The following is a 230,686-nucleotide window of genomic DNA, read 5'->3' as shown; positions in this document are numbered from 1 at the left end:
CGCGCTCGCCTATGGCCGCACCAATTCTCGCCTACGAAGGCCTCGGACTCAATCAGGGTTCCGGCTGGCTCTTCCGCGATCTCGATCTCTTCATCGGCGAACGTGATCGCCTTGCGCTCATCGGCCGCAACGGCGCGGGCAAGACGACGCTGCTGCGTCTGATCGCCGGACAGATCGACAGCGACGAGGGGCGGCGCACGATCGTGCCCGGCACGCGATTCGTCATCCTCGAACAGGATCCGAAGGTCGCCGGCTTCGCGACGCTGCGCGATTTCGCGCTGGCCGGCGACGACGCCCCCGCCGCGCACGAGGTGGAGGCGATCGCCGACCAGCTCGGCATCGACCTGATGCGCGAAGCTGCCACGGCGTCGGGCGGCGAACGCAGGCGCGCCGCCATCGCCCGCGCGCTGGCGCAGGATCCCGACATCCTGCTGCTCGACGAGCCGACCAACCACCTCGACATCCATGCGATCGAATGGCTGGAGGACTGGCTGTCGCGCTTCCGCGGCGCGTTCGTCGTCATCAGCCACGACCGCACCTTCCTGACCCGCCTCACCCGCCAGACATTGTGGCTCGACCGCGGCAAGATCCGGCGCGCGGACGTCGGCTTCGGGGGGTTCGAGGCGTGGACCGAGACGGTCTATGCCGAGGAGGAGCGCAACGCCGCCCGCCTCGACGCGAAACTGAAGATCGAGGAGCACTGGCTGCAACGCGGCGTCACCGGCCGTCGCCGCCGCAATCAGGGGCGTCTTGCCAAGCTGAAGGACATGCGCGCCGAACGCGCCGCGATGACCGGGCCGCAAGGTGCCGCCGCGATCCAGGTCGGATCGGACGATTCGAAGACGAAGGTCGTCATCGACGCGAAGGGCGTGACGAAGCGCTTCGGCGCCGGAGACCAACAGCGCGCCATCATCCGCGATCTCACCCTGCGCGTGACGCGCGGCGACCGCATCGGCATCGTCGGCGCGAACGGCGCAGGCAAGACGACCCTGCTGCGCCTGCTGACCGGTGAACTCGCCCCCGACGAAGGCACCATCCGCCTCGCCAAAACGCTCGACGGCATCGTCATCGACCAGCAGCGCAAGCTGATGGCTCCCGACAAGACGGTGCGCGAGGTGCTGGCCGAGGGTGGCGAGTGGATCGACGTGCTGGGCGTGAAGAAGCACATCATCGGCTATCTGAAGGAATTCCTGTTCGAACCCGGCCTCGTCGATGCGAAGGTCGGCACGCTGTCGGGCGGCGAGCGTTCGCGGCTGCTGCTGGCCCGGGAGTTCGCGCGGCCATCGAACCTGCTGGTGCTCGACGAGCCGACCAACGATCTCGACCTCGAAACACTCGACCTGTTGCAGGAAGTGATCGCCGATTACGCCGGCACGGTCATGATCGTCAGCCACGATCGCGACTTCCTCGACCGCACCGTCACCGTGACGCTCGGCCTCGACGGATCGGGCAGCGTCGACGTGGTCGCGGGCGGCTATGCCGACTGGGAATCGAAGCGCAAGGGCCGCAACGCCGCCAAATCGGTGCAGAAACCCGCCGTCGTCGCCGAAGCGCCCAAGCCAAAATCGGTGAAGCTCACCTACAAGGACCAGCGCGACTACGACCTGCTGCCCAAACGCATCGAGGAACTGGACGCCGCCATCGCCCGCGACGAGGCGACGATGGGGCAAGGCGACCTCTACGTCCGCGATCCGAAACGCTTCGACATGCTGATGGCCGCGGTGGTGAAGGCGCGCGCGGAGAAGGACGCGGCGGAACTGCGCTGGCTGGAACTGGCGGAAATGGTGGAGGGGTTACAATAGTCCGTTCGTGCTGAGCGAAGGTGCGGTTGCCCCTCACGCCAACCGCTTCCCCTCACGCCCGGCCAGCTCCACCACATATTGCCACGCGACCCGCCCCGACCGACTCCCCCGCACCGTCGCCCATCGAACCGCGTCCTGCGCATCCAGCGTCAGGCCGTGCGCCGCCAAATAGCGTGCGACGATCGCGACATAGGTGTCCTGATCGATCACGTGGAACCCGATGCTCAGCCCGAAGCGGTCGGCCAGCGCCAGTGCGTCGTCCACCGTATCGCGCGGGTTGATCGCGCTCGACTGCTCCTCGATATCGCGCGGCACCAGATGGCGGCGGTTCGAGGTGACGAGCAGCCGCACGTTCGCGGGCCGCGCCGCCGCGCCGCCCTCCAGCAGCGAGCGCAGCGCGCGCCCTTCCGCCGGCGACGCGAAGCCGAGATCGTCGACGAACACCGCGAACGGCCGCCCCGCCCCCTCCAGCAGCGCGAACAGCGCCGGCAACCGGTCGAGGCTCGCCGCCGCCACCTCAACCAGCGCGACGCCGGCCTGCGCGGCGGCACTCGCCACCAGCGCGGACTTGCCCGTGCCGCGCGCACCCCACAGCAGCGCGTCGTGCGCCGGCAGGCCGGCCGCATGCCGCTCCAGATTGGCGAGCAACGTCGTCTTCTGCGCGTCCATCCCCGTCAACAGGTCGAGCGGCACCGGCGCGAACCCGCGCGCGACGGTCACACCCGACCCGTCCCAGATATAAGCGGCGTGCCGCGTCAGGTCGGCCGGTTCGGGCGGCACCGGTGCGAGGCGTTCCAGCGCGGCGGCGATGCGGGCGAGGATGGGGTCGGTGTCGGTCATGGCGCGCGCATTAAAACATCACGTGTCAAAACTGAAACGCCACTCTCTTACCGTTCGCCCTGAGCCTGTCGAAGGGCTGCCCTTCTTCGTGCCAAGGGATACGCGGTCCGAAGAAAGTGCAGTGCTTCGACAAGCTCAGCACGAACGGGATGGGAGGTAATCGCACGCCCCCTCACCCCTGCATGTCGTACGCCTTCAGCAGATCGTACAGCGTCGGCCGGCTGATCCCGAGCAACCGCGCGGTGCTCGAGATATTCCCGTCCGCCCGCGCCAGCGCATGGCGGATCGCCCCCCGGTCGGCCCGCTCGCGCGCGGCGCGCAGGTTGATCGGCAGGCCGGCGTCCTCCGCCCCCCCCAGGTCGAGGTCGGCCGCCGTCACCCGCGCGCCATCGGCCATGATGACCGCGCGCTTCACGCGGTTCTCCAGCTCGCGCACGTTGCCCGGCCACGGATGCGCGTCGATCGCCGCCAGCGCATCGGGCGCGAAGCCCTTCACGGCGGCCTTGCGCAACCGCGCATGGTGCGCGAGGAAATGCCGCGCCAGCAGCCCGGCGTCCCCCGGCCGCTCGGCGAGCGATGGAATGCGCACGACGATCTCGGCCAGCCGGTAGTAGAGGTCCTCGCGAAAGCTGCCGTCCGCCACCATCGCGTCGATATCGCGGTGCGTCGCGCACACAATGCGCGTGTCGACGGCAATCGCCTTGCGCCCGCCAAGCCGCTCGATCACGCGTTCCTGCAGAAAGCGCAGCAGCTTGACCTGCAGCGGCAGCGGCACGTCGCCGATCTCGTCCAAAAACAGCGTGCCGCCCTGCGCCAGCTCGATCTTGCCCTCGGTCGTGCGGATCGCGCCGGTGAACGCGCCCTTCTCATGCCCGAACAGCTCGCTTTCCAGCAGCGTCTCCGGAATCGCCGCGCAGTTGATCGCGACGAACGCGCCCTTCCGCCCGCTGCGCTCGTGCACCCCGCGCGCCAGCACCTCCTTGCCGGTGCCCGATGCGCCGAGCAGCATTACCGAAACATCGGCCGACGCGACCCGTTCGATCGTGCGCGCGACGCTCAGCATCTCGGGCGCCGCCGTCACCAGCCCGCCCAGCGCATTCGCCGGCGTCGCCGTCCGCGCCAGCCGCGCATTCTCCGCCTCCAGATCGTGGACGTGGAAGGCGCGCGCGACGATCAGTCCCAGCGTGTCGATGTCGATCGGCTTGGCATAGAAATCGAACGCGCCCTCGCCGATCGCCCGCAGTGCGCTCGCCCGCTCGCCATGGCCCGACGCGACGATCACCTTCGTATCGGGCTTCAGCGACAGGATCTCGGCCAGCGTCGCGAACCCCTCCGTCACGCCGTCGGGATCGGGCGGCAGGCCCAGGTCGAGCGTGACGACCGCCGGCTCTTCGGCGCGCAATGCGGCGATCGCCTCAGCCCGGTCGGAGGCGACGATCACGCGGTAGCCATCATAGGCCCAGCGCAGCTGCCGCTGGAGCGCTGCATCGTCTTCGACGATCAGCAACGTCCGCTCGCTCATGCCGCAACCCCCAGTTCGTCCGCGCGCGCCAGGGGCAGCAGGATGCGAAATTCCGATCCCTCGCCCTCGCGGCTGTCCACCTCGATTCGGCCGCCCATGCTTTCGGCCAGCTGCTTCGCCTCGAACGCGCCGATGCCGAAGCCGGCGGGCTTCGACGACACGAACGGGCGAAACAGGTGATCGCGCACGAACGCCGCGCTCATGCCGCAGCCGCTGTCGACGATCGCGACCATCGCCGCGTCGCCCGATGCCGCGACGCGGATCGTGACCGCCGCACCCGGCGCGCTCGCCTCCACGGCGTTCAACAACAAATGCCCCATGATCTGCTCCAGCCGAACCGGGTCCGCCACCGCCTGCACGTCGCCATCGCCCTCGACGATGATCGAATGCGTCGCCCGCCGCGCCGCCGCGATCCGCTCGGCCAGAGCGCGCAAGGGGACCGCGACGCTCGCCTCGGCCCGCGGCCGACTGGCGGGCGACAGGCGCGCCAGCAGCGCGTTCATCTTCGCCGCCGAATCCTGCAGCGTGGCGATCATGTCCGCTCGAAAATCGGGGTTCTCCGCATGCCGCTCGGCATTGCGCGCGACCAGGCTGATACCGCTCACCAGATTCTTGATGTCGTGGACGATGAACGCGAAGCGACGGTTGAACTCGTCGAACCTCGCCCCTTCCGCCAGCGCCTCCTGCGCCTGCGCCTCGGCCAGATAGCTGGCGACCTGGCGCCCGGCGACCTTCAACAGGTCGAAATCCTCCCAGTCCAGCGCGCGGTCGAGCGGCGGTCGGGCGAGCAGGAGTGCGCCGACCAGATCGCGCCCGTGGATAAGCGGCACCAGCGCCCATCCGATCGCGTCGGCCATCATCCAGTCCGGCACCACCACCCGTTCGTCGTCGTCACCGCGCCCGGCGCGCAACGGGTCCAGCTCGACGATGCGCTCGCTGGTCGTCAGATGGTCGACCAGCGCAGCCCCCGCCCCCTCGCGCGGCGCCTCCGCCCAGTTCCACCCCGCGCCGATGCCCAGCCCCGCGCCGTCGCGCACCAGCAGCAAGCCGGCGGGCGATTCCGTCAGGTCGGCCACCGCCTTCACGACACGCGTCGCCAGCGGCACGCCGGTGCCCGCCGCGGCCAGCGTCGCGGTGAAGCGCAGCCATTCGGTGCGATAGTCATAGCGATGGCGATAAAGGTGCTTGGCGATCTTCACCTTCGCCCAGGCGCGCAGCCACGGCGACGCGGCCAGCGTCGCGACCGCCGTGGCGGATCCGAACACGAAGGCGGTCTGGAACAGCCGCGCGTTGCTGCCGCCGACCGTCGACAGCGCGCTGGTGACGATCGCCAGCAGCACGAAATAGCCGCCGATCGCGACCAGCGAGAGCGAGCGATAGGCGACCGCGCGCGACACCGCGACCGGACGGCGATCGTCGCGGTGCAGCGCCACCGCGACCAGCCCGCCGGCCAGCGCCATCGACAGCCCGCGCGCGACCTGCGGCAGCGGATGCCACCCACCGGTCAGATACGCCGTCGTCGCCAGCGCGAGGTCGGACGCCCAGATGCAGGCAAGCGCGCACGCCAGCAGCGCGACATCGCCCCGCCGCTCGGCCCCACCCAGATTGTGAACGAGCACCAGCGCGGCTACGTCGATCATCATCCGCAGCAGCGTCGCCAGCATAGTGATCTCGTTGCCCGCCGCCGTCCCGCGCAACGTCAGGCCCAGTATCTGGCCGGCGCTGGCGAAGACCACCACCATCGCCACCACGCCATAGATCGGCGCCGTGCGCGCACGATCGCGCGACAGCGCGACCATCACGCCCAGCATCGCCAGATTGCGCGCGCCGTCGACCAGCCGCGTGGCGATGTCCGCCCCGCCGATCCCCGCCACCGCCAGCGCCCACAGCGCGGTCAGCCCCAGCATCGCCACCAGCGGCCAGCGCGGCAGATCGGCGGCTACACGTCGCGCGGCGAGGACGGCCAGCAGCGCGAACAGCAGCGCCGACAGCGCATGGCTCCACAGGACCAGCGCGTCGGTCATGCGGCGACCGCGAGTGTAAAAGCATCCGACACCCGCCACCCATCGCGCAGATTGGCGAATAAATGTTGAAGACGGCGTGGCCGACGTGCCTAATGGAGCCGGGTGGCACTTCGTGCGTTCAAGCGCCCGGCGTGACGACCGTCGCCGCCGTTCCAGGGGGAAAATTCCGACCATGACCACCGCGCCGCCGATCGTGCCTGTCATTCTTTCCGGCGGGTCCGGTACGCGGCTGTGGCCGATGTCGCGCCCCGAACGACCCAAGCAATTACTGGCGCTGACGGCGGACGAGACGATGCTGCAGCTGACCGCGTTGCGCACCCCGCATGGTGAAGCGTTCGCCGCGCCGATCGTCGTCGCCAACACCGCCCACGCCGATGCGGTGGAGGAGCAACTCGCCGCGGTCGGGCTGGCGCCGGAAACGTTGATTCTCGAACCGGTCGGTCGCAACACCGCGCCCGCCATCGCGCTCGCGGCCATCGCGGCGGGCGGCGGTGACGCGCCCCTGCTGGTCATGCCCTCGGATCACGTCATCGCCGACGTCGCCGCCTTCCACGCCGCCATCGCCGCCGCGCTGCCGCTCGTCGCGGACGGCTGGCTCGTCACCTTCGGCATCGCGCCCGACGCGCCCGAGACGGGGTATGGCTGGATCAAGGTCGGGGACCGCATTGCCGACGGTGTCCACCGCGTCGATCGCTTCATCGAAAAGCCGCCGCTCGACGCCGCACAGGCGATGCTCGCGGCGGGCGGGCACGCGTGGAACGGCGGCATCTTCCTGTTCCGCGCCGACCGCTATCTCGAAGTGCTGGGCCGCGAGGCGCCCGACATGGTCGCCGCCGCGCACGCCGCGATCGACGCCGGGCGGCGGGAGGGCACACGGCTATACCCCGATGCCGACGCCTTCGCGGCCAGCCCGGCAGATTCGATCGATTATGCCGTGATGGAAAAGGCTGCGCGCGTCGCCGTCGTTCCGGTCACGATGGGCTGGAGCGATCTCGGCAGCTGGGACGCGCTCGACGCGATCAGCGCCTCGGACGAAGGCGGCAATACTCATGCCGGCGAAGTGATCGCGGTCGACACGTCGAACTGCTTCGTGCGCTCGGACGGCGCGCGCGTCGCATTGGTCGGGGTCAGCGACCTGATCGTCGTCGCCTCGGGCAACGACATCCTTATTTTACCGAAGGGCCGCAGTCAGGACGTGAAGGCGATCATCGAGGCGATGAAGGCGCGGGGGTAAGCCCCGCCACCCGATCGTGCTGAGCGCTGTCTAAGCACCGTTCCACGCCAAGCCCGTCGACTTCGCTCAGGACGAACGGTTTTGAGTTTACGTCCGTCCCGCTGCGAACAGAATCACCACGACGATCAGCACCGCCAGCGCCTGAAAGAAGATGCGATACTGCATCATCTTGTTCGATTTCAGCGCTGAGGCGCTCGGCCCGGTGCCGTTCTTCAGCTCCTCCTCGGTCGTCTTGAGGAAGACGACGATCCCGCGCACCAGCGCGACCACGGTGGCGATCATCGCTGCGAGCAGCAGGATGGCGAGGAAAATCTGCATGGTCGCTATCTAATCCTTCCGCGCTCCAAATCCAATGGGAAGATCGCCCGCGCGCAGCATCGCCGCCAGCGCCTGACCATCCATCCCGCCCTCGCGCAGTTCGGCCAGCGCGGGTGCCCCCGCACGCTTGGCGAGCCGCCGCCCGTCAGGCCCGGCCAGCAACGGATGGTGGTGATAGCGCGGCGTCGGCAGACCGAGCAGCGCCTGCAACAGCCGGTGGACATGCGTGCTGTCGAACAGGTCTAGTCCCCGCACCACGTCTGTTACGCCCTGGGCCGCATCGTCCACCGTCGCCGCCAGATGATAGCTCGCCGGCGCATCCTTGCGCGCCAGCACGACATCGCCGTGTGACGCGGGGTTAGCGGAGATCCATCCCGCGGTGCCGTCGTGCCACCATAAATCCTCCCCGGCACGGGGAGGGGGACCAGCGAAGCTGGTGGAGGGGGCCGGCCGCACACGTGCCGCTCGCGGATAGCCCCCTCCACCACCGGCTGCGCCGGCGGTCCCCCTCCCCGTGCCGGGGAGGATCGACAGCGCCTTCGCCACATTCAGCCGCCACGCGTAAGGACGGTCACACCCCACGTCCCGCCCCCGGCACGTCCCCGGATATACCGCGCCCGCCTCATGCGGCGCGGACAGGCTCGCCGCGATGTCGGCGCGCGTGCAGACGCAGCGGTACAGCAGCCCCATCCCCCGCAACCGGTCGAGCGCCGCATCGTACAGCGCCAGCCGCACCGACTGCCGCACCACCGGCCCGTCCCAGTCCAGCCCAAGCCACGCCAGATCCTCGACGATCCCCGCAACATGCTCCTCCCGGCTGCGCGCCCCGTCGATATCCTCGATCCGCAGCAGGAAGCGTCCGCCCCTGTCCCGCGCAAAGTCGTGCGCGCGGATCGCGGACACGGCATGGCCGATATGCAGCCGCCCGGTCGGGCTGGGCGCGAAGCGGGTGACGACGTCGCTCATCGGCACCGCGTTAACACGCCTCTTGACCCCGCGTCAGCGCCCGTGCTGTCATACCCACGTCATCCTTCGCAGCGATGGCTGCGCCGGCGGCACAGCGAAGGGGAGCAACTTGTTTCATCCCGACCTGCTCAGACATCCCGACGCCTGTCCGGCGCTGGTGCTCAACGCCGACTATACGCCGCTCAGCTATTATCCGCTGTCGATCTGGCCGTGGCAGACGGCGGTGAAGGCGGTGTTCCTCGACCGTGTCGACATCGTCTCGCACTATGAACGCGAGGTGCGCAGCCCGACCGCGTCGCTGAAGCTGCCGTCCGTCATCGCGCTCAAGCAATATGTCCGGCCATCGGCGTTCCCCGCCTTCACCCGCTTCAACCTGTTCCTGCGCGATCGCTTCGCCTGCCAATATTGCGGGACGCACCGCGACCTGACCTTCGACCACGTCATCCCGCGCGCCTATGGTGGTCGCACGACGTGGGAAAACGTCGCCACCGCCTGCGCGCCGTGCAACCTGCGCAAGGGCGGCCGCACGCCGGCGGAGGCGAAGATGCCGCTCTACGTCCAGCCGATCCGCCCGACCAACTGGCAGCTGCAGGAACACGGCCGCCGCTTCCCGCCCAACTACCTTCACGATACATGGCGCGACTGGCTCTACTGGGACGTCGAGCTGGATGCCTGAGGTCGATCGATCATCCCCCAACCCGTTCGTGCTGAGTAGCGGCTGAGCGAAGTCGAGGAGTGTCAGGTCGGATCGCCCCTGGACCATCCTGAAACATGCGGGGCATGTTTCACCTGACACTTATCGAAGCACAGGTGGCATGTCCTTCGATACGCCCCTTCGACAAGCTCAGTGGCTACTCAGGACGAACGGGTGCAGTCCCACACCCCGGTTGCGGCGCGCCCGGTTGCGGCGCGCTCGGCGGCGGCGCATGATCCGGCCGGGACGGTTGGGGAACAAAACACATGGCGGGACTGACGATGGATCGGCGGCGGGCGCTGGCGGTCGGGCTGGGCGGCGGCGCGGCGCTGGCGCTGCCCGGCTGGGCGATAGCGCAGGACGGCGGCGATGCGTGGCTCGATCCGCTCGTCCAGAGCTTCATGACCCGCTTCGACGTGCCCGGCGCCGCTGTGGCGATCGTGCGCAAGGACGCGCCGCCGGTGCTGCGCGGCTACGGCGTCCGCACGCTCGGCAAGCCCGGCCCGGTAGGTGCGAACACCCGCTTCGGCATCGCCTCGAACAGCAAGGCGTTCACCGCCGCCGCGATCGCGATCCTCGTTGACGAGGGCAAGGTCGGCTGGGACGAACCCGTCACCCGCTACCTCCCCGACTTCCGCATGGCCGATCCCGCCGTGACGGCGATGATGACGGTGCGCGATCTGCTGGTCCATCGCAGCGGCCTGCCGCTCGGTGCGGGCGACCTGATGTACTTCCCGGCCTCCGCCCGCACGGCGGCGGACGCGGTGCGCGCGCTGCAATATCTGAAGGCGGAGAAGGGGTTCCACGCCGGCTATGCCTATGACAACATTCTCTACATCGTCGCGGGCGAGCTGATCGCGCGCGTGTCCGGCCAGTCGTGGCGCCAGTTCGTCGCGACGCGGCTGCTGGCGCCGATCGGCATGGCGGACGCGGTGCCTTCGCTCGGCCTGTTGCGCAGCGACGATGTCGCGGGCCGCCACGCGCGCCTCGGCCCGCCGGTGCGCGGGATCGGCCCGATGCAGATCGTCAAACCCGACGAGACGCCTGCCATCGACGCGGCCGGCGGGATCAACGCCAGCGCCGCCGATATCGCCAAATGGCTCTCGCTCCAGCTCGCTGGCGGCGTGCTGCCCGACGGCAAGCGCCTGTGGAGTGCCGCGCAGGCGCGGGAGATGTGGACGCCGCAGGTCATCGTCTCGTCCAGCGACGGCGCCACGCCTGAAAATCCCGCCCGCCCCGTCCAGTCGAGCTACGCGCTCGGGTGGTTCGTGTCCGACTATCGCGGCCACCGCATGGTCGCGCATTCGGGCGGGCTGACCGGACAGATCACCCAGACCGCGATGATCCCGTCGCGCGGCATCGGCGTCGCGGTCTTCACCAATGTCGAGGACGGAACGTCGAGCGCGATGCGTAACGCCATTCTCGACCGGCTGATCGGCGCACCCGCCTATGACTGGGTGACCGCTTATGGCGCGCGCAAGGCGAAGGGCGATGCCGATGCGCTGGCTACCGTCGCGGGCGGTGTCGATACCGCGCCCGCTGGCGGCCCCAGCCTGCCGCTCGCCGCCTATGCCGGCCGTTATCGCGATCCGTGGTACGGGGACATCGTCGTCGCCGAACGCCGCGGTCGCCTGTCGATCGATTTCGTGCCCACGCCGGTGTTCAAGGGGCCGCTGGAGACATGGGGCAAGGATGCGTTCCGCACCCGCTTTCCGAAGGACGCGGGCGAGGATGCGGTCGTGACATTCGCGGTGCAGGATGGTCGCGTGACCGGCGTCACGATGAAACCGCTCTCGCCCCTCGCCGACTTCAGCTATGATTTCCAGCATCTGGCGTTCGTGCCGGTACGGCGAAGGTAGCACCCGCTTGCAGCGCGCGTATTAGGTTGATAATACAGTAACATGAATCTGGGTTCGCCGTCCGATCCGTCCGATCGTCGCGCCGCGACGTCGGGGGACGACCCTTTCGCCGCCTTCGACCGCGCACGTCTGAACCTTGGCCGCGACGCCACGTCGCCGCCACCCCCGCCCGGCCCGCCGTCCTCGTCTGATAACCCCCGCCGCCACATCGCCTGGGGCAAGTGGATCGTGCGCGGTCTCGCCGCCCTCGTCGTGCTGCTGGTGATCGCGATCGCCTGGCTCGCGGTCACCGCGCCGCTGTCGCGCTCGCTGAAACCGCCGACGCCGCCCAGCATCACGCTGCTCGCCTCCGACGGCAAGACGCCGATCGCCCGGCGCGGCGCGATCATCGGCGACCCGGTCGACGTGACCAAGCTGCCGAAACACGTGCCCGGCGCCTTCATCGCGATCGAGGACCGGCGCTTCTACGGCCATTGGGGCGTCTCCCCGCGCGGCATCGCCCGCGCGATGTGGAACAACGCCCGCGCCGGCGGCATGCGCGAGGGTGGCTCGACCATCACGCAGCAGCTGGCAAAGAACGCCTTCCTCTCCTCCGACCGCACCTTCGGCCGCAAGGCGCGCGAGCTGCTCATCTCCTTCTGGCTGGAGGCGTGGCTGTCGAAGGACGAGATCCTCAGCCGCTATCTCTCCAACGTCTATTTCGGCGACAACGTCTACGGCCTGTCGGCGGCGTCGCAGCACTACTTCAGCCGCAAGCCCGAGGATCTGAGCATTGCGCAGGCCGCGCTGCTCGCCGGCCTCGTGAAAGCGCCCTCGCGCCTCGCCCCCACCGTCAACCTGTCCGGCGCCCGCGCGCGGCAGAAGCTGGTCGTCGGCGCGATGGTCGAAACGGGCGTCATCACGAAGGCGCAGGCCGCCCACGTCGGCCCGGCGCGACTGAACGTGGAGAAGGTCCGCACCCTCCCGACCGGCACCTATTTCGCCGACTGGGTGCTGCCCGAGGCGCGCGACCGGTCGGGCGAGATCGCCAACGAGATCACCGTCACGACGACGCTCGACACCCGTATCCAGAAGGCGGCGGAGCGCGCCGTCCGCCGCGCCGGCCTGCGCCAGGCGCAGGTGGCGCTGGTCGCGATGCGCCCGGACGGCACCGTCGTCGCGATGATCGGCGGCAAGGACTACAAGACCTCGCCGTTCAACCGCGCGGTGCAGGCGCAGCGCCAGCCGGGCTCGACCTTCAAGCTGTTCGTCTATCTCGCCGCGCTCCGCTCCGGCATGACGCCCGACTCGACCGTGCTCGACGAACCCGTCACGATCGGCGACTGGAGCCCTAAGAACGACGGCGGCAGCTATGCGGGTGAGATCACGCTGGCGCGCGCCTTCGCCAAATCGTCGAACGTCGCCGCCGCGCGCCTTATCAAGCAGGTCGGCGTGCAGAACGTCGTGCGCGTCGCGCGCGATCTGGGCGTCACCAGCCCGCTCGCCGACGAAGCGTCGATCGCGCTCGGCACGCAGACCATGTCGCTGCTGGAACTGACCAGCGCCTATGCCGCGGTCGCCAACGGCAGCTATCCGGTGCGCGCGCACGGCCTGTCGGCGACGGACGAGAGCGGCAGCTGGCTGGAGCGGCTGCGCGGCCGCACCACCGTGATGGGCGAGAACGAGCGCGACGGCATCCGCATGATGCTCGCCCGCTCGGTCGATCGCGGCACCAGCCGCGCCGCCGCGCTGTCCGTACCCGCGTACGGCAAGACCGGCACGACGCAGAACAGTCGCGACGCGATCTTCGTCGGCTATGCGCAGGATCTGGTCGCGGGCGTCTGGGTCGGCAATGACGACAATTCGCCCAACCCCGGCTTGTCGGGCGGCGGCATCCCCGCGCGCATCTGGCGCGACTTCATGGTCGAGGCGCTGGGCGTCGCTCCGCCGCAGGCGCCGGTGGTCGAGGAGGATGTCGGCGGAGTCGAGGAGACCGACAATGCCGTCGAACCTGAAGGCTTCCTGCCCGAGGGTCTGGAGGGCGAGATCGAGGGCCTCGGCGTCAACGTCCGCCTGGGCCGCGACGGCAGCTTCGACGTCGCCCCCGCCGACCGCCGCCGCGATCCGCCGCCGATCCAGGACCGCGACGACCGCCGCCCCGTCCGGGAGGAAGAGGCCGAACCGACGGGGTAAGGGCTTACCAACGCTCCGTCACGATACGCCTCCCGTTCGTCCTGAGCTTGTCGAAGGACCGTTCTTCGCGCCGCAAGCGCAAACTAGGGCGTATCGACATTCAGTTCAGGCGGAGCCGAAAAGGGTGGTTCTGCGAGCATCGGAGCGCAGCGTACTTCCGGTACGTGAGCACCGACGCGCAGCAGAACCGCGCTTTGCAGGCCCGTCTGGGCTGAATGTCGATATGCTCTAAGAAGAGGTCGCATGCCCCTCACCCGTTCGTGCTGAGCGAAGTCGGAGCACCGCACGCCGCGGCGAAGGCCGTAGCCCGGTTACGGTAAGCTAACAGGGTGCCGAGACCCCCGCGCCCGTGCTCCCGCGGAGGCGGGAGCCCAGGGTTACGGACGTTGGCACTTGCGGCACTAGGCTCCCGCTTTCGCGGGAGCACGGCAATGGATGCATCGGCGCAGCGATAATCGCCGCCGCCCGCTAATCTCAATGCCCGTAGCGTTTGATCCCGCGCTGGCGGAGACGTCGCCGGTGCCGCCGACGCAGGTACAGCGGCACGGCTACGCTTAAGACAACAATCACGATGGCGATGATCGCATAGGCGACCGTCTCACGCGTAATCTCGATCATCGGGTACGCATAAACGCGTGCGGATCGATTTGTCGATACCCCGCCCGCCGGGACGAGTATCGGTGCGACCAACGCCGCACGGGACCGGCGCTTAGGTGATTGACCGCCCGGGATTTCACCGCGACAGCATGGGCCATGCGCTTCTTCTCCGACAACGCCGCTCCTGTCCCACAAGCTGTGCTCGACGCGCTGGCCGCCGCGAACACGCTCGACACCGCCTATGACGGCGATGCATTGTCGCAGTCGCTCGACGCGCGCTTTTCGCAAGTTTTCGAAACCGCGGTCGAGGTTTTGTTGGTGCCGACCGGCACCGCCGCCAACTGCCTCGCGCTCGCCACGCTCTGTCCGCCCGACGGCGGCGTGATCTGCCACCGCGACGCGCACATCAATGTGGACGAGGGCGGCGCACCCGAATTCTACACCCATGGCGCGAAGCTGCTGCTCGCCGATGGCGACGGCGCGAAGCTGACGCCTGATGCCATCGAAGCGGTCGCATCGCGCATCCGCGCCGATGTGCATCAGGTGCAGCCCCACGTTGTTTCGATCAGCAACGCCACCGAATATGGCCTCGCCTACACACCCGCCGAAGTCGCCGCGATCGGCGCGGTTGCCCGCGCCCGCGGCCTCGCGCTGCACATGGACGGCGCGCGCTTCGCCAATGCGGTCGCACACGTGGGCTGCACGCCCGCCGACGTGACGTGGCGCGCCGGGGTCGACGCGCTGTCGTTCGGCTTCATCAAGAATGGCGCGATGAATGCCGAAGCGCTCGTCTTCTTCCGCCCCGGCCTCGCCGCCATGGCGAAGCGCCGCCGCAAGCGCGCCGGCCTGCTGAGTTCGAAGGGCCGGTATCTCGCCGCGCAGCTACTGGCGATGCTCGACGGCGAGCTGTGGCTGACCAACGCCCGGGCGGCCAACGCCGCCGCTACGTTGCTGGCAAAGGGTGCACCGCATCGACTGGTCCACCCGGTCGAGGCCAATGAGATCTTCCTGCGCGCCACGCCTGAAGAAGCGGCCAGCCTGCGCGCGTTGGGCTTCGATTTCTACGACTGGGCCGATGGCGAGATCCGGCTGGTGACGTCGTGGAACCAGACCGAAGCGGAGATCGCCCCGCTGGCGGAGGCAATCGCGGCGCTGGGGTAACGCACCGAGCGCACCTTCATCGTACCCCGGCGAGGATGGCGGAACCTCACCCCCGAAAGAGTCGCGCTCGCCCCCCGCGCTCGCTAAGGCGCGCGCATGAGCGCCGCCCCGCCCCCGCAATCGACGCGCCTCGCGGTCCTGATCCCCTTCGCGATCGTCACGCTGATCTGGGGATCGACGTGGATCGTCATCGCCGGCCAGCTGGGCCAGGTGCCGCCGAGCTGGTCGGTCAGCTACCGCTTCATCGTCGCCGGCGTCGCGATGCTCGGCTGGGCGGCGTATCGCGGGGAACTGGCGCGGCTCGATGCGCGCGGTTGGGGCTTTGCCGCCGCGCTCGGCACGCTGCAGTTCGTGCTCAACTTCAACTTCGTCTACCGCGCTGAGCATTTCATCACCTCAGGCCTCGTCGCGGTGGTGTTCGCGCTGATGCTGGTGCCCAACGCCACGCTGGCGCGCATCTTCCTCGGCCAGCGCATGGGGCGGCAGCTGATCCTTGGTTCACTCGTCGCCATTTCGGGCGTCGCCTTGCTGTTCGTGCATGAGGTCGCGAGCGATCCCGGCGGCCGGACCGCGCTGTTCGCCGGCATCGGCTTCACGCTGGCCGCGGTCATCTCCGCCTCCAGCGCCAACATCATGCAGGGCACGCAGGCGGCGAAGCGCTATCCGATGAGCGGCATGCTCGGCATCGCCATGCTGATCGGCGCAGGCGTCGACGCGGCCTACGCCTTCGCCACGGTCGGTGCGCCGGTGTTCCCGGCCGACCCGCTATACTGGGCGGGCGTCGCCTATCTCGGCGTGTTCGCCTCGGCCATCGCCTTCCCGCTCTACTTCGGGGTGATCCGCGTGATCGGCCCGGCGAAGGCGGCCTATTCGGGCGCGATCGTGCCGGTCATCGCCATGCTGCTGTCGACGGTGTTCGAGGGCTATCGCTGGTCGCCGCTCGCCGCCGCCGGTGCCGTCGTGGTCGTCGTCGGCCTCGTCATCGCGCTGACCGCGCGCAGGCCCAATCGATAGTCGGGATAGCGCGGGCGCCAGTCCAGCACGCGCTTCGCCTTCAGGTTCGAAACCCGCCGGTTCTCGGCATAGAAGCCGCGCGCCATCGGGCTGAGGTCGGCCAGCGCCACCACCGGCGGATCGGGCAGCCCCAGCAGCCGCGCGGCGTACAATGCGACATCGTCCTGGTTGGCGGGCAGATCGTCGGAAAGGTTGTACGCCCCTGCCGGCGCATCGAACGCCGCGACGACGCCGCTGGCGATATCGTCGACATGGACCCGGCTGAAGATCTGGTCGGGCAGCCGCGTCAGATGCGCCTTGCCCTCCGCCACCCGGTCGAGCGCCGAGCGGCCGGGGCCGTAGATGCCGGGCAGGCGGAACACCCGCGAACCCCGCGCCAGCCACGCCGTATCCGCCGCGTTCCGGTTCGCCCGCCGCCCCGCGACCGGCGCGCTCTCATCCACCCAGCCGCCACCTGCATCGCCATAAACGCCGGTCGACGACAGATACCCGAGCCACCGCCCGTCCAAAGCATCGCCATAGCGCGACAGCACCGGCTCATCCCCGTCCCCCGGCGGCACCGAGGACAGGATATGCGTCGACGCGGCGATGGCGGCGCGCACGCCCGCATCATCGTCGAACGCGAGATCGCCGGAGCGCCCGGTCGCCATGACGACGCCCGCTGCCTTCACCGCATCGGCGATACGCGCGGCGGTATAGCCAAGGCCGAAGATCAGGAGACGCACTAAGCCCTCTCCCCGAGGGGGAGAGGGTGGCCGAGCGCAGCGAGGTCGGGAGAGGGGCAGTAGGCCCAATCTCGGTGAGACGCCTGCCCCTCTCCCAACCCTCTCCCCAAAGGGGAGAGGGCCATAAAATCACTTCGCCCCATAACCCCCATACAGCAGTCCGAAGAAATCGCCCTTGTTCCACCTTGGCCGCTCCGCGCCGTCGGCGATTTCGCGCGCGATGGCGTAGTTGACGTCGACGAAGCGCACGCCCTGCGACCAGTCGAGCGCCGGGCCCTGCCACGGCTCGTCGGACGGCTGGTGATAATGGTTCTTGAAGAAGTCATCGACTGCCGCCTTGCCCGGTCCCTTCTGCCCCGGCCACAGGAAGACGCTCGGGATGCCCTGCTGCACGAAGCGATAATGATCGGAGCGGACGAACAGACCCTGTTCCGGCATCGGATCGGGCGAGAAGCCCACTCCGATCGACGCCGCCGCGCGCTTCACGATCGGCCCCAGCGTCGAACGCTCCGCACCGAAGGCAATCACGTCCTCGAACTTGTAGGTGATGATCGGCATGTCGAGGTTGACGTCCGCCACCAGCGCCTTGGCCGGCACGGTCGGGTTGTTCGCGAAATACTCCGCGCCGACCAGCCCCTTCTCCTCGGCGGTGACGGCGAGAAAGATGATCGAGCGCTTGGGCGGCGTCCCGCTCGCCTTGAACTTCTTGGCTTCCTCGATCAGCGAGGCGATGCCGACCGCATTGTCCTCCGCCCCGTTGTAGATCGTGTCGCCCTTCGCGTTCGGCCGCCCGACGCCGACATGGTCGAGGTGCGCCGACAGCACGACATATTCTTGCCGGAGCTTCGCATCGCCCCCCGGCAGGATGCCAACGACGTTGCTGCTGGGCAACGGCGTGGTCGTCGTGCGGATCGTCGCCTTCAGCGTGGCGGGCAGCACCCGCGCCCGGAACTTCGTCTCGCTCGATCCCGCACCCGCGGCGATCTCCGCCCAGTCGGCGCCGAACAGCCTGCCCGCCGCCCCCGCGCTGATCGTGCCGAGCACCGGAGCCTTGGGCGCGATGTTGTAGCCGGTGCCGTCCTTGCGCGCCCAGGTCACGCGCACCCGGTCATAGCCAGGCGCCTGCATCGCCAGCGGGCGGGTGGCGGCGGTCTTCGGATTTTCGATCACGATCACGCCGACCGCGCCCTTCGATTGCGCGATCGCCGCCTTGGTCGCAGTCCCGCCGAAGTGCGCGCGCTCCTCGGTGTTCAGGCTCTCGGGCGCGCCCCCGAACAGCATCACGATCTTGCCGCGCACGTCGACGCCCGCATAATCGTCGCGCCCCGCCGAGACGATGCCGTATCCGACGAAAGCCAGCGGCGCGTTGACGCTCGTCGTCGCGGCGGCGGCGTTGCTCGCCGGAATATAATCCTCACCGAACGACAGCGGCATCGCCGCGCCGCCCTTCGGCGTCACCACGAACTCGCCCTTGTCGGCGACCTTCACCTGGATCAGCGGCACCGCCTGCAGATAGCTGCCGTCGTCGCCGCCCGGACGCAGCCCGGCCGCATAGAATTGCGCGGCGACATATTGCGCGGCGATGTCATATTCCGGGCTGCCCGCATCGCGCCCGCGCATCGCATCGCTCGCCAGGAACATGACGTGCGCCTTCATCGCCGCCTCGGCGGGCGACAGCGGGGCGTTCAGCACCGCGTTGCGCTTGGCGAGGTCGGCAGGCGTTATGGTCTGCACCGCCGGGGCGGGCGACGTCTGCGCCTTGTCCTGCGCGTTCGCCGAGGAGGCGATCAGGGCGAGAGCGGATACGGCATGGCGAAGATGGATCAAGGTCGCGGACTTTCGTGGGGATAGGATGTCCACGACGTAGCAATGCTTTGCGCCCTCAAGCAATTCACTAGCCGCCGAAGCGCACCGCAGGATATACGAGCGGCCTATGGACGTCATCTCCACCGCTTCGCCCGCCCCCCGCGTCATCCACCGCGCCGATTACCTGCCGCCCGATTGGCTGGTCGAGCATATCGCGCTGGAATTCGATCTCGACCCGGCGAAGACGATCGTCCGCGCCACCCTGTCGGTCGCCCGCAACGGTACGCACGACCGGCCGCTGCACCTCGACGGCGATGCGCTGACGCTCGTCTCGGTCGCGGTCGATGGCGGAGCCGGCGACTGGCATCGCGATGGCGACGCGCTGGTCGTCACGCTGTCGGGCGAAAAGCATGAAGTCGCGACCGAGGTCGAACTGGCACCGGAAACCAACACCCAGTTGATGGGCCTCTACGCCTCGAGCGGGCTGCTCTGCACCCAGTGCGAGGCGCAGGGCTTTCGCCGCATCACCTTCTTCCCCGACCGACCCGACGTGCTCGCGCGCTATTCGGTGCGGCTGATCGCGGACAAGGCGCGCTTCCCCGTGCTGCTGGCGAACGGCGATCCGGTCGGCGCTGGCGATCTGGACGGCGGCCGCCATTTTGCCGACTGGAACGATCCTTTCCCGAAGCCCAGCTACCTCTTCGCGATCGTCGCAGGCGATCTCGTCGCCAACCGCGCCACCTTCGTCACCCGCTGGGGCCGCTCGGTCCAGCTCGGCATATGGGTGCGCGCCGCCGATCTGCCCAAGACCGACCACGCGCTCGCCGCGCTCGAAACCTCGATGCGCTGGGACGAGCAGGTCTATGGCCGCGAATATGATCTCGACGTGTTCAACATCGTCGCGGTCGATGATTTCAACTTCGGCGCGATGGAGAACAAGGGGCTGAACATCTTTAACAGCCGCTACATCCTCGCCGACCCCGATACCGCCACCGACTTCGACTATGACGGCATCGCCGCGGTCGTCGCACACGAATATTTCCACAACTGGTCGGGCAACCGCGTCACCTGCCGCGACTGGTTCCAGCTTTCCCTCAAGGAAGGCTTCACCGTCTATCGCGACCAGGGCTTCTCCGCCGATCAGGGCTCGGCCGCGGTCAAGCGGATTGAGGATGTCCGTGCGCTGCGCGCCGCGCAGTTCCCCGAGGATGCGGGACCGCTCGCCCATCCGATCCGGCCGGACAGCTATATCGAGATCAGCAACTTCTACACCGCCACCATCTACAACAAGGGGGCGGAGGTCATCCGCATGATGGCGACGCTGCTCGGCAAGGAACGGTTCCGCGCCGGCACCGACCTGTATTTCGATCGCTTCGACGGCACGGCCGCGACCTGTGAGGATTTCGTCGCGTCGATGGAAGATGCCGGCGACATCGACCTCGCCCAGTTTCGCCGCTGGTATTCGCAGGCTGGCACGCCGCGCGTCACCGCGCGCCTGACACACGAACAGGGCGCCGGTCGCGCCACCCTGTCGCTGGCGCAGACCGTGCCGCCCACGCCCGGCCAGCCGGACAAGGCGCCGATGGTCCTGCCCCTGCGCATCCGTCTGTTCGGCAGCGAGACGGCCAAGCCGCTCGGCGCCGAACAGCTCGTCGTACTGACCGATGCCAGTGCGGAGATCGTCTTCGAATCGATCGCCGAGCGCCCCGTCCTCTCCATCAACCGCGGCTTCTCCGCACCCGTGGTGGTCGAGGCGGACCGTAGCGCCGCCGACCTCGCCTTCCTCTCGGCACACGACGACGATCCGTTCGCGCGGTACGAGGCGATGCAGCAGTTGATGCTCGACACGCTGGCCCGCGCGGTCACCACCGGTCGTGGCGATCATCACGCCGTCATCGACGCCGTGCGCAACACGCTGACCGACGCCGCGCTCGACCATGCTTTCATTGCCGAAGCCGTGCTGCTGCCGTCCGAAAGCTTCATCGGCGACCAGATGGCCACCGTCGATCCCGATGCCATCTTCCATGCGCGCGAAGCGCTGCGCCGCGATCTGGGCACCGCGCTCGCCCGCGAATGGCGCGCGGCCTATCATGCGACGCAGGCCGATCGCTTCGTCTACTCCCCATCGGCGAAGGGCGACCGCCGCCTGCGCGCGGTGGCGCTCGGCTATATCGCCGCGACCGATGCCGCCGACGCCGCCACCCTCGCCTTCCGCCAGTTCGAGGCGGCCGACAACATGACCGATCGCCAGTCGGCGCTGGTCACGCTCGTCAATGGCGCGTCGGACGAACGCATCGCCGCGCTCGACATCTTCTACAACCGCTACCGCGACAATCCGCTCGTCCTCGACAAATGGTTCCAGGTGCAGGCGCTGTCGTCGCGCGACGATGCCGCCGAAGCGGTCGAGGAACTCGCCGGACACCGCGACTTCACCCTCGCCAACCCCAACCGCGCCCGCGCGCTGGTCGGCGCGTTCGGGGTGAACCAGCGCGCTTTCCACGACATCTCCGGCCGCGGCTACCGCTTCCTCGCCGACCAACTGATCGCGCTCGACCGCCTCAACCCACAGACCGCGGCGAAGCTCATCCCGCCGCTCGGCCGATGGCGCCGCTTCGACGTCCGCCGCGCCGCCCTGATGCGCGGCGAACTCGAACGCATCCTCGCCACACCCGGCCTGTCGAAGGACGTGTTCGAACAGGCATCGAAGAGTCTGGACGGGTAAGGGGGCCCGCCCCGCTCATGCGGAGCGAGGTCGAAGCGCATTGCGGGAGACAGGGCCTACAAGGTCCTGTCCCCGGCGACGGCGGTCGCTTTGCCAGTCGGTCTCCACGAAACCCATGTCCTACATCGCCGCAATCTGCTTCACCCGTGGGATTGCGCATCCGCCGACGCAAAAGCGACAAAAGAGACGACAGGAGACGAATGCAGCGCGTTCCGGTAACCTTTGGTGAAGCGCAGACCCGAACCCCGCTGTCCCGCAGTCGCCGATCATGCTTGAACGCCTTGCTATGACCCGCTTGCGCCTTGCCCATTCCACCCCGAACGCGCGGAAGCGATGACTCCGCTGCGCATCCCCCGCCCCGCGACCGCGCTCGCCATCCTCGTCGCGATCCTCGTCGCGCTCGCCTGGACGCGCGGGATCGATCATGACGAGAGCCAGTATGTCACCGCCGCGCGGCTGACCGCGAACGGCCTCTTGCCCTACCGCGACTATGCCTATCTGCAGACGCCGCTCCAGCCGTTCCTGTTCGCGCCAGTGGCATGGGTGCTCGACTTGCCCGGCTGGACATGGCCGGGACTGCGCGTCGCCAACGCGCTCTGCGCCGCGATCGCAGTCACGGCGACGTGGCGGGCGATGCGCGTGGCGAGCGTGTCGCAGCGGACGGCGACGATCTGCGCCGCCTTGTTCGCGGCAACCGACATCTTGCTCTTCTCCGCCGGCACCGCGCGCAACGACGCGCTGCCCGCCGCATTGTTCGCGCTCGCCCTGCCCGCCATGCTGCGTGCCGAAACCGGCGAGACGACACCACGCGCGGCAATGCTCGCCGGGCTACTGCTGGCGGCGGCGGCGGCGGCCAAGGTGTCCTACGCCCTGCCCGCCGCGACCTATGGCATCTACGCGATCGCCGTCCGACGACACCGTCCGCTGTGGGTCGCGATCGGCGCGCTCCCCGTCGTCGCCTTCACCGGCTGGCTGGCGTGGGAGGCACCGGGCGGCTTCGTGTTCGGCACGCTGACCTTCCCGACCGAGGCACCGGCCGAATATTACGTCGCGACCGGCCGCGCGTGGAAGCTGTCGGCGGCGGCAAAGGCGGTCGATCTGCTGAAGTTCCTCGCCCTCGGTCCCGCGTTGCTGGCGATCGTCGCGATCACGATCCGGCGTGGTCGGCGGCCCTCGCTCGCCGGGCTGCTGTTTGCCGCCGGCCTCATCTCCGCCGTCCTGCCGTCGCCGACGTGGCGCCAGTATCTGCTGCCCGCGCTACCGCCGTTGTTCCTGCTGCTCGCGATGCGCTGGCAGGCGCTGGCGCCAAGTCGCGGGTGGCAAGCCGCCTTCGCGGTCTTCGCGGTCGCCGGCCTCATCCCCTCGGTCGTCGCATCGCTGACCAGCGCGGGCATGGACACCGCACGGCGCGAAAGCCGAGCCCTCGCCGCCACCTCGGCGCAAGGCCGCGTCGCGACGCTCTCGCCGCAGTTCCTGCCCGCCGGTCTCACCCCGGACCCCCGCTTCGCCACCGGCCCCTTCTATTTCCGCAGCTGCGATCTCGTCCCCGCCGCCGACGAAGCGCGCCTGCAGCTCGTCTCGCACGCCCGGCTCGACACGCTGGCGAGCGACCCGCCCGACTTCATCCTGGTCGGCGGAGAGGGCCGCTGGACCAGCGGAGAGGACGCGCTCGACGCCCAACTGGAACGCTGGGCGCAGGCGAACGGCTGGGTTCGCATCCCGACCGCGCGCCGACTGCGGCTCTACGCCCCGCCCGCCGCCTTGCGCTCGATCAGCCCGCGATAATAGTCGACCAGCGCGATCGCATGGTCGCGATCGCTCAGCACCTTGCCCGCCGCCTCGACACTCGCCGCGCGCAACGCCTGCTGGTCCCGCGCGAACATCCGCCGGATCGCCGCGGCGGCGGAGCGAGCGTCCTTCGCGCGATACGTCTCGGCGAACTGCGGCTCGGCGATCTCGAACGCGCCGCCCTGGTCGGGCACGATCAGCGGCAGGCCCGACGCCACCGCCTCCAGCGCGACCAGCCCGAACGGCTCGGCATCGGACCCGTGGATCAGCGCATCCGCGCTCGCCATGATCCGCGCGAAGCGCTCGCGCTCGTACACCGGGCGAAACAGCCGGATATGCGGGCTACCCTCTACCCGCTTGGCCAACTTCTGATGGTCGACGCCGTACCCGAGCAGCATCAGCGCGACCGGCATCGTCTCCCCCGCCCGCTCGACCGCATCGATGATCGTCGGCCAGCGCTTCTCGGGATGATGCCGCCCGACCCCGAGCAGCAACTTGCCCTCCGCCGGTAGGCCGCACTGCGCCAGCAGCGCCGCCCGCAGCGTCTCGTCGCGCAGGGCTGGAGAGAAATGGCTGCGCTCGATCCCCAGCGGCATCGCGGCATCGACATGCAGCCCTCGCCGCTCGTGCCGCCGCGCCAGATCAGCGCCGTTGGTGACGAACGCGTCGAACTGCGTCAGGAACCGCCCCATGTAGCTGGTGTACCAGGCAAACCACCGCTCGACCGTCGCCATGTCGGCCACGCCCTCCAGCCAGCGACCGGGATAGGCGCCCATGTTGTCGTTGTGCGCGAAGAAGATCTTCAGCGCCCGGCCCTGCCAGTCGCCCACCGTCCACGCCGGCCGCCACGGCGACGAGACCTCGACGACATCGGGATCGAGCTGGTCGAGCAGCCGCACGATCGGTTCGCGCTGCCAAAACAGGCCATAGCTGCGATCGAACGGCAGGCGCGGCGCGCGCACCCAATGAATACGCCCGCCGCCGGGACGCTCCTCGATGCGATCGTCATAGCCCGGCGCGACGACGATCAGCTCGTGGCCCAGATCGGCGAGAATCCCCATCTTGCGATCGAGATACGTCCGCACGCCACCACCGGTCGGCGAGTAATAATCGTTGACGTCGACGATGCGCATAGGCCGGCCCCGAAGGTGTCAGCCGTTATAAGGGGCGAAACCCGACAGGCCACGCAGATACTGCGCACGGATCGTGACGCTCGTCACCCCCGATCCGACGTTCAGCACCGCTTGTTCCACCTTGGGCCGGCTGCGCCCCAGATTGCCCGCCGCGACGAAGCCCGCGCCGTCGCGCCAGAAGTTAAACTTGTTCTTGCCGTCGCGGTCGTGCGTGAACAGCAGGGCATAGCGCCCCGGCGCCGGCACGCGGATGCACAAGGTCACGTCGCCCGATTGCGGCGGCTGCGCCCACACGCGGCGGAACGTCTTGCCCTCGCGGATCAGGTCGCGATCGTCCTTCAGGAAATCCGCCTCGACCGCGGGATAGAGCTCCAGCTTCAGCCGGCCGATCCGGTCCTTCAGCCCGGTCACCGCGACGCGAATGGCGGGGCCGCTGCCGCTGTTGCAGGCGGCGGCATCGTCGCCGATCGCCTGCGCGCGCGCGGTCGCGGGGGTGGCGACGCCGGATAGCGCAAGCACCGGGGCCAGCGTCAGGGCGATCAGCGTCGCGGACGGGCGGGTCATGCTTTTTTCCTCGTCATCAAGCCGTACAGGCCGAACCCGGCCACGCTCACCACATGCGTCAACAGCGTCAGCGCGGCGGTGAAGGCGATCAGTTCCGACAGGGCCTCACCTTCGCCGATCAACAGGATCGCAATGTTGGCGAAAAGCAGGTCTTTGTTCGGCACCAGCGGCAATCGCGAGACGAGCAGGCGCCCGGCGGCCAGGAACAGCCACATGCCGACCGACACCTCCGGCATCGCGAAATGCCAGGCAAGCGCGATCATCGTCGATCCGAAAATCAGGCGGATGCAATGCACCCAGAACACCCACCACAGCACGCCGCGCGGCAACGAGAAGACGCGGCGCGAGAAGATCAGGAACGGCAGCGACATGGCGAACATGATCGCCGCCGATCCGGCCACGGTGTGGAACTGATCGGTGGTCAGCAGGTCCTTCGCGAACGGCAGCGCGACCGCGATCATGGCCAGCGTGATGCCGTTGCCCGCGATCGCGGACAGGATCGAATTGTCCTTCACCGCCCCGAACGGCGCGGCGACCATCTTCATCCGCTCGCGCGCCCAAGCGTAGAAATACGCCTCGCCGGTGTATCCGAACACCACTTCGTTCGCGACGCGCTTCTTCATCAGCGCGATCAGCCCCTCGGGCGGAATCTTCCACAGCTTGCGAAAGATGATCCAATCGAACGTCGGCGGCGACATGTAGAGCAGCAGGAAGGCGATGTAGAACGCCGGCCGCTCCGGCACGGTGGCCGAAAGCGCGCCCAGCCCCTCGCCCAGCAATTCCTTGCCCAGGAACGCGACCATCAGCAGCGTCAGCCCGCCCGCCAGCACCGCGGGCCAGCGGCGGCGGATGCGGGCGATCGGCTCCAGCGCGGCAATCTCGCCGGGGGGCGGAACGGGTGCACTCGTGTCGGCAACGCCGGCGCCGGGCTGCGCGGCGATCTGGTGGTCGGGCAGGTTCAAGAAATGGCTTTCCGTAATCGCCCGCTACCGGCTGGAGGATGGACCCGGGTATTCGTCATGGACCCGATTCCGCACCGGATTATTTCCGATGTGCAACCGAATACGGCCTTATAGGCGGCAGAATTGGGCTGTAGCATGGCAGGAAACAAGCCATGTCCGCATCAGCCCCCGCCAGCCATATCCTGACCTTCGCGCAGACGCTTGCCGGCGGCGGGGTGGAGCGTGCCATGTTGCGGCTGGCGGGACACTGGATCGCCGCCGGGCGCCGCGTCACGATCGTGATCGGATTCACCGATGGCCCGCTCGCCGCCGAACTGCCCGAGGGCGCGCAGCCGATCGTGCTCGACGACGCGCGCCATGCCGCGCTGCGCAAAGCCCTTCCCGGCATCGTCGCGCAGGCGCGGCCCGACGCGATCTTCTGCCCCGGCAACCACTACACGGTCGATGCCGCGTGGCTGCGCCTGCGGCTCGGGCGGCGCTGCCCGCCGATCGTCGCCAAGGTGTCGAACGCGCTCGTCCGCACCGACATGGGATGGATCGCACCCGGGTACCGCGCCTGGCTGCGCCTCCACCCGCGTTTTCTCGACGCCGTCGTGGCGATGACACCCGGCATGGCGCGCGAAGCGGTCGCGGCGATGGATATCGCGGCCGACCGAGTGCATGTCATCCCTAATCCACCGGCGCTGCCCCGGCCCGGTGCGACGCTGCCGCCGCTGCCGTCACGCTACATCGCCGGGGTGGGTCGCCTCGCCCCGCAGAAGCGCTGGGATCGCGCGCTCGCGGCGCTGGCGGCGCTCGACGATCAAAACATTCCGCTCGTCATCGCCGGCGACGGGCCGTTGCGCGACTCGTTGCTCGAACAGGCGCAGCGGCTGGGCGTCGCTCACCGGCTCCACCTGCTCGGCCATATCGCCGATCCGCTGCCGCTGATCGAGCGCGCCGCGCTGGTCGTACTGTCGTCGGACTACGAAGGCGTGCCCGGTGTGCTGCGCGAGGCGCTGGCGCTCGGCACGCCCGTCGTCAGCACCGATTCGAGCGTAGCGGTGCGGGAGATCGTCGACGATCCCGCGCGCGGCACCGTAGTGCCGGTCGACGCCACGCCCGCGCTGGTCGCGGCGATCGACGCATGGCTGGCCGGACGCCCCCGCCCCGCCCCGCAGTCCGGCGGCGGCGATCCGGCCGGCGACTATCTGTCGCTGTTCGACTCGCTTGCGTCGTCGTCCTCGTCGTCCTGAGCCGTCCGCTCGGACCGTCGCTCCAGCGCCGCCTTCGTCATCGCCGTGATCGGGTCGGCCAGCGCCAACCCGAGGATACCGAGCAGCGCGCTCGCCAGGATTTGCGTCCCCAGCGTCAGCGCCGGCGGCATGTCAACCGTCTTCTTCGCCACCAGCGGCAGCAGGACATAGCCGTCGAACGTCTGCACCACGATATAGGTCAGGATCGCCCACATCCCCGTGTCGGACCCGGCCGAGAAGCCCACCGCCACCATCAGCACGCCCGAGATGAAGGCACCGATGTTGGGGATGAAGGCGAGAAGGCCGGTCAGCACGCCCAGGATCATCGCCATCGGCACGCCGCCCAGCATCAGCGCGAACCAGGTCAGGATACCCTCGGCCACCATGCCCAGCAGGCGCCCGGCCAGCAGGCGGCGCAGCGTATGGCCCATCCGCCGCACGGTGACCGCGAATTCCTCGCGGTGCGCCTGCGGGACCAGCCATTGCAGTCCGCGCTCATAGATGCGCGGGTCCATCGCCACGAACAGGCCTATGACCATAATCATGAACATCGTCGTCAGGGCGCCGACCGCACTGCCCACCCACGACGTCAGCCGCCCGACCGAACTCATCGCCTGCCGCGCAATGCCGCTGATGTCGGACGCGCCGGGCATCAGCCCCTGCTGCGTCAGCCAGCCGGTCAGCCGCATCGCCTGTCCCTCCAGCGTCGATCGCAGCTGCGTGACCTGTTCGGTCACCTGCACGCCGGTCAGGTAGAAGGTGCCGACGATGAACGCGACCGTCAGCAGGCAGACGATCAGCAGCCGCCAGCCCCGCCCGATCGGCAATATGCGACCCAGCAGCCGAACGCCGCCGTCCAGCATCGACGCGAATACCAGCCCCGCCAGGATTACCAGCAACGGCTGGATCAGCAGCACCACCAGCGCCAGCGCCGATGCCATTCCCAGCCACACCGCCGCGCGCCGGATCTCGATGCGCACCTGCGGATCGCGGATTTCGTTCGGGCTCGCGCCGTCGACGACCGGGACGTGCCGTTTGCCGTCGCGCACGACGGTGTCGGTATCGTCCGGCTTTGCGGCGTCGGCGCCGGTCGATGCGGTCACGGCGCGTCTTTCTGCGGGTGGAGCGATGTCCCGGCGCGGCCCGACCGGAACGATCCGGGCCATGTCAGCGGATTGAGCGTCGCCGATCCGTCGAGCGAGAAGGTGATGAACTCCGCCCGCCCGCCGATATTCTCCCACGGCACCGCGCCGCCCAGCCCCTCTTCGGCGGCCGAGAAGCGGCTGTCGGCGGAATTGTCGCGGTTGTCGCCCATCAGGAAGACATGGTCGGCGGGCACGACGGAGGGGCCGTAATCGTCGCCCGGCGACCACCCCATGTCGATCGTGTCGTAGGATCGCCCGCCCGGCAGCGTCTCGCGGAAGATCGCGACCCGGCAATAGGCGCGACCGTCGCTGCCCGTCACCTGCACGTCGCGATCGCCGGTGCATTTGGTGTTGGCGTCGACCGGAATCAGCCGGTCGCCCATCGCCCGGCGCGGTACCGCGCGGCCGTTCAGGTACAGCACGCCGCCCTGCACCTGGATACGGTCGCCCGGCAGGCCGACGACGCGCTTGATCCAGTCGACCTTGGTGCCCGGCGGCGTCACGATCACCACGTCGCCCCGCTCGGGCATCGATCCCAGCAGCCGCCCCTTGATCGGCGGCAGCAGGTGGAACGTCGGCGTCACGAACGAATAACCGTAGGGAAACTTCGTCACGACCAGCCGGTCGCCGACCAGCAGGCCAGGCATCATCGATTCGGACGGGATGTAGAACGGCTTGGCGACCAGGCTGTGGAAGCCGAGCACCGCCAGCACCAGCCACACGATGCCCTTCACCTCCGCCGCCCAGTCGGTGCGGCGGGCGGGGGCGGTCGTCTCGGCATCGTCGCGGGCGTCGATCGCGCGCTCGTCGGTCATCGCATTTCCTCGATCGCCTCGATCACGACGAAGGCCTGGGCCCAGGGGTGGTCGTCCGTCAGCGTCAGATGTATCCGGGCGACGTGGCCCGCCGGGGTGATAGCGTCAAGCCTCGCCTTGGCGCCCCCGGTCAGCGCCAGCGTCGGCGCTCCGGTGGCTGCGTTGACGACGCCGATGTCGCGAATGAACACCCCGCGCTTGAATCCGGTCCCGACAGCCTTCGAAAAAGCTTCCTTGGCGGCGAAGCGCTTGGCGAGCGTCCCCGCCTTCGTGAACGGCCGCGCTTCCGCCTTCGCCAGTTCGACGTCGGTGAAGACGCGTTGTTCAAATCGCGATCCGAAGCGCTCGATCGACGCCTTGATCCGCTCGATGTTGCACAGGTCGGAGCCGAGACCGATAATCATCCGCGCGCCGCGTCCATCAGGTCGCGCATCCTTCGCACCACCGGGGCCAGTCCCTCGAAGATCGCCTCCCCGATCAGGAAGTGGCCGATGTTCAGCTCGGCCAGCTGCGGGATCGCGGCGATCGGCGCGACATTGTCGAACGTCAGGCCATGTCCGGCATGCACCTCGATGCCGTTCTTCGCGGCCAGTGCCGCGGCATCGGCGATGCGGCGCACCTCCTCGGCCTGCGCCTCGCCCGACAGCTCGGCGTAACGACCGGTGTGCAGTTCCACCACCGGCGCGCCCAGTCGGATTGCGGCATCGACCTGCTCCGCCGACGGCTCGATGAACAGCGACACACGGATGCGCGCTTCGGAGAGCGCACGCACCATCGGCGCCAGATGATTATGCTGGCGCGCGGCATCCAGCCCGCCCTCGGTCGTCCGCTCCTCGCGCCGCTCGGGCACGATGCAGGCGGCATGCGGACGATGGCGCAGCGCGATGGCCAGCATCTCGTCGGTCGCCGCCATCTCCAGGTTCAGCGGGATCGGCAACCCATCGGACAGCCGCGCGATATCGTCGTCGGTTATGTGCCGCCTGTCCTCGCGCAAGTGCGCGGTGATACCGTCCGCCCCAGCCGTGGCCGCGATCAAGGCCGCCCGCACCGGATCGGGATAGCCGCTCCCGCGAGCATTGCGCACGGTCGCGACGTGATCGATGTTCACACCCAGGCGCAGGTGACGGGTCATGGGCAGGCCGCCGCGCTGAGCAGGTCGTGGACGAAGCCGCGCCCTTCCCAAACCTCGCCCAGCGGAAAGTCGTCCGACGAGCGGTTGGAGAAGACGATCACGATCAGGTCGTCGTCGGGAAGGATATAGTTGCGGGCCTGAACGCCACCGATCTCGCCATCGCGCTGAACGATCCGCTTGGGCGCTGCGCAGCCTTTCAACCGTCCCGGAAACACCCACTGGCCCACCGCCTGATAGCTGCCGTTCCCCTCGGGCGTCCACAGCTCGGCAAGCGCCGTCGGCGACAGCAGCTTGCCGGTCATCAACGAACGATCGAAATCGAACACCGCCCGTGCCGTACCCATCAGGCCACCCGCCGCACCATAGCTCGCCAGCTGAAACGCCGGCTCCGCCTTGCCGCCCACGAACCCCGGCACGCCCAGTTCGCCGCGCACCGCCATCGCCATGCCCCTGGGCCACGGCCGGTCGACTGCACGGCCGTTCACGAACGCGTGAATCGATTCCGCGACGAGATAGTCGCAGTTGTTGTACGAGAACGCACCGCCGGGCTGCGATTTCGCGCGCAGGCAGTATGACATGTCCGGCTCGACCGCGCTGTAGAATGCCGGCACCCCAGCAGCGGTGGCAGGCGAATCATCGGGATTGGCAAGACCGCTGTGATGGGTAAGCAGTTGGCGCAGCGTCAGCTCTTCAAAACCGGCGGGCAACATGTAATCCAGCATCGGCGCAACCGGCTGGTCGAGCCTGCCCGCGAACTGCTGCACCAGCAACGCCGCGGTCACTTGCTTGGAAATGGACGCCAGGCGCCAGCGCTCGCCCGCCCTGTGCGCCGCACCGCCGGCCGGCGCGACCGTGCCATAGCCACGATCAAGCAGGATCCGCTCGCCCCGTGCGACCAGCATCTCGCCGGCGAGATTGTAACGCCGCGCGACCTGATCGGGCGTCTCCGCCGGCACCGCCGTCGTGGGCCGGGCGGATTGCGCCCCGACCGACAACGGCGTCAGCGCAAGCGTCGCCGCGACGAGGCGGCCGAACGCTGTCACGCCGCCCGGCTCCCCGGCTTCACCGCCGGAACCGCCGCCAGTTCGGGCGGCAACGCGTGCGCCTCATAGCTCGGCACGTCGAGGCGGATCAGCGGGAAGAACGGCACGTCGAACGCCGCCTTGCCGTTCGACCGGTCGACCAGCGCCGCTGCTGCCACCACCTTACCGCCCGCCGCTTCTATCGCGGCGATCGCCTCGCGCGACGACAGGCCGGTCGTCACGACGTCCTCCATCATCAGCACGCGGGTGCCGGGCGTCAGCGCGAATCCGCGGCGCAGTTCGAAGGTGCCGGTCGGCCGTTCGACGAACATCGCCGGCACGCCCAGCGCCCGGCCCATCTCGTGCCCCGCGATCACGCCGCCCATCGCCGGCGCCACCACTGCTTCGATCCCGAGATCAGCGGGGATGCGCGCCGCTAGCGCCCCCGCCAGCCGCGCGGCACGGTGGGCGTCCATCAAGACGCGCGCACACTGAAGATAGCGTGGGGAGCGCAAGCCAGAGGACAAGATGAAGTGCCCTTCGAGCAGGGCGTCGGCGGCGCGGAACTCGTCCAGGATGTCGTCGTCAGTCATCAGGATGCCCGCCATAGGATCGCGCATCGGCGCGCACAACAAGGTGCGCTTAAAAAGGGTGCGCCACGGCGCTTGAGGCGCAGGCATCGCCCGCGTATAGGCCGGCAGCAACAGCCTTTTCGCAAAAGGCCCGCGCGGCGCGTCTATGGTGTCGCCGCTCAGGGAACAGGGACTTGCTCGACACGATGCGCACGACGGGTTTGAAATCGATCATCGCCGCCGCCGGGCTGGCGCTGGCCAGCACCGCCGCCTTCGCCGCGGCGCCGGCGAACATCGCCGCTCCGGTGGCCGCGCCTGCCGCGCAGCCCCAGACCGCGGCTCCCGCCGCGCAGCCGACGCCGGCGACCGTGCCCGCACCTGGCACCATCGCGGCGCCGACGACGGCGAAGCCAGCCGACCCGACTCTCGCGGCCGACGGTACGCAGCTGGTGAAGCCGGTGCCGCATGTCGGCCAGCCGACCGACGGCGCGTTCGACATCCAGACGCAGGTCACCAAGAACGGCGAGTACGCCAAGCATTTCCACAACGCGATCCTGGTGCCGCTCATCACGGTCATCTCGCTGCTGGTGCTCGGCCTGCTGATCTACGCGATGTGGCGCTTCCGCGCGAAGGCGAACCCGAACCCGTCGAAGACCAGCCACAACACGCTGATTGAGGTCATCTGGACGCTGGCGCCGGTCCTGATCCTGGTGGCGATCGCGATTCCCTCGATCCGCCTGCTCGCGGCGCAGTTCAAGCCCGCCCCCGCCGGCGCGATCACGCTGAAGGCGACCGGCAACCAGTGGTACTGGACCTACGAATATCCCGATCATGGCGGCGTGCAGATCACAGCCAACATGCTGAAGGAAAAGTCGGAGGTGCCGGCCGGCACCCGCTATCGCACCGACGCCGACGGCCCGCGCCTGCTGGCCGCCGACAATCGCATCGTTCTGCCCGCGGGCGTACCGATCCGCCTCATCACCACCGCCGCCGACGTGATCCACAGCTGGGCGGTCCCCGCCTTCTGGATCAAGCTCGACGCGATCCCCGGCCGCATCAACGAGACGAGCTTCACCATCGACAAGCCCGGCCTTTACTTCGGCCAGTGCTCGGAGCTGTGCGGCGCACGTCACGCCTATATGCCGATCGCCGTCGAGGTCGTGACCCCGCAGCAGTTCGCGGCATGGATCGCGGCGAAGGGCGGCACGATGCCCGGCGCCGGCGCGCCGGCTGCGTCTGGCGCCGATGCGACCGACGACACCGCGACTCCCGCCGCGGCCGTCGTGCCCGGCAACAGCAGCGGCGCGCTGGTCAACACGACCGACGCCCCTGCAACTTCCAATCAGGCCGCGACCGCGAACAGCGGTGCCGGCGGCAACCTCGGACGCTGAGCCATGACCGATACCGCACTCAACCCCCAGGCGTTCGACGCGCACGGTCATCACGGCCATGCCGACGGGCATGCGCATCATGACGCCGACCACAAGCCCGGCTTCTTCGCCCGCTGGTTCCTGTCGACGAACCACAAGGACATCGGCACCCTCTACCTGATCTTCGCGATCATCGCGGGCATCATCGGCGGCGGGATCTCGGGGCTCATGCGCGCCGAGCTGATGCATCCCGGCATCCAGTACCTCCAGGGCTGGTCGGCGATGCTGCACGGCGGCGAGACGTCGTTCGATGAGGCGCTGCACTTCTGGAACGTGCTCATCACCGCGCACGGCCTCATCATGGTGTTCTTCATGGTGATGCCGGCGATGATCGGCGGGTTCGGCAACTGGTTCGTGCCGATCATGATCGGTGCGCCGGACATGGCCTTCCCGCGCATGAACAACATCTCGTTCTGGTTGCTGGTGCCGTCGTTCGCGCTGCTGCTCGCTTCGCCGTTCTTCGGCGGCGCCGGCAACGGCTGGACGCTCTACGCACCGCTGTCGACCTATGGCGAGCCGGGGCCGTCGACCGACATGGCGATCCTGTCGCTCCATCTCGCGGGCGCCTCGTCGATCCTTGGCGCGATCAACTTCATCACCACCATCTTCAACATGCGTGCCCCCGGCATGACGCTGCACAAGATGCCGCTGTTCGTGTGGTCGGTGCTGGTCACCGCCTTCCTGCTGCTGCTGGCGCTGCCGGTGCTCGCCGCTGCGATCACCATGCTGCTGACCGACCGCAACTTCGGCACGACGTTCTTCGATCCGGCCGGTGGCGGTAATCCGGTGCTGTATCAGCATCTGTTCTGGTTCTTCGGCCATCCCGAAGTGTACATCATGATCCTGCCGGGCTTCGGCATCGTCAGCCAGATCATCGCCACGTTCAGCCGCAAGCCCGTCTTCGGCTATCTCGGCATGGCCTATGCCATGGTCGCGATTGGCGTCGTCGGCTTCGTGGTGTGGGCGCATCACATGTTCACGACCGGCCTCAGCGTGAATACGAAGATGTACTTCACCGCCGCGACGATGGTCATCGCGGTGCCGACCGGCATCAAGATCTTCTCGTGGATCGCGACGATGTGGGGCGGCTCGCTGCGGTTCCCGACGCCGATGGTCTGGGCGATCGGCTTCATCTTCATGTTCACCGTCGGTGGCGTCACCGGCGTCGTCCTCGCCAATGGCGGCGTGGACGATTACATGCAGGACACCTATTACGTCGTTGCCCACTTCCACTACGTGCTGTCGCTGGGTGCGGTGTTCGCGCTTTTCGCTGGCTTCACCTACTGGTTCCCGAAGATGACGGGCCGAATGATGAATGAGGTGCTGGGCCAGCTGCACTTCTGGGTGTTCTTCGTCGGCGTGAACATCCTGTTCTTCCCGATGCACTTCCTCGGGCTGCAGGGCATGCCGCGCCGCTACCCGGACTATCCGGACGCCTATGCGCACTTCAACAACGTCGCCACGATCGGCTACATGATCATGGCGGCGGGTATGGTGATCTTCTTCGTCAACCTGTTCTACTCGCTGTTCGCGGGCAAGCCGGCGGGCGACAACCCCTGGGGCGACGGTGCCACCACGCTGGAATGGACTCTGTCCTCCCCGCCGCCGCACCATCAGTTCGAAACGCTGCCGACGATCGACTAGGGCGATAGGTGCGTAGCGAAAGCTACGCACCGGTGCGGCAAGGCCGCAAGCGCCCGTCCGGCTATGGGATTCACTCCCCTCGCCCGAGCCCACAACCAAAAACGCCCCGGTAGCGATACCGGGGCGTTTTTGCGTCTAAGGCGGAACAGGCCGCCCTCCGTGCCGGTTAAGCGAGCCCGACCCATTCCCTCAGGAGACTTCCATGCCCGCCGACCAGCTCGACATCGACATGTCCTCGCTCTTCGACAACGTCGACGAGCATCAGGTCGAGTTCGACGGAGAGGTCGATGGCGAGCCCTATAGCTTCGCCGTTCAGTATGGCGTGTTCGAGGCCCTGACCGGGTCGGCCCCCGACGACGACGCCGTCGAGAGCTTCAACCGCCTGATCGACGTGGTCCGCGACGCCGCGCTGTCCGCCCTGTCGCGCGACGGCGACCAGGATCCCGTAATCGTCAGCGAGGCCGATCTCGATATGTAATGGCGTGATCCGCCACCAAATATCGCCGATGATTAGTGAGATTTCCTAAGACAGATTGGCGACACTGCTGTCGCCAAACCGCAAGCCCTTTGTAATTGCAGTGTATTATAACACTGGCACACGTCCTGCTTAGTGAACGGTGCGCAATCGAGCGCATCGGTCGCTAAAGGGAGACATCACATGCACCGGGCTTTCGCCATCATCGCCGCCACCGCTGGCATCCTCGTCGGCACCGCCGCGACGGCCAACACACCCAAGCCGCGCGCCTTCGATCCGATCACCGCCAGCTACCAGCCGAAGACCGGCAAGGCCTGCATCCGCACCGGCTGGGGCCACGCAACGAACACCTCGAACCGTCTCGTCCGTCAGGGCGACTGCCACGACGTCGCCGCCTGGCGCCAGCGCGGCATCGCGTTCGACGTACCGAAGCAGGTGACGACCTCGGTGGAAATCGCCGCACGGTGATCGCCTGCGGGCAGGGATGCGGCGGCGCAATCGCCACCGCATCCCGAAGCCCGTGACCAACCGGTGATCCGCGCCACCTTTTACAGCGCGGCACAACGGCTTATAGGCGCCCTCACATCATGAGCGCCGCCGACACCCCGATCACCCTCCCCGCGGAGTGGCGCGACTTCCTCGCCCTCACCAAACCGCGCGTGATGACCCTGGTGGTCTTCACCGGCCTGTGCGGCCTGCTGGCCGCCCCCGGCCATGTCGATTTCGTCATCGGCTTCACCGCCATCCTCTGCATCGCGCTGGGCGCAGGGGCAGCGGGGGCGCTCAACCAGTGGTATGAGTCCGACATCGACGCGATCATGAAGCGCACGCAGGGCCGCCCCCTGCCCGCCGGCCGCATGGATCGCCAGGCGGCGCTGCACTTCGGCGTCGGCCTGTCCGCCTTCTCGGTCATCCTGATGGGTCTCGCGGTCAACTATGCCGCGGCCGGCATCCTGCTGATCTCGATCCTGTTCTACGTCCTGATCTACACCGTCTGGCTGAAGCGCCGCACGCCGCAGAACATCGTCATCGGCGGTGCGGCCGGCGCCTTTCCGCCGCTGATCGGCTGGGCGGCGGCGACGGGTCAGGTCGCGCTGCTGCCGTTCCTCCTCTTCCTCATCGTCTTCCTGTGGACGCCGCCGCATTTCTGGGCGCTCGCGCTGTTCGTGAAGACCGATTACGCCAACGCGGGCGTGCCGATGCTGCCGGTCGTCGCGGGCGAGCGCATGACCCGAACGCAGATCGGCCTCTACACCATCCCGATGGCGATCGCCGCGGTCGCGCCCTGGCCGCTCGGGCTGACCGGCGCGGTCTATGGCTGGTCGGCGGTCGTGCTGAACGCGATCTTCGCCGTGCTCGCCGCCAATGTCGCGACCCGCACGACGCAGACCGGCGACACGATGCAGCCCGAGAAGCGGTTGTTCAAATTCTCGCTTTTCTATCTCGCCCTCATATTCGCGGCCGTGGTGGCCGACAGGTGGACCGCATGACGCCCAAGGACCAGAACGACCTGCGCGCACGCCAGCGCAGCCGCGCCCGCGTGATGGCGCTGCTGCTCGGCGCCTTTTGCCTGCTGATGTTCTTCATCACGATCTCGAAAATCCGCGCCGGGATGGCGATGTGACATGAAGCGCACGCACCGCACCGCCCTGCTCGCCGCGATCGGCGTCTGCGGCATGACCGGTCTCGGTTTCGCCAGCGTGCCGCTGTACCGCATGTTCTGCGAGGCGACCGGCCTCGATGGCACCACCAACCGCGGCAATGCGGCACCGGGCAGCACCGGCCGACGGATCACCGTCGCCTTCGACAGCAATGTCGGCAAAGGGCTGAACTGGGCGTTCAGGCCCGAGCGCGAATCGGAAACGATCGACATCGGCGCGCGCGACATGGCGTTCTTCACCGCCACCAACCGCGCCGCCACCCCCGTCACCGGTACCGCGACGTTCAACGTCATGCCGGCGCAGGCGGGCAAGTATTTCACCAAGATCGAGTGTTTCTGCTTCACCGAACAGACGCTGAAGCCTGGCGAGACGGTGCGGATGCCGGTCATCTTCTTTATCGATCCGAAGATCGCGAACGATCCGGATGCGCGCGACATCGACAAGGTGACGCTCAGCTACACCTTCTATCCGGTCAAGAAGCCGGCCTGACCACGCACCCACCCGCTTGCCCTCGCTGGCGGCGGTGCTTAGAGCGGCTGGCAAACTCGCGAACAGGGACGCCATCATGGCCGGTGCCAAGAACCACGACTATCATATCCTTCCCCCCAGCCCCTGGCCGCTGATGGGATCGCTGACCGCCGGCCTGCTGGCGGTGGGCGGCCTGTTGTGGATGAAGGAACAGCCGTTCGGTCCGTGGGTCTTCGCGCTCGGCATGGCCGGCGTCCTCGCCACCATGTATTTCTGGTGGGCCGACGTCATCAAGGAGGCGCATGCCGGCGATCACACGCCGGTCGTGGCGCTCCACCTGCGCTACGGCATGATCCTGTTCATCGCTTCCGAAGTCATGTTCTTCGTCGGCTGGTTCTGGGCGTTCTTCGATTTCTCGCTCTTCCCGGCGATGGTCGGGTACACGCCGGGCGCGCATGGCGAGGCGGGCTCGGTCGAACTGCTGACCGAAGGCGTCGCGCAGTGGCCGCCCAAGGGCCTCGAAGTCATCAACGCCTTCGAACTGCCGCTGCTCAACACCTTCATCCTGCTGCTCTCGGGTACGACGGTGACCTGGGCGCATCACGCGCTGATCCACGGCGACCGCGACGGACTGAAGAAGGGCCTGTGGTGCACCATCCTGCTGGGCGCGCTATTCAGCAGCATCCAGGCGTATGAGTACATCCACGCGCCGTTCCCCTTCAAGGGGCTGAACTACGGCGCCGCCTTCTTCATGGCGACCGGCTTCCACGGCGTGCACGTGCTGATCGGCACCATCTTCCTCGCCGTCTGTCTGGTGCGCGCGTACAAGGGCGACTTCACGCCGCGCCAGCACTTCGGTTTCGAAGCCGCCGCCTGGTACTGGCACTTCGTCGACGTCGTGTGGCTGTTCCTGTTCGTCACCGTCTATGTCTGGGGCGGCTGGGGTGCCCCGGTCCACGGCTGACGTGGACGAGCATCCCACCGATCCGGCGGCGGCTGCCCAACCGAAGGGCGCGCCGCCCTCCATCGTCGAGGCGGGTGTGAAGGGTCTGTGTCCCCGTTGCGGGGCGCAGACCCTTTTTGCGGGCGTCGCACGCTTCGCCGAACGCTGCGGGGCATGCGGGCTGGATTACACTGCCTTCAACGTCGGCGACGGTCCCGCCGCGTTCCTGACATTGGGCGTCGGCACGCTCGTCACGGTGCTGGCACTGGTCACCGACGCGGTGTTCACGCCGCCGATCTGGCTGCACCTCATCATCTGGCCGATAGTGACGCTGGCCGCAGTCGTCGGCGGGCTTCGCTTCGCCAAGGGCGCGCTGATGGCGGCGGAGTATCGCAACTCGGCCCGCGAAGGCCGGCTGAGCGATCCCGAATGAGGCGCCTGCCGATTCTTCCCACGTTGATCGTGGCGCTCGCGGTCGCGACGATGATCGCGCTCGGCGTGTGGCAGCTCGAACGCCGTCAGGAAAAGGCGGTCGCGCTCGCTACCCTCGCGACCAATATCGCGCGCGCGCCGATCGCTTTCCCCGCCGCCGGCACCGGCGACAGCTTCCTGTTTCGCCGGGCGACGATCGACTGCCGGAGCATCGACGGCGTCTCCCGCCAGAGCGGGCGCACCGCCGAGGGCCGCCCCGGCTGGCGGGTCGTCGCCACCTGCCGCACCCCCGCCGGCCCGGTCCCGGTCCAACTCGGCGTCGCCGCCGAGCCGCAGGGCACGCCGCCGCAGGCAGCTGGCCGGATTGCCGGCTACATCAGCCACGCCCCCGATTCGCGCCCGATCATCGCCGGCCTGTTCGATCACAGCGCGAAGCGCCTGATGCTGATCGCCGCCACGCCCGCACCGGGCCTCGCCGCCAATCCCGGCCCGGACCTGTCGGCCGTGCCGAACAACCACCTCGCCTACGCCGTCCAGTGGTTCCTGTTCGCCGCCATCGCCGCGGTGATCTACGGGCTTGCGCTGCGTCGCCGCGGGCACCGGGCCGGTTAGAACCGGGCGATACATGCGGCGGGTCGGTGTTGATCCACGCTGGATGTGGATGTGTTTCGAGCGCGTGACATCCTTAGTCCAAGCCGTGCTCCCGCGCAGGCGGGAGCCCAGGGTTTCGGGCGAGCCCACACGTTGTATTGCTTGGCCCTGGGTTCCCGCCTCCGCGGGAACACAAAAGCTCGACCCGCCCGCAACCCCCTGTCCTACATCGCCCCGATCTGCTTCACCTCTGCCGACGGACACGCCACCGCGCCCAAAAGCGGCAAAAGTGACAAGAGGGGACGAATGCAGCGCGTTTCCGTAAACTTTAGCTTGGCGGACCGCCCTCAATGCCCCGCCAACCTAAGCTTTCTTGCCGCCCGCGCGGTCGCCCGCTAGGCGGCGGGGCCATGCGCTACATCAGCACCCGCGGCGGCGCCGAGCCGCTCGACTTCCGCGACGCGACCCTCGCCGGTCTCGCTTCCGATGGCGGCCTCTACGTTCCGGAGACGTGGCCGACGCTGAGCCGCGAAGAGATCGCCGGGCTCGCCGGTCTCTCCTACGCCGAAACCGCGGTCCGCATCATGACGCCGTTCGTCGGCGACGCGCTGAGCGAAGCGGAACTGCGCACGATGTGCGAGGCCGCCTATGGCCGCTTCAGCCACGCCGCCGTCACCCCGCTGGTGCAGCTCGACGCGCGTCACTTCCTGCTCGAACTTTTCCACGGGCCAACATTGGCGTTCAAGGACGTCGCGCTCCAGTTTCTCGGGTTGCTGTTCGAACGCTTCCTCGACGGCTCCGGCCAGCACCTGACCATCGTCGGCGCGACCAGCGGCGATACCGGCTCGGCGGCGATCGATGCGCTGGCCGGTCGCGCCGGCGTCGACATCTTCATGCTCCACCCGCAGGATCGCGTCTCGGACGTGCAGCGCCGCCAGATGACGACGGTGCTCAGTCCGAACGTTCACAACATCGCCATCGATGGCGACTTCGACCAGGCCCAGGCGCTGGTGAAGGCGATGTTCAACGACGCCGCCTTCTCATCGCGCTTCCAGCTGAGCGCGGTGAACTCGATCAACTGGGCGCGGCTGATGGCGCAGGTGGTCTATTATTTCTACGCCGCCGTCCGCCTCGGCGCGCCCGATCGCGCGATCGCCTTTTCCGTGCCGACCGGCAATTTCGGTGACGTCTTCGCCGGCTACGCCGCGTCGCGCATGGGCCTGCCCGTCGCGAAGCTGATCGTCGCGACGAACATCAACGACATCCTGCACCGCGCGCTGTCGTCGGGCGACTATTCCGCCGGCACCGTCACGCCGACCGCCGCGCCCAGCATGGATATCCAGGTCAGCTCGAACTTCGAACGCCTGTTGTTCGACCTGAACGGCCGCGACGGCGCGGCGCTCGCCGAACAGATGCGCACTTTCGAGAAGACGCGGGCGATGCGTCTGACCAACGCGCAATCCGAAGGCGCCGCCGCGCTCTTCGCCAGCGACCGGATCGATCCCGCCGACATGGCGCACGCGCTGCAATGGGCGTGCGCGGAGGCCGGGCAGGTGCTCGACCCCCACACCGCGATCGGCCTCGCCGCCGCTCGCCGCGCCGACCTGCCCGCCGATGTGCCGGTCGTCACGCTTGCGACCGCCCACCCGGCGAAGTTCCGCGATGCGGTGGAGCGTGCGACCGGCGTCCGCCCCTCGCTCCCGGCGCGCGTCGGCGACCTGTTCGATCGCGAGGAGCGCTACGCGACGCTCGACGGCAGCTTCGATGCGGTCACCGCCTATATCGCCGAACGGGCGGTCGCGCGCGCGTGACGCCGACGACGCTCATCGGCGAGCCCTGGGCCGATTATGGCCTGATCGATTCGGGCTATGGCAGGAAGCTGGAGCGCTACGGCCGCTTCCGCTTCATCCGCCCGGAGCCGCAGGCGATGTGGGCGCCCGCCAGCGACGACTGGCAGGCGGACGGCGAGTTCATCCCAGGCGCGGACGAGGATGGCGGCGGTCGCTGGGATCTGTCGCGCGACGTGCCGGGCGGCTGGCCGCTGGCGTGGCGGGAGGCGCGCTTCACCGCCAGCAACACGCCGTTCCGCCACCTCGGCTTCTTCCCCGACATGGCCCCGGTGTGGGACTGGATGCGCGGCCGGATTGAGGGAGCATCTGATCCGGAGTGCCTCAACCTGTTCGGCTACACCGGCGTCGGCACGCTGGCGCTATCGGCGGCCGGCGCGCGCATGGTGCATGTCGATGCGTCGAAGAAGTCGGTCGATGCCGCCCGCGCCAATGCCGCGCTGTCCGGCATGGACGACCGCCCGATCCGCTGGCTGGTCGAAGATGCCGGCAAGTTCGTCGCGCGCGAGGTGCGGCGCGAGCGGCGCTACGACGGCATCATCCTCGATCCGCCCAAATGGGGCCGCGGGCCGAACGGCGAGGTGTGGAAGCTGGAGGAGGGGCTGCCCGGCCTGGTCGCCGACTGCCGCCGGCTGATCGATGCCGATTCGCGCTTCCTGTTCCTGACCGTCTACGCCGTCCGCCTGTCGGCGCTCGCGATCGGCGAGTTGGTGCGTCAGGCGTTCGCCGACCTCCCCGGCACCGTCGAATGCGGCGAGCTGGGCGTGCGCGAGGAAGCGCGTGGTCTCATCCTCCCCACCGCCATCTTCGCACGGTGGAGCCGCTAGTCCCGCGCCATCCGGATCGCCGCCCCCGCGACGAATGGCGCCCCCGCCACCAGAAGCAGGCTGACCGCCCCCAGCAGCTTCAGCGCCCCAACCCCGCCCCCGATCGACCCCGCGCCGAAGATCAGCAGCGGCACCGCCAGCGGCAACATCACCAACCCCGCGACCGCCCCCGCGCCCCGCAGACCCGCGACCAGCGCCGCCGTCGCCACCCCCAGCGCGGCGAGGCCCGGCGTTCCGATCAGCAGCCCCACCTCGACCCGCACCAACACCGAGCCCGACAATCCGAGGAGACCCGCCGCCGGCACCGCCGCCAGCATCAACACCGGCGCGAAGCCCAGCCAGTGCCCAACGATCTTCGCCGCCGCGACCAACGCCATCGGCACCCCCCGCACCGCCAGTTGGTCGAGCACGCCCCCCTCGACATCCGGCACCACCAACCGCTCGACCGGCAGCAGCGCGGCGAGCAGCGCCGCCGCCCAGATCACCCCGCCCCCGACCCGTCCCAGCAATGCGGCGTCCGGCCCGATCGCAAACGGAAACAGGATCGCCACCAGCAGGAAGAACGCGACCGGCAGCAACATGCCCCCGCCCGACCACGCACGCCGCACCTCCCGCCAGGCGATCGCCGCGAAGATCACAGCGCCAGCACCCGCGCGCCCGGCACCTCGATCGGCAGATGCGTGGCGATCAGTGCGATGCCCCCCTGCGCCCGGTGCCGCGCCACCAGCCCGGCGAGCATGTCCACCGACGCCGCGTCCAAACCATTGGCCGGCTCGTCTAGCAGCCACATCGGCGCCCCGCCGGCAACGACCCGCGCCAGCCCGGCGCGCTTGCGCTGCCCGGTCGACAGCCACCGCACCGGCACATCCGCCGCGTCCGATAGCTGCACGGCCGCCAGCGCGCCCGCGATCGCATCCTTTCGCCCGTCGATCCGCGCCCACCAGCCGAGCGCGCGCGCCAGCGGCAGTTCGCCGTCCAGCGCGGTCGCCTCGTTCAACAGCGCTATTTCGCCCGTCCGCTCGACCCGGCCGGCGGCGGGGGGGAGCAGGCCGGCGGCGATGCGGAGCAGGCTCGACTTGCCGATGCCGTTCGGGCCGGTCACCAGCGCCGCCTCGCCCGCTTTCAGGGTCAGCGACACGCCTTCGAACACGATCCGCCCGCCGCGCAGGCAGGCGACATCGGCCAGCGCCAGCACGGCGCTCACCCCGCCTGATCCTCCAGCGCATGCATGTCGTCGTCGGACAGGCCGAAGTGATGGCCGACCTCGTGGACGACGATGTGGTGGACCAATGTTGAGAGATCGTCGCCGTTCGCCGCCCATTCGTCGATGATGGCGCGGCGATAGAGGTGGATGCGGTCGGGCAAGGCGCCGGTGTCGAAGGAGGATTTTTCCCCCACCGGCCGCCCGGCGTAGAGGCCGGTCAGGTCGTAGGGATCGTCGATCCCGAGCGCATCCAGCGTCTCGTCGTCGGCCCACTCCTCGACGATCAGCACGACGTCGGCGAGGTGGTCGGCGAACGGTGCCGGGATCCGCGCCAGCGCAGCCTGGGCCAGCGCCTCGATCTGTGCCGCGGTCGGCGCTGTGCGGTCTTGCCCGGTCATCCGCGCCGACATAGGCATGGCCGCACCACGGCGGCAAGAAGGGCAAGCGATGATCGAGGCGTTGAACGAGGCGGAGCGCGCCGACGCGCTGGATGCGCTGGCCGACTGGGATTACGACGACGCACGCGACGCGATCGGCCGCAGCTTCACCTTCGAGAATTTCAGCGAAGCCTTCGCCTTCATGACGCAGGTCGCGCTGCTTGCCGAGAAGGCCGACCATCACCCCGAATGGTCGAACGTGTACAACCGTGTCGATATCGTCCTGACCACCCACGACGCCGGTGGCCTGTCGTCGCGCGATGTCGATCTGGCCAACAAGATCGACGTGCTGGTCGACTGATCGAAAAGCGCCTGAAGTTACGGAAACGCGCTGAATTCGTCCCCTGTTGTCAACTTTGTCGGTGTCCCGCCGAAGCCAGCCGACCGGATGAAGCAGATCGCCGCGATGTAGGACAGCGGCTTCATCGCCTACCCGCCCTGACGCCGCATCATCGCGCGCAGCCGCCCCGGCAGCCAGCGCGCCGCGAAGCGCATGCGGCCGGCGGTGCGGCCGATATAGGTGAACAGCGCGTCGCCATGGACCGCGCGCCATGCCGCATCTGCGACATCCTCCGCGCTCGACAGCTCCAGACCCGCGCCGGTCACCGTCTCGCGGATCGTGCGGTTCGAACCCGGGATGCCGTGCGCCAGCAGCGGCGTATCGATGAAGGCCGGAACGATGGCACGCACGCGGATGCCGTCGCGGTGCCATTCGCCGTCCAGCGCCTCGGTCAGCGCGCGTACGCCGAACTTCGTCGCGGAATAGACGGCCAGCCCCGCCGACCCGTAGATCGCCGACGCCGAGGCGGTATTGAGCAGGCACGAGTCGGGCGTCGTCTTCAGATAGGCATGGCCGATCCGCGCGCCGTTGATCGCGCCGGTCAGGTTGATCGCGACGGTGCGATCAATCAGGTCGAACGGTGCGTCGGCGAGCGGACCGCCCATCGGGATGCCGGCATTGTTCGCCAGCACGTCGAGCCGCCCCGCCATCCCCGTGAAATCGTCGAGCGCCGCCACCCAGGCCGCCCGATCGCGCACATCCATCTTATAAGTGTCCGCCCCCGCCGGGAGGGCAGCGGCGGTCACGGCAAGCCCCGCCGCATCGATATCCGCAAGCCCGATCCGCCAGCCTTCGCGCGCGAACCGCGCGGCGATGGCGCGGCCGATGCCCGATCCTCCGCCGGTGATGAAGATCGCCCGCATCCTTAGCCTCTCCTTTTGACGTCGGCCGCACCCTCGCCCACAGTCGGCGCGATGGAAAGCCCCGCTCTCGCCCTGCACGATGTCGGCGTGACCTATGCCGGCGGCGCGGCGGCGGTCGCCGGTGTCACGCTGACGATCGCACCGGGCAGCTTCGTCGCGCTGGTCGGTCAGTCGGGATCGGGCAAGTCGACGCTGCTCAAGACGATCAACCGGCTGGTCGCGCCCACCGCCGGTCGCGTGACGATCGACGGCGCGGACGTGGCCGACGAGCCGCCCCACCGGCTGCGACGGCGTATCGGCTATGTTTTCCAGGGCATCGGCCTGTTCCCGCATATGACGGTGGGCGAGAATATCGCCGTGCCGCTGCGGCTGGCCGGCACGCGCGACGATGCGCGCGTGGGCGATTTGCTCGACCTCGTCGACCTGCCGCGCGAACTCGCCGCGCGCCGCCCCGACGCGCTGTCGGGCGGGCAGCGCCAGCGGGTCGGCGTCGCGCGCGCATTGGCGGCTGGCGCGAAATTGCTGCTGATGGACGAGCCGTTCGGCGCGCTCGACCCCGTCACCCGCGACACGCTCGGCCGGCGGGTGCGTGCACTGCACGACGACCTCGCGCTGACCAGCGTGATGGTGACGCACGACATGGCCGAGGCGCTGCTGCTCGCCGATCGCGTGCTGGTGATGCAGGCCGGGCGGATCGTCGCAGACGAGACGCCGGCCGCGCTGCTGAACGGTGCGGGCGGCGAGGTCGCGCAGGCGCTGGTGGCGGTGCCGCGCGACCAGATGCGCGCGCTTTCGGACATGACGCGGTGAGCGCCGCCTGGGCGCGCGTGCCGGACCTGCTGGCGCAGCATCTGGCGCTGTCCTTCGCCGCGTTGCTGCTCGGCCTCGCGATCGCGCTGCCACTGATCGTCGCCGCACATCGCAATGCGGCGGTGGCGCGCATCGCATTGGGGTTCGCCAGCCTCGTCCAGACGATCCCGGCGCTGGCGCTGCTCGCGCTGTTCTTCCCGATCCTGTTCTGGCTCGGCCTGCCGCCGCTCGGCTTCCTGCCCGCGCTGCTGGCGCTGTCGCTCTATGCGTTGCTGCCGATCCTCCGGAACGGGGTGACCGGCCTCGCCGGGCTGGATCCGGCGATCGTCGAGGCGGCGGACGGCGTCGGCATGACGGGCTCGCAAAAGCTGTGGCTGGTCGAGGCACCGCTGGTCCTGCCGATGCTGATGGCGGGCATCCGCACGGCGGCGGTGTGGACGATCGGCGCGGCGACGCTGGCGACGACGGTGGGGCAGCCGAGCCTGGGCGACCTGATCTTCGCGGGGTTGCAGACGCAGGCGTGGCCGCTGGTGCTGGCCGGGTGCATCGCCTCGGCGGGGCTGGCGCTGGCTGTCGATGCGCTGCTGGCGCTGGCGGAGCGCGGGCTGGCGAGCGGGCGGCGCTGGCTGTGGGGCGGCAGCCTCGCGATACTGGCGGTGGCGCTGACGGTCGCGCTCGTGCCCCGCGCCGCCGGCGGGCGCGAGACGGTGACGGTCGGTGCCAAGAATTTCTCCGAGCAGTTCATCCTCGCCCGGCTGATCGGGCGGCGGCTGGAAGCGGCGGGCTATGACGTCGCCTATCGCGAAGGGCTCGGCTCGGCGGTCGCCTATGGCGCGCTGCGCACCGGGGCGATCGACGTCTATGTCGACTATGCCGGCACGATCTGGACGGCGGAGATGAAGCGCACCGACACGCCCCCGCCCGCCCGGATGCTGCCCGCCATCGCCGCATGGACGCGCGGTGCCGGCGGCGGCGTGCGGCTGGTCGGGCCGCTGGGGTTCGAGAACGCCTATGCCTTCGCGATGAAGCGTGAGGCGGCCGCGCGGGCGGGCATCACCGACCTGACGGCGCTGGCCGCGCGGTCGCCGCAATTGACGCTGGGCGCCGATCTGGAATTCCTCGAACGGCCCGAATGGGCGGCGGTGCGGCGCGCCTATCCGTTCCGCTTCGCCGCGACGCGATCCTATGCGCCGAGCTTCATGTATGATTCGCTCGGCAGTGGGGCGTCGGACGTGATCTCCGCCTTCTCCTCGGACGGGCGGATCGCCGCGGACGGCCTTGTGACGCTGCCCGATCCGAAGGGAGCGATCCCGCGCTATGACGCGATCCTGCTGGTCGCGCCAGGGCGGGCGGACGACGCGCGGTTCGTCGCGGCGATCACGCCGCTGGTGAATGCCATCCCGGTGGCGGCGATGCGGCAGGCGAACTACCGGGTGGACCGGCCCGATGCGAAACAGACGCCCGAAGAGGCGGCGCGCTGGCTGGCGGGGGTGATCGGGCGATGACCTACCCAATCCGTTCGTGCTGAGCGAAGTCGAAGCACCAAGCCAAGTGCTTCGACTTCGCTCAGCACGAACGGAGAAGCCTAGTCGATCCGGTACGCCCGGCGCACCAGCCCGCTGGTCAGTTCCTGCGCCAGCTCCGCCGCTTCCCAGTCCTCTATGCGATGCTCGGCGACGAGGCGGGCGAGGAAGCCGCAGTCGATGCGCCGCGCAACGTCGTGGCGCGCGGGAATCGACAGGAATGCGCGCGTGTCGTCGTTGAACCCGACCGTGTTGTAGAATCCCGCCGTCTCGGTCGTGTTCTCGCGGAAGCGGCGCATGCCCTCCGGCGAATCGTGAAACCACCACGCCGGCCCCAGCTTCAGGCACGGATAATGCCCCGCCAGCGGCGCGAGTTCGCGCGCATAGGTCGATTCGTCGAGCGTGAAGAGAATCACCGACAATTCGGTCGAGGTGCCGAACCGGTCGAGCAGGGGTTTCAGCGCCGCGACATAATCGGTGCGGGTCGGGATGTCGGCGCCCTTGTCGCGGCCGTGGCTGGCGAACAGGCCGCCATTGTGGTTGCGGAAGCTGCCGGGGTGGATCTGCATCACCATGCCGTCCTCGACGCTCAGCGCCGCCATCTCGGTCAGCATCTGCGCGCGGAACAGCTCGGCATCGGCCGGCGTCCAGTCGTCGCCGGTGACCTTGCGGAACAGCGCCTCGGCCTCCGCCGCCGACAGATTGGCGGTGCGGGCGGTCGGGTGGCCGTGGTCGGTCGCGGTGGCGCCGGCCGCGCGGAAATCGGCGCGGCGCTTGCGATGCGCCTCGATATAGCCCGACCAGCTCCACACATCCTCGCCGGTCAGCTCGGCGAAGCGCGCCATCGCGGGGCGGAACTGCTCATGCTCGACATCGATCACGCCGTCGGGGCGATAGGTCGTCACGACCCGACCCTGCCAGCCCGACGCACGGATGGCGTGGTGGTGATCGAGGCTGTCCTGCGCGCCCTCGGTCGTCGCCAGGAAATCGATGCCGAACCGGTCGAACAGCGCGCGCGGGCGATAGGCGTCGGTAGCCAGCTTCTCGTTGATCGTGTCGAAATAGCGATCGGCGCTCGCCGCCTCCAGCGCGACCTCGAACCCGAACACTTCGGCGAAGACATGGTCCAGCCACATGCGCGACGGCGTCCCACGGAACAGGTGGTAATGTTCGGCGAAAGTCCGCCACGCCGCGCGCGGATCGGTCGCGGGCATGCCCGCCTTCGACGGCACGCACAGCGCATCGAGCGACACGCCCTGCGAATGCAGCATGCGATAGAGATAGTGGTCGGGCGACAGCAGCAGCTCGGTCGCGTTCGACCAGTTGGCGTCGGTGGCGAACCACGACGGGTCGACATGGCCGTGCGGGCTGACGATCGGCAGCGACGCCACGCCGGCATAGAGGCCGCGGGCGATGTCGCGCGTCGTCGGATCGGCGGGGAACAGGCGGTCGGGTTGCAGGGTCAACGGGCGCAAGGGTCAGCCTTTCGACAGGAATGACATCGGTTACCGCCCCCGCCCCTCCGACGCAATCAGTCGCCCAGCGGCTCGACGTCCACCGACACGCTCATCGCCTGCGATCCCGGCCCCAGCACGACGCCGTCGATCGGCGCGATGTCGGCATAGTCGCGGCCGATCGCCATCACGATATGATCGCGCGCCATCCAGATGCCGTTGGTCGGATCGACCCCGACCCAGCCCAGCGTCTCCCCGCACCACAGCAGCACCCAGGCGTGAGTCGCGTCCGCCCCAACGAGGCGCGGCTGGCCCGGCGGGGGCAACGTGCGGAGATAGCCCGAGGCATAGGCGGCGGGCAGGCCGGCGGCGCGCAGGCCGGCGATCATGATCTGCGCGAAATCCTGGCACACCCCGCGCCGCGCCGCGAATGCCTCGTTCGGGGGGGTGTCGACCAGCGTCGCCTTGGGATCGAATTCGAAGTCGCGCTGGATGCGCTGCGCCAGACCGATGGCGGCGTCGAGGCATCCGCGCTGCGGGTCCAGCTCCTGCGCGCACCAGTCGGCGATGCCGCCGTCGAGCGCGATGCGCGGCGAGGGGAAGAGATAGGATGCGGGGCTGGCCGGCCCCATGTCGCGGCTGATCCGCGCGGCGGCGGCGATCTCGCCCAGCGTCGGATCGTCGGCGGCGGGCATCGGGATGGCGCGATCGACCGTCACCCGCGCGCTGCTGGTGATGACGAGCTTCTTCGCCGGCCGGTCGAGCACCAGCCGCGTGACGTTCGCCAGCCCCGCCTGCGCGCGCGCCGGCCAGGTATGCCCGCCGGGCTCGACGGTCAGCGTATAGTCGTCGAGCGTCTGACCGGACCAGATGATCGGCTTCAGCCGCAGGTTGCAGCGCGCGAAGCGCACCGGACTGGCATAGTCGAACGTCGTGATATGGCGGATGTTGTAGCGCATCAGGCGAGCGTCATCCCGGCCGCCCGCAACGGCTCGGCGCCTTGCAGGAAGTAGCGGCGGGCGACCGCGTTCGACACCGCGCCCAGCCGCGCTTCGACATCGCGCAGCACGTCGTCGTCGATCTCCACCGCGCGGGTCGTGGCGACGACGGCGGCGAGCGCGGTCGCCTGCGCCTGCTGGTCCTCGGCGATGCCGTCGCTGTCCAATACGGGCAGCGCGGCCAGATGTTCGCCGATCGCCGCGACCTGATAGGCGAAGCTGCGCGGGTTGCCGGGGTCGAGCGCGACGAGGTCGATCACGGGCACGCGCGCGATGCCGGTCAGATAGCGCTGGCGATAGCTGATCTGGCTGTTGGCGAGGTCGAGCAGCGCGGACAGATCGTCGGCACTGGCGTTCTCGTTGCCCAGCGCGCGCAGGGCGGCGGCCACCGCGATCGCCCGCTCGACCCGGCGACCGAGGTCGTGAAAACGCCAGCCATCGGTGCGGCCCATATGTTCGGCCGACAGGCCGGCGAGCGCGGCATAGCGGCGCTGGAGCGAGCCGGCGCGGTCCAGCAGATGGCCGCTTTTCGGGAAAGGCGCGTCGAGCAACTTTATCATGTCCGCCGACAGCCGGTCGCGCGACACCGCGCCGATGTCGCGCGCGCGGTCGTTGAGTACGCGCACGCTCTGCCCGTCCTCCCCCTCCAGCGCAGTGCGGGCGAAGGCGATCAGGTCGGCACGACGTGTCGATGCCGGCGCGGGCGCGGCGCCGCCGGCGACGAGCAGGCCGATCAGCCGCCACAGCGTCTCGGGCGGCAGCGCCGAACCGGTGTCCGCGCCGATCGAATGGCCGAGCAGCACGCGCACCGCGCCCAACATCGCCTCGCCGCGCTCCAGATAGCGGCCCAGCCAGAACAGATTGTCCGCGACGCGGCTGGGAAGCGTCCCCGGATTGCGGCGCAGGTGGACGCTGTCGCCGGGCGGCAGCAGCGATACCGCCGCGACTGGATCCGCGCCGTGGACGCACACGTCGGCGGACCACATGCCCGCCCCCATCACCGCCGCGCGCACGTCCGCACTCTCACCGATCCGGGCGAAGCCGCCGGGCAGCACCGTCCACGCACCCGATGGATCGCGCGCCGCGAACACGCGCACCGTGAAGGGGCGCGGCGCCAGCATGTCGTCGGCAACGACCGGCATCGTCGACAGGCGCACGATCTCCTGCCCCACATAATCCTGCGGACGGCGCGCCATATCGACGACCAGCCGCTCGGTCTGCTCCCGGCTCAGCGATCCGCCCAGCACCGGCACACCGTCCGGCAGGCCGATCGGCGCATCGTCGAACGCCGGGGCGATGACCATGCGGTCGAGATTGTCGCGGACGTAATCATGCTGCCGCCGCCCGCCGCACCACCAGGTCGCGACGTTGGGCAGCTTCAGCGAATCACCGGTCAGCCGCGTCGCGAGCTGCGGCAGGAACGCCTGCATCGCCGCGCTCTCGACCACGCCGGCACCCGGCGACGACGACAGCACGACATTGTCCGCCGCCATCGTGTCGATCAGTCCCGGCACCCCGATCCGCGAGGTGGCGTCGAACGCCAGGGGATCGAGGAAGCGCGGATCGACCCGCCGCCACAGCGCATCGATCCGCTTCAGCCCGGCGATCGTCCGGACGTAGAGCTTGTCCTCCAGCGCGGTCAGGTCGGCGCCCTCGACCAGCAGGAAGCCGAGATAGCGTGCCAGATGCGCCTGTTCGGCATAGCTGGCGTTCCACCGCCCCGGCGTCAGCAACCCGATGCGCGGCTCCGCCCGCCGACACACCGCCGCCAGACCGTCGCGGAATGCGGCGAAGAACGGCGCGTGCCGCTCGATATTCAGCCGCGACTGCAGGCCTCCCAACGTCCGCGCGATCGACAGCCGGTTCTCCAGCGCATAGCCCGCGCCGACCGGAGCGCGCACGCCGTCCGCCAGCACGCGCCATTCGCCGCCCGGCCCGCGGCACAGGTCGGCGGCGTAGAAATGCAGGTGATAGCCCCCCGGCGGCGCCAGCCCGACCATCGGCCGCAGGAACTGCGCGCTGCCGGTGACCAGTGCGGCGGGGAGGTAGCCGTTCGCGACCAGCCGGCCGGGGCCGTAGATGTCGGCGACCACCGTCTCCAGCAGGGCGGCACGCTGCGCGACGCCGGCGGCGATCTTGGCCCATTCGTCCGCGCCGATCATCAGCGGCACGGGCGACAACGGCCACGGCCGCTCCGCCCCCTCGCCCGCCACGCGGTAGCCGGTGCCGATGTCGCTGGCGTGACGCTGCGCCCGGTCGCGGGTCTCGCCCAGTCCCTCGCTGCCGACCGCCGCGAGCTCCTCCAGCACGACCTGCCATGCATCGCGCGCGGAGCCTTGCGCGGTGCACATCACGTCGGCGTGCGGCCGCTCGCCGCAATAGTCGCGGAACCATTGCTCCGCGAGGGTGGCCGCGTCCGGACTTCCGCTTGCCTGCGCTATGCTCGCCACGTCGCCCCTAACGCCTGCTCGCGCCCGTCCGACCACAGAAGCACCGGACGCGCAACCCGTTCAAGCCTCGTTGACCTCGCCTTTCAGCAGGACATGGGTACACAGCTGCGCGGCGGGCGTGTCGGTCGCCTCCAGCGCCGCGACCGTCACCCAGCCCTGCCCACGCAGCCGCGCACCCTCGGCCGCATCGGTGCCATAGGGGAGAAACAACCGTCGCCGCTCGACCGCGCGACCCGCCGATTCGAGGATCGGATCGACGTACAGCGACACCCCGACAGCCGCCTCCTCATGCGAATCCACAGCACCGATCGGATCGTGCATCACGCGGTACGTACCGCCGCGCCCGATCTCGCCCAGCACGCCGCCCGCGAAGATGGAGAAACCGAGCCAGCTCTGATATTCGAATCCGTGCCGCTCGGTCGGGTCGAGCGTCAGCCCGATGCCGGCGGGCAGCGCGGCGGCGATCGCCTCCAGCCCGTCGAGCCGGCTGGCCAGCGCAGCATGGCCGCGCAGCTTCGCCACCGCGCCCTCGAACGGCCCCGCCGCGGCGATCAGCGGGAGGTAGGACGGATCGAGCGCGGCGACCGCGCCGGCATCTTTCGCATCCAGCGCGGCGGCCAGCGCATCGTCTCCGCCCAGCGTCGCGACGAGGTCGGGCAGGGTGAAGTCGACCGAGATGCCGGTCACGCCCGCCGCCTGCAACGCCTCCACCGCGACGCTGACAACCTCACGCGCCGCGGCGATGCTGTCGAGGCCGATCAGTTCGACGCCAATTTGCCGCATCGCCCGCGCCGGGCGCAGGTCCGACGCGCGCAGCTTCAGCACCGGCCCGGCGTAGGAGAGGCGCACGGGGCGCGGATGATGCCCCATCCGCGTCGCCGCGATCCGCCCGACCTGCGCGGTGATGTCCGGCCGGATCGCCAGCGTCCGCTGCGACACTGGATCGACGAACCGCACGGCATCATGCGCGCCGCCCGCCTTCAGCCGCCGCGACAGCTCGTCCTCGAACTCGGCGAGCGGCGGATCGACCTGCTCATAGCCATAGAGCCGCGCGGTATCGAGCACGCCCCGCTCCAACCGCGCCGCCGCATCGGCAAACGGCGGCAGGCGATCGTGGAATCCTTCGGGGAGGAGGCCTGACATTCTAATAATCCCGTTCGGGCTGAGCCTGTCGAAGCCCTGCCCTTCCTTTGCACCGTCGGCTAGAAGAAGGGCAGGGCTTCGACAAGCTCAGCCCGAACGGTGGTGTTCAAACGGGCGAAAGTATTCCTTCCGCCCGTTCGATCAGAACGACAACGCCCTCGCCGTCCGCACGCCCGGCAGCGCCTGCACCTTCGCCAGCAGGTCCTGCGTCACCGCCTCGTCGACGCTCAGCAGCAGCACCGCCTCGCCGCCCGCCTCTCGCCGGCCGAGGTGGAAGGTGCCGATGTTGACGCCCGCCTCGCCCAACGTCGTGCCGATGCGGCCGATGAAGCCGGGGGCGTCGTCATTGACGACGTAGAGCATGTGACCGGCCAGATCGGCTTCGACCTTGATCCCGAACAGCTCGACCAGCCGCGGGAAGCGGTTGCCGAACAGCGTGCCGGCGACCGACCGCTCGCCGCCATCGGTCTTCACCGATACGCGCACCAGCGTGTGGTAATCGCCCTCGCGCTCGGTCTTCACCTCCCGCACCTCGATCCCGCGCTCCTTGGCGAGGAACGGCGCGTTGACCATGTTCACCGTCGCGGTCTGCGTACGCAGGAACCCGGCCAGTACCGCCGACACGATCGGCTTCTGGTTGAGCTCTGTCGCCGCACCCTCGGTATGGATCGAGATGCGCGGGGTGGAACCGGTCGACAGCTGGCCGATCAGGCTGCCCAGTTCCTCGGCCAGCATCATGTAGGGCTTGAGGCGCGGGGCTTCCTCGGCCGACAGGCTCGGCATGTTGAGCGCGTTGGTGACACCGCCCGAGACGAGGAAGTCGGCCATCTGCTCGGCGACCTGGATGGCGACGTTGACCTGCGCCTCGCTGGTCGAGGCGCCCAGATGGGGGGTCGAGACGAAATTGGGCGTGCCGAACAGCGGCGATGCCTTCGCCGGTTCCTCGACGAACACGTCGAGCGCCGCACCGCCGATGTGGCCCGAATCGAGGCCCGCCTTCAGCGCCGCCTCGTCGATCAGGCCGCCACGTGCGCAGTTGATGATGCGCACGCCCTTCTTCGTCTTCGCCAGGTTCTCCGCCGACAGGATGTTGCGGGTCTGGTCGGTCAGCGGCGTGTGCAGCGTGATGAAGTCGGCGCGCGCCAGCAGCTCCTCCAGCTCGACCTTCTCGACGCCCAGCTCCACCGCGCGGTCGGGCGACAGGAACGGATCGAACGCGATCACCTTCATGCGCAGGCCCAGCGCCCGGTCGGCGACGATCGAGCCGATGTTGCCCGCGCCGATCAGGCCCAGCGTCTTCGACGTCAGCTCGACGCCCATGAAGCGGTTCTTCTCCCACTTGCCCGCCTGGGTCGAGGCATCGGCCTCGGGCAGCTGGCGTGCAAGCGCGAACATCAGCGCGATGGCGTGTTCGGCGGTGGTGATGCTGTTGCCGAACGGCGTGTTCATGACGACGACGCCCTTCGCCGACGCGGCGGGGATATCGACGTTGTCGACGCCGATGCCGGCGCGGCCGACCACCTTCAGGTTGGTCGCGGCGTCGAGGATCGCCTTCGTCACCCGGGTCGAGCTGCGGATGGCGAGGCCGTCATAGTCGCCGATGATCGCGATCACCTCTTCGGGCGTCTTGCCGGTGATCTCGTCCACCTCGACCCCGCGCTGGCGGAAGATCTCGGCGGCCTTGGGATCCATTTTGTCGCTGATGAGGACTTTTGGCATGGGATAATCCTTGAAGATATCCTCTCACCGTTCGGGCTGAGCTTGTCGAAGCCTTGCCCTTTCTTTCGACGGTTGAGGAGAAGTGCAGCCCTTCGACAAGCTCAGGGCGAACGGTGGGAGATCAGCCGGCCTTCGCCGTCGCGTAGGCCCAGTCGAGCCATGGCCCGAGCGCCTCGATGTCGGCGACGTCGACGGTCGCCCCGCACCAGATGCGGAGGCCCGGCGGGGCGTCGCGGTATCCGGCGACGTCATAGGCGGCACCCGCCTTTTCGAGCGCGCCGGCCATCGCCTTGATGAACGCCTCATCCGCCCCCGCGACGGTCAGGCACACGCTGGTCTTCGACCGCGTCGCCTCATCCTCGGCGAGATGGCCGAGCCAGTCGCGATCGGCGACGATCTTGTCGAGCGCGGCGGCGTTGGCGTTCGACCGTGCGATCAGGCCGTCGGCACCGCCCACCGTCTTCGCCCATTCGAGCGCGGCGATACAGTCCTCGACCGCCAGCATCGACGGCGTGTTGATCGTCTCGCCCTTGAACACGCCCTCGGTCAGCTTGCCCTTGGAGACGAGGCGGAAGACCTTCGGCAGCGGCCAGGCGGGGGTGTAGCTTTCCAGCCGTTCGACCGCGCGGGGGCCGAGGATAAGCACGCCGTGCCCGCCCTCGCCGCCCAGAACCTTCTGCCAGCTGAAGGTCGCGACATCGATCTTCGCCCAGTCGATGTCGTAGGCGAAGACGGCCGAGGTCGCGTCGGCGAAGCTCAGCCCCTCGCGGTCCGCCGGGATCCAGTTCGCATCGGGGACGCGCACGCCGCTTGTGGTGCCGTTCCAGGTGAACAGCACGTCGCTCGACCAGTCGACCGCGCCTAGATCGGGCAGCAGGCCATAGTCGGCACGAATGACGTGGGGTTCGAGCTTCAGCTGCTTGACCGCGTCGGTGACCCAACCCTCACCGAAGCTTTCCCACGCCAAAGTCGTGACGGGACGCGCGCCCAGCATCGTCCACATCGCCATTTCGAACGCGCCCGTGTCCGATCCGGGCACGATGCCGATGCGGTGCGTGTCGGGCAGCTTGAGCAATTCGCGCATCAGGTCGATGCACAGCTGCAGGCGCGTCTTGCCGATCTTCGACCGGTGCGACCGGCCGAGCGATTCGGTGGCGAGGGATGCAGGGGTCCAGCCCGGAGGCTTGGCGCACGGTCCGCTGGAAAAATAGGGACGTGCAGGCTTGTGCGCCGGAAGCGCGGATAGATCAGTCATGTAGTCTCTCCTTGCAGAGAGCACGCGCGGCGTTGGGACCGCGTGGCCCGTCGACGGCCCTAGCGGCGCGAAAGCCGGTGTCAAGCGAGCGGCACGGACATTCCAACGCCAAAGAATATTGCTTTTCAATAATTCTATTGACCGATTATCGATATCTTCGTATTGATTATCGGGAAGTGATTACCGAAAGGCGACAAAGAATGACGAGCCGACCTATCCGCCTCGCCCGTGCGCTCTCGCGCATTTTCCAGATCCTGCGCATCCTATGCATCGTCGCGCTGGTGGTGCTGATCCCGGCCATGCTCTTCGCCTGGTTCGCACCGGGATCGGTGCCCGCTGACAGCAAGCTGACCGTCGCTGGCGTGCCGGTGACCGCCGATCATCCGATCCTTGCCGGCACGCTGATCCTGTTCGCCAATGCCTTCCTGATCGCCGCCATCCTGCTGATGGGCAAGCTGCGGGCGATGATGCGGACAGTGGAATACGGTACGCCCTTCATCCCGGAGAATGTCGGCCGCCTGCGCTATGTAGCAAAGACGATGGGCGCCTTGTTCGTCTTCCAACTCGTGGTGGGACTCATCGTCGGTATCTCGGACAATCGCTACGTCATCGGCGGCGATGCCGACTTCGGCCTGCTGCTCGGCGCGCTGGTCGTGCTCGTGCTGGCCGAGGTGTTCCGCGAGGGCGTGCGCCTGCGCGAAGAGAATGAGGGGACGATCTGATGGCGATCCGGGTCAACCTCGACCGCATCCTGTTCGACAAGCGCATGTCGCTGACCGAGCTCGCCGGCACCGTCGACATGACGCTCGCCAACCTCTCGATCCTCAAGACCGGCAAGGCGCGGGCCGTGCGCTTCTCCACGCTCGACGCGCTGTGCGCCGCGCTCGACTGCCAGCCGGGCGACCTGCTGGAGCATGTCCCGGGCGAAGCGGAGCCGGACTGAGCCGCAACTGCGACGAAGCCGGATGACAAGGACGGGCCACCTGGCGCAAGTATCGCGCCGGTGGCCCGTTTCGTCTTCCTTTTGCCCATACTCGCGCTGCTCGCCGCCTGCGGCAGCGTACCCGAACGTAGCGAGGCGCCGGCGCGCCCGCGCAATTCACCGCCGATCGTGCTCAACCAGCCGCCCGCGCCAGCCACGCGCCAGTGCTTCGCCGACCTGTCGGGGGCGGACGTGCGCTACTCCCCGCTGCCCGATCGCGACTTCGGCGGCGGCTGCATCCTGATGGGGACGGTGCAGCTGATCGATTACGGCGTGCCGACCACGAACCTGCGCGCGATGGCGTGTCCACTCGCACGCACCTTCGTCGCATGGGTCCGCAACGGCGCGGTGCCGGCCGGGCGCGAGATCCTCGGCAGCCCGGTGGTGAAGGTTGAGAGCATGGGCACCTACGCCTGTCGCAACGTCGTCGGTACGCGGAGCACCAACCGCCTGTCCGAACATGGCACTGCGAATGCCGTCGACGTCTCCGCCTTCGTGCTGGCCGACGGGCGCCGCATCACGATCGAACGCGACTGGCGCAACCCCGACCCGGCGGTGCAGGACTTCCTCCAGACCGTGCGCCGCTCCGCCTGCAAACGCTTCGGCACCGTGTTGTCGCCCGATTACAACGCGGCGCACTACAACCACCTGCATCTCGACCTCGGGCGCGGCGGATTGTGCCGCTGACGAATCGCGCGTAATCCGGCGCAAATGACAGATACGAAAGTACCGGCCCGCGTCTTCCCGCGCGCCAAGCAGGATGCCGAGACCGCCGCGCACGGCGTCTCCACCCCCCAGACCACCCACCCCGCGTACCGCCTAGCGTTCCAGGACATGGATTTCCTGCTGCGCGAGGACCTGCGTCCGGTGCGTTTCCAGCTCGAGCTGCTGAAGCCCGACCTGATTCTGGCGGAGGCGAAGATCGCGTCGACCTTCGTCTTCTACGGCTCCGCGCGCATTCCCGAGCCTGAGAAGGCGAAGGCGCTGCTCGACGCCGCACCCGCCGATGGCCCCGCGCGGGTGATCGCCGAGAATCTGGTCGAGAAGTCGCGTTATTACGACGTCGCGCGCGAACTGGCGCAGAAGGTCAGCAACTTCCCGCTGGACGAAGCCGGCATGCGCCACTTCGTCGTCACATCGGGCGGTGGCCCCTCGATCATGGAGGCGGCGAACCGTGGCGCGCTGGACGTCGGCGCCGAATCGATCGCGCTCAACATCGTCCTGCCGCACGAGCAGGCGCCGAACCCTTACGTCACGCCGTCGCTCAGCATGCAGTTCCACTATTTCGCGCTGCGCAAGATGCACTTCCTGCTCCACGCCCGCGCGCTCGCCGCCTTCCCCGGCGGTTTCGGGACGTTCGACGAGCTGTTCGAGCTGCTGACCCTGATCCAGACCGGCAAGATCAAGCCGATCCCCATTCTGCTTTACGGCCGCAAATTCTGGGAGCGGGTCGTCAACTTCCCCGCGCTGGTCGAGGAAGGCGTGATCTCGGAGAAGGATCTGTCGCTCTTCACCTATTGCGAAACCGCGCAGGAGGGCTGGGACGTCGTGAAGGCGCATTATGCGGAGCATGACGCGACGTTGTGAGGATGGGGGCTGTCGGTCCCCTCACCGCTCCGGCGGCATCGTCCCGATAAGGGTCCGCCCAACCGCGCCATTCGACCGGCCGGCGGGCGGCACGGTCGGATTAGACGGGTAGCCCGCCCGTCGAAGCGTAGCCGTGATTCGTAGCTACGGGTAATTCCACCGCCGGCAACCCGAACAGCGAGATCGCGCCAACCGCGCGTCCGGCTGACAAGCACGCGGATAGGAAGGCGGGTGATCAAGATACGGCCGATCGGGCGATAGCCTTTTGCGGTCAGCGCGAGCACGTGCAGGTTGCACCCGCCACTGCCGCAAAGATTGGCGGTGCCGTTACCGTCGACCGATGCCATCGCATAGACCAGCGCCTCCGGTCGACCGTCGCCGTTCAGGTCCGACAACGCGACGCTGTAGCGGGTCAGCCGCTGATCCCGAACGAAGGCCTCGACGCCCGGCGGGTTGCGGCGCCTGCCGCCAGGGGCGCGGCAAGCAGCACAAGCGCCGCCGCGATGGGTCGGATCGTTCCATGCATTGTGTGCAGACTCCCGCTATCTCGCGGTCCGTCTGGCATGGTTATCGTTGGTAGGACAGCGTGGCGCGTGAGCGGGACAACAGACCTTCCGCCACGCCGTCAGAAGGAGCGAGCTTCGCTCACACCGCTGCCCGCCGTGGCGTCTCCTGCGCTTGCTATCGCAATCGCAGGGCGCCCGCGCCTTACTTCGGGGCCCGCGCCTTCGCTGCCGGATCGACGCTCGGCGCCCCCGGTGCGATCGTCGCGGCGTCCTGGACGTTGGCGGTCGCGCCCGTGGTGGCGTTGGCCGCTACCGCCGCCGCCGCGTTCGAGCCCTCGCCAGCCCCTGGTGCCGCTTCGCCCGCCGCGGGTGCGGCCGGCAGCGGCAGGTTCGAGCCTTCGCTGTTCAGATAGGCGATGACGTTGGCACGCTCTTCGGCGTTACCAAGACCGGCGAAGGTCATCTTGGTGCCGTCGGCGTACTTCCGCGGGCTCTTCAGCCACGCATCCATCGTGTCGAACGTCCAGGTGCCACCCTTGGCCTTCAGCGCCGCGGAAAAGGCGAAGCCGCCCTTGCCCTGCGCGATCGCCTCGCCCATCGTGGCGTACAGGTTTGGGCCGATGCCGTTCGGCCCGCCCTGTGCGATGGTGTGGCAAGCCGCGCACTTGGCGAAGCTGGCCTGACCCTTGGCGACGTCGGCGGTTGCCAAACGCACCGCGATCGGTGCCTCGGCAGCGGCGCCACCGGCGCCTTCCTCGACGCCCTCGATCGGATAGCCCATCTTCTCCGGCCGCTCGGCCTTGAAAGCCATGCTGCTGGCGATCGACAGTCCCAGCGCCGCGACGCATCCCGCCAGCACCCAGCCTGCGATCGTGTTGCCCCGATTGTCCATTGCCCGCCGTTTGAAAAAGATGTGGAAAGTCGTGACCCTTTAGGGTGCAGCTTGCGCCATCGCAAGCCGCCGCTTAACCGCGCAGCCCTGATGGAGAGCTACGCCGCCCCCGCCCGCCCGATCGTCGCCCGCATGACCGCGGCTGCCGAGGCCGATCCCGACCGCGCCGTCGCCTTTCAGGGCGCGCCCGGCGCCAACAGCCACGTCGCGGCGATGGAGGCGTTTCCCGCCGGCCTGCCGCTTCCCTGCTTCGACTTCGCCGACGCGATCGAGGCGGTGCAGACGGGCGCGGCCGATTGCGCGATCATCCCGATCGAGAATTCGCTGCACGGCCGCGTCGCCGACATCCATTTCCTGCTGCCCGAATCCGGCCTCGTCATCACCGGCGAACATTTCCTTCAGATCCGCCACGCGCTGCTCAGCGTCGGCCCGCGCGACGCGGTGCGCGAGGTGGCGAGCCACCCGCAGGCGCTGGGCCAGTGCCGCCACTGGCTGCGCGCCAACGGGATCACGCCGGTCGCCTACCCCGACACCGCCGGTGCCGCCGCGCTCGCCGCCGAACGCGCCGACCCCGCCTTCGCCGCCCTTGCCCCGCCTGCCGCCGCCGGGCTGTACGGCTTGCAGATGCTGGCCGAGGACGTGTCCGACGCCGCGCACAACGTCACCCGCTTCGTCACGCTGGCGCGCGGCAGCCGCCCGTTGGCGGGCGACGGCCCGTTCATGACGACGCTGATCTTCGAGGTGAAGAACGTCCCCGCCGCGCTCTACAAGGCGATGGGCGGCTTCGCGACGAACGGCGTCAATATGACCAAGCTCGAAAGCTACCAGCGCGGCGCCAGCTTCGCCGCGACAGAGTTCTTCGCCGACGTGGTCGGGCGCCCCGGCGATGCGGCGTTCGACCGGGCGCTGGACGAGCTGGGGTATCACAGCAAGTGGGTGCGGCTGCTGGGGACGTACCGACAAGCGCGGGCGCGGGGTTAGCTAAAGACGATTTGCATCGCCTGTTCCTAATGCCTATTCTTCGATACACTTTTGAAGAAATGCCATGCGCGGCATCGCTATCCTTGGGCTCCTGATATCGGCACCGGCGTCGGCACAGCAAGGCGCCACGCCGCAATTGCAGCAGTTGCAGATTGAAACCCGGCAGACTGGCGATATCGCGGCGAACTTTGCGAGCATAAATCGCGCCGGAGATCCCAATTCGGCATCAACACGATCGAATACTTCGTTCGAGCGTTTGAAATGGGATTTATGCGTCTTAGCTGCTGCTCCGGTTAATGCTCGCGCATACGTCGAAAACGAAGCATCGCGGGAGCGTTCGTTGGTACGGTCGCGGCTCTCGCCGGTGTTCGATCGCTGCGACGCGGCGGGGCGTCTTAACGCGGTCTACACCAAGCGTGGCGCGATACGCGACGCGCTGGCGTTCAAGGCTAGCTAGTCGTTCAGCACTGACGACGTCGGCGCATCCTTTCGCACGCCTTCGATGTACCACGCAATCAGCACGGGGGCGTTGCGTTTACACGCACCGGTATCAAAAGTCGGCGGCTTTGGCATGACGCTGCTGCTGTCGTGACGCTGTCGACGATCGTTACCGGTCGACAGCCATCTTCGAATTCGTCGCTCGCCCCACCCACGTCTCCAGCAACGTCCGCGCGATCGCATAGGGCGGCGGCGCGATAAAGCGGGCGTCCGCTTCGCCCGTCAGCGCGGCCCGGACTTCGTCGCGGGTGACCCACATCGCGTCCTCGATCTCCGCTGCGTCGATCGTCAGCGTGTCGCCTTCCGCGGTGGCGAAAGCGCCGATCATCAGCTGGCCGGGGAAGGGCCAGGGCTGGCTGGCGACGTAGCGGACGTCCCGCACGCGCACGCCGGTTTCCTCGCATACCTCGCGGGCGACGGCTTCCTCGACCGACTCGCCGGGTTCGACGAAGCCGGCGAGCGCGGAGTAGCGGCCCGGCGGGAAGCCGCGGCCGCGGCCGACCAGCGCGCGGCCTTCGTATTCCGCGAGCATGATGACGACCGGGTCGGTGCGCGGGAAATGCTCGGTGCCGCAGCCTCCACATTTGCGGGCCCAGCCGGCACGGATCATCGCGGTGCCGTGTCCGCAATTCGCGCAGAAGCGGTGGCGCGCGTGCCAGCCGGTCAGGCTGCGCACCGTGCCGAAGATCGCGGCCTCGTCCGCCGGCATCGCATCGAGCATGACGTAGAGGGCGCGCGAGCGGGCGGGGCCGGCGAGGTCGTCGGGGCGGCTCTCGGCGAAGCAGGGGCGACGGTCGGGGTCGAAGCCGAGGAAGATCGGCGTGCCGTCGGCTGCTCGGTCGGCGAAGGGGCGCCAGACGATGCAGCCCTCGGCGTCGATCTCGGGATCGCCGGCGTTCAGGCGCATCAACCGCGCGCGGGGATCGGCCTGTGCGGCGGCGAGTGCGGCCTCGTCGCCGCGCATGTGATCGGCGCGGTCGAGGCGGGCGCCGGTGAAGCCTATCGTCATCGCAAATCCGTTCGTGCTGAGCTTGTCGAAGCACCGTTCTTCGATCTTCAAGCGATGTCCCATCGGCACGAAGAACGGTCCTTCGACAAGCTCAGGACGAACGGATTAGTTTGGTCAGCGCCTCACCGCGTCCCCATACAGCGCCTTCACCACGTCGCTGCGGATCGGCCATTTGTCCGCCGGGAAGTAGTTCACCATCACCGTGCCGCGCACCTTGCGGACCGGATCGACCCACGCGATCGTACCGGCCGCACCACCCCAGCCGTAGGTGCCCTTGCTCGCGCCGCCGGGCACGTCGGCCAGATACACCGATCCGCCCGCGCCATAGCCCATCGCCGGGCCGTTCGCCTGACCGCCGGTCGATGCGTTCACGCCCTGGAAGGTGACGCCCGCGGGCAGCAGGTTCGACATGGCGAGACGCACCGTCGCCGGCTTCATCACGCGCACGCCGTCCAGCGTGCCTTCGTCCTGCAGCATGTGCAGGAACCGGTCGTAGTCGCGCGCCGACATGACGAGGCCTGCGCCGCCATAGGGGAAGCTCGGGGCCGAGAGATAGACCGACGAGGCCGCCGGATCGACCGGGAGCATCGCGCTACCTGCAAAGGCGTAGTTGTCGGCGAAACGGCCGACTTCGGATGCCGGCACCTGCCAGTAGCTGGAGCGCATCTTCAGCGGATCGAACAGCCGCGTTTGCACGAAGCGTTCGAAGCCCATGCCGCTCGCCTTCTCGACCACCGCCGCCGCGACGTCGAGGCCGATGGAATAACTCCATTTCGTGCCGGGCTCGGCGATCAGCGGCAGCGTCGCCGCGCGGGTGGCGAATTCGGCGAGCGTCTTCGGCCGGGCCAGGCGCGCCTGCACTTCGACCGCGGCGTTGACCGCGCCGGGCAGGATGCCCAGCCGCTCATATTCCTTCAGCAGCGGCCCCTTGGCGGAGATGTTGTAGCCGAGCCCGGCAGTGTGGGTCAGCAGCATGCGCACGGTGATCGGCGTCTTCGCCGGCACGCTGTCGAGCGAGGTGTCGGGGCTGGTCAGCACGCGCATCTTCGCGAAGCCGGGGAAGAAATCGCTGACCGGCTGGTCGAGCTTCAGCTTGCCCTCCTCGACCAGGATCATCGCCGCCATCGCGGTGACCGGCTTGGTCATCGAATAGACGCGCCAGAGCGTGTCCGGCCCGGCCTTCGCCGCGCCGGCTTCCTCGGCGATCGTGCCGGCCGAAATGAAGCTGGTGGGCGCCTCCCCCTGTCCGATCGCGGCGACGATGCCGGGCATCTTCTTTTGCGCGACATAGCCGTCGAACAGCGTCTGGATGGAGGGATAGGTCGAGGGGACTGAGCGCATCGCCGGTGATTGGGCCGGTGCCGCCTGCCGCTGGACCGGCTGCGCCTGCCAGGCATGCGCCGTCACCGCGCTGCCGGCGGCCAGCAGGGCCGCCACGATCAGTCTCGTCCGCATGTCTCTCTCCTCAACACATCCGCCGCCTTGGCGAACACGGTCGGTAGCCCCGCCGACTCGAGCGCGTCGACCGGCCACCACTCACCGTCCAGGTCCTGACGCGGGATTCGGGCGGTCGCAAGGCGAAGCACCAGATCGAAATGGGTAAAGCTGTGGCTGACCGCGGTTTCCAGCATCCGCCAGTCCGCGGCGACCGGCGCATCGGCGAGACCGGGCGGCCCATCAGTCCACGGCCCCGTCGGCAGTGCGCGCATACCGCCCAGCAGACCGCGATCGGGCCGCCGCACCAGTAACACCGATCCGTCCGCCTCCGCCCAGAAGATCGTGCCGTGCCGCACCGGCTTTGCCGCCTTCGCCTTGCGCGCCGGGAAGGCGGTGGGATCGCCGCTCGCATGCCCCGCGCAATCCTCGCGCAACGGGCACAACAGGCATCTGGGCGAGCGCACCGTGCAGATGCCGCTGCCCAGATCCATCATCGCCTGCGCGAAGTCGCCCGCCCGCGCGTCGGGGGTGATGCCGTCGGCGAGCGCGCGGACGTTCGATCCGTCGTCGGCGAACAGTCGCGCCACCACGCGCTTCACATTGGCATCGACCACCACCGCGCGGCGCCCGAACGCGATCGCGCTGATCGCGGCGGCGGTATAATCGCCAAGCCCCGGCAGCCGGCGCAGCGCGGCCTCGTCCTCCGGAAAGCGCCCGCCATGCTCCGCCACGACGACGCGCGCGCATTTCACGAGGTTGCGGGCGCGGGCGTAGTATCCGAGCCCCGCCCAGGCGGCCATGACATCGGCCTCGTCGGCGGCAGCGAGGCTTACGAAATCGGGCCAGCGCGCCACCCATGCCTCGAACCGCGGACGCACCGCCGCGACCGTGGTCTGCTGCAGCATCACCTCCGACAGCCAGACGCGGTACGGATCGGTCGTATTGGCGCCCGGCGGCGCACGCCACGGCAGCGTGCGGGCGTTGGCGTCGTACCAGCGCAGCAGGCGATCGGCGATCGGGGGAATCTGGGCAGGCATCTTGGCGGACACGCCCCCGCTATGGCATGGGGATGGCGGATGCCGAAGCCCCCCGCCCCACGACCGACGACCGCGCGACCCGCGAAGGCCGAGCCGGTGCGCTCGAATCGCGCGCGCGCGGTCAGCGAACTGCTGCCCGACGTCGGCCGCGCCGCCTTTCGCCGCTTCGGCTTCGTGCAATCGTCGGTGGTGTCGCGGTGGGAGGATATCGTCGGCGCGAAATATGCCCGCGTCTCCGTCCCCGAATCGATCCGCTTCCCGATGGGCGAGCGGGCGCAGGGCACGCTGACGCTGACGGTCGCCGGTGCGCATGCCACGATGATGCAGCATATCGCGCCCGAGATCATCGAGCGGGTGAACCGTTTCTTCGGCTATGGCGCGGTCGCGAAGCTCGTCATCCGCCAGGGCGACGTGAAGCGCGCGCCGGCCCGCACCGCACCGCCCTCGCTCCGCCCGGTCAGTTTCGAACTGGGCGAATCGCTCCGCACCATCGCCGATCCGGAACTGAAGGCGGTGCTGTCGTCGCTCGCCGCCGGGGTCGAGGCGGTGCGCGACATTCCCGTCGTCGGAAAGATCTCGTGATGAAGCTGCTCGCCGTCCTCGTCGCATTTGCCGCGACCGCCGCCGCGCCCGCCCCCGACTATCGCACCGTCGCGACGACGACGCCGGCGGGCAGCTTCGCGGTCGGCAATCCGGCGGCGAAGGTAAAGCTGGTCGAATATCTCAGCTTCACCTGCCCGCACTGCGGCCATTTCGTCGAACAGTCGAAGGCGACGCTGCACGACACGATGGTCCGCGACGGCAGCGTGCAGGTCGAGACGCGCGCCGCGGTGCGCGATCCCTATGACCTCGCCGCCTGGTCGATCGCGCGCTGCGGCGGTCCGCGCCGCTTCACCGCGCTATCCACCGCGATCTTCGCGCAGCAGGAGGCGTGGATGGAAAAGGGCGGCACCTGGGCGCAGGCGAACCTCGCCAAGGTGCAGGCGATGCCGCAGCGCGCGCAGATCCGTGCCGTCGCCGACAATTCTGGCCTTACCGCGATTGGCGCGAAGGCCGGGGTCACCCCCGCCGCGCTGACCGCGTGCCTCGCCAGCGACGTCCAGCTCAACCAGCTGCTCGCCTCTACCAAGGCGGCGTTCGCGAAGATCCCCGGTACGCCGGGCTTCGAAGTGAACGGCAAGCTCGTCGAAGGCTTCGACTGGGCCAGCCTCGAACCCAAGTTGCGCGCCGCCGGCGCCAAGTAATTACGGAGCCCTATTACGATGCGTATCCTGCTCATCCTCGCCGCCGCGACCGCGCTCACCGCCTGCGGCGACGGCGGCAACACGACCAAGGTCGACAACACCGTCACCGCCGCGCCGGTCGCGGCGAAGGCGGCGCCCGCCGGCACCAACTGGGTCGAGACGGTCGTCCGCACGCCCGAGGGCGGCTGGTTGATGGGCAACCCGGACGCGCCGATCAAGCTGGTCGAGTTCGGCAGCCGCACCTGCCACGTCTGCCGCGAATTCGACGAGAAGGCGTTCGAGCCGCTGACCAAGAATTACGTCGCGACTGGCAAGGTTTCGTATGAATTCCGCGACTTCCTGCGCAACGGCGCCGACGTCGCGGCGGCGTTGGTCGGCGGATGCGGCGGGCCGGGGCCGTTCTTCCCGATCCTGAACCAGATGTACGCCGACCAGCCGCGCGTGCTCGACGTGCTGCAGAAGCTGCCCGAGAGCTATTACCAGCAATTGGGCGCGCTGCCGCTGCCGCAGCAGGCGACGAAGTTCGCCGAGGCGACCGGCTATCTCGACTTCGTCAAGCAGCGCGGCATTCCGGAGGCACAGGCCCGCGCCTGCCTCGCCGACACCAAGCAGGCCGAACTGCTGACCAAGATGAACGAGAAGGCCAACAAGGATTATCCGATCCCCGGCACGCCGACGTTCCTGTTGAACGGCAAGATGCTGGAGAATACGGTCAACTGGCAGCAGGTCGAGACCGCGCTGAAGGCCGCAGGGGCGTAAGGACGGTTGGGGGGTGGTCATGTCGTGCTGCCCCCTATTCCGTTCGTGCTGAGCGAAGTCGAAGCACTGCGTGCCGCATGTCCAGCGTGTGCGGCGATGCTTCGACTTCGCTCAGCACGTACGGTGGGGACGCGAACGATAGCCGCAGGCCTGCGCCGATGAAAATCCGTCGCCTGCGCCTCACCGGGTTCAAGAGTTTCGTCGACCCGGCCGATCTCGTCATCGAACCCGGGCTGACCGGCGTCGTCGGCCCCAACGGCTGCGGCAAGTCGAACCTGCTCGAGGCGCTGCGCTGGGTGATGGGGGAGACCAGCGCGCGGTCGATGCGCGGCGCGGGGATGGAGGACGTGATCTTCGCGGGCACGCAGTCCCGCCCGGCGCGCGACTTCGCCGAAGTCTCGATCCTGGCCGACGACGTCGCCGACATCGCTACCGGCGCGCCAACCGAGATGGAGGTGGTCCGCCGGATCGAACGCGGCGCCGGCAGCGCGTATCGCATCAACGGCCGCGACGTACGCGCGAAGGACGTGGCGCTCGCCTTCGCCGATGCCGCGACCGGTGCGCATTCGCCCGCGCTCGTCAGCCAGAACCGCATCGGCGCGATCATCGCCGCACGCCCGGCCGAGCGCCGCGCCATGCTGGAGGAAGCCGCCGGCATCGCCGGGTTGCACGTCCGCCGCAAGGATGCCGAGACGCGGCTGCGCGCGACTGAGGCGAACCTGACGCGGCTGGCCGAGGTCATCTCCGATCAGGAGGCGCGCGCGTCGCAACTGCGGCGTCAGGCGCGACAGGCGGAGCGCTATCGCCTGCTGTCGGCGCAGATTCGCGTGGCGGAGGGGCGGATGATCTTCGCGCGCTGGCGCGATGCCGCCGCCGCGGCCGATGCGGCCAAGGCGGAGGCGGCGGCGGCAGAGCGTCTCGTCGCCGAGTGTTCCGACGCGACCGCGGCCGCCGGCCAGGCGCAGGCGGCGGCGGTACGCGAGCTTGGCGATGCGCGGCAGGCGGCGCTCGCCGCGCGCGACCGGGCGAGCGAGACGGGCCACGCGCTGGCGGAGGCGCGGACGCAGCACAAGGTGGCCGAACAACGCCTGGCCGAACTCGACGACCAGCTCCGCCGCCTGACCGAGGATCGCACGCGTGAAGGCACGCTTGCCAACGACGCCGCCGCCGCGCTCGCGCGCCTCGCCACGGAAGCAAAGGCGCTGCAGGCCCGTACCGCCGAAGCGACCGCGCGCTCGCCTGCGCTCGACACGCTGCTGGCCGAGGCCGAGCGAACCGCGCGCGATGCCGAGGTAGCCTTGGCGCAGGCGCTGGCTGCACAGGCGAGCGAGGCCGCCGAAGCACGCGTCGCCGCCGCGGCGCGGGACGCTGCCCGCATCCGGTACGAGCGTGTCCAGCGCGATGTCGATGTCGTCACGCGCGAACGAGCGGTGCTGACCGACCTGACCGACTTCGAGCATCAGCGCACGCAGGCCCGCACCACGCGCGACACCGCCGCCGCAACGGCGACCCGCGCCCGCGCCGCGCTCGATGCCGCGACGGCAGCCGAGCGCGAGGCGCAGGATGGCCGCGATGCCGCGCAATCGGCGCGCGCGGCGGCGCATGCCGAACTCGCCGCGATCGACAGTGAGCAGCGCGCGCTCGCAAAGACGGTGCAACCCTCGCCGCGCGACCGGCTGCTCGACCGGATCGAGCCCGCGCCGGGTTTCGAACGCGCGCTCGCCGCGGCGCTGGGCGACGATCTCGACGCGGGGCTGGACGCTGTCGCCGAGCGCCACTGGGCCGGCGCCGAACCGCGCGGCGATGATCCCGCCGCGCCGGCGGGGGCCACGCCGCTTGCCGAACGGGTCGCGGCGCCCGCAGTGCTCGCGCGGCGACTGGCGCAGGTGTTCGTCGTCGATGTCGACGAAGGCGCGCCGCTGGCAGTGGGTCAGCGGCTGGTCACGCGCGACGGCGTGCTGCGCCGCTGGGACGGCTATGTCGCGCGCGGCAACGGTGCGGCGGCGGCCGAACGGCTCGAACGAATCAACCGCCTCCGCGCCCTGCACGCCGCCCGCCCCGCCGCCGTCGAGGCGGTGACTATGGCCGAAGCCGCAGTCGACGCGATCGACGCGACGATCGCGGACGCGCGCGCGCAAGCCGCCGCCCAGCGCCGGATGCTCGATGCCGCCGAGGCCGCCGGTCGCGACGCGGTGCGCACCGAAGACCGCGTCGCCGCCGCGATCGAGCGACTCGCGGCGCAGCGCCACGACCTCGACCTGCGCGCGACCCGGCTGTCGCACGAAGTGGAGGAGACGACGGCCGACTTGGCCACGGCCGAGGCAGCGCTCGCAGCCCTGCCCGATGGGGCAGAAACGCGCGCGCAGATTGCGGCGCTTGGTACGGCGGCGGAGCGCGCCCGCGCAGCGGTGGCGCGCGGGCGGGCCGACCGCGCCGCGCTGGACCGCGAGATCGCGGCGGCGCGCGAGCGTGCGGCGGCGGCGGCGGTCGAGGCGCGCGGGTGGAAGGATCGCGCTGGCGACGCCGCGCGCCGCATCGCCGACACCGCGACGCACGAGACGAAGCTGACCGCCGAGCGCGCATGGCTGGCCGAGCAGCCGGCACGCCTGGCCGGACGCATCGCCGCGCTCGACACCGAAGCGGCGACTGCCCGCGCCGATGCCGACGCCCACGCCGACGCAGAGCGCGCCGCCGAGGCGCGGCTGCGCGAGGTCGAAACCGGTGCGCATGCCGCCGCCGAGGCGCTGTCGGCGGCGCGCGAAGCCCGCGCGGGCGCCGCCGCCCGGGCCGAGAACCAGGAGCTCCGCCGCGTTGAAATGGGGCGACTGTCGGGCGAGCGCTTCGAATGCCCCCCGCCGCTGCTGCCCGAGCGCGCCGGCTTCGAGGCGAGCGACGTCGGCTCCCCATCCGAAGAATCGGCGACGCATGAGCGCCAGACTGCCGAGCGCGAGCGCATCGGGCCGGTGAATCTGGTCGCCGAGGCCGAACTGGCCGAACTGGAGGGCTCGGCGCAGACCAGCGCCGCCGAGCGCGACGAGCTGACCCAGGCCATCCACCGCCTGCGCGGATCGATCGGGACGTTGAACCGCGAGGGGCGCGAGCGCCTGCGTGCCGCGTTCGAGGCGGTCGACGGGCATTTCCGCCGCCTGTTCACGACGCTCTTCGACGGCGGGCAGGCGCATCTTGCGCTGATCGACTCCGACGATCCGCTGGAGGCGGGGCTGGAGATCATGGCCCAGCCGCCGGGCAAGCGGCTGCAGTCGCTCACGTTGCTGTCGGGTGGCGAACAGGCGCTGACCGCGGTCGCGCTGATCTTCGCGCTGTTCCTGACCAACCCTGCGCCGATCTGCGTGCTGGACGAGGTCGATGCGCCGCTCGACGACGCCAACATCGACCGCTTCTGCGACCTGCTCGACCGCATGGTGGCCGAAACCGATACCCGCTATCTGATCGTCACGCACAACGCCGCGACGATGAGTCGGATGCACCGCCTGTTCGGTGTCACGATGATCGAGAAGGGGGTGAGTCGGCTGGTGTCGGTCGATCTGGGCGATGCGGAACGGCTGGTGGCTGCGGAGTAACCCCCACCCGTTTCTGCTGACTCGTCCCCCGTTCGCCCTGAGCTCGCGAAGGCTGTCCTTCTTCGTTCCGAGCGCGCGTGCCTGAGAAGAAAGGGCAGGGCTTCGACAAGCGCAGCCCGAACGGTTGAGGGGTCCGCACTTTCCCACCTGTGACGCACAAGCAAAAGCCGCCGACCCTTTCGGGCCGACGGCTTTCGGTACGCAGTACTAAACTGGCTGGATCAGGCGAACCGGATCCGCGTCTCGACCTTGCGGCGGCGACGCATGGCGAAGCCCATGCCACCGAAGCCGAGCATCATCAGGCCCCACGTCGCCGGCTCGGGCACGGCGCCCGGTGCGAAGGCGATCGTGCCGCTGTACACGCCGTTGCCGCCGTTGGTTCCGATGACGCGCAGCGTGTTGCTGGTGCCGGCGTTGAACAGGCCCATCAGCGAACCGAAGTCGGGCTCGCCGCCCGGGCCGCTGAACAGCGTCACGGCAGTGCCGTTCAGCGTGACGGTCGTGAACTCGACGTTGTTGATCGCGTTCGCTGCGACTTCGCTCAGCGACAGCGACAGGAAGCCCGACGACGGCGTCGTGAAGACGATGGTGTCGTCGAAGGTCGCGGCCGTGCCGACGTCATTGTTCCCGAACGTGTAGGTTGCGAAGCCGTTCGCGCCCGGATTGGTGAAGATGTAGGTGGCGGCGCTGGCGGCCGGTGCGAACGCGAGTGCGGACGCCGCGATGGCCGCGGACAGGACGATCTTCTTCATTACGCTGTACCCCTTACTGAACTGAGCTCGTTGCGGAGCTGGGGCTGGAACCGCCGCTGTCGATTAATGTTCCGTTCACCTTTTCTGGCACTGCACCATTTTGGCGCATGACAACCAAATCCGATGCTGGACGCGGCCGCATCCGCAATTCGCAACCAACTAGGATTTCGTTCTATCCAATTGATATAATTCTATAATATCGCCCCTTGGAGCTGAACGAGCGCTCCAAAGAAGTTGATGTCGATCAGCGATATTTTTCGGAACTTTTCTGTCGAGAAAGCGCACCCACGACTGCCGAATATGTTCCAAATCGGGACGGCTGTCACAACGCTTCAACATTAGCCTGCTTGGGGATTCGTCGGGCGCACCTCGCGTCGCACGCATTCCTTCGGAGACTGTTCGATGACCACGGCACCCAAGATCCTGCGCACCCTGATCGGCTTCGGCGCGATGGCGCTCGCCGCCAAGACCGCCTTTGCGCAGACCACCACCTACGGTTCGACGACGCCGATTACGCTGACGCAACGCAGCTACACCCAGAACTTCGATTCGCTCGGCGCGACCGGAACCACCGGTTCCGCTTTGCCTGTCGGCTGGCGCGTGCGTGAGGAAGGCTCGAACGCCAACACCGGCTACACCGTCGGCACGGGCAGCAGCAACGCCGGCGACTCCTATAATTTCGGCGCGAGCGGCAGCAGCGATCGCGCGCTCGGCTATCTGCCCAGCGGCTCGCTCGACCGTGGCGACATCGGCGCCTTCTTCACCAATGCGCTCGGCGGCACGATCACCTCGCTCGCCATCGCGTTCAACGGCGAACAATATCGCAACGGTGCCGCGACCAACGTGCTGGCCTTCAGCTACTCGCTGAACGCGACCGGGCTGAGCGACAACCAGGGCACCTGGACCGCCTTCTCGCCATTGAACTTCACCAGCCCGAATTCGGCCACCTTCTCCTCGACGCCGATCGGCGCGACCATCTCGGGCCTGTCGATCGCCACCGGCGGCAGCTTCGCGATCCGCTGGACCGGGCTCGATCAATCGTCGACCGACGATGCGCTGGCGATCGACGATGTCGTGCTGAACGCGACGGTGGTGCCGGAACCGGCCAGCTGGCTGCTCGCCATCATGGGCTTCGGCATGGTCGGCGGCGCGCTGCGCTCGGCTCGTCGTCGCGCGGTCTTCGCGTAACCGGAACAGGAGCGTCCGGGCAGTTCGTCGCCCGGGCGCTTCTATTTCCCCCGCGCGCGTTCGTGGTGGCGGATCACCTCGTCGATGATGAAGCGCAGGAACTTCTCGGAAAACTCCGGGTCCAGGTTCGCATCCGCCGCGAGGCCACGCAGCCGCGCAATCTGCGCCTCCTCGCGCCCCGGGTCGGCGGGCGGCAGCTTGGCGGTCGCCTTGTAGCGGCCCACCGCCTGCGTCACCTTGAACCGCTCGGCCAGCATGAAGACGAGGGCGGCATCGATATTGTCGATGCTCTGGCGATAATGCTCCAGCGTCGGATCGGTCATGCGCCCTCCTTGAAACGCCGGCGCGCGTCCCGCAAGGCTTGCCTTGCGGCCCCCGAGCCGCCATTTGCACTCGCAGCATGAGCGCCACGATCCACCGCCTGGGCGACCGCCGCCCGCCCTCGCTCGATCCCATGCTGGCGCTCGTCGCGCACGACATGAACTGCGTGAACCGCGAAATCCTCGACCGGATGCAGTCGGATATCCCGCTGATCCCAGAGCTCGCCGGTCACCTGATCGCCGGCGGGGGCAAGCGGATGCGCCCGATGCTGACGCTGGCGAGCGCGAAGCTGCTCGGCTATCCCGGCACGCGCCACCATCGCCTCGCCGCCGCGGTCGAATTCATCCACACCGCGACGCTGCTGCACGACGACGTCGTCGACGGGTCCGACCTGCGCCGTGGCAAGCGCACCGCCAACATCATCTGGGGCAACCCCGCCAGCGTGCTGGTCGGCGACTTCCTGTTCAGCCGCAGCTTCGAGCTGATGGTCGAGGACGGTTCGCTCAAGGTGTTGAAGATCCTCTCCAACGCCTCCGCCGTGATCGCGGAAGGCGAGGTGAACCAGCTCACCGCGATCCGCCGCATCGATCTCGGCGAACAACGCTATCTCGACATCATCGGCGCGAAGACTGCCGCGCTGTTCGCCGCCGCCTGCCGCATCGCAGCGGTGGTCGCCGAACGCTCCGATGGTGAAGAGGCCGCGCTCGACGCCTATGGCCGCAACCTCGGCATCGCGTTCCAGCTGGTCGACGACGCGCTCGATTACGTCTCCGACGCAGGCACGATGGGCAAGGACGCGGGCGACGACTTCCGCGAAGGCAAGATGACGCTGCCGATCATCCTCGCCTATGCCCGTGCCGATGCGGAGGGGCGCCAGTTCTGGCAGGACGCGGTGATGGGCCGCCGCATCGCCGACGCCGACTTTGCCGAAGCCGTCGAGCGCATCCGCGCCACCCGCGCCGTCGACGACACCCTCGCCCGCGCCCGCCACTATGGCCAGCGCGCGATCGACGCGCTCGGCATGTTCGGCAGCGGTGCGGCGAAGGACGCGATGATCGAGGCGGTCGAGTTCGCGGTCGCCCGCGCGTATTGAGCGTAGCAGTCGACGTGCACCCCTTTCCCGTTCGGGCTGAGCTTGTCGAAGCCCTGCCCTTTTTTCCAAGCAGAAGAAGTGCAGTCCTTCGACAAGCTCAGGACGAACGGATGTCGCGTTTGACGCCCTCGCGATGACCTTCGCCGTCGACATGGGCCTCGACCCCGCCGGTCGCCCCATCGCCATCGATCTGGAGGAACTGCTCGCCACCCGCCTGCTGGTCCAGGGCAATTCCGGGTCGGGCAAGTCGCATCTGCTGCGCCGCCTGCTCGAAGGATCGGCGGGTCAGGTGCAGCAGGTCATCATCGATCCCGAGGGCGATTTCGTCACCCTCGCCGACGCTTACGGCCACGTTGCGATCGAGGCGGTGGATTATTCGGTGGCGGAGATCACGCGCTTCGCCGGCCGCGCGCGCGAGCATCGCACGTCGATCGTCCTCAGCCTCGAAGGACTGGAGATGGAGGGGCAGATGCGCTGCGCCACCGCCTTCCTGATGGGCCTGTTCGATGCGCCGCGTGAGCACTGGTATCCCGCGCTGGTGGTGGTGGACGAGGCGCAGATCTTCGCGCCCAGCGGCGGCGCGGAGGTGACCGAGGAGGTACGTCGCACGACCCTGGGCGCGATGGCGAACCTGATGTCGCGCGGGCGCAAGCGCGGCCTGGCCGGCATCATCGCGACGCAGCGGCTGGCAAAGCTCAGCAAGAACGTCGCGGCGGAGGCGTCCAACTTCCTGATGGGCCGCACCTTCCTCGACATCGACATGGCGCGCGCCGCCGACCTGCTCGGCATGGAGCGGCGGCAGGCGGAGAGCATCCGCGACCTGCAGCGTGGCACCTTCCTCGGCCTCGGCCCCGCCATCGCGCGGCGTCCGGTCACGGTGAAGATCGGCGCGGTCGAGACGTCGGCGCGCAGTTCCAGCCCGAAGCTCGTCCCCCTCCCCACGGCGCAAGCGGGCGCGCGCGACACGCTGTTCGCCGCGCTCGACCTCCCGCCGCCACCCCCACCCCCCGCGCCGCCTCCGCCGCCGCGCGCGGAGGACGTGCTGCGCGAGATGGCGCCGGTGCCGCCGGCCGAATTCGAATTCCCAGAACCCGGCGCGCCCGATTTCGACACCGTCGTCGCCGATGCGCTGCGCGCGATCGTCGAGGATCCCGATTCGGCGACCCGCCCCGCCGCGGTGCTGCATCAGGACTTCGCGGTCCGCTGCCGCATGGCCGGCGTCCGCCGCGCGCCGCTCGACGCCCCCGCCTTCGCCCGCCGGCTGGCGGCGGCGCGGGCCGGCATCTTCGAGAAGCTGGAGGGCGAATGGGCCGAGGCGATGGCGGCAGCGCGCGACCTGCCCGACGACATGATCGGCGCCTTCCTGCTGATCGCCCGCGCCGCGCGGGAGGGGGAGGCCGCGCCCAGCGACGACGCGGTCGCCCGCTGCTACGGTACCACCTCCCTCGGCCGCGCGCGCCGCATGCTCGGCTATATGGAAAGCCGCGACGTCATCGTCACCCGCATCGACCTGTCCGGCCGCCGCTCGATCACCATCCCCCGCCTGGGGTGGAGCACCGCGTCGGCGGAGGCGTGAGGCTGTCCTACCGGACAGCGGATGTGCTTGGGTAGGACGATGTCGACAGGCGCCTCCCCCTCCCCGTTCGTGCTGAGCCTGTCGAAGCACTGTCCTTCGTGCCGTATTCACAACGTACGAGGCAGGAAGAAGGGCAGTGCTTCGACAAGCTCAGCACGAACGGTGGAAGGGTCGCGGGCGCAAAACACCCCGTGCTCCCGCGCAGGCGGGAGCCCAGGGGTACGGGCGGCAACACTTGCGGCTCTGCTGGGCTCCCGCCTGCGCGGGAGCACGGCGGTGACGGGCCGGACCGCACCTGCCCCGCAGCAACGCTCCACACCTCTCAACTTTCTCAACATTCGCGGATTGCTTAGGTGACCGCCCTCCCCATCCACGCCGTCCTGCCGGACCTGCTCGCCACCCTCCGCGCTCGCTCCATCGCGGTTCTCGTCGCGCCGCCGGGTGCGGGCAAGACCACCGCGGTCGCTCCGGCGCTGCTGGATCAGCCCTGGTGCACGGGCGAGGTGCTGCTGCTCTCCCCCCGCCGCCTTGCCGCGCGGGCCGCCGCCGAGCGGATGGCGGGCAATGCCGGCGAGGGTGTCGGCCGCACCTTCGGCTATGCCACCCGCATGGACAGCAAGCGGTCGGCCGCGACCCGCGTGACCGTGGTGACCGAGGGCATCTTCGTCGCGCGCATCCAGTCCGATCCCGAACTCGCCGGCATCTCCGCCGTGCTGTTCGACGAGGTGCATGAACGCAGCCTCGATTCGGACTTCGGCCTCGCGCTCGCGCTCGACGTGCAGGCGGCGCTGCGCCCCGACCTGCGCATCGTCGCGATGTCGGCGACGCTCGACGGCGCACGCTTCGCCGCGCTGCTCGACGACGCGCCGGTCATCCAGAGCGAGGGGCGGTCCCACCCCCTCACCCTCCACCACATCGGTCGCGCCGCCGATGCACGCATCGAGAACGGCGTCGCCGCTGCCATCCGCACCGCGCTGCGCGAACAAAGCGGCAGCATCCTCGCTTTCCTGCCCGGCGTGGCGGAGATCGAGCGCACCGCCGAGCGGCTGGGCGACATCCCCGGCGTCGAGGTCCACCGCCTGCACGGACAGGTCGATCCCGCCACGCAGCGCGCCGCGATCCAGCCGTCCGATACCCGCCGCGTGGTGCTGGCGACCGCGATCGCCGAGACTTCGCTGACGCTGGCGGGCGTGTCGGTCGTCGTCGATTCCGGCCTTGCCCGCCGCCCCCGCTACGACCGCGCCGCGGGCATGACCCGGCTCGTCACCGAACGCGCCAGCCAAGCCGCGGTTACGCAGCGTGCCGGCCGCGCCGCGCGGCAGGGGCCGGGTGTCGCCTATCGCCTGTGGGAAGCGGCGGCGACCGCCGGCCTGCCGCGCTTCGATCCCGCCGAGATACTGGAGGCCGACCTCTCGGCGCTGGTGCTGGCGAGCGCGATCTGGGGCGTCGCCGACCCCCGGACGTTGCGCTGGCTCGATCCCCCGCCCGAGGCCGCGGTCAGCGAGGCGCGGCGGCGGCTTGCCTCGCTGGAGGCGATCGACGCCGACGGGCGCCCGACCGCGCACGGCCACGCCATCGCGAAACTGCCGCTGCCGCCCCGCCTCGCGCATATGTTGATCCGCGCGGGCGAGATGGGTCTGGGTGCGACCGCCGCGCAGGCCGCCGTGCTGCTCAGCGAACGCGGCATCGGCGGGACCGACCCCGATCTGGAGGTGCGCCTGCGCCGCTGGCGGAGCGAGCGCGGGCAGCGGGCGGAGGCGGCGCGGAAGATGGCTGAGCGGTGGGCGCGCCTAACTCCCCTCCCTGACAGGGAGGGGGCGGGGGTGGGTCGCCCTCGAGGGACCGAACCGCCCGCCCCACACCAACCCACCCCCAGCCCCTCCCTTCCAGGAAGGGGAGAGCATCTTCCGTCAGACGCCCTCGCCACCGCTATCGCGCTCGCCTATCCCGATCGCATCGCTAAGCGCCGCGACGCGTCGGGCGAAACATGGGCCTCCGCCGGCGGGCGCGGCTTTCGGCTCGACGCCTCGTCGCCGCTCGCCCGCGCCGAGTGGCTCGCGGTCGCCGAAACCGCCGGCATGGCGGCGGGCGCGCGCATCCTGTCCGCCGTCGCGATCGATCGCGCGACAGTCGAAGCACTGTTCGCCGACCGGATCGTCACCCGTCGCTTCGTCGCGTTCGATCCGGCCACCGGCGGCGTCGCCGCGACACGCGAGACGCGGCTCGGCGCGATCCGCCTCGCCACCGGTCCCGACGCCGCCGCCGATCCGGGCGAGATCGCCGTCGCGCTGCTGGAGGGGGTGCGCCGCCACGGCCTGTCGCTGCTGCCCTGGTCGTCGCGCGCGATGGCTCTCCGTACCCGCGCCGCCTTCGCCGGCATCGATGCGCTGGCCGACGAGGCGCTGATCGCGCATCTCGACGACTGGCTGCCGCCGCTGCTCGCCGGCAGGCGCCGCCTCGACGCGGTCGAGGGGCTGGCGGGCGCGCTCGAGGCTCTGCTCGGCTGGGACGGGATGCAGCGCATCGACCGCCTCGCCCCGCCGCGCTTCGCGGCCCCCGCCGGCTCCAGCCACGAGATCGACTATGCCGCCGACGCCGGCCCGACCGTCGAGGTGCGCCCGCAGCAGTTGTTCGGGCTGTCGGAGCATCCGGTGATCGGCGCCGCGCGCGTGCCGCTGGTGCTCAGCCTCACCTCCCCCGCCGGCCGTCCGATCCAGACGACGCGCGACCTGCCCGGTTTCTGGGCGGGCAGCTGGCGCGACGTGGCGAAGGAGATGCGCGGCCGCTATCCCCGCCATCCCTGGCCCGACGACCCCGCCGCCGCCTCCGCGACGATGCGCACCAAAAATGCGGATGCACGCGCGCGCAGATCGGATTAAGGAGCGAACCCATGTCCAAGGCACGCATCCACCAGCGCCCCAAGAACGCCATGCAGTCGGGCCGCGCCCGCACCGACAGCTGGGTCCTCGAATATGAGCCGAGCGAGGCGCAGCAGCCCGATCCGCTGACCGGCTGGGCCGGTTCGGGCGACACGCGCAACCAGCTGCGCCTGACCTTCCCGACGCAGGCCGCCGCGATCGCCTATGCGGAGAAGCAGGGCTTGATCTATGAGGTGATTTCCGCGCCCGAGCGCAAGCTGAAGCTGCAGGCCTACGCCGACAACTTCAAATAGGGTGCTGTCCTACACGGCGGTGATATGGTCTGCTTGCTGCGTTCTCTGACAGGGCGGTCTTACGCGCGTTCGGTCAGCATCCCGCCACCGAGCACCAGCAGCATCCGCACGTCGACCGCCATGCCCTCTGCCCGGCGCGCGGCGACATAGGCGGCGATATCGCTGAGCGGCACGCGGTGGACGGTGATACCCTCGCCAGGCACGCCCCCGCCGGCACCGACCCGCTCAAGCGCGGTGGCGCGGAACAGCGTGAAATATTCGCTGAGCATGCCGGGCGAGGAACCAAAATCGCCGAGCGACTCGATCCGCCCGGCGCGGTAGCCGGTTTCTTCCTCCAGCTCGCGCAGCGCCGCCGTATCGATGCTTTCGTCCGGATCCTCGTCGCCGACCAGTCCGGCGGGCAGTTCGAGGCAGCGCCGGCCCAGCGGTACCCGATACTGGTCGACCAGCAGCACATGCCCGTCGTCGATCGCCAGAATCACCGCGGCGCGCAGCCCGCGCGTCCGCGACACATATTCCCAGCGCCCGCGCCGCTTCGCCGCGACAAACCGGCCTTCCCACATCGTCTCTTCCGCCACGTCGGCGTCCGGGACACTCACAGTTCGATCAACCGGTCGGGGAGTTCGTTTGTGTCGCCCTCGCTGCGCGGGAAGTGTTCGGCCAGCACCACGCCGATCTCGGCGACCGCGGCGGCCATGCCGTCACCGGGCCGCCCGTCCTTCACCGCCGCGACCAGCGCCGCCATCGCATGGCCCCACACGTCCTCGCTGACCTGCGAATGGATCGCGGCGTCGGCGATCAGCTCGGCGCGATGCTCGGCGAGGCTGAGGTACAGCAGCACGCCGGTCGCGGCGACCGTGCGCTTCTCGGCGCCGGTGCGGAACAGCTCGACCGCCTTCGCGCGCACCCGCCGCGTCTTGGTCGCGCCCGGCGTCAGCACCATCCGCACGCCGACCGGCGCGAACAGCAGGCGGGTGACGAGGAACGTCACGATCATCAGCACCAGCGCGACGGTGTAGTGGAACCCGGCGGGTGCCGCCCCCTCCCAGCCGCCGGTCAGCCGCAGGTGCACCGCATCGGCCACGGTCGGAAACACCGCCAGCAGGGCGAGGACGAACAACATCGCGAGCACGCTCCATTGCAGCGCGGCGTCATGATATTTGTCGGACTGGCGCGCGACGACGGTGACGATCTCGCCATCGGTATGCGCCTCCGCCGCCGTGACGGCCGCGGTAACCTTCGCATGATCGGCTTCGGTCAGGCGCATCACCAGCTCCCCGAGGCGCCACCGCCTCCGCCGGAACCGCCGCCGCCGCCGGAGAAGCCGCCGCCACCCCAGCCACCACCGCCGCCCCCATCGGAGCCTCCGCCCCAGCCGCCGAAGCCGCCACCACCGCCCCGGCCCGCCTCGCGGCCAATCTCGTTGGCGATCGACCAGAGGATGATCGGCAGCGCGCTTCCGCCATCGTCGCTGTGATATTTGCGGCCCTTGCCGCGCCGCCCGAACGACAGAAGGACGAAGCCGAGGATGAGACCGAAGAAGACGAGGCTGATCGGGAAACCGCTGCTGCGCGCCCCGCTGCGCCGGGTCGGACCGGCGCGGTCTACCTGCTTCACCGCGGCATCGACGCGCGCCTGTTGCTCCTCGGGACTGGCGCGCAGCTGCGCGACGATCGCATCGGTGCCGGCCTCGATCGCCTGCGGCAACTGGCCCTCACGCAGGCGCGGCATCATCTGCTGATTGATGATCTGGCTCGACAGCGCATCGGTCAGGATCGGCTCGAGACCATAGCCGACTTCGATCCGTGGCCCACGCTGACCCGCCGGATTGTTCGGAGCCACGAAGAGGATGGCGCCGTTGTTGACATCTTTCAGGCCGACGCCCCAGGTACGAATGAGCTTGTTGCCATATTCGTCGAGCGGATAGCCCTGCATGTCGCCGATCGTCGCGACGACCAGCTGGCGCTTGGTGTCCTTCTGGAGCTGGTCGAGCTTCGCCGTCAGCGACGCCTCGACATCCGGCGGCAGGACGTTGGCGTCGTCGACCACGAAGCCGGTGAACTTCGGGAAGGTCTGCGCCTGCGCCGGTGCGATGACGGCAAATAGCGCGAGGAACAGCGAAACCATCCCCCACCCGTTCGCCCTGAGCTTGTCGAAGGGCTGCACGTCTTTTCAACCTCAAAGAGAAAGGCAGGGCGTCGACACGCTCAGCCCGAACGGGTGTGGAAGGCGCTTAACTGCCGTTCCCGAACGCGGCACCGACCGACGGCGCAGTCTCGGCACCCGGCGTCGTCGCGGTGAAGGTCGTCATCGGCTTCGCACCGTAGAAGATCTTCGCGCCGACCGCGTCGGGGAAGGTGCGGATGCGGGTGTTATACGCCTGCACCGCCTCGTTGTAATCGTTGCGGGCGATGGTGATGCGGTTCTCCGTACCCTCCAGCTGGCTCATCAGCGTGGTGTAGTTCGCCTGGCTCTTCAGCTCGGGATACGCCTCTTGCAACCGCTGCAGGGAGAGCGTCACGCCCGCCTGCGCGCGCTGATAGGCGGCCACCGCGTTGGGATCGGTCAGCTGCTCGCCCGACACCTGCACCTGGCTCGCCGATGCGCGCGCTTGCGTGACTTCGGTCAGGATCGCCTTCTCCTGCGCGCCGGCGGCCTTCACCGTGGCGACCAGGTTGGGGATCAGGTCGGCGCGGCGCTGATACTGGTTCTGGACGTCGGCCCAGCGCGCCTTGGCATTCTCCTCCGCCGTCGGGATGCTGTTCAGCCCGCAGGCCGACAGGGTCAGCGCGGCGATACCGACGAATGCTGCACGAAGCTTCATGTCACTTGTCTCCCAACCCTCAGCGGCGCAACATTTAGGCGCGCACGCCGTCCGCGCAATGGGCAATCGGCGGTGCCGAAGCTGGAGGTCTGATGATGTTGAAGGAATTCAAGGCGTTCGTGATGCGCGGCAACGTGCTGGACCTGGCGGTCGCGGTCATCATCGGTGCGGCGTTCGGCAAGATCGTCACCTCGCTGACCGAGGATATCATCATGCCGGTGATCGGGCGCATCTTCGGCGGGCTGGATTTCTCCAGTTATTTCGTCGTGCTGGGCGCCGTGCCGCCCCAGCTCGCGGGATCGACCGACTATGCGGCGCTCAAGAAGGCGGGCGTGCCGCTGCTCGGCTATGGTGAGTTCGTGACGCAGGCGGCCAACTTCCTGATCGTCGCGCTCATCATCTTCCTGATCCTGCGCGCGGTGACCCGCATTCTGCCCAAGCCCGAAGAAGCCGCACCGGCAGCGGAAGCCGCCGACATCGCACTGCTGCGCGAGATTCGCGACGAACTGCGCGCGCGTCCGCGGGTCTAGGCGGCGACCAAGTCCTGCGCGACGGCATTGGCCAGGCTGGTGCCGTCGAGGATCCGCGCAGTCTCGTCGCGCACGCGCGCCATGGCGATGCGGATCGCGCACGCCGCCTCGTCCCGGCAGTCGGTACACGGGCGATAGGCGGTGCGGCTGACGCAGGGGACGAGCGCCAGCGGCCCTTCGATGACGCGGATGATCTCGCCCAGCGAAATCAGATGGCCGGGCCGGGCGAGCAGATAGCCGCCGGCCTTCCCCCGGTGCGACAGCAGGAAGCCGGCCTCGCGCAGGTCGGCGAGGATCAGTTCGAGGAACTTGCGCGGAACGTTGGCGGTGGCGGCGATGCGGTTCATCGGGACGGGTGCGCCGGAGCGGTCCTGGGTCGCAAGAAACAACATGGCACGAAGTGCGTAGCGGGAGCGCTGGGTCAGCATGATATGCTATCCCCTGCACCGATTTTGTGGCGGGGTGAAGGCCGACCCTTCCAAATTCCTGGTCGCGGGCCTATATCCGTTGCTGCCGGGTTCGCCCGGCTATGGCGATAAAGGATTGCGTACAATAGATGCAGCGGACCCGGGGGCAGTACCCGGCGGCTCCACCATAAACGGTGGTATTTCTGGATACCGTTTCTGACGGGGCCGAACCAGGATCGACGTGTATTGAAAAGCGTAGTCTTTCGCTCGGAATGGGACCACCGCAACGGCCCATTACACAAGTGCCAACGATAACGAAGCACTCGCAATTGCGGCGTAACCCCACGGCCTAACGGCCTAAGGTTATTCTAAAATGCGCGGTCGGGCGCACCGGGCAACAGAAGCGACTCCGGCGGTTCGGGGGGCACCGAGCAACAGAAGCTCCCCACCTTTCCAGGTTATCAGGCCAGATCGAACTATCGCTCCAGCCAAACCCGTTCGCCCTGAGCTCGTCGAAGGGCTGTCCTTCTTCGTGCCGCAGAAAATGCCGAACGAAGAAAGTGCAGTGCTTCGACACGCTCAGCACGAACGGATCTTAATTGTCCTAATCTTTCGCACCACCCGCGGTCAGCGGCGGCGTCTGCTGGTGCTGCACGACCTTCCACACCTCATGTTCCAACCGGCGATAGGTCGACGAGCAATGCGCGACATACTCCTCGTCGCCGCGGCTGGCGGTGACAGTGTAGGCGACGACGATCAGCCCCTCCTGCGGCCGGGCGATGCGTTCGTCGGTGAAGCCCACCTCGTCCCAGCGCGGGGTGTCGGCGACCGCCGCGACGGCTTCGTCGCCTGACAACACATAGGGCGGCTGCGGCACGACGACGATCACGTCGGCATCCATCTTTTCGCGATAATTGTCGGCGTCGCCCGTCCACAGGCTGTCCTCGAACGCCCAGACCCGATCGTCTTCCATGCTTCGTCTCCCGTTGGTGTGCTTGGCAAGCGCAGGGCGGACCCGCGGGTTCCGTTGCAGGATGCCACTCGTCGGCTTATCGTCGCGCCAAACAGGATGAGGAGAGGCAGGATGGCGACGCTCGCCCAAACCACGGACACCGGCATGGCGCCCGGCGAATGGGAGGCGCGGGTCGATCTGGCCGCGGCTTATCGGCTGGTGGCGCTGTATGGCTGGGACGACCTGATCTTCACCCATCTGTCGGCGCGAGTGCCGGGGCCGGAGCATCATTTCCTCATCAACCCCTATGACATGATGTTCGAGGAGATCACGGCGTCGAGCCTGGTCAAGATCGACGTCAACGGCCTGCCGGTCGGGCCGGCCACCCATCCGGTCAATCCGGCTGGCTTCACCATCCACTCCGCGATCCACATGGCGCGTGAGGATGCAGCGGCGGTCATGCATCTGCACACGCCGAACGGTCAGGCGGTGTCGGCGATGGAGTTCGGCCTGCTGCCTCATACCCAGACGGCGATGATCGCGGGCGGCGATGTCGCCTATCACGACTATGAGGGCATCGCGACCGACCTGGAGGAGCGCGACCGGCTGGTCGAGGACATCGGCCAGAAGAACGCGATGATCCTCCGAAACCACGGGACGCTGGCGGTCGGCAATTCGGTCGCGGCATGCTTCCTGCGGCTCTATTTTCTCGAACGCGCCTGCGAGGCGCAGGTGAAGATGCTGGCGGCCGGGCTCGACCGGCTCAACACCCCGCCGCAGGGCACGCCCGAGAAGGTCGCCACCCAGGCCGCACCGGGCGGGATGGGCATGGTCGCCGAGCGGCTGGCGTGGCCGGCGCTGCTGCGCAAGCTCGACCGGATCGATCCCGGATTCCGGGACTGACGGCGACCAACGCATCACCATCAGCATGGTCGAGCGATGTAGGACAGAGCGTCATCGTCCGCGGCGGCTACGCCCCTTGGTCATCGGGTCGGGCTTTGTCGGCTTCACCCACCCGTCCGGCGGAGTCATCCGCTGCTGGCTGGTGCCCAGACCCATCGCGCCGGGTTGCTGGCGGGTGAGGCCGCTGGTGTCGATCGCGCGGGTGTCGCCACCGCCGCGCAGGATGCTGATCTCGTCGCGCAGGCGGGCGGCGGTCTCGAAATCGGATGCGGCGGCCGCGGCATCCATGCGGCGGATCAGGTCGGCGACGGGATCGGTCATGACGGTATCAACGCGCAGGACGGCGAGCGAGCCGCTCCTCCTCACGAGAATATCGCGAGCGGCCCTTGCTGCCGTCCTTCACCGCGGTGGCGAAGAAGGCGACGCCGCGCCCGCGCGCGCGGTCGATCCACAGGCCCGAGCGTAGCGCATAGGCCTCCCCCGCATGACCGACCCAGGTCGCACCGTCGCCGAACAGGTCGTCCTCACAGCCAGGCTTGCGCGTCGGCAACGTCTGCGTGGCAAGGCCGTAGCGGCAGTAGAAGCCCTGCGAGGTATCGCCGTTCGCGCCGTCATAGGTCCAGACGGGCGCCTCGATCGCAGCGATCGAGGCGGGGGTGAGGAACGTCTCCCCCTGCCCCAGCAGTATCCCCCCGATGCGGGCGAGATCGCGCATCGAGATGCGCAGGCCGCCCTGCGGCGAAAAGATCGCGCCGTTCTCGCCGGGCCAATAGGCGGCGAGATCGCAGCCGCCCAGCGTCACCACCGGGCAATCGGGGCGCCGCCGGCGCAGGTCGTCGCGGGCGACGTCGCCATTCGCGCGGTACAGCACCACCGCGCGTGCGACCGCGCCGTCGCTGCACCCCGCACCCCAATTGTAGCAGGCGTCGAGCGACAGCGGCGCGAACACCTCCTGCCCCATGATCCGGTCGAAGCGCTCGCCGGTCGCCGCTTCCATCACCGCGGCGATCACGCCAAAGTTGAGATTGGTGTAGGCGAACCACATGCCCGGCCGATGCGGCCCCCACGCCTGGGGGTCGGCGAGGGCATCCTGCATCCGCACGCCGAGCGGCACGATATAGTCGATGCCGTCGACCAAGCCCGAGCGGTGCGAGAGCAGCATCCGGAGCGTCACCGGCACGTCGGGATAGGCCGGGTGACGCAGGCGCCAGCCGAGCGCGGTCGACACGTCGGCATCGAGATCGAGCACGCCGCGTTCGGCCAGCCGCATGACGCCGAGCGCGACGACCAGCTTCGATACGCTGGCGACGCGTACCGGATCGTCGATCGTCACCCGCCGCCGGGTCGCGCGATCGGCGAGGCCGTGCGCGTCGGTGGCGACGATGCCCTTTGCGTCGAACGCCACCCGCACCTCGGCCGGGCGGGTCGCGCACCCCGCCAATGCCAGCGCGAGCAGCAGCGCCCGCATCCTCATTTCGCCAGCGCCATCCCGTCGAAGACGATGCGGCCGATCTCGGCGATGCGCGCGTCGCGCTTCGCGGCGTCCGGCTCGCCATAGGAGAGGACCGCCAGTACGACGTGGTGGCCGTTGGGCAGCGTCATCACCCCGACATCGTTCGAGATGCCGGGCAACGTACCGGTCTTGTGCGCCCAGGGCGTGCCCGGCGGCAGCAGCGCCTTCGCCCGCTTCGTGCCGGTCTTGCAGCGCGCCATCACGTCCTGGAGGAAGCGGGTGGAGGCAGGCTTCAGTAGCCGCCCCTGCCACACGCCCGACAGCAGTTGCGCCATCGCCGCGGGTGTCGTGCTGTCGCGCGGATCGGCGTCGAAGGCTGCGTTGACCGGCCATTTCTCGTCGTCCGACTTCCACGGCTCGACCGGCATGAAGGTGGCGAGCGCAGGGCCGTCGGCCAGCGCCGGATCGGGCGTGTGGCCGCTGACGTCGATCAGCAGGCGCGCGATACTGCGGTCGACGCGCTGGTCGGCAATGCCCTTTGACGCCAGCCAGCGGGTAACCGCGGCGGGACCGCCGACCGCCTTCAGCAGCATGTCGGTGGCGGTATTGTCGCTGACCGTCAGCGACAGCTCGACGAGGTTCGCACCCGACAGCGCGACGCCGGCATGGGGCAAAGTATCGGTGATGCCGTCCGAGCGCACGCGCATCGCCTCGTCGAGCGGATACATCGTCCGCAGCGACCATCGCCCCCTGTCGACTCCGTCGAGCCAGGTGGCGGCGATGGCGACCTTCACCGCGCTCGCCATCGGGAAGCGGCGGTCAACGTTGACGGACAGCGCGGCGCCGCTGTCGAGATCGACCGCGGCGACCCCGACGCTGCCGATCGGCGCCTGTGCCGCAGCGGATACGCGCTCGGCGAGGCCGGGCGGGAGCGTCTGTGCCTGGACGGGCAGCGCAACAAGGAGTGCAAGGGCGAGAGCGGAGAGCAGTTTCATACGATCAGCGCACACTATCCGGGACGATTGAGCAAGCCCCGCGTGAAGGTGTCGAAGGTTCCGGCAAAACGACCCATGTCGGAACCTTCCGAACACTTCAGGCGCGTCGAGGATGGCGAGGAGCCGAGACCGATCCAGTTGACGGAACGCGCATCGCGACCGCAAACCAGATTCAGAGTGTGTAGGACAGCGTTTTCACCACGGATCGGTCTGGTCGGCTCTGAAAATGCAGGGGTACGACCGCAACACAGCCTGTCGCAGCGTCGCGGCAGAAGCTGGCGTCCTATCCTTTTCGATCAATGTCGAAGCGCCTCGCCTACGTGCGTGACGATCATGATGATTCCATGCTGCGACACCTGTCCCCGCGTTGGCGCACAAGGCGATATGAACAGGTTCATTTCGGTGGTCCGGCCGGCATAGCTTCGCGGGGGATCGCCCATGTGACACGCTGGCTGGCGCGCACCGGGATCGTCTTTCCGGCGGCATCGCGTGCCGGCCGATAGCGCCCCCGCGCCTTTATCAAGTTGCATGTCGTATCGTCGAGCAGCTGATTTCCGGACGTCCGCGTGATGGTGCACGTCGATATTATGCCATCGACATCGATGATGAATTCTATGCCGACAGTTCCCTCGACACCAGCACGGATGAGCGAGGGCGGATAGTCATCTGGCCCGATCCATTGCGCAACAGAACCGACTCGCTGGTCGGTCGCCTGACCCATTAGGACGGCCGCCAATATTGCGATCATCTATGTTTCTCCCATGTCTGGACGAAACGTGCTCGTCTCAGCTGGAGAATGCTTTTTGCCGATGATGGTTTCGATACCAAAACGAAGTTCCTGGGTGCCAAACCTATGCGTTTAGGACGTGCAGCCGCCCGAATACTGGAATGCGCGACATGATCGACAGAGCCTGACCGATCTTGCGCGTAACGCTCGCCGGATGAGGAGAATCCTTCGTGTTGCTTTGCTGATCGCTTCGTCGGCGCACGCCGAAAAGTCTCTTGGACGGGAAACGGAAAGGGGCCCGGACCTTTCGATCCGAGCCCCATCCTCTCCTCGCGTCCTTTGGACGGTAGCAGCTTAGTCCTTGTCGCCGGTCAGGAAGGCCGGGGCGAACTCGGGCGCGGGCCCGTCATCGTTGCCGCCTTCGCGCTCGCGGCGCGGGCCGCGGTCGCCGCGACCTTCGCCACGGTTCGAGCGATCACGATCGCCGCCACCTTCGCGACGCGGACCACGGTCACCACCGCCGTCACGGCGCGGGCCGCGATCGCCGCCGCCACCGCCGTCGCGACGCGGGCCACGATCGCCGCGCGGACCACGGTCGCCGCCTTCACGCGGCTCGCGGGCGGGACGGGTGTCCTCCAGCTCGGCGCCGGTTTCCTGATCGACAACGCGCATCGACAGGCGAACCTTCCCGCGCGGATCGATCTCGAGAACCTTGACCTTCACGGCCTGACCCTCGCTGACGACGTCGGCGACCTTCTCGACGCGCTCGTTGCGCATCTCGGAGACGTGGACGAGACCGTCCTTGCCGCCCATGAAGTTCACGAACGCACCGAAATCGACGATGTTGACGACCTTGCCGTCATAGATCTTGCCGACCTCGGCCTCTTCGACCAGCCCCTTGATCCATGCGATCGCCGCATCGATCTGCGCCGGATCGGACGACGACACCTTGATGACGCCCTCGTCGTCGATGTCGACCTTGGCGCCGGTGGTCGCGACGATCTCGCGGATCACCTTGCCGCCGGTGCCGATGACTTCGCGGATCTTCGACTTGTCGATCGAGAAGGTCTCGATGCGCGGTGCGTGCGCCGACAGTTCCGAACGGGTCTGGTCGAGCGCCTTCGCCATTTCGCCCAGGATGTGCGCGCGGCCTTCGTTGGCCTGTGCCAGCGCGACCTTCATGATCTCCTCGGTGATGCCGGCGATCTTGATGTCCATCTGGAGCGACGTGATGCCCTCCGACGTGCCAGCGACCTTGAAGTCCATGTCGCCCAGATGATCCTCGTCACCCAGGATGTCGGACAGGACGGCGAAGTCCTTGCCCTCCAGGATCAGGCCCATCGCGATGCCCGACACCGGACGCTTGATCGGCACGCCGGCGTCCATGAGGGAGAGCGAACCGCCGCACACCGTCGCCATCGACGACGAGCCGTTGGACTCGGTGATGTCCGACGTGACGCGGATCGTGTACGGGAATTCCTCCTTCGTGGGGAGGACGGCGTGCAGCGCGCGCCAGGCGAGCTTGCCGTGGCCGACGTCGCGACGCGACGGCGCACCGAAGCGGCCGACTTCACCGACCGAATAGGGCGGGAAGTTGTAGTGGAGCATGAAGTGCTGGTACGACAGGCCGTTCAGGCCGTCGATCATCTGCTCCGCATCGCGGGTGCCCAGCGTCGTCGTCGCGATCGTCTGGGTCTCGCCACGGGTGAACAGCGCCGAACCGTGCGCGCGCGGCAGGAAGTGGACTTCCGCCTCGATCGGACGGACCGTCTTCGTGTCGCGGCCGTCGATGCGCTTGCCGGTCTTCAGGATGGCGCCGCGAACGATCTCGGCCTCCAGCTTCTTCACCAGCTTCAGCGTGCCGAGATATTCGGCCGGGTTCTCGTGCTTCAGGTCCTCGAACGCTTCGCGCGCCTTGGTGCGGGCGTCATTGATCGCGGTCTGGCGCTGCTGCTTGTCGGTCAGCTTGTAGGCCGCCTCCATGTCCTTGCCGATCAGCTTCTTGAGCTTCGCCTTGGCGGCGGTCGTGTCGACCTGCGGCTTCAGCTCCCACGGCTCCTTCGCGGCCTGCTCGGCCAGCTTGATGATCGCGTCGATCACCTTCTGGCTCTCGCGATGCGCGAACATCACGGCGCCGAGCATGATGTCTTCCGAAAGCTCCTTGGCTTCCGATTCGACCATCATCACCGCGTCGTGCGTGGCGGCGACCATCAGGTCCAGCTCGCCCTCGGCGACCTGCGTGTCGCTGGGGTTCAGGATGTACTCGCCGTCCTGATAACCGACGCGCGCGGCGCCGATCGGGCCCATGAACGGCACGCCCGACAGCGTCATCGCGGCCGACGCGGCGATCATCGCCAGCAGATCGGGCTCGTTCTCGCCGTCATAGCTCATCACCTGCGCGATGCAGTTGATCTCGTTGTAGAACCCTTCCGGGAACAGCGGGCGCAGCGGACGGTCGATCAGGCGGCTGACCAAAGTCTCACGCTCGGTCGCGCCGCGCTCGCGCTTGAAGAAGCCGCCCGGGATACGACCCGACGACGAGAATTTTTCCTGATAGTGGACGGTCAGCGGGAAGAAATCCTGACCCTCCTTCACCGACTTGGCGGCGGTGACGGCGCACAGCACCACGGTTTCGCCCAGCGTCGCGATCACCGCGCCGTCGGCCTGCCGGGCAACCTTGCCCGTCTCGAGCGTCAGCGTCTTGCCGCCCCACTCGATCGATACGGTCTTCTTGTCGAACATGTTCATTCCTTCACTCCGGCGGCCAGATGCCGGCCGGGGCCTTTGAGTTGAGCCATCATCGGCTCAATGGGGGCTCGACCGTATTGTCTTACCCGCCGTGCTCCCGCGAAGGCGGGAGCCCAGAGCCACAAGCGATGCGTGTTGCAACCCTGGATCCCCGCCTGCGCGGGGATGACAAAAGGGGCGACCTTTCGGCCGCCCCCATTGTCACTTGCGAAGGCCGAGCTTCGCGATCAGCGCGAGATAGCGATCGCCGTCGGTCTTGCGGAGATAGTCGAGCAGCGAGCGACGCTTGTTGACCATCATGAGCAGGCCGCGACGCGAGTGGTTGTCCTTCGCGTGGCCCTTGAAATGCTCGGTCAGGTTGCGGATGCGCTCGGTCAGGATCGCGACCTGGACTTCGGTGGAACCGGTGTCGCCTTCGGCGCGGCCATGTTCCTTGATGACTTCCTGGCGGCGTTCTGCGGTGATCGTCATGTAGCTTCCCTCGACATCATCTAAAGATTGAAACCGCGGACGACGCGGGCTTCGCTGTGCGAAACCTCGACCAGCGCCACGGGGATATCCCCGAGCAGCGCGAAATACTGGCCATCGTCCTTGGCGATCCCGGCCAGCACGCGCCCCTGTCGGAGCGCCCCTGCCTGGTCGGGGGTGAGGGATAGAGCCGGGATGTCGTCCAGCCCCGCCCTCAGCGGCAGGAGTAGGTGTTCAAGGGTGCGGCCCTTAGCGGAATCGTCCAGTTTGTCCAGCGATATCGCCCCCGCGAGCCCGAACGGCCCCGCCTTCGTCCGCCGCAACATGGTGACATGCCCGACCGTGCCGAGCGCCAGCGCGATGTCGCGCGCGAGGCTGCGGATGTAGGTGCCCTTGGAGACATGGGCGGAGAAGGTGGCTTCGTCGGCGCTGCTGTCCAGCAAGTCGAGCGCGTGAATCGTCACGTCGCGGCTGGGCAGCACGACGTCCTCGCCGGCACGGGCGAGGTCGTACGCGCGTTCGCCGTCGACCTTCAGCGCGGAATAGGCGGGCGGCACCTGCACGATGGGGCCGGTGAAGCGCGGGAGGACCGCCGCGATCGCTTCACGCGTCGGGCGCACGTCGCTGGTCGCGATCACCGCGCCCTCCAGATCGAGCGTGTCGGTCTGCGCTCCGAAGCGGATCGTGAAGTCGTAGACCTTGTCGCCGTCGAGCATCCGCCCGGCGAGCTTGGTCGCCTCCCCAACCGCGATCGGCAGCACGCCGGTCGCCAGCGGATCGAGCGTGCCGCCGTGGCCGACCTTCGCCTTGGGATAGCCGCCGGTGCGCAGCGCGCGCTTGACCGCAGAGACGCCTTGCGTCGAGCCGAGGCCGAGCGGTTTGTCGAGAATGATCCAGCCGTGCATGCCGCGCGCCATGCCGCAGCGGGCGTCCGCATGCAAAGCGGGCGTGCGCCTAGTCGGCTTTCTTCGCGCCCGGCTGGCCCTTCGGCGGCAACGCGTTGACGATGCTGGTGACGCCGCACACCCGGGTCGGCGTGCGGGCCGAGGCGACGCGGGTGAAGCGATCGATCCGGTTGCCGCTGCCCGACTGCACGACGATCAGCGCGGCGGACGAATCGTCGAAGCACGGGCCGGTGAGCGTCAGGCGATACCAGCGCAGCGTGCGGTCCTGCACATAGACGATACTGCCGTCGCCCTCCGCCTGCACGTTGCGGATGCCGCCGGTGGCGTTGTCGATCACCGTCTCCGCCCCAAGCTCGCGCGAACGCTGCGCAGCGGCAGGCGTGACCGCGATGATAACTGTGGCGGCGAGGAGAATGCGAGCTTTCATGATCCGACCTGTTGCGCCACCGCGTCTGAACCGGCGGTGAGCGGCAACGTGCCGGCCAGCGCATCGGCGAAATGACGACGGCACAGCGCGACATAGCGGTCGTTGCCGCCGATCTCGGTCTGCGCACCCTCGCGCACCGCCTGCCCGTCCGCACCAATGCGCGCGTTCATCGTCGCCTTGCGCCCGCACAGGCACACCGACTTGATCTCGACCAACGCGTCGGCAAGCGCGAGCAGCCGCGCGGAACCGGGAAACAGCGCGCCCTGAAAATCGGTGCGGAGGCCATAGGCGAGGACAGGGATGCCCATCACGTCGCACACCCGCGCCAGCTGCGCGACCTGATCGGCGGTCAGGAACTGCGCCTCGTCCACCAGCACGCAGTCGATGCCGCCGCGCGCCGTCTCAACCGCCACGCAGCGCTCGATGTCGGTGCCGGCGTCGAAGGCGGTGGCGGGGATCGACAGGCCGAGACGCGAGGTGATCGTGCGGGCGGCGAAGCGATCGTCGATCGCGGCGGTGAACAGCATCGTGCGCATGCCTCGTTCGCGATAGTTGAAATCGGCCTGGAGGAGCGTGGTCGATTTGCCGGCGTTCATGCTGGCGTAGTAGAAATAGAGCTTGGCCATCAGATCGCCTGTTCGACAGTGAGCGGACTGTCGGGTCCGGCCAATTTCGCAAGCCGCCGTTCGAAGCTGACGAATGCATCGCTGCCCCGGCCGGCGACGATGTGCAGCATGTCGGCGATGTCGGCGCCGGCGGCGAACCGCTCGATCGCCCAGAGAACGCCGTCCTCCTGCGCCACCGTCACCGTTCGCGTCGCCAGCATCAGCTGTAGCGCGGCGACGACCGCCTCTCGATCGAACCGGTAGGGCCTGCCGCCCAAGGTCCACGCCAGCTCGAGCAGGACGCCCAGCGACACGTAAACCGCCTCCGCCATCACCTGATCGGCGATCGGCGTCTGCACAGGATCGTCGCGCGTGATCCAGCGGACGAGGATGTTGGTATCGACCGCCTTCACGGGCGGATGACGTCCTCGCCCGAAGCGATGCGACGCGCGCCGGCCTTCATGTCGTCGAGCGACGCCGGCGGCCCTTCATGGCGATAGAGCGCCTGGAACGCGGCGACCGCGTCGGCCGGCGACAGCGTCTTGGCCGGGCGGCGGCGGCGGAAGGTCACGCTGTCGGCATGTTCGATCACTTCGAGATCGAGCCCGGGCTCCCAACCCAGCCGGTCGCGCGTACCCTTGGGTAGCACGACCTGCCCCTTCTCAGAAATCTTCGTGAACGCGTTCATGCCGGTAAGATGCGTCTTACCTCATTCGGCGTCAAGGTCCTGCGCGACATGGTCCGAGCGCAGCAACGTGTCGATGTGCGTGCCTTCGTCGAAGCTTTCGTCCGACAGGAACTTCAGCTTCGCGGCATATTTCATCTGCACGCGCGCGGCCACCTCGCGCTGAAGGAAAGCGGTATTGGTACGCAGCGCTTTGAGCACCGCGGCCTCGTCCTTGCCGAGCAGCGGCTTCACGAAGACGGTGGCGTGGCGCAGGTCGGGGGACATGCGCACCTCGGTCACGCTGACCATGTGCTTGGTAAGCGTGACGTCATGCACGTCGCCACGCGCCAGGATCTCGGACAGGATGTGCCGCACCTGTTCACCCACACGCAGCGTGCGGACGGATTTTTCCTGAGGTTCCTGTTTCATCCAGCGCCCTTAGCCTGCCCGCCCTCTCTCCAAAGGAGAGAGGGCGTGGAGGTCACAACGTGCGTTCGCGCAGTTCGACCTCGAACGTCTCGAGATAGTCGCCTGCCTTGATGTCGGTGAAGTTCTGCGTGAACGTGACACCGCATTCGAGCCCGGCGCGCACTTCGGCGACATCGTCCTTGAACCGGCGGAGCGAGGCGATCTCGCCGGTGTAGATGATGACGTCCGCGCGGGTGATGCGTGCCTTGAGCGCCTTGCGAATGATGCCCTCGGTGACGAGCAGGCCGGCAGCCCGGCCGGTCTTGCCCGCGGAGAACACCTCGCGGATTTCGGCGCGGCCGACGACGGTTTCGAACGCCTCCGGTCCGAGCTCGCCCGCCATGCCGGCGCGGATCTCGTCCGTCAGGTTGTAGATCACGTCGTAATATTTCAGCGCGACCTTGTGCCGCTCGGCGATCTGGCGCGCGTTCGCATTCGGACGCACGTTGAAGCCGATGACGGGCGCGCCCGATGCGGCGGCGGCGTTCACATCGCTCTCGGTGATGCCGCCGACGCCCGCGTGCAGGATGCGCGCACGGATGTCGTCGGTCGAGATCTTGTTGATCGCAGCGACGATCGCTTCGACCGTCCCCTGCGTATCCGCCTTCACGACCAGCGGATATTCGATCGCCTGCTTCGACTTCAGTGCCGAGAACATCGATTCCAGGCTGGCGGGGGCCGACGTCGTGCGCTTCTGCGTCACCACGCCCTGACGATATTCGGCGACCTCGCGGGCGCGCGCCTCGTTCTCGACGACCTGCAACTGGTCGCCCGCCGACGGCGTGCCCGAAATGCCGAGCACCTCCACCGGCATCGACGGATCGGCCGACTTGAGCTGGCGACCCTTGTCGTCGACAATCGCGCGGACCTTGCCGCTCTCGGCGCCGACGACGAACACGTCGCCGACCTTCAGCGTGCCGCGCGTGACGAGCACGGTAGCGACGGGCCCACGGCCCTTGTCCAGCTTCGCCTCGATCACGCTGCCCTCGGCCGCGCGATCGGGGTTGGCCTTCAGCTCCATCAGCTCGGCCTGGAGCTGGATCTTCTCGATCAGCTCGTCGAGGCCGGTCTTCTTGAGCGCCGACACCTCGACGTCCTGCGTCTCGCCGCCCATCGCCTCGACCTGGATGTCGTGCTCCAGCAAGCGCTCGCGCACCTTCTGAGCATTGGCGTCGGGCTTGTCGATCTTGTTGATCGCGACGATCATCGGCTTGCCGGACGCCTTGGTGTGGTTGATCGCCTCGATCGTCTGCGGCATCAGCCCGTCGTCGGCGGCGACGACCAGCACCACGATGTCGGTGACGTCGGCACCACGCGCACGCATCGCGCTGAACGCCTCATGCCCCGGCGTGTCGAGGAAGGTGATCTTCGACTTGTCCTTCAGCGTGACCTGATAGGCGCCGATATGCTGGGTGATGCCACCGGCCTCGCCACGCACGACATCGGTGCCGCGCAGCGCGTCGAGCAGCGAGGTCTTGCCGTGATCGACATGGCCCATGATCGTGACGACGGCGGGACGCGGACGCATCTCCTCCTCGGTATCGGCCGTCGTATCCAGCGCCAGATCGATGTCGCTGTCGCTGACACGCACCACGTTGTGGCCGAATTCGGTCACCAGCAGTTCGGCGGTGTCCTGATCGATCGTCTGCGTCATCGTGACGGGCGAACCCATCTTGAACAGCGCCTTGACCAGGTCCGCGCCCTTCTCGGCCATGCGGTTGGCGAGTTCCTGGACGGTGATCGCCTCCGGCACATTCACGTCGCGGACCTGCTTGACCTGTGGCTCGCGCGGGCCACCGAATCGGCGGTTTTCCTTCTCGCGCGCCCGCTTCAGCGCGGCCAGCGAGCGGGCGCGGGCGCCATCCTCGTTCAGGGCACGGTTGACGGTCAGCTTGCCGCCGCGACGCTCGTCACCCTTGCGGTCACGCTGCTGCGGACGGGCGGGCTGGGCGTTGCGCGGTGTCGCGACGCCGGACGGGAGCGAGCGCGCGGGTGCGTTGCTGCCACCGGTGGACGCGGCGGGGCTGCTGCTGCTGGCCGGCGCGGCGGCCGGAGCCGGCTCGGGCTTCGGCTGCGGCTTCGGGATCTCGGGCCGGGCGACCGGCGTGAACATGCGCGGCGCGGGACGCAGCGGATCGGCACGCAGCTCGACCGGGGCCGGGGGCGGCGGGGGTGCCGGCCGGGGCTTGGGCACGTTGATCGGCGCGATCGGCGTTGATGCGCCCGGCGCGGGCGTCAGCACCGGTGCGGCCGCCACGGGAGCGGGCGCAGGCTCAGGCGCTGCGGCCGGCGCTTCGACGGCGGCGGGTGCCGGGGCCGGTTCGGACGGTGCAGCCGGGGGGGGCGGCGGCGCGGCGGCCTCGGTTTCGGCGCGGGCGCGATCGGCGACGCGGCGCTTCTCGTCCTCGGCGGCCTGGACCTTCGCCTGCTCGTCGCGACGACGCGCGTCCTCCAGCGCGTTCATGCGCTGTTCGTCGGCCTCGCGCAGCAGCTTGGCCTGACGCTCCTGCGCCGTGAGATTGTCGACCGGCGCGGGCCGCGGGGCGGGTGCGGCGGGGGCCGGCTGCGGCGCGGGGGCAGCGGCCTCGACCGGCGCCTCTGGCGCGGGCGCATCGGTGGTCGTGCCGCCGGGGCCGATGACGCGGCGACGCTTCACCTCGACCACGACGGTGTTCGACCGCCCGTGGCTGAAGCTCTGCTTGACCTTGCCGGTCTCGACGGTGCGCTTCAGGCCCAGAGGCGCGCGCATGCCCAGCTTCGGCTTTTCGTTGTCGGTGTCGCTCATGCGGCTCGTCAAAGTCCTGTCTGTGCCGCGCCCGTTGCCGGGTCGGCCGAAATGTCGGGTGCCGATGACGCCTGCGCCGTATTAGCGCAAGCTTCAGGGGCACGATCGGGTCCGATAAAATGCAGCCAGCGGGAGAGCATGTCCTGCACCCGCTTGGCCGCGCTCGCGTCCGTTAGACCGGCGTGTACCACATTTTCGCGGCCAAGCGCCAAGGACAATATGGTACGCTCAACGGGCAAAACCAAGCCCTTCAGCCCGGAGCCTTCCCGCTCCGAGCCGACTCGCCACGCCTGCGCCAGCTTTCCCATGCCGTCCGCGCGTGCGTCAGAGGCGTGAAGCAGCAGGTGCAACTGGCCGCTACGCGCCGCCGCCTCGATGCGTTCGTTGCCGATGACGAGGTTGCCGGCCTTCGCCTCCAGCCCCAGCCGGTCGAGCGTGGCGCGTTGCAGGTGCGCGGCGATCTGCGCGGGCAGATCGTCGGGAATCGACAGGGTCGCGCCCTTGAACGCGCGGGCGAGCGCGCCGCGCAGCTTGCCCTTGGCCTGCGCCTGTTCGAGTTCGGCCCGCGTCACGCCGATCCACGCGCCGCGCCCGGGCGCCTTCGCACGGATGTCGGGCAGCACGTCGCCATCAGGCGACAGCGCGAGTCGCACCAGCCCTTCGCGGGGGCCGGCATCGCGGGTGAGGATGCAGCTACGGTCGTTCATGCGGGCACCGCCCAACCGTCATGCCGGACTTGTTCCGGCATCCACCAAGCGGCAAGATAATCGACATGAGGGAGCGACAACCCTGCGTTTACATCATGACCAACCGTTTCAACGGCACGATCTACACCGGGGTGACGTTCAATCTGATCGGCCGGGTTCGTCAGCATCGTGACGGGCACTTCGGCGGTTTCACGGGCGACAAACGAATCCATCGACTCGTTTGGTTCGAGATGACCGACACGATGGACGCAGCCGTCGCCGCCGAGAAGCGCATCAAGCGCTGGCGCCGCGAATGGAATATGAACGTCATCGAGCGAGACAATCCGCATTGGGACGATCTCGCGGTCGGACTGGGCCTCGAACCGTTGGACCCGCGGCCCGGTGGACCCCGGCACAAGGCCGGGGTGACGGGTTCGGGGTAAGCCTAGCGTATCATTGTGCCGGGTCCGCATCAGCGTCCTCCCCGGCAGATGTTTCCTCGTCCGCGGACGCCGACGCGGGTGCGTCATCCTCAAACCAGTGCGCGCGCGCGGCCATGATGATCTCGTTGCCCTGCGCGTCGGTGAGGCCATACATCGACAGGATACCGCCCTTGTCCTCCGCCCGCTGCGGGGCTGCGTTCTCGGCACGGCGGCGCGGTTCGGCGCGCTTCTTCTGGACCAGTTCGTCGGTCGCCAGATCGGCAAGGTCGTCGAGCGTCTTGATGCCCGCCTTGCCCAGCGTGACCAGCATCGCCTCGGTCAGATAAGGGATGTCCGCCAGCGCGTCCTCGACGCCCAGGCCCTTGCGCTCCTCGCGATTCGCGGCCTCGCGGCGCTCCAGCGCCTCGGCGGCGCGGCTCTGCAGCTCGCTCGCGAGATCCTCGTCGAATCCCTCGATGCCGGCGAGTTCGTCGATCTCGACATAGGCGACTTCCTCGAGCGCGGTGAAGCCCTCGGCGACCAGCAGCTGGGCGAGCGTCTCGTCGACGTCCAGCTCGTTCTGGAACATCTCGCTGTTCGCGACGAACTCGGCCTGACGCTTCTCGCTCGAATCGGTCTCGGTCAGGATGTCGATCGCCTTGCCGGTCAGCTGGCTGGCGAGACGGACGTTCTGGCCGCGACGGCCGATGGCCAGGCTCAGCTGATCGTCGGGCACCACCACCTCGATGCGATCGTCCTCCTCGTCGATCACGACGCGGGCGACGTTGGCGGGCTGCAGCGCGTTGACGACGAAGGTCGCGGTGTCGGGCGACCAGGGGATGATGTCGATCTTCTCGCCCTGCATCTCCTGCACGACGGCCTGCACGCGGCTGCCCTTCATGCCGACGCAGGCGCCGACCGGATCGATTGAGCTGTCGTGGCTGATGACGCCGATCTTGGCGCGGCTACCGGGGTCACGGGCGGCGGCCTTGATCTCGATGATGCCGTCGTAGATTTCGGGCACTTCCTGCGCGAACAGCTTCTTCATGAAGTCGGGATGCGCGCGGCTGAGCATGATCTGCGGCCCGCGGTTCTCGCGGCGCACTTCCTTGATGAGGCTGCGGACGCGGTCGCCGACGCGGACGACTTCGCGCGGGATCTGCTGGTCGCGGCGGATGACGCCCTCGGCGCGGCCCAGGTCGACGACGACATGGCCGAACTCGACGCGCTTGGCGACGCCGATAATAATCTCGCCCTGGCGATCCTTGAACTCTTCATACTGGCGCTCGCGCTCGGCGTCGCGGACCTTCTGGAAGATGATCTGCTTGGACGCCTGCGCCTGGATGCGGCCGAATTCTATCGGGGGCAGCGGATCGACGATGAAGTCGCCGACGGCGGCGTCCTTCTGGAGCTTCTGCGCGCCCTTAAGGTCGACCTGCTTGAAATAGTCGTCGACCGCCTCGACCACCTCGACCACGCGCCACAGGCGCAGGTCGCCGGTGGTGGGATCGAGCTTCGCGCGGATGTCGTTCTCGCTGCCGTAGCGGTTCTTGGCGGCCCGCTGGATCGCGTCCTCCATCGCCTCGATGACGATGGCCTTGTCGATCAGCTTCTCCTTCGCGACCGAATCGGCGATCGCGATCAGCTCGGCGCGGTTGGCGGTGATGCCGCCGCTGTTCGGGCCGGCGTTGGGGGAGGAGGCCATGCGCTTATCCTTCGGCTTCGTTGATCGTGTCCGCGCCATCGGCGGGCGGATCGTCATTGTAGAAAACCTCGTCGGCACCGGCCGATGAGAGGGGCTGCGTCGCGGCGAGGAGCCGGTCAGTGATGACCAGCTTCGCGTCGTGTATCTGTGCGAAATCGACCGTCATCGGCTGATGCCCGCGCACGTCGATCGTGACGCGATCGCCGTCGATGCCGGCGAGGTTGCCGTTCAGCTGCTTGCGGCCGTCGACCTTCTCGGTCAGCGTCACCCGCGCCTCATGACCATGCCAGTCGGCGAAATCCTTGCGCCGGGTCAGCGGACGATCGATGCCGGGCGAGGACACCTCCAGACGGTACGCATGGTCGATCGGGTCGCGCCCCGCCTCCTCCAGCGCGTCGAACACGTCGGAGATGCGGCGCGACAGATCGGCGCAGTCGTCGATGTTGAGCTGGCGCGTATCGGGACGCTCGGCCATCACCTGCAGGGTCGGGTCCGACACGCCGCCGAACATCTTGACGCGCACCAGGTCGAAGCCGAGCGCGCGGGCCTCGGGTTCGATGAGGGCGGTCAGGTGGGCGATGTCGGCCAAGCCAGTCTCCGTATCGATCAAGCAGCCTCGGTGCCGGCCCCGTCGGGACCAGCCTCGGCATGATTGACGATGTCGAGAAGGCATGGGCGATATAGGCGCAACCGCAATGGCGGGCAAGCCTGTCGTTCGGGTGTCGCTCGGCGCGTGCGAAAAGGGCGGAAGCCGAGTGGGCCAAACGCTTTTCGCGACACCGCCCGAGGGCGGTGTCGCACGACGGCGCGGCCAAGCAACATATCGTCACGCGGGGGGCGTGCAACTCCCGTCCGCCAAGGACGTTCCGCCACCGACACGAGACACGAAAGTGAAATCCTAATGCGACTTGCCGCCCTCGCGCTTGCCACCACGCTGATCGCCTGCACCGATGCCGAACCGGGCAATGCGCAGGAAACCGCCCCCGCGCCGACGACCACCGCTGCTCCTTCTGCGAAGCCGTTCAAGGTGACCGAGGTCGCGGACTTCACCTCGCCCTGGGCGATGGCGTTCCTGCCGGACGGGCGCATGCTGGTGACCGAAAAGGCGGGCGAGATGCTGCTGGTGTCGGCGGACGGCAAGACGAAGAGCATGATAGCGACCCTGCCCGTCGATTCGGCGGGGCAAGGCGGATTGATGGATGTCGTGCTCGCCCCCGGCTTCGCGCAGAACAAATACGTATATTTCAGCTATTCGACCGCCGGCGACGGCGGCAAGGGCGTCGTTCTGGCGCGCGGCCGGCTGGACCTGCAAACCGGCGGGGAGCGGCTGCGCGAGATCGAGGTGCTGTTCCGCGCCACGCCGTTCGTGGAAGGCAACGGCCATTATTCGGGCCGCATCGCCTTCGCGCCCGACGGACAGCACCTGTTCTTCACTAACGGCGAGCGCCAGAAGTTCGAGCCGGCGCAGGATCCTAAGGCGACGCTGGGCAAGGTGCTGCGCCTGACGCGCGACGGCAAGCCGGCAGGCGATCCCGCGCTGACCGCCAAGGGCTTCCACCCCGCGGTGTGGTCCTACGGTCATCGCAACCTGCTCGGCATCGCTTTCGACGCGCAGGGCAATCTGTGGGAGCAGGAGATGGGGCCGAAGGGCGGCGACGAGGTCAACCTGATCCGCGCCGGCGCCAATTACGGCTATCCCCGCGTCTCGAATGGCGACCATTACGACGGCCGCCCGATCCCCGACCATGCGCCGGGCGACGGATATGAGGCACCGAAGGTCTGGTGGAATCCGGTCATCTCGCCCGGCGGGCTGATGGTCTATTCCGGCGCGATGTTCCCGGAGTGGAAGGGCGACCTGTTCATCGGCGGTCTATCTTCCAAGGCGCTGGTGCGTGTCGACGTGAACGACACGACGGCAACGAAGGGCGACCAATGGGACATGGGCACGCGAATCCGCGATGTGGAACAGGGGCCGGACGGCGCGATCTGGCTGCTGGAAGACGGGCTGCAGGGCGCGCAGGGCAAGCTGCTGAAGGTTACGCGGTCGTGATGCGCCGCGCGCTCGCCCCGCTGCTGCTCGCCACCGCGCTAGCCGCCTGCAACTCGAACAACGACAACGGATCGGTCGGAACGCCGACACCGACCCCTACTCCCACGCCTAGTCCCACCGCCACGGCAACCCCGACTCCGACGCCCCCCACGTTGGCGGTGTCGTCGACCACGGTGACGACGTTCGAGTCGCCTTGGGCGATGACGTTCCTGCCGGACGGCCGGATGCTGGTGACGGAGAAAGGCGGCGCGCTGTACATCGTCACCGATGCCGGCGTGAAGACGCGGCTGGGGGGCACGCCGAGCGTCGTGACCAACGATCAGGGCGGCCTGCTCGATGTCGCGCTCGACCGGGATTTCGCGTCCAACCGTCGCGTCTATCTGAGCTTCGCCGAAAGCGGCACGGGCGGCAGCGGCCTGGCGGTCGCGCGCGGCACGCTGAACACCGCCGGGACCAATCTGGAGGGGACCAGCGTGATCTGGCGGCAGTCGCCCAAGGTCAACGACACGCGTCACTATGGCGGCCGCATCGCGCTGTCGCCGGACGGCTATCTGTTCGTCACGGCCGGCGAGCGGCATCAGGGCGCGCCGGCGCAGGATCTGAGCGGAACGCTCGGCAAGATCGTGCGGCTGAACCTCGACGGGACGCCGGCGTTCGGCAACCCCTATACCGACTCGACCGGCCTGCCGACCGCGATCTGGACGCTGGGGCATCGCAACCCCTACGGTCTGGTCTTCGCGACCGACGGCCGGCTGTTCTCCAGCGAGATGGGGCCGGATGCGGGCGACGAGTTCAACCTCATTACCCGTAGCAACAACTATGGCTGGCGGCTGGTGTCGGAAGGCAGCGACGGCGGCGTGGCCTTGCCGCGGCATTCGACCCGGCCCGACCTGACCGCGCCGTTGTTCAGCTGGACGCCGGTGATCGCGCCGTCCGGGATGATCCAGTACACCGGCACGCGCTTCGTCGGGTGGAACGGCGACTTCGTGCTGGGCGGCTTGGTATCGCAGGGTCTGGTGCGCGTGCGCGTGTCGGGATCGACCGCGACCGAGGTGTCGCGCGTGGCGCTGGGCGCGCGCATCCGCGAGGTCGAGCAAGGGCCGGACGGCGCGATCTGGGTACTGGAGGACGGTGCGGGCGCGCGGTTGCGGAAGCTGGTGCCGTCGGGTTGATTTACATCCTGCCCGTTCGGTCTGGACGGGCAGGTCTCCTACCGCTTCAGCAGGAAGGTCAGTCGCGCCGCGGCGATCGGGGCGGCGGGATCGTCCTGCCATGCGGTCGCATCGACGTTGGCGATGCGGGTGCCGAGGCGGCGGATCAGGCCGGCGGCGTGCGTGTCCTTCTCCCGGCCGCCGCGCATATAGTCGACGGTCAGGGTCACCGGCTTGATCGTCACCCCATCGTCGCCGATCGCATGGCGCAGCGCGACGATCGCCGCCATCTCCAGCAATCCGCCGAGCGCGCCGCCGTGGATGAAGCCGGGCCGTCCGCCCACCACCGCGGCGAACGGCATCAGCAGGTACGGCGTCCCCTCCCCCGTCTCCAGCGACAGGCCAAGGAAGTGCGCATAGGGCGGCAGCGTGGTCATGCGCCCGCCGTGGCCGTCGTCATGCCGGTAACCATGAAAGTGCCGGCGACATGCGCGATCGGATCGTCGGGATCGCCGTCATGCGCCTGTCCGCGGACGAACGCGACGCTCTTCGTCAGGCGATAGCATTCGCCGCGACCGATGACGGTGCGCCCCGGCATGGCGCCGCGCAGATAGTCGATCCTCAGGTCGAGCGTCGCATGCGGCAGGAACGCGCCCCGCCGGATCCACACGGCAAGGCTCGCGGCCTGATCCATCAGCGTGACGATCGGCCCCGACGCCAGCGTGCCCGTCGCAGGATCGCCCGCCAGCGCCGTATCATATGGCAGCGCGAGTTCGGCCCAGGCATCGCCCGAGGCATGATAGACGATGCCGAGCGACGTGCCGTGATGCCGCAGCCGGCTGCCGAAGAATTGGGTGGGATCGAAGCCGGTCATTTCTGGCGCGCGCTAGCGGCGTATGGGGCGGGTTTCAAATGCACCAGCATCGCCTGAGCGAATTTCGTGTCCCGTCCCCCGGTCGTGCTGAGCGAAGTCGAAGCACTGCGAGCCCCAAGCCCTTCGACTTCGCCAAGGGCAAACGGGAAGGTTTGGGGCTGATGCCAGCGCGTGCGAACATCGGACACCACCGCCATACCGAAAAAACGATAGGCGATCCGCCCGCCGCCGATTACCGTCGGATGATGAGCGAGCGCGTCACCATTTCGATCGCCGGCGGGGTCGCCGATGTGCGGCTGTCCCGTCCGGACAAGATGAATGCGCTGGACCCGGCGATGTTCGACGCCATCGTCGCCGCGATCGCACGGCTGGCGGATGAGTCGGGGCTGCGTTGCGTCGTGCTGTCGGGCGAGGGGCGCGCGTTCTGCGCGGGGCTCGACATGGCGAGCATGGCGGGCGGCGGGTCCGGGATCGACCTCGCGACACGCGCATATGGCGCCGCCAACATGGTGCAGCAGGTGGCGTGGGGCTGGCGCACCCTGCCCGTGCCAGTGATCGGTGCGGCGTGGGGCGTCGCATTCGGCGGGGGATTGCAGATCCTGTCGGGCGCGGACGTCCGGATCGCGCGCGCCGACACGCGGCTGTCGGTGATGGAGATGAAATGGGGCATCGTCCCCGACATGGCGGGCTTCGCATTGTGGCGCGGCGATGTGCGCGACGATGTGCTGCGCGAGCTGACCTACACCGCGCGTGAGTTTTCGGGCGCGGAGGCGCAAGGCTTCGGCTTCATTACGCGGCTGGACGACGATCCGCACGCCGCGGCGATGGCGCTGGCGAAGCAGATCGCGGCACGCAACCCGGCCGCGATCCGCGCGGCGAAGCGGCTGGCGAACCTGACGGCCGACGCCGATGCGGCGACGATCCTGGCGGCGGAGAGCGCCGAGCAGGGCGCGCTGCTGCGCTCGCCCAACCAGATCGAGGCGGTGATGGCGACGATGGCCAAGCGCGCGCCGAACTTCGTCGACTGACCATACCCCGATATCGAAAAGGCACGTCCCATGCGCGAAGCCGCGATCGTTTCCACCGCCCGCACCGGCATCGGTCGCGCCTATCGCGGCTGGTTCAACGCGACCGAGGCGCCGGTGCTCGCCGGCCACGTAATGAACGCGGCGATCGACCGCGCGGGGATCGACCCGGCGCGGATCGACGACATCTTCTGGGGCGTGGGCAGCCAGTGGGGCGAACAGGGCGGCAATGCCGGGCGGATGGCGGTGTTCGCCGGCGGCCTGCCACAGAGCGTGCCGGCGTTCACGCTCGACCGCAAATGCGGCTCCGGACTGACCGCGGTGGCGCTCGCCGCACGCTCGATCATGGCGGGTGACATCGACGTGGCGCTGGCCGGGGGGATGGAGTCGATCAGTCACACCGTGACGAAGGGCGCGCCACGCGCAGCAATCGCTTCGGTGACCGACCGCGTGCCGCACGCGGCGATGGCGATGATCGAGACGGCGGAGGTCGTCGCCGGACGCTACGGGATCAGTCGCGAGGCGCAGGACCGTTACGCCGCTGAGAGCCAGCAACGCGCCGCCGCCGCGCGCGACCGTACCGGCGAGGAGATCGCACCGATCACGGTGGAGCAGGCGCTGTTCGACCGAGCGGGCGAACCGGCGGGCACGCAGAGCATCACCGTCACCACCGACGAAGGCATCCGCGAGGGCACGACCTACGACGCGCTCGCCTCGCTGAAGCCGGTGTGGTCGGGCGGCGCGCTGATCGCTGAAGGATCGAACGTCACCGCCGGCAACGCCAGCCAGCTGTCGGACGGCGCGGCGGCGCAGGTGGTGATGGACCGGGCGATGGCGCAGGCCGAGGGGCTCGATGTGCTGGGCATCTATCGCGGATTCCAGGCGGCGGGCTGCGCGCCCGAGGAGATGGGCATCGGGCCGGTGCTGGCGGTGCCGAAACTGCTGGCGCGCTCCGGGCTGTCGGTCGACGACATCGGGCTGTGGGAACTGAACGAGGCGTTCGCGGCGCAGTGCCTCTATTGCCGCGATACGCTCGGCATCGATCCCGAACGATTCAATGTGAACGGCGGCGCGATCGCGATCGGCCACCCGTTCGGCATGACCGGCAGCCGCATGGTGGGCGCGGCGCTGCTCGAAGGCCGACGGCGCGGCGTGCGCTGGGTGGTGGTGACGATGTGTACGGCGGGCGGGATGGGCGCGGCGGGGTTGTTTGAAGTCGTGTAGCCAAGACGCAGCAAAGCTGCGGCGCGAAAGCGACACGACCGGCCGGCGGCGCCGTGAGCGCCGACCGACGGCGCGGCTTAGCCGCGACGCGATCCAGACCCTCCGCCCCCCAAAGCCAGCAAATTACGCCAGCCCTGCTGACCTAGTTGCCAGCCCCTTTGAAATTTTATAACAACTGTACCGACAGCCGAGTCCATGCGTTCCGATCGCGACCGGCTTTGGAGAGAGCATGACCGACGAGCGTCCGCGCGCGAATCTCGCACCCCTCACCCTGCATGTGCCGGAGCCGCGGTTCCGCCCCGGCGATGCGGTCGACTTCGCCGACGTCACGGTGCCCCCGGTCGATGCCGCGCGCCGGCCCGACACCGCCGAGGCCGCGGACCAGTTCCACGATCTCGCCTTCGGTCTGGTGCGCGTGCTCGATCTCGACGGTACCGCCGGTGGCCAGTGGAACCCGCGGCTCGACGCCGACACGATGCGCAGCATGCTGCGCAACATGGCGCTGACCCGCGCCTTCGACGAACGCATGTTCCGCGCGCAGCGACAGGGCAAGACCAGCTTCTACATGAAGTCGCTGGGCGAGGAGGCGGTGTCGGTGGGCGCCGCGGCGGCGCTGGCCGCCGACGACATGTGCTTCCCTTCGTATCGCCAGCAGGGCATCCTGCTGTCGCGCGGCTGCAATCTGGTCGACATGATGAACCAGATCTATTCGAACCGCGGCGACAAGCTGATGGGGCGCCAGCTGCCGATCATGTATTCGGAAAAGGACTTCGGCTTCTTCTCGATCTCCGGCAACCTGACGACGCAATATCCGCAAGCGGTCGGCTGGGCGATGGCGAGCGCGGCGAAGGGCGACACCCGCATCGCCGCGACATGGTGCGGGGAGGGATCGACCGCAGAGGGCGACTTCCACTCCGCCTGCACCTTCGCCAGCGTCTATCGCGCGCCGGTGATCTTCAACGTCGTCAACAATCAGTGGGCGATCAGCAGCTTCTCGGGCTTCGCGGGTGCGGAGGCGACGACCTTCGCCGCGCGGGCGGTCGGCTATGGCATTGCCGGGCTGCGCATCGACGGCAACGACGCGCTGGCGGTCTATGCCGCGACGCGCTGGGCCGCGGAACGCGCGCGGACCAACCAGGGGCCGACGCTGATCGAGCATTTCACCTACCGCGCGGAGGGTCACTCCACCTCCGACGATCCCACCCAATATCGCTCGGCGGGGGAGCCCAACGCCTGGCCGCTGGGCGATCCGATCGTGCGGCTGCGCGATCACCTGATCGCGATCGGCGAGTGGGACGAGGAACGCCACGCCACGATGGACAAGGAGCTCGCCGAACAGGTGAAGACCGCGCAGAAGGAGGCTGAGAAAAACGGTATCCTCGGCCACGGCATGCACCAGTCGTTCGACACGATGTTCGAAGGCGTGTTCGAGGAGATGCCCCCCCACCTGCGCGAACAGCAGGCGCAGATGCGCGCCGAGCGGGCCAGCGCGGGCATGCCGGCGCTGGGAGGGCACAACTGATGGCCCGCATGAACATGATCCAGGCCATCAACTCCGCGATGGACGTGATGATGGCGCGCGATCCCGATATCGTCGTGATGGGGGAGGACGTCGGCTATTTCGGCGGCGTGTTCCGCGCGACCGCGGGGCTGCAGGCGAAATACGGCAAGACCCGCGTGTTCGATACGCCGATCACCGAATGCGGCATCATCGGCGTCGCGGTCGGCATGGGCGCCTATGGCCTGCGCCCTGTGCCAGAGATCCAGTTCGCCGATTACATCTACCCCGCGCTCGACCAGCTGGTCAGCGAGGCGGCGCGGCTGCGCTATCGATCGGCGGGGGAGTTCACCGCGCCGATCACGGTGCGCTCGCCGTTCGGCGGCGGCATCTTCGGCGGGCAGACGCATTCGCAGTCGCCCGAGGGCATCTTCACTCACGTCTCGGGGCTGAAGACGGTCATTCCCTCCACGCCCTATGACGCCAAGGGGCTGCTGATCGCCGCGATCGAGGACAATGATCCGACGATCTTCTTCGAACCCAAGCGCATCTACAACGGCCCGTTCGACGGCCATTATGACCGCCCGTCGAAGAACTGGTCGCAGCATCCCGGCGGCGAAGTGCCCGAGGATTACTACCGCATCGACCTTGGCAAGGCCAAGGTCGTGCGCGAGGGCGCCGACGTCACCATCATCGCCTATGGCACGATGGTGCATGTCGCGCAGAACACGATCGAGGACCTTGGCATCGACGCCGAGATCATCGACCTGCGCAGCCTCGTCCCCCTCGACATCGAGACGATCGAGGCGTCGGTGAAGAAGACCGGCCGCTGCGTCGTGGTGCATGAGGCGACGCGCACCGGCGGCTTTGGCGCCGAGCTGTCGGCCCAGGTGCAGGAACGCTGCTTCCACCATCTGGAGGCGCCGGTCGAGCGCGTCACCGGCTTCGACACGCCTTATCCGCACAGCCTGGAATGGGCGTATTTTCCGGGGCCCGTCCGTATCGGCGATGCGCTCAAAAAAGTGATGAAGGATTAAGCCGATGGCCCGCTTCGAATTCCGCTTGCCCGACATCGGCGAAGGCATCGCCGAGGCCGAGATCGTCGCCTGGCACGTCGCGGTCGGTGACCGCGTCGAGGAAGACCAGCAGCTCGCCGACATGATGACCGACAAGGCGACGGTGGAGATGGAATCGCCCGTATCCGGCACCGTCGTCGCGCTAGCGGGTGAGGTCGGCGACCAGATTCCGATCGGGTCGACGTTGGTGGTGATCGAGACGGAGGGTGAAGGCGCTGGCGAAAGTGCGGGCGATGCCGCGCCGCCGGTGAGCGAGGCGGTCGAAGAGCAGATCGAGGCGGAGAATCCGGGGGTCGAGGAGGTGGCTTTAGATCAAGATCCTCCCCGGCACAGGGAGGGGGACCAGCCGCAGGCTGGTGGAGGGGGCGCGCCACAGGCGGCATCACCCGCGGATACCCCCCTCCACCCCCCGGCTGCGCCGGGCGGTCCCCCTCCCCGTGCCGGGGAGGAGCATAAAGTCCTCGCCTCCCCCGCCGTCCGCGCCCGCGCGAAAGACCTCGGCATCGACCTTTCGACCGTGAAGCACGACGGCGCCCACGTACGCCACGCCGATCTCGACGCCTTCCTGCGCTATGCGGGTGGGCAGGGCTATCACGCCCCACACGCCAGCCGCGCGCGGGCGGATGAGACCGTCAAGGTCATCGGCATGCGCCGCAAGATCGCCGAGAACATGGCCGCGGCGAAGCGCAACATCCCGCACTTCACCTATGTCGACGAGATCGACGTGACCGCGCTGGAGGACATGCGCGCCGACCTGAACGCGAACCGGGGGGCGCGGCCGAAGCTGACGATGCTGCCGTTCCTGATCGTCGCCATCTGTCGCACACTGCCCGAATTCCCGATGCTCAACGCCCGCTACGACGACGAGGCCGGGGTGGTGACGCGCCACGGCCGCGTGCATCTGGGCATGGCGGCGCAGACCGACACCGGCCTGACCGTCCCCGTCATCCGCGACGCGCAGGACAAGAACGTCTGGCAGCTGGCGAGCGAGATCGGCCGGCTGGCCGAGGCGGCGCGCACGCAGAAGCTGAAGCCCGAGGAGCTGGGCAACGGCACCATCACCATCACCTCGCTCGGGCCACTCGGCGGCATCGCGACGACGCCGGTCATCAACCGCCCCGAGGTCGCGATCATCGGCCCGAACAAGATCGTCGAGCGCCCCGTCTTCCGGGGTGACGACATCGTGCGGGCGAAGCTGATGAACCTGTCGATCAGCTGCGATCACCGCGTCGTCGATGGCTGGGACGCGGCGAGCTATGTGCAGGCGGTGCGCAAGCTGCTGGAGACGCCGGTGCTGCTGTTCGCGGACTGAGGCGCGAGGGGGCGGGACAGGCGAAACGAAGATGGCGTGATCTGAAGCGGTTGACTCTGAAGGCAAACGGAACAGAATAGGAACATCTGTCGTTTCCGAGTCGTGCCCCGCGTGTCCAATCCTGTCGTCATCGCCGAATTGCGTGCGCAGCTGAGCGCGATCGAGGGGCGTGCCTATGAGCGGCGCCCGGCGTTGCCGTTCGGCATCGGCGGAATCGATTCGGTGCTGGCGCCGGGTGGCCTGCGGTTGGATGCGCTGCACGAAGTGGCCGGCGAATCGCCGTCGATGGGCGACGATGCGGCGGCGACCTTGTTCCTGGCCGGCATCGCCGCGCGGGCGTGGGGGCCGGTGCTGTGGGTGGTGCGGCGACACGATCTGTTCGCGCCGGGCCTGTCGCAGGCCGGACTCTCCGACGCGCGCGTGATCTATGCCGAGGCAGCGGACGATGCCGACCTGCTGGGCATCATGGAAGAGGGGCTGCGCCACAAGGGGCTGGGCGCGGTGATCGGCGAAGCGAAACGCGCCGGCCTCGCCGCGACGCGCCGGTTGCAGCTGGCGGCGGAGGGCGGGCGGACGATCGCGCTGCTGCTCAAGCGCCACGGCCGCACCGGCGACGACCCGCTGGGCGCGCCATCCGCCGCCGTCACGCGCTGGCGGGTCGGATCGGCCCCCTCCACCCCCCTGCCCTGCGCCGGCGTCGGCCGCGGGCGCTGGCGCGTCGAGCTGGTGCGGCAGAAGGGCGGAATCCCTGGACACTGGACAGTGGAGGCGTGCGATGAAACGGGTCGCTGCGCTCTACCTGCCAAGCTGGTCGATCGACCGGTTGCGGCGGGCGGAGCGGCGCAACGCGCCGCATAGCGCAGGCGCAGGCGCGTCGGAGCAAAGCTCGACGGCGACGGTGCGCGACGGCGAAGCCGTACGCGCAGCGCCCCGCCCGGCCGGCGGGCGCAGCCCGTCCGACGACGTGGGCTTCGCCCACGGCGGGGCCGCCACTCTTGCGCCCACGCCAGAACCGAACGCCCCCAAACGTCCCACCTGTAACCCTGGGCTCCCGCCTGCGCGGGAGCACGGTGTGCTGGCGGACAGCGTCGTCCAGCCACCACATATCGGAAGCGACTACAACGGCGGCTGGAGACCCGGCGCACGCTGGGCGCGAGGCGAAGTCGACGACAGGCCGGCGACCAAGGCCGACGTCCGCGCGGTCATCGCCACCCTGCCCGCCCACCAGCGCCCGCCGATGCGCGAGCTGGGCCGGCTGAGCGAGGCGGCGCCGCACCCGTTCCGCACGATGCGGGCGGATGATGGTGGTGCGCCCGGTGCGGGGGTGATGTTTGGTCATCCCTGCAACAATGCGGAAGACGGTTTCCCCCACCGCTCAAGCACTGCCGGACGATTGGCTTCGTCTCACGCCGAAAGCCACGCGTGTTCCCGCGCAGGCGGGAACCCAGGGTCCAGCAATGCGACAGCGCGTGTCGTTCCCCGCCCTGGGCTCCCGCCTGCGCGGGAGCACGGTCCGGAATCGGCCTGCGCCGTGGCAGACGCCAGCGATCCTCCCCCGCCCCTCGTCATCACGCGCAAGGCCGGGCCGCGCGTGGAGGTCGTCGCCGCCTGCGCCCACGCCCATGCGCTGGGCATAAGGCAGGGCATGGCGCTGACGCAGGCGCGGGCGCAGGTGCCGGGATTGACGGTGCGACCGTCCGACGATGCGGGCGACGCCGCCGACCTGCGCGCGCTGGCGACGATGCTCGCGCGGCGGGTGTCGCCGATCGTTGCGCTCGACGGAGCGGGCGGGCTGCTGATCGACATCACCGGCACCGACCATCTACACGGCGGCGAGGCGGCGCTGGCGCGGCGGATCGTACGCCAGCTGGGGTCTCGCGGCTTTGCGGCGCGGGTTGCGATCGCCGATACGCCCGGCGCGGCGCATGCGCTGGCACGCTATGGGCCGTCTGCGGTGCTGCGATCGCATGACGATGCCGCAGCACTCGCGCCGCTGCCGGTCATGGCATTGCGGCTGGAACCGACGCAGGTCGAGCTGTTGCGGCGGCTCGGCATCGACAGCATCGGCGCGCTGGCCGCGGTGGCGCGCGGGCCGCTGGCGCGGCGGTTCGGGCGCGGCATCGTCGACCGGCTGGACCAGGCGCTGGGCCGCCTGCCCGAACCGCTCGACCCCGTCGTGCCGCCCGAGCCGATCGCGGTGCGCCAACGCTTCGCCGAACCGATCGCGACCGAGGAAGCGATCGCACACTGGCTGGGCGTGCTGGTGCCGCGGCTGGTGGCGGCGCTGGGCGGCGCGGGGCTGGGCGCGCGGCGGATCGAAGTGATCGCCGACCGCGTCGATACGGTGGCGCAGCGCATCCGCATCGGGCTCGCGCGTCCCAGCCGCGACAGCGCGCATATCCTGCGGTTGCTGCTGCGCCGGATCGGCGACATGGAACCGGGCTATGGCATCGACGCCATCGCGCTGCACCTGCGCGCCGCCGATCCGCTGGGGCCGGAGGCGCTGGCCGCCGATCTGGCCGCCGAGGACGACGCGCCCGACCTCGCTCCGCTGGTCGATACGCTGACGACGCTCGGGCGGCGGACGTGGCGGGTCGCGCCGGTCGAAAGCGATGTGCCCGAACGCAGCACCGCGCCCGCGCCGCCGCTCGATCCGCCGGCGCGCGCGGCCGTGCCGCTACGCGTCGACGACGTGCGGCGGCTGGACCGGCGCGCGGCGAGCCACCCGTGGCATCCGCGCTGGCCGCGCCCGGTGCGGCTGCTGGCGCGACCCGAACGGATCGACCACGTCATGGCGCTGATGCCCGATGGCGCGCCGCGCCGCTTCGTGTGGCGCGGACGAGCCTATGCGGTGGCGCGCGCCGACGGCCCCGAACGCATCGCCGGCGAATGGTGGCGCCGGCCGGGCGAACGCAATGCCGTGCGCGACTATTTTCGCGTCGAGGACGATGCCGGCACCCGCTTCTGGCTCTACCGCCGCGGCGACGCCGAGCGCGCGGAGACGGGGGACCTCAGCTGGTTCCTGCACGGATGGTTCGCGTGACGGCGCGATCAGCGCCGCGCGTCGATCGCCTGGACATGACCGGCGACCGCGAAGTCGAGGATCTTGCGATCGACCGTCAGCAGCGGCGCACGCAAATGGCGAGCCGTAGCGACGATGATCCGATCGGCCGGATCTTTATGGCTCCAGTCCAGCCCTACGCTATCGACGGCTATTTCAGGTTCGAGTGGCACCACCGCAAAATTCGGCAGGGTCAATACGCGGCGGAACCATGCCAGGCTGCCGCCGGTAAACGGCAGAACATCGCGCCTTTCTATCAGGGCGATTTCCCACGCACATATTGCGGGTATGGAGATGCCTGTCTCGGTTGCGGTCCGCTCGATCCGTTCACGCGCCCTGTCGCCCAGTCGATCATCCGCCTCGATGAACCAGATGAGGACATGCGTATCGAGAACGATCACCGCAGCGCTTCCCAATCACCCGGATCGGTAGCGGGAGCCTCCGGGTCCCAGTTTGAATGGTATCCCGGGCTGCGGAAAACACCGTACAAAGAAGCAAGCCGCTCCTCGCCCTTCGGCTTCACCTCCGCCACCACCTTGCCGCGCTTCGTGATCGTGATGGGCACGCCGTCGGCCTGCATCTCCTCGATCATGCGCAGGCATTTCGCCTTGAATTCGCTGGCGCTGACGATCTTGTTCACGGGGGCGTCCTCCAACCTGTACATCTCATATAGTCATGTCGCGCGTGGCCGCCAATGACCTACGCCGAGTTGCAGGTCGCCACCCACTTCAGCTTCCTGCGTGGCGCGTCGTCGTGCGAGGAGCTGTTCGGCATGGCATCGGTGATGGGGATGCCGGCGCTGGGCATCGTCGATCGCAATTCGGTGGCGGGCGTGGTGCGCGCGCTGGTCGCGGCCGAGCAGGTATCCGAACAAGGGCCGCCGGTGCGGTCGATCGCGGGGTGCCGGCTCGATCTGGTCGACGGCGCGTCGGTGCTGGTGTGGCCGGAGGATCTGGCGGCGTGGAGCCGGCTGACCGCGCTGCTGACCCGTGGCAAGATGCGCGCCGATCCCGTGCATGGGGAAAAGGGCCAATGCTTCCTGCACTGGGAGGATCTGGCCGGGCGTACCGATGGCCTGGTCGCCGCGCTGGTCGCCGACGATGTGCCGGGTCCGCATCACCTGAGCCTGATGGCCGACATCTTCGGGTCTGAGCGCGGCCATGTCTGCCTGACGCATCAGCGGCGGCCGGGGGACGCGCTGCGCCTGCACCGCACCGCCGAGGCGGCGCGCGCGCATGGCCTGTCTCCGCTGGCAACCGGCGACGTGCTGTATCATCATCCCGACCGGCGGATGCTACACGATGTGGTGACCGCGATCCGCGAAGGCTGCACCATCGACGATCTGGGCCTGCGCCGCGAGCGCAGCCTGGACCGCCATCTGAAGCCGCCGGAGGAGATGGCGCGCCGCTTCGCCGACCATCCGGACGCGCTCGCCGCGGTGGAGCGGATCGTCGAACGCTGCACCTTCGACCTGCGCTCGCTCGACTATCAATACCCCGACGAGATCGTGATGAGCGGCCGCAGCCCGCAGGATGCGCTGGCGAAGCTGGCGCGCGAGGCGCTCGACCGGCGGTTCCAAGGCAGCCCGCCGGATGCCTATACCATCCTGCTGGAACACGAACTCAAGCTCGTCGCGAAGATGGGGTATGCGCCCTATTTCCTGACGGTCGTCGCGATCGTCGACTATGCGCGCAGCCAGAACATCCTGTGCCAGGGGCGCGGATCGGCGGCCAATTCGATCATCTGCTTCGTGCTGGGCGTCACCTCGATCGATCCGATCGTGCACAAGCTGCTGTTCGAACGCTTCATCTCCGACCAGCGGCACGAGCCGCCCGACATCGACGTCGATTTCGAGCACGAACGGCGCGAGGAGGTGATCCAGTGGATCTACGACACCTATGGCCGCGACCATGCGGCGATGACCGCGGTCGTCAGCCGGTTCCGCGCGCGTGGCAGCGTGCGGGAGGTCGGCAAGGTCATGGGCCTGTCCGAGGACATGACCGCGGCGCTGGCCGGCCAGGTGTGGGGCTGGTCCGAGGAAGGCGTGCGGGACAAACATGTCGATCAGCTCAACCTCGACCGCACCGACCCGCGCCTCGCGCTGACGCTGGAGCTGGCGCGCGAGCTGATCGGCACGCCCCGCCATCTGTCGCAGCACCCCGGCGGCATGATCCTGACCCGCGACCGACTGGACAGCCTCGTCCCGATCGAGCCCGCCGCGATGGCGAACCGCCACGTCGTCGAATGGGAGAAGATCGATGTCGAGGAACTGGGGCTGATGAAGGTCGATATCCTGGGCCTCGGCATGCTCGGGTGCATGCGCCGCGCCTTCGCGCTGCTGGAGGCGCACAAGGGCATCGCGATCGACATGGCGTCGCCCGAGATGCAGAGCGACTGCCCGACGACCTATGCGATGATCCAGAAGGCCGACACGCTCGGCACCTTCCAGATCGAGAGTCGCGCGCAGATGTCGATGCTGCCGCGCATGAAGCCGAAGGAATTCTACGACATCGTCATCGAGGTCGCGATCGTGCGACCGGGGCCGATCCAGGGCGACATGGTCCACCCCTATCTGAAGCGCCGCGAGCGCAGGGAGACGGTCGAATACCCCTCGCCCGAACTGAAGGTGGTGCTGGAGAAGACGCTTGGCGTGCCGCTGTTCCAGGAACAGGCGATGCAGGTCGCGATCATCGGCGCGGGCTTCAGCGGGGGCGAGGCCGACAAGCTGCGCCGCGCGATGGCGACGTTCAAGGCGACCGGCGGGATCGGCCCGTTCCGCGATCGCCTGATCTCCGGCATGCTGGCGCGCGGCATCACGCAGGAGTTCGCCGAACGGCTGGTCAAGCAGATCGAGGGGTTCGGCAGCTATGGCTTCCCCGAAAGCCACGCCGCGTCGTTCGCGAAGATCGCCTATGCCTCCTGCTGGATGAAGTGCCACCACCCGGATGTGTTCTGTGCCGCGCTGCTGAACGCGCAGCCGATGGGGTTCTACGCCCCCGCGCAGATCGTGCGCGATGCGCGCGAGCATGGCGTGGTGGTGGAGCCGGTGTGCGTGAACGGGAGCGGGTGGGACACGGTGATGCTGGATGAAAGCCCTCTCCCCCCCGGGGAGAGGGGCAGTGTCTCACCGAGACCGGACACTCGCGGCACTGCCCCTCTCCCAACCAGTGCCGGGTCGGCGATGCCCCCGGCATCGCCTGGACAGCACGGGGTGCTGTCCACCCGGCACTCCCCGGGGGGGAGAGGGCTTTTGCCGTTGCGCTTAGGCATGAAGGTAGTCTCCGGCCTCGCCAAGTCCGACGCCGAAGCCATCCTCGCCGCCCGAAAATCCGGCCCATTCGCCTCGATCCCCGACCTGTTCCGCCGCGCCCGCGTGAAGCCCGCCGCACTGGAGCGGCTGGCGCGGGCCGATGCGTTCCGCTGTTTCGGCCACGATCGGCGGCAGGCGCTGTGGGCGGTGAAGGCGCTGGGGGAGAAGTCGCTGCCGCTGCTCGATGCGATGGAGGTGCACGAACCCGCCGTCGCGCTGACCCCGCTGACGGCGGGGCGCGAGGTGGTGGAGGATTATCGCTCCACGCAACTGTCGCTGCGCGCGCATCCGCTCGCCTTCCTGCGCGAACGGCTGGCGGCGGCGGGGGTGGTGCCGGCCGCCGCGCTGGCGCGCATCCGCGAGGGGCGCAAGGTGGAGGTGGCGGGCGTCATCCTGGTCCGGCAGAAGCCAGGATCGGCAAAGGGCGTGCTGTTCATCACCATCGAGGACGAGACCGGCGTCGCGCAGGGTATCCTCTGGCCCGACCGGTTCGAGGCGCAGCGGCGCACCGTGATGTCCGCGACGATGGTCGGCATCGTCGGCACGGTGCAGAAGGAGGGGCAGGTCATCCACATCATCGCCGATCGCATCGTCGATTACAGCTGGATGCTGCGCGAGGTGGGCGACGCCGACCTGCCGCGCCTGACGACCCGCGGCGACGGCGCGACCCACGCCGGCGCGCCCGATCGCGGCGATGCCGGCTGGCAGCCGAAGGTGCGATCGGACTATCATCGCGCGTTCCGCGACGGCTGCGACCCGGAGGACGCCATTCGCATCCGCTCGCGGGATTTTCACTGATGGCGGTCGGAGGGGAGATATCGTGACGAGCAGATTCCCGCAGGGCACCGTGCATGAGGCCGCAGCAGATATCGAAACCGCCGTGCGGTCGAGCCCCGACGCACTCGCACACTGGGCGACGCTGACGCCGCTCGGGCGGAACGAATATCTCTGCTGGATCGACGATGCGAAACAGGCGGCGACGCGCGCGCGCCGGATCGAGCGGCTGTGCGCCGATTTGCTGGCCGGCAAGGCGCGACCGTGCTGCTGGGCGGGCTGCATCCACCGTACAGATAAGGCGCCGGGGCGGTGGCAGCAGGCGGTGCTGATCGACGCCAAGGGGAAGCGGCATTCCTGACTCCGCCGTCCGAAAGATCATCCATATCGACATGGACGCCTTCTTCGCGAGCGTGGAGCAGCGCGACGATCCGTCGCTGCGCGGCAAGCCGGTGGCGGTCGGATCGGGCAAGCCGCGCGGCGTCGTCGCGGCGGCGAGCTACGAGGCGCGGGCGTTCGGCGTACGATCTGCCTTGCCTTCGGTCACCGCGCTCCGGCGCTGTCCGGACCTGATCTTCGTCCGCTCGCGTTTCGACGTGTACAAGGACGTGTCGCGGCAGATCCATGCGATCTTCGCCGAATTCACCGACGTCATCCAGCCGCTGTCGCTCGACGAAGCCTATCTGGACGTCACCGCCGACGCCCGCGGGCTCGGCACCGCCTGGGCGACGGCCAAGGCGATCCGCGCGCGGATATTGGAGGAGACCGGGCTGACGGCCTCGGCCGGCATCTCGTACAACAAGTTCCTCGCGAAACTCGCGTCGGACCACCGCAAACCGAACGGACAGTTCGCGGTGACGCCCGAGATGGGCGAGGCGTGGGTCGAGACGCTGCCGGTGTCGCGCTTCCATGGCGTCGGGCCGGTCACCGCGCGCAAGATGGAGCGGCTGGGCATCGTCACCGGCGGCGACCTGCGCGCACAGTCGATGGCGTTCCTGCGCACGCATTTCGGCAGCAGCGCCGAATGGTATCACGCGATCGCGCGCGGACACGACGACCGCCCGGTCAATCCCAACCGCATCCGCAAATCGTCGGGATCGGAAACGACCTTCCATAACGACCTGACCGCACCGGCGGAGATCGAGGCGAAGGTGCTGCAGATGGCGGACGATGTCTGGGAATGGTGCGAGCGCGCGCAGGCGTTCGGGCGGACGGCGACCGTGAAGGTGAAATATTCCGACTTCCGCCAGATCACCCGCACCACCACGCCCGGCGGCCTGATCGACACCCGCGAACGCCTGCACGCCGCGGCACTGGCGATGATCCGGTCGGTGCTGCCGACGCCGATGGGGATACGGCTGGTCGGGGTGACGGTGTCGAACTTCGGCGGTGGTGAGGAAGTCGGGGCGTTGCCGTTGTTTGGATGACAAATGCTCCCGCACAGGCGGGAGCCCAGGGTTACAGGCATCAGCGTTCTTGGCTCTGGACTCCCGCCTGCGCGGGAGCACCGCACTGTGATCCCTACCGCGCTCCGCACCGGATAACCGCCGTTCCGCGCACCTTGCAGGCGGGGGTGCCGGCGACGTCGACCGATCCCTGACCGTCTGCCGTAATGTCCGCGGTCGCAGTGGCGGTGAAGCGGCCGGTGGCGGTGCCCTGCGTCAGGACGGTCAGCGCGGTCGCGGACAGGGCGGTCGCATCGACGCTGCCGCCGCCGCTCAGCTGGAAGCGGGCGCCCAGCGCGCGGCCGGTGAGCGTCAGCGTGCCATTGCCGATCACCCCGCCCTCGAACCGGTCGGCGCGGACGTCGGCGACGCTGAGCGACCCGGCGCCCGACACTGCGGCATCGACGCGCTGGCCCGACAGGCGATCCACGGTCACCCGCCCGCCGCCCAGTACGACGATCGAGCGCAGCTCGGCCGCCGAAATGCGGACGACCGGCGCCGGCTTCGCATCGCCCGGAAAACCGCCCCAGCCGTTGATCCCGGCGGTCACGACCAGCGTGCGACCGTCGGCGCGGACGCTGACCCGGTCGAGCGCCAGCGTATCGCCGACCGCGACGACGTCCGGACTGCCGCGCACCACCGTCACCTCGAACGGCCCCTCCACGCGGATGCGGTCGAAGCCGGCGAACATGAAGCGCCGCTCCTCCGCCGCGGCGGGAACAGCGGCGGAGGCGGCAAGGGCGAACAGCAGGAGGTGGCGGATCATGCGGACGACGCTCGCACCCGGCGGATACGGGCGCAAGGGGGCCGTCAGCCGCAGTCGACCTCGCCCGAACCCGCCTTGTTGACCTTGCAGCGCGCGCCCTTGCCCAGCGTCACGTCGCCCGAGCCCATCAGGTTGCCGGTGGCATCGCCGGTCACCTGCGCCTCGACATTGCCCGACCCGGCGACGAGGATCGTCGCGCCGCCCGCCTTCAGGTCGTCACCCTCGACGTTGCCCGATCCGGCGATCTTGACGGCCAGCGTCTTCGCTTCGCCCGACACCTCGATGTCGCCCGACCCCTGGATGTCGAGCGACAGCGCGTTCGCCGCGACCTGCCGCAGCTTCAGATCGCCCGAACCTTCGATGCTGGCGGCGAAATCACCGCCGGCGACGCGATCGACCGTAAGGTTTCCCGAACCCGTAAGGCTGGCGGCGGTAATGGCGGGCATCGTCACGATCACGCGGACGCCCCGCCCTTCCGACTTCCATACGCCCGAGGTGCGCTGCCGGCCGATGCTGAGCGTCGCGCCGCTGCCATGGATGTCGAGGCGATCGAGCACGTCTGCCGGCCCCTCCGCGCGCACCGAATAGGCCGAGCCTACGCGAACCTCGACATCGTCGGGACCGGCCAGCACGACGTTGGTGAAGTCGGCGACGGCGAAGTCGCGCTGGGCCTTGGCGTCGCTGCTGGCGGCGGTGGCATCGTTGCCGGTGCCGCGGTCACCGATCCCGCAGGCGGCGAGCGGCAGGGCGGCGATCAGGATCAGGCGGCGCATGCGTGGATCTCCCATCCGTGTGTTGTGGTGATAATACACGGTGTGAGTTCGAGGGCAACCGACGGAAGACTGGATTGACCAGGGACGTGCCTGGCTATCCCGTCCACCCACCCGTTCGTGCTGAGCGAAGTCGAAGCACAGTTTCAGGCCATGCCCTTCGACTTCGCTCGGGGCGAACGGGGTGGAGTGAATGGCCAAAGCTCGCCCCACAAACGAAAAGGGGCGACCGTCGCCGGCCGCCCCCATCGTCATTCACACATCGCCGGTGCGGCTCAGGCCGGCACCTTGTCCTTGGCGTGGGCGGGTGCCGCGGCCTTCAGGATGTCGACGATCTTTTCCAGCGCCTTGGGCTCGTCCACCTGCTCCATCGCGGCCAGTTCGCGGGCCAGGCGCGACGCGGCGGCCTCGAAGATCTGGCGCTCGGAATAGCTCTGCTCGGGCTGGTCGTCGGGGCGGAACAGGTCGCGGACCACTTCGGCGATCGACACCAGGTCGCCCGAATTGATCTTCGCCTCATATTCCTGGGCGCGGCGCGACCACATGGTGCGCTTCACCTTCGGCTTGCCCTTCAACGTATCCAGCGCCTCGCGCAGGGTCTTGTCCGACGACAGCTTGCGCATGCCGACGCTTTCCGCCTTGTTGGTCGGGACACGCAGCGTCATCCGCTCCTTCTCGAACCGCAGCACGTAGAGTTCGAGGCTGGTGCCCGCGATTTCCTGCTTCTGCAATTCGATCACACGGCCGACGCCGTGCTTGGGATAAACGACATAATCGCCGACAACGAAGGACAGCGCCTTTGCAGCCATGTTGGGCAGACCTTTCCAAATGGTTCGCCCCATTGGTCGCGGCCGGCCCGTCGCAGGAAGGACAGGGCCGCCGTTTCGGGGCGGTGACACGAACAACTCCGGATCGGCGGGCATGACTTGCCGCCGTCCCGTGTCATATAACACGGGTTTCCGAAAATTGCCAGCCGCTCTGCGTGTTACCGTCCGGATCGGACGGGGGCGATCAGTCCCCGGCGCCGGGTTCGGGCGAGAAATGATTGTCGAACTTGTCGGCCACGCCCTTGAACGCATCGGCGTCGGGCGGCGTCTGGTCGACCTTGCGCGTCACGTTGGGCCATTGCGCGGAGAAGGTCGTGTTCAGCTCCAGCCACTTCTCCAGCCCGTTTTCGGTGTCGGGCAGGATCGCTTCGGCCGGGCATTCGGGCTCGCACACGCCGCAGTCGATGCATTCGCTGGGGTTGATGACGAGCATGTTCTCGCCCTCGTAGAAACAGTCGACCGGGCACACCTCGACGCAGTCCATGTACTTGCAGCGGATGCAGGCGTCGGTGACGACGTAGGTCATTCTTCGCTCCTCGGAATCGGCGTTCCGCTATGCGCGCTTTGGGGCGGCGTCAATGATCGCGGTCATGTTGGGGCATGTTTTCGGGCGCCGGAGCATCCGGAAGGGGGGCGAGATCGAGGTAGCAGGCGCGCGCCTCCGCCGCCGGACCACGCCGCGTGGGGAGTGCGGCGACGCGGATCACGCGCACCCGACCGTGAAGCGGAAAGGTCAGCGTGTCGCCCACCCGCACGCACGCCGCCGCCTTGTCGATCACCCTCCCGTCGATGCGCAGGTGGCGCGCGGCGGCGATGTCCTGCGCGGTGCTGCGCGTCTTCACCATCCGCACGAACCACAGATATTTGTCGATCCGCATCGCCGGCCCGTCGTTCACGGTGCACCCCGGTCACGACGCAGATCCAGCCCGGCGAGCGCGGCGAAGGCGTTGTCGCGTACCGGCCGCACGATGCGGGGCGAGACGAGCTTCGGCCGCCCGCGCCAGACCCAGCGGCCTTGCACACGCTTCGCCGGCACGAAGCCGAGCCGTGCCATGAGCCGCGCCAGCGTCTCGGCCTTCACCCCCATCGACGTGGCGAGCGCGGGGTCGGGCGCGAACGGCGCGAAGCCCTTGCGCGCGTCATGGGCGGCGACGGCGATGCGCTCGACCAGATCGATGCGTACGCCTTGCCCGGCGATGTAGCGGAAGCCCGCGACCGGCCCGCCACCGTCGATCACGGTGGCGCCGGGCGGCGGCGCGGCACTGGCGACGCCGCGCACGCCGAGCAGGGTCGCGCGCCACGCCGCGGCGGCAGGTTTCAGCAGGCGGGGGTCGAACAGGTCGAGCGTACCGACCGTGATCCCCGCCGCGCGCAGCCGCCGCCGCTCGGCGGGATCGAGCGCCTCGACCGCTGGCACGATCGCGCGATCGGCCAGGCCGCCTGCTGCCGACAACGCGGTGGCGACCGAGCGTAGCGTGGGCGACACATTGTCGTCGCGCGCCAGCTGGTCGAGCGCGGCGAGCGCGGGCGTGGCGCGCGCCGTCCGCGTCTCCACCCAGCGCGCCAACCGTGCCGCCACCGCCTCCCGGCCCGCACGGTCGAGACAGTCGAGCGCGCGGTCGAGGCGGATGGCCGGACGCGATGGCTGTGTGCCGGGCACCAGCGTTGCGACAGGCGCTCCCCGCCACGTCAGCACGCTGCCTTCGGTCGCGAAATCACCGTCGTCCGCGCCGACCAGCGCGGTGCCGCGCGCGACGAACTCGCCCGCCAGCCGCTTCTCGGCCGCGGCGATCAGCAGCCGCTTGTCGCTGGCGCGCGCATCGGGATCGACACTGAAGCGGAAGCCGTCGACCCGGCCGATCACGTGATCCTCGACGCTGACCTCACCCCCGTCGCCTATCACGACCGGCAGATGCCGGGCGTCGGCGCCGATCGTGCGGAGCAGCGCGGTGGTGCGGCGATCGACGAAGCGCTGCGTCAACCGCTCGTGCAGCGCGTCGCTCAGCTTCTCCTCCAGCGCGCGGGTCCGCGCCTGCGCCTCGGCGGCGTCGGCCAGCCAGCCGGCGCGGTTGGCGATATAGGCCCAGGTCCGCGTGCCGGCGATGCGCCCGGCGATCGTCTCGACGTCGCCGCCGGTGCTGTCCAGCCGCGCGACCTCGCCCGCGAACCACGCGAAGGGGATGTGGCCGCTGCCTTCGGTCAGATGCTGGAAAACGCGCGCGACGAAGCGGCTGTGCGGCTCGACGCCCAGCTTGCGGAAATCGGGGATGCCGCACGCCGCCCACAGCCGGGCGACGCCGGCGGCTCCGCGCGCACGGTCCGCCACCCATGGCTCGTCGGCCAGCCGCTTGAGCACGGCGAGGTCGGTCGCCTGCGGCGCGGCGCGCAGCACGATGTCGGATGGCTTCGCCTCCAGCCCCGCGACCAGCGCGGCGACGCTCGACAAATCGGGCTCGCCGTCGCGCCAGTAGAGGAAGTCGAGATCGGGGAAGCGATGATCCTCGATCGCGAAGACCTCCTCGGGCGTGAAGGCGCCCGGCCCCTCCTCGACCAGCGCGCCGAACGTGCCGTCGCGCTGGTGCCGCCCGGCCCGGCCGGCGATCTGCGCCATCTCGGCGACGGTCAGCCGTCGGGTACGGCGACCGTCGAACTTGGTCAGGCTGGCGAAGGCGACATGGGCGACATCCATGTTCAGCCCCATGCCGATCGCGTCGGTGGCGACGAGGTAATCGACCTCGCCCGCCTGGAACATCGCGACCTGCGCGTTGCGCGTGCGGGGGCTGAGCGCGCCCATCACCACCGCCGCCCCGCCACGCAGGCGCCTGATCGCTTCGGCGACGGCGTAGACTTCCTCGGCCGAGAAGGCGACGATCGCGGATCGTTTCGGCAGGCGCGACAGCTTCTTGGCACCAGCATAGCTGAGCGTGGAGAAGCGCGGCCGCTCGACAATTTCGGCGTCCTTCACCAGCGTGCGGACCAGCGGACGCAGCGCGGCGGAACCGAGGATCATCGTCTCGTCGCGCCCCCGCGCACGCAGCAGGCGATCGGTGAAGACATGGCCGCGCTCGGGATCGGCGCCCAACTGCGCCTCGTCCAGCGCCACAAAACCCACTTCGCGGTCGAGCGGCATCGATTCAGCGGTGCACAGGAAATAGCGCGCGTCGGGCGGAACGATGCGCTCCTCGCCGGTGATGAGCGCGACCTGCTTCTCGCCCTTGATCGCGACGACGCGGTCGTAGACCTCACGCGCCAGCAGCCGCAGCGGGAAACCGATCATCCCGCTCGAATGGCCGCACATCCGCTCCACCGCGAGATGCGTCTTGCCGGTGTTGGTCGGCCCCAGCACCGCAGTGACGGGTACGCGAGAAAAACGGGTCACGGGAATAAGATCGAACGTGTGGAAGCCGGATGCAAGGGCTTGGCGGCTGCGCGCCGCTAAACGGTCGCAGGTGCCCAGGCGGATCGAACCTGGAGGTCTTGGTTCCCGCTTTTCGTCCACGCGTCGCCACGTTTCGTCGCAAGCACGGGTGTTACACGACTGCGTTAATTTGACTTTAGCATGTCTCGGCCACAACCACGGCGGCTCGGGTCCGGGATTTCGGGGCGGGCCTGTTTGCAATTTCGGGGGGCCAGCGCCGACGTGTTCGTTCGCGCCGATCAGGGTCTGGGTGAAGCGGGCGGCGGCGCGGTGGCGTTGTCGTTCGGTCGTGCGCCCGTCCCCGCTGCACCGGCGGTCGACCGCCTGTTCCAGCGCGTCTCGCATCTCGATCTCGTACCGGATCTCGGCGCCGATATCGGCAGCCGCACGTGGTGGCGCGGGGCCGCGACCTGCACCGCGCTGATCGCGGCGACGTGGATGCTCTCGCCCGGCTTCTCGCGCCAGACCTACGCCATCGCCACGCCCGCCTTCACCGGCAGTGACCTTGACGAGGCGCGCGCGCAGGCGATCGCACCGCTGGCGCTGGGCGCGACGAGCGGCCATCGGCTGGCGCCGACCCGCGCGGTGGCGCTGCTGACCGATACGCCCGAGCGGCCGACGCTCGAACTCGCGGCGACGCTGACGTCGGGCAACGCGCTGCGTGAGGTGCTGGCGCGTTCCGGCGTCGGATCGAGCGATGCCGCGACGGTCGCCGGGCTGATCGCCGGGCGCATGGCGCTGGGCGAGCTGCATCCGGGCACGCAACTCGAACTGGTGCTCGGCCGACGCCCGGCGAAGGACGCGCCGCGCCCGCTCGAAAAGCTGTCGTTCCGCGCACGCTTCGACCTCAGCATGCAGGTCGCGCGCGATGCCGGCGCGCTGACGCTCGCGGCGATCCCAATCGCGATCGACCATACGCCGCTGCGCATCCAAGGCCGCGTCGGACCTAGCCTCTATCGCTCCGCGCGCGCCGCGGGAGTGCCGGCCAAGGCGGTCGAGGCGTTCCTGCGCTCGGTCGCCAGCCGCACCCCGGTCAGCCGGATCGGCGCGGACCAGCAGTTCGACGTGATCGTCGAACGCGCCCGCGCCGCCACCGGCGAGGTCCAGCTGGGCAAGCTGCTCTACGCCGGCCTGTCGGGCGCGGGCAGCACGTTGCAGCTCGTCCGGTTCGAACAGGGCGGCAAGGACGGCTGGTTCGACGCCAAGGGCGTGGGCGAGCGCACCGCCGGCGGCGCGATGATGCCGGTCGCCGGGCGGCTGACCTCGGGCTTCGGCATGCGCCGCCATCCGGTGCTGGGCATCGCGCGGATGCACAAGGGTCTCGACATCGCCGCCCCTTCGGGCGCGCCGATTCGGGCGCCGATGGACGGTGTCGTGAACATGGCCGGCTGGGCCGGCGGCTATGGCCGGTTCGTGAAGCTTGGCCATGCCGGCGGCCTCGCCACCGGTTTTGGCCATATGAGCCGGATCGCGGTGTCGAGCGGCCAGCGTGTCAGCAAGGGTCAGGTGATCGGCTATGTCGGGTCGACCGGCCTGTCGACGGGACCGCACCTGCACTACGAGCTTTGGAAGAACGGCGTGCCGAGCAATCCGGGCAAGGTGACGTTCGAAAGCGTTCAGCGCCTGTCCGGCGGCGCACTGAATGCGTTCAAGAGCCGCTTCGCCAGGTTGATGGCGGTTCCCGCGGCCGACTGACCGTCGCCAGCGTACGATGCGTTGCTATCGGATCAATCGGTAAATAGTTTGTCACATGTTGCCCGTACGTCGGGCGATGTCGGGGATGCGCGGCGGCTTTGGGCTAAGTCCGGCGCCATCCCCGGCAACTTTTCCCCGGCATTGGACCCGAACCCTACGGTACGTCGCCGTACACGCCCGCGCGATGCGCATACGGGGAGGTGGATCGGGCATTTTTCTTAAGGAATGTCGCTCGCGATAGCGTTGTCGCACGCTTAGTGGCTGCGGCTTCGGCGGCCCGGGGTGGGCGGCCGTTCAAGGTCCAAGCCATCATGAAGAAGCTACTCGCCGTTGCCGCGGCGGTCCTTTCGTCGGCCGTTCCGGTCGCGGCGATGCCCGAATTCACGAGCTGGGCGCTGATGCTGTCGGGATGCGGCGGAGTGGTGTTCATGGTGAGCCGTCGTCCGCAGGCGGCCGCTCGCATCCGCTTCGCCTGATCCCGGCGCGTCGTGCGGCCGGGGCGCCGCGGGGCTCCATGGGACCCGCGGCGCCTTCACGCGTTACGCGCGCTCCATTCCTGATTCCGGACAGCCAATTTGATCGAAAGCGGTAGCCTGACGCCGGGCATCGATGCGTCCATGTTCGCCCTGCCCGCCGGGACGGCGCTGCGCTACGAGCGCCCGGACACCGCGCTCGGCCCCCTGCTGCCGGGGTATGCGGTGCTCGATTCGGACCCGGCGGTGTGGACAGGGCCGGACAGCTGGGTGCTGCCGGGTGGCCCGCGCATCTGGATCGTGCTCACCGACGCGCCGATCACCGTCAGCGTGCGCAACCGGCCCGCGGCGGCGCTGGGTGCCGCGATGATCTTCGGCGGCAGCAGCCGAGCGATGCCGGTCACCTCGCAGGGTGGAGTCAGCGTGGTGATCGACATCAGCCCCGCGGGCTGGGCGCGGTTCTTCACCCATCCGGCGGAGGACGTGCGCGATCGCGTCACGCCGCTCGACCGGCTGATCGATACCGACTGGACCAACGATCTGATCGCGCTGCTCCACGCCTCCGACCGGGCGGCGCAGGTGAAGCCGCTGCTCGACGCCTTCTTCGCCGAACGGCTGCCCGCGGCGGGCCCTGACGAGGACGTCGTCCGCCGGATCGACGCGGCGCTGTGGGACGATGCGCTGGGCAGCAGCGCGGCGGTGGCCGAAGCGGTCGGCCTGACGCCGCGCGTGCTGCTGCGGATGACGACGCGCTACTTCGGCTATGGCCCGACGTTGCTGCGTCGGCGCACGCGGTTCCTGCGCGCGCTCACCGCGATGCTGATCGGGGACGCGCCGGGCGATGTCGCCCGCGTACAGGCGGGCTATTACGACGCGACGCATTTCCTGCGCGACGCCAACGACTTCCTGGGGCTGACGCCGCGACGGTTCCTGGCGATGCCGATGCCGTATCTGCGTGCGGTACTGCGCGCGCGGATGCTGGTGATGGGTGCGCCGCTGTCGCTGCTGGACCGGCCAATGCCGGCGCCGGCCGGGGTCAGCGTCCCTGCGCTCGCCACCGCTTGATCGTCCGGGTCAGGATCATGTCCTCACCCCCCGTCTCGCGCCACAGTTCAGAGAACAGCGGATCACCCGACGCCGGGCGCTTCGATTCCTCCAGTGAATCGAACAGCACGCGGATCGGCGTCGCGACGCCCTCCCCGCAGACGATGCATTCGCGGTTCCTGAGCGCCGGGATCGAATCGAGGAACCCACGCGCGCCCTCGGGCATCGCCGCGCGGACATAGGCCTGATCCCGGTCATTGTTCAGACGCATCGAAATAATGGTGCCGCACTGGGAGAGGACTCCCTCTGCCAGGTCCGATGGTCGCTGGGTGATGAGGCCGAGGGAGACGCCGTATTTGCGCCCCTCCTTCGCGATGCGGCTGAGGATGCGGCCGACCGACGAGCCGTCGGCGTTGCGCTCGTTGGGGACGTAGCGGTGCGCCTCCTCGCAGACGAGCAGGATCGGCCGCTGCGGTTCGTTACGTGCCCAGATCGCGAAGTCGAACACCATCCGGCTCAAGACCGCGACGACGACGCTGGTGATCTCGCTCGGCACGCCCGATACGTCGATGATCGAGATCGGCTTGCCGTCCGCGGGCAGGCGGAAGATGCGCGCGAGGAAGCTCGCCATCGTGTCGGCGACCAGCATGCCGGAGAACATGAAGCCGTAGCGCGGATCGCCCTTCACCTCCTCGATCTTGGTCTTCAGCCTCAGATAGGGGGCGGTATCGCCGGCGCGGTCGAGCTTGCCCATCTCCAGCGAGATGAGGTTCAGCAGGTCGCTCAGCAGATAGGGAATCGGCGAATCGACGGTCAGCTTGCCGATCTCCGGCGCCAGTCGGCTCTTGCCCTTGGCCGCCAGCAGGCATTTGGCGAGGATGTCGCCGTCGATCTGCCGATCGGAGCCCGAGGTGGTGACGAAGACCTCGCAATGCTCCTCGAAGTTCATCAGCCAGTAGGGCATCTGCAGGTTCGAGACGTCGAAGACCTCGCCCGTCGTCCGGAACGCGGCGCCATATTCCCCGTGGGGATCGATCATGACGATGTGACCCTGGGGGCTGAGTTCACAGATACGGTGAAGGATCAGCGCGGCGGCGGTGGACTTGCCGGTGCCGGTGGAGCCGAGCAGCGCGAAATGCTTGCCCAGCATCGCGTCGACGTACAGCGCGCCGCGGATGTCCTTGGTCGGATAGACGTGGCCGATCTCGACATGAGCGCGGTCATCAGCGGCGTACATCTGCTTCAGGTCGCCGGTCGATACCGGGAAGACCGCGGTGCCGGGCGTCGGATAGCGGGTGACGCCGCGGCGGAAGCCGTAGAGCTTGCCGGTCAGCCGCTCCTCATCGCCTTCGCCGAGGAAGTCGACCTGCGCGATCACGGTGTCCTGATGCGTTTCCGACAGGCGCAGCGAGCGGACATTGGCGACCAGCCACGTGCCGCCGACGCGCATCTTGATCTGGCTGCCGACCTGCCCCGCATTCGCGATCGCGGCATCGCCGTCGTCGGTTAGCGCGTTCATGGCGAGCAAGTCGAGGAAGACGTGGCTCGACGACCCCGAAATGTCGAACACCGCGCCGATCTGGCGCCCCGCCAAAAGGCCATGGGCGATCGCGCCGCCGCCGCCCACCGGCTGCGCCGTATCGAACGCGTGTCGCTGGCTCATGTCCATGCAAGGCAACCCTTCTTGTCCAGCGTCGACCCTTGGCGCGACAAGACTTAAGATTGGGTTCGCTTGTCGTTCAGAAACGGCGCGCGACGGCCCCTGCCCCCCAGCCGAACGCGACCGACATGGCAACCGCGACCAGCCCGTAGAGGAATGACGCGCGGTCGGCAGAGGCGGCGACGAAGCGTTCGAATCCCGCCTTGCGGATCGCGATGTCGCGCGTCGCCGCGGCGAGCACGCGACCGTCCTGAATCAGGAAGGTTTCCGCGGTGAACTTACCCACCGGCACGCGCGCCGGGATCGAGACGCGGGCGCGGTAGAGCACGCCGTCGGTGATCTCGACCGCCGCCGGATCCTCGTAATAGAGACCGTTGCGCTTCATCAGATCGACAAGCCCTGCGTCGAAGCGCGCCTGTTCGGCGGCGACCGCACCGCTGGCGGGCGACAGCTGCAGGCTGGAGAGGCCGAGTTCGTAGATCGCGCGGGTGCGTTCGTCGACGATTGCGGAGACGGGGCGTGACGAGGCGATGGCGTAGAAGCTGGGGGCGGAGCGATAGCGGGTGCGATCGGCGTTGACCCAGATGCCAGCGACCTTTTCCTTTTCGCGCACCAGGATCGACTGCGCCGGCCCCTTCACCACGACGACGATGTCGGTGCGGCCGCTCGGGCGGGCATCCGGGTATAGGATCGCGCCGAACAGCAGCAGGTCCGCGCCTGTGAAGGAATAGGCGATCTCGATATCGCGCTGCGAAACGTCCGGCACCAGCGTCGGCTTGGCGGCGCCGAGCAGCAGCGGCGCGGCGGCGAGCGCGACGAGCGCCCTCACGAAAGCTCGACCGTGTAGATCTCGTCCGGGCGCCACGCGAGGCCGAGCAACATGCGGATCGCGACGAGCAGCACCATCACCGCCAGCGCGAGACGGAGATATTCGGGCTTCATCCGGCTGGCGAGACGCGCACCGACCTGCGCGCCCGCGACCGATCCGATCAGCAGCAGCGCGGCCAGCACGATATCGACCGCCTTCGTGGTGAGCGCATGGGTCATCGTCGCGGCGGCGGTAACGAACAGGATCTGGAACAGCGAGGTGCCGACGACGACGCCGGTCGACATGCCGAGCAGGTAGATCATCGCCGGCACCAGCACGAAGCCGCCACCCACCCCCAGCAGCACCGTCAATATGCCGACCAGGAAACCCAGGATCAGCGGCGCGAGCGGCGAGATGTAGAGGCCCGAGCGATAGAAGCGATAGCGCAGCGGCAGCGCGGCGACGATCGGATGATGGCGGCGCTTTCGCGGGCGCGGCGCGCGGCCGGCACGCGCGTCGCCGATCGTCGCGAGCGCCTCCTTCAGCATCAACCCGCCGATCGAACCGAGCAGCAGGACGTAGAGGATGCCGATGACGGTATCGATCTGGCCGCTGGCCTGCAGCAGGCGGAAGATCCCCGCCCCCGCCACCGCGCCCAGCACGCCGCCCGCGACCAGCACCACGCCCATCTGCACATCGACGCCGTCGCGGCGATAATGCGCGATCGCACCCGACACGCTGGCGCCGGTCACCTGGCTGGCGGCCGAGGCGGCGGCGACGGTTGGCGGGATGCCGTAGACGATCAGCAGCGGCGTGGTCAGGAACCCGCCGCCGACCCCGAACATGCCGGACAGCAGGCCGACTCCCCCGCCCAGCAGGATGATGACGAGCGCATTCACCGACAGGTTGGCGATCGGGAGGTAGAGGTCCACGCGGTGTCCCTAGCCGGTTTGGCTAGTGTGACGAAAGGGGCGCTTAGAAATCGCTGCCGAGCGTGAGCGCTGGTCCGGAGCCCGGGCGCGCGTTGCCGGCGATGCGCTGGCGCCAGTCGAGCGATGCGCGGATCGTACTCCGGCCGACCGGCACCCGCGCACCAAGACTGGGGCCAGCGTCGATGCGGGCGACGCCACGCTGTGCCCCGCCCCACACACCGGCACCGATGTCGATCGTAGTCCCGCCGATCCGTGCGACCGGGCGTGCGGCGCGCAGCGCGGCGTCGACATAATGGTCGGGCGTGGTGCGGAAGATGGTGCCGGCCTGTGCATAGCCGTCCGCGCGGAAGCCGGCGATCACGGACAGGTCGGAGACGCCGCCGCTGACTCCGATCGCCGGCCCGCCGCGACCGCCGTCCAATGCGATGCGCTGTTCGGCGACGAAGCGCAGCGCGCCGCCTGCCGGTCGCCAAGCGATGCCGAGCGACGCCTCCCGTCCCGTCCCCGCTGCGGGCGAAGCCAGCCGGCCGGTCAGCGCGATATTGTGGCCGAGCGCATAGTCGACACGCACGCCCGCCTGGGTACCGCCGAGCTGCGGCGCGCTAAGGCTAGAGCCGGACGCAGTGCCGTCGCGCGCGATCAGCCAACTGCTGACCGACAGCCGCGAGCCGGGCGATGCGGGATTATTCTGCGGCTGGGGCGCGGGCGCAACCGTGGCGAGGACGGGTGTCGGTGTCGGCGTCACTGCTGGCCCATCGGCGATGGGCCAAGTCGCGACTGGGGGCTCGATCGCTGCCAGAAGCACGACCTCGGCGACGATCGGTGTGGCGATCGGCTGTTGGCGATGCACCGGCGGCGTCCGGGCGATGCGTGGAGCGAGAGCGATCGCGGGCAGAGACTCCGCCTGGGCCGTGAAGGACGGCAAGGCGCGCCGGATCGCCTGCGGCAGCGATCCCGTGTCGTGCCACAGCACGAACACGCGAGCGGCGATCCAGCCGACCGTCACCAGCGAGAGAAAGCGGATGGGACGGCCGCCGCCGGTCACGCTGCGCGCTCGGGCTCGATTGGGAACTCGTGGTCGGTCTTGTCCCAGGTCGGCGGCGCGCCGCGCAGCATCGTGACGTAGCGGACGAGTGCGCGGCGGGCCGCCATCATCGCGACGATGTTGCCGACGACCATGCGCGGCATCGCGCGCAACCCCTCCGCCATGCCGTAACCTTGCGCGACGAAGGCGAAGCGCATCGCCATCCGCCATAGCAGGAACAGGCCGTTGACCGCCAGCAACAGCGCGAGCGTGCCCTGCGGCGGCTCCACCCGACCGGGCCACACCAGCGTCAGCAGCAGCGCGAGCGCATAAAGGAAAAGCGCGCCATACGCCGCCAGCAGCACGATCATCGCCAGCGGCGCGCGGCGGTCGCGCATCCGCATCCACCACTCGCCGGGATGGTGGCTGCTGCCCCAGCCGGTGCGGTCCCAGCCGGCGAGCGCAATGCCGATCATCCAGCGCGCCTTCTGTCGCACGGCCGCATCCCGGGTTGACGGGAAATAGGCGTGGACCGCGACGGGTTGCCCGCCGGGACGCTCATCGACCAGCGCGACGGTGGTGCGCCCGCCGACCGCGCGGATCGTCAGGCCGAGTTCGTAATCCTCGGTCAGGCTGGTCGCGTCGAACGGGCGGCCGCCGCGCAGCGCCGCGATCCGGTCGATCACGTCCCGGCCGATCGCACAGCCGACCCCCGCCAGCGGCACGCCGGCGCCGACCGCTTCGCGCACCAGCAGCGCCTTACCGTGCGATTCGGCGAATTCGTCGAGGTAGGTGCCACCCACCAGATGGGCGCCTGGGCGGGCAAGCGGGGCGACCGGCAGTTGCACCGCATCGGCGCGATCGAGGGCGTCGTCGTAGAGGCGCAACTCGCCCGCATGGACGACGTCCTCCGCGTCATGGAGCACGATCGCATCGAAACGCCGGCCTCGCTCTTCCTCGGCGATCAGTGCGGCCCACAGTGTGTTGAGGCAATCGGCTTTCGTGGTCGGGCCGGCACGGTTGCCGACGATCAGGCGGACACGCCCGTCCTCCGCCGCGACCCGCTCGACCGCCGCAATGGTGGCCGTATCGTTAGGATAGGCGCCCGCGAACACGGCCAAGTCGGCTTCCGACAGTCGCGCCATCGTGGTCCGCAGCATCGCGCCGATAACCGCCGACTCATCCCAGGCCGGCACGAATATCGCAAAGCGTCGACGCGGCGCCGGAAGGTCGGCGAGCGAGCGGCGGACCTCGCCACGCCAGCGCCGCCGCATCGCACGAACGCCATGGATCATATCAATGACCAGATCGTCGATGCCACCCACCAGCAGGCCCACGCCCGCGAACATCGTCAGTTCGCGAGCGGCGATCGCCACCGCTTCGATGATCCACCCCGGTTCCAGATTGCCCCCAATCCGGAGCAATGTTTGCCTATACTACGATCTGTGACAAGAGCATCTGTCCAGAAGATTCCCCGAAACGGCGGGGCCGGCGGAACCATCCGGCGCCGAGCGACGACCAATATCTGTCCGCGTTACGCTTTCGTGAATAGTTGCCCGAACCATTCCCCTGATCGCGCGTTGCGCAAAATGGTCCTTTCCCCTTTCGGGACCGGTGCTTCGGCACACGGCCGCGCCGACGCTTAACTGCGGCGCGGCCGATTTGCCCGAATCGCGGGCGCATCAAGATGATCGTAGGTACGAGGTGAACGACGACAGGTGGTGAGCGTCAGCCATCCCACGTCATGGGAATGACCGAAGCGTCTAAAGCAACCGAAAATATCCGCGCTTACGGCCCGTCGCTGCCGCCGCCACCCGCACCGCCGCCCATCGTGCCGACGGTGCCGATGTTGCCGAACAGGTCGGAGAAGAAGCCGCGCTCGCGGCCCAAGGTCGGCGTCTTCTTGTTCGACGGGTTGATCGCGACGACCTGTTCCAGCCCCATGCGGTCGATGTTGCTGACCGTGCCGGCGGCGTCGAAGCTCACGCGGATGGTGATCTGGCTCGACGGGCGCGGATTGTTGAAGGCGAGGTTGCGGGTGTCGCGCGCGACATAATACCATTGGCGATCGCCGAACTGGCCGGCAACGGTGGGCTGGCCCAGCGTCTGCGCCACGGTCTGGCGATTGTCGACGCCCGGCTGGACCGAGTTCACCAGATCGACGTCGACGATATAGCCCTGGTGCCCGCGCAGCGGCGTGCAGGCGGCGGCGGATACCGACGCGAGGATCAGGACTAGGGCAGCGGTACGACGCATTAAACTCTCCGCATCACGGGCAGGGTACTTCACGGCAGGGACGGCGAGGGAATTGCAACCGCGCCCGATCGCCTCAATATGCGCGAAGGTTGGCGGCGACAAGGCAGCGCCGGTTTTACGGGAATCGAACGATTTTGGCGGGCAAGGGTAACTGGATCGAGCGCATCTTCGGCCGCAAGGACGATGGCGCGGCGCTGTACAACGCGGTGGTCGCCACCGCGCGTGCGCCGCACTGGTATCTGGCGGGCGGGGTGGACGATGGCATCGACGGGCGGTTCGACATGATCGCGGCGGTGCTGTCGCTGGTGCTGCTGCGGCTGGAGCGGGAGCCGGGGGCCGAGGCGCTGGGCGTGGCACTCGCCGAGCGGTTCGTCGACGATATGGATCCGCAGCTGCGTGAGATCGGCATCGGCGACGTCGTGGTGGGCAAGCACATGGGCCGGATGATGAGCATGCTGGGCGGGCGGCTGGGCGCGTATCGCGAGGCGCTGGCGGACGGCACGCTGGACGACGTGCTGATCCGCAACCTGTATCGCGATCGTCAGCCCGCACCGGACGCGCTCTCGCATGTCCGGGGATCTTTGACCGATCTGGAGCGCGATCTGGCCGCGACCGAGCTGGATGCGTTGGCCGCCGGGCGGATGCCGGCATGACCGAGGCGTATGAATTCTCGCGCCCGCGCCGGCTGGATACGCTGGGCGAGGGATCGGTCGACACGGTCGTCACCGCCGATCCGGCCGAGCGCGCCGCGCTGGCGAAGCGATTCGCGCTGGTGTCGCTCGACCGGCTGGAGGCGCGCTACACCCTGCGCCGCGACGCCGCGGGCGTGCTCGCCACCGGGCGGCTGGAGGCGGGGGTGACGCAGGCCTGCATCGCCACGGGCGATCCGGTGAGCGCCAGCATCGACGAGGATTTCGCGATCCGCTTCCTGCCCGAGGGCGACGGCGACAATGTCGAGGAGGTCGAGCTGGATGCCGGCGACCTCGACACGATGTTCTATGCCGGCAGCGCGATCGATCTGGGCGAGGCCGCGGCGGAGACGCTGGCGCTGGCGCTCGATCCCTATCCGCGGTCGAAGGGGGCTGAGGAAGCGTTGCGCGCGGCAGGCGTGCTGAGCGAGGAGGAGGCGAAGCCCAAGGGCGCGCTGGCGGGCCTCAAGGACCTGCTGGGCGGCGGCGCGGGCGGATGATCGCAGGGTTCGCCATTGTCTTCCTGGCGGTCAGCCTGATCGTCGCGCTGTCGGTGCGGCCGAAGCGGGCGATCGTCGCGATCCCCGTCACGCTGATCGCATCGGCACTGCTGATCGAAGAGGCTGGCGTCGCACCGCGCATTGCCATCATGATCGCGCTGGTCGCGGCGATGGTGCTGGCGGTGTGGAACACGGGGTCGGCGACCTCCACGACAGCACCGCCCCCGGCCACCGCGGCGTGGGACCGGCTGGCGGCAAGCGCGGGCATGCTGACGCGCGGTCGCGTCGCTGCGGTGCGCCAGCGGCGCGATGCGCTGGTGATGCGCAACGACGACATCGATCCGTTCTCGACCTTCGGCGAGCTGCGGCTGAAGCTGGAGCGGCGCGTGCCCGAGCTGATCGACAATTATCTGGATGAGGCGGCGCTGGCGCCCAAGCTTCGTCGGCATGTGCTGATGGGGGAGTTGCTGGGCGAGGTGGAGCGTATCGTCGCGCGGGCGGAGGCGGTCGATCCGCTGGCGCTGGCGCGGGCGGATCGACGGAAGGCGCTGCGGAGCCATCTGGGGGGCGGGTCGGAGTCTTAACCTACGTTCGTGCTGAGCGAAGTCGAAGCACCTGCGTCCAGCCAAGCCCTTCGACTTCGCTCAGGGCGAACGGGCGAGAGTGAACGACCCTTCGGGGTCGCCCCGCCCCCGCCGCGCCAGCACCATCGCGCCGACGATACAGCCGCCGAACAGTGCCCCCTCCATCGCGGCCGTGACCAGCGCGGCGACCGTGCCGAAGCCGTCGCTCCCGAACGCCCTGCCGATCGCACCGATGCCGAGCCGCGATTCGGGAAAGGTGCGCGACAGCGTATCCAAGCTGCCCGCCATAAGCCGCCCGCCGGCCAGCGCGACCGCCACCGCGCCGGCCGCGCCCGATAGCGCGGCGAGCGCGACGCGGCGGGCGAAGGATGCGGGTCGATCGGCCAGCCACGCACCGACGCCGACCGCACCGCCGAGCACCAGCCCCTCCAACGCGCCGGCGATGTCACCGGGTGCGCGTCCGAGCAGCAGGGTAAAGGCGTCGAGCCCGAGCAGCTTCACCAAACCGCCGACGACGAGCCCGCCGATCGCGCCGCCGGCGATCCGCCACACCGGCCGTGGCGCCGCGGCGATGCCGAGGCTGACCCCCGCCCCGCCCGTCACCGCCGCAGCGATCGTCAGCCACAGCAGCACCAGCAGCACCGATGCGCCCCCTGCCCCGGCGTGCGCCGACGCGGCGGCCGATCCATAGACGATGCCGCCCGCTACGCCCGCCGCCCCTGCGCCGAGTGTGCCAGCGCCGGCGTCGAGCCATGTCGCGTGGCGACGCGAGGCTAGCGACCCGGCCGGGACATCGCCGCCATCGACCAGTTCGACCGGCGCGACGAAGCGGTAGCCGTGCTTGGGCACCGTCTCGATGAAGCGCGGCGCGGTGGCGTCGTCACCCAACTGGCGGCGCAAGGTTCGGATGCACTGGGTCAGCGCTTCGTCGGTCACCGGTACGCCGCGCCAGACGCGCTCCATGAAGCGGTCCTTGGACACCAGCCGCCCGGCCTCCTCGACCAGCAGCAGCAGCGCGTCGAGATAGCGCGCGTTCAAATCCACCGTAACGCCGCCGCGCGTCAGCGTGCGGTTTGCCCGGTCGAGCGCGAAGTCGACGAAGCGGAAACGGCCCTGACCCACGATTTCAGCGATTCCTCATGTCCCGCTCATGCCGCTCACCCGCGCGTCCGCCAAGGGTCGGCTCACGCAAACGGCTATGGAGGCAAGACGATGACGACGGAAGCATTACGTACGACTGGCTGGAGCCCGTGGCGGACGGCGGGCTGGGGACTGGCGGCGCTCTTGCTGCTGCTGCCGGCGGTGGCGATGCAGTTCACCAGCGAAGTGAACTGGACCGCATCGGATTTCGTGTTCGCAGGCGTGTTGTTCGGCGGCACCGGGCTGCTGATCGAGCTGGCTGCTCGACGATCGCGCCTGCCCGCCTATCGCATCGCCAGCGTGTTAGCGGTGATCGCGGCGCTGCTACTCATTTGGGTCAATCTGGCGGTCGGGATCATCGGTGACGAGGAAAATCCGATGAACCTGCTGTACGTCGGCGTGCTCGCAATCGGGTTTGCCGGATCGATCGGGGCAGGGTTCGCGCCGCGCGGCATGGCGCGGGCGATGGCGACGACGGCGGCGGCGATGGCGCTCGCCGGGGCAATCGCGGTCGGCGGCTCGGCGGTCGGGAGCGGCATCGGGATGGCTATGCTGCACGGCGCGTTCATCGCGATGTTCGCGGTGTCGGCGCTGCTGTACTGGAGAGCGGCGACGCAGAGTCGGTGAGGACCGACTTCACATCGGGAAGTTCCAGCCCGTGCGTTGCGTGACCGTCACGGCGACGGCCAGCGCCAGCGCGAAGAGCATCAGCGGTCCGGCCCAGCGCCGGTTCAAGAGACGTTTCATAAAGCGGGCCTTCCTGACGCAATCGCTTCTACCACCGGAACAAGCGGAGGCCTAACGATCCGGCGCAGGAATCGTTACCGGCGGGCCGCGAGCCCGTTGGCCAGCATGTCGGCGACCGTGTCAGCCACGGCATCGGCGCCGACATCCTCGTCCCACACGCCATAGCGCAGGCCGAGGAAGACGTTCATCCCCATGACCGCCCAGGCGTGGACCTCGCCCACGTCGGCGCGGACCTCGTCGCGGGCGGCGGCGGCCTGCAGGCGGGTGCGGATGCGGTCGGCGGTGGTGGCGTAGTGACGGCGGAAGCTGTCGGGATCGACGAACTCCGCCTCGTCGATGATGCGGTAGATCTCCTTGTGGGCGCGCACGAAGCCGATGAATTCGGCAAGGCCGGCGCGTTCGGCGGCAAGCCCGTCCTTCGCCGCGCGGATCGCCGGGCCGACGTGATCGCGCACCCGGTCGGACATGTGGCCGACGAGCGCGCGGAACACCGCGTCCTTCGAATCGAACCAGGTGTAGAAACTGCCGAGCGCAACGCCGGCGCGGCGGGTGATGCCGCTGATCGAGGCCTCGTGGAAGCCGCGCTCGCCGAATTCGGCGGCGGCGGCATCGAGGATCGCCTGTTGCGTGCGGCGCCCGCGATCGGTGCGCGGCGCCTTGTCCGCCGTGTCGCCACGCGGCGCCGGCGCGCGCTCAGGATTTTCCGCCATGCCCCCTCCAATTCCCAAGTTGAAACCTGGTTCAACTTTCAGTAAAGCGGTTCTCGACACCGCACAACCCGCATCCGACGGGTGTGCAGCAGGAGGGGATAATGATGATCCGCATGACGTCGTCCGCACGCGCGCTGCTTCAGGCCGGCGCGGCCATCGCCGCACTCGCCGCCACGCCGGCGCTGGCGCAGGAAGTCGCCAATCCGCAGGAAACGACCGCGCAGGCCGAGGATCCGGGCGAGATCATCGTCACCGCCCGCCGTCGCGAAGAGACGCTGCGCGACGTGCCGATCGCGGTCACCGCGTTCACCGGCGCGCAGCTGGAGGCCGCGGGCGCGATCGACGTCACCGACATCGCCGCGACCACGCCGAACGTCACGCTGGAGGTGTCGCGCGGCACCAACTCCACGCTGTCGGCCTTCATCCGCGGCGTCGGCCAGCAGGATCCGGTCGGCGGGTTCGAGGCGGGCGTGGGCCTCTACCTCGACGACGTGTACCTGAACCGGCCGCAGGCGGCGGTGCTCGACATCTACGACGTCGAACGGGTCGAAGTGCTGCGCGGCCCACAGGGCACGCTCTATGGCCGCAACACGATCGGCGGCGCGATCAAGTACGTGACGCGGCGGCTGGGCAACGAGGCCGGGTTCAACGCCCGTGCGAGCTACGGCAGCTACAATCAGCTCGACGGCGTCATCTCGGCCAACACGCCGCTGGGCGACAGCGGGTTCAAGATCGGCGGCGCATTCGCCCGCCTGACCCGCGACGGTTTCGGCGAGAACACCACCACGGGGCGCGAGAACTATAACAAGGACGTGTGGGGCGCTCGCGGCACGCTGCAGTATGAGCCGTCGACCTCCGCCTTCTTCCGCCTGTCGGGCGACTGGACGCTCGACAAGTCGGCGCCGCGGGGCGGGCATCGCCTGATCCCCGGCCTCGTCAGCGGCACGCCGGTGCTGACCGACGTCTATGACAGCCGTGGTGCGCTCCTGACGCCGAGCCAGCGGGTGGAAAGCTATGGCGGGTCGTTCTTCGCCGAGCTGCGCCCGACCGACTGGCTGACGTTCCGGTCGATCACCGGTTATCGCAAGGACGACACCGCGACGCCGATCGACTTCGACGCGCTGCCGGCGGTGCAGGTCGACGTGCCGAGCTTCTACAACAACGAGCAGTTCAGCCAGGAGGCGCAGCTGCTGGTCAACACCGGCGGCTTCTCCGGCCTGCTCGGCCTCTACTATCTCGACGCATCGGCGCGCACGGTGTTCGACGTGCGCCTGCCCGGCGGTGTCACCGCAACGACGTTCGGCGATGTCTTCACCGACACGGTCGCGATCTTCGGCGACGCGACCTACGACTTCTCGCCGCAGTTCAGCATCTCGGCGGGCGGGCGCTACACCTGGGACGATCGTCAGGCGCGCGTGCTGCGCCAGACGTTCCTCGGCGGCGGATCGCCGTTCTTCGGCGGCGCCGGGGCGCTGTTCGCGACCACCTCGGACTTCCGCGGCGACGCGTCGTTCAGCCGCTTCACCCCGCGTGCGTCGATCAGCTTCAAGCCGACGCCCGACCACAATCTCTACGCAAGCTATTCCAAGGGGTTCAAGGGCGGCGGCTTCGACCCGCGCGGCCAGACGACCGCGTGCCGTACGCCGACCGGCGGCCTTTGCAACACGCAGCAGGTCTACGACTTCCTCGCCTTCGATCCGGAGACGGTCGACACCTATGAGGTCGGGTACAAGGCGTCGATCTTCGACCGCCGCCTGAACTTCGCGCTTGCCGGCTTCCGGTCCGAATATCGCGACGTGCAGGTGCCCGGATCGATCGGGACGACGCTGAACGGTCAGCAGACCTTCATCGGCGTCACCACCAACGCCGGCCGTGCGCGCATCAACGGGTTCGAGGCGGAGGCGACCGCGGTGCTGGCGAAGGGCCTCGCCTCCGACACTGACCGCGTGACGCTGTCGGGCACGGCGGGCTATCTCGATGCGAAGTACACGCAGTTCATCGACGGCCGCGGTATCGATGTCGCCAATCGCCGCAAGTTCCAGAACACGCCCGACTGGACCGCCAGCGGCACGCTCGCCTACACCGGCCCGGTCGGGAACGGGAACCTGAGCCTGTCCACGACGGTGTCGTACCGCAGCGACAGCCAGCAGTTCGAGCTGCGCACGCCGCTGCTCGACCAGCCGGCCTATACGCTGTGGGATGCGAACATCGTCTACGACATCACCGACAACATCAGCATCGGCGTCCACGGCCGCAACCTGGCCGACAAGCGCTACATCGTCGCCGGCTACAACTTCCTGAACCAGAACCCGGACAACGGCGACTTCGTCCTCTCGAGCGTCGCGACGTCGCCGAACTTCAACCGGCCCGGCTTCGCACCGACGCTGGGCACCGAGGGCGTGTTGACCGCCTATTACGGCAGCCCGCGTCAGGTGTTCGCGACGATCTCCGTTAAATACTGATACGCCAGCGGGGGAATGGCGTCGGGGCCGGGCATTGCCGCTGGCGGTGCCCGGCCCTTCGCGTCTAGGGTCGGACAACAGGAGAGTGGGTATGAACACGACCGGCGATAGCGGGCGGCGTCCGGGCGCCAATGTGGTGCTGGCGATGCTCCTGCTGGTCTATACGTTCAACTTCCTCGACCGGCAGATCCTCGGCATCCTCGCGCAGCCCATCAAGGCCGATCTCGGCCTGACCGACGCGCAGTTCGGTGCGGTCGGGGGTCTGGCGTTCGCGCTGCTCTACTCAGTGTTGGGCGTACCGCTCGCCATGCTGGCCGACCGGACGAGCCGCAGTGCCGTGATCGCCGGATCGCTGGCGGTCTGGAGCGGCTTCACCGCATTGTGCGGCGTGGCCACCGGTTACTGGCAGTTGTTCCTGTTCCGGCTGGGCGTCGGCGTCGGCGAAGCCGGCGGCGTGGCGCCGTCCTATGCGCTGATCGCCGATTATTTTCCGCCGGAAAAGCGCGCACGGGCGTTGGCGGTCTATTCGCTCGGCGTGCCGGTCGGGCTGGCCTGCGGAACGCTGCTTGGCGCCTATATCGCCGCCTGGGTCGACTGGCGCACCGCGTTCCTGGTCATGGGCGTCGCCGGGATCGTGCTGGCGCCGATCTTCAAATACGTCGTGCGCGATCTGCCGAAGTCGCCCACCGCCACGGCCGCCGCGCCGGTTGGGCAGACCTTCGGCATTCTTGCCCGCAAGCCGGCGTTCTGGCTGATGGCGTTTGCGGCAGGGTGTAGCTCGCTGTGCGGCTATGGCCTCGCGCTGTGGACGCCGTCCGTGCTGATGCGCAGCTTCGGCTTCGACCTTATCACCACGGGCCAGTTCATGGGTTCGATCCTGCTGATCGGCGGCACCGCGGGTGTGTTCGCGGGCGGCTGGTTCGCCGACCGGCTCGGCCGCACGGACCGCGGCTGGTATGCGAAGCTGCCGACGATCGCCTGGCTGATAACAATCCCAGCGTTCGCGTTCGGCCTGTTGTCGTCATCGCCGGTGATCGCGTGGCCGCTGCTGCTGATTCCCAATGCGATGAACATCCTCTGGCTGGGGCCGGTGACCACCGCGGTCCAGCATCTGGTGCCGCGCCACATGCGCGCCACCGCGTCGGGCAGCTTCCTGCTCATCAACAACCTGATCGGTCTGGGCGTCGGCCCGCTGCTGATGGGCACGCTGTCCGACATGCTGAAGTCCACCTACGGCATCGAATCGCTGCGCTATGCCGCGGTCGGGTGCCTGGTGTTCTACGCGGTGGCGGCGGTCCTGATGATGCTGGCGATCCGCCCGCTGCGGCGCGACTGGGTGGAGGATGTTTAAGGCGTTCCATTCGCCGTTCGTGCTGAGCTTGTGCCCTTCTTCCGAAGCAAGCGCGTTCGGCACGAAGAAGGGCAGCCCTTCGACAAGCTCAGGGCGAACGGGGATTGATTCGGAACCCCTGTGACGACGCAGCTCCCTACCGCTCCCGCGTCGCGGCGAAGGTGACGTTCGGGTAGCGATCGGCGACATAGCCGACCTCCCACGCGCTCTTCGCCAGGAACACCGGGTTGCCGTCGCGATCCTTGGCCATCGCGCCCTTGTTGAGATCGACGAAGCCCTTCACCTCGGCCGGCTCGCCGGTGATCCAGCGCGCGGTGTCGTAGGGCGAGGGTTCGAGCGCGGCGGCGACCTTATACTCCGCCTCCAGCCGGCTGAGCAGCACGTCGAGCTGCAGCTGGCCGACGACGCCGATGATCCAGTTCGACCCGATTTCCGGATAGAAGACCTGGGTCACCCCCTCCTCCGCCATGTCGTCGAGCGCTTTCCGCAGCTGCTTGGTCTTGGTGAAGTCCTTCAGCACCACGCGGCGCAGGATTTCGGGCGCGAAGTTCGGCAGGCCAGTGAAGCGCACGTCGGCGCGTTCGGATAGCGTGTCGCCGACCCGCAGCGTGCCGTGGTTGGGGATACCGATGATGTCGCCTGGAAACGCCTCGTCCGCCAGCTCGCGCTGCTGCGCGAAGAACAGGATCGGCGAGTGGATCGCGATCGGCTTGCCGTGGCCGGTCGGGGTCAGCTTCATGCCGCGTTTGAAGGTGCCCGACACCAGCCGCATGAAGGCGATGCGATCGCGGTGATTGGGGTCCATGTTCGCCTGCACCTTGAACACGAAGCCGGTAACCTCGGGATGTTCGGGCGCGACCGGCGCGGGTTCGGCGGGCAGCGCATGCGGCGGCGGGGCGTGGGTGGCGATCGCCTCGATCAGATCATCGACGCCATATTCGCGCAGCGCCGAGCCGAAGAACACCGGGGTCAGGTCGCCATGCTGATAGGCGGTGACGTCGAATTCGGGATAGCCGGCCTGCGCCAGCTCGACCTCCTCGCGGATCGCCTCCGGCAGCGCGGACACGTCGTCGCCCATGCGGTGCAGCCCCTCATACTGGCCGCCCATCCCGATCGGCCACAGCATCGGCGCGACGTCGAGCGCCAGCTTGTCGGCGATCTCGTCGAGCAGCGCGAACGGCGACAGGCCTTCGCGATCGACCTTGTTGACGAAGGTGATGATGGGGACGCTGCGCAGGCGGCAGACCTCGAACAGTTTGCGCGTCTGCGCCTCGATACCGCGGGCGGCGTCGATGACCATGATCGCCGAATCGACCGCGGTCAGCGTGCGATAGGTGTCCTCGCTGAAATCCTCATGCCCCGGCGTGTCGAGCAGGTTGAAGGTGATGCCGTTGCGCTCAAAGGTCATGACCGACGATGTGACGGAGATGCCGCGCTGCTGCTCGATCTTCATCCAGTCCGACCGCGCGCGCCGCGCCTGTCCGCGCGCCTTCACCTCGCCGGCGAGATGGATCGCGCCGCCCTTCAGCAACAGCTTTTCGGTCAGCGTCGTCTTGCCGGCGTCGGGGTGCGAGATGATCGCGAAGGTGCGGCGGGGGGAGGCGGTGGTCAAAATACGTCCGTTCGTCCTGAGTAGCCGCCGAGCGAAGTCGAGGCGGCGTATCGAAGGAGGGTTGGAGCAGATGCTTCGATACGCGCCTTCGACTTCGCTCAGTCGCTACTCAGCACGAACGGTTTTGGGAAGTCAGGGCTTTAGCGTCACCGACATCCCGAACGTCCGCCGCTCGCCGGGTGCCAGCCGCTGGATGCCGGGCTTCTCCCAGATGTCGCCGGTGAAGCCGGCCGGATCGGCCTCCCCCCACCAGGGTTCGACGCAGACGAAGTGCGCGCCGGGCTTCGTCCAGATGCCGAGTTCGGCAGCGTCCCAGTCGATGCGCAGCTGCGGGCCGGTGTCGGCGCCGTAGCTAAGCCCGCGCGATTGGATCGGGTTCCAGATCAGCGCATCGTCAGCGAACAGATCGTCGGTCAGGCGCAGCGTCCGCCCGTCGACCGGACTTGGTCGTTCGCCGGCGATCAACCCGGCGGCATCGAGTGCGAGGATCGCGCCCGGCTCCCCGGTGTCGAACACCATGCGGTGGTCGGCACGGGGCCGGCCGTAAGGCAGTGGCCAGGCAAAGGCGGGGTGGAAGCCGAAGCTGGCCGGCAGGTCGCGGTCGCCCGGATTGGCGAGTGTCGCCGCGATCGACAGCGTCGCGCCGTCGAGCGCGAAGGCGATCTCCAGTACGAAGTCGAACGGATAGGCGGCGCGCGTGGCGTCGCTGGCGGTGAGGCGAAAGCGGGCCTCGCTCTCGCCGGCATCCACCACCTCGAAGGTCGAGACGCGCGCGAAGCCATGTTTGGGGAGTTCGTATTCGCGGCCGTCGAGCCGGTATCGATTGCCCGCCAGCGCGCCGACGATCGGGAACAGGATCGGCGCGCGCCCGATCCAGTACGCCGGGTCGGCATCGGTCATCAACTCGGGCCCGTCGGCGTCATGCAGGTGCGACAGTTCCGCCCCATGAGGGTTGATCTGCGCGGTCAGCGCGTCGGATCGGATCGTAATCATAGCCTGCCTCATCGAAACCGGTGCTCCCGCAACCCGCCGCCAACGCCCCGCCGACAGCGATACTCAACCGATGTGTTGAGCGTGAATGTTGAGAAAAAAACAGGTGCGCTTTCCCTCGTGAAACGGCCTCAAAGCTCAACCGATCGGTTGAGCTTTGTTGGACGCGTTCAGGGATAGCGGACGAACGGGGTGTAGGACAGGCTGCGGAGACCCGACTTGCGCCGAGCCACCGCACAAATCCATCTACGCGTGTGGTCCCGCACGGGCGGAAACCCAAGGCCAAGCAGCACAACAACTGGCGGAACACGGAACCCTGGGCTCCCGCCGACGCGGGAGCCCAGCACGCGTTCTATCCCCGCAACGTCGCGCCCAGCTTCGCCGCCGCTGCGACCACCTTGTCGGCGCTGGCCTTCAGTTCCTCGTCGGTGAAGCTCTTGCCCTCCGCCTGCAACGTCACCTCGATCGCGAGGCTGGTCTGGCCGTCCTTCACGAAGCGGTCGAACACGCGCGCGTCAACGATGCGGCCCTTGTCCGCGCCGCGCACTGCGCGGACCAGATCGCCGGCAGCCAGCGCGTCGGGCACTAGAAACGCATAGTCGCGCGTCACCGGTTGCAGGACGGGCGGCGCATAGGCGGGGCGCATGAAGCCGGTGCCGCCGCGCTTCGGCGGGATCGCGTCGATATAGAGTTCGACTGCGGCGACCGGGCCGGACAGGTCGAACGCCTTCAGCGTCGTCGGGTGGAGCATGCCGAATGCGGCGAGCACCGTCTTCGGCCCGAGCCTGAGCGTGCCCGACTGGCCGGGGTGCCAATTCGCTCCAGCCTCCCCCATGACCTGCAGATTCGCAACCGGCGCGCCGGCGGCGGCGAGCAGGGCCAGCGCCTGCGCCTTCGCATCGAACGCATCGAACGCGGTGGCCTTGCCGCCCGCCCAACTGCGCGGGGTGCGCTCGCCGGCCAGCACGATACCCAGCGTCGCGCGCTCGCCCTCGGCCAGATAGCGGCGGCCGACCTCGAACAGGCGCACGGTGCCCGCGCCGCGCTTCAGGTTGCGGTCGGCCGCGGACAACAGCCCCGGCAGCAGCGACGGGCGCATGACCTTCATGTCCTCGCTGATCGGGTTGGCGAGCGTCCAGGTGCCGCCGCCGAACGCTGCTGCCTCATCCTGCGAGATGAAGCTCCACGTCACCGCTTCCGACAGGCCGCGCGCGGCGGCGGTGCGGCGCAGCGTCCGCTCCAGCTTCTGCGCGGGCGTCGCGGTCGGTATCGCCACGCCGGGGGTGCGGGGCAGCGGGACCGATGGCACGTTGTCCATCCCGACGATGCGGATGACCTCCTCGACCAGATCGGGTGCGCCGTCGACGTCGCGGCGCCATGTCGGCACGGTGACGGTCCAGTCGGCGGCGACCGCGAAGCCGAGCCGCTCGAGAATCGCACGCTGCTCGGCCTCGGCGACCGCCAGCCCGCCCAATGTCTCAGCGAGGGTCGGATCATAGCGAATCGTGCGCGGTGCGAGCGGCGGTTCGCCGGCGCGGGTGACGCCGCCGGCCGTGCCACCGCAGATCGCGACGACCAGCGCGGTGGCGATCGCCAAGCCTTCGTCGAGGAAGGCGGGATCGACGCCGCGTTCGAAGCGGGTACGCGCGTCGCTGGTCAGCAGCAGCTTCTGACCGGTGCGGGCGATGGCTTCGGGGTCGAAATACGCGCATTCGACCAGCACGTCGGTGGTGGCGTCCGAGACGCTCGACGCCTCGCCGCCCATGATGCCGCCGATGTCGTGGACATGCGCGTCGTCGGCGATAACGGTCATGCCGGCGTCGAGCGCGTAGCTCTTGCCGTTCAGCGCGACCACGCTCTCGCCGTCCCGCGCCTTGCGGGCGACGAGCGGGCCGGTCAGCGTCGCGCGGTCGTAGACATGCAGCGGGCGGCCGAGATCGAACATGACATAGTTGGTGATGTCGACCAGCGCGGAGATCGGCTTCTGCCCGATCGCCTTCAGCCGCGCCTGCATCCAGTCGGGCGATGCGCCGTTGGCGACGCCGGTGACGGCCTGCGCGTAGAAGGCGGGACAGCCGTCCGGGTCTTCGGTGCGGACGTCGGGGGCCGGGCCTTCGCCCGTCACACTCGGAACGTCGCCGTAGACCTCGCCCAGATCCCGCAACATCCCCAGCCCCGCCGCCGCCAGATCGCGCGCGATGCCGCGGACGCCCATGCAGTCCTGGCGGTTGGGCGTGATGCTCACGTCGATCACCGGATCGTCGATGCCGGCATAATCGGCATAGGCGGTGCCGACGGGCGCGTCGGCGGGCAGCTCGATGATGCCCTCATGCCCCTCGCCGACCTGCAACTCGCGCGCCGAGCACATCATGCCGCGCGATTCGACGCCGCGGATGGCGGCGATCTTCAGCGTGACGTCGAGGCCGGGCACGTACGCGCCCGGCGGGCCGAACACGCCGACCAATCCGGCGCGCGCATTGGGGGCGCCGCACACGACCTGCATCGGGCCGTCGCCGGCATCGACCGACAGCACCTGCAACTTGTCCGCCTGCGGATGGCGCTCGGCGGTCAGCACCTTCGCAACCTTGAACGGAGCAAGCGCGGCGGCGGGATTCTCGACCCCTTCCACCTCCAGCCCGATGCGGGTGAGCGCCAGGACGACGTCGTCGAGCGACGCCTGCGTGTCGAGATGCGCCTTCAGCCAGCTGAGCGAGAACTTCATGCGCCGACTCCGCCGGACAGGGTGGGAATGTCGAGCGCCGCGAAGCCGTAATGCCGCAGCCAGCGCAGGTCGCCGTCGAAGAAGGCGCGCAGGTCGTCCATGCCGTATTTCAGCATCGCGAGCCGGTCGATGCCGCAGCCGAAGGCGAAGCCCTGCCACTGGTCAGGGTCGTAGCCGCCCGCCGCGATCACCTTGCGGTGGACCATGCCGCTGCCCAGCACCTCCATCCAGCCGCCGTTCGCATCGTCGCCGGAGCCGCCGATGACGCGCTTGCCGTTCACCAGCGTGTAGCCGACGTCGACCTCCGCCGAGGGTTCGGTGAAGGGGAAATAGCTCGGACGCAGACGGAGCACGATGTCGTCGCGCTCGAAGAACGCCTTCAGGAAGGTCTCCAGCGTCCATTTGAGGTGGCCGAGCGTGATGCCCTTGTCGATCACCAGCCCCTCGACCTGATGGAACATCGGCGTGTGGGTGGCGTCGCTGTCGCTGCGATAGGTGCGGCCGGGCGCGATGATGCGGACGGGCTTGTCGCCGCCCGCCGCCAGCATCGCGCGGATCTGCACGGGCGAAGTGTGGGTGCGCAGGACGCGGGGGGTCGTCCGATCGTCGGGCGCCGAGCCTTCGCCCGCGAGGTAGAAGGTATCGTGCATCGCCCGCGCGGGATGCGTCTCAGGGATGTTGAGCGCGGAGAAATTGTGCCAGTCGGTTTCCAGCTCCGGTCCTTCGGCGACCGCGAAGCCCAGATCGGCGAAGATCTCGGCCAGTTCGTCCATCACCTGACTGACCGGATGAATGGCGCCCGGCGGCGGCAGATCGACCGGCAGCGTCATGTCGATCGTCTCGGCGGCGAGGCGCGCGTCGAGCGCGGCACTCTCCAATGCGTCCTTGCGCGCGGCGAGCGCCGCGGTCACCGCCTCGCGCAGGCCGTGGATGCGCGGCCCCGCCGCCTGCCGCTCGTCGGGCGACATGCCGCCCAACGTCTTCAGCAGGCCGGTGACGCTGCCCGCCTTGCCGAGCGCGGCGACGCGCACCGCATCGAGCGCTTCGGGCGTCGCCGCGGCGTCGATGCGGTCGAGCGTTTCGGAACGGAGATGGTCGAGGTCGGTCAAGATATTGCTCCGTCATCCCCGAGGGGAGTCGATTGCGGCGGACTGTGCGATCGGCTCGAACCCGAGCGGGATGGCGAGGTCAAGCCATTCCGGGTTCTGCGCCTCGATCAGGTTGAATTTCCAGTCGCGGTTCCAAAACGAAAAAGGGCGCCGGTGGATAACCCACCGACGCCCCTTGTCATATGCTCGCGTCAGGTCGCTCAGGCGGCCTGGGGCAGAGCCGCCTTCGCCTGCGCGATGATGGCGGTAAACGCTTCACCTTCGTGCATCGCGATGTCGGCCAGGACCTTCCGGTCCAGTTCGATGCCCGCCAGCTTCAGGCCGTGCATGAACTGCGAATAGGTCAGGCCCTCGGCGCGGACGCCGGCGTTGATGCGCTGGATCCACAGGCCGCGGAACGTGCGCTTCTTCACCTTGCGGTCGCGGTAGGCGTACTGCCCGGCCTTTTCGACGGCCTGGCGGGCGATGCGGATCGTGTTCTTGCGACGGCCGCTATAGCCCTTCGCCTGATCGAGAATCCGCTTGTGCTTCAGCTTCGTGGTCGTGCCACGTTTCACTCGTGCCATTGCTCAGCCCTCCCTTACTTCAGGCCGTAGGGCGCCCAGAGGCGCACATGTGCCACGTCGGCGTCGCTGAGCACGGAGGTGCCGCGGTTCTGACGGATGTATTTTGCGTTATGCGAGATCAAACGGTGGCGCTTGCCGGCGACGCCGTGCTTCACCTTGCCGGTCGCGGTAAACTTGAACCGCTTCTTGACCCCGCTCTTGGTCTTCAGCTTGGGCATTTTTCGTCCTTTCGTTCGGGCGATTTCAAAGCAGCCCTGGCAGCCCACACTGGCCAGGCGGCTCGTCGAAACAAATCGCGGAAGGCGCGGCCCCTAGACCAAAGGTCGCCGCGATGCAACCGGAACAGGCGCGCGGGCCAGCGGTTGAAGCCGTTCCATGACCGATACGACCAGCCCGCCCACGCACCCGCGCCTGCCGATCCAACGTCCGCTCGCCGCGGGCGTTTCGGTGCTCGCGACGCTGATCGGACTGATCGTCCTCGCCTGGGCGATCCTGTACGTCACCAAGGGCCGCTTCCTGCGCCCGACGTTCGAGCGCGTGGTCGGCGGACTGACCAACCGCGAAGTGAAGGTCGGCGGCGATTTCCAGTTCTATTTCGACCCGTTCCAGCTGAAGGTCGTGGCGGGCGCGATGTCGATATCGAACCCGGCCTATGCGACGAAGCCGCACCTGTTCGCCGCCGATTCGGTGGATGCGCGAATCGCGCCGCTGTCGCTGATCTTCGGGCGGCGGCACCTGTATTTCCTCGACCTGAAGAATGCCGCGATCAACCTGGAATGGGATCCGGCGCACCGCACCAACACCTGGACGTTCAGCGAGACGAAGGGCGAGCCGGTCGCCTTCCCGATCATCGACCGCGCGACGCTGGCGGGGACGACGCTGCGCTACAAGGATGCGCGGCTACGGCTGCTGGCCGACCTGAACTTTGACACGATCCGGTCGATCGATGCGAAGATCGGCGAGGCGGTGCGCTTCGACGGTAAGGGCGTCGCGCGGGCGACGCCATTCACGGTAGCCGGCGCGCTGCTGTCACCCAACCAGACCGCCGCGCGCGGGCAGAACCGGCTGACGTTGCAGGCGCGGGCGGCGGGCAACGCGATCACCGTCGATGGCACGCTGCCGAGCCTCGCCGATATCGAGGGCGTGCCGCTGCGCACCACCGCGCGGGGCAGCAACCTCGCCGACCTGCTCGGCATCATCGGCGTCGTCATCCCGAACACGCGCGACTATCGCGCGTCGGCGAACATGACGAAGACCGGCGACGTCTATGCCTTCACCGGCCTGCGCGGCACGTTCGGCGACAGCGACATGGCTGGACGCTTCACCGCGGACAACAGCGGCGCGCGCCTGTTGATGACCGCTGACCTGACGACGCGCCGGCTCGATATCGTCGATGCCGCGCCGTTCATCGGCTACAACCCCGATATCGTCGCAGCCAAAGGTGCGATCGCCGCCGCCGCCGCGACCGGCGCGGCACCGGCGCGTCTGCTGCCCGACGCCGCCTTCCCGATCGCGTCGATGCAGGCGTACGACGCGAAGCTGAAGTGGCGGGTGGCGGCGGTCCGGTCGCGGAGCGTGCCGATCTCCGACGTCGACCTGACGCTGACGCTGGATCGCGGACGGCTGGAGATGTCGCCGCTGACCTTCGCGATGGCGCGCGGCAACGTCGCGTCCGACATCGTGTTCGACACGCGCCAGCGGCCGACGGCGGCCCGCTACGACATCCGCCTCGCCCCCACCCCGCTCGGGCGGCTGCTGGCCGGCTGGGGCGTCGAGGAGGCGGGGACGTCTGGCACGATCAAGGGCCGCATCCAGCTGGCCGGGCGCGGCGACACGATCCACGACACGCTGGCGACATCGGGCGGGCGCATCGCCTTCATCCTGCCGGCGGGCAGCTTCTGGACGCGCAACATCCAGCTCAGCGAGCTCGACCTCGGCACGTTCGTCCAGAAGATGTTCGAGGGGCGGCTGAAGGAGCCGGTGCAGATCAACTGCGGGCTGGTCGGCTTCACCGTGCGGCGCGGCGTCGCTGCGGCGGACCCGATCCTGATCGATACGCGAAAAAACGTGATGCTGGGCCGCGGCGGCTTCTCTTTCCGCAACGAGACGATCGACCTAGCCTTCCGGGCCGATTCGAAGAAGTTCAGCCTGTTCGCCGGCCAGTCGCCGGTGTCGGTCGGCGGCACGTTTGCCAGCCCCGCCTATTCGGTCGTCAGCCCCGAACTGCTGAGCCGCGCGGGGGCGGGGCTGGGTCTGGCGCTCGTCGCGACGCCGCTGGCGGGCGTGCTGGCGTTCGTCGATGTCGGCGATGCGGAGGGTGCCGCCTGTGGCCCCGTGCTGGCGGGCGCATCGGCCAAGGCGCAGCGCACGCGTGACGGGAAGCCGCGCGACGACGTAGGACGCGGTACGACGGCGACGTCGGAGGACGGATCGCGCAGCAAGGGCGAGCGGCGCGAGCAGCGAAAGAAGTTTCTAGGGATCTTTTGAGGGGGGCGTTGTTGTCCGCCCCGTTTGCCAATCAGCGTGCTCCCGCAGAGGCGGGAGCCCAGGGTTACGGACGCCAGCGCTTGCGACTCTGGGCTCCCGCCTTCGCGGGAGCACGCCGGTGGTAGTGGCGCCGTTCCCATCAGCATCGTCACCCCGGACTTGTTCCGGGGTCTACCGTGCTGCAGGCGGTGACGCTTCTGCTTCGAACTCGGCGCTAGCGGCCCGGTGGACCCCGGAACAAGTCCGGGGTGACGGTTGGGGCGTGCCACTTTCCGTCACTCCCGCGCAGGCAGGAAGCCATTCTGGCTGACCTTGGTAGATCTCACCTCGGCCAGCCAGACTTTATCCCCGCCTCTGCGGGGATGACCTTAGCTACTGGCCGGACGCGCCCGCGCCCAACCAATCAGGCCGCGCGCGTCCCCGTCATCGGGAAGCTGCCGAAGGCGCCCGCCGTCACCTGACCATCCAGGGTGTCGCCGTCGACGGTGGCTTCGGCGGTCAGCGTCATCGGCATCGGGATGGTGATGTCGAGCGACCAGGTCGCCTTGCCGCCCTCGATCTTGCCGTTCTTGACCTCGGTCGTACCCATCGCGCCGGCATATTCGCCGGTGAAGCTATCGCCGTCAGAGCGGATCGTCAGCGTCGCCTTCTGGTCGCCCATCGGCGAGCGGGTCACGGTGTCCCAGGTGCCGTCGAAATCGGCCATATGCTCTCTCCTTACTTCGCTGCCGGAACCGGGGCCGCGGCGGGGGTTGCCGGGGCCGCGGGGGCGCCGCCGACCACCTCGACAGGGATGCCGAGCGAGTCAAGCTGCGGCTTCACGGTCTTCGCGTCGCCGACGACAATCCACGTCAGCTTCGACGGATCGATCGCCTTGCGGGCGGCGGCATCCATCGTCGCGGGCGTCATCGCCTGATAACGGGCGGGCAGCGTCGTGTAGTAATCGTCCGGCCGCCCGAACTGCTCGATTCGCATCAGCGCGCCCATCAGGTCGCTGCCGGTCTCGAAGCTGCCCGGCAGCGACAGGATCGAGCTGCGGATCGCGCGGCCCGCCTCGTCCGCGGTCGTGCCCTGCGCACCCAGCCAGCCCGACAGGTCGGTTCGCGCCGCGGCGATCGCCGGGCCGGTCTTGTCGGTCTGCACCGGCGCGATGACCATGAAGGGCATGCGATCCTTCACCGTCTGCATCGACGTGCCGGCGTAATAGGCCCAGCCCTTCGTCTCGCGCAGGTCGGTGATGAGGCGCGAGGTGCTCGACCCGCCGATCACGTCGTTGGCGGTGGTCAGCGCCAGCGGATCCTCGCTGCCCTTCACCGGCAGCACTTCGCCGGCGATGATCATCGACTGCGGGCTCTGCGGCTTGTCGATCAGCAGGATGCGCTCGCCCGTCACGGCCGCCGGGGCCGCGAAGGTCTTCACGCCCTTCGCCGATGTCGGCGCGCGCCAGCTGCCGAGCCGCGCCTCGAGCAGCGGCTTCATCTCGGCGAGCGAGGTATCGCCGACGACGAAGATCGTGCCGTTGTCGGGACGGATCCACTTCGCATGGAAGGCGACCAGATCGTCGCGCGTCGCCGCCTTCGTCCCCTCGGGCGTGCCCGATCCCGTGAAGGGGATGCCGTAGGGATGCGCCGCGCCGTAGATGATCGGCGGCAGCGTGCGCAGTGCGATCGCCTGCGGCTGCGTCATCTCGCTGGAGATGCGGGCGAGCTGCGTCGCGCGCAGCCGCTCGACCTCGGACGGCGCGAAGGCGGGGTTGCGGACGATGTCGGTGAACAGGTCGAGCGAGCCCGGCAGGTTCGATTTCAGCGCCGACATGCTGATCGACGTCGAATCCATGCCGCCCGCGGCCTGGATGGTGGCGCCCAGCCGCTCTTCCTCCTCCGCGATCTGCGCGGCGCTGCGCGTCGTCGTGCCTTCATCGAGCATCGACACCATCAGCGCGTGCGTGCCGAGCTTCGTCTTGTCATCGGCGGCATTGCCGGCGTCGAAGGCGATGGCGACGCGAACCACCGGCACCGTCGAACGTTTCGCGAACACGACCTTCATGCCGTTCGACAGCGTGGTGCGCTCGATCGCGGGGAAGGTCAGGCCGGTGACCTGACCGACCACCGGCTGCTGCCGCGTCGCGGTGGCGGGCGGGGTCGTCGATGCCTGCGCCTTCACCGCCGGCGCCTCGTTGGCGGCGACGTCGCTGCCGGCCAGCGCCAGATCGGCGGCGGAGCGCTCGCCTGGCTCCAGCGTCAGCTTGAACACCGGACGGCCCAGCCACTTGCGCGCGGCCGCCAGCACGGTCGCCGGGGTCGCCGTCGCGATCGTCTGGAGGTCCTTCTTATATTCGGCCGGGTCGTTCGAATAGACCGCCCCTTCCGCCAGCGCGACGGCCTTGCCGCCGAAGCCGCCGACCTGCTCCAGCCCCTTCACGCGGGCCGACAGCGCCGTGGTGGCGGCACGGCGCACCTCGTCCGCGGTCGGGCCGTCCTTCAGGAACTGCGCGATGATCTCGTCCATGCGGCGACCGACCAGCGCGGGATCGGCACCCGGCTTCACGCGCGCCTGGATGTCGGCGAAGGACAGGTTCTCCTGCACCTGCAGGCCCGCCGACACGCCGACCGCCAGCTGCTCCTTGCGGACCAGCGCGTCGTACATGCGCGAGCTGCCGAGCCCGCCGATGATGTCGAGTGCGAGGTCGACCAGGTTGCTGTCCTGGCTGACCGCGCCCGGCGCGGTCCACTGGCGCGACAGGCGGGTCTGGGCGACGCGATCCTTCATCACCTTTTCGACCGGGGCGGCGAGCGTCGGCACCGGCACGTTCGGGCGCGGCGTCTCCGGCCCGCGCGGGATGTCGCCGAAATACTTCGCGACCTTGGTCTTCGCGGTGGCGAGGTCGATGTCGCCCGCCAGCACCAGCACGGCGTTGTTCGGGCCGTAGTGATCCTTGAACCACGTCTTCACGTCGTTCAGGCTGGCGGCGTTCAGATCGGCCATCGAACCGATCGTCGAGTGGCGATACGGATGCCCCTCGGGCAGCAGTGCGGCCAGCTCGGCATATTCGACCAGGCCGCCGGGCTCGTTCTCGCCCATGCGCTTCTCGTTCTGGACGACGCCGCGCTGGTTATCGAGCTTCTCCTGCGTCACCGCACCGAGCAGGTGGCCCATCCGGTCGCTTTCGAGGAACAGGATGCGGTCGAGCGCGCCGGTCGGCACGGTCTGGAAATAATTGGTGCGGTCGAACCACGTGGTGCCGTTCCAGTCGGTCGCGCCGATTTCCTCCAGCCGGCCGAAATACGCGCCCGGCGCATTCTCCGACCCGTAGAACATCATGTGCTCGAACAGATGCGCGAAGCCGGTCTTGCCCTTCGGCTCGTTCTTCGACCCGATGTGATACCAGATCGAGGCCGCGACGACCGGCGCCTTGCGATCGGTATGCACGATCACGCGCAGGCCGTTGGGCAGGGTGAAGCTCTCGTACGGAATGTTCACCTGCGACACGAGGCTCTGCAGCGACGGGCCCTGCGCGGTCGTGGCGGGTGCCTGCGCCAGCGCGGGCGCGGCGAGCGCGATCAGCGAAGAGGTGGCGGCGAAGCGAAGGGCGGTACGGATCATGGACGCTCGGTCTTTCATGTCGCAGATGGGACGACCGATCGCGTAAACCTCTCGGGCGGTCGCATGCAAGCGGCGGGGGTGCAGTTCGCAATGGCGCGCCTTGCGCTTGTAGCATCTTTGGCGGCACACCGGCGCCATCTGATCGCATACCGGGGGACCACATCACATGCGCCGTATCGCCGCCCTTCTCGCCGCACCCTTGATCGCCGGCGTCACGCTCGCCCAGCCGATCGCGGCGCAGGACGCGCCCGTCATCCGGCCCGAAGAGGTACGCGCGCACGTCGAGTTCCTAGCGGACGATCTGCTGGAGGGGCGCGACGCCGGCACCCGCGGCTATGACATCGCGGCGAAGTACGTCGCCAGCCGGTTCGACGCGTTCGGGCTGAAGCCGGGCGGCGAGCAGGGTGGCTGGTATCAGACCATCACCTTCCGCACCGCTCGCCCCGACCCCGCCAAGCCGGCCGCGATCACGATCGGCGGCACGCGCTTCGCCAGCGGCACCGACGCCGCGGTGGCACCCGACGCGCGGTTCCAGGACCAGAAGCTGGCGGCGGGCGCGGTGTTCGTCGGCTTCGGCCTCGACGCGCCGGCGCAGGGACAGGACGATTATCGCGGCCTCGACGTGCGCGGCAAGTTCGTCGTGATGCTGAGCGGCACGCCGAAATCGCTGTCGGGCGAGCTCGCCTCCAGCCTCGGCGCCGAAAAGGTGAAGATGGCGGCGGCGCGCGGCGCGATCGGAATCCTGACGATCCCCGCCCCGGCGCTGGTCAAGCGCGTCGGCTGGGAGCGCATCCGCGGTAACATCGTCGAGCCGCGCATGCGGATGGCCGAACCCGACGGCAGCCTGTACCTGCCCGTGCCCGGCATCCGCGCCAGCGGCTATGTGTCGGGCGCGGCGGCCGAGGCGCTGTTCGCCGGCAGCGGCACGACGCTGGCCGCCGTGCTGACCGCCGCCGATGCCGGCACGCGCGTGCGCGGCGTGGCGCTGAAGCCTCAGGTGACGGTCGACCAGTCGAGCCTTGTTTCCACCATCACCAGCGCCAACGTCGTCGGTGTACTGCCCGGCACCGATCCCAAGCTGCGCAGCGAGTACGTCCTGCTGACTGCGCATCTCGATCACAATGGCGTCCACGCCGATGCGCCGGGCACCGACAAGATCTTCAACGGCGCGATGGACAACGCCGCCGGCGTCGCGACGATGCTGGAGGCGGCGCGCGCCTTCACCGCATCGGGCAAGCCGCCGCGCCGGTCGGTGATGTTCGTCGCGCTGACAAGCGAGGAGGACGGGCTGCTCGGCTCCGACTATCTCGCGCGCCATCCGCTGACCCCGGCCGGCGGCGCGGTGGTGGCCGACGTCAATCTCGACATGCCGGTGCTGCTCTACAAGCTGGAGGACGTCGTCGCCTTCGGCGCGGAGCATTCGACCGTGGGCGAAGCGGTAGCGCGCGCCGCGGCGAAAACGGGCCTGACGCTCAGCCCCGACTTCATGCCGGAGGAGAACGTCTTCGTTCGTTCCGACCACTACAGCTTCGTGAAGCGCGGCGTGCCCTCGGTCATGCTGGCGACCGGGGTGAAGAACAACGGCGCCGCGATCTTCAAGGACTTCCTCGCCAAGACCTATCACACCCCGGCCGACCAACCGTCGCTGCCATTCGACTGGGTATCGGCCGCACGGTTCGCCACGATCAACTACGAGGTCGCGCGCGACCTGGCCGACGCCGACGCCCGCCCGCGCTGGTATGCCGACAGCCCGTTTGGCCAGCAGTTCGCGAAGGACCAGCCGAAAGCGGTGCGTCCGAAGTAACCTTCCCCCCCTCCCTCGTGAATGGAGGGCCCGGGGGTGGGTGGCCAAGAGGCGAGCGATCCGTTCCCCATCGGGCCGACCCACCCCCTACCCCTCCCTTGTGCAGGGAGGGGAGTATTCAACACCGCCTCTTGTGTTGCCATAATACAACACCATTTCTGTCGGTGAGACGAACAGGGACGCGATATGAACCTCGAGAAATTCACCGACCGTGCGAAGGGCTTCCTCCAGTCGGCGCAGACCGTCGCGATCCGCATGTCCCACCAGCAGATCGCGCCCGAACATCTGTTGAAGGCGCTGCTGGAGGATGAGCAGGGCATGGCGGCCGGGCTGATCGCGGCCGCCGGCGGTGATGCGAAGCGTGCGGTGTCAGAAACCGATCTGGCGCTGGCCAGGATCCCGGCTGTATCGGGCTCGGGCGCGCAGACCACCCCCGGGCTGAACAACGATGCGGTCCGCACGCTCGATACCGCCGAGCAGATCGCGCAGAAATCGGGCGACAGCTATGTCACGGTCGAGCGGCTGCTGGTCGCGCTGGCCCTCTCGCTCAACACCGCGGCGGGCAAGGCGCTGAAGACCGCGGGCGCGACGCCCGAGGCGCTGAACACCGCAATCAACCAGATGCGCGGCGGACGCACCGCCGACACCTCCGGCGCCGAGGATCGCTATGACGCGCTCAAGAAATTCGCGCGCGACCTGACGCAGGCCGCGCGCGACGGCAAGCTCGATCCCGTCATTGGCCGCGACGAGGAAATCCGCCGCACCATCCAGATCCTCGCCCGCCGCACGAAGAACAACCCCGTGCTGATCGGCGAACCCGGTGTCGGCAAGACCGCGATCGCCGAAGGCCTGGCGCTGCGCATCGCCAATGGCGACGTGCCCGACACGCTGAAGGACCGCCGCCTGATGGCGCTCGACATGGGCGCACTGATCGCCGGCGCGAAGTATCGCGGCGAGTTCGAGGAGCGGTTGAAGGGCGTGCTGGACGAGGTGCGCGGCGCCGAGGGCGAGGTCGTGCTGTTCATCGACGAGATGCACACGCTGGTCGGTGCCGGCAAGGGCGACGGCGCGATGGATGCGTCAAACCTTCTGAAGCCAGCGCTCGCGCGCGGCGAACTCCACTGCATCGGCGCGACGACGCTCGACGAATATCGCAAATATGTCGAGAAGGACCCCGCGCTCCAGCGGCGGTTCCAGCCGGTCTATGCCGACGAACCGACGGTCGAGGACACCATCTCGATCCTGCGCGGCCTGAAGGAGAAATACGAGCTACACCACGGCGTGCGCATCACCGATGGCGCGATCGTCGCGGCGGCGACGCTCAGCAATCGCTACATCACCGACCGCTTCCTGCCCGACAAGGCGATCGACCTGATGGACGAGGCCGCGAGCCGCATCCGCATGGAGGTGGAGAGCAAGCCAGAGGAGATCGAGACGCTCGACCGCCGCATCATCCAGCTGAAGATCGAGCGCGAGGCGCTGAAGCGCGAGAGCGACCAAGCGTCGAAGGACCGGCTGGCGACGATCGAGAGCGATCTCGTCAACCTCGAAGAGCAGTCGGCGGCGCTCACCACTCGGTGGCAGGGCGAGAAGGACAAGATCGCCGGTGAGGCGCGGATCAAGGAGCAGCTGGAGGCCGCGAAGCTGGAGCTGGAGCAGGCGCAGCGCGGCGGCGACCTCGCGAAGATGTCGGAGCTGTCCTACGGCACCATCCCCGCGCTCCAGAAGCAGCTTGACGAGGCGCAGGTCTCGACCGGCTCCGCGATGCTGCGCGAAGAGGTGACCGCCGACGACATCGCCGGCGTGGTCGGCCGGTGGACCGGCATCCCGGTCGAACGGATGCTGTCGGGCGAGCGCGAGAAGCTGCTGAAGATGGAGGAGGCGATCGGCCGGCGCGTGATCGGACAGGCCGACGCCGTGCGCGCGGTCGCGACCGCGGTGCGCCGCTCACGCGCCGGGTTGCAGGATCCCAACCGGCCGCTCGGGTCGTTCCTGTTCCTCGGGCCGACCGGCGTCGGCAAGACCGAGCTGACCAAGGCGCTGGCCGAATTCCTGTTCGACGATTCCGCAGCGATGGTGCGCATCGACATGAGCGAGTTCATGGAGAAGCACGCGGTCGCCCGGCTAATCGGCGCCCCTCCCGGCTATGTCGGCTATGAGGAGGGCGGCGTGCTGACCGAAGCCGTCCGACGGCGGCCCTATCAGGTCGTGCTGTTCGACGAGGTGGAGAAGGCGCACGCCGACGTGTTCAACGTGCTGCTGCAGGTGCTCGACGACGGGCGCCTGACCGACGGACAGGGCCGCACGGTCGATTTCTCGAACACGCTCATCATCCTGACCAGCAACCTCGGCAGCCAGTATCTCGCGTCGCTGGGCGACGGCGAGGATGTGGCGAGCGTCGAGCCGCAGGTGATGGACGTCGTGCGCGCGCACTTCCGTCCGGAATTCCTCAACCGGCTGGACGAGATCATCCTGTTCCACCGGCTGGCGGCGGAGCACATGGCGCCGATCGTCGACATCCAGGTCGCACGGCTCGGCAAGCTGCTGGCGGATCGCAAGGTGACGGTGGAACTGTCGGACGCTGCCAAGGTCTGGCTGGGCCGTGTCGGTTACGACCCGGTGTATGGCGCGCGCCCGCTCAAGCGCGCGGTGCAACGCTACCTGCAGGACCCGCTGGCCGACCTGATCCTGCGCGGCGAGGTCCGGGATGGGGCGACGGTGCATGTGGACGAGGGGGATGGGGCGTTGGTGCTGGCGGTGGCTTGATACGAAAAGGGCGGGCTCTTTCGAACCCGCCCTTTTACTCACTGTCGGAGAATGCGGTTTCAGAAACCTACGCGAAGCTGGATACGCCCGGATCGCGGTGCCTGGAAAACAAGCGGCGAACGATAATTGGGGTTGATTGCACCGACATCGTCATCGCCGAATTCGTCGAAGTCGAGCGCCGACTTACTGTTCAATACGTTGAAGACATCAAAGCGAATGCTGGCATTCACGCGATCGGATGGAACGCGCAGTTCGGCGGTCAAGCTGACCTCCTTACGCCAATCACTTTCGAAAGCAGTGCCGCGCTGTACGAGCTTACCCTGACAGAAGTTCCCGGCTGCACCATACTGCGCCGCGAACGGATCGATGCTTTCCGGGACGAAGCCGATGCAGCCAAACTTCTTAGGCGATTGGATCTGAACGTTGGCGCCCAGATTCAGGAAGTCACCGATCTGATAGCTGCCATACGCCTTCACAGTATGACGCCGGTGACCAGGAAGGAAGCCGTAAGACCCCAACGTCAGACCCGGCTGATCAAAGTCCTGCGTCGCACCAGTATCCGACTGCCCAACGTCCGACTTGGCGCCACCTTCGTAGTTGCCGCGAAGTGACGACCAAGTATAGGAGCCCGAGAAGCTCCACTTTCCATCAAACTCGCGATCGACCGTTAGGGTAACGGCGTCATACGACCGCTTTGCTTTCGGATAACCAAGCTGTTCGGCGGTAAAATCCACGGTGGGTGTCGTACCATTCGGAAGTGGCAGCAACTGTATAGTTGCGGCCTCGCCCGGATTGACGAGAACATACTGATGAAAGCCAGTGAAGAAGCCACGGCCGCCGCAACCCGTTATGTTGTTGCGGGCGCAATACGCGAGAACTGCCTGATCAATCGCCACGTCTTCGAGCACAGCGCCGAGCTTGCGATTGGTATAGTTCAGACCCACGCGCCACCGCTGGCCGATACGACGCTCAGCACCTATAATGTATTCATCAAGCGACTGCGGTTTAAGGCCTTGTGCGATAAACGCCGTCGGATCGGTGATTTCACCGTCCGCGGTAATCGTACAGTTCGCTACCGTTGTTCCGGGGCAAGCCTGGGAATTCGTGATCCCGAGAATCGGCGCACCATAGATCGGAGTACTGTCGGGGTTTAGACCGGCGAGACGATAATAAGCGGTATAGTCCAGTTCGCGGCCCGCACCCCGGATGTTGGTGTTAGCTGCAATCGGAACGAAATAGCGTCCGAACGAGCCGAACACCTTGGTCGAGCCGTCGCCAAACGGATCGACGGTAAAGCCCAGGCGCGGACCCCACTGATCGCCGGACTTGTAGAACGGCACACCGCCAGCATCCTTGTTGACAAAGCGATCGTTGCGCACGCCCAACTGAAGATTAACGCGATCCTGGAATAACGACCAACTGTCCTGAATATAAAAGGCTTCGTTTGTCGTGTTGAACGTGCCACCGTTCTCGAACGTCCGCGTGGACACGAATTGTGTACCAGCCGGAAGCCGTGTCAGATCGGTTCCATTAGCGGTGCTGAGTGTCGAAGCACCGCGTCCGATCGTCGTCGACAGCTGCGTTGCATCCAACGACTCGCGATCATATCCGAAACGGATATGATGCGAGCCAAAAGCACGGAAATAAAGATCGACGTCGCCACGATAGAAGCTTCGCTTGTCGTTGTTCGTCACGACCGAACCCGTGCCATTAGCCAATTCGGTCGGCGTGCCCGTGCGATTGTCAGTGACACGCTCCAGCGTTGTGTTCGCCGGGAGCGTCGCGGTGCGGTTCTTGTTTACGCCATATGCGCCCGACACCGTAATCCACGGCGCGAACGTTCCGGTGTACCGGCCGACATAGTTTTCACCGCCTGAAAGGCTGGTGGTGCGACTGACGAAACGGCCGCGCGTATTTGTATTAGAGTTGTACACGGAGACAACATTGTCCGACTCTCCGGTGCTGTTGAAATAGGTCAACTCCAGTCGCTGGCCGTCAAACGGCACGAAATCAAGCTTACCGCCGTAGAACGGACTTTTCGTGCTCTGTCGCGTCGAGCGATTGTTTGTCGCGTCGGCCGCAGACGACGTTCCGTTTTCACTTACGACATAGCGATTGTTATAAAGACCAAAAAAGAACAGCTTGTCCTTGATGATCGGTCCACTTGCGGTGAACACCGCGTCGATACGATCGTTAAAGTCACCATCGTTATCGGCAAGATAGCTGTTGGGTGCATCCCCGCTCAGAAAATTCGGCTCCCAATTAAACAACACACCGGCATGATATTCGTTGGTGCCCGACTTCGTGATTGCGTTGATTACGCCGCCAGTCGCACGACCGAACTCCGCCTGAAAACCGCCTGTCTTGACTTCGACGGTCTGATAAAAATCGAACGGAATCGGCGTTGGCAAGAAACCCTGACGAAACTCAGTGATGTTCAGACCGTTGACGTAGTACGCGTTTTCCGTGAACGACGAGCCGCTGACCTGCGCTTGATTAGCAAACGCGCCATTCGCGGCAGATCCGCCTTGCGTTGTGCCTGGCGCCAACAAAATGACGTCGCGCAGCGAGCGCTGCACCGGCACACGCGTCTGCAATTCACCGATGTCGATGACGGCACCGGTCGTGGTGCGTTCGAAATCCTGAACCTGCACGCGGCCAGCGGTAACGACGATATCGCCCCCATCGCTGGATGCGGTGCCAGCTGCGCCGGTCGTCGCCAAGGTGAACTGGTTAGCGGAACTCGTCTGATTCAGGACGATGCCGGACTCCGTGTAGGTGTCGAACCCATTGGCAGTTATGGTGAACGTGTAAGTGCCCGCTGGCAGCTGGGGGATGCGGAAGCCGCCGCTGCTGTCAGTAGTCACGGTACGAACAAAACCCTGACTGTCTGACTTAAGTTCGACAGTCGCGGCCCCAACTCCCTGTCCGTTCGTACCCTGAACGCGACCAGATGCAGTCACATTCGTATAATCCTGCGCCGCAGCAGGTGCGGCGGCGAAGACGCCGGCGGTCAGGCCAGCGCCGAGGAGCACGATCGCCTGCAGGGCGGAACCGCCACGGAGCGCCTTGCGCTTGAAGATGGAAGTGCTGTTCACGAATTTTCCCTCGCTATTGGCCTTGCCGGTGCATCGCTGCACCGCCCCTCGACCGTTGCTTGTCACATCCGCGCGGACGCGTTCGGCGACATGGTGTGGGGATGAGCCGCCAACTAACCGCTGTAAAGCTGGCCACTTAGCCGGTTTCCGCTTTGTCGCTGCGCTGTAGCGAAAATGCCACATATCGACGGGGAACCAATAGCATGCTTACGGAGTTTCCGCGCCGTAGCGCGAAGTTGGTGGTCAGCCGCCCTTCGGCATGTTCCCCGCCAGCAACATCGGGTCGATACGCGCCTCGCCCCACTTCATACCCCAGTGCATGTGCGGTCCCGTCGCGCGGCCGGTGCTGCCGATTTCGCCGATCACCTCACCCTGACGCACGCGCTTGCCCGGTCGCACCAGAATGCGCGATAGATGGAGGAAGGCGCTGTTCAGCCCCATGCCGTGGTCGAGCATCAGCAGATTGCCCTCCAGCGTGAAGGGGTGGTCGGCGGCGAGGATGACGATGCCGTCGGCGGGCGCGACGATGGGGGTGCCGGCGCGGCGCGCGACGTCGACGCCGCTGTGGTAGGCGCCGGGCTCGCCGGCATAGATTCGCTGGGCGCCGAACAGGCCGGAGATGCGGCCGGTGACCGGCCAGACGAAGCGCTGGCGCCAGCCGTCGACGTCGCCGGTGGCGTTCGTCCGCGCGGCGGCGATCGCCGCGAGTTCGGGTGCGCGCAGGCGCTGGAATTCGGCGGTCGGCTGCGCCGTGCGCGGCAGGGTCGGCAGGCGCTCGATCCGCCACGCCTGCGGCGCAACGGTCAGCGGGCGGATCACGGGCGCGGCACCGGGTCGTGTCCCCACCAGCGTCGCGATGGCGGCGGCATCGCGGTCGAACGCGATCAGGAAGCGGCCGTCCGCCGCGACGGGCACAGCCTTGCCATCCAGCGTCAGCGCGATCGTTCCTGTCGGAACGCTGCCGCGCATCACGCCGCCCTGCACCGCCCCGCCGGTCAGGTCGAAATCACTATGCGTGGTGCTGGTGACTGGCGCCGGCATGGCCTGCGCTCGCTCCAGCTCAGTCGCCGGTGCCGCGACACAGCCAGCCACCGCGACCACTACCAGCCCGACCGCGAGTACGCCGCGGCGCGGCGCGCTCATTGGGGTGCCATCGCCTCGCTGGCGATGATCGCGCTGGCGTAGGCGGCCTGACGCTCGACGTCCCAGTAGCGCAGCTCCTCCAGCGGGATGCGCGCGCCCGACACCGCGCACAGCACGTGATCGCCGGTCGCCAGCACGCGGAAGCCATTGGCCATGTAGTGAAGCCGCGCGGGGCGGTCGGACTTGGACATCAACATGGCGCGCTTTCGTCGGTTGCTCGGTCGGCAGCCGTCAGAACAGGTCGGGCTGCGTAGGGGCGTCGACATAGGGTTTGCCGCCGCTCCGCTCAAGCCGGGCGTCGACGCGGCCATCGATGAACGCGAGCGTCAGCGCGCCCGCCGCGCGTGCTTCGGCGGCACTCGCGACCACGCGCCCGGTCGCGCGCGCCTCGATCCGGGCATAGCCCCGCTCCAGCGGTTTATCGGGGTGGGCGGCGTCGAGCAGCCGGGACAGCCCGTCGAGCCGGCTGCGCGCGCCCTCCACGCGCCGCTCCAGCATCGCCGGGCGCAGCGCAGCACCGGCGCGGTCGAGGTCGCGGCGACCAACCGCGACGCGCCGTTCGAGCGCGAAGCCGAGGCGGCGGACGAGGTCGTCGGCGCGCTGCCGCTGCGGCCCGAGCAGCGCGTCGCGACGCGGCAGAACGCGGACCAGCGCCGACAGCTGCTCGCGTCCGCGCTCGAGATAGCGGCGCACGCAGCGCTCGGTCCGTGCCGACAGGGAAGCGAGGCCGGCGAACAGGTCGGCGCGGACCGGCACCGCGAACTCGGCGGCGGCGGTCGGCGTGGGTGCGCGGACGTCGGCGGCGAAGTCGCAGAGTGTCGTGTCAGTCTCATGTCCGACCGCCGAGATGATCGGGATGGAGCAACCGGCGACGGCGCGGACGACGACCTCCTCGTTGAACGCCCACAAATCCTCGATCGAACCGCCGCCGCGCGCGACGATCACGAGATCCGGGCGCGGCACCGGCCCGTCGACGGGCATCGCGTCGAAGCCACGCACCGCCGCGGCAACCTCCTCCGCCGCGCCCGCGCCCTGTACCTTGACCGGCCAGACGATGACATGGGTGGGGCAGCGATCCTCCAGCCGGTGGAGGATGTCCCGGATGACCGCGCCGGTGGGCGAGGTGACGACGCCGATCGTGCGCGGCATGAACGGCAGCGGTTGCTTGGCTGACGGGTCGAACAGCCCCTCCGCCCCCAGCTTCGCCTTAAGCTTTTCGAGCAGCGCCATCAGCGCGCCCTCGCCGGCCAGCTCCATCCGCTCGATGACGATCTGGTACTTCGATCGCCCGGGATAGGTGGTCAGCTTGCCGGTCGCGATCACCTCGATGCCGTCGGCGGGCGAGAATTGCAGAGACGACGCCGATCCGCGCCACAAAACGCCGTCGATGACCGCGCCGTCATCCTTCAGGCAAAGATAGGCATGGCCCGACGACGCACGCTTCCATCCCGAAATTTCGCCGCGCAGGCGGACGTGGCCGAATTCGCCTTCCACCATCCGCTTCAGTTTCTGCGACAGCTCGCTGACCGACAGATCAGGTGCGTTGCTGCCAGGCACGGCCTCGGCTACCAGCCGGCTTGCCGCATAATCGTCGGAAAAGGGATCGGCCATGAACGTCCTGTTGCTGGGCGCCGGGGGGCGCGAACATGCGCTTGCCTGGAAACTCGCGCAATCGCCGCGCCTGACGCGCCTGTTCGCCGCACCGGGCAATCCCGGCATAGCCGCGCATGCGACGCTGGTCGACCTCTCGTCCAACGATCACCGGGCGATCGTCGATTTCTGCCGGCGCGAACATATCGGCTTCGTCGTGATCGGGCCGGAGGCGCCGCTCGTCGCGGGACTCGCCGACAATCTGCGCGCGTGCCGCATCGGCGTGTTCGGCCCCGGCAAGGTCGCGGCGCAGCTGGAAGGCTCGAAGGGCTTTACCAAGGATTTGTGCGCGCGCGAGGGAATACCGACCGCGCGCTACGAGCGGGTCAAGTCGCTCGACGGCGCGCGCACCGTAGTCGGCGAGTTCGGGCTGCCGGTCGTCATCAAGGCGGACGGCCTGGCCGCGGGCAAGGGCGTGACGATCGCGACGACGGCGGCCGAAGCGGACGACGCACTCGCCGCGCTGTTCGACGGCCACGGCGCCGAAGCGGTGATCGAGGAATTCCTGGAAGGCGAGGAAGCCAGCCTGTTCGTGCTGACCGACGGCACCAGCCTGATGTCGTTCGGCAGTGCGCAGGACCACAAGCGCGTCGGCGAGGGCGATACCGGCTCCAACACCGGCGGCATGGGCGCCTACAGCCCCGCACGGGTGCTGACGCCTGAACTGGAGGCGCGCGCGATCGACGAGATCGTGCGGCCGACGGTGGCGGCGATGGCGCGGATCGGCCACCCGTTTCAGGGCGTGCTCTATGCGGGGCTGATGCTGACGGCGGAGGGGCCGAAGCTGATCGAATACAACGCCCGCTTCGGCGATCCGGAGTGCGAGGTGCTGATGCCGCGGCTGGAGAGCGATGTGCTCGACCTGCTGATCGCGACCGACGACGGCACGCTGGGCAGTCGGGACGCGACATGGCGGGACGAGACCGCGCTGACGGTGGTGATGGCGGCGGACGGCTATCCCGGCACGCCGGCGAAGGGCGGTTCGATCGGCGGTATCGATGCCGCGGAAGCGACCGGCGCGATCGTCTTTCACGCCGGCACTGCCGATGGTGACGGCAGCATCGTCGCCAACGGTGGGCGCGTGCTGGCGGTGACGGGCATGGGTGCGACCGTGGCGGCGGCGCAGGCGGCGGCCTATGCCGCGGTGGACGCGATCGACTTCCCGACCGGCTTCTGCCGCCGCGACATCGGCTGGCGCGAGGTGGCGCGGGAGCAAGGATAGGGTTCGACCAGGGGCGGCACCCTCACCCTTCCCACCGGCTACGCCGGCGGGCCCCTTCCCTCTCCCGATGGGAAAGGGAGGGAGGCGCGAAGCGCCGGAAGGGTGAGGGTGACCGGCACACCCTACCCCTTCCGCTCCCGAAAATCCGCCGGGTCAATGCCGTGGCGCGTCACCTTGTCGTAGAAGGTCTTGCGCGGGATGCCGAGGTCTTCGAGCGCGCGGACCACGCGGCCGCCGGCGCGGGTGAGTGCCGCGCGGATCGCCTCCGCCTCGAACGCCGCGACCTGGCTTGGCAGATCGGTGCGAGCCGGCGCTAACGATTGCGGCGCGACGCCGAGCACGCTCTCAAAGGCGAAGTTGCGCAGTTCGCGGACGTTGCCGGGCCAGCCGTGCTCGACGATCCTTCGCGCCGCTGCTGCGCCGACAACGGCGTCGTGGCGACCGGTCTGCGCCTTCACCTCCTCGACGAACACCGCGAACAGCCGCTGCGCATCGTCGCCGCGCTCACGCAGCGGCGGCACGCGCAGGCGGACGGTGTCGAGGCGGTAGAACAGATCGGCGCGGAATGTGCCGGCCGCGACCGCGGCGGACAGGTCGGCCTTCGTCGTCGCCACCACACGCAGGTCGACCGATTGCGGACGGTTCGCCCCGATCGGTAGCACCTCCCGCTCCTCCAGCACGCGCAGCAGCGCCGCTTGTACCGACAGCGGCATGCTGTCGATCTCGTCGAGCAGGAGCGTGCCGCCGCTCGATGCCGCGATCTGACCGTCGCGCGACAGGCGGGTGTGGCCGACGCTGTCGGCGGCGTGGCCGAACAGCTCGACCAGCGCGGACTCGGCGGTCAGCGCAGCGCAATTCACCGCGATCAGCGGCCGTCCGCGCCGCGGCCCCTGGCGGTGGAGCAGATGCGCGACGATCTCCTTGCCCGTCCCCGTCTCGCCCTCGATCAGCACATCGACGTCTGCGGTGGAAAGCGTGCGGATCGTGGCGCGCAGCCGCTCCATCGCCGGGCTGTCGCCGATCAGCGGGCTGTCGCCGTCGCTCGCCTCGGCCAGCGCGCGCAGCCGCCGGTTCTCGGTCACCAGCGCGCGGCGTTCGAGCGCGCGGGCGATGCCGGCCAGCAGGTGATCGATCGCGAACGGCTTGGTGAGGAAGTCGAACACCCCGTCGTGAAGTGCGGAGACCGCCATCGCCACGTCGCCGTGACCGGTGACGAGGATGACGGGCAGGTCGGGATCGAGCGCCCGCACCGCCGCCGCGAAGGCGAGGCCATCCATCCCCGGCATGCGGATGTCGGACACGATCACGCCGTCGAACCCCTTCGACAGCGTCGCGAGCGCCCGCCGCGCGTCGGCATGGGCGACAACGGTGTGCCCCGCCAGCCGCAGCGACTGTTCGACCGCATCGCGCAGCGTGTCGTCGTCCTCGACCAGCATCACCGTCATGACGCGACCCGCAGTTCGAGTTCGAAGCGCGCCCCGTCCGCACCGGGCCGGTAGCGCAACTCGCCACCAAGCTCGCGCGCGATGTCGCGAGCGATGGCAAGGCCCAAGCCCAGCCCTTCAGGCTTGGCGGTGGCGAAGGGGGTGAAGAGCTGATCGACGATATCCGCCGCCACACCCGGCCCGTTGTCGGCGACGGTCAGCACAACGCAGTCGCCGTCCTGCGCGGCCGACAGCGTCACCCGCGCGTCGCCGCGTCTCGCCACCGCATCGAGCGCGTTCTGCAGCAGGTTGATGACGACTTGTTCGATGCGCACGCGGTCGCCCATGACCGCCGTCGCACGGATCGCCTCGTCCACGCCGACGCTGACGATGCCGCGCGATCGTTCGCCCAGGATCAGCAGCACACCGTCGATGACCGCGCCGACCGTCACCGTGCCGCCGCTGGGCGTGCGCCGCCGCGCGAAGCTGCGCAGCTCGCCCGTGATGCGACCGATGCGATCGGCGAGCGCGACGATGCGGTCGAGATTGCCGCGCGCATCGCCGGTATCGCCGCGATCGAGGAAGCGCGCGCCGTTCTCGGCATAGGCGCGGATCGCGGCGACCGGCTGATTGATCTCATGCGCGACGCCCGCGGTGATCTGCCCCAGCGTTCCCAGCCGATTGGCCTGCGCCAGCTCCTCGCGCGCCGCACGATAGCGCAGGTCGCTCGCCAGCCGCTCCTCCGATTCCGCGCGCAACTCGGCGGTGCGCGCCTGCACCTCCGCCTCCAGCGTCGCCCGCGCCTCGCGTTGCAGGCGGCGGGTGTCGTGGGCGCGGACGGCGAGCGCAGCGCCGATGCCGGCGGCGATCAGCGCCAGCAACGTCCACACCGCCGCGACCAGCCGCGCGGCGGACTGGGCGGGGTCGAGCGGGCTGAGGTGGTAAAGGCGCGCGCCCGCGATCGGCGCGGGCACGCTGGCAATGCGGTAGCGTGCCGGCCGTGCGCTCAGCGTCGCGGTGGCGTTGGCGCCGTCGACCGCGATCGGCGCGCTTTCGGGTGCGCCCGATCCGAACTGCAGCGTGCGGCGCGCGTCGTCGACCAGCCGCGGGTCGGGCGGACCCAGCGTCCTGAACCGCCAGTCGGGGACGCTGGTGACGAGGATACCGCCCCGCGCATCGACGACGAAACTGGCGCCGGTCGCGCGCGCCCAGGCCGCCTCGATCGCGTCGAACTCGACCTTCACGACGACGACACCGAGCGCACGGCCGTCGCGCTCGACCCGGCGGGCGAGATACAGCCCCGGCCGCCCGCTGACGGTGCCCAGCGCGAACAGCTCCGCCTGCCCCCGCGCCATCGCGTCGCGGAAATAGGGGCGGAAGCCGTAGTTCTTGCCGACGAAGCTGGTCGGCCGTCGCCAGTTGCTGGCGGCGACGGTCAGACCGGCGCGGTCGATGACGTAGATGTCGGCGGCATCGGTCCGCCCCGCGAGCAGTTCCAGTGTGCGGTCGAGTGCCGGCCGCGCCCTGGCATCGCCGGTCAGGGCGGCGGCAACGTCGGGATATTCGACGAGGACGAGCGGCAGCAGGCGAAACTTCTGCAACTCGCTTTCGAGCAGGCCGACATGGGTGCGCGCCAGCGTCGCCGCATCGCCGTCCGCCACCCCCGCACCGCGCGCGCGCGCCCAGCGGTCGACCAGCAGCGCGGAGACGAACACCAGCAGCAGCGCGGCGGCGATGATCCAGCGCTGGCGACGACTCGGCATGTGCGGATTATGACGCACAAAGCGGTTCGCGGTGGCGAATTTCCGCACGCTTCGTTCGCCACATTTCGCGCACGATGCGTTATTATGGTTTTCTTTCAAATGCTTGGGTCGCATGCACCCCGTGTGTGACCGCCAGCCCACCCTCGCCTATCCTCGCCGCGACCTCCGTCCAAGGAGGCGTGCAGGTCGCGGAGAAGGATGCATGATCGTCACTACCGAGCGTTCGCCGGACGCCGCCACGCTGGCGCGCATACCCTTTTATCGCCACCTCTATGTCCAGGTGCTCGTCGCAATCGTCGCGGGCGTGCTGCTCGGCCATTTCTATCCCGTCACCGGTGAAGCGCTGAAGCCGCTGGGCGACGGTTTCATCAAGCTGGTGAAGATGGTGATCGCGCCCGTCATCTTCCTGACGGTGGTCACCGGGATCGCGGGGATGCGTGAGCTCGCGACCGTGGGTCGCGTCGCGGCGAAGGCCTTCGGCTACTTCCTGTTCTTCTCGACGCTGGCGCTCGTCATCGGGCTGATCGTCGCCAATGTCGTGCAGCCGGGCGCGGGGATGAACGTCGATCCCGCCACGCTGAACGCCGGTGCGATCGCCGACTATGCACACAAGGCGGAGGAATCGACGCTCACCGCATTTGTGATGGGCATCATCCCGACGACGATGCCCTCGGCGCTGACCGACGGATCGATCCTGCAGACCTTGTTCGTCGCGATCCTGTTCGGCGTGTCGCTGACATTGGTCGGCAAGCCCGCCGAGCCGGTGCTCGACTTCCTCGAGCGCATCACGCTCGTCGTGTTCCGCATCGTCGGCATTCTGATGAAGGCGGCGCCGATCGGCGCGTTCGGCGCGATGGCGTTCACGATCGGGAAGTACGGCGTCGGCAGCCTCGTGAACCTCGGCGCGCTGGTCGCGACCTTCTATCTCACCTCGCTGTTCTTCGTGATCGTCGTGCTGGGCGCGGTGGCGCGGGCGCACGGCTTCTCGATCCTGAAGCTGATCGCCTATCTGAAGGCCGAGCTGCTGCTGGTGCTCGGCACCTCGTCGTCGGAGGCCGCGCTGCCCAGCTTGATGGCGAAGCTGGAGCGCGCCGGCTGCGACAAGGGGGTCGTCGGACTGGTCGTCCCCACCGGCTACAGCTTCAACCTCGACGGCACCAACATCTACATGACGCTTGCCGCGCTGTTCATCGCGCAGGCGACGGGGATCGAACTGAGCTGGGGCCAGCAGGCCGCGCTGCTGGGCGTGGCGATGCTGTCGTCGAAGGGCGCGGCCGGGGTCACCGGCGCGGGCTTCATCACGCTCGCCGCGACGCTCAGCATCGTGCCGTCGGTGCCGGTCGCGGGCATGGCGCTGATCCTGGGCGTCGACCGCTTCATGAGCGAGTGCCGCAGCCTCACCAACTTCACCGGCAACGCCGTCGCCGCGATCGTCGTGGCGCGGTGGGAGGGTAAGCTCGACCGGGCGCGCCTGACCGAGGTGCTGAACAACCGTCGCATCAGCGATGCCGAGACGATCGACGAGGACGACGCGCTGGTGACGGTGCGCTGACACTGACCTGACCGTGCGCCGGCCGAAGCGGACACCGCCGGCCGGCGCACGAAGACAACGATAAGAAATTCGGAGGAGAGAATGATGAAAGCGATGTTTCACGCCGGCAGTGCGCTGGCCGCGCTGATCGCCGCGCAGGCGGCTCACGCGCAGGATGCCCCGCCCCCGCCGCCCGCCCCGGCCGCGGAGAGCGTCCCCGGCCTGACCGCCTCGACGCAGACCGACGCCAGCGCGACCGCGCCCGCCGCCGGTCAGGATATCGTCGTCGTGGGCTCCCAGATCCGCGGGTCGAGCACCACCGCCGCGCTGCCCGTCTCCGTCATCGACACCGCGCAGATCGACGCGACCGGCGCGGTATCGGGCGACGAGCTGTTCCGATCGATCCCGCAGGCCGGCGACGTGACGTTTAACGAGGCGAACAATCCGCAGACATCGAACGCGGCGCGCGGCGACGTCGGATCGATCAACCTGCGCAACCTGGGCGTCGGCAACACGCTGGTGCTGCTCAACGGCCGCCGCCTCGTCCAGCATCCGACCAGCCAGGCCGGCGACGGCAACGTGCCGGTGCTCGGCTACAATTCCAACGCGCTGCCCGTCGCCGGGATCGAGCGGCTGGAAATCCTGCGCGATGGCGCCGCCGCCATCTATGGCGCGGACGCGGTGGCGGGCGTGGTCAACACCGTCACCAAATCGAACGTCAACGGCGGTCAGGTCGACCTGCGCTACGGCGGGGCGGAGGGCACGCACCGGCGCGAGTTCCAGGCGACCGGCCTGCTCGGCACCGACTTCGCCGGCGGGCGCGGCAACGTATCGGTGTACCTCGACTATACGCACCGCACCGCGCAGCTGGCCGAGGATCGCGACTACACTGCGACCGACAATCTGCTGTCCTATTTCGCCGACGATCCACGCTTCGCCGGCAACCTGACCGCGGACGGCCGCGCCACACAGTCGCCGTGGGCGAACCTGGCCGTCGTCGGCGGCCCCGGCACGATCCGCCGCGGCACGACCGCGTTGACGTCGTCGGCCGGCGCGTTCCACACCCAGTCGATCCTCAACCCCGGCTGCGTCCAGACGGTGAACACCGACACCTGCATCGGAACGGGCACGCGTGCGACCGCGACGACGTTGCGCTCCGAACGCTTCGACACGCGGCCCGGCACGACGGTGTCGCCGCGCATCGCGCGCTTCAACAGCTTCCTGTCGGCACATTACGACCTCAGCGATACGGTAACCGCCTATACCGAGCTCGCCTATTACCGCGCCGACACGCGGCGCGTGCAGCCGCCGACGATCAACCTGAACACGATCGTCATCCCGGCCAGCAACTACTGGAACCCGTTCGGTCCGACGACCTTCGCAAACGGCGCCGCGAACCCGAACCGTATCGCCGGGCTGACCAACGTCCCCGCCGCCGGTCTGCCGGTGCGCCTGTCGACCTATCGCTTCGTCGATGCCGGCTATCAGGTGGTGAATGTCGAGAACTGGCAGTCGCGCTTCCTGGGGGGCCTCCGCGGTCAGATCGGCAGCTTCGATTTCGACACCGCGCTGCTCTATTCCGAAGCGCAGGCGACCGACGTGTCGAATGCGATCGACATGACGAAGCTGCAACAGGCGCTCGCACTGTCGACGCCCGAGGCCTACAACCCGTTCAGCGGCGGATGTTCGGCGACCCCCAGTCTGAACGACTGCACGCCGTCGTCGCAGGCGACGATCGACAGCTTCGGCTTCGACCTGACCCGCCGGTCGCGCACCACGCTGGCGCTTGCCGATTTCAAGGTGTCGCGCGCCGACCTGTTGTCGCTGCCCGGCGGCAACCTCGGCATCGCGCTGGGCGTCGAGGCGCGGCGCGAGACGCAAGCGGACATCCGCGACGCCAACGTCAACGGCACCAACCAGTTCGTCGATGCGGTGACGGGCGAGCGCAACCTGTCGAACACCGCGGCGGTCAGCCCGACGCCCTCGACGCGCGGGCGGCGTACCGTCTTCTCCGCGTTCGGCGAGCTGGCGGTGCCGGTCGTGTCGCCATCGATGAACGTGCCGCTGGTCCATCGGCTGGAGCTGCAGCTGGCCGGGCGGTACGAGCATTACAGCGACTTCGGCTCGGTCGCGAAGCCGAAGGTCGCCGCCGCGCTCGACATCGTTGAGGGCTTCCGCTTCCGCGGCTCCTATTCGATGGGCTTCCGCGCGCCGAACCTCGAACAGACCAACACGGTCCAGTACTCGCGGCTGGGCAGCAACACCGATTTCCTGCGGTGCGAGGCCGATTTGCGCGCGCGGCGGATCGCCAACTTCGGGGCATGCGGCCGGGCGGTCAGCTATTCGATCTTCGTATCGGGCAATCCCGACCTGAAGCCCGAGGAGAGCACGAGCTGGACCGCCGGCGTTGTCGTTCAGCCCGACTTCGGCAACCCGGCGCTCGGCCGGTTGACGCTGACCGCCGATTACTGGTCGATCGACCAGACCGGCATCGTCGGCCAGTTCGGACCGCAGAACGCGCTGGTGCTCGATTATCTGCTGCGTCAGCAGGGATCGTCGAACCCGAACGTGGTGCGCGCCGCCGTCACCGCCGACGACACGCCGATCTTCGCCGGCACCGGCCTCGCTCCCGCCGGCGTCGTCACGCAGATCAACGACCAGTTCACCAACCTGCTGCCGCAGACGGTGCAGGGCATCGATCTCGCGCTGCTCTACAACGTCCGCACCGGCATCGGGAAGTTCGATCTCGCGCTGAATGCCGCGCATCTCGTCAAGTTCAGCCGCGAGACGCCGCCCGCCGTCGCCGCGCTGTTCGACGCGCGCGCCGCAGGTCAAATTAACCCCGCCACCCCCCTGACCGACGCCACCGACCTGATCGAACAGCGCGGCCGGCCGAAGTGGCGGCTGTCGGGATCGCTGACGTGGAGCCTGAAGCGCTTCCAGATCGGCGGGTTCGTCAACTACACCGCCGATGTCGACGACACCGCCTTCCTCGACGCGAACGGCCTGCCCTATGTCGTGCGCGGGCAGGCGACGGCGAACCTCTATGCGCAATACCGGTTCAAGGGCGGCGCGCTGGACGATACGCGCATCCGTGTCGGTGCGCGCAACATCTTCGACACCGATCCGCCGATCACGGCTGACGGCTTCCTCGGCTCGCTCTACACCCCCTATGGCCGCTACTGGTACGGCTCGATCAGCAAGAGGTTCTGATGCGGATGTTCGCCCTCCTCGCCCTCGCGGCCATCGCCATGCCGGCCGCCGCGCAGGTCGCGCCGCCGGTCGTTCGCACCGTCGCCGCCCGCCCGGCGGCGGGACCGGCCCGCACGATTCTGTTCATCGGCAACAGCTTCACGCAGGGCGCGCATTCGGCGGTACGCAACTACCGTGCGAACACGGTGACCGACCTGAACGGCGACGGTTACGGCGGCGTGCCGGCGCTGTTCAAGCGCTTCGCCGAGCAGGCCGGGCTGAACTTCGCGGTCAGCCTGGAGACGCAGGGCGGGCGCTCGCTCGGCTTCCATCTGGCGGAGCGTTCGGCGCGGTTCGATCGTGCGTGGGACATCGTCGTGCTGCAGGAATTCTCGACGCTCGACCGGCAACGGCCCGGCGACGCGACCGCCTATATCCGCGATGCCGCCACGCTGGCGACGATGTTCACCCGCCGCAACCGCGCGGTCGAGGTGCTGCTGATGCCGACGTGGACCCGCGCCGATCAGGTCTATCGCGGCAACGGGCCGTGGGCGAACACGCCGGTCAACCGCATGGCCGACGACCTCTACACCGCCGCGGTCCGCGCCCGCGCCGCGTCGCGCGACATCGACGGGCTGATCCCGGTCGGCCTCGCCTGGAACCGGGCTTTCTCGGCCGGTGTGGCCGACCCTAACCCCTATGACGGCACCAGCTTCGGCCAGCTCGATCTCTGGGCCTACGACCAGTATCATGCCAGCGTCGCTGGCTATTATCTGGAGGCGCTGGTCGTTTTCGGACGTATCACCGGCGTCGATCCGCGCACGCTGGGACCAAGCGAACTCTGCGCCGACGAACTCGGCCTGTCAGACGCGCAGGCGGTGGCGCTGCAGCGCGTGGCGGCGGAAACGCTGGCAGTGACCAGCGGGCGATAGCATCTAGGAAACCGGTGTCATGATCGCTATGCTCCCGCAAAAGCGTTGGGAGAGGTAGCGATGAAGCGCGGTCTGTTGATGTGCGTGGCACTGGCACTGGCGGTGGCGGCCCCGGCGGGCGCCGGTGTGATCGGGCGGATGACGCCGGCCGAACCGATCACCGTCGAACGGATCGCGACATTGCCCGCTGCCGATCGCGCGGCCTGGACCACCTATCTCGACCGCTCCGCCCGGCTGATGGCTGCGGACAAGGCGGCGCTGGCGGCAGAGCGCCGCGGCCTCTCCGCCGTCCCGCCGAGCCCAGCCAACGGGCCGTCAGGCGGCGGCGGCATGGCGCTCGACCGCGCGGCCGACTTCTACGCCTCGGCCGAAGCACGCCGCATCGCCGACACGATCGTCAGCTTCCAGACGCCCGCCGGCGGCTGGGGCAAGAACATGGACCGCGCCGGCCCGGCGCGCCTGCGCGGGCAAAGCTGGGTCGTCATCGAAAAGCTGCCGGCCAACGCAGTCGACGACATCAAGGCCGATCCCAGCTGGCGCTACGTCGGCACGATCGACAACAATGCCACGATCGACGAAATCCGCTATCTGGCGCGCGTACAGGCGTCGGCACCGGGCGCGCCCGGCGAGGCGTATCGCGCCGCGGCGCTGAAGGGTTTGCGCTATGTCCTCGCCGCGCAGTTCCCGAACGGCGGCTGGCCGCAGGTCTATCCGTTGCAGGGCGGCTATCACGACGCGATCACCTTCAACGACGGTGCGCTGGCGCAGGCGGCCGCGCTGATGCTCGATGCGAGCGCGCGCAGCGGCGACTTCGGCTTCGTCCCCGCCGATCTGGCGACCGAGGCGCGGGGGTCGGCGAATCGCGCGCGCGACATCATCCTGCGCACGCAGGTCGTGATCGACGGCAAGCGGACGGTGTGGGGGCAGCAGCATGATGCGCTGACCCTCGCACCCGTCGGCGCGCGCAACTTCGAACCCAATGCGTTGTCGGCGGACGAGAGTGCGCAGCTGCTGCGCTTCCTGATGCTCCAGCCCGACCGGTCGCCAGCGGTACAGGCGGCGGTGGCGGCGGGTGTCGCGTGGCTGCAGGCGCATGCGCTGGCCGACGTCGAGTGGCAGCGCAAGCCGACCGGACCCGAGGGCCGGCGGCTGCTCCCCAAGCCCGGTGCCGGGCCGCTCTGGGCGCGCTTCTATGACGCGAAGACCGGCAAGCCGGTGTTCGGCGACCGCGACCGCACGGTGCACGACGACGTCAACGACATCAGCGTCGAGCGCCGCAACGGCTACAGCTGGTTCGGCACCTCCCCCGCGAGCACGATCGCTGCCTATCCCAAGTGGCGCGCGAAGGCCTCGTAAGGATCGACGCCGCGCCCCCTGCGTATATGCAGCGCGAAGGGGCAGGTGCATGACCGACACGACCGGACGACCGTGGTGGGAACGCGGCACCGTCTACCAGATCTATCCGCGATCGTTTCAAGACAGCGACGGTGGCGGCATCGGTGACCTCGCCGGGATCGAGCGGCGGCTGGACCACGTCGTGGCGCTCGGTGTCGATGCGATCTGGCTGTCGCCATTCTTCCCATCGCCGATGGCGGACTTCGGTTATGACGTCGCCGATTATTGCGGGGTCGATGCGTTGTTCGGCGACCTCGCCGTCTTCGACCGGCTGATCGCCGCGATCCATGCGCGCGGGCTGAAGTTGATCCTCGATTACGTGCCCAACCACAGTTCGGACCGGCACCCGTGGTTCGTCGAAAGCCGCTCGTCGCGCGACAATCCGAAGCGCGACTGGTACGTCTGGCGCGATCCCGCCCCGGAGGGCGGGCCGCCCAACAACTGGGTCAGCGATTTCGGCGGTTCGGCGTGGGAATGGGACGCGGCGACCGGGCAATATTACCTCCACGCCTTCCTGAAGGAACAGCCCGACCTCAACTGGCGCAACCCGGGGCTGCGCGCGGCGATGACGGACGTGCTGCGCTTCTGGATGGATTGCGGCGTCGACGGATTCCGCATGGACGTGCTGTGGCACATCGTGAAGCATGCCGACCTGCCCGACAATCCGGTCAACCCCGCCTGGACGCCCAGCATGCGCGAGCGGGACCGGCTGATCCAGCGCTACTCGACCGACCAGCCCGAGGCGCATGCGATCGCCGCCGACCTGCGCGCGCTGGCGGACAGTTACGGCGACCGCGTGCTGATCGGCGAGATCTTCCTGCCCAACGCGGCGCACGCGAAATGGTACGGGACGCCCGAGCGCCCGGAAGTCCACTTGCCGTTCAATTTCCAGCTGGTCGAGAACGACTGGGACGCTGCCGTCCTGCGCCGTGTCATCGCCGACTACGAAGCGTCGCTGCCCGCGTTCGGTTGGCCCAACTGGGTGTTCGGCAGCCACGACGCGCCGCGCATCGCCGCGCGGATCGGCGAGGCACAGGCGCGCGTTGCGGCGATGCTGTTGCTGACGCTGCGCGGCACACCGACGCTGTATCAGGGCGACGAGATCGGCATCGGCGAGGTCGTCATCCCGCCCGATCGCATCCGCGATCCGCAGGATTTGCGGGAGCCTGGTCTGGGCATCGGCCGCGACCGGTCGCGCACGCCGATGCCGTGGGACGGCGGCGAGCATGCCGGGTTCAGCGCGGTCGAGCCGTGGCTGCCGCTCAACCCCGACTGGCGCACCCGCAACGTGGCAGCGCAGGCGGACGACCCGGCCTCGATGCTGACGCTCTACAGGCGCCTATTGGCGCTCAGGCGGGCGGAGCCGGCGCTGTCGGTCGGCGCGATGACGCTGCTCGACGCGCCGGAGGGCGTGCTGGCCTATACCCGCGCGCATGACGGCCGTTCGCTGCGCATCATGCTCAATCTGACGGGGCGGGACGTTGAGGTCGACTGGAGCGGCGCGGTGCTGCTCTCGACCCTCGCCGACGCACCCATGCCCGGCACCCTGCGCGCCAACGAAGGACTTATCCTCGCATGAAGATCGCCATGCTCGCGCCCATCGCATGGCGGACGCCGCCGCGCGCCTATGGTCCGTGGGAGCTCGTCACCAGCCTGCTGACAGAGGCGCTGGTCGCGCGCGGTGTCGACGTCACGCTGTTCGCGACGCAGGACAGCATCACCGCGGCGACGCTGGATGGCGTCGTTCCCGCCTCCTACAACGACGACCCGTCGATCGATGCGAAGGTGTGGGAGTTCCGCCACCTCGCGCATCTGTTCGAGCGGGCGGACCGTTTCGACCTGATCCACAACCAGGCGGATTTTCCGGCGCACGCGTTTTCCGGGCTGACTGAAACGCCGATGGTGACGACGATCCACGGCTTCTCGTCCGACCGTATCCTGCCGATGTACGCGCCCTATCAGGGCCGGGTGCATTATGTGGCGATCAGCGATGCCGATCGGCACCCCGCGCTCAACTATGCCGCGACGATCCATCACGGTATTCGCCTCGACGACTTCCCGTTCGATGCGGAGGGCAGCGACGGCCTGCTGTTCTTCGGCCGCATCCATCCCGACAAGGGGGCGAAGGAGGCGATTGCCGCGGCGAGGGCGAGCGGGCGGAGCCTCGATCTCTACGGTCTGGTGCAGGACGCACCCTATCACGACCGGGAGGTCGCACCGGCGCTCGGCGACACGATCCGCTATCACGGGCCGGTCGGTGGTGAGACGCGGGTGCGGGCATTGGGCGGGGCTCGGGCACTTCTTCATCTGATCGGATTCGACGAGCCGTTCGGGCTGTCCGTGGTCGAGGCGATGGCGTGCGGGACGCCGGTGATCGCATTCGACCGGGGATCGATGCCCGAGCTGATCGAGGACGGCGTCAACGGCTTCCTGGTCGATACCGTGGACGAGGCGGTGCAGGCGATCGAGCGGGTCGGCGAGCTTGACCGCGCCGCGGTGCGCGGGACGGTGGTGGAGCGCTTCTCGGTCGATCGCATGGCCGACGCCTATATCGCGCTCTACAAGCGCATCCTCGGTCAGCCGCCCGCGTAGCGCAACCCGATCCACAGCGTGCGCGGGGTCGCGCGCTCGATCACATTCGCGCCGCTGATCCCCGCCTCGACCCGCGCGTCGGCGATATTCTCGGCCCGCGCCTCGACCGACAGGCCGCGCCCGAGCGGCAACACCGTGATGGCGTCGAAGGTGGTGGCGGGTGCGAGGCTGCGGCTGTTCTGATCGTCGTCGAACTGGCGCGCGACATGGCGGACGGTCGCCGACAGCAGCGCCGAGTTTTGCGACCAGCCGAGCGTTGCCGAAACCTGATCGCGCGGCGTCTGCGCCGGCACCAGCCCATCGAGCGCGATGGCGGCCCCCGATGCATCGACGCGCGACCGCACGCGGCTCCACGACGCGCGGGCGAAGGCGGCACCGCGCGTCGCCTCGGCATCGATCTCCACCCCGCGCGAGCGCACCGCGTCGAGGTTGCCGCGCACGCGGTAGACCCCGCCCGCCGCGACGAAGCCGACGCCGGGGAAGGTGCCGGGCCCGCGCGCGACGGTGATGTTGGCGATGGCGTCGTCCAGCCGGTTGTCGAACCACGTCGCCGCAACGCGCACGCCGCGCGACGGCGTCAGCGTCGCGCCGACCTCATAGCCCGACAGGCGCTCGGGGTTCAGCGCGGCATTGGCGGCGGTCGCATCGGCACCGACACGGAACGGGCGGTAGAGTTCGTTGAGCGTCGGCAAGCGCCAGCCGCGATAGGCGGCGCTGCGCAACGTCAGCGGTGCCGCGACCCGCCACGCGACGCCGACCCGCCCGGTTTCCTCCTGCCCCGAACGAGCGGCGAAGCGCAGGTCGGTCAGCGTCGCCCCACCAGCGATCGGCCGTTCGGACAGAAAGCCGCCGTCGATCGTCCAGCGATCGATCCGCCCGCCCGCCGCCAGCGTCACCGCGCCCAGCTCGACGCTGCCGTCCGCAAACACGCCGTAGCTGCGCGTGGCACCCCCCGCCTCCCGCCGCCGCGTCGGCAGCGCGTTCTGGAAGGTATAGAGTTCCTGCGTCCGCCCGGTCACATCGCGCAGATCCGCGCCCAGCCGCAGCGTCACGCGATCCCCCAGCGGCGGCGCCACCTCGATCCGCGCACCGAGGCCGGTCGCGGGCGTGTTGTACTGGTCGAGCGTCTGCGTCGCCGTCGTCCGCGCGGCATCGACGCTCGCGAAGCTCGACGCGAACCCGCGGGTCTGGACATAGGCTAGCGCCGACCAGCCCCATCGCCCGCGCCCGACAAAGCGCAGGCTGGCGTCCGCGCCCTGGCTGCGGTTGGCGGTGAAGGCGGTGCCGCGTTCCCGTCGATCGGTGAAGGCGGCGACATTGGCCTGCAGCTCGGTATCGGCGCCGATACCGATCACCGCGCGCACCGCACCCGACGCCTGCTCGTAAGGCGCCGCGCGATCGACGGCCCCGCGGCGTTCGGCGACGGTGGGCACGAAGCCGTCGCCGCGCGCATAGGCGCCCGACACGGTCGCGAAGCCGTCGCCGCGCACCAGCGCCGCCGACGCCTGCGCATCGACGCCCGCGCGAATGCCGTAGCTCAGGCGAGCGTTGACACCGCGCAGCTGATCCGGCGCCGCGCTGTCGAGTTCGATCGTGCCGGCGAGCGCACCCGGCCCGTAATAGCCGCTACCCCCGCCGCGCGTCACCCGCACCTGCCCCAATCGGTCGGTCGCATAGGCCGGAAACGCCACCCAGCCGCCGAACGGATCGGCCTGCGGTACGCCGTCGAGGATCAGCAGCGCGCGGCTCGACGCGGTGCCGCCGATGCCGCGCAGAGAGATGCCCTGGCTGGTCGGGTTGGCCGAGCGCGCATCGCTGCGCCGGAATTGCTGCAGCCCGGCGACGTCGCCGAGCACACTCTCCAGTCGATTGGCCGCACTGCCGGTGATGCGATCGCGGTCGATCGTCACCACGCCGACGGTACGATCGGCGGGCGACGCCTCCAGCCCGCGACCGGTCACGACGATATCGGCGGGTTGTCGCTCCTGTGCCCCGGCAGCGGCGGGGACGAGGGAGAGGCCGCAGGCGACATGGGCCATGGCCCGGAGCGACGGTCGAGCGCCGCCAAAGTTTACCGAAACGTCCTTCATTCGTCCCCCGTCGTCACTTTCGCTACCTTTGTCGCTTTTGCCCGGATGCGGGCGACGGGAGGGCGATCGTCCCCCGCGAAGCATATCCCGGCGATGTAGGACAGCGGTTTCGCGCGTGGGGTCAGCGCCACCGGGCGGCGAAGTTCGGGGAAGCGATGAAGCTGGCCGGCACCGGCGCGGTGGGCGGCGGATCGCAAACGCCCTCCTCGATATAATGCAGCGCCGATGTCAGGCCGTTGCGCGAGAAGGGCTTGGGGATCACGCCGTGCGCGCCGGCGAAGTCCTCGGGGATCTTCTTGGGGTTCGCGGTCACGAAGACGATCACCGTATCCGCCCAGCGCTGCTGGATCAGCGCGGAGACGTCGAGGCCGCTCGATCCCCGCGCCAGCTGGATATCGACGAAGGCGAGGTGCGGCGCGGGGCTGTCGGGCAAGGCCGCGACCTCGTCGATGCAGGCCGCTTCCGCCATGATGTCGTGGCCGCAATCCTCGACGATCGCCTCGATATCCATCGCCAGCAGCACCTCGTCCTCGACGACGAGCACGCGCAACGGAGCCTGATTGAACGTCATCATCCGTTCTCCACTGGAAAGCGGACGGTCACGCACGCGCCCGGATTGGCAGCGCTCCACGTGGTTTCGGCGCCGACCTGTCGTGACAGCCGCTGGATCAACGCACGTCCCAGCCGGTCCTTCGACATCTCGCCGGTGATGCCGGGTCCGTCGTCGGCGATGGTGATGACCGCCTTGCCGTCGCTCTGCGTGGCGGTGACGGTCAGCACGCCGGGACGGCCTTCGGCATAGCCATGCTTGATCGCATTCGTCAGCACCTCGTTCAGCACCAGCCCGAGCGCAGCGGCATGGGACGACGGCACCTCGATCGCCTCGACCTCGGTCCTGATCTCGATATCGTCGCGCCCGCTGGAGCCCACCACGTCGGATGCCAGATTCTTCGTAAAGGCGCCGACGTCGAACCGCGTGATGTCCTCCGACTGGTACAGCCGGCGGTGGACGGTGGCGAGCGCATCGACCCGCTCCAGCATCGCCTCCAGCTTCGCGCCGATCGCGGGATCGTCGATCGTCCGCGCCTGCAACCGGATCAGCGAACCGATCATGGTCAGGTTGTTCTTCACCCGGTGATCGACCTCGTGCAGCAGCAGCGTCTTCGCCTCCAGCGCGGCCTGTAGATCGGCGGTGCGGCGCTCGACCTCGCGCTCGACCTGCGCCTTCTGCTGCTCGATTGCCTGACGCGCCTCGATCCGGTCAGTCACGTCGAGTTGCGAGGCGAAGAAGAACTCGATCTCCCCCGCGCGGTTATGCACGGGACTGATATAGAGCGCGTTCCAGAAGGTCGTGCCGTCCTTGCGATAATTGAGCAGGTCGATCTCGATATCGGTGCCGCCGGCGATCGCGGCGGCGATCTTCTTGACCGAGGCTTGGTCGCTGTCCGGTCCCTGCAGGAAGCGGCAGTTGCGGCCGATGATCTCGTCGCGGTCGTAGCCCGTCAGCGTCTGAAACGCTTCGTTGCAAAAGATGATCGGATTGTCGTCCATCCGCGGATCGGTGATGACCATCGGCATCCGCGTCGCCCGCACCGCCGCGGCAAAGGGATCGCCCTCGCCGCGTTCATGCGCGATGTCGTCGGTCAGGTGCCAATCGTCGCGTTGCTTCAAGGCCGTTCTCCACGGGGTGGGGGGCGGCGCCGTCACATCGCCTGACCAGCCAGCTTTAACCGACATGAGGCGCGGGCGTTCCAAGCCCGCTGTAGCGCGTTGCGATGGCGCGATTTTTCGGGCGCGGCGGCGCGATAGACCGGAACGAGCGCCGGGCGGCGATGTTCTGAACACGGGCACGACGCCCCGGGGAGATGGGCGTGCTGAAGCGGACTGACGACGGCCGAGCGACGACGGAACCGGTGGTGCGGCCCTCGACGGCCGTCCTCGCCGCGGCCATCGCCACATCGGCCGAAGCACGGATCATCCTGGTCGCCGAGGATGAGCGCCGGGCCGACGAGATCGCTCGGATGGCCGCCGCATTCGCGCCCGACGCCACGGTGGTGCACGTCCCGGCGAGCGACGCGCTGCCCGGTGACGCCGCCCCGCCCAGCGCCGCCAATGTCGGCCACCGGGTCGCGGCGCTGCGCCGCCTGCGCCTTGCGGTCCACGACGCGGCGGCGGAGCGCATCGTGCTGGTCCTGTCGGCGGAGGCGAGCGCGGTGCGCTATGCCGAGCCGGCCGCCTTCGGTGCCGCGCCGCCCGCGCTGACGGTCGGCGACGCGATCGACGCGACCGCCTTTGCCGAACTGGCGGAATCGCTCGGCTATATCGCCGACGACCGAGTAGACGAGGCGGGCGAGGTCGCGGTGCGCGGCGCGGTGATCGACCTGTTCCCCAGCGACCGCGAGACACCCGTCCGCATCGCCTTCACCGATGGCACGATCGATTCGATCCGCAGCTACGATCCGGTGACGCAGCTCGGCCTCGACGATCTGACGACGGTGACGATCGGACAGGCGAGCGACCCCGACGCGGGTGAAGGCGTGGCGATCACCGACCATCTGCCAGACGCGGTCGTGGCGGTCGACGGTGGCGCCGAGGCGCGGCGGGCGCGCTTCGTCGCGCTGGTGTCGGACGGCACGGCGCGGCGGCGGACGATCGCCAGCCTGGTCGATGATGCAGCTTGGGCCGACATCGTCCAAGCACATCGGATCGCACTGGACACCGACGAAGCTGCGCCGCCGCCACGCTTCGTCGAGCGGGCGGATCCGGTCCGCGCCTTCCGCCGCTTCGCCCGCGCGACGCTCGCCGATAGCCGCATGGTCATCGCCGGATCGGCACGCGACCTGCGCTTCATCGCGGCCCGCGCGGGGCAGGACGTGGCACCGGTCGCCACGCTGGCAGAAGCGGCAGCGGCGCCGGTCGGCACGATCGCGACGATCGAGGCGCCGGTGCAGCGCGGCTTCGTCCACGGCGATCTGGTCGTCGTCGCCGCCGCCGACCTGCTCGGCAGCCGCGCGCGCCCGATCGACGAGCCGTCGCGCGGCGCCGCGGCGTTCGGGGACCAGAGCGAGCTGCATGTCGGCGACGTGGTGGTGCATGAGGATCACGGCATCGGCGTGGTCGTCGGGCTGGAAGCGCTGCCCGACGGTGGCGACGCGATCGTGCTGGAATATGCGAAGGACGCGCGCCGGCTGGTGCCGGTCGGCGATGCGGACCGGTTGTGGCGCTATGGCGCGGATCGCGATGCGGTGACGCTCGATACGCTGGACGGCGCGAGCTGGCTGAAACGCCGCGCGTCGATCGACGTGGCGATCGCCGAAAGCGCGCGGGCGCTGGCCGCCATCGCCGGCGAGCGCGATGCGCAGACCACCGCGCCGATCGTGCCCGACAACGCCGCCTACGAACGCTTCGCGGCGACCTTCCCCTTCCCCGAAACCGCCGACCAGTCGCGCGCGATCGCCGCTGTCCGGGGCGATCTGGCGAGCGGGCGGCCGATGGACCGGCTGGTCGTCGGCGACGTGGGCTATGGCAAGACCGAGGTTGCGTTGCGCGCCGCGGCGCTGGTGGCGCTGTCGGGGCGGCAGGTCGCGATCGTCGCGCCGACGACGGTGCTGGTGCGCCAGCATCTCGACACCATTCGCCAGCGCTTCGCGGGTACGGGATGCGAGGCGGTGGGCCTGTCGCGGCTGACGTCGGCGGCAGAGCGCAAGCGCATCCGCGCCGGGCTGGCCGACGGGTCGATCACGATCGTCGTCGGCACGTCCGCGGTGGCGGCGAAGGGCATCGACTACAAAGATCTCGCGCTGGTCGTGATCGACGAGGAGCAGCGCTTCGGCACCGCGGCGAAGGTGAAGCTGCGCGCGCTGGGGGCGGGGCACGTGCTGACGCTCAGCGCGACGCCGATCCCGCGCACGCTGCAATCCGCGCTCGTCGGGTTGCAGGCGATCTCGGTCATCGCCACCCCGCCCGCGCGGCGTCAGCCGATCCGCACCGTCGTCGATGCGTTCGACGACACGCTCGTCGCCCGTGCGCTGCGGCGTGAGCGGGCGCGGGGCGGGCAGAGCTTCGTCGTCGTACCGCGGATCGAGGACATCGCGCCGCTGGAAGCGAAGCTGAAGAAGCTGGTGCCGGAACTGGGTCTGGTGGCCGCGCACGGCAAGATGGATGCCGCCGCGCTGGACGAGGCGATGACCGGTTTCGCGGCGGGCGACGGCGACATATTGCTGGCGACCAACATCATCGAGGCGGGGCTGGACGTGCCGCGCGCCAACACGATGATCGTCCACCACGCCGACCGCTTCGGCCTGTCCCAGCTGCACCAGCTGCGCGGACGGGTCGGACGCGGCGGGCGGCGCGGGCAGATCCTGCTGCTGACCGACAAGGACGCTACGATCGCCGAGGCGACGCTGAAGCGGCTGCGGACGCTACAGGCGTTCGATCAGCTGGGCGCGGGCTTCGCGATCAGTGCGCGCGATCTCGACATGCGCGGCGCCGGCGACCTGGTGGGGGAGGAGCAGGCCGGTCACATGAAGCTGATCGGGACCGAACTCTACCAGCATCTGCTCGGCCATGCGCTCCGCGTCGCGCGCGGCGAGGCGGTCGACCGGTGGCAGCCGGTGCTGAACCTCGGGCTGGCGGGCAGCCTGCCGGAGGACTGGATTCCGGAGGTGGACATTCGACTGTCGCTCTATGCGCAGCTCGCGCATATCGACGACGCCGGCGCGCTCGACGTGTTCGAGGTCGAGCTGGAAGATCGCTTCGGTCCGCTGCCCGCGGCGGCGAGCCTGCTGCTCGCCACCGCGCGCACCGGCATGCTCGCCCGCGCCGCCGGCATCCGTCAGATCGACGTCGGCCCCGGCGCGATCGCGCTGACTCCGATCGACGCGAAGGCCGAGCCGCCCGCGCCGTTCGAGAGCGTCAAGGGACGCTGGCTGGCGCGCGAGCGGATCGACGATCCCGCCGATCGGCTCGCGCGGGTCGGTGCCCTGCTGGAGGAGCTTGCCGGTTAGAGCGCGACCGGCGTCAGCGGATATCCAGCATCACGATCGCCTTCGGCGGCAGCGTCACCGTCATCACGCCGTCCGCCAGCGCGGGCGCCGCGAACGGAGCGATGCGGACGGTGTCGGGCGCGTCGAATGTGTTGTGCGCGTCGATCGTCGCCGCGGTCAGGATACGGCCGGTAACGGTCGTGCCGGTCAGCCCCGCCAGCCGCAGCGTCACGGTCGAGGGCGCGTTGGGATCGACGTTGGTCAGGCCGACATGGACGACGCCATCGGCGCCGCGCACCGCGCTGGCGCTGACCGCTGGCAGGCTCCACTGGCCGCGCGTGTACAACCGCGTGCTGATATCGACCGGCAGCACGGTCCCGTCCTGATAATCCTTGTACAGGTCGAACACGTGATAGGTCGGCGTCTTCACCATGCGGGCGCCATCGGTCAGCAGCATTGCCTGCAGCACGTTGACCATCTGCGCGATGTTGGCGCCGCGGACGCGGTCGGCATGCTTGGCGAAGATGTCGAGGTTCAGCGACGCGATCATCGCGTCGCGCAGACTGTTCTGCTGATAGAGGAAGCCCGGCGTGCTGCCCGGTTCCTGATCGTACCAGCTGCCCCATTCGTCGACCAGGATGGCGACGCGCTTCTTCGGGTCATGCTTGTCCATCATCCGCGAATGGCCGGCGAGCAATTCGTCCATGCGGACGGTCTTCATCAGCGTGCGCGCCCAGGCATCCTCGTCGAAACCGGTTGCCGGCCCCTTCTTCGTCCAATTGTCAGGCAGCGTGTAATAATGGACGCCGATCGCGGCGAAGCGGTCGCCCGCCTGGCGCATCATCACGTCGGTCCAGTTGTAATCCTCCGCATTCGCCCCGCTCGCGACCTTGGTGATCGAGACGCCGCGCGGCACTTTGATGAACTCGCTGTAGCGCCGAGTCACGTCGGCGGCATATTCGGGCTTCATCGACCCGCCGCAGCCCCATAGCTCATTGCCGAGACCGAACATCGGCAGCTTCCACGGCTCCTTGCGGCCGTTCTTCGCGCGCTGCGTGGCGAGCGTCGATCCGGTCGGCGACGTCATATATTCGACCCACTCCGCCATCTCGCGCGGCGCAGCGGTGCCGACGTTGCCGGAGACATAGGCCTCCGCGCCGATCAGCTCGGCGAAGTCCATGAATTCATGCGTGCCGAACGCGTTGTTCTCGGTCACGCCGCCCCAGTGTGTGTTGATCTTCACAGGGCGCTGCTTGCGCGGACCGATGCCTTCGCGCCAGTTATACTCATCGGCAAAGCAGCCGCCGGGCCAGCGCACTTCCGGCACGCGGATCGCCTTCAGCGCATCGACGACGTCGCGGCGATAGCCCTTGATGTTCGGGATGCGGCTGTCCTCGCCCACCCAGATGCCGCCGTAGATGCCGGTGCCGAGGTGTTCGGCAAACTGGCCGAACATGCGCCGGTCGTACTTCGGACCGGGACGATCGCCGCGCACCGTGACGATCTCACCCTGCACGCCGACGCGCGGCGCGTCCTGTGCGTGCGCGGGGGCGGCGGCCAGCAGCGCCGCGCCCATCATCGTCGCCAGTGTGGTACGCATGTCCGTCATCCTCCCCTGTGGCGCCGGCGGTGCCGGTTGCCGTTCGAAGGGACTATGCACACGCCTAGCAGGCTCGTCAATTTGTCCGACTAATCCTCGGCGATCGCGCTGGTATGCCGTGTGTCGGGCATGCGGATATACACGATCAGCGACACCGCGATCATGGCGGTGACGTACCAGTAGAAGCCTTCCTCCCACCCCGCCTTCTTCAGGCTGAGCGCCACCCATTCCGCCGTGCCGCCGAAGATGGTGTTGGCAAGCGCATAGGGCAGCGCGACGCCGAGCGCGCGGATATGGGCGGGAAACAGCTCGGCCTTCACAACCGCGTTGATCGAGGTATAGCCGGTGACGATCACCAGCCCGCCCATCACGAGCAGAAAGGCGGTGAGCGGATCGCGCGTCGTCGCGAGCGTGGCGAACAGCGGATAGGTGCAGAGTACGCCCAGCACGCCGAAGCCGATCAGCAACGGCTTGCGCCCGATCCGGTCGCTGAGCGCGCCCGCCATCGGTTGCAGCAGCATGAAGACGAACAGCGTCCCGCCATTGATCCGCGCCGCCGTCTCGCGATCAAAGCCCGAGGTGTTGACGAGGAATTTCTGCATGTAGATCGAATAGGCGTAGAAGGCGAGCGTACCGCCCGCCGTCAGCAGCATCACCGTGATCGCCTGACGCGGATGATGGCGGAATAGCGCGGTCATGCTGGATTTGGGCGCGTCACTGACCTTCGCATTGATGAAGCTCTGCGTCTCCGCCAGCCCGCGGCGGATCCAGAAGACGACGACGGCCAGCGCCGCGCCGATCGCGAACGGGATGCGCCAGCCCCATGCCTCCAGCGCCGCTTCCGACAGGGTGAATTGCAGCAAGAGGAGCACGCCGATCGCGACGAGTTGGCCACCGATCAGTGTGACGTACTGGAAGGACGAGAAGAACCCGCGGCGGTTCTTGCCTGCCATTTCCGACAGATAGGTCGCGCTCGCGCCATATTCGCCACCGACCGACAGCCCCTGCAACAATCGCGCGACGACGAGGATCGCGGGCGCCAGCAGCCCGACGCTCTGATAGGTCGGCGCGATCGCGATCAGCAGCGAGCCGGCGCACATTAGCGTGACGGAGAGTGCCAGGCCGCTCTTGCGCCCCTTCCGGTCGGCATAGATGCCCATCATCCACGCGCCGAGCGGCCGCATGAAAAACCCGACCGCGAAGACCGCCGCGGCGCCGAGCAGTTCGGCGGTGGGATCGTCCGACGGGAAGAAGTGCGGCGCGAAATAGAGGGTGAAGGCGGCGTAGGCGTACCAGTCGTACCACTCCACCAGATTGCCGGTGGACCCGCCGACGATCGCCTTGAGGCGGTCGCGATTGTGGAGGGGGGCGGTGGTGGTCATGGGCGGCGTTCCTTTCGGGGGACGCCCCACCATAACCGTTCGTGCCGAGCGAAGTCGAAGCACTTTATGCCGAGGTCGATCGCTCTACCCTCCGTTCGGCCTGAGCGTAGTCGAAGGCCGTTCGCTCGCCAATGTGCTTCGACTTCGCTCAGCACGAACGAAAGCTCATGCCACTGCGGGAAGCTTCTCCAGATACTTGTCCAGCGTGATCGGATAGTCGCGCACGCGGATGCCGGTCGCATTGTACACCGCGTTGGCGACCGCCGCGCCGACGCCGCACAGGCCGAGTTCGCCGACGCCCTTCGCCTTCATCGGGTTCGCCTTGTCGTCCGCCTCGTCGAGGAACATCACGTCCTGGTGCGGGATGTCGGCGTGGACGGGGACTTCATAGCCGGCGAGGTCGTGGTTCACGAACAGGCCGAAGCGCGTGTCGACCGCCAGCTCCTCCATCAGCGCGGAGCCGACGCCCATCGTCATCGCGCCGATCATCTGGCTGCGCGCCGACTTGGGGTTGATGATCCGCCCCGCAGCGCCGACCGCGAGCATGCGGCGGACGCGGGTGACGCCGGTGTACATGTCCACGCCGACCTCGACGAAATGTGCGCCGAAGGTGGAAATCTGGTACGCCTTGTCGAGCTTGTCGTACTCGATCTTGTCCTCAGCCGTAAGCGCGCCGGCCTTGGCGGCATCGGCGAGCGATGCGGAGCGGTTGCCGCTGCGGACCTTGCCGCCCTCGAACACCGCGTCGGCCGAGTTGAAGCCCAGCCTTTGCGCGATGCTCTCGCGCAGCTTGACGCAGGCGGCATAGACGCCCGCGGTGGAATTGGCCGCGCCGAACTGACCGCCCGACCCCGCGGACACCGGATAGGCGCTGTCGCCCAGCTTCACGGTGACGGCGCTCATCGGCACGCCCATCATCTCGGCCGCGGTCTGCGCGATGATCGTGTAGCTGCCGGTGCCGATGTCGGTCATGTCGGTTTCGACCGTGACCTTGCCATTCTTCTCGAGCCGCACGCGCGCGGCGGAGGTGAAGTTGATGTGGTTGCGGAACGCGGCAGCGACGCCCATCCCCACCAGCCACTTGCCGTCGCGCACCTGCGCCGGCTTCGCGTTACGCTTCGACCAGCCGAACCGCGCGGCGCCTTCGTTCAGGCAGCGGGTGAGCTGGCGTTCCGAAAAGCTGCGCTCAGGCTTCTCGGGATCGACCTGCGTATCGTTCTTGATGCGGAAGGCGATGGGGTCCATCCCCAGCTTTTCCGCCATCTCGTCCATCGCGATTTCCAGCGCCATCATGCCGGGCGCCTCGCCCGGCGCGCGCATCGCGTTGCCCTCTGGCAGGTCGAGCACGGCGAGGCGCATCGACGTCAGCCGGTTGGCTCCGGCGTAGAGCAGCTTGGTCTGGTTGACCGCGGTCTCGGGCCCGCCGCCGGGCTGGTCGCCCGAACCGCTCTCATGCGCGATGGCGGTGATCGTGCCGTTGCGCTCCGCGCCGATACGGATGCGCTGGCGCGTCGCCGGGCGGTGGGTGGTGTTGTTGGCGATCTGCGGCCGCGTCAGCGCGACCTTGACCGGACGGCCCGCCGCCTTCGCGCCCAGCGCCGCCATCAGCGCGTCGGCGCGCAGGAACAGCTTCCCACCGAAACCGCCGCCCACGTATGGCGAAATCAGCCGCACCTTCTCCTTCGGCATGCCGAGCGTCTTGGCGAGGTCGCCACGGCCCCAAGCGATCATCTGGTTCGACGTCCACACGGTCAGCGCATCGCCCTCCCACGCGGCGATGGTCGCGAACGGCTCCATCATCGCATGGCTGTGATCGGGGGTGGTGTAGCGCGCGTCGAGCGTCACCGGCGCGGCGGCGAACGCCTTTTCGAAATCGCCGGTGCGGTCGGGCTTGGCAGGCTTGCCCTCCTCCTCGCCGGTCAGCGGCGCAGTCTTTAGCGCGGCGTCCAGATCGAACCGCCCGTCGGCGCGCGCATAGTCGACGCGGACTAGCGCGGCGGCGGCGCGGGCCTGTTCGAACGTCTCGGCGACGACGACCGCGATCGCCTGATGATAATGATCGACCTGCGGCCCGCCGAGCAGCTTCACCGTGTTGAAATTGCCCTTGGTCAGCTTGCCCGCATCCGCCGCGGTCACGATCGCGATGACGCCGGGCGAGGCGCGTGCGGCGTCGAGATCGATCGAGCGGATCGTGCCCTTGGCGACGCCGGCGCCGACGACGTGGCCATAGGCTGCGTTGGGCGCTTCGCGGTGATGCTCATAGGCGTAAGGCGCGCGGCCCGTGGTCTTGAGCGGACCGTCGATGCGGTCGAGCGGCTTGCCCACCACCGTCATGCGGTCGATGGGACTGGTGCCGGCGGGGGTGTCGAACTTCATGGCGATCAGGCCTTCGCTTGAGCGATGACGGAGGCCAGCGCGCGCGTCGCGAGCGGCAGCTTGAACTTGTTGTCCTCGGTCGGCGTCGCCCCTTGAAAGGCGCGCGCGGTGACAGCCGCGGCCCCCTGCGGCAACAGCGCATCCGCCGCCTCGACCCGCCACGGACGCGGCGCGACGCCGCCGAAGGCGACACGGCCGGTGCCATCGGGCTGAATCACCGCCGCGACCGAGACGAGCGCATAGGCATAGGAGGCGCGGTCGCGCACCTTCTCGTAGAAATGCTTGCCGCCTAGCGGCTTCGGCAGCGTCACCGCGGTGATGAGCTCGCCACTCTTCAACACCGTGTCCTGTTCGGGCGTGTCGCCCCACAGCCGGTGGAAGTCGGCGATCGGAATCGAGCGACGCGCGCCCGTACCGTCGACCGTCTCGACCACCGCGTCGAGCACCCGCATCGTCACCGCCATGTCACCGGGGAAGGTGGCGATGCACGCCTTGCTGACGCCGATCACACCCAACTGACGCGAATAGCCGCCGATCGCGGCGCAGCCGGAGCCTGGCTTGCGTTTGTTGCAGGCCATGTTGGTGTCGTAGAAATAAGGGCAGCGCGTCCGTTGGAGCAGATTGCCGGCGGTCGACGCCTTGTTGCGCAACTGCCCGCTCGCGCCCGCCACGATTGCGCGGGTCAGCACCGCGTAGTCGCGCCGCACACGCTCGTCCGCCGCCAGATCGGTGTTGGTGACCAGCGCACCGATGCGCAGGCCGCCATCCGCCGTCTTCTCGATCTTGTCGAAACCCAGATCCTGCACGTCGACCAGATGCGTCGGCGTCTCGACCTCGATCTTCATCAGGTCGAGCAGGTTGGTGCCGCCCGCGATGAACTTGGCGCCCGCATGGCCGGCGACCGCGCGCGCGGCGGCGACGGCATCCTTCGGCCGCTCATAGGTGAACGCCCTCATGCGCGTGCTCCCTTCGTGCCGCCGGCGACTTCGGCCATCGCGTCGGCGATGTTCGAATAGGCGCCGCAGCGGCAGATGTTGCCGCTCATCCGTTCACGCATCTCGGCGCCCGTTGCCTGCGGCTTCGCGGTCAGGTCGCCCTGCACATGGCTCGGTACGCCACGCTTGATCTCGTCGAGCACCGCCACCGCCGAGCAGATCTGGCCCGGGGTGCAATAGCCGCACTGGTAACCGTCGTGCTTCACGAACGCGGCCTGCATCGGGTGCAGCTTTTCCGGGCTGCCCAGCCCCTCGATCGTCGTGATGTCGTCGCCGTCGTGCATGATGGCGAGCGTCAGGCAGGAATTGATGCGGACGCCATCGACGAGCACCGTGCAGGCGCCGCACTGGCCGTGGTCGCAACCCTTCTTCGTACCGGTCAGATGGAGATGTTCGCGCAGCGCGTCGAGCAATGTCGTGCGCGTATCGAGCGACAGTTCGCGGCGCTGGCCGTTCACCTTAAATTTCACGGGCGTCATGGGTGGGGCCTCACGCTGCACGGGTGGACGCGGGATCGCGACGGCGGGTGCCGCGACAGCAGCCGCGGAGGCAGCTCCACCGGCCAACACGCCCCGCCGCGACAATTCCAACCCCGACGATTCCGACATACCGACCCTTCCCTCTTCGATCGCGCGACGTTTCGCCACCCTTCGACCGTCACCATCAACGCACGACCGCGCGAAACGCCCCGTCGTCGCCACCGCGATCGTCAGGAGGCGGCGCGGCGGCGGCGGGTCGGGGCGGCGACCGACAGCGTTGGCTGGATCGGATCGCTGCCGCGATCATACCAGCCGAGCGCGGTGGACACCTGACCCGCCGTCGCCTTGAGCAATTCCAGCGCCTCCGACCGGCCGACATGCGGATCGCCGTCGATTGCCTCCAGAAACGGAATCGTCATCGCCGCCACGACCTGTCCGTCGAAGCCGAAGATCGGGCAGCTCATGTCGGACACGCCCGCCATGCGCGCGCTGGGGATGCTTTCGTGGCCGTTCTCGCGCACCTGGCGCAGCCGCGCTCCCAGTGCCTTCACGCCCTTCGCTCCAACCAGCAGTTCGTCGCGCTTCTCCTCGCTCGCGAAGGCGAGCAGCACATGGCCCGAACAGCTGGAAGCGAGATCGACCGCGGTGCCGAGCCGCACCGCGAAGCCGGTTTCGCCGGGGCTTTCCTGCCGCAGCACGACAAGGCCGCGGGCGCCGGCGGCAGTCTCGTTCAGCACCACCATGTGACACGACTGTTCGATCCGCACCGCCAGCGCGTGCATCAGCGGTGCGGCGACATGCGTCAGCTCCTGCGCCGGCGTTGCGCGGTGCGCCACCTCGAGCAGCTTGTAGGTCACGCGGTAGCGATCGGTCGCCACGTCCTTGTGCAGCCAGCCGCGCCGGTCGAGCACCACGACGACGCGGAACAGCTCGCTGATCGACCGCCCCATCCGCGTCGCCATCTCGCTGATCGACAGGCCGGAGGGCTCGGTGCCGAGCAGTTCGATGACGTCGATCCCCTTTTCCAGCGCCGGGGCGGAATAGGCGGGCGGCGCGGCGACGACGAGGTCGGGGGTCTTGCGAGTTGCCATCGCAGTCATGCTAGCTCCTCGTCGGGCGCTTGTCATGCGGTGGTGACAAGCGCGCCGCACGCCCTCATCTGGTAACGGACGGCGGCGTACGAACAGGGGAATGAGGGCGCCATGCGGACGATCGACGGGCATCTGCATTTCTGGCGCTACGACGCGGCGGGCTATGGCTGGATCGGCGCGGGCACGCCGCTGGCACAGGATCGCCTGCCCGAGGATGTGCGCGTGGCGATGGACGCCGCCGGAGTCGCGGAGGGCATCGCGGTACAGGCGCGACAGAGTGAGGAGGAGACGCGCTGGCTGCTGGACCTTGCCGATCAGCACGACTGGATCGCTGGCGTGGTCGGGTGGGTCGATCTGCGTGCGCCCGATGTCGCCGATCGCATCGCCGCCCTCGCGCATCCCAGGCTGGTCGGGCTGCGCCATATCGCGCAGGATGAGCCGGACGACCGCTTCCTTCTGCGCGACGACGTGGTGCGCGGGGTGCGGGCGGGCGCGGCGGCGGGCCTGACCTACGACATCCTCGTTTATGCGCGACAGGCGGTGCACGTCCCCGCCTTCCTCGATAAGGCGGGCGACGGTCGGTTCGTGCTGGATCACGGCGGCAAGCCCGACATCGCCGCCGGCCGGTGGCAACCATGGGCGAATGCTGTGCGCGACATCGCGCGCTGCCCCAACGTCTGGTGCAAGCTGTCCGGGCTGGTGACCGAGGCGGATCATGCCGCCTGGGCGCCGGACGACATCGCGCGATACATCGATCACCTGATCGACTGTTTCGGACCCGTTCGGCTGATCTTTGGGTCAGACTGGCCGGTCTGCCTGCTCGCCGCCGATTATGGCCGGGTCCATGCGCTCGCCGCGGATGCGGTGGCGCGCCGCTGTCCCGGCCATGTCGCGGCGATCTTCGGCGGCAACGCGGTCGCCGCCTATCGCCCCTGACGATCAGTGCACGACGGTCGTGGCACCCACCCCGGCGTCACGCGGCTGGCGCAGCGCGAAGGCGAGCACGACGAGGAACGCCAGTGCGGGCACCAGCATCGCCATGTTGATCCCGGCGAGATCGGACACATAGCCCATCGCCGCGGTCAGCGCCGCACCGCCGATGATCGCCATCACGATCAGCGACGCGCCCATGCGGCCCAGCGACCCCAGCCCGTCCATCCCGAGCGCAAAGATCGCGGGAAACTGGATCGACATGAAGAAACTGGCTGCGACCAGCAGGATCAGGCCCGTCGACCCGCCGACCAGCGCCGCCGTCACCGCGAGCACGAGGCTGGCCGCCGCGAACGCCGCCAGCAGCCGCGCCGGGGCGACGCGCCCCATCAGCGCCGCGCCCACGAAACGGCCGAGCCCAAACAGGACGAGGCTGGCGAACAGATAGTCGGCCGCGGTGCGCTCGATCATGCCGGGCACGTTCGCCTGGGCATAGCGGATCGTGTAGCTCCACAGCCCGACCTGTGCACCGACGTAGAAGAATTGCGCCACCACCGCGAACATCAGGCGCGGGCGGCGGAACAGCTCGACGAAGCGCGGCTTGGTCTCGTCCGGCGCCGCCGCCTCGCGGTGGTCGGGAAAGCGGATCAGCGCCGCGACGAGCGCGAAGCCAAGCACGACCAGCCCGATGACGAGATATGGTGTCTGCACCGCCTGCGTCTCCGCGCGATAGAAGGCTTCGCGCGCCGCCGGCGTCATCGCGGCGATCGCGCCGTCGTCGTGCGCGATCTCCGACAGGATGAAATATTTGCCGATCAGCACGCCCGCCAGCGTCCCCACCGGGTTGGCCGCCTGCGCGAAGGTCAGCCGCCGCGCCGCGCCCGACGGATCGCCGAGCTCGGTCATCAGCGGATTGGCCGAGGTTTCGAGAAAGGCGAGGCCCGCCGCGATCACGAACAGCGCGGCGAGGAAATAGCGATACTCGCCGTAATGCGCCGCCGGATAGAACAGCAGCGCACCGCACGCATAGAGCAGCAGGCCGGTGACGATCGCCGTCTTGTACCCGCGCGACCGCACGACCAGCGCGGCGGGGATCGCAAGGCAGAAATAGCCGAGGTAGAACGCCTGCTGGACGAAGCTCGTCTCGAAGTCGCTCAGCACGAACGCCTTCTTGAACTGCGCGATCAGGATGTCGTTCAGGTTGTTCGCCATCCCCCACAGGAAGAACAGCGAGATCGTCAAGATGATTGCCGGAGCGTAGCGTTGTGCTCTCTCGCCGGTCATTGGGCCCTCTCCCCCGAGGCTGGTGAAACAGGATCCTATCGCATCGCGCGATCGAGATGGACATAACCGCCGTCGACGAACAGCCACTGGCCGGTGGTGTGGCCGGCGCGGTCGGACAGCAGGAACAGCGCGGTGTCGGCGACCTCCGCCGGGGTGGTCATCCGGTGGCCGAGCGGCACGCGCGCCTCGATCCCGTCCCGCGCCGCCTGCGGATCGTCGAAGGTCTGCAGCCACTGCGCATAGAGCGGCGTGTCGACTTCGGCCGGCACGATCGCGTTGACGCGGATGCCGTCCGGGGCCAGCGCGACCGCCCATTCGCGGGTCAGCGCCAGTTGCGCGCCCTTGGCGGCGGCATAGGCGCTGGTGTTGCCCTGCCCCGTCAGCGCGGTCTTGGACGAGATGTTGACGATGGCGCCGTGACTGGCGCGCAGGTGCGGCAGCGCATGGTGCGCCATCGTGAAGTAATGGACGAGGTTCCGGTCCAGCGACGCGCGGAAATCGGCCGGCGACCGCTCCAGTCCCACCGAATCATTGGCGCCAGCATTGTTGACCAGCCCGTCGATCCGCCCGAATTCGACGACGACCTGCTCCACCGCCGCCGCGCACGCCGCATCGTCGGACAGCTCGGCCCGCACAAACAGCGCCTCGCCCAACGGTTCGACCGGCGGCGTACGCGAGACGATGACGGCGCGCGCGCCCTCCGCCGCCAGCCCCGCGACGATCGCCGCGCCGATCCCCGATCCGCCGCCGGTCACGATCACGACCTTGTCGGCGAGGCCGAGGTTCACGGCGCGAACCGGAAGTCGACGAGCGTTTCGGGCTTCATCTCGATCGAATAGCCGGGCCGCTCGGGCGGCATATACGCTGCGCCGCGGATGACGCAGGGGTCGACGAAATGTTCGTGCAAATGATCGACATATTCGGTCACGCGCCCCTCCGTCGTTCCTGAAAAGCACAGATAGTCGATCATCGATAGATGCTGCACATATTCGCACAGGCCGACGCCGCCCGCGTGCGGGCACACCGGCAGGCCGAACTTCGCGGCGAGCAGCATGACGGCCAACGCCTCGTTCACCCCGCCGATCCGGCAGGCGTCGAGCTGGACGATGTCGATCGCGCCCGCCGCCATGAACTGTTTGAACAGGATGCGGTTCTGGCACATCTCCCCGGTCGCGACCTTCACGGGGGCGATGGCATCGCGGATCGCCCGGTGGCCCAGCACGTCGTCGGGGCTCGTTGGCTCCTCGATGAACCACGGGCTCGCAAACGACAGCGCCTTCACCCAGTCGATCGCGGGGCCCACGTCCCACACCTGGTTGGCGTCGATCATCAGGCGGCGGTCTGGGCCCAGCACCTCGCGCGCGATGCCGACGCGGCGGATATCGTCCGCGAGATCGCGCCCGACCTTCAGCTTGACGTGGGTGAAGCCGGCATCGACCGCCTCCTGCGTCAGCCGTCTAAGCTTGTCGTCGTCATAGCCGAGCCAGCCCGACGAGGTGGTGTAGCAGGGATAGCCCTGCTCCATCAGCGTGCGCGTACGCTCCGCCTTGCCCGCGGCCCGTTCGGTCAGCAGCGCCAGCGCCTCCTCCGGCGTGATCGCGTCGGTCAGGTAGCGGAAGTCGATCGCGGCGACGATCTGTTCGGGCGTCATGTCGGCGACCAGCCGCCAGACGGGCTTCCCCTCCGCCTTCGCCCACAAATCCCAGATCGCGTTGACGACCGCGCCCGTCGCCAGATGCATCGCGCCCTTGTCCGGGCCGATCCAGCGCAGCTGGCTGTCGCCGGTCAGGTGCCGCCACATCGCGCCCGGATCGGCGGCGATGGTGGCGAGGTCCAGCCCGACGACGAGATGCCGCATCGCCGCGATCGCCGCGACGCAGATGTCGTTGCCGCGCCCGATGGTGAAGGTCAGGCCATGCCCCTCCAGCCCCGGCGTGTCGGTTTCCAGGATGACATACGCCGCCGAATAATCGGGGTCAGGGTTCATCGCATCCGACCCGTCGAGCGCGAGGCTGGTCGGGAAACGCAGGTCGATCGTGCGCAGGCCGGTGATGCGCGTCATCAGTTCACCCACCCGCCGTCGATGACATGCACCGCACCGGTGGTGAAGCTCGCCTCGTCGCTGGCGAGATAAGCGATCAGCGCGGCGATCTCCTCCGCCCGGCCCAGCCGGCCCATCGGCTGGCGCGCGACGAAGGCGGCGTCGGCCTCGTCCACGCTGATGTGCTGCGTTTCGGCCTGCGCGACGACGCGGGCGCGCAGCGACGGCGTCTCGACAGTGCCGGGGCACACCACGTTGCAGCGGATGCCGCGCCCGACGAAGTCGGCGGCGACCGCCTTGGTCAGCCCGATCACCGCCGCCTTGCTCGCGCCGTAAGCATAGCGGTTGGGAATGCCCTTCACGCTCGACGCGATGCTGCTGACGTTGACGATCGCGCCGTTCCCCGCATCGAGCATCGCCGGCAGATAGGCGCGGATCGCGTGGTGCATGGCATGGACGTTCAGGTCGAAGCTGAGCGTCCAGTCGGCATCGCTGCACGACAGGATATCGCCCGCGCCGACGAAGCCGGCGATGTTGGCGAGAATATCGATCGGACCGGTCGTGGCCGGCAGCGCGGCGATGGCCGCCGGGTCGGTCAGGTCGGCGACGACGTGGTGGACGTCTTCGATCGTGCCCAGCGCGTCGCCGTCGCGATCCAGCGCCCAGACGTTCGCCCCTTCGTCGCGCAGCCGTTCGGCCACCGCCCGCCCGATACCATGTGCCGCCGCCGTCACCAGCGCGGTCTTGCCCGCGAACCGCATCCGTTCCCCCAATCTCACACTTTCATTAGTCAAAATCAATTTCACTGCAAGGACTACCGCCCGGCTTCGTCCGCCGCCACCGCGCGCGCCATCGACGTGCGTTTCATGGCGGAGGCGATGTTACCGAGGCCGTCGTACAGGCCGCGCAGGATGCGTGGAGCGCACGCAGGATGTCGCGATCGAGCGCGGCGCGGCATGCTCGACATGGAAATCTGGCGGGTCGATGATCGGCTGGTATGATCGCCGAGGTCGCAGTTGATTTTCCGCGCGCGACCGACCCTGCCCTCGCGCCGATAGTTGAGAAATGGGAAGCGGAGATGAACGCGTATCAAAAGCCGCTGCACCCCGCCGCGGCGAAATGGTCGGCGATGCGGCGGATCTTCGCGCTCGCCGATCAGTAGGGCGCTTCGAGCCCCGACAACACCATCTCGGCGAACACCTTGCCGACCTCTTCCGCCGGCTCGGACCGCTCCGGCTTGAACCAGCGATGCGTCCAGTTCAGCATGCCGAGGATGCCGTAAGCGACCGTGCGCGCCGAGCCGACTCGGCGGAAGCTGCCGTCGGCATATCCCTGTTCGACGATGTCGATGATCGACTGCTCGATGCTGCGGTTGAGCGTGCGCATGTGCGCCGACCATTCGGAGCGCGTATCGCTGACCTGCGCCAGATCCTCGCGAATGTAGATGTAGAGCAGCGGATAGTTGCTGCCATAGGATATCATCATCGATGTGACGAGTTCGCGGAGCTTCCGGTTCGGGCTGATCGCACTACCCGCGATACGCCGCGCGAGTTCGTCATTTCCCTCCAGAACGGACCTAACTATCTCGTCGAACATCTGCTCCTTCGACGAGAAATAGTAGTACAGCGTCGCGCGATCGATACCCAATTCGGCGGCCACCGCACTCACGCTGGCGCCCTTGTATCCAAGTCGATTGAACACCCGGATCGCGGCATCGGATATCTCCTGACGGCGGCTGGCGTAGGACAGGCTGGCATCCTTGCCCGCCGCCGAGCGTCGCTTGCCGATCAACGACGTTTGTTCAGACAATAGTCCATCCCTTCGCAACCTGTTCTTTGCGCTAACCGCGCGGTGCACCGGCAACGTATAGGACCTGTCCGGTGACGAAGGAAGAACGCGGATCAGCGAAATAGGATACGGCATGGGCGATATCGTCGGGCTGGCCCGGCCGGCCGACGTGGATCGTGCCCAGCATCTGCTCCACCATCGCGTCGAACGTCATGCCCATCCGTTCGGCGACGGCGCGGGTCATGTCGGTCACGACGAAGCCGGGGGCGACGGCATTGGCGGTGATGCCGTAGCGCCCCAGCTCGATCGCCAGCGTGCGCGTGATGCCCTGGACCCCCGCCTTGGCCGCGGCATAGTTCGCCTCGCCCACCGCGCCCAGCGCGGCGATGCTCGACAGGTTGACGATCCGGCCCCAGCGAAGCCCGCGCATATGCGGCTGCACCGCGCGGCACATCAGGAACACCGACCGCAGGTTGACCGCGAGCACGCTGTCCCAGTCGTCGGCGGTCATCTTCGCCAGGGTGCGGTCGCGCAGGATGCCGGCGTTGTTGACGAGGACGGACGGAGCGCCGAGCGCGTCGGCGACCGCCGCCACCGCCGCCTCGACCGCCGCTTCGTCGGCGACGTTCGCAGCCACCGCGAAGCCGCGCCGGCCCGTGCCCCGCACCGCGGCCAGCGTCGCCGCGCACGCGTCGGTATCGAGATCGATCACTGCGACGTCATGGCCATCCTCGGCCAGCCGCACCGCGATCGCCGCACCGATACCGCGCGCGCCGCCGGTAACGATCGCGACGCGCGTCTCGGGCGGCGTAAAGATCGTCATCGGTCCATCCCCAGCATCGCCTGCGCCTTCTGCGACAGCAGGAATTTGCGCGCCCGCCCCGACGCCGTCGTCGGAATATCCGCCGCCGTCACGATCAGCACGTGGCGCGGCACCTTGAAGCGCGCCAGCCGCTCGGCGACCATCGCCTGCATCGCCGCCGGATCGAGCGTGGCGCCCGGCCGCGCGACGAGGAAAGCGACGCCGACCTCCCCCATGCGTTCGTCGGGCACCGGCACCACCTGCGCCTGCACGACATCGGGGTGGGTGGTCAGAAGATCCTCGATCTCGGTCGGCAAAACCTGCTCGCCGCCGCAGCGATAGGATTCCTTCGTGCGCCCGACCAGCGTGATATAGCCGTCGGCATCGATCCGGCCGAGATCGCCGGTCTTCAGCCAACCCTCGCCATTGAACGCCGCCGCGGTCGCCTCGGGCTTGTTGTAATAGCCGCGGGTGACGCCCGGCCCCTTGGCCACCAGCTCGCCCATCTCGCCGACGTCCAGCTCCACGCCGGTTCCGGGGTCGACCACGCGATACGTGACCAGCCGGTTGCCGATCGCCGGATCCCCCGCCGGACCGACATCGCGCTGTCGCCCGTTGGTGGTCAGCAGCCGCTCCATGCCGTCGTCCGGCCGCGTCACCGTGGTGGAGGCGGTTGTCTCCGTCATGCCATAGCCGGTGGTGATCTCAGCCACGCCCAGCACGTCGTGGATCGCCTGCCACACCCGTTCCGGCGCGCGGCCACCCGATGCCAGCACCGCGTGCCACCACGACAGGTCGTAACTGCCAGCCTCTGCCGCATCGATCGCGGCCAGCGTCATCGCCGGCACCAGCAGCGCGTCGGTCGCACGATGCCGTTCGATCCCGGCGAGCGTCGCGGCGGCATCGAAGCGCAGCTGCGGCACGATCGCCCCGCCGACAAACGGCACCGCCAGAAGCCCTTCGACATAGCCGAACACATGATACATCGGCAGCGAGAAGAGGATGCGCCGACCATACTCGAACGCGCGGGCATAGGCGGCGCCGAACGCGGTGCGCATCAGCATGTCGTGGGTCAGCTGCACGCCCTTGGGTGGTCCCGTCGTGCCCGAGGTATAGATGATGTCGCAATCCGACGCCGGATCGACGACGATGCCGTCGAGTGCGCTGCTCGCCAACCGGTCGAGCGCGGCGAAGGTCATCGCATCGTCGCGGGGCGGCCCCTCGCCGGTCGGCAACACCACGACCTGACGCAGCCGCGGCAGCGTCGTACCGCCGCCGTCCTCGACCCAGCCCGGCGCGATCTGATCGAGCGCGTCGAGGTAATCCACGTCGCGGAACCGGTCCATCGTCACCAGCACGACCGAATCGGACTGTTCGATCAGGTAGCGAAGCTCGTCGCGGCGATTGAGGATGTTGATCGGCACCGCCACCGCACCCAGCCGCGATATCGCATATTTCAGCGCGACGAATTCAGGCTGGTTGGCGAGCACCATCGCCACCTTGTCGCCCGCGCCGACGCCCAGCCCGCGCAGGCCGGTCGCGATGCGCCGCGACCAGTCCGCCATCTCGCCATAGGTCCAGGCGCGGTCGTCGGTGATGACGAAGGGGCGGTCACGAAACCCGCTGTCGGCGGCGTGATCCATCGTGCCGTGCAGCGTGCGCGGAATCCAGACCGGATGGCGCGCGCGGATCGCCGCCTGCCGTTCCGACACCAACGCCAGCCGCCCGTCGACCACCATTCTCTCCTCTCCGGCCGTTGCCACGGCTCCCTGACTGCGAGCCTAGGCACCCGCGATCAACCTCGTCAATGCTTGTGTTGATCTTTGGGTCCGTGGTTGTGACGACAATCCCTCTGCGCCATCTGCCCTTTATCAACGATAGTGTTGACGAAGCGATCGCCGCATGTCATCTCGTGACGATCAGGGAGGATGTATGGCGACGTTGGTGGACGCGGTGATCGTCGGCGCGGGGTTCGCAGGGCTGCGCGCGCTGCACACGCTGCGCGGCATGGGCCTGTCGAGCGTGGTGCTGGAGGCGTCCGACGGGATCGGCGGCGTCTGGTATCACAACCAGTATCCGGGCGCCCGCTGCGACGTCGAAAGCTTCGACTATTCCTATCGTTTCTCTAGCGACCTCGAACAGGAATGGCGCTGGAGCGAACGCTATGCGACCCAGCCCGAGATCCTGCGCTACATCGATCACGTCGCCGATCGCTTCGACCTGCGCCGCGACATCCGGCTCGATACGCGCGTGGCGCAGGCCCGCTATGACGAGGGCCGTTCGCGCTGGATCGTCACCGCCGAGGACGGGCGCGTCTGGGATGCGGAGCGGCTGATCCTGGCGGTCGGCCAGCTCTCCACCCCCAAGGACACGCGCTATCCGGGGCAGGACGATTTCGCCGGCCGCATCATCTCCAGCGCGCGCTGGCCCAAGGACACGGTCGACTTCACCGGCAAGCGCGTCGCGATCATCGGAACGGGTTCGTCGGGCGTCCAGATGACGCCGGTCATCGCCGCGCAGGCCGCGCAGCTGACCGTGTTCCAGCGCACCGCCAATTATTCCATCCCCGCCGCCAACGCGCCGGTGTCGGACGCCGAGGATGCCGCGGTGAAGGCGGCCTATGCGCAGCGGCGCGAGGCCGCGCGCAACTCGCCGAGCGGTCTGGGCTTCGTACCCGACACCCGCGCTGCGATTGACGTGCCCGAGGACGAGCGCAACGCGGCGTACGAGACGGCGTGGAACCGCCTCGGCTTCGGTTTCGCGCTCACCTTCAAGGATATCCTGCTGAGCGAGGAATCGAACGCGACCGCGTCGGCGTTCATCAAGCGCAAGATCGCCGAGCAGGTCGCCGACCCCGAGGTGCGTGCCGCGCTGACCCCCGGCGACTTTCCGTTCGGCACGCGGCGTCCCTCGGTCGACAGCGGCTATTTCCAGGCGTTCAATCGCGACAACGTCCGGCTGGTCGATATTTCGGCGACGCCGATCGAAGGCTTCACCGCCACCGGTATCCGAACGACCGCGGAGGAGTTCGATTTCGACATCGTCATCTACGCGACCGGGTTCGACGCCTTCACCGGATCTCTGCTGAAGCCCGAGATCGTGGGGCGCGATGGCGTGACATTGCGCGAGAAATGGGCGGCGGGACCGACCAGCTTCCTCGGTATCGGCGTCGCCGGCTTCCCCAACATGTTCGTCATCGTCGGCCCCGGCAGCCCATCGCTGCTCAGCAACGTGCTGCTGTCGACGGAGGAACAGATCGACTGGCTCGCCGCGCTGTTCGCCCATGCACGCGACCGCGGCATCACCGAGATCGAGGCGACGGAAGACGCCGAGCGTGACTGGGTGGCGCATGTGAACGCGCGGGCGGAGGAGACGCTCTACCTGCGCACGCCGTCCTATTATCTGGGCGCGGAAATGCCGGGCAAGCCGCGCGTCTTCATGCCCTATTCGGGCGGCGTGCGCGGGTATCGCCGCATTCTGGAGCGTACCGCCGCCAGCGGTTACGAAGGCTTTGCGCTACGCCGGCCCGTGCAGGCGGCCGTTGCCTGACGGCGTCGATCCTGCCTTTACCACGCTGCTTGCCGAGCCCCGCGCGGCGCTGAGGCGTTTGCCGCCGCACGTACCACTGGCGGCGCTGCGCCACGGCGCCAATGCCTTCATGGCGAGCGCGCCGGGACGGCCGATTTACGCCGTCCGCGACCTGACCACGCCCGGCGCCGCCGGCGACATCGCGCTGCGCTTGTACCGGCCGTCCGCCGACGGCGCGCTGCCCGTTACCCTGTTCGTCCATGGCGGCGGCTTCATGCTCGGCAATCTCGACACGCATGATGCGATGTGCCGCTCGCTCGCGCTATCGTCGGGCGCCGCGGTGCTGGCGATCGACTATCGGCTGTCGCCCGAGGCGCACGCGCCCGCCGCACTGGACGACATCGCCGCGGTCCATGCGATGGTGCAGCGCGAGGGCCACGCGCTGTCGCTCGACGCGGGGCGAATCGCCATCGTCGGCGACAGCGCGGGCGGGTATCTCGCCGCGGTGTCGGCGCTGACCTTGCCGGTGCGACACGTCGGGCTGCTTTATCCGATGATCGCCCCCGCCGCCGATACACCGTCGCTGCGAGAGTGCGGGAGCGGCTATATGCTCGAACGCTCGTTCATCGACTGGGCATGGGAAGTTTATGGCGCGCCCTCGCCACTGCTGGAGGCCGACCTGTCGCGCTATCCGCCCACGACGATCGTCACCGCCGGATGCGATCTCCTGCGCGACGAAGGCGAGGCGTTTGCCAGGCGCTTGCGTACTGCGGGCCGCGATGTGGTGGTCGAACGCTTCGCCGGCATGATCCACGGCTTCGCAGGGCTGCCGCAACTGACGCACCGCGCAGGCGACGCGATGGCGATGATCGCTGCGCGTTGCGGAGCGAGTTTTCCGCCAACCGCTCCCAGTAACCGCTCGTGCTGAGTAGCGGCTGAGCGAAGTCGAAGAGTGTCAGGTCGGATCGTCCCCCGGACGATCCTGAAACATGCGGGGCATGTTTCACCTGACACTTATCGAAGTACAGGTAGCGGTCCTTCGATACGCGTCTTCGACAGGCTTAATGGCTACTCAGGACGAACGGGATGATATGGATGCCCCCAACTACCGCGGCGCCATTCGGATCGCGCCGTCCAGGCGGATGACCTCCCCGTTCAGCATCGGGTTGGCGATGATCGCCTCGACCATCTGCGCATATTCTTCCGGCCGCCCGAGGCGCGAGGGATGCGGCACCTGCGTGCCCAACGAGTCCTGCGCCGCCTGCGGCAGGCCCATCAGCATCGGCGTCAGGAAGATGCCGGGCGCGATCGTCATCACGCGGATACGGTGCTGCGCCAGATCGCGCGCGACCGGCAGGGTCATGCCCGCCACGCCCGCCTTCGACGCGGCATAGGACACCTGCCCGATCTGTCCGTCGAACGCCGCGACCGAGGCGGTGTTGACGATCACGCCGCGCTCCTCGCCCTCCGGCTCCACGGTGATCGCGCGCGCGGCGAACTGCGACAACACGTTGAAGCTGCCGATCAGGTTGATTTCCACCGCCTGCCGGAACGCCGCCAGCGACAGCGGTGCGCCGTGCTTGTCGACGGTGCGGCCGACCGGGGCGACGCCGGCGCAATTGACCAGGATGCGCGCGACTCCGTGCGCCGCCTCCGCCGTGGCGATCGCCGTGGCGACAGACGCCTCGTCGGTGACGTCGGCGCCCGCGAACACACCGCCGATCCGCTCGGCGGTCGCCGTGCCGACCTCCGCATTGCGGTCGAGGATCGCCACCCGCGCGCCGCCTGCCGCCAGCATCGCCGCCGTCGCCTCGCCCAGGCCCGAGGCCCCGCCGGTGACGATCGCCGCCACGTCCTTCATCTGCATCGCATCGTCTCCGTATCAGGCGGTCAGGATGACCGAGCCGCCATTGGCCCCGAGCCCCAGCACCGCCGACATCGCGACCTTCGCGCCATCGACCTGATGCCCCTCGGCTGCCCCGCGCAACTGCCACGTCAGTTCGCACATCTGCAACACCGCCTGCGCGGTCGTCGCCTCACCGGACGACAGGAAGCCGCCGCTGGGGTTGAGCGGCAGGCGCCCGTCGATCGCGAAATGACCGTCCGCCAACAGGCGGTCGCTCATCCCCGCTTCGTGGAAGCCGAAGATTTCGGGCCAAGCGAGCAAATGCCAGGCGGTGTTGTCCGCCATCTCCAGCAAATCGATGTCGCCCTGTCCGACGCCCGCCATCTCGAATGCGCGCGAGACGGCGGTCGCGACCTCGCTGGTGTGGCTGACGCCCGGCCGAACCGTGCTCGATATCGTCGGAATGCGGCGCGCCGGATCGCCGAACTGCCCGGTCGCCGCGACGCAGGCCGCGACGCGTATCGCCTTGCCACCGTGCCGCTTCATCGCCGCCTCGCTGCCCAGCACCACCGCCGCCGCGCCGTCGCTGACCGGGCAGATCTGCAGCAGGTGCAGCGGATCGGCGACCATCGGCGACGCCAGCACCTCCGCGACACTCGTCTCCTTGCGAAACCGCGCCAGCCGGTTGCCGCTCGCGTTGCGCCGCATCAGCACCGCCGCCTGCGCCAGCGTCTCCTCGGTCGTGCCATGCTCGTGCATGCGCCGCCGCGCCTCGATCGCCCAATAGGCCGGGTTGGTCGCGCCCATCGCCACCCAGCGCAGGTAATCGCTGTCGGTGATGTCGTCCTGGCTGCCTGGCGGGCGCGGGATGAAGCCTTTGGGCATCCGCTCCGCCCCCATCGCCACCACCACGTCGCACTGGCCGCTGGCGATCATCGCATGCGCGGTCTGCACCGCGATGGCGCCCGCCGCGCACGCGCCGCCGACGTTGACGCAGGTCATGCCGTGTTCCGACACCGCCTGCGCGACCTCGTTGGCATGCAGGCCCCAGCCCATGCCGCCCTCGAACCGCGAACTCGCCGCGACCAGCCCCTGAACGTCGCGCCAGCCGAGCGCCGCATCGGCCAGCGCGGCGCCGGTCGCGTGCAGCGCCAGCTGCAGCTGCGGCGTGTCGGGCCATTTGCCCCACGGATGCGCGCCGGCCCCCAGCACATAGACGGGGCGGCTCATCGGACAGGCTCGAACATATAGGTCTGCACCGCACCCAGCGTTTCGTCCGTGTAGAGCGTGCGCGCCGCCAGCCGTACCGGCGTACCGATCGCGATGGCGTCGAGGTCGAAGCCCGACAGCATCCCCATCACCTCCACCCCGTCACCCAGATCGACCAGCCCGATCGCATAGGGCGCCCAGTCGTCCATGCGGAACAGCGCGGGCGGGCGGTAGCGCTGGATGGTGTAGCTGACGAGCACGCCCTCCGCCGGCAGCAGCGCGCGTTCCAGCACCGACGCGTCGCACGCCGGATTGCGACATCCCGGCGCCTGCGGGAAATAGACCGTGCCGCATGTCGTGCAGCGCGATCCGATCAGCCGCGCGCCACCCTCGCCGACCTCGAACAGCCCGTCGGCGACCAGCGCGCTCACAGCGACAGGATGTCGCGGGTTTCGCGGAAGTAGAGCGTGTCGTCGGTCGTGTCGGTCACCGTCACCGCGTGCCGCACGTAACGCCGTCCGCGCTTCTCGTATTTGTCGATCGCGCGCGTCGTGATCCGCACCGTCGCACCGACCGGGATAGGGGCGAGGATCTCGCTATCGTGGAAGGTATGGATCGATCCGATCGCGAACGGCTTCGTATGATCGAACTGCACCGACAGGACGAAGTGCGAGACGAGCACGGGCGGGACGATCGCGCCGCCGAACGGCGACTCCCCCGGGACCGTCCAGGTGTTCATCCGCCACCCCTCGTACCACGGGTTATAGTCCTCGACCGCGTCGGCGTAGAGGATGACGAGTTCGGGCGTGATGTTCAGGTCGCGAGACAGTTCGTCGCCGATTTCGACCATGTCCCAATAGGTTTGCGAGCCCTGCTCCAGCCCGGCGATGAAGTCGCGCGTCTGTTCGACCTGGATCGGCGTCATCGGGCGCAGCGCGTCGGTATGCTCAGACATCGACGTCCACCTCCACCCAGCCGACGGTCTTCTTCTCGCCGGCTTCGTTGTCCGTCCAGATATCGACGACGAAGCGATATCCGTCGCCCTTCGGCTGCTTCTCGCGCACCACGCCGTGCGTCGTGATGACCTCGTTCGCCAGTGTCGACGCGACGTATTTGCACACCATCCGCGCGCCGGTGAACATCGCCGGGCCGAAGTGATTGACGCACATCTCGGCCAGATACGCCGACGACATCTCGCCGGTCTGGATCGGCGCCTTCAGGCCCGTCTGCGCGGCATAGACGGGATCCCAGTGGTTGGGATTGAACCGCCCCCACAGCCGCGATCCCATCAGCTGAATCGCGGCCTTCTTCGCGATCGGTTGCAGCTCATAGCCGACCGGCGTGTCGCGGGTGATGCGATGGCTGTTCGTCACCGGAATTTGGCCGACAGCTGCAACGCCACCTCACGCCCGCGGGCGACGACGCCGCGCTGTTCGCTGATCGCGCCGGGCACGCTGGCACCACCGGTGCGGTCGGCGGCATAGAGCAGGTAATATTTGTTGGCGAGGTTCCGCCCGACGACCGAGATCGCCCAGGTATCGTCGACCTGCGCCAGCCGCGCGCTGGCGTTGAAGCGCCAGAAGCCGTTCTGGTACGTCGACGGCGCCATCGTCTCGGCCGCATAATAGCCGCTGCTGTAGAAGGCGTCGCCGGTCACCGCGATCTTGTAGTCGCCGAGCGGGATCGACAATTCCGCGCCGCCGTTGCCGGCCCAGTCGGGCGAGCGCGCGGGCGCGCGGCCACCGAAATCCTGCTGCAACGTCAACGCGGTGCTGTTGACGAACGAACAGTTCGCCGGTGCCACCGCGGTCGCGCGTACCGTGCCGGTCGGGAAGGCATAGCCGTAGCATTGCCCGACGAAATTCTTGAACCGGTTGTGCGTATAGGCGATCGCGCCGTGCACGCGGAAATACTGGCTCGGTTCGAAATTAATTTCGGCCTCGCCGCCGCGCTGGCGCACCGTGCCGGCGTTGTTGATGGTGTAGGCGACCCGCGCCGGATCATAGGTGTTCACCTGCAGATCCGAGAAATCATAGCTGAACGCCGCGAGGTTGAAGCGCAGCCGCCCGTTCATGAACAGGCCCTTCAGCCCCGCCTCATACCCCCTCGCCTTTTCCGAGCCGAAGTCGGCATCGCCGATCCGCGTGCCGGTCTGGAGCGGGCTGGTCAGGCCGAAGCCGCCGGATTTGAACCCGGTGCGATAGGCGCCGAACACGGTCAGGTCCGGCGTCGGGCGAAACGTGATCGTCGCTTCGGGCGAGACGTTGTCGTCCTCGAAGTGGCCGTGCAGCACGCCCAGCTTGTTCGATCCCGGATACAGCGTGTTCTGCGTTGCAAAGCCGCCGATGCCATAAAGGTTGCGCTTGTCGAACGTCTTGCGCTCCTGCGTGTAGCGCGCGCCGCCGGCGATCTCGAGTTGCTCGAACGGCTTCACGATCAGCTGCGCGAACGCCGACAGCGTGTTGCCGGTCTGGACGTTCAGATCCTCGTAGCTGACGAAGCGGTTCGCGGCGGCGTTGTAGTTGCCGTCGTTCAGCTTCACGTCGTTGTTGTCGTGCAGCCGCGCGGTCTGATAGAATCCGCCCGCCATGAAATTGATCGGACCCGCGAAGTCGCTGGTCACGCGCAGTTCCTGCGAGAATTGCTCGGCGCGCTGTTCGTTGAAGAACGCCAGCTGCGAATAGCTGGTCTGGTCGAGGCCGGAGAAGAACGCATATTTGGTGAAGTTGTAGCCGGTGGTCGAATCGATCGCGATGTTGCCGATCTTCCAGCCCAATTCCAGATTCTGCGTCAGGACGGTCAGCTTGCCGTAGGCGCGGCCATCCGGGTTGCCGTTGCGGAACGTCGCGGCGATGGCGGGGGCGAGGTCGCCGATCGTGGTGCGGTCGTCGATCACGCATTCGGCCGCCGGATCGGCGATGCCGTACATGCGCGGATTGGGGCCGGTGCACGGGCCGATGTTCTGCGTCGCGGTGCCGGGGCCGGCATCACGGTTGTGCGCGTAGAAGGATTTGAAGCGGAAGGTGACGTTGTCGGCCGGCTCGCCCTTCAGCGTCAGGCGCGCCAGCACTTCCTCGTCGCCCGGGCGGCGGTCCGACGTGCCGGGCAGCGTCGCGGCACCCGAGGGCGCGCCCGTCGCGGAGCGGTAGAACGGGTTGGCGATCGGCTGCGCCGTGTTGCGCAGCCAGCCGTCGAGGTTGCGATAGCGAACGGCGAGACGCGCGCCGAAGGTGTCGGCGAGCGGGCCGGAGATCGCCGCCTCGGTCGTCAGCTCGTCGCCGACGAACTCGTAACTCGCGCGACCCGATATCTCGAGCCGGTCGGTCGGGTCGGCGGTGGCGATGGAGATGACGCCGGCGGTGTTGTTCTTGCCGAACAGCAGCGCCTGCGGCCCCTTCAGCACCTCGACCTGCTGCACGTCGAAGATGCCGAGCTGCGCGATGCGCCCGTCGCTGGTCTGTACGCCGTCGATCGCGACCGACACCGCCTGCTCGAACCCGGCCTGGTTGGCGGGGGAACTGATGCCGCGGATGGCGATCGATCCGCCGCCGTTCGACTTGTACGCGCCGACGATGACGGTCGGGGTCAGCTCGCCGATCTTGCTGAGGTCGTTCGCGTTGTTGCTGGCGAGCGCCTCTGCACCGATCACCGACACGACGACCGGCACGTTGTTCAGCGATTCGCTGCGGCGGCGGGCGGTGACGACGATGTCGCCGGCGACTTCGGGCGTCGCGGGGTCGGCGACCGGTTGGGTGTCCTGCGCCGCGGGCGGTGCCGCGGCAGGAGCGTTCTGTGCGAATGCCGGTGCGGCGATCAAAGCCAGCAGCGAGATGCCCCCTGCAATTGCAGCCCGCGAACGAACGCTCTTCATGCCACTCTCCCGATCCTCGCGCCGCCGTTAGCCGATCGGTCGCAGCCTGAAGAGTGACCGCACGAAATTGTCCTGTCAATACCAGTGTTGACAGTTTCAACATTATCGTTGACGAACCGCCGGGCGATACGATCGGACGTCTGATGTCCGACGACGATGGAGAGAATTATGGCCGCCGCCTATATCGTGCAGGCTCTGCGCACCCCCGGCGGGCGTCGCCGCGGCGCTTTCGCGGATGTCCATCCCGCCGATCTCGGCGCCACCGTCCTGAACGCCATCGTCGACCGCTCCGGGATCGACCCCGCCGCCATCGACGACGTCATCGTCGGCTGCGTCAGCCAGGCGGGCGAGCAGGCGTTTGCGATCGGGCGCAACATGGTGCTGGCGTCGCGCCTGCCGGACAGCGTCCCCGCCGTCACCATCGACCGCCAGTGCGGATCATCGCAGCAGGCGCTGCACTTCGCCGCACAGGCGGTGATGTCGGGTACGCAGGACATGGTGATCGCCGCCGGCGTCGAATCGATGACGCGCGTGCCGATGGGCTCCAACTTCCGCCTGCACGCGGACGCTGGCCTGGGCGAAGGCCCGTGGAGCCAGGCGATCCGCGACCGCTATCAGGTCGCTGAATTCAGCCAGTTCACCGGCGCGCAGATGGTCGCCGACAAATACGGCCTGACCCGCGATGCGATGGACGGCTTCGCGCTCGACAGCCACCGCCGCGCCGCCGCCGCGATCGAGAGCGGCGCGTTCGATGCCGAGATCGTACCCGTCACAACCGCCGCGGGCGTGGTGACACAGGACGAGGGCGTCCGCTTCGACGCCTCGCTGGAGGGCATCGGCTCGGTGAAGCCCTTGCAGGACGGCGGCACCATCACCGCCGCCAACGCCAGCCAGATGACCGACGGCGCATCGGGCGCGCTGATCGTCAGCGAGGCGGCGCTGACCCGCTTCGGCCTCACCCCCCTCGCGCGCATCCACACGCTGGCGGTGACGGCGGGCGACCCGGTCATCATGCTGGAGGAGCCGATCCCGGCAACCGCCAAGGCGTTGGCCCGCGCCGGCCTGTCGCTGTCCGACATCGACCTGTTCGAGGTGAACGAGGCGTTCGCGGCGATCCCGATGGCGTGGCTGAAGGCGACCGGCGCCGACCCGGCGAAGCTGAACGTCAACGGCGGCGCCATCGCACTCGGCCATCCGCTGGGCGCGAGCGGCACAAAGCTGATGGCGACGCTGGTCCACGCGCTGCACGCGCGGGGCGGGCGCTACGGATTGCAGACGATGTGTGAGGGCGGTGGAGTCGCCAATGTGACGATCGTCGAGCGGCTGTGACGGCGCCGACCCGCCCCGCCCCGACCGCGGGCTATGCGTGGTACAGCGTCGGCGTCCTCACCATCTGCTACACGCTGGCGTTCATCGACCGCCAGATCCTCGGCCTGATGATCGGACCGATCAAGGCGGAGTTCGCGATCAGCGACACGCAGGTCGGCCTGCTCGGCGGCTTCGCCTTCTCGCTGTTCTACAGCGTCGTCAGCCTGCCGCTCGGCCGGCTGGTCGACCGGGTCGGGCGGTGGAAGATCATCGGCCTCGGCGTGTTGTTCTGGAGCCTGATGACGATGACCTGCGCCGTCGCACGCGGCTATCCGGGGCTGTTCCTCGCCCGCATGGGCGTCGGCGTGGGCGAGGCGACGCTGGCCCCCGCCGCCGTCTCCGCCATCTCCGATTCCTTCCCGAACGAGCGGCTGGGTTCGGCGATGAGCGTCTACGGCATCGGCATCTATCTCGGCTCCGGCCTCGCGCTGCTGCTGGGCGGCGCGGTGGTCGCGTCGCTGGCGCAAACGCCGGTCGTCACGCTGCCGGTCTTCGGCGACGTCGCGTCGTGGCGCGTCATCTTCCTGATCGTCGGCCTGCCCGGCATTTTCGTCGGTCTGTGGGTGCTGACCCTGCGCGAGCCGCCGCGCCGCAACGCGATCCTCGGCCGCGACGGCGCGGTCGCGCGCCTGTCGATGCGTCAGGCGGTGGCGGAGATCGGCAGCCGCCGCGGCGCCGTCGCGGGCATCGCCATCGGCCTGATGTTCCAGGCGATCGCGCTCTATGCCTATATGCTCTGGTCGCCGGAGATGCTGCGCCGCGTGTTCGGCTGGTCGGCGCAGACGACGGGACTGACGATGGGCGTGATCGTCCTCGTCGGCGGCACCGCCGGCATGCTGACCGGAGGGCGGCTCAGTGATCGCGGGCTGCGCGCCGGACGGCGCGATGCCGCACTCGGCGTCGCCACGGTCAGTTCGATCGCAGGCTTCGTCGTGTTCGCGACGCTGCTGCTCGCGCTCGGATCGGCGACGGGCAGCGTCGCCATCCTGTTCGTGGGGGTGTTCCTGCTCGCGATGCCGGCGGGCAGTTGCTACGCCGCGGCGCAGATGGTGCTGCCCAACCAGGTGCGTGGACAGGCGATGGCGCTGATCCTGCTGATCGCCAATTTCGGCGGCCTGACGCTCGGCCCGCTGCTGCCCGGCGTGCTCAACGACTATGTGTTCGAAAGCGAGGACGCGCTGGGCCTGTCGCTCGGCGCGACGCTGGCGCTGACGACGCTTGCCGCCGCGTTCGTCTTCAACGCCGCGCGCCCTGCCTACCGCCGCCATCACCTGGCGCTCAATCCGTGATCTACGGGCAGGACGCCCCCTGAACGCCGTCCGGATCGTTCGGTCGCGATGCTGAGTTCGCTTTCCCCCGATCCCTATATCCTCGTCATGACGGGCGCGGGCGTGCTGATCGCGCTGGTCGCGTGGCTGCCGCTCGCGCTGAAGCGCCTGCCGCTGTCGCTGCCGATCATCTGCATCGCCATCGGCGCGGCGGTGTTCCTGCTGCCGCAGGTCACGCTGCGCCCGCTGCCGTGGCGCTATCCCGAGATCACCGAGCGGTTTGCCGAATTCGTCGTCATCATCGCGCTGATGGGTGCGGGGCTGAAGATCGACCGGCCGTTCGGGTGGCGGCGGTGGCGGCTGACGTGGCGGCTGCTTGCCATCACCATGCCGCTCGGCATCGTCGCGATCATGATCCTCGGCCAGAGCGTGCTCGGCCTGCCGCTCGCGGTCGCACTGCTGCTCGCCGCCAGCCTCGCGCCGACCGATCCGGTGCTCGCCGCCGACGTGCAGGTCGGCCCGCCGCGCACGGGCGACGAGGACGACGTGCGCTTCGGCCTGACGTCGGAGGCCGGGCTGAACGACGGCGCCGCCTTCCCCTTCGTCCATCTCGCGATCCTGCTCGCAGTCGCCCTGCCGAAGGGCGAGCCATGGCTGTCCGAATGGCTGACCTATCGCGTATTGTGGGAGATCGGCGGCGGGATCGCCGGCGGATGGCTGGTCGGAAAGGCGTTCGGCTGGCTGACCTTCCATGTGCCTGCCGAGACGAAGCTGGCGCGCACCGGCGACGGCCTGATCGCGCTGTCGGCGACCTTCGTATCCTATGGCCTGACCGAGATCGTCCACGTCTACGGCTTTCTCGCCGTGTTCGTCACGGCACTGACCTTCCGCGGCACGCACCGCGAGCACGATTTCCAGCGCGAGATGCACGCCATCACCGAACAAATCGAACGGCTGGCGATGATGGTGCTGCTGATCCTGTTCGGCGGCGCGCTGGTCAGCGGGCTGCTGGCGAGCGTCGACTGGCGGGATGCGGTCGTCGCGGTCGTGATCCTGCTGGTCGTCCGCCCGCTGACCGGCTGGGTCGCGCTGATCGGCCATCCCGCCGATCGCGGGGAGAAGCTGACGCTTGCCTTCTTCGGCATCCGCGGGGTCGGCACGATCTACTACCTCGCCTATGGCATCAACCACATGGCGGTCGGCGATGCCCATCGCCTGTGGGGCATCGTCGGGCTGGTGATTCTGATGTCGATCCTGCTGCACGGCCTGACCGTCACGCCGATCATGCGCTCGCTCGATCACCAGCGCGGCGTCGATCCCGATGCGGAGAATGCCGGACCGCCCGGCCTGCAGGGGCCGGCGGCATCGGACAAGGCTGTGCAGACATGACCATCGATGATGCAGCCCGCGAAACGCTGGCCCTGCTCGCCCGCCGCGCCCCGGCCGCGACAATCTGCCCGAGCGAAGTCGCACGCGCCATCGCCGCGGCGAACGGCACATCTGACGACTGGCGCGATGCCATGCCGATCGTTCACACCGCCGTCGAAGCGCTACTGTCGGAGAACCGGATCGCGCTACGCTGGAAGGGCGTCGACCTGCCCACGCGCGCCGGCCCCTATCGTATCGGTGCGGCGACGCGTGACCCGCCGCCGGTGCGCCGCGAAGACACCTGACGCGAGGATATGACGATTGCCGATCGATGCGTTCTCCGGGGACCGTCGTTCCGACGATCCCCGTGCATTTCCAATGCTTTGAGAAGTGGTGCCCAGAAGAGGATTTTACGAACACCCTCCTAAGCTATTGAAAAACAACGATACTTTATTAGGTCGCTGTCACTGTTGGCAATGCCTCATGTAACAGTCTGCTAAGGGCGTGGCAACCGGCCTAAGGCTGCGCCATAGTGAGCGAATGGACTTTGAAGGCGCTATCAAATCAGTCGGTTCGCAACTCGCCGTAGTGGTGGCGGCTCCCGTTCCGTTCGTGATCTCGTTGGCCATCCTAGCTGTAGCCATATGGCAGATTTGCCACTGGTATTTTGATGGGCGGATAAGCAGCCTTGAGGCTCGGCTTTCCTTCAAAACCGACGAGGTGGCGGCTCTTAAAGACAAGCTGGCCAAGCCGGACACGCCTGAGACTAAGCCCTCCGGGAGCATTCTAAATGATATGGTCAAGTCCGCTGCCGACAAGCGAATCACGGAGAGGAAACTGGCATTAAATAAAATGGCCAAGGCACTGCACGATGCCGAGATAGAAAAGACATTTGCCAAAGGTCGCTTCTCGGACCGAAACGTACCTGCACTCAGGGCGGCTATTCTTACCGCTGAGAAGCTGTTCGGGATCGTGCCTCCCTATCCCTTACCAGAAAATCACGGAGGACCACTTACGCTTTGGGCAGGTATCAACCTGTTTCGGCAGGTTTTGCCGCTTCTTGAAGACGGCCATGACGAGGAGGCACGGCGCACATCGCAAAAGCTATATGATGATGAAAAGGCTCGCTTCGAAAAGCCTACTGAGACTTCTTGATATTCGCTTTAGCCTGCCGCTTGACCTTACGCTTATGCCGAACCTCTGGTATTGGAACCTTTGTAGGCTTAGTGAGGATGCGTGGTCTGTAGGGCCAAAATTTCAGACAGCCCGGATCAAACACTTCGGCCCATATGAAATTAGCGTAACTCGTAAGCGCGTATAAATCACCCCTTACGTTCTTCCAACTTTTGTCGATCGGCACAATCGCTAGCCTTTGAAGTGCTTGCTTTCGAGTGCTCAATGGATCGGCACTGTACGCACCACTTCTAAAGTTCATGGCGGCATGCATGGCATCGTTCCTAAACGTGCTGAGCATAGTTGCCTTTTCAGCCACCCATTCCAGGTTAGCTAGTAACTTTTTGCGATCTTTCATGATACCACGAGCGGCTTGCAGCATCATATCGCGCTGCCCCTTATCGCTCTGTATTGTATGCCAGACACCAAACGCTGCATCTGCTGTGGGCATCAGCGCCATGAATATTTCAAAGAAACCGACATGAAGAGAGTTCCACGCTATCGATATCTCCCCGATCTGGCGGGCATGACTTTCGTTTAGGGCACGAACGTTTGCAGGCGGTCGCCGTGGCAGGGTACGCTTGGCCGGAGTTAGATACGGCTTCTCTACATTGCTGCTTTCAGCCTGTGGCAAGTGAACCTCCCAATATCTCGCAGAATGCTAGCCGTCGTTCGCGGTCAACCAAACCCCTTACGACCTGAAAACGATAGAGATATGCGAGAGGGTAGATCAAAGCGGAGGGAGCGGGCTTTCCCCCGTATACCCGGCCTGCCCGGTCCCACGATTATGACACGCCTGCCCGACCTGCATTATCGCGCGTGGTTCTCGATCCCTGCATGGCGTGTCACTACAGCCAAGCTCCGTCCCGGCTAGATCGATGACGATAGGACCGGGAACGGCTTGCCCTCCTAACTGTTCATGGGTATACGTTCGTTGACCCGTGAACAGGACTAGCCGTTATGAACCTCCGCAAGATGACCAAGGCTGTCGCCTACCTCCGCGTTAGCACGGATAAGCAGGGCAAGAGCGGCCTAGGGCTAGAGGCTCAGCGGGAGGCAGTAGCACGGTATGTCGCTGCCAACGGCGTTGACCTGATCGGGGAGCATATCGAGGTAGAGACGGGCAAGGGAGCCAATGCCCTGTCCAAGCGGCCTGAGCTTGTCGCTGCCCTCGCCACAGCCAAGCGGGAGAAGGCTGGCCTGATTATCGCCAAGCTCGATAGGCTTGCCCGCAATGTCCATTTCATATCCGGACTGATGGAGACAGGCGTAGAGTTCGCCGTCGCTGATATGCCGAACGCTGATCGCTTCCAGCTACACCTATTCGCCGCGCTTGCTGAGAAAGAGGCTGAGGTAATCAGCCAACGGACCAAGGCCGCGCTAGCCGCTGCCAAGGATCGGGGGACCGAGTTAGGCAAGCATGGCAAGGTGCTAGCTGCCCGCAATCAGGCTGAGGCTATGGACCGGCTAGAGCCTATAGCCGCTGACCTCCTAGCATTGAAGGCTGAGGGCTTGTCCGTTCGCAAGATGGTCGAGGCCCTGAATAGCCGTGCGATCCCTTCGCCAGCTGGGGGCAAGTGGCATCCCGCCAGCCTGCACAAGGCGCTTGCCCGATTGGAGGCCCGCTAGATCGGCCGGAGACGGCCCGCAGGAGTCGATATGGAGGCTCAGGGTGCAATCTAGCCGGGATGCCATGACGAGCCTGTGCGGGGCTTATTCTGGTGCGGCTCAGATGTGGGAGGAAAGCCCGGAGCTTTTCAGGACCGTATGGCAATAGCAATCATCGGCTCCACGCCCGGTCCTTTCCAGTACCGTATAGCTAGATACTCCATCTATTACCGCCAGCGTCCGTTTAGCCGGAGCAGGTCTGACAGTACCTAACTGTAGATACCACAGCCCGTAAGGGTTAGCCGTAGGGCGAAGGGGTGTGCCATCTTAACAGGATGACATGCGGTATCGGACGCTGGCACTACAAGCGACGTATAATCTAACTCAGGATCATGCGGCTGTATTTGCTTCCCACTGACTGTAGCTATGGTATTCGGCCATTACCTATGTAGTCGATTATCTCCATACCTGCATTGCGGGCAAGCTCCATCTTGGAAGCTCTGGGGGGTAGGGGGGACGCTGGATACAGCTTCTATATATCTAATCTAGGATCATACTAGTATATGTATATCCTACTCTACGGCCTGCATCCGTATATCACATGTACAATCACTCTTCTGATAGGCTCAGGGTGGCTACTGTCCGCCTTCAATGGTTATGGCTTGCTCCGATAGTAGCTGCACGTCTGCCTGAGCCTATCTGAGGAATGATCCTCCCCATACGCGTTGCTCATATAAACCCATGATGCCCAGCGGCCCTGAGCAATTGCCAGCCTGCTAGCTATAGCATTGCCCTCGTTGGTAGCTAGCAGGCGTCCCCTTTATAAAGCTTAGATATCTCTGTTCTCGTTTTCTTGTGTGCAAGCGGGCGGTCTGTCTGAACTTTTGCCAAATTACCTCCACCAATACGAAGGATATCCCATGACGATTATGTCTGTTGATACCAGCCGCCTTAGTGATCCCCGGATTATTGCCCATCTTGATGGCATCGATAGCCGTATCATCAACGGCTTTCGCCTTGCCTTAGATGTTCTCTGCATTCCCACGCCCAAGCATATCGAGCGTAAGCCCGCTGGCAGGCCATCGATTGCCAAGCTGATGGCCGCTGCCGATACAGATAGCGGGACCATTTACACCTACCGCAATGAAAAGATGAAGATTGGGGCATCTGCTCCACAAATCTAATTTCCCCTATTTCATACAAGGAACAGCCATGACCAACAAAGATACCCTTGCTGCTATTGCCGTTGAGATTGAAACGCTCAGTGCCGAATTGCTCAAGGTCAACAATTATATCGATATCCTTGGCAAGCCTGCCATGGATAAGGCCAACGAACTTGATAAGGCATTGAAGGATGCCAAGGATCGCTTTGCTACCGCCCTCGCTGACGAACAGGTAGAGGCTCGCACTCAACGGCTTAGCCGCTTCTCTGATATCCGCGTTGAGACAAAGCTGGGTGATAATCTACTGACTACCTCTTTCATCATCAAGTATATGAAAGACACTTGGGACATGTTAGCTAAGGCTAGTCCTCCTAAGCAGCATGAATGCGTTGGATTTGCCGCCCTTGACGATGATGCGTACGACTATCTGGTAACGCAGAAACCCCATGCCATTCCTCCCAGCATCATGGCCCTTGCTCCGGGTAAGCCTGCCGATGCTATGGCGCTGTACTTTCTAGCTAAGCAGCGGGGATACGTCGGGGAAGGGTTTGGCCGCCCTAATGCCTGATCTGCATGACTGGGGTACGGGAGAGGCACCTAAGCCCTCCCGCCCAGACTATGTACCCAAGGTCAAACTGATCCCTACAACGCTAGATGATCTGATGAACCGGGCAGGCGATTATGCCGATGCCGCTAAAGTCCATCTTGAATACAGTGCCGTCTCTACATGGCTGATGAAGACCGACGATCCGTTAAACGCCGCCTTTATCCCCGTTGAAGCCGGTAACTTGTCCGTGCTGCTGACAAGGCAGGCGCTAGAGCATGAGGCAGGTTGGCCTAAGCTGACCGATCAAGCGCCGCCGCCACTCTACGACCTGCCAGAGGATGCCCAAGGCATAGCCCGCCGTATGGCCGGGGACATTCACGCGTTCTGGGAAGCTGCTGGCCGTCCGTACCTCAGGGCCAATGATTGCAAGTTCGCCTTCCAATACCTCGCCGCTGCCGTCCGTAAGGGGATCATCCCGCCTATCCCGACCCTAGGCGAAGTTGATCCGGTCCCCGTTGCCAAACCGGCAAGGCCCCACATTCTCAATACCTTCAAGGAAACCACATGACCGCTCTAACTCCCCGTCAGGCCATCAAGGTCAAGGCGGCTCTATCCCTGATTGCCGTACACGGTCACAATCCCCGCACTGTACAGCAAGCCGCTACTGCTGAATTGGCTAAAGGCTATCCTGCCAATATTGCTTACAAGAATGCCATTGATCGCTTCATTGCCCGTGTCCCTGCTATGGGGAATACGCTGCATCTTGCCGTTGATCTGATCCACAATAGCGATGATGCTACGGTTGCGCTGTATGACAAGGCGCTGACTGAGTACAATAACACTGGCGATGACAGTTGCCTTGATGGCCTTGCCCCTATGATCCTTGAAGATGCCAAGGCATTGGCTGTCAGCAAGGGTGAAGTAACCGAGGCCGATGCGGCCAATTGGACTATCGATGATGCGCTAGGCAGCACGTCCGAAGCCTTCGCCGAAACACCCGATGTTCCCGATGCCGCCACGCTCGCACCGGGCCAGACGGGCAATAGCTCATTCGGGTTCAATGGCCTTCCCAGCCCCGCCGCTCAGGCTCCCGCTACGCCCGCTCAGGCCCCGGCAAGCGGCCCGCAGTGGGTGCAGGGTCCGACCGGCTATACCCTCGTCTCGCAAGCTCCTACCGGCCCTCAGGTCGGACAGAGCATGACCGGCTATGATCCCTTCACGGGCGGGAAGGGTCCGACCGGGATCACGGTAGGGAAGACTGGCGAAGCCGCCCGCCGCTCGCATGGCACCCCGGTAGGGGACATTGCCTATTCAGCGACCGGCACGGGATACCGAGTGACCCCGACCGGGGAAGCCGCCCGCCGTGAGGCTGGCGTACCGCTCGGGCCGGATGCCTGAGAACCGGCCTAGGAGAGTCGCTGAGAGGCGATAGCTCATCCCGGCCTACAGATACCCGACCGCATCCAATCGACTCCTGACGGGGGGCTGAGCGGGGCGATTTCGGGTATCTGTATGTCGCGTTCGTTCAAGGCTTGGGAATGACCAGCCCCGGCACCCGGTAAGATGCAATAGCCGCTACCATTACTCGCATAGATGGAGCGGCCCCGTACTTGTCGGCAGCGTCTTTACCCTCATGCCCTTGGAACTGTCGGCACACCCGCTCAGGGATACCGGCATCTACTGCATGGGTCTTCCATGTATGGCGGAATGAGTGAAAGACCTTGGCCTTATCCTCTATCCCGCAATCCTGCTTATAGCGGCTGAACCACTGGCCTACCTTGTCGGTTAGTTTCTTGCCGATGCCTACAGCCTTCAAGCCGGGGAATACGCGGCCCGCCTGATCTGGCAGCTTTTGCACATAGTCGATGAAACCTAGCTCAATTAGCTTAGGATGCAGCGGGACTAGCCTATTGCTTGCCTCATTCTTGATCTGATTAGGCAAGGCGTCGTCATCCGGCGTATCTGTAATGTCGATACACCATACCTCTTGCCGCTTATCGTCATCGTCTATGTAGGCAACGGGCTTCACGTCCTGCACCCGTAGCTGGCCAATCTCTTCCCGGCGCGCTCCCATGAACAGGGCAAGCAGGGGCATCCAATAGACAGCTTCACCATAGCCGCCCTTAGGCCTTTCGCCATTGGCATGAACGGGACCAGCGAACAGGGCATTCAGGTCATCAACTGAGAAGTCCTTACGCTTCTCTCCCCGCTCAGTGACGGCCATCTTCACATCACGGGCTACGTTGACGGGTACGATATCCTCTTGCGCTGCCCACTCTAGCAGGGTCCGCAGGTAGGCCAGCCGATCCCGTACATTGACCTGTGACCGGGCCGGGTCCGCTATCAGCTTCCGCTTGTAGGCCATCACATCGGCCTTGGTGATTAGCTCGACGGACTTCCGGCCCATCATGGAATTGAACAGCTTGGCATCCCGCCAATAGGCATCCTTGCCACGGGGCGACGGCTTACGCTCAGCGGCCCATCCGTCGAGGATGTCGGTATCTAGGTATTTGCCTTTGCCATCACTGGCCTTGGCAGCGTCGCTGTACTCAACGGCCTGATTTTGCCCTTTCGATGCGCGGGCATTCTGGCCGAACCGGGCATGAAGCGAGTTTATCAGGGCTTCCCGATCTGCCCCGGCTGTCTCCCGCTCATGCTCGACTAGCAGCCTGCCAGCCCTAGCTATGTCGGCTAGCGATCCCTCAGGCTCCTTACCCGCGCTCAGGGCATCCATGATAGGAGATAGGGCCTCAACCTCCATGTCCGTGGCGAATAGCTCGTCGGCTACATGGTCCGCTTGCTCTTGCTCCTGTTCCCACCGGGTCCGCTCCCGCTCCATTTGAGCAGGGGACAGGGGAGCGTTCGGCTTAGGAGTAGGCTTGCCAGCTAGGGACCGGATAGCATCGGCTAGCAGCTTGTCCGTCTCTGTAGTGTGAGCAGGGATGAGGAGCTTGGCCTCTGCCCGATCCTTGGACCGTAGCGACAGCATGAACTCAGCCCGACCGCCAAAGGCAGGCCGTAGCTCGACAGGGATTGCCCGCCGGAAATAGTAGGTAGAACCGCGCTTAGCGAGATAGGTACACATGGCTTTCAGCCCCTGTTACATCTGTAACAGCCGCCTGTAAAAACCGTTGTTTCTCAGCTATTTCCTAGGCTTTTCAATAGCCTAGGGGGAATGGTGCCCAGAAGAGGACTCGAACCTCCACGCCCTTGCGAGCGCCAGCACCTGAAGCTGGTGCGTCTACCAATTCCGCCATCTGGGCACGGGGTAGGCCGGCGCCTCTAGGGGACGGTGGTTGCGCTTGTCAACAGCGCGCGGCATGGGAAACGCACATCGTCGGTTCGGGCGAGACTGCAAGGAAGCGCATACGTGATACGCAACAAGCTGGTGGTGGTGTTCGGCGGCGGCGGATTCGTCGGGCGTTATGTGTCGCAGGCGCTGCTCGCCGCGGGGGCGCGGGTGCGGATCGCACAGCGCGATCCGCGCGGCGCGGTGTTCCTGAAGCCGCTTGGGGGCCTCGGCCAGACGCAGTTCGTCGCGGTCGACGTGACCCGGCCCGACTCGGTCGTCCGCGCACTCGCCGGCGCCGATATGGCGGTGAATCTGGTCGGCAGCTTCGCCAGCATGGACGCGATCAACGCGGGCGGCGCGAGGACCATCGCACAGGCGGCGGCGGATGCCGGGCTGGAGGCGCTCGTCCACATTTCGGCGATCGGCGCCGATCCGCAAAGCGCGTCGGCCTATGGCCGCACGAAGGGCGAGGGCGAGGAGGCGGTGCGCGCCGCCTTCCCCGCCGCGACGATCCTGCGCCCCTCGCTGGTGTTCGGGCAGGAGGATGCCTTCACCAACCGTTTCGCCGCGCTGATCGCGAAGGCGCCGGTACTGCCGGTGCTGCGCGCCGGCGCGAAGTTCCAACCGGTCTATGTGAAGGACGTGGCCGAGGCCGTGCTTGCCGCGCTCGACGATCCGGCAAAGGCGGGCGGACGCACGCTGGCGCTCGGCGGGCCGGACGTGATGACGATGCGCGGCATTCAGGATTTCCTGGCGCAGGAGACCGGCCGCTCCCCCGCGATGGTCGAACTGCCGGACGAGATCGGCGGCTTGATCGCCAAGCTCGGCTTCCTGCCCGGCGCACCGATCACGCAGGATCAGTGGAAGATGCTGCAGTCCGACAACGTCGTCACCGGCGAGGAGGGGCTGGGCGCATTCGGCATCGTGCCGACCGCGATGGCGAGCGTCGCGCCGTCGTGGCTGGTCCGCTATCGCCGCCACGGCCGCTTCGCCAAGCGCCAGACGGCCTGATCCGACGATGGAAATACTGACCGCGATCATCCTCGGCATCGTCGAGGGGGTCACCGAATTCCTGCCGGTGTCCTCCACCGGGCATCTGATCCTCGCCACCGAGTTGATGGGCTATGACGCCGCGCGCTGGTCGATCTTCAACATCGCGATCCAGCCGGGCGCGATCCTGGCGATCGTCGTGCTGTACTGGCGCACCTTCTGGGCGGTCGGCAAAGGGTTGATGAGTTGGCAGCCACAGTCGGTGGCCTTCGTGCGTAACCTGCTGATCGCCTTCGTACCGGCGGTGGCGCTCGGGCTGCTGCTGGGGGACCAGATCGATGCGCTGCTGGAGAATGCGACGGTCGTCGCCTGGGCGCTGATCGTCGGTGGCATCGGTATCTTGATCGTCGAGCGGCTGGCGAAGACCGACAACGTCTTCGGCATTTCGGGCGTCTCGATCGGGCAGTCGGTTAAGATCGGCCTCGTCCAGTGTCTGGCGATGGTGCCGGGCGTCAGCCGCTCGGGCGCGACGATCATGGGGGCGATGGCATTGGGGATCGACCGGCGCACCGCGGCGGATTTCAGCTTCTTCCTCGCCATACCGACGCTGACCGGTGCGACCGTGCTGCAACTCTACAAGCACCGCGCCGCGATCACGCCGGGCGATATCGAGCTGATCGCGGTCGGCGCAGTCGTGTCGTTCATCGTGGCGCTGGCAGTGGTGAAGGCGTTCATGGCGGTGGTAACGCGCTACGGTTTCGCACCGTTCGCCTGGTATCGGATTGTCGCCGGCGCGAGCGCGCTTGTCTGGCTGTCGATGCGTTAGGTCCGGATCGGCCAGATAAATCCGGTCGAGCAGTCGCGAGCAATTCGCAACTTCGGAAATTTAAAAGTTTAATGGTAAGCATAACTTACCTATTGGCCGAAAATGTCGTGACTCGCATGTCGCATTGAAATATGCAGCCCATGAAAGGGGCGCATATGGCCGGCGAAAAGGTTTTGAGATTCGTGGATCGCGATCAGGCTTATCCGGCCAGGCGGTCGGCAGCCGAGCGCGCCGACGACTTCCGAGAGATTGCCGAGAAATACGCCGTCGTCGCCGCGGAGGATCAGGCCGGTCGCTGTTCGCAGTGCGGCGTGCCCTATTGCTCGGTTCACTGCCCGCTGCACAATCACATCCCCGACTGGCTGCGCCTGACCGCGGAGGGGCGGCTGCGCGAGGCCTATGAGCTCAGCAACAGCACCTCGACCATGCCCGAGATCTGTGGCCGCATCTGCCCGCAGGATCGACTATGCGAGGGCAATTGCGTCATCGAATTCTCCGGCCACGGCGCGGTGACGATCGGCTCGGTCGAGAAATTCATCACCGACACCGCTTGGGAAGAAGGATGGGTCGAGCCACTGGTGCCCGGCCCTGCCCGCGGCCAGTCGGTCGGCGTCATCGGCGCCGGCCCGGCGGGGCTGAGCGCGGCGGAATATCTGCGCGGCTATGGGTACGAGGTCCATGTCTACGACCGCTACGACCGCGCCGGCGGGCTGCTGACCTACGGCATCCCCGGTTTCAAGCTGGAGAAGGACGTGGTCATGCGCCGCGTCGACCGGCTGAAGGCTGGCGGTATCGTCTTCCATGAGGGTTTTTCGGTTGGAGAGCATGGCTCGCTCGATGAACTTCGGGCGAAGCATGACGCGCTCCTGATCGCGACCGGCGTCTACAAGCCGCGCGCGATCAGGGCGCCCGGGGTCGGGGCGGCGGGGGTGGTCGATGCGCTCGACTTCCTGACCGCGTCGAACCGCAAGGGGTTCGGCGATGCCGTCCCCACGTTCGACGACGGGTCGCTCGACGCCGCGGGCAAGAACGTCGTCGTGATCGGCGGCGGCGACACCGCGATGGACTGCGTCCGCACCGCCGTCCGCCAGGGCGCGGCATCCGTGAAGTGCCTCTACCGACGCGACCGTGCGAACATGCCCGGATCGAAGCGCGAGACGGCGAATGCCGAGGAGGAAGGCGTCGAATTCGTCTGGCTCTCCGCCCCTGAGGCGTTCGAGGGCGGCACGCAGGTGACCGGCGTGAAGGCGTCGGCGATGCGGCTCGGCGCCCCCGACGCCAGTGGCCGCCGCGCGCCCGAGGTCGATCCCGCCGGCGGCTTCTCGGTCCCGGCCGATCTGGTCATCAAGGCGCTGGGCTTCGATGCCGAGGATCTGCCGACCCTCTTCGGCGCGCCAGAGCTGGGCGTAACCCGCTGGGGTACGGTGCGCGTCGATGCCAAGTCGATGATGACCAGCCTGGACGGCGTCTTCGCCGCCGGCGACATCGTCCGCGGCGCGTCGCTGGTCGTCTGGGCGATCCGCGACGGGCGTGATGTCAGCGAGCGGATGCACGCGCATCTGAAGGCAAAGGCGGCGGCGCGGAAGGTCGCGGCGTGAGGGCCGCCGTTCTTGTATCGGCGCTGCTGCTCGCCGCTCCCGCGACCGCGCAGCTGCCGACCGCGCCGGCCCCCGCGTCGGGCGCGATCGACCCCGCCCGCCTCGCTCTCGCGCTCGAGCTGGCGCGCGAGCTGAACAGCGAGGCGCTGACCAGAGCGCAGCTTGGCAAGATCTCCGCGGAGACGATGCCTCGCGCGTTCGCCCAGAACCCGGCGATGGCGGCGCTCGAGAAGCAATATCCCGGCGCGATCGCCGCCGTGATGGCGGCCATGACTCCGGTGATCGTCGACTATACCATCGGCCTGCTGCCCAAGCTTTGGACCGAGATCGCGCCGATCTATGCCCGCTCGCTCGATCCGGCGGAATTGCGTCAGCTGCTCGCCTTCTATCGCGGGCCGACCGGGCAGCGCGTGATCGCGGCGATGGGCCGCGGCTCCGACTATGGCGCCACCCTGTCGCGCATGGTCAACGAGGGCACGACGGCGATGACTGCGGGCGACCTGCGCAACGGCGCGACGCCGGGTATCGCCGAAGTCGTGCGTACCGCGAGCGACGAGGACAAGGCGGCGATGGTCGCGTTGGTGCAGACCAGCGCCGGCCGCAAGCTGCCTGCCGTGACCACCGAAGTCATGGCGGCGGTGGCGGCGGCATCCGCCCGGCCCGATCCCGTCATGGAGAAGCGGATCGAGCAGGTAGTGAAGACCGCGCTGGACGCGCATATTAAGAAGAGCGGCAAGCGATGACCCCGACGATGAACACCGAACGCCTCCGCCTCGCCGAACACGGCATGTACCGCCCCGAATATGAGGGCGATGCCTGCGGCGTCGGCATGGTCGCGGCGACCGACGGCGTCCCCTCGCGGCGTGTCGTGCAGGCGGCGGTCGATGCGCTCAAAGCCGTGTGGCACCGCGGCGCGGTCGATGCGGACGGCAAGACCGGCGACGGTGCGGGCATCCACGTCGATCTGCCGGCCAAGTTCTTCGACGACGCCATCGTCGCCTCGGGCCACCGCGCCATGCCGAACCGGCTGGCGGTCGGCATGATGTTCCTGCCGCGCACCGATCTGGGCGCGCAGGAGGCGTGCCGCACGATCGTCGAGAGCGAGATCATCGACGCCGGCTGGACAATTTACGGCTGGCGCCAGGTGCCGGTGAACGTGACGGTCATCGGCCAGAAGGCGCAGGCCACCCGGCCCGAGATCGAGCAGATCATGATCGCCGGCCCCCTGCCCGACGACGCCTCCGCCGCCGATTTCGAAAAGGAGCTCTATCTCGTCCGCCGCCGGATCGAGAAGCGCGTGATCGCCGCGCAGATTCAGGGCTTCTACGCCTGTTCGCTCAGCTGCCGCTCGATCGTCTACAAGGGACTGTTCCTCGCCGAATCGCTGTCGGTCTTCTATCCCGACCTGACCGACGACCGCTTCGAAAGCCGCGTCGCGATTTTCCACCAGCGCTATTCGACCAACACCTTCCCGCAGTGGTGGCTGGCGCAGCCGTTCCGGTGCCTCGCCCACAACGGGGAGATCAACACGATCCGCGGCAACAAGAACTGGATGCTGAGCCACGAGATCAAGATGGCGAGCATCGCGTTCGGGGAGCGCAGCGAGGATATCAAGCCGGTGATCCCGGCCGGCGCCTCCGACACCGCCGCGCTGGACGCGGTGTTCGAGGCGATCTGCCGTTCGGGCCGCGACGCGCCGACCGCCAAGATCATGCTGGTGCCTGAGGCATGGTCGCACGACATGCCGAAGCCGCATCTGGAGATGTACAAGTACCTCGCCAGCGTCATGGAGCCGTGGGACGGCCCCGCCGCGCTCGCGATGACCGACGGCCGCTGGGCGGTCGCGGGCATGGATCGCAATGCGCTCCGCCCCTTACGCTACACGCTGACCGGCGACGGCCTGCTGATCGTGGGCTCGGAGACCGGCATGGTCGTGGTGCCGGAGACGAGCGTGGTCGAGAAGGGTCGCCTCGGCCCGGGCCAGATGATCGCGGTCGACCTGGACGAAGGCGTCGTGCTGCATGACCGCGCGGTGAAGGACCGGATCGCGGGCGAGGCGGATTATGCCGCGATGATCGGCGAGTTCGTCGGCGTCGACGATCTGGCCGCCGTCGCCCCCTCCCTCCCCGGCTGGGATCGCGCCGAACTGGCGCGACGGCAGGTCGCCGCCGGCCAGACGATGGAGGACATGGAGCTGATCCTGGCACCGATGGTCGAAGGCGCGAAGGAAGCGATCGGTTCGATGGGCGATGATACGCCGCTCGCCGTCATCTCGGACAAGCCGCGCCTCATCAGCCAGTTCTTCCGCCAGAATTTCTCGCAAGTCACGAACCCGCCGATCGATTCGCTGCGGGAGCGGCACGTGATGTCGCTGAAAACGCGGTTCGGGAACCTCGCCAACATCCTCGATCTGTCGGGCGCGCCGTCGAAGGTGCTGGTGCTCGAAACCCCGGTGCTGACCTGCGCCGACTGGGACCGGCTGAAGACGCATTTCGGCAGTAGCGCCGCCGAGATCGACTGCACCTTTCCGGCGGGCAGCGGACCCGAGGGGCTGCGCGCCGCCATCGCCGACATCCGCCGTCAGGCCGAACAGGCGGTGCGGCAGGGCAAGTCCGAACTGTTCCTGACCGACGAGGCTATCGGCCCGGATCGCATGGCGATCGCGGGCGTGCTGGCCGTCGCGGCGGTCCACACCCACCTCGTCCGTCGGGGCCTGCGCAGCTACGCATCCGTCAACGTCCGCTCGTCCGAATGTCTCGACACGCATTATTATGCGGTGCTGATCGGCGTCGGCGCGACCACGGTGAACGCCTATCTGTCCGAGGCTGCGATCCGCGATCGCCACGCGCGCGGCCTGTTCGGCGATCTCGCGCTGGACGCCTGCCTGAAGCGGCACCGCACCGCCGTCGACGAGGGGCTGCTCAAGATCATGTCGAAGATGGGGATCGCGGTGATCTCCAGCTATCGCGGTGGTTACAACTTCGAGGCGGTGGGCCTGAGCCGCGCGCTGGTCAACGACCTGTTCCCCGGCATGCCTGCGAAGATCTCGGGCGAGGGCTATGCCTCGCTCTACCTCAACGCAACGATGCGCCACGATGCGGCCTATGATTCGGCGGTCGCGACGCTGCCGATCGGCGGCTTCTATCGCCAGCGTCATGGCGGGGAGACGCATGCCTTCTCCGCGCCGCTGATGCACACGCTGCAGACCGCGGTCGCGACCGACAGCTATTCGACGTACCTCCAGTTCGCGCGCGGCGTCCGCGACCTGCCGCCGGTCTATCTGCGCGACCTTCTGGAGTTC

General features: G+C 68.1%; 205 protein-coding genes, 1 tRNA gene, 1 other RNA gene and 1 pseudogene (1 of these 208 cut by a window edge). 95 read left to right on the top strand and 113 right to left on the bottom strand.

Features of this window, described 5'->3' with window-relative positions:
- Positions 1–11: 11 nt before the first annotated feature.
- Positions 12–1,802: an ABC-F family ATP-binding cassette domain-containing protein gene (locus ACX40P_RS03655; RefSeq protein ID WP_459124919.1), complete on the top strand. Its 1,791-nt coding sequence runs from the start codon at positions 12–14 to the stop codon at positions 1,800–1,802.
- Between the two features lie 33 nt (positions 1,803–1,835).
- On the opposite strand, the gene ACX40P_RS03650 is transcribed toward ACX40P_RS03655, so the two are convergent.
- From ACX40P_RS03650 to prsK, 3 genes are all read right to left on the bottom strand, one after another.
- Positions 1,836–2,642, bottom strand: coding sequence for a DUF815 domain-containing protein (locus ACX40P_RS03650; RefSeq protein ID WP_459124918.1), 807 nt, complete (start codon positions 2,640–2,642; stop codon positions 1,836–1,838).
- A 172-nt stretch (positions 2,643–2,814) separates the two neighbouring features.
- Positions 2,815–4,164: a PEP-CTERM-box response regulator transcription factor gene (gene prsR / locus ACX40P_RS03645; protein WP_459124917.1), complete on the bottom strand. Its 1,350-nt coding sequence runs from the start codon at positions 4,162–4,164 to the stop codon at positions 2,815–2,817.
- Entirely contained in the window at positions 4,161–6,188 is a 2,028-nt protein-coding gene (gene prsK / locus ACX40P_RS03640) for an XrtA/PEP-CTERM system histidine kinase PrsK (RefSeq protein WP_459124916.1), read from the bottom strand. The genes prsR and prsK overlap by 4 nt, the downstream gene beginning before the upstream one ends.
- Before the next feature lie 172 nt (positions 6,189–6,360).
- Between prsK and ACX40P_RS03635 the strand changes: the two genes are divergently transcribed.
- A complete protein-coding gene (locus ACX40P_RS03635) occupies positions 6,361–7,422 on the top strand; it encodes a mannose-1-phosphate guanylyltransferase/mannose-6-phosphate isomerase (RefSeq protein ID WP_459124915.1) in 1,062 nt (353 codons plus the stop codon).
- A gap of 87 nt (positions 7,423–7,509) precedes the next feature.
- On the opposite strand, the gene ACX40P_RS03630 is transcribed toward ACX40P_RS03635, so the two are convergent.
- Positions 7,510–7,740, bottom strand: coding sequence for a twin transmembrane helix small protein (locus ACX40P_RS03630; protein ID WP_459124914.1), 231 nt, complete (start codon positions 7,738–7,740; stop codon positions 7,510–7,512).
- A 9-nt stretch (positions 7,741–7,749) separates the two neighbouring features.
- Complete coding sequence (locus ACX40P_RS03625) at positions 7,750–8,706, bottom strand: glutamyl-Q tRNA(Asp) synthetase (RefSeq protein WP_459124913.1); 957 nt, start codon at positions 8,704–8,706, stop codon at positions 7,750–7,752.
- A gap of 109 nt (positions 8,707–8,815) precedes the next feature.
- Between ACX40P_RS03625 and ACX40P_RS03620 the strand changes: the two genes are divergently transcribed.
- The 3 genes from ACX40P_RS03620 (at position 8,816) to ACX40P_RS03610 (ending at position 13,431) form a co-directional block, all read left to right on the top strand.
- Complete coding sequence (locus tag ACX40P_RS03620; RefSeq protein WP_459124912.1) at positions 8,816–9,382, top strand: HNH endonuclease; 567 nt, start codon at positions 8,816–8,818, stop codon at positions 9,380–9,382.
- 284 nt (positions 9,383–9,666) lie between these two features.
- A complete protein-coding gene (locus ACX40P_RS03615; protein WP_459124911.1) occupies positions 9,667–11,259 on the top strand; it encodes a serine hydrolase in 1,593 nt (530 codons plus the stop codon).
- Positions 11,260–11,301: 42 nt separating this feature from the next.
- The gene (locus ACX40P_RS03610; RefSeq protein WP_459124910.1) at positions 11,302–13,431 is read left to right on the top strand and encodes a transglycosylase domain-containing protein; all 2,130 of its coding nucleotides are present in this window, start codon (positions 11,302–11,304) and stop codon (positions 13,429–13,431) included.
- Between the two features lie 474 nt (positions 13,432–13,905).
- On the opposite strand, the gene ACX40P_RS03605 is transcribed toward ACX40P_RS03610, so the two are convergent.
- Positions 13,906–14,049 carry a hypothetical protein gene (locus ACX40P_RS03605; RefSeq protein ID WP_459124909.1) on the bottom strand — a complete coding sequence of 48 codons (144 nt, stop codon included), beginning with the start codon at positions 14,047–14,049 and terminating at the stop codon, positions 13,906–13,908.
- A 135-nt stretch (positions 14,050–14,184) separates the two neighbouring features.
- On the opposite strand from ACX40P_RS03605, the gene ACX40P_RS03600 reads away from it, so the two are divergent.
- Both ACX40P_RS03600 and ACX40P_RS03595 read left to right on the top strand, forming a co-directional pair.
- Positions 14,185–15,189, top strand: a complete 1,005-nt coding sequence (locus tag ACX40P_RS03600; RefSeq protein WP_459124908.1) for a threonine aldolase family protein — start codon at positions 14,185–14,187, stop codon at positions 15,187–15,189.
- A gap of 96 nt (positions 15,190–15,285) precedes the next feature.
- A complete protein-coding gene (locus ACX40P_RS03595) occupies positions 15,286–16,203 on the top strand; it encodes a DMT family transporter (protein WP_459124907.1) in 918 nt (305 codons plus the stop codon).
- Here the strand turns inward: ACX40P_RS03595 and ACX40P_RS03590 are convergent.
- Together ACX40P_RS03590 and ACX40P_RS03585 are read right to left on the bottom strand one after the other, a co-directional pair.
- On the bottom strand, positions 16,113–16,928 hold the full coding sequence (locus tag ACX40P_RS03590) for a Rossmann-fold NAD(P)-binding domain-containing protein (protein WP_459124906.1): 816 nt from the start codon (positions 16,926–16,928) through the stop codon (positions 16,113–16,115). The genes ACX40P_RS03595 and ACX40P_RS03590 overlap by 91 nt on opposite strands.
- 129 nt (positions 16,929–17,057) lie before the next feature.
- Positions 17,058–18,755, bottom strand: a complete 1,698-nt coding sequence (locus ACX40P_RS03585; RefSeq protein WP_459124905.1) for a M28 family metallopeptidase — start codon at positions 18,753–18,755, stop codon at positions 17,058–17,060.
- Between the two features lie 106 nt (positions 18,756–18,861).
- Between ACX40P_RS03585 and pepN the strand changes: the two genes are divergently transcribed.
- Positions 18,862–21,456, top strand: coding sequence for an aminopeptidase N (pepN, locus tag ACX40P_RS03580; RefSeq protein WP_459124904.1), 2,595 nt, complete (start codon positions 18,862–18,864; stop codon positions 21,454–21,456).
- Between the two features lie 333 nt (positions 21,457–21,789).
- The gene (locus ACX40P_RS03575) at positions 21,790–23,241 is read left to right on the top strand and encodes a DUF2029 domain-containing protein (protein ID WP_459124903.1); all 1,452 of its coding nucleotides are present in this window, start codon (positions 21,790–21,792) and stop codon (positions 23,239–23,241) included.
- Here the strand turns inward: ACX40P_RS03575 and ACX40P_RS03570 are convergent.
- Genes ACX40P_RS03570 through ACX40P_RS03560 form a run of 3 tightly spaced genes read right to left on the bottom strand, consistent with a single transcriptional unit; the run spans position 23,199 to position 25,903 of the window.
- Complete coding sequence (locus ACX40P_RS03570) at positions 23,199–24,377, bottom strand: glycosyltransferase (protein ID WP_459124902.1); 1,179 nt, start codon at positions 24,375–24,377, stop codon at positions 23,199–23,201. The two genes, ACX40P_RS03575 and ACX40P_RS03570, sit on opposite strands and share 43 nt — an antisense overlap.
- Positions 24,378–24,395: 18 nt before the next feature.
- Entirely contained in the window at positions 24,396–24,941 is a 546-nt protein-coding gene (locus ACX40P_RS03565; protein ID WP_459124901.1) for a DUF2141 domain-containing protein, read from the bottom strand.
- Positions 24,938–25,903 (bottom strand): hypothetical protein, encoded by a 966-nt coding sequence (locus tag ACX40P_RS03560; protein WP_459124900.1) that lies wholly within the window; start codon positions 25,901–25,903, stop codon positions 24,938–24,940. The genes ACX40P_RS03565 and ACX40P_RS03560 overlap by 4 nt, the downstream gene beginning before the upstream one ends.
- A 152-nt stretch (positions 25,904–26,055) precedes the next feature.
- On the opposite strand from ACX40P_RS03560, the gene ACX40P_RS03555 reads away from it, so the two are divergent.
- On the top strand, positions 26,056–27,138 hold the full coding sequence (locus ACX40P_RS03555) for a glycosyltransferase (protein WP_459124899.1): 1,083 nt from the start codon (positions 26,056–26,058) through the stop codon (positions 27,136–27,138).
- Here the strand turns inward: ACX40P_RS03555 and ACX40P_RS03550 are convergent.
- From ACX40P_RS03550 to pyrE, 6 genes are read right to left on the bottom strand one after another with little or no spacing between them, the layout of a single operon-like run.
- On the bottom strand, positions 27,090–28,187 hold the full coding sequence (locus tag ACX40P_RS03550; RefSeq protein ID WP_459125233.1) for an AI-2E family transporter: 1,098 nt from the start codon (positions 28,185–28,187) through the stop codon (positions 27,090–27,092). The genes ACX40P_RS03555 and ACX40P_RS03550 overlap by 49 nt on opposite strands.
- A gap of 50 nt (positions 28,188–28,237) precedes the next feature.
- Complete coding sequence (gene lepB, locus ACX40P_RS03545) at positions 28,238–29,098, bottom strand: signal peptidase I (protein WP_459124898.1); 861 nt, start codon at positions 29,096–29,098, stop codon at positions 28,238–28,240.
- On the bottom strand, positions 29,095–29,502 hold the full coding sequence (gene acpS / locus ACX40P_RS03540; protein ID WP_459124897.1) for a holo-ACP synthase: 408 nt from the start codon (positions 29,500–29,502) through the stop codon (positions 29,095–29,097). The genes lepB and acpS overlap by 4 nt, the downstream gene beginning before the upstream one ends.
- Positions 29,499–30,230 carry a pyridoxine 5'-phosphate synthase gene (locus ACX40P_RS03535; RefSeq protein WP_459124896.1) on the bottom strand — a complete coding sequence of 244 codons (732 nt, stop codon included), beginning with the start codon at positions 30,228–30,230 and terminating at the stop codon, positions 29,499–29,501. The genes acpS and ACX40P_RS03535 overlap by 4 nt, the downstream gene beginning before the upstream one ends.
- Entirely contained in the window at positions 30,227–31,273 is a 1,047-nt protein-coding gene (locus ACX40P_RS03530; protein WP_459124895.1) for a serine hydrolase domain-containing protein, read from the bottom strand. The genes ACX40P_RS03535 and ACX40P_RS03530 overlap by 4 nt, the downstream gene beginning before the upstream one ends.
- Positions 31,270–31,845 carry an orotate phosphoribosyltransferase gene (pyrE, locus tag ACX40P_RS03525; RefSeq protein ID WP_459125232.1) on the bottom strand — a complete coding sequence of 192 codons (576 nt, stop codon included), beginning with the start codon at positions 31,843–31,845 and terminating at the stop codon, positions 31,270–31,272. The genes ACX40P_RS03530 and pyrE overlap by 4 nt, the downstream gene beginning before the upstream one ends.
- Before the next feature lie 185 nt (positions 31,846–32,030).
- Between pyrE and coxB the strand changes: the two genes are divergently transcribed.
- The 12 genes from coxB to ACX40P_RS03465 all read left to right on the top strand — a co-directional run bounded on the left by coxB (position 32,031) and on the right by ACX40P_RS03465 (position 42,142).
- The gene (gene coxB / locus ACX40P_RS03520) at positions 32,031–33,215 is read left to right on the top strand and encodes a cytochrome c oxidase subunit II (protein ID WP_459125231.1); all 1,185 of its coding nucleotides are present in this window, start codon (positions 32,031–32,033) and stop codon (positions 33,213–33,215) included.
- Between the two features lie 3 nt (positions 33,216–33,218).
- Positions 33,219–34,898, top strand: coding sequence for a cytochrome c oxidase subunit I (ctaD, locus tag ACX40P_RS03515; RefSeq protein WP_459124894.1), 1,680 nt, complete (start codon positions 33,219–33,221; stop codon positions 34,896–34,898).
- A gap of 202 nt (positions 34,899–35,100) precedes the next feature.
- Entirely contained in the window at positions 35,101–35,376 is a 276-nt protein-coding gene (locus ACX40P_RS03510; protein ID WP_459124893.1) for a hypothetical protein, read from the top strand.
- A gap of 180 nt (positions 35,377–35,556) precedes the next feature.
- A complete protein-coding gene (locus ACX40P_RS03505) occupies positions 35,557–35,841 on the top strand; it encodes a hypothetical protein (protein WP_459124892.1) in 285 nt (94 codons plus the stop codon).
- A 119-nt stretch (positions 35,842–35,960) separates the two neighbouring features.
- Positions 35,961–36,863, top strand: a complete 903-nt coding sequence (locus ACX40P_RS03500) for a heme o synthase (protein WP_459124891.1) — start codon at positions 35,961–35,963, stop codon at positions 36,861–36,863.
- Positions 36,860–36,997 carry a hypothetical protein gene (locus ACX40P_RS03495; protein ID WP_459124890.1) on the top strand — a complete coding sequence of 46 codons (138 nt, stop codon included), beginning with the start codon at positions 36,860–36,862 and terminating at the stop codon, positions 36,995–36,997. The genes ACX40P_RS03500 and ACX40P_RS03495 overlap by 4 nt, the downstream gene beginning before the upstream one ends.
- Before the next feature lies 1 nt (position 36,998).
- The gene (locus tag ACX40P_RS03490) at positions 36,999–37,523 is read left to right on the top strand and encodes a cytochrome c oxidase assembly protein (protein ID WP_459124889.1); all 525 of its coding nucleotides are present in this window, start codon (positions 36,999–37,001) and stop codon (positions 37,521–37,523) included.
- Between the two features lie 76 nt (positions 37,524–37,599).
- On the top strand, positions 37,600–38,466 hold the full coding sequence (locus ACX40P_RS03485) for a cytochrome c oxidase subunit 3 (protein ID WP_459124888.1): 867 nt from the start codon (positions 37,600–37,602) through the stop codon (positions 38,464–38,466).
- 1 nt (position 38,467) lies between these two features.
- On the top strand, positions 38,468–38,878 hold the full coding sequence (locus ACX40P_RS03480) for a DUF983 domain-containing protein (RefSeq protein ID WP_459124887.1): 411 nt from the start codon (positions 38,468–38,470) through the stop codon (positions 38,876–38,878).
- Entirely contained in the window at positions 38,875–39,489 is a 615-nt protein-coding gene (locus ACX40P_RS03475; protein ID WP_459124886.1) for an SURF1 family protein, read from the top strand. Before ACX40P_RS03480 ends, ACX40P_RS03475 begins: the two co-directional genes overlap by 4 nt.
- Before the next feature lie 389 nt (positions 39,490–39,878).
- Positions 39,879–41,279 (top strand): threonine synthase, encoded by a 1,401-nt coding sequence (gene thrC, locus ACX40P_RS03470; RefSeq protein WP_459124885.1) that lies wholly within the window; start codon positions 39,879–39,881, stop codon positions 41,277–41,279.
- A complete protein-coding gene (locus tag ACX40P_RS03465) occupies positions 41,276–42,142 on the top strand; it encodes a class I SAM-dependent methyltransferase (protein WP_459124884.1) in 867 nt (288 codons plus the stop codon). The genes thrC and ACX40P_RS03465 overlap by 4 nt, the downstream gene beginning before the upstream one ends.
- On the opposite strand, the gene ACX40P_RS03460 is transcribed toward ACX40P_RS03465, so the two are convergent.
- The 3 genes from ACX40P_RS03460 to ACX40P_RS03450 are packed head-to-tail and all read right to left on the bottom strand — an operon-like array spanning position 42,139 to position 43,744.
- On the bottom strand, positions 42,139–42,780 hold the full coding sequence (locus tag ACX40P_RS03460; protein ID WP_459124883.1) for a heme exporter protein CcmB: 642 nt from the start codon (positions 42,778–42,780) through the stop codon (positions 42,139–42,141). The two genes, ACX40P_RS03465 and ACX40P_RS03460, sit on opposite strands and share 4 nt — an antisense overlap.
- Positions 42,777–43,346, bottom strand: coding sequence for a heme ABC exporter ATP-binding protein CcmA (gene ccmA / locus ACX40P_RS03455; RefSeq protein ID WP_459124882.1), 570 nt, complete (start codon positions 43,344–43,346; stop codon positions 42,777–42,779). Before ccmA ends, ACX40P_RS03460 begins: the two co-directional genes overlap by 4 nt.
- Positions 43,343–43,744 carry a metallopeptidase family protein gene (locus tag ACX40P_RS03450; protein ID WP_459124881.1) on the bottom strand — a complete coding sequence of 134 codons (402 nt, stop codon included), beginning with the start codon at positions 43,742–43,744 and terminating at the stop codon, positions 43,343–43,345. Before ACX40P_RS03450 ends, ccmA begins: the two co-directional genes overlap by 4 nt.
- A 49-nt stretch (positions 43,745–43,793) precedes the next feature.
- Between ACX40P_RS03450 and ACX40P_RS03445 the strand changes: the two genes are divergently transcribed.
- A complete protein-coding gene (locus tag ACX40P_RS03445) occupies positions 43,794–44,084 on the top strand; it encodes a 4a-hydroxytetrahydrobiopterin dehydratase (RefSeq protein ID WP_459124880.1) in 291 nt (96 codons plus the stop codon).
- 128 nt (positions 44,085–44,212) lie between these two features.
- On the opposite strand, the gene ACX40P_RS03440 is transcribed toward ACX40P_RS03445, so the two are convergent.
- A complete protein-coding gene (locus ACX40P_RS03440) occupies positions 44,213–44,986 on the bottom strand; it encodes an SDR family oxidoreductase (protein ID WP_459124879.1) in 774 nt (257 codons plus the stop codon).
- A 51-nt stretch (positions 44,987–45,037) separates the two neighbouring features.
- Here ACX40P_RS03440 and ACX40P_RS03435 point away from each other — a divergent pair, with 51 nt between their 5' ends.
- The gene (locus ACX40P_RS03435) at positions 45,038–45,796 is read left to right on the top strand and encodes an ATP-binding cassette domain-containing protein (RefSeq protein ID WP_459124878.1); all 759 of its coding nucleotides are present in this window, start codon (positions 45,038–45,040) and stop codon (positions 45,794–45,796) included.
- Positions 45,793–47,301 carry an ABC transporter permease/substrate-binding protein gene (locus tag ACX40P_RS03430; RefSeq protein WP_459124877.1) on the top strand — a complete coding sequence of 503 codons (1,509 nt, stop codon included), beginning with the start codon at positions 45,793–45,795 and terminating at the stop codon, positions 47,299–47,301. Before ACX40P_RS03435 ends, ACX40P_RS03430 begins: the two co-directional genes overlap by 4 nt.
- 80 nt (positions 47,302–47,381) lie before the next feature.
- Here the strand turns inward: ACX40P_RS03430 and uxaC are convergent, their stop codons facing one another.
- The 6 genes from uxaC to ACX40P_RS03400 form a co-directional block, all read right to left on the bottom strand.
- Complete coding sequence (gene uxaC / locus ACX40P_RS03425) at positions 47,382–48,794, bottom strand: glucuronate isomerase (RefSeq protein ID WP_459124876.1); 1,413 nt, start codon at positions 48,792–48,794, stop codon at positions 47,382–47,384.
- Positions 48,795–48,850: 56 nt separating this feature from the next.
- Positions 48,851–49,732, bottom strand: a complete 882-nt coding sequence (locus tag ACX40P_RS03420; protein WP_459124875.1) for a transglutaminase family protein — start codon at positions 49,730–49,732, stop codon at positions 48,851–48,853.
- Positions 49,732–52,221: a circularly permuted type 2 ATP-grasp protein gene (locus ACX40P_RS03415; protein WP_459124874.1), complete on the bottom strand. Its 2,490-nt coding sequence runs from the start codon at positions 52,219–52,221 to the stop codon at positions 49,732–49,734. Before ACX40P_RS03415 ends, ACX40P_RS03420 begins: the two co-directional genes overlap by 1 nt.
- Positions 52,222–52,281: 60 nt before the next feature.
- A complete protein-coding gene (locus ACX40P_RS03410) occupies positions 52,282–53,364 on the bottom strand; it encodes an ATP phosphoribosyltransferase regulatory subunit (protein WP_459124873.1) in 1,083 nt (360 codons plus the stop codon).
- A gap of 141 nt (positions 53,365–53,505) precedes the next feature.
- Complete coding sequence (gene serA, locus ACX40P_RS03405; RefSeq protein ID WP_459124872.1) at positions 53,506–55,083, bottom strand: phosphoglycerate dehydrogenase; 1,578 nt, start codon at positions 55,081–55,083, stop codon at positions 53,506–53,508.
- A gap of 121 nt (positions 55,084–55,204) precedes the next feature.
- The gene (locus ACX40P_RS03400; RefSeq protein WP_459124871.1) at positions 55,205–56,338 is read right to left on the bottom strand and encodes a phosphoserine transaminase; all 1,134 of its coding nucleotides are present in this window, start codon (positions 56,336–56,338) and stop codon (positions 55,205–55,207) included.
- A 200-nt stretch (positions 56,339–56,538) separates the two neighbouring features.
- Between ACX40P_RS03400 and ACX40P_RS03395 the strand changes: the two genes are divergently transcribed.
- Genes ACX40P_RS03395 through ACX40P_RS03380 form a run of 4 tightly spaced genes read left to right on the top strand, consistent with a single transcriptional unit; the run spans position 56,539 to position 58,907 of the window.
- The gene (locus ACX40P_RS03395; RefSeq protein ID WP_459124870.1) at positions 56,539–57,060 is read left to right on the top strand and encodes a DUF2975 domain-containing protein; all 522 of its coding nucleotides are present in this window, start codon (positions 56,539–56,541) and stop codon (positions 57,058–57,060) included.
- Complete coding sequence (locus ACX40P_RS03390; protein ID WP_459124869.1) at positions 57,060–57,281, top strand: helix-turn-helix domain-containing protein; 222 nt, start codon at positions 57,060–57,062, stop codon at positions 57,279–57,281. The genes ACX40P_RS03395 and ACX40P_RS03390 overlap by 1 nt, the downstream gene beginning before the upstream one ends.
- A 60-nt stretch (positions 57,282–57,341) precedes the next feature.
- Complete coding sequence (locus ACX40P_RS03385) at positions 57,342–58,007, top strand: extensin family protein (protein WP_459124868.1); 666 nt, start codon at positions 57,342–57,344, stop codon at positions 58,005–58,007.
- A 24-nt stretch (positions 58,008–58,031) separates the two neighbouring features.
- Complete coding sequence (locus tag ACX40P_RS03380; RefSeq protein ID WP_459124867.1) at positions 58,032–58,907, top strand: LOG family protein; 876 nt, start codon at positions 58,032–58,034, stop codon at positions 58,905–58,907.
- Positions 58,908–59,615: 708 nt separating this feature from the next.
- Here ACX40P_RS03380 and ACX40P_RS03375 read toward each other — a convergent pair.
- Positions 59,616–60,305, bottom strand: a complete 690-nt coding sequence (locus ACX40P_RS03375; protein WP_459124866.1) for a c-type cytochrome — start codon at positions 60,303–60,305, stop codon at positions 59,616–59,618.
- 90 nt (positions 60,306–60,395) lie between these two features.
- Between ACX40P_RS03375 and ACX40P_RS03370 the strand changes: the two genes are divergently transcribed.
- Together ACX40P_RS03370 and ACX40P_RS03365 are read left to right on the top strand one after the other, a co-directional pair.
- Entirely contained in the window at positions 60,396–61,286 is an 891-nt protein-coding gene (locus tag ACX40P_RS03370; protein WP_459125230.1) for a prephenate dehydratase, read from the top strand.
- A gap of 64 nt (positions 61,287–61,350) precedes the next feature.
- A complete protein-coding gene (locus ACX40P_RS03365) occupies positions 61,351–61,743 on the top strand; it encodes a hypothetical protein (RefSeq protein ID WP_459124865.1) in 393 nt (130 codons plus the stop codon).
- A 150-nt stretch (positions 61,744–61,893) separates the two neighbouring features.
- Here the strand turns inward: ACX40P_RS03365 and nudC are convergent, their stop codons facing one another.
- The 3 genes from nudC to ACX40P_RS03350 all read right to left on the bottom strand — a co-directional run bounded on the left by nudC (position 61,894) and on the right by ACX40P_RS03350 (position 65,267).
- A complete protein-coding gene (gene nudC / locus ACX40P_RS03360) occupies positions 61,894–62,793 on the bottom strand; it encodes an NAD(+) diphosphatase (RefSeq protein WP_459124864.1) in 900 nt (299 codons plus the stop codon).
- Between the two features lie 114 nt (positions 62,794–62,907).
- A complete protein-coding gene (locus ACX40P_RS03355) occupies positions 62,908–64,248 on the bottom strand; it encodes a serine hydrolase domain-containing protein (RefSeq protein WP_459124863.1) in 1,341 nt (446 codons plus the stop codon).
- Positions 64,233–65,267: an A/G-specific adenine glycosylase gene (locus ACX40P_RS03350; protein WP_459125229.1), complete on the bottom strand. Its 1,035-nt coding sequence runs from the start codon at positions 65,265–65,267 to the stop codon at positions 64,233–64,235. Before ACX40P_RS03350 ends, ACX40P_RS03355 begins: the two co-directional genes overlap by 16 nt.
- A 39-nt stretch (positions 65,268–65,306) precedes the next feature.
- Between ACX40P_RS03350 and ACX40P_RS03345 the strand changes: the two genes are divergently transcribed.
- From ACX40P_RS03345 to smc, 4 genes are all read left to right on the top strand, one after another.
- A complete protein-coding gene (locus tag ACX40P_RS03345) occupies positions 65,307–65,849 on the top strand; it encodes a DUF721 domain-containing protein (RefSeq protein ID WP_459124862.1) in 543 nt (180 codons plus the stop codon).
- Entirely contained in the window at positions 65,849–66,511 is a 663-nt protein-coding gene (locus ACX40P_RS03340; RefSeq protein WP_459124861.1) for a DsbA family protein, read from the top strand. Before ACX40P_RS03345 ends, ACX40P_RS03340 begins: the two co-directional genes overlap by 1 nt.
- Positions 66,512–66,529: 18 nt before the next feature.
- Positions 66,530–67,270 (top strand): thioredoxin domain-containing protein, encoded by a 741-nt coding sequence (locus tag ACX40P_RS03335; protein ID WP_459124860.1) that lies wholly within the window; start codon positions 66,530–66,532, stop codon positions 67,268–67,270.
- A 158-nt stretch (positions 67,271–67,428) separates the two neighbouring features.
- A complete protein-coding gene (gene smc, locus ACX40P_RS03330; RefSeq protein WP_459124859.1) occupies positions 67,429–70,851 on the top strand; it encodes a chromosome segregation protein SMC in 3,423 nt (1,140 codons plus the stop codon).
- Positions 70,852–71,072: 221 nt separating this feature from the next.
- On the opposite strand, the gene ACX40P_RS03325 is transcribed toward smc, so the two are convergent.
- Positions 71,073–71,603 carry an FxDxF family PEP-CTERM protein gene (locus ACX40P_RS03325; protein ID WP_459124858.1) on the bottom strand — a complete coding sequence of 177 codons (531 nt, stop codon included), beginning with the start codon at positions 71,601–71,603 and terminating at the stop codon, positions 71,073–71,075.
- A 402-nt stretch (positions 71,604–72,005) separates the two neighbouring features.
- Here ACX40P_RS03325 and ACX40P_RS03320 point away from each other — a divergent pair, with 402 nt between their 5' ends.
- A complete protein-coding gene (locus ACX40P_RS03320) occupies positions 72,006–72,791 on the top strand; it encodes a PEPxxWA-CTERM sorting domain-containing protein (RefSeq protein ID WP_459124857.1) in 786 nt (261 codons plus the stop codon).
- A gap of 41 nt (positions 72,792–72,832) precedes the next feature.
- Here ACX40P_RS03320 and ACX40P_RS03315 read toward each other — a convergent pair whose 3' ends face one another.
- Positions 72,833–73,114, bottom strand: coding sequence for a chorismate mutase (locus ACX40P_RS03315; protein WP_459124856.1), 282 nt, complete (start codon positions 73,112–73,114; stop codon positions 72,833–72,835).
- Between the two features lie 77 nt (positions 73,115–73,191).
- On the opposite strand from ACX40P_RS03315, the gene ACX40P_RS03310 reads away from it, so the two are divergent.
- The 4 genes from ACX40P_RS03310 to ACX40P_RS03295 all read left to right on the top strand — a co-directional run bounded on the left by ACX40P_RS03310 (position 73,192) and on the right by ACX40P_RS03295 (position 78,953).
- Positions 73,192–74,205 (top strand): polyprenyl synthetase family protein, encoded by a 1,014-nt coding sequence (locus tag ACX40P_RS03310; RefSeq protein WP_459124855.1) that lies wholly within the window; start codon positions 73,192–73,194, stop codon positions 74,203–74,205.
- 133 nt (positions 74,206–74,338) lie between these two features.
- A complete protein-coding gene (locus ACX40P_RS03305) occupies positions 74,339–75,781 on the top strand; it encodes a helicase HerA domain-containing protein (protein WP_459124854.1) in 1,443 nt (480 codons plus the stop codon).
- A 353-nt stretch (positions 75,782–76,134) separates the two neighbouring features.
- Positions 76,135–78,660, top strand: a complete 2,526-nt coding sequence (gene hrpB / locus ACX40P_RS03300; RefSeq protein WP_459124853.1) for an ATP-dependent helicase HrpB — start codon at positions 76,135–76,137, stop codon at positions 78,658–78,660.
- 11 nt (positions 78,661–78,671) lie between these two features.
- Positions 78,672–78,953: an ETC complex I subunit gene (locus tag ACX40P_RS03295; protein WP_459124852.1), complete on the top strand. Its 282-nt coding sequence runs from the start codon at positions 78,672–78,674 to the stop codon at positions 78,951–78,953.
- Positions 78,954–79,012: 59 nt separating this feature from the next.
- On the opposite strand, the gene ACX40P_RS03290 is transcribed toward ACX40P_RS03295, so the two are convergent.
- The 4 genes from ACX40P_RS03290 to ACX40P_RS03275 all read right to left on the bottom strand — a co-directional run bounded on the left by ACX40P_RS03290 (position 79,013) and on the right by ACX40P_RS03275 (position 81,777).
- The gene (locus tag ACX40P_RS03290; protein WP_459125228.1) at positions 79,013–79,516 is read right to left on the bottom strand and encodes an NUDIX hydrolase; all 504 of its coding nucleotides are present in this window, start codon (positions 79,514–79,516) and stop codon (positions 79,013–79,015) included.
- 32 nt (positions 79,517–79,548) lie between these two features.
- Positions 79,549–80,220 (bottom strand): TPM domain-containing protein, encoded by a 672-nt coding sequence (locus ACX40P_RS03285; protein ID WP_459124851.1) that lies wholly within the window; start codon positions 80,218–80,220, stop codon positions 79,549–79,551.
- Positions 80,220–81,080, bottom strand: a complete 861-nt coding sequence (locus ACX40P_RS03280; RefSeq protein WP_459124850.1) for a TPM domain-containing protein — start codon at positions 81,078–81,080, stop codon at positions 80,220–80,222. Before ACX40P_RS03280 ends, ACX40P_RS03285 begins: the two co-directional genes overlap by 1 nt.
- A 106-nt stretch (positions 81,081–81,186) precedes the next feature.
- Positions 81,187–81,777, bottom strand: coding sequence for a LemA family protein (locus ACX40P_RS03275; RefSeq protein WP_459124849.1), 591 nt, complete (start codon positions 81,775–81,777; stop codon positions 81,187–81,189).
- A gap of 95 nt (positions 81,778–81,872) precedes the next feature.
- On the opposite strand from ACX40P_RS03275, the gene mscL reads away from it, so the two are divergent.
- Entirely contained in the window at positions 81,873–82,307 is a 435-nt protein-coding gene (mscL, locus tag ACX40P_RS03270; RefSeq protein ID WP_459124848.1) for a large conductance mechanosensitive channel protein MscL, read from the top strand.
- On the opposite strand, the gene ACX40P_RS03265 is transcribed toward mscL, so the two are convergent.
- Positions 82,304–82,735, bottom strand: a complete 432-nt coding sequence (locus ACX40P_RS03265; protein WP_459124847.1) for an RrF2 family transcriptional regulator — start codon at positions 82,733–82,735, stop codon at positions 82,304–82,306. The genes mscL and ACX40P_RS03265 overlap by 4 nt on opposite strands.
- Before the next feature lie 44 nt (positions 82,736–82,779).
- Here ACX40P_RS03265 and ssrA point away from each other — a divergent pair.
- Positions 82,780–83,126: a transfer-messenger RNA gene (ssrA, locus tag ACX40P_RS03260) on the top strand.
- 192 nt (positions 83,127–83,318) lie between these two features.
- On the opposite strand, the gene ACX40P_RS03255 is transcribed toward ssrA, so the two are convergent.
- Complete coding sequence (locus ACX40P_RS03255; protein WP_459124846.1) at positions 83,319–83,687, bottom strand: DUF4440 domain-containing protein; 369 nt, start codon at positions 83,685–83,687, stop codon at positions 83,319–83,321.
- Between the two features lie 111 nt (positions 83,688–83,798).
- On the opposite strand from ACX40P_RS03255, the gene ACX40P_RS03250 reads away from it, so the two are divergent.
- A complete protein-coding gene (locus ACX40P_RS03250; protein WP_459124845.1) occupies positions 83,799–84,569 on the top strand; it encodes a class II aldolase/adducin family protein in 771 nt (256 codons plus the stop codon).
- A gap of 51 nt (positions 84,570–84,620) precedes the next feature.
- On the opposite strand, the gene ACX40P_RS03245 is transcribed toward ACX40P_RS03250, so the two are convergent.
- The 14 genes from ACX40P_RS03245 to ACX40P_RS03180 all read right to left on the bottom strand — a co-directional run bounded on the left by ACX40P_RS03245 (position 84,621) and on the right by ACX40P_RS03180 (position 97,524).
- Complete coding sequence (locus ACX40P_RS03245) at positions 84,621–84,890, bottom strand: UvrB/UvrC motif-containing protein (RefSeq protein WP_459124844.1); 270 nt, start codon at positions 84,888–84,890, stop codon at positions 84,621–84,623.
- Positions 84,891–84,897: 7 nt separating this feature from the next.
- The gene (locus ACX40P_RS03240) at positions 84,898–86,043 is read right to left on the bottom strand and encodes a serine hydrolase domain-containing protein (RefSeq protein WP_459124843.1); all 1,146 of its coding nucleotides are present in this window, start codon (positions 86,041–86,043) and stop codon (positions 84,898–84,900) included.
- Positions 86,040–87,017: a class A beta-lactamase gene (bla, locus tag ACX40P_RS03235; protein ID WP_459124842.1), complete on the bottom strand. Its 978-nt coding sequence runs from the start codon at positions 87,015–87,017 to the stop codon at positions 86,040–86,042. Before bla ends, ACX40P_RS03240 begins: the two co-directional genes overlap by 4 nt.
- Before the next feature lie 394 nt (positions 87,018–87,411).
- Positions 87,412–87,765 carry an energy transducer TonB gene (locus tag ACX40P_RS03230; protein ID WP_459124841.1) on the bottom strand — a complete coding sequence of 118 codons (354 nt, stop codon included), beginning with the start codon at positions 87,763–87,765 and terminating at the stop codon, positions 87,412–87,414.
- Between the two features lie 333 nt (positions 87,766–88,098).
- On the bottom strand, positions 88,099–90,486 hold the full coding sequence (gene pnp / locus ACX40P_RS03225) for a polyribonucleotide nucleotidyltransferase (RefSeq protein WP_459124840.1): 2,388 nt from the start codon (positions 90,484–90,486) through the stop codon (positions 88,099–88,101).
- A gap of 207 nt (positions 90,487–90,693) precedes the next feature.
- Complete coding sequence (rpsO, locus tag ACX40P_RS03220; protein WP_459124839.1) at positions 90,694–90,963, bottom strand: 30S ribosomal protein S15; 270 nt, start codon at positions 90,961–90,963, stop codon at positions 90,694–90,696.
- Positions 90,964–90,983: 20 nt separating this feature from the next.
- Entirely contained in the window at positions 90,984–91,865 is an 882-nt protein-coding gene (truB, locus tag ACX40P_RS03215) for a tRNA pseudouridine(55) synthase TruB (protein ID WP_459124838.1), read from the bottom strand.
- Positions 91,866–91,914: 49 nt separating this feature from the next.
- On the bottom strand, positions 91,915–92,292 hold the full coding sequence (locus ACX40P_RS03210; protein WP_459124837.1) for a hypothetical protein: 378 nt from the start codon (positions 92,290–92,292) through the stop codon (positions 91,915–91,917).
- Entirely contained in the window at positions 92,289–92,918 is a 630-nt protein-coding gene (locus ACX40P_RS03205; protein ID WP_459124836.1) for a thymidine kinase, read from the bottom strand. Before ACX40P_RS03205 ends, ACX40P_RS03210 begins: the two co-directional genes overlap by 4 nt.
- The gene (locus ACX40P_RS03200; RefSeq protein WP_459124835.1) at positions 92,918–93,310 is read right to left on the bottom strand and encodes a type II toxin-antitoxin system VapC family toxin; all 393 of its coding nucleotides are present in this window, start codon (positions 93,308–93,310) and stop codon (positions 92,918–92,920) included. Before ACX40P_RS03200 ends, ACX40P_RS03205 begins: the two co-directional genes overlap by 1 nt.
- Entirely contained in the window at positions 93,307–93,585 is a 279-nt protein-coding gene (locus ACX40P_RS03195) for an AbrB/MazE/SpoVT family DNA-binding domain-containing protein (protein ID WP_459124834.1), read from the bottom strand. The genes ACX40P_RS03200 and ACX40P_RS03195 overlap by 4 nt, the downstream gene beginning before the upstream one ends.
- A 21-nt stretch (positions 93,586–93,606) precedes the next feature.
- Positions 93,607–93,993 (bottom strand): 30S ribosome-binding factor RbfA, encoded by a 387-nt coding sequence (rbfA, locus tag ACX40P_RS03190; RefSeq protein ID WP_459124833.1) that lies wholly within the window; start codon positions 93,991–93,993, stop codon positions 93,607–93,609.
- Between the two features lie 52 nt (positions 93,994–94,045).
- Positions 94,046–96,817 carry a translation initiation factor IF-2 gene (gene infB / locus ACX40P_RS03185; RefSeq protein WP_459124832.1) on the bottom strand — a complete coding sequence of 924 codons (2,772 nt, stop codon included), beginning with the start codon at positions 96,815–96,817 and terminating at the stop codon, positions 94,046–94,048.
- A gap of 8 nt (positions 96,818–96,825) precedes the next feature.
- Positions 96,826–97,524 (bottom strand): DUF448 domain-containing protein, encoded by a 699-nt coding sequence (locus tag ACX40P_RS03180; protein ID WP_459124831.1) that lies wholly within the window; start codon positions 97,522–97,524, stop codon positions 96,826–96,828.
- A 20-nt stretch (positions 97,525–97,544) separates the two neighbouring features.
- Between ACX40P_RS03180 and ACX40P_RS03175 the strand changes: the two genes are divergently transcribed.
- Complete coding sequence (locus ACX40P_RS03175) at positions 97,545–97,946, top strand: GIY-YIG nuclease family protein (protein WP_459124830.1); 402 nt, start codon at positions 97,545–97,547, stop codon at positions 97,944–97,946.
- A 10-nt stretch (positions 97,947–97,956) separates the two neighbouring features.
- Here the strand turns inward: ACX40P_RS03175 and nusA are convergent, their stop codons facing one another.
- Together nusA and rimP are read right to left on the bottom strand one after the other, a co-directional pair.
- A complete protein-coding gene (gene nusA / locus ACX40P_RS03170) occupies positions 97,957–99,630 on the bottom strand; it encodes a transcription termination factor NusA (RefSeq protein WP_459124829.1) in 1,674 nt (557 codons plus the stop codon).
- Positions 99,631–99,634: 4 nt separating this feature from the next.
- A complete protein-coding gene (gene rimP / locus ACX40P_RS03165; RefSeq protein ID WP_459124828.1) occupies positions 99,635–100,219 on the bottom strand; it encodes a ribosome maturation protein RimP in 585 nt (194 codons plus the stop codon).
- A gap of 312 nt (positions 100,220–100,531) precedes the next feature.
- Here rimP and ACX40P_RS03160 point away from each other — a divergent pair, with 312 nt between their 5' ends.
- Positions 100,532–101,680, top strand: coding sequence for a PQQ-dependent sugar dehydrogenase (locus ACX40P_RS03160; protein ID WP_459124827.1), 1,149 nt, complete (start codon positions 100,532–100,534; stop codon positions 101,678–101,680).
- Positions 101,680–102,852 carry a PQQ-dependent sugar dehydrogenase gene (locus ACX40P_RS03155; protein WP_459125227.1) on the top strand — a complete coding sequence of 391 codons (1,173 nt, stop codon included), beginning with the start codon at positions 101,680–101,682 and terminating at the stop codon, positions 102,850–102,852. The genes ACX40P_RS03160 and ACX40P_RS03155 overlap by 1 nt, the downstream gene beginning before the upstream one ends.
- Positions 102,853–102,890: 38 nt before the next feature.
- On the opposite strand, the gene ACX40P_RS03150 is transcribed toward ACX40P_RS03155, so the two are convergent.
- Together ACX40P_RS03150 and ACX40P_RS03145 are read right to left on the bottom strand one after the other, a co-directional pair.
- A complete protein-coding gene (locus tag ACX40P_RS03150) occupies positions 102,891–103,268 on the bottom strand; it encodes a PaaI family thioesterase (protein WP_459124826.1) in 378 nt (125 codons plus the stop codon).
- Positions 103,265–103,705 (bottom strand): PaaI family thioesterase, encoded by a 441-nt coding sequence (locus ACX40P_RS03145; RefSeq protein WP_459124825.1) that lies wholly within the window; start codon positions 103,703–103,705, stop codon positions 103,265–103,267. Before ACX40P_RS03145 ends, ACX40P_RS03150 begins: the two co-directional genes overlap by 4 nt.
- Positions 103,706–103,950: 245 nt before the next feature.
- On the opposite strand from ACX40P_RS03145, the gene ACX40P_RS03140 reads away from it, so the two are divergent.
- From ACX40P_RS03140 to ACX40P_RS03110, 7 genes are all read left to right on the top strand, one after another.
- On the top strand, positions 103,951–104,733 hold the full coding sequence (locus ACX40P_RS03140; RefSeq protein ID WP_459125226.1) for a crotonase/enoyl-CoA hydratase family protein: 783 nt from the start codon (positions 103,951–103,953) through the stop codon (positions 104,731–104,733).
- Between the two features lie 30 nt (positions 104,734–104,763).
- Positions 104,764–105,954: a thiolase family protein gene (locus ACX40P_RS03135; RefSeq protein ID WP_459124824.1), complete on the top strand. Its 1,191-nt coding sequence runs from the start codon at positions 104,764–104,766 to the stop codon at positions 105,952–105,954.
- A gap of 229 nt (positions 105,955–106,183) precedes the next feature.
- Positions 106,184–107,476 carry a thiamine pyrophosphate-dependent enzyme gene (locus tag ACX40P_RS03130; RefSeq protein ID WP_459124823.1) on the top strand — a complete coding sequence of 431 codons (1,293 nt, stop codon included), beginning with the start codon at positions 106,184–106,186 and terminating at the stop codon, positions 107,474–107,476.
- Between the two features lie 8 nt (positions 107,477–107,484).
- Complete coding sequence (locus ACX40P_RS03125) at positions 107,485–108,489, top strand: alpha-ketoacid dehydrogenase subunit beta (RefSeq protein WP_459125225.1); 1,005 nt, start codon at positions 107,485–107,487, stop codon at positions 108,487–108,489.
- A 4-nt stretch (positions 108,490–108,493) separates the two neighbouring features.
- Positions 108,494–109,840: a dihydrolipoamide acetyltransferase family protein gene (locus ACX40P_RS03120; protein WP_459124822.1), complete on the top strand. Its 1,347-nt coding sequence runs from the start codon at positions 108,494–108,496 to the stop codon at positions 109,838–109,840.
- Between the two features lie 111 nt (positions 109,841–109,951).
- On the top strand, positions 109,952–110,698 hold the full coding sequence (locus tag ACX40P_RS03115) for an ImuA family protein (RefSeq protein ID WP_459124821.1): 747 nt from the start codon (positions 109,952–109,954) through the stop codon (positions 110,696–110,698).
- Positions 110,699–111,371: 673 nt separating this feature from the next.
- A complete protein-coding gene (locus ACX40P_RS03110; RefSeq protein ID WP_459124820.1) occupies positions 111,372–112,883 on the top strand; it encodes a DUF6504 family protein in 1,512 nt (503 codons plus the stop codon).
- Positions 112,884–112,891: 8 nt separating this feature from the next.
- On the opposite strand, the gene ACX40P_RS03105 is transcribed toward ACX40P_RS03110, so the two are convergent.
- Both ACX40P_RS03105 and ACX40P_RS03100 read right to left on the bottom strand, forming a co-directional pair.
- Entirely contained in the window at positions 112,892–113,302 is a 411-nt protein-coding gene (locus tag ACX40P_RS03105) for a type II toxin-antitoxin system VapC family toxin (protein ID WP_459124819.1), read from the bottom strand.
- On the bottom strand, positions 113,299–113,541 hold the full coding sequence (locus ACX40P_RS03100) for a type II toxin-antitoxin system Phd/YefM family antitoxin (protein ID WP_459124818.1): 243 nt from the start codon (positions 113,539–113,541) through the stop codon (positions 113,299–113,301). Before ACX40P_RS03100 ends, ACX40P_RS03105 begins: the two co-directional genes overlap by 4 nt.
- A 54-nt stretch (positions 113,542–113,595) precedes the next feature.
- On the opposite strand from ACX40P_RS03100, the gene ACX40P_RS03095 reads away from it, so the two are divergent.
- From ACX40P_RS03095 to dinB, 3 genes are read left to right on the top strand one after another with little or no spacing between them, the layout of a single operon-like run.
- The gene (locus ACX40P_RS03095) at positions 113,596–117,009 is read left to right on the top strand and encodes an error-prone DNA polymerase (RefSeq protein WP_459124817.1); all 3,414 of its coding nucleotides are present in this window, start codon (positions 113,596–113,598) and stop codon (positions 117,007–117,009) included.
- A gap of 22 nt (positions 117,010–117,031) precedes the next feature.
- The gene (locus ACX40P_RS03090) at positions 117,032–117,346 is read left to right on the top strand and encodes a YdeI/OmpD-associated family protein (RefSeq protein ID WP_459124816.1); all 315 of its coding nucleotides are present in this window, start codon (positions 117,032–117,034) and stop codon (positions 117,344–117,346) included.
- Entirely contained in the window at positions 117,339–118,412 is a 1,074-nt protein-coding gene (gene dinB, locus ACX40P_RS03085) for a DNA polymerase IV (protein ID WP_459125224.1), read from the top strand. The genes ACX40P_RS03090 and dinB overlap by 8 nt, the downstream gene beginning before the upstream one ends.
- Positions 118,413–118,506: 94 nt before the next feature.
- On the opposite strand, the gene ACX40P_RS03080 is transcribed toward dinB, so the two are convergent.
- The 6 genes from ACX40P_RS03080 to ACX40P_RS03055 form a co-directional block, all read right to left on the bottom strand.
- On the bottom strand, positions 118,507–119,196 hold the full coding sequence (locus ACX40P_RS03080; protein ID WP_459124815.1) for a GIN domain-containing protein: 690 nt from the start codon (positions 119,194–119,196) through the stop codon (positions 118,507–118,509).
- 44 nt (positions 119,197–119,240) lie between these two features.
- Positions 119,241–119,969: a head GIN domain-containing protein gene (locus tag ACX40P_RS03075; RefSeq protein ID WP_459124814.1), complete on the bottom strand. Its 729-nt coding sequence runs from the start codon at positions 119,967–119,969 to the stop codon at positions 119,241–119,243.
- A gap of 272 nt (positions 119,970–120,241) precedes the next feature.
- Positions 120,242–120,775: a CarD family transcriptional regulator gene (locus ACX40P_RS03070; protein WP_459124813.1), complete on the bottom strand. Its 534-nt coding sequence runs from the start codon at positions 120,773–120,775 to the stop codon at positions 120,242–120,244.
- Between the two features lie 202 nt (positions 120,776–120,977).
- Positions 120,978–121,319 (bottom strand): ferredoxin FdxA, encoded by a 342-nt coding sequence (gene fdxA, locus ACX40P_RS03065; RefSeq protein ID WP_459124812.1) that lies wholly within the window; start codon positions 121,317–121,319, stop codon positions 120,978–120,980.
- A 49-nt stretch (positions 121,320–121,368) separates the two neighbouring features.
- Positions 121,369–121,671, bottom strand: coding sequence for an RNA-binding S4 domain-containing protein (locus tag ACX40P_RS03060; RefSeq protein ID WP_459125223.1), 303 nt, complete (start codon positions 121,669–121,671; stop codon positions 121,369–121,371).
- A 14-nt stretch (positions 121,672–121,685) separates the two neighbouring features.
- On the bottom strand, positions 121,686–124,172 hold the full coding sequence (locus tag ACX40P_RS03055) for a helicase-related protein (protein ID WP_459124811.1): 2,487 nt from the start codon (positions 124,170–124,172) through the stop codon (positions 121,686–121,688).
- Positions 124,173–124,433: 261 nt separating this feature from the next.
- Between ACX40P_RS03055 and ACX40P_RS03050 the strand changes: the two genes are divergently transcribed.
- The 3 genes from ACX40P_RS03050 to ACX40P_RS03040 all read left to right on the top strand — a co-directional run bounded on the left by ACX40P_RS03050 (position 124,434) and on the right by ACX40P_RS03040 (position 127,444).
- Positions 124,434–125,906, top strand: a complete 1,473-nt coding sequence (locus ACX40P_RS03050) for a peptidoglycan DD-metalloendopeptidase family protein (protein WP_459124810.1) — start codon at positions 124,434–124,436, stop codon at positions 125,904–125,906.
- 311 nt (positions 125,907–126,217) lie between these two features.
- The gene (locus ACX40P_RS03045; RefSeq protein ID WP_459124809.1) at positions 126,218–126,382 is read left to right on the top strand and encodes a hypothetical protein; all 165 of its coding nucleotides are present in this window, start codon (positions 126,218–126,220) and stop codon (positions 126,380–126,382) included.
- A 99-nt stretch (positions 126,383–126,481) separates the two neighbouring features.
- Positions 126,482–127,444, top strand: a complete 963-nt coding sequence (locus ACX40P_RS03040; protein WP_459124808.1) for a helix-turn-helix domain-containing protein — start codon at positions 126,482–126,484, stop codon at positions 127,442–127,444.
- Here the strand turns inward: ACX40P_RS03040 and ACX40P_RS03035 are convergent.
- The 6 genes from ACX40P_RS03035 to ACX40P_RS03010 all read right to left on the bottom strand — a co-directional run bounded on the left by ACX40P_RS03035 (position 127,416) and on the right by ACX40P_RS03010 (position 134,103).
- Entirely contained in the window at positions 127,416–129,092 is a 1,677-nt protein-coding gene (locus ACX40P_RS03035) for an ATP-binding protein (protein ID WP_459124807.1), read from the bottom strand. The genes ACX40P_RS03040 and ACX40P_RS03035 overlap by 29 nt on opposite strands.
- Before the next feature lie 70 nt (positions 129,093–129,162).
- Positions 129,163–129,912: a TIGR02186 family protein gene (locus ACX40P_RS03030; protein ID WP_459124806.1), complete on the bottom strand. Its 750-nt coding sequence runs from the start codon at positions 129,910–129,912 to the stop codon at positions 129,163–129,165.
- Positions 129,909–130,823: a sulfite exporter TauE/SafE family protein gene (locus ACX40P_RS03025; protein ID WP_459124805.1), complete on the bottom strand. Its 915-nt coding sequence runs from the start codon at positions 130,821–130,823 to the stop codon at positions 129,909–129,911. Before ACX40P_RS03025 ends, ACX40P_RS03030 begins: the two co-directional genes overlap by 4 nt.
- A 43-nt stretch (positions 130,824–130,866) precedes the next feature.
- The gene (locus ACX40P_RS03020) at positions 130,867–131,868 is read right to left on the bottom strand and encodes a hypothetical protein (protein ID WP_459124804.1); all 1,002 of its coding nucleotides are present in this window, start codon (positions 131,866–131,868) and stop codon (positions 130,867–130,869) included.
- Positions 131,865–133,223, bottom strand: a complete 1,359-nt coding sequence (locus ACX40P_RS03015; RefSeq protein WP_459124803.1) for a glycosyl transferase family protein — start codon at positions 133,221–133,223, stop codon at positions 131,865–131,867. The genes ACX40P_RS03020 and ACX40P_RS03015 overlap by 4 nt, the downstream gene beginning before the upstream one ends.
- 412 nt (positions 133,224–133,635) lie before the next feature.
- Positions 133,636–134,103, bottom strand: a complete 468-nt coding sequence (locus tag ACX40P_RS03010) for an outer membrane protein assembly factor BamE (protein ID WP_459124802.1) — start codon at positions 134,101–134,103, stop codon at positions 133,636–133,638.
- A gap of 134 nt (positions 134,104–134,237) precedes the next feature.
- Between ACX40P_RS03010 and ACX40P_RS03005 the strand changes: the two genes are divergently transcribed.
- The 3 genes from ACX40P_RS03005 to ACX40P_RS02995 are packed head-to-tail and all read left to right on the top strand — an operon-like array spanning position 134,238 to position 135,876.
- Positions 134,238–134,756, top strand: a complete 519-nt coding sequence (locus ACX40P_RS03005; RefSeq protein ID WP_459124801.1) for a ubiquinol-cytochrome C chaperone family protein — start codon at positions 134,238–134,240, stop codon at positions 134,754–134,756.
- Positions 134,753–135,292, top strand: a complete 540-nt coding sequence (locus ACX40P_RS03000; protein ID WP_459124800.1) for a YceD family protein — start codon at positions 134,753–134,755, stop codon at positions 135,290–135,292. The genes ACX40P_RS03005 and ACX40P_RS03000 overlap by 4 nt, the downstream gene beginning before the upstream one ends.
- On the top strand, positions 135,289–135,876 hold the full coding sequence (locus ACX40P_RS02995; RefSeq protein WP_459124799.1) for a hypothetical protein: 588 nt from the start codon (positions 135,289–135,291) through the stop codon (positions 135,874–135,876). The genes ACX40P_RS03000 and ACX40P_RS02995 overlap by 4 nt, the downstream gene beginning before the upstream one ends.
- 60 nt (positions 135,877–135,936) lie before the next feature.
- On the opposite strand, the gene ACX40P_RS02990 is transcribed toward ACX40P_RS02995, so the two are convergent.
- Positions 135,937–136,998 carry a winged helix-turn-helix domain-containing protein gene (locus tag ACX40P_RS02990; RefSeq protein WP_459124798.1) on the bottom strand — a complete coding sequence of 354 codons (1,062 nt, stop codon included), beginning with the start codon at positions 136,996–136,998 and terminating at the stop codon, positions 135,937–135,939.
- Positions 136,999–137,088: 90 nt separating this feature from the next.
- On the opposite strand from ACX40P_RS02990, the gene ACX40P_RS02985 reads away from it, so the two are divergent.
- A complete protein-coding gene (locus tag ACX40P_RS02985; protein ID WP_459124797.1) occupies positions 137,089–137,643 on the top strand; it encodes a hypothetical protein in 555 nt (184 codons plus the stop codon).
- Positions 137,644–137,837: 194 nt separating this feature from the next.
- Here ACX40P_RS02985 and ACX40P_RS02980 read toward each other — a convergent pair whose 3' ends face one another.
- Positions 137,838–138,473 (bottom strand): TetR/AcrR family transcriptional regulator, encoded by a 636-nt coding sequence (locus ACX40P_RS02980; protein WP_459124796.1) that lies wholly within the window; start codon positions 138,471–138,473, stop codon positions 137,838–137,840.
- A gap of 104 nt (positions 138,474–138,577) precedes the next feature.
- Between ACX40P_RS02980 and ACX40P_RS02975 the strand changes: the two genes are divergently transcribed.
- Positions 138,578–140,935, top strand: a complete 2,358-nt coding sequence (locus ACX40P_RS02975) for a TonB-dependent receptor (RefSeq protein ID WP_459124795.1) — start codon at positions 138,578–138,580, stop codon at positions 140,933–140,935.
- 91 nt (positions 140,936–141,026) lie between these two features.
- Positions 141,027–142,286 carry a spinster family MFS transporter gene (locus ACX40P_RS02970; protein WP_459124794.1) on the top strand — a complete coding sequence of 420 codons (1,260 nt, stop codon included), beginning with the start codon at positions 141,027–141,029 and terminating at the stop codon, positions 142,284–142,286.
- Positions 142,287–142,422: 136 nt separating this feature from the next.
- Here the strand turns inward: ACX40P_RS02970 and ACX40P_RS02965 are convergent, their stop codons facing one another.
- The 6 genes from ACX40P_RS02965 to rpmI form a co-directional block, all read right to left on the bottom strand.
- Positions 142,423–143,898: a peptide chain release factor 3 gene (locus ACX40P_RS02965; RefSeq protein WP_459124793.1), complete on the bottom strand. Its 1,476-nt coding sequence runs from the start codon at positions 143,896–143,898 to the stop codon at positions 142,423–142,425.
- Positions 143,899–144,030: 132 nt separating this feature from the next.
- On the bottom strand, positions 144,031–144,891 hold the full coding sequence (locus ACX40P_RS02960) for an aldose 1-epimerase family protein (protein ID WP_459124792.1): 861 nt from the start codon (positions 144,889–144,891) through the stop codon (positions 144,031–144,033).
- Between the two features lie 349 nt (positions 144,892–145,240).
- The gene (gene pheT / locus ACX40P_RS02955; RefSeq protein WP_459124791.1) at positions 145,241–147,610 is read right to left on the bottom strand and encodes a phenylalanine--tRNA ligase subunit beta; all 2,370 of its coding nucleotides are present in this window, start codon (positions 147,608–147,610) and stop codon (positions 145,241–145,243) included.
- On the bottom strand, positions 147,607–148,722 hold the full coding sequence (gene pheS / locus ACX40P_RS02950) for a phenylalanine--tRNA ligase subunit alpha (RefSeq protein ID WP_459125222.1): 1,116 nt from the start codon (positions 148,720–148,722) through the stop codon (positions 147,607–147,609). The genes pheT and pheS overlap by 4 nt, the downstream gene beginning before the upstream one ends.
- Before the next feature lie 197 nt (positions 148,723–148,919).
- Positions 148,920–149,285 carry a 50S ribosomal protein L20 gene (gene rplT, locus ACX40P_RS02945; protein ID WP_459124790.1) on the bottom strand — a complete coding sequence of 122 codons (366 nt, stop codon included), beginning with the start codon at positions 149,283–149,285 and terminating at the stop codon, positions 148,920–148,922.
- Positions 149,286–149,299: 14 nt separating this feature from the next.
- Entirely contained in the window at positions 149,300–149,503 is a 204-nt protein-coding gene (gene rpmI / locus ACX40P_RS02940; RefSeq protein ID WP_275486851.1) for a 50S ribosomal protein L35, read from the bottom strand.
- A 157-nt stretch (positions 149,504–149,660) separates the two neighbouring features.
- On the opposite strand from rpmI, the gene ACX40P_RS02935 reads away from it, so the two are divergent.
- Complete coding sequence (locus ACX40P_RS02935; protein WP_459124789.1) at positions 149,661–151,772, top strand: AsmA family protein; 2,112 nt, start codon at positions 149,661–149,663, stop codon at positions 151,770–151,772.
- A gap of 403 nt (positions 151,773–152,175) precedes the next feature.
- On the opposite strand, the gene ACX40P_RS02930 is transcribed toward ACX40P_RS02935, so the two are convergent.
- Positions 152,176–152,478, bottom strand: a complete 303-nt coding sequence (locus tag ACX40P_RS02930) for a hypothetical protein (RefSeq protein ID WP_459124788.1) — start codon at positions 152,476–152,478, stop codon at positions 152,176–152,178.
- A gap of 11 nt (positions 152,479–152,489) precedes the next feature.
- Positions 152,490–155,375, bottom strand: coding sequence for a M16 family metallopeptidase (locus tag ACX40P_RS02925; RefSeq protein ID WP_459124787.1), 2,886 nt, complete (start codon positions 155,373–155,375; stop codon positions 152,490–152,492).
- 166 nt (positions 155,376–155,541) lie between these two features.
- On the opposite strand from ACX40P_RS02925, the gene ACX40P_RS02920 reads away from it, so the two are divergent.
- Together ACX40P_RS02920 and clpB are read left to right on the top strand one after the other, a co-directional pair.
- Complete coding sequence (locus tag ACX40P_RS02920) at positions 155,542–157,179, top strand: M28 family metallopeptidase (RefSeq protein WP_459124786.1); 1,638 nt, start codon at positions 155,542–155,544, stop codon at positions 157,177–157,179.
- A gap of 186 nt (positions 157,180–157,365) precedes the next feature.
- Positions 157,366–159,945, top strand: coding sequence for an ATP-dependent chaperone ClpB (gene clpB / locus ACX40P_RS02915; RefSeq protein WP_459124785.1), 2,580 nt, complete (start codon positions 157,366–157,368; stop codon positions 159,943–159,945).
- A gap of 59 nt (positions 159,946–160,004) precedes the next feature.
- Here clpB and ACX40P_RS02910 read toward each other — a convergent pair whose 3' ends face one another.
- The 4 genes from ACX40P_RS02910 to xseA all read right to left on the bottom strand — a co-directional run bounded on the left by ACX40P_RS02910 (position 160,005) and on the right by xseA (position 165,797).
- Positions 160,005–163,043, bottom strand: a complete 3,039-nt coding sequence (locus ACX40P_RS02910) for a TonB-dependent receptor (RefSeq protein WP_459124784.1) — start codon at positions 163,041–163,043, stop codon at positions 160,005–160,007.
- 243 nt (positions 163,044–163,286) lie between these two features.
- Entirely contained in the window at positions 163,287–164,186 is a 900-nt protein-coding gene (locus tag ACX40P_RS02905) for a M23 family metallopeptidase (protein WP_459124783.1), read from the bottom strand.
- On the bottom strand, positions 164,183–164,383 hold the full coding sequence (locus tag ACX40P_RS02900; protein WP_459124782.1) for a DUF2093 domain-containing protein: 201 nt from the start codon (positions 164,381–164,383) through the stop codon (positions 164,183–164,185). The genes ACX40P_RS02905 and ACX40P_RS02900 overlap by 4 nt, the downstream gene beginning before the upstream one ends.
- 34 nt (positions 164,384–164,417) lie before the next feature.
- Positions 164,418–165,797 (bottom strand): exodeoxyribonuclease VII large subunit, encoded by a 1,380-nt coding sequence (xseA, locus tag ACX40P_RS02895; RefSeq protein WP_459124781.1) that lies wholly within the window; start codon positions 165,795–165,797, stop codon positions 164,418–164,420.
- On the opposite strand from xseA, the gene purD reads away from it, so the two are divergent.
- Positions 165,796–167,058, top strand: a complete 1,263-nt coding sequence (gene purD, locus ACX40P_RS02890; protein ID WP_459124780.1) for a phosphoribosylamine--glycine ligase — start codon at positions 165,796–165,798, stop codon at positions 167,056–167,058. The two genes, xseA and purD, sit on opposite strands and share 2 nt — an antisense overlap.
- A gap of 122 nt (positions 167,059–167,180) precedes the next feature.
- Here the strand turns inward: purD and ACX40P_RS02885 are convergent, their stop codons facing one another.
- Positions 167,181–168,503: a sigma-54-dependent transcriptional regulator gene (locus ACX40P_RS02885; RefSeq protein WP_459124779.1), complete on the bottom strand. Its 1,323-nt coding sequence runs from the start codon at positions 168,501–168,503 to the stop codon at positions 167,181–167,183.
- On the bottom strand, positions 168,500–170,245 hold the full coding sequence (locus ACX40P_RS02880) for a sensor histidine kinase (protein ID WP_459124778.1): 1,746 nt from the start codon (positions 170,243–170,245) through the stop codon (positions 168,500–168,502). The genes ACX40P_RS02885 and ACX40P_RS02880 overlap by 4 nt, the downstream gene beginning before the upstream one ends.
- Positions 170,246–170,447: 202 nt before the next feature.
- Between ACX40P_RS02880 and ACX40P_RS02875 the strand changes: the two genes are divergently transcribed.
- The 6 genes from ACX40P_RS02875 to ACX40P_RS02850 all read left to right on the top strand — a co-directional run bounded on the left by ACX40P_RS02875 (position 170,448) and on the right by ACX40P_RS02850 (position 179,887).
- A complete protein-coding gene (locus tag ACX40P_RS02875) occupies positions 170,448–171,797 on the top strand; it encodes a dicarboxylate/amino acid:cation symporter (RefSeq protein ID WP_459124777.1) in 1,350 nt (449 codons plus the stop codon).
- Between the two features lie 84 nt (positions 171,798–171,881).
- Entirely contained in the window at positions 171,882–174,989 is a 3,108-nt protein-coding gene (locus ACX40P_RS02870; RefSeq protein WP_459124776.1) for a TonB-dependent receptor domain-containing protein, read from the top strand.
- On the top strand, positions 174,989–175,900 hold the full coding sequence (locus ACX40P_RS02865) for a DUF4886 domain-containing protein (protein ID WP_459124775.1): 912 nt from the start codon (positions 174,989–174,991) through the stop codon (positions 175,898–175,900). Before ACX40P_RS02870 ends, ACX40P_RS02865 begins: the two co-directional genes overlap by 1 nt.
- 60 nt (positions 175,901–175,960) lie before the next feature.
- A complete protein-coding gene (gene pelA / locus ACX40P_RS02860; protein ID WP_459124774.1) occupies positions 175,961–177,256 on the top strand; it encodes a pectate lyase in 1,296 nt (431 codons plus the stop codon).
- A gap of 49 nt (positions 177,257–177,305) precedes the next feature.
- Positions 177,306–178,874, top strand: a complete 1,569-nt coding sequence (locus tag ACX40P_RS02855) for an alpha-amylase family glycosyl hydrolase (RefSeq protein ID WP_459124773.1) — start codon at positions 177,306–177,308, stop codon at positions 178,872–178,874.
- The gene (locus ACX40P_RS02850; RefSeq protein WP_459124772.1) at positions 178,871–179,887 is read left to right on the top strand and encodes a glycosyltransferase family 4 protein; all 1,017 of its coding nucleotides are present in this window, start codon (positions 178,871–178,873) and stop codon (positions 179,885–179,887) included. Before ACX40P_RS02855 ends, ACX40P_RS02850 begins: the two co-directional genes overlap by 4 nt.
- Here ACX40P_RS02850 and ACX40P_RS02845 read toward each other — a convergent pair.
- The 3 genes from ACX40P_RS02845 to ACX40P_RS02835 form a co-directional block, all read right to left on the bottom strand.
- Positions 179,872–181,926 carry a TonB-dependent receptor gene (locus tag ACX40P_RS02845; RefSeq protein WP_459124771.1) on the bottom strand — a complete coding sequence of 685 codons (2,055 nt, stop codon included), beginning with the start codon at positions 181,924–181,926 and terminating at the stop codon, positions 179,872–179,874. The genes ACX40P_RS02850 and ACX40P_RS02845 overlap by 16 nt on opposite strands.
- A gap of 172 nt (positions 181,927–182,098) precedes the next feature.
- Positions 182,099–182,548, bottom strand: a complete 450-nt coding sequence (locus ACX40P_RS02840) for a response regulator (RefSeq protein WP_459124770.1) — start codon at positions 182,546–182,548, stop codon at positions 182,099–182,101.
- On the bottom strand, positions 182,548–183,648 hold the full coding sequence (locus tag ACX40P_RS02835) for a PAS domain-containing protein (RefSeq protein WP_459124769.1): 1,101 nt from the start codon (positions 183,646–183,648) through the stop codon (positions 182,548–182,550). The genes ACX40P_RS02840 and ACX40P_RS02835 overlap by 1 nt, the downstream gene beginning before the upstream one ends.
- 194 nt (positions 183,649–183,842) lie before the next feature.
- Between ACX40P_RS02835 and ACX40P_RS02830 the strand changes: the two genes are divergently transcribed.
- A complete protein-coding gene (locus ACX40P_RS02830) occupies positions 183,843–186,983 on the top strand; it encodes a helicase-related protein (RefSeq protein ID WP_459124768.1) in 3,141 nt (1,046 codons plus the stop codon).
- A 13-nt stretch (positions 186,984–186,996) separates the two neighbouring features.
- On the opposite strand, the gene ACX40P_RS02825 is transcribed toward ACX40P_RS02830, so the two are convergent.
- The 6 genes from ACX40P_RS02825 to ACX40P_RS02800 form a co-directional block, all read right to left on the bottom strand.
- Positions 186,997–188,562 carry an alpha-N-arabinofuranosidase gene (locus tag ACX40P_RS02825; protein WP_459124767.1) on the bottom strand — a complete coding sequence of 522 codons (1,566 nt, stop codon included), beginning with the start codon at positions 188,560–188,562 and terminating at the stop codon, positions 186,997–186,999.
- Positions 188,563–188,651: 89 nt separating this feature from the next.
- Complete coding sequence (locus ACX40P_RS02820; RefSeq protein WP_459124766.1) at positions 188,652–189,944, bottom strand: MFS transporter; 1,293 nt, start codon at positions 189,942–189,944, stop codon at positions 188,652–188,654.
- A gap of 165 nt (positions 189,945–190,109) precedes the next feature.
- Positions 190,110–192,320 carry an aldehyde oxidoreductase molybdenum-binding subunit PaoC gene (paoC, locus tag ACX40P_RS02815; RefSeq protein WP_459124765.1) on the bottom strand — a complete coding sequence of 737 codons (2,211 nt, stop codon included), beginning with the start codon at positions 192,318–192,320 and terminating at the stop codon, positions 190,110–190,112.
- A 5-nt stretch (positions 192,321–192,325) separates the two neighbouring features.
- Positions 192,326–193,276 (bottom strand): FAD binding domain-containing protein, encoded by a 951-nt coding sequence (locus ACX40P_RS02810; RefSeq protein ID WP_459124764.1) that lies wholly within the window; start codon positions 193,274–193,276, stop codon positions 192,326–192,328.
- Complete coding sequence (gene paoA, locus ACX40P_RS02805; protein ID WP_459124763.1) at positions 193,273–193,923, bottom strand: aldehyde dehydrogenase iron-sulfur subunit PaoA; 651 nt, start codon at positions 193,921–193,923, stop codon at positions 193,273–193,275. The genes ACX40P_RS02810 and paoA overlap by 4 nt, the downstream gene beginning before the upstream one ends.
- Positions 193,924–194,024: 101 nt before the next feature.
- On the bottom strand, positions 194,025–194,885 hold the full coding sequence (locus ACX40P_RS02800) for an IclR family transcriptional regulator (RefSeq protein WP_459124762.1): 861 nt from the start codon (positions 194,883–194,885) through the stop codon (positions 194,025–194,027).
- 111 nt (positions 194,886–194,996) lie between these two features.
- On the opposite strand from ACX40P_RS02800, the gene ACX40P_RS02795 reads away from it, so the two are divergent.
- Positions 194,997–195,821, top strand: a complete 825-nt coding sequence (locus tag ACX40P_RS02795; protein ID WP_459124761.1) for an amidohydrolase family protein — start codon at positions 194,997–194,999, stop codon at positions 195,819–195,821.
- Positions 195,822–195,824: 3 nt separating this feature from the next.
- Here ACX40P_RS02795 and fucP read toward each other — a convergent pair whose 3' ends face one another.
- From fucP to ACX40P_RS02775, 4 genes are read right to left on the bottom strand one after another with little or no spacing between them, the layout of a single operon-like run.
- A complete protein-coding gene (gene fucP, locus ACX40P_RS02790; protein WP_459124760.1) occupies positions 195,825–197,099 on the bottom strand; it encodes an L-fucose:H+ symporter permease in 1,275 nt (424 codons plus the stop codon).
- A 35-nt stretch (positions 197,100–197,134) separates the two neighbouring features.
- Positions 197,135–197,887, bottom strand: a complete 753-nt coding sequence (locus ACX40P_RS02785; RefSeq protein ID WP_459124759.1) for an L-fucose dehydrogenase — start codon at positions 197,885–197,887, stop codon at positions 197,135–197,137.
- Complete coding sequence (locus ACX40P_RS02780) at positions 197,884–199,161, bottom strand: L-fuconate dehydratase (RefSeq protein ID WP_459124758.1); 1,278 nt, start codon at positions 199,159–199,161, stop codon at positions 197,884–197,886. Before ACX40P_RS02780 ends, ACX40P_RS02785 begins: the two co-directional genes overlap by 4 nt.
- The gene (locus ACX40P_RS02775; RefSeq protein ID WP_459124757.1) at positions 199,161–199,901 is read right to left on the bottom strand and encodes an SDR family oxidoreductase; all 741 of its coding nucleotides are present in this window, start codon (positions 199,899–199,901) and stop codon (positions 199,161–199,163) included. Before ACX40P_RS02775 ends, ACX40P_RS02780 begins: the two co-directional genes overlap by 1 nt.
- Before the next feature lie 236 nt (positions 199,902–200,137).
- Here ACX40P_RS02775 and ACX40P_RS02770 point away from each other — a divergent pair, with 236 nt between their 5' ends.
- The gene (locus tag ACX40P_RS02770; protein WP_459124756.1) at positions 200,138–200,302 is read left to right on the top strand and encodes a hypothetical protein; all 165 of its coding nucleotides are present in this window, start codon (positions 200,138–200,140) and stop codon (positions 200,300–200,302) included.
- Here ACX40P_RS02770 and ACX40P_RS02765 read toward each other — a convergent pair.
- From ACX40P_RS02765 to ACX40P_RS02755, 3 genes are read right to left on the bottom strand one after another with little or no spacing between them, the layout of a single operon-like run.
- Positions 200,296–200,931 (bottom strand): TetR/AcrR family transcriptional regulator, encoded by a 636-nt coding sequence (locus ACX40P_RS02765; protein ID WP_459124755.1) that lies wholly within the window; start codon positions 200,929–200,931, stop codon positions 200,296–200,298. The genes ACX40P_RS02770 and ACX40P_RS02765 overlap by 7 nt on opposite strands.
- 49 nt (positions 200,932–200,980) lie before the next feature.
- Complete coding sequence (gene fabG / locus ACX40P_RS02760) at positions 200,981–201,751, bottom strand: 3-oxoacyl-ACP reductase FabG (RefSeq protein ID WP_459124754.1); 771 nt, start codon at positions 201,749–201,751, stop codon at positions 200,981–200,983.
- Positions 201,748–203,493 carry a class I adenylate-forming enzyme family protein gene (locus ACX40P_RS02755; RefSeq protein ID WP_459124753.1) on the bottom strand — a complete coding sequence of 582 codons (1,746 nt, stop codon included), beginning with the start codon at positions 203,491–203,493 and terminating at the stop codon, positions 201,748–201,750. The genes fabG and ACX40P_RS02755 overlap by 4 nt, the downstream gene beginning before the upstream one ends.
- A gap of 169 nt (positions 203,494–203,662) precedes the next feature.
- Between ACX40P_RS02755 and ACX40P_RS02750 the strand changes: the two genes are divergently transcribed.
- Positions 203,663–205,279, top strand: a complete 1,617-nt coding sequence (locus ACX40P_RS02750) for a flavin-containing monooxygenase (protein ID WP_459124752.1) — start codon at positions 203,663–203,665, stop codon at positions 205,277–205,279.
- Positions 205,272–206,186: an alpha/beta hydrolase gene (locus tag ACX40P_RS02745; protein ID WP_459124751.1), complete on the top strand. Its 915-nt coding sequence runs from the start codon at positions 205,272–205,274 to the stop codon at positions 206,184–206,186. The genes ACX40P_RS02750 and ACX40P_RS02745 overlap by 8 nt, the downstream gene beginning before the upstream one ends.
- A 177-nt stretch (positions 206,187–206,363) precedes the next feature.
- On the opposite strand, the gene ACX40P_RS02740 is transcribed toward ACX40P_RS02745, so the two are convergent.
- From ACX40P_RS02740 to ACX40P_RS02715, 6 genes are read right to left on the bottom strand one after another with little or no spacing between them, the layout of a single operon-like run.
- A complete protein-coding gene (locus ACX40P_RS02740) occupies positions 206,364–207,125 on the bottom strand; it encodes an SDR family NAD(P)-dependent oxidoreductase (protein ID WP_459124750.1) in 762 nt (253 codons plus the stop codon).
- Positions 207,126–207,140: 15 nt separating this feature from the next.
- The gene (locus tag ACX40P_RS02735; RefSeq protein ID WP_459124749.1) at positions 207,141–208,334 is read right to left on the bottom strand and encodes a lipid-transfer protein; all 1,194 of its coding nucleotides are present in this window, start codon (positions 208,332–208,334) and stop codon (positions 207,141–207,143) included.
- Positions 208,331–208,744, bottom strand: coding sequence for a Zn-ribbon domain-containing OB-fold protein (locus tag ACX40P_RS02730; protein WP_459124748.1), 414 nt, complete (start codon positions 208,742–208,744; stop codon positions 208,331–208,333). The genes ACX40P_RS02735 and ACX40P_RS02730 overlap by 4 nt, the downstream gene beginning before the upstream one ends.
- Positions 208,741–209,268: a MaoC family dehydratase gene (locus ACX40P_RS02725; protein ID WP_459124747.1), complete on the bottom strand. Its 528-nt coding sequence runs from the start codon at positions 209,266–209,268 to the stop codon at positions 208,741–208,743. Before ACX40P_RS02725 ends, ACX40P_RS02730 begins: the two co-directional genes overlap by 4 nt.
- Positions 209,261–209,686 (bottom strand): MaoC family dehydratase, encoded by a 426-nt coding sequence (locus ACX40P_RS02720; protein ID WP_459124746.1) that lies wholly within the window; start codon positions 209,684–209,686, stop codon positions 209,261–209,263. The genes ACX40P_RS02725 and ACX40P_RS02720 overlap by 8 nt, the downstream gene beginning before the upstream one ends.
- Positions 209,683–212,184, bottom strand: a complete 2,502-nt coding sequence (locus ACX40P_RS02715; RefSeq protein WP_459124745.1) for a TonB-dependent receptor — start codon at positions 212,182–212,184, stop codon at positions 209,683–209,685. The genes ACX40P_RS02720 and ACX40P_RS02715 overlap by 4 nt, the downstream gene beginning before the upstream one ends.
- 168 nt (positions 212,185–212,352) lie before the next feature.
- Between ACX40P_RS02715 and ACX40P_RS02710 the strand changes: the two genes are divergently transcribed.
- The 5 genes from ACX40P_RS02710 to ACX40P_RS02690 all read left to right on the top strand — a co-directional run bounded on the left by ACX40P_RS02710 (position 212,353) and on the right by ACX40P_RS02690 (position 217,343).
- On the top strand, positions 212,353–213,513 hold the full coding sequence (locus tag ACX40P_RS02710; protein ID WP_459124744.1) for an acetyl-CoA C-acetyltransferase: 1,161 nt from the start codon (positions 212,353–212,355) through the stop codon (positions 213,511–213,513).
- The gene (locus tag ACX40P_RS02705) at positions 213,510–214,841 is read left to right on the top strand and encodes an MFS transporter (RefSeq protein ID WP_459124743.1); all 1,332 of its coding nucleotides are present in this window, start codon (positions 213,510–213,512) and stop codon (positions 214,839–214,841) included. Before ACX40P_RS02710 ends, ACX40P_RS02705 begins: the two co-directional genes overlap by 4 nt.
- Before the next feature lie 48 nt (positions 214,842–214,889).
- On the top strand, positions 214,890–216,209 hold the full coding sequence (locus ACX40P_RS02700; protein WP_459124742.1) for a cation:proton antiporter: 1,320 nt from the start codon (positions 214,890–214,892) through the stop codon (positions 216,207–216,209).
- Positions 216,206–216,493, top strand: coding sequence for a DUF3253 domain-containing protein (locus ACX40P_RS02695; RefSeq protein WP_459124741.1), 288 nt, complete (start codon positions 216,206–216,208; stop codon positions 216,491–216,493). Before ACX40P_RS02700 ends, ACX40P_RS02695 begins: the two co-directional genes overlap by 4 nt.
- A gap of 235 nt (positions 216,494–216,728) precedes the next feature.
- The gene (locus ACX40P_RS02690; protein ID WP_459124740.1) at positions 216,729–217,343 is read left to right on the top strand and encodes a hypothetical protein; all 615 of its coding nucleotides are present in this window, start codon (positions 216,729–216,731) and stop codon (positions 217,341–217,343) included.
- Here ACX40P_RS02690 and ACX40P_RS02685 read toward each other — a convergent pair.
- The gene (locus ACX40P_RS02685) at positions 217,327–217,821 is read right to left on the bottom strand and encodes a hypothetical protein (protein ID WP_459124739.1); all 495 of its coding nucleotides are present in this window, start codon (positions 217,819–217,821) and stop codon (positions 217,327–217,329) included. The genes ACX40P_RS02690 and ACX40P_RS02685 overlap by 17 nt on opposite strands.
- A 500-nt stretch (positions 217,822–218,321) precedes the next feature.
- Here ACX40P_RS02685 and ACX40P_RS02680 point away from each other — a divergent pair, with 500 nt between their 5' ends.
- The 5 genes from ACX40P_RS02680 (at position 218,322) to ACX40P_RS02660 (ending at position 222,077) form a co-directional block, all read left to right on the top strand.
- On the top strand, positions 218,322–218,990 hold the full coding sequence (locus ACX40P_RS02680) for a recombinase family protein (RefSeq protein WP_459124738.1): 669 nt from the start codon (positions 218,322–218,324) through the stop codon (positions 218,988–218,990).
- 899 nt (positions 218,991–219,889) lie between these two features.
- The gene (locus tag ACX40P_RS02675; RefSeq protein WP_459124737.1) at positions 219,890–220,153 is read left to right on the top strand and encodes a hypothetical protein; all 264 of its coding nucleotides are present in this window, start codon (positions 219,890–219,892) and stop codon (positions 220,151–220,153) included.
- Between the two features lie 28 nt (positions 220,154–220,181).
- Positions 220,182–220,700: a hypothetical protein gene (locus ACX40P_RS02670; protein ID WP_459124736.1), complete on the top strand. Its 519-nt coding sequence runs from the start codon at positions 220,182–220,184 to the stop codon at positions 220,698–220,700.
- A gap of 94 nt (positions 220,701–220,794) precedes the next feature.
- Complete coding sequence (locus tag ACX40P_RS02665; protein WP_459124735.1) at positions 220,795–221,247, top strand: hypothetical protein; 453 nt, start codon at positions 220,795–220,797, stop codon at positions 221,245–221,247.
- A complete protein-coding gene (locus tag ACX40P_RS02660; RefSeq protein WP_459124734.1) occupies positions 221,244–222,077 on the top strand; it encodes a hypothetical protein in 834 nt (277 codons plus the stop codon). The genes ACX40P_RS02665 and ACX40P_RS02660 overlap by 4 nt, the downstream gene beginning before the upstream one ends.
- 127 nt (positions 222,078–222,204) lie before the next feature.
- Here ACX40P_RS02660 and ACX40P_RS02655 read toward each other — a convergent pair whose 3' ends face one another.
- The 3 genes and pseudogenes from ACX40P_RS02655 to ACX40P_RS02645 form a co-directional block, all read right to left on the bottom strand.
- Positions 222,205–223,413: a site-specific integrase gene (locus ACX40P_RS02655; RefSeq protein ID WP_459125221.1), complete on the bottom strand. Its 1,209-nt coding sequence runs from the start codon at positions 223,411–223,413 to the stop codon at positions 222,205–222,207.
- 183 nt (positions 223,414–223,596) lie between these two features.
- Positions 223,597–223,764: pseudogene (locus tag ACX40P_RS02650) on the bottom strand (DUF6538 domain-containing protein); the annotation flags it as partial.
- A 91-nt stretch (positions 223,765–223,855) separates the two neighbouring features.
- A tRNA-Leu gene (locus ACX40P_RS02645) sits at positions 223,856–223,942 on the bottom strand.
- 110 nt (positions 223,943–224,052) lie between these two features.
- Here ACX40P_RS02645 and ACX40P_RS02640 point away from each other — a divergent pair.
- The 5 genes from ACX40P_RS02640 to gltB all read left to right on the top strand — a co-directional run.
- Positions 224,053–224,982, top strand: a complete 930-nt coding sequence (locus tag ACX40P_RS02640; protein WP_459125220.1) for a complex I NDUFA9 subunit family protein — start codon at positions 224,053–224,055, stop codon at positions 224,980–224,982.
- A 7-nt stretch (positions 224,983–224,989) separates the two neighbouring features.
- Positions 224,990–225,787: an undecaprenyl-diphosphate phosphatase gene (locus tag ACX40P_RS02635; protein WP_459124733.1), complete on the top strand. Its 798-nt coding sequence runs from the start codon at positions 224,990–224,992 to the stop codon at positions 225,785–225,787.
- Positions 225,788–225,942: 155 nt separating this feature from the next.
- Positions 225,943–227,385 carry an NAD(P)-dependent oxidoreductase gene (locus ACX40P_RS02630; protein WP_459124732.1) on the top strand — a complete coding sequence of 481 codons (1,443 nt, stop codon included), beginning with the start codon at positions 225,943–225,945 and terminating at the stop codon, positions 227,383–227,385.
- Positions 227,382–228,128: a DUF2059 domain-containing protein gene (locus ACX40P_RS02625; RefSeq protein WP_459124731.1), complete on the top strand. Its 747-nt coding sequence runs from the start codon at positions 227,382–227,384 to the stop codon at positions 228,126–228,128. Before ACX40P_RS02630 ends, ACX40P_RS02625 begins: the two co-directional genes overlap by 4 nt.
- On the top strand, positions 228,125–230,686 hold the 5' portion of the coding sequence (gltB, locus tag ACX40P_RS02620) for a glutamate synthase large subunit (protein ID WP_459124730.1). 1,953 nt of this gene lie beyond the right edge of the window; only the first 2,562 of its 4,515 coding nucleotides appear in the window; the start codon lies at positions 228,125–228,127; its stop codon lies beyond the right edge, outside the window. Before ACX40P_RS02625 ends, gltB begins: the two co-directional genes overlap by 4 nt.

It is taken from the genome of Sphingomonas sp. RS2018 (assembly GCF_054489605.1).
Note: the sequence above shows the minus strand (reverse complement) of the source record. Positions and strands in the feature narration are given on the sequence as shown.

Coding starts and splice junctions, on each gene's coding strand:
- serA (WP_459124872.1), bottom strand. CDS start 55,083: ATGCCAAAAGTCCTCATCAGCGACAAAATGGATCCCAAGGCCGCCGAG.
- ACX40P_RS03365 (WP_459124865.1), top strand. CDS start 61,351: ATGCGCGGCATCGCTATCCTTGGGCTCCTGATATCGGCACCGGCGTCG.
- ACX40P_RS02960 (WP_459124792.1), bottom strand. CDS start 144,891: ATGATTACGATCCGATCCGACGCGCTGACCGCGCAGATCAACCCTCAT.
- ACX40P_RS03445 (WP_459124880.1), top strand. CDS start 43,794: ATGATCGAGGCGTTGAACGAGGCGGAGCGCGCCGACGCGCTGGATGCG.
- ACX40P_RS03535 (WP_459124896.1), bottom strand. CDS start 30,230: ATGACCCGTCACCTGCGCCTGGGTGTGAACATCGATCACGTCGCGACC.
- ctaD (WP_459124894.1), top strand. CDS start 33,219: ATGACCGATACCGCACTCAACCCCCAGGCGTTCGACGCGCACGGTCAT.
- acpS (WP_459124897.1), bottom strand. CDS start 29,502: ATGATTATCGGTCTCGGCTCCGACCTGTGCAACATCGAGCGGATCAAG.
- ACX40P_RS03135 (WP_459124824.1), top strand. CDS start 104,764: ATGCGCGAAGCCGCGATCGTTTCCACCGCCCGCACCGGCATCGGTCGC.
- paoC (WP_459124765.1), bottom strand. CDS start 192,320: ATGAAGTTCGACACCCCCGCCGGCACCAGTCCCATCGACCGCATGACG.
- ACX40P_RS03240 (WP_459124843.1), bottom strand. CDS start 86,043: ATGAGGATGCGGGCGCTGCTGCTCGCGCTGGCATTGGCGGGGTGCGCG.
- ACX40P_RS02740 (WP_459124750.1), bottom strand. CDS start 207,125: ATGCAGATGAAGGACGTGGCGGCGATCGTCACCGGCGGGGCCTCGGGC.
- ACX40P_RS02830 (WP_459124768.1), top strand. CDS start 183,843: ATGGGCGTGCTGAAGCGGACTGACGACGGCCGAGCGACGACGGAACCG.
- pnp (WP_459124840.1), bottom strand. CDS start 90,486: ATGTTCGACAAGAAGACCGTATCGATCGAGTGGGGCGGCAAGACGCTG.
- ACX40P_RS03595 (WP_459124907.1), top strand. CDS start 15,286: ATGAGCGCCGCCCCGCCCCCGCAATCGACGCGCCTCGCGGTCCTGATC.
- clpB (WP_459124785.1), top strand. CDS start 157,366: ATGAACCTCGAGAAATTCACCGACCGTGCGAAGGGCTTCCTCCAGTCG.
- ACX40P_RS03575 (WP_459124903.1), top strand. CDS start 21,790: ATGACTCCGCTGCGCATCCCCCGCCCCGCGACCGCGCTCGCCATCCTC.
- ACX40P_RS03285 (WP_459124851.1), bottom strand. CDS start 80,220: ATGCGCCTGACCGAAGCCGATCATGCGAAGGTTACCGCGGCCGTCACG.
- ACX40P_RS02930 (WP_459124788.1), bottom strand. CDS start 152,478: ATGGCCGATTTCGACGGCACCTGGGACACCGTGACCCGCTCGCCGATG.
- ACX40P_RS03490 (WP_459124889.1), top strand. CDS start 36,999: ATGAAGCGCACGCACCGCACCGCCCTGCTCGCCGCGATCGGCGTCTGC.
- ACX40P_RS03390 (WP_459124869.1), top strand. CDS start 57,060: ATGGCGATCCGGGTCAACCTCGACCGCATCCTGTTCGACAAGCGCATG.
- ACX40P_RS02675 (WP_459124737.1), top strand. CDS start 219,890: ATGACGATTATGTCTGTTGATACCAGCCGCCTTAGTGATCCCCGGATT.
- ACX40P_RS03370 (WP_459125230.1), top strand. CDS start 60,396: ATGGAGAGCTACGCCGCCCCCGCCCGCCCGATCGTCGCCCGCATGACC.
- ACX40P_RS03630 (WP_459124914.1), bottom strand. CDS start 7,740: ATGCAGATTTTCCTCGCCATCCTGCTGCTCGCAGCGATGATCGCCACC.
- ACX40P_RS02820 (WP_459124766.1), bottom strand. CDS start 189,944: ATGACCACCACCGCCCCCCTCCACAATCGCGACCGCCTCAAGGCGATC.
- ACX40P_RS02670 (WP_459124736.1), top strand. CDS start 220,182: ATGACCAACAAAGATACCCTTGCTGCTATTGCCGTTGAGATTGAAACG.
- ACX40P_RS03150 (WP_459124826.1), bottom strand. CDS start 103,268: ATGACCACGCTGCCGCCCTATGCGCACTTCCTTGGCCTGTCGCTGGAG.
- ACX40P_RS03280 (WP_459124850.1), bottom strand. CDS start 81,080: ATGGTTTCGCTGTTCCTCGCGCTATTTGCCGTCATCGCACCGGCGCAG.
- thrC (WP_459124885.1), top strand. CDS start 39,879: ATGCGCTACATCAGCACCCGCGGCGGCGCCGAGCCGCTCGACTTCCGC.
- ACX40P_RS03610 (WP_459124910.1), top strand. CDS start 11,302: ATGAATCTGGGTTCGCCGTCCGATCCGTCCGATCGTCGCGCCGCGACG.
- ACX40P_RS03295 (WP_459124852.1), top strand. CDS start 78,672: ATGTCCAAGGCACGCATCCACCAGCGCCCCAAGAACGCCATGCAGTCG.
- ACX40P_RS03305 (WP_459124854.1), top strand. CDS start 74,339: ATGACCTTCGCCGTCGACATGGGCCTCGACCCCGCCGGTCGCCCCATC.
- ACX40P_RS03250 (WP_459124845.1), top strand. CDS start 83,799: ATGGCGACGCTCGCCCAAACCACGGACACCGGCATGGCGCCCGGCGAA.
- ACX40P_RS02665 (WP_459124735.1), top strand. CDS start 220,795: ATGAACCGGGCAGGCGATTATGCCGATGCCGCTAAAGTCCATCTTGAA.
- ACX40P_RS03650 (WP_459124918.1), bottom strand. CDS start 2,642: ATGACCGACACCGACCCCATCCTCGCCCGCATCGCCGCCGCGCTGGAA.
- ACX40P_RS02685 (WP_459124739.1), bottom strand. CDS start 217,821: ATGGCGCTGATGCCCACAGCAGATGCAGCGTTTGGTGTCTGGCATACA.
- ACX40P_RS02725 (WP_459124747.1), bottom strand. CDS start 209,268: ATGTCTGAGCATACCGACGCGCTGCGCCCGATGACGCCGATCCAGGTC.
- ACX40P_RS03420 (WP_459124875.1), bottom strand. CDS start 49,732: ATGCGCTACAACATCCGCCATATCACGACGTTCGACTATGCCAGTCCG.
- rpsO (WP_459124839.1), bottom strand. CDS start 90,963: ATGACGATCACCGCAGAACGCCGCCAGGAAGTCATCAAGGAACATGGC.
- ACX40P_RS03230 (WP_459124841.1), bottom strand. CDS start 87,765: ATGATCGCAATATTGGCGGCCGTCCTAATGGGTCAGGCGACCGACCAG.
- ACX40P_RS02825 (WP_459124767.1), bottom strand. CDS start 188,562: ATGCGTACCACACTGGCGACGATGATGGGCGCGGCGCTGCTGGCCGCC.
- ACX40P_RS03475 (WP_459124886.1), top strand. CDS start 38,875: ATGAGGCGCCTGCCGATTCTTCCCACGTTGATCGTGGCGCTCGCGGTC.
- lepB (WP_459124898.1), bottom strand. CDS start 29,098: ATGACCGACGAGCGCGCGATCGACGCCCGCGACGATGCCGAGACGACC.
- fdxA (WP_459124812.1), bottom strand. CDS start 121,319: ATGACCTACGTCGTCACCGACGCCTGCATCCGCTGCAAGTACATGGAC.
- ACX40P_RS03000 (WP_459124800.1), top strand. CDS start 134,753: ATGACCGAGGCGTATGAATTCTCGCGCCCGCGCCGGCTGGATACGCTG.
- ACX40P_RS02770 (WP_459124756.1), top strand. CDS start 200,138: ATGATCGCCGAGGTCGCAGTTGATTTTCCGCGCGCGACCGACCCTGCC.
- pelA (WP_459124774.1), top strand. CDS start 175,961: ATGAAGCGCGGTCTGTTGATGTGCGTGGCACTGGCACTGGCGGTGGCG.
- xseA (WP_459124781.1), bottom strand. CDS start 165,797: ATGGCCGATCCCTTTTCCGACGATTATGCGGCAAGCCGGCTGGTAGCC.
- ACX40P_RS02630 (WP_459124732.1), top strand. CDS start 225,943: ATGGCCGGCGAAAAGGTTTTGAGATTCGTGGATCGCGATCAGGCTTAT.
- ACX40P_RS02855 (WP_459124773.1), top strand. CDS start 177,306: ATGACCGACACGACCGGACGACCGTGGTGGGAACGCGGCACCGTCTAC.
- ACX40P_RS02690 (WP_459124740.1), top strand. CDS start 216,729: ATGGACTTTGAAGGCGCTATCAAATCAGTCGGTTCGCAACTCGCCGTA.
- ACX40P_RS03615 (WP_459124911.1), top strand. CDS start 9,667: ATGGCGGGACTGACGATGGATCGGCGGCGGGCGCTGGCGGTCGGGCTG.
- ACX40P_RS02655 (WP_459125221.1), bottom strand. CDS start 223,413: ATGGATGCCCTGAGCGCGGGTAAGGAGCCTGAGGGATCGCTAGCCGAC.
- ACX40P_RS03375 (WP_459124866.1), bottom strand. CDS start 60,305: ATGGACAATCGGGGCAACACGATCGCAGGCTGGGTGCTGGCGGGATGC.
- ACX40P_RS02850 (WP_459124772.1), top strand. CDS start 178,871: ATGAAGATCGCCATGCTCGCGCCCATCGCATGGCGGACGCCGCCGCGC.
- coxB (WP_459125231.1), top strand. CDS start 32,031: ATGCGCACGACGGGTTTGAAATCGATCATCGCCGCCGCCGGGCTGGCG.
- ACX40P_RS02660 (WP_459124734.1), top strand. CDS start 221,244: ATGACCGCTCTAACTCCCCGTCAGGCCATCAAGGTCAAGGCGGCTCTA.
- ACX40P_RS03210 (WP_459124837.1), bottom strand. CDS start 92,292: ATGAAAGCTCGCATTCTCCTCGCCGCCACAGTTATCATCGCGGTCACG.
- prsK (WP_459124916.1), bottom strand. CDS start 6,188: ATGACCGACGCGCTGGTCCTGTGGAGCCATGCGCTGTCGGCGCTGCTG.
- truB (WP_459124838.1), bottom strand. CDS start 91,865: ATGCACGGCTGGATCATTCTCGACAAACCGCTCGGCCTCGGCTCGACG.
- ACX40P_RS03155 (WP_459125227.1), top strand. CDS start 101,680: ATGCGCCGCGCGCTCGCCCCGCTGCTGCTCGCCACCGCGCTAGCCGCC.
- ACX40P_RS03060 (WP_459125223.1), bottom strand. CDS start 121,671: ATGCGGATCGACAAATATCTGTGGTTCGTGCGGATGGTGAAGACGCGC.
- ACX40P_RS02925 (WP_459124787.1), bottom strand. CDS start 155,375: ATGATCCGTACCGCCCTTCGCTTCGCCGCCACCTCTTCGCTGATCGCG.
- ACX40P_RS02695 (WP_459124741.1), top strand. CDS start 216,206: ATGACCATCGATGATGCAGCCCGCGAAACGCTGGCCCTGCTCGCCCGC.
- ACX40P_RS03565 (WP_459124901.1), bottom strand. CDS start 24,941: ATGACCCGCCCGTCCGCGACGCTGATCGCCCTGACGCTGGCCCCGGTG.
- ACX40P_RS02905 (WP_459124783.1), bottom strand. CDS start 164,186: ATGAGCGCGCCGCGCCGCGGCGTACTCGCGGTCGGGCTGGTAGTGGTC.
- ACX40P_RS03625 (WP_459124913.1), bottom strand. CDS start 8,706: ATGAGCGACGTCGTCACCCGCTTCGCGCCCAGCCCGACCGGGCGGCTG.
- ACX40P_RS03555 (WP_459124899.1), top strand. CDS start 26,056: ATGTCCGCATCAGCCCCCGCCAGCCATATCCTGACCTTCGCGCAGACG.
- ACX40P_RS02900 (WP_459124782.1), bottom strand. CDS start 164,383: ATGTTGATGTCCAAGTCCGACCGCCCCGCGCGGCTTCACTACATGGCC.
- ACX40P_RS03315 (WP_459124856.1), bottom strand. CDS start 73,114: ATGACCGATCCGACGCTGGAGCATTATCGCCAGAGCATCGACAATATC.
- ACX40P_RS03350 (WP_459125229.1), bottom strand. CDS start 65,267: ATGCCTGCCCAGATTCCCCCGATCGCCGATCGCCTGCTGCGCTGGTAC.
- ACX40P_RS03395 (WP_459124870.1), top strand. CDS start 56,539: ATGACGAGCCGACCTATCCGCCTCGCCCGTGCGCTCTCGCGCATTTTC.
- ACX40P_RS03130 (WP_459124823.1), top strand. CDS start 106,184: ATGACCGACGAGCGTCCGCGCGCGAATCTCGCACCCCTCACCCTGCAT.
- ACX40P_RS03355 (WP_459124863.1), bottom strand. CDS start 64,248: ATGCGGACGAGACTGATCGTGGCGGCCCTGCTGGCCGCCGGCAGCGCG.
- smc (WP_459124859.1), top strand. CDS start 67,429: ATGAAAATCCGTCGCCTGCGCCTCACCGGGTTCAAGAGTTTCGTCGAC.
- ACX40P_RS03500 (WP_459124891.1), top strand. CDS start 35,961: ATGAGCGCCGCCGACACCCCGATCACCCTCCCCGCGGAGTGGCGCGAC.
- ACX40P_RS03180 (WP_459124831.1), bottom strand. CDS start 97,524: ATGAACGACCGTAGCTGCATCCTCACCCGCGATGCCGGCCCCCGCGAA.
- ACX40P_RS02880 (WP_459124778.1), bottom strand. CDS start 170,245: ATGCCGAGTCGTCGCCAGCGCTGGATCATCGCCGCCGCGCTGCTGCTG.
- ACX40P_RS02810 (WP_459124764.1), bottom strand. CDS start 193,276: ATGAGGGCGTTCACCTATGAGCGGCCGAAGGATGCCGTCGCCGCCGCG.
- ACX40P_RS03095 (WP_459124817.1), top strand. CDS start 113,596: ATGACCTACGCCGAGTTGCAGGTCGCCACCCACTTCAGCTTCCTGCGT.
- ACX40P_RS03335 (WP_459124860.1), top strand. CDS start 66,530: ATGCGTATCCTGCTCATCCTCGCCGCCGCGACCGCGCTCACCGCCTGC.
- ACX40P_RS03440 (WP_459124879.1), bottom strand. CDS start 44,986: ATGCGGGCGATCTTCATCACCGGCGGAGGATCGGGCATCGGCCGCGCC.
- paoA (WP_459124763.1), bottom strand. CDS start 193,923: ATGTCGGAATCGTCGGGGTTGGAATTGTCGCGGCGGGGCGTGTTGGCC.
- ACX40P_RS02840 (WP_459124770.1), bottom strand. CDS start 182,548: ATGACGTTCAATCAGGCTCCGTTGCGCGTGCTCGTCGTCGAGGACGAG.
- ACX40P_RS03435 (WP_459124878.1), top strand. CDS start 45,038: ATGGAAAGCCCCGCTCTCGCCCTGCACGATGTCGGCGTGACCTATGCC.
- ACX40P_RS02985 (WP_459124797.1), top strand. CDS start 137,089: ATGACGACGGAAGCATTACGTACGACTGGCTGGAGCCCGTGGCGGACG.
- ACX40P_RS03160 (WP_459124827.1), top strand. CDS start 100,532: ATGCGACTTGCCGCCCTCGCGCTTGCCACCACGCTGATCGCCTGCACC.
- ACX40P_RS02975 (WP_459124795.1), top strand. CDS start 138,578: ATGATCCGCATGACGTCGTCCGCACGCGCGCTGCTTCAGGCCGGCGCG.
- ACX40P_RS03510 (WP_459124893.1), top strand. CDS start 35,101: ATGCCCGCCGACCAGCTCGACATCGACATGTCCTCGCTCTTCGACAAC.
- ACX40P_RS03400 (WP_459124871.1), bottom strand. CDS start 56,338: ATGACTGATCTATCCGCGCTTCCGGCGCACAAGCCTGCACGTCCCTAT.
- ACX40P_RS03410 (WP_459124873.1), bottom strand. CDS start 53,364: ATGTCAGGCCTCCTCCCCGAAGGATTCCACGATCGCCTGCCGCCGTTT.
- ACX40P_RS02870 (WP_459124776.1), top strand. CDS start 171,882: ATGAAAGCGATGTTTCACGCCGGCAGTGCGCTGGCCGCGCTGATCGCC.
- fabG (WP_459124754.1), bottom strand. CDS start 201,751: ATGACGATCTTTACGCCGCCCGAGACGCGCGTCGCGATCGTTACCGGC.
- ACX40P_RS03195 (WP_459124834.1), bottom strand. CDS start 93,585: ATGAACGCGTTCACGAAGATTTCTGAGAAGGGGCAGGTCGTGCTACCC.
- ACX40P_RS03655 (WP_459124919.1), top strand. CDS start 12: ATGGCCGCACCAATTCTCGCCTACGAAGGCCTCGGACTCAATCAGGGT.
- ACX40P_RS02980 (WP_459124796.1), bottom strand. CDS start 138,473: ATGGCGGAAAATCCTGAGCGCGCGCCGGCGCCGCGTGGCGACACGGCG.
- ACX40P_RS02885 (WP_459124779.1), bottom strand. CDS start 168,503: ATGACGGTGATGCTGGTCGAGGACGACGACACGCTGCGCGATGCGGTC.
- ACX40P_RS03495 (WP_459124890.1), top strand. CDS start 36,860: ATGACGCCCAAGGACCAGAACGACCTGCGCGCACGCCAGCGCAGCCGC.
- ACX40P_RS03125 (WP_459125225.1), top strand. CDS start 107,485: ATGAACATGATCCAGGCCATCAACTCCGCGATGGACGTGATGATGGCG.
- ACX40P_RS03485 (WP_459124888.1), top strand. CDS start 37,600: ATGGCCGGTGCCAAGAACCACGACTATCATATCCTTCCCCCCAGCCCC.
- ACX40P_RS03310 (WP_459124855.1), top strand. CDS start 73,192: ATGAGCGCCACGATCCACCGCCTGGGCGACCGCCGCCCGCCCTCGCTC.
- ACX40P_RS03265 (WP_459124847.1), bottom strand. CDS start 82,735: ATGCTGACCCAGCGCTCCCGCTACGCACTTCGTGCCATGTTGTTTCTT.
- ACX40P_RS03045 (WP_459124809.1), top strand. CDS start 126,218: ATGAAGAAGCTACTCGCCGTTGCCGCGGCGGTCCTTTCGTCGGCCGTT.
- ACX40P_RS03070 (WP_459124813.1), bottom strand. CDS start 120,775: ATGGCTGCAAAGGCGCTGTCCTTCGTTGTCGGCGATTATGTCGTTTAT.
- ACX40P_RS02800 (WP_459124762.1), bottom strand. CDS start 194,885: ATGGCAACTCGCAAGACCCCCGACCTCGTCGTCGCCGCGCCGCCCGCC.
- ACX40P_RS02795 (WP_459124761.1), top strand. CDS start 194,997: ATGCGGACGATCGACGGGCATCTGCATTTCTGGCGCTACGACGCGGCG.
- nudC (WP_459124864.1), bottom strand. CDS start 62,793: ATGACGATAGGCTTCACCGGCGCCCGCCTCGACCGCGCCGATCACATG.
- ACX40P_RS03035 (WP_459124807.1), bottom strand. CDS start 129,092: ATGGACATGAGCCAGCGACACGCGTTCGATACGGCGCAGCCGGTGGGC.
- ACX40P_RS03345 (WP_459124862.1), top strand. CDS start 65,307: ATGCCGAAGCCCCCCGCCCCACGACCGACGACCGCGCGACCCGCGAAG.
- ACX40P_RS02680 (WP_459124738.1), top strand. CDS start 218,322: ATGAACCTCCGCAAGATGACCAAGGCTGTCGCCTACCTCCGCGTTAGC.
- ACX40P_RS02970 (WP_459124794.1), top strand. CDS start 141,027: ATGAACACGACCGGCGATAGCGGGCGGCGTCCGGGCGCCAATGTGGTG.
- ACX40P_RS03080 (WP_459124815.1), bottom strand. CDS start 119,196: ATGATCCGCCACCTCCTGCTGTTCGCCCTTGCCGCCTCCGCCGCTGTT.
- ACX40P_RS03010 (WP_459124802.1), bottom strand. CDS start 134,103: ATGCGTCGTACCGCTGCCCTAGTCCTGATCCTCGCGTCGGTATCCGCC.
- ACX40P_RS03325 (WP_459124858.1), bottom strand. CDS start 71,603: ATGAAGAAGATCGTCCTGTCCGCGGCCATCGCGGCGTCCGCACTCGCG.
- pheT (WP_459124791.1), bottom strand. CDS start 147,610: ATGAAGTTCTCGCTCAGCTGGCTGAAGGCGCATCTCGACACGCAGGCG.
- rpmI (WP_275486851.1), bottom strand. CDS start 149,503: ATGCCCAAGCTGAAGACCAAGAGCGGGGTCAAGAAGCGGTTCAAGTTT.
- ACX40P_RS02775 (WP_459124757.1), bottom strand. CDS start 199,901: ATGCGGTTCGCGGGCAAGACCGCGCTGGTGACGGCGGCGGCACATGGT.
- ACX40P_RS02845 (WP_459124771.1), bottom strand. CDS start 181,926: ATGGCCCATGTCGCCTGCGGCCTCTCCCTCGTCCCCGCCGCTGCCGGG.
- ACX40P_RS03570 (WP_459124902.1), bottom strand. CDS start 24,377: ATGCGCATCGTCGACGTCAACGATTATTACTCGCCGACCGGTGGTGGC.
- ACX40P_RS02715 (WP_459124745.1), bottom strand. CDS start 212,184: ATGAAGAGCGTTCGTTCGCGGGCTGCAATTGCAGGGGGCATCTCGCTG.
- ACX40P_RS03600 (WP_459124908.1), top strand. CDS start 14,185: ATGCGCTTCTTCTCCGACAACGCCGCTCCTGTCCCACAAGCTGTGCTC.
- ACX40P_RS03290 (WP_459125228.1), bottom strand. CDS start 79,516: ATGTGGGAAGGCCGGTTTGTCGCGGCGAAGCGGCGCGGGCGCTGGGAA.
- ACX40P_RS03205 (WP_459124836.1), bottom strand. CDS start 92,918: ATGGCCAAGCTCTATTTCTACTACGCCAGCATGAACGCCGGCAAATCG.
- ACX40P_RS02780 (WP_459124758.1), bottom strand. CDS start 199,161: ATGACGCGCATCACCGGCCTGCGCACGATCGACCTGCGTTTCCCGACC.
- mscL (WP_459124848.1), top strand. CDS start 81,873: ATGTTGAAGGAATTCAAGGCGTTCGTGATGCGCGGCAACGTGCTGGAC.
- ACX40P_RS03075 (WP_459124814.1), bottom strand. CDS start 119,969: ATGCGCCGCCTGATCCTGATCGCCGCCCTGCCGCTCGCCGCCTGCGGG.
- nusA (WP_459124829.1), bottom strand. CDS start 99,630: ATGGCCTCCTCCCCCAACGCCGGCCCGAACAGCGGCGGCATCACCGCC.
- ACX40P_RS02875 (WP_459124777.1), top strand. CDS start 170,448: ATGATCGTCACTACCGAGCGTTCGCCGGACGCCGCCACGCTGGCGCGC.
- ACX40P_RS03255 (WP_459124846.1), bottom strand. CDS start 83,687: ATGGAAGACGATCGGGTCTGGGCGTTCGAGGACAGCCTGTGGACGGGC.
- ACX40P_RS03120 (WP_459124822.1), top strand. CDS start 108,494: ATGGCCCGCTTCGAATTCCGCTTGCCCGACATCGGCGAAGGCATCGCC.
- ACX40P_RS02635 (WP_459124733.1), top strand. CDS start 224,990: ATGGAAATACTGACCGCGATCATCCTCGGCATCGTCGAGGGGGTCACC.
- rbfA (WP_459124833.1), bottom strand. CDS start 93,993: ATGAAACAGGAACCTCAGGAAAAATCCGTCCGCACGCTGCGTGTGGGT.
- ACX40P_RS03275 (WP_459124849.1), bottom strand. CDS start 81,777: ATGAAGCTTCGTGCAGCATTCGTCGGTATCGCCGCGCTGACCCTGTCG.
- ACX40P_RS03505 (WP_459124892.1), top strand. CDS start 35,557: ATGCACCGGGCTTTCGCCATCATCGCCGCCACCGCTGGCATCCTCGTC.
- infB (WP_459124832.1), bottom strand. CDS start 96,817: ATGAGCGACACCGACAACGAAAAGCCGAAGCTGGGCATGCGCGCGCCT.
- ACX40P_RS03320 (WP_459124857.1), top strand. CDS start 72,006: ATGACCACGGCACCCAAGATCCTGCGCACCCTGATCGGCTTCGGCGCG.
- prsR (WP_459124917.1), bottom strand. CDS start 4,164: ATGAGCGAGCGGACGTTGCTGATCGTCGAAGACGATGCAGCGCTCCAG.
- ACX40P_RS02750 (WP_459124752.1), top strand. CDS start 203,663: ATGGCGACGTTGGTGGACGCGGTGATCGTCGGCGCGGGGTTCGCAGGG.
- ACX40P_RS03635 (WP_459124915.1), top strand. CDS start 6,361: ATGACCACCGCGCCGCCGATCGTGCCTGTCATTCTTTCCGGCGGGTCC.
- ACX40P_RS02865 (WP_459124775.1), top strand. CDS start 174,989: ATGCGGATGTTCGCCCTCCTCGCCCTCGCGGCCATCGCCATGCCGGCC.
- ACX40P_RS03140 (WP_459125226.1), top strand. CDS start 103,951: ATGAGCGAGCGCGTCACCATTTCGATCGCCGGCGGGGTCGCCGATGTG.
- ACX40P_RS02920 (WP_459124786.1), top strand. CDS start 155,542: ATGCGCCGTATCGCCGCCCTTCTCGCCGCACCCTTGATCGCCGGCGTC.
- ACX40P_RS03340 (WP_459124861.1), top strand. CDS start 65,849: ATGAAGCTGCTCGCCGTCCTCGTCGCATTTGCCGCGACCGCCGCCGCG.
- ACX40P_RS03245 (WP_459124844.1), bottom strand. CDS start 84,890: ATGACCGATCCCGTCGCCGACCTGATCCGCCGCATGGATGCCGCGGCC.
- ACX40P_RS02935 (WP_459124789.1), top strand. CDS start 149,661: ATGACCGATACGACCAGCCCGCCCACGCACCCGCGCCTGCCGATCCAA.
- purD (WP_459124780.1), top strand. CDS start 165,796: ATGAACGTCCTGTTGCTGGGCGCCGGGGGGCGCGAACATGCGCTTGCC.
- ACX40P_RS03175 (WP_459124830.1), top strand. CDS start 97,545: ATGCCGGACTTGTTCCGGCATCCACCAAGCGGCAAGATAATCGACATG.
- fucP (WP_459124760.1), bottom strand. CDS start 197,099: ATGACCGGCGAGAGAGCACAACGCTACGCTCCGGCAATCATCTTGACG.
- ACX40P_RS02710 (WP_459124744.1), top strand. CDS start 212,353: ATGGCCGCCGCCTATATCGTGCAGGCTCTGCGCACCCCCGGCGGGCGT.
- ACX40P_RS03145 (WP_459124825.1), bottom strand. CDS start 103,705: ATGACCGGCTTCGATCCCACCCAATTCTTCGGCAGCCGGCTGCGGCAT.
- ACX40P_RS02700 (WP_459124742.1), top strand. CDS start 214,890: ATGCTGAGTTCGCTTTCCCCCGATCCCTATATCCTCGTCATGACGGGC.
- ACX40P_RS02735 (WP_459124749.1), bottom strand. CDS start 208,334: ATGAGCCGCCCCGTCTATGTGCTGGGGGCCGGCGCGCATCCGTGGGGC.
- pepN (WP_459124904.1), top strand. CDS start 18,862: ATGGACGTCATCTCCACCGCTTCGCCCGCCCCCCGCGTCATCCACCGC.
- pyrE (WP_459125232.1), bottom strand. CDS start 31,845: ATGACTGACGACGACATCCTGGACGAGTTCCGCGCCGCCGACGCCCTG.
- ACX40P_RS03450 (WP_459124881.1), bottom strand. CDS start 43,744: ATGACCGGGCAAGACCGCACAGCGCCGACCGCGGCACAGATCGAGGCG.
- rplT (WP_459124790.1), bottom strand. CDS start 149,285: ATGGCACGAGTGAAACGTGGCACGACCACGAAGCTGAAGCACAAGCGG.
- ACX40P_RS02995 (WP_459124799.1), top strand. CDS start 135,289: ATGATCGCAGGGTTCGCCATTGTCTTCCTGGCGGTCAGCCTGATCGTC.
- ACX40P_RS03380 (WP_459124867.1), top strand. CDS start 58,032: ATGACAGATACGAAAGTACCGGCCCGCGTCTTCCCGCGCGCCAAGCAG.
- bla (WP_459124842.1), bottom strand. CDS start 87,017: ATGAAACTGCTCTCCGCTCTCGCCCTTGCACTCCTTGTTGCGCTGCCC.
- ACX40P_RS03605 (WP_459124909.1), bottom strand. CDS start 14,049: ATGATCGAGATTACGCGTGAGACGGTCGCCTATGCGATCATCGCCATC.